This is a genomic window from Halolamina salina, assembly GCF_054653455.1.
Window position 1 is genome coordinate 696,411 of record NZ_BAAIGE010000002.1, and the last position, 218,052, is coordinate 914,462.

The 218,052-nt window shown below is 68.7% G+C and carries 224 protein-coding genes and 4 tRNA genes (2 of these 228 running past the window's edge); 102 read left to right on the plus strand and 126 right to left on the minus strand.

What is annotated here, in order from left to right; genetic code table 11:
• Window positions 1-497 carry the start of a hypothetical protein gene (locus tag ACYQZ5_RS04190; protein ID WP_459845279.1) on the minus strand. 757 nt of this gene lie to the left of the window's left edge, so the window shows 497 of its 1,254 coding nt (coding positions 1-497); it begins with the start codon at window positions 495-497; the stop codon falls past the left edge of the window.
• Window positions 498-701: 204 nt separating this feature from the next.
• Between ACYQZ5_RS04190 and ACYQZ5_RS04195 the strand changes: the two genes are divergently transcribed.
• Entirely contained in the window at window positions 702-1,394 is a 693-nt protein-coding gene (locus ACYQZ5_RS04195; RefSeq protein WP_379818893.1) for a 6-hydroxymethylpterin diphosphokinase MptE-like protein, read from the plus strand.
• Between the two features lie 6 nt (window positions 1,395-1,400).
• Here ACYQZ5_RS04195 and rqcH read toward each other — a convergent pair whose 3' ends face one another.
• The 24 genes from rqcH to ACYQZ5_RS04315 all read right to left on the minus strand — a co-directional run bounded on the left by rqcH (window position 1,401) and on the right by ACYQZ5_RS04315 (window position 20,075).
• Complete coding sequence (gene rqcH / locus ACYQZ5_RS04200) at window positions 1,401-3,545, minus strand: ribosome rescue protein RqcH (RefSeq protein ID WP_379731744.1); 2,145 nt, start codon at window positions 3,543-3,545, stop codon at window positions 1,401-1,403.
• Window positions 3,546-3,633: 88 nt separating this feature from the next.
• A complete protein-coding gene (locus tag ACYQZ5_RS04205; RefSeq protein ID WP_379731745.1) occupies window positions 3,634-4,062 on the minus strand; it encodes an SHOCT domain-containing protein in 429 nt (142 codons plus the stop codon).
• A 39-nt stretch (window positions 4,063-4,101) separates the two neighbouring features.
• A complete protein-coding gene (locus tag ACYQZ5_RS04210) occupies window positions 4,102-5,781 on the minus strand; it encodes a tRNA uridine(34) 5-carboxymethylaminomethyl modification radical SAM/GNAT enzyme Elp3 (RefSeq protein ID WP_379731746.1) in 1,680 nt (559 codons plus the stop codon).
• Between the two features lie 691 nt (window positions 5,782-6,472).
• On the minus strand, window positions 6,473-8,632 hold the full coding sequence (locus ACYQZ5_RS04215) for a DHH family phosphoesterase (RefSeq protein ID WP_459845282.1): 2,160 nt from the start codon (window positions 8,630-8,632) through the stop codon (window positions 6,473-6,475).
• A 72-nt stretch (window positions 8,633-8,704) separates the two neighbouring features.
• Window positions 8,705-9,304 carry a YIP1 family protein gene (locus tag ACYQZ5_RS04220; protein WP_379818208.1) on the minus strand — a complete coding sequence of 200 codons (600 nt, stop codon included), beginning with the start codon at window positions 9,302-9,304 and terminating at the stop codon, window positions 8,705-8,707.
• A 25-nt stretch (window positions 9,305-9,329) separates the two neighbouring features.
• Window positions 9,330-9,917, minus strand: a complete 588-nt coding sequence (locus tag ACYQZ5_RS04225) for a thymidine kinase (protein ID WP_379732850.1) — start codon at window positions 9,915-9,917, stop codon at window positions 9,330-9,332.
• 41 nt (window positions 9,918-9,958) lie between these two features.
• On the minus strand, window positions 9,959-10,717 hold the full coding sequence (locus ACYQZ5_RS04230; RefSeq protein WP_379818210.1) for an isopentenyl phosphate kinase: 759 nt from the start codon (window positions 10,715-10,717) through the stop codon (window positions 9,959-9,961).
• Window positions 10,714-11,727, minus strand: a complete 1,014-nt coding sequence (mvk, locus tag ACYQZ5_RS04235; protein WP_379818211.1) for a mevalonate kinase — start codon at window positions 11,725-11,727, stop codon at window positions 10,714-10,716. The genes ACYQZ5_RS04230 and mvk overlap by 4 nt, the downstream gene beginning before the upstream one ends.
• Before the next feature lie 41 nt (window positions 11,728-11,768).
• Window positions 11,769-12,146 (minus strand): cupin domain-containing protein, encoded by a 378-nt coding sequence (locus ACYQZ5_RS04240; protein WP_379733127.1) that lies wholly within the window; start codon window positions 12,144-12,146, stop codon window positions 11,769-11,771.
• 586 nt (window positions 12,147-12,732) lie between these two features.
• On the minus strand, window positions 12,733-13,491 hold the full coding sequence (rpsB, locus tag ACYQZ5_RS04245) for a 30S ribosomal protein S2 (RefSeq protein WP_379732654.1): 759 nt from the start codon (window positions 13,489-13,491) through the stop codon (window positions 12,733-12,735).
• Window positions 13,488-14,687: a phosphopyruvate hydratase gene (gene eno / locus ACYQZ5_RS04250; protein WP_459845286.1), complete on the minus strand. Its 1,200-nt coding sequence runs from the start codon at window positions 14,685-14,687 to the stop codon at window positions 13,488-13,490. Before eno ends, rpsB begins: the two co-directional genes overlap by 4 nt.
• Window positions 14,684-14,860, minus strand: coding sequence for a DNA-directed RNA polymerase subunit K (locus ACYQZ5_RS04255; protein ID WP_053948626.1), 177 nt, complete (start codon window positions 14,858-14,860; stop codon window positions 14,684-14,686). The genes eno and ACYQZ5_RS04255 overlap by 4 nt, the downstream gene beginning before the upstream one ends.
• A complete protein-coding gene (locus ACYQZ5_RS04260) occupies window positions 14,857-15,051 on the minus strand; it encodes a DNA-directed RNA polymerase subunit N (protein WP_053948627.1) in 195 nt (64 codons plus the stop codon). Before ACYQZ5_RS04260 ends, ACYQZ5_RS04255 begins: the two co-directional genes overlap by 4 nt.
• A gap of 12 nt (window positions 15,052-15,063) precedes the next feature.
• Window positions 15,064-15,462, minus strand: a complete 399-nt coding sequence (locus tag ACYQZ5_RS04265; RefSeq protein WP_379731574.1) for a 30S ribosomal protein S9 — start codon at window positions 15,460-15,462, stop codon at window positions 15,064-15,066.
• Window positions 15,456-15,893 carry a 50S ribosomal protein L13 gene (locus ACYQZ5_RS04270; RefSeq protein ID WP_379731573.1) on the minus strand — a complete coding sequence of 146 codons (438 nt, stop codon included), beginning with the start codon at window positions 15,891-15,893 and terminating at the stop codon, window positions 15,456-15,458. Before ACYQZ5_RS04270 ends, ACYQZ5_RS04265 begins: the two co-directional genes overlap by 7 nt.
• On the minus strand, window positions 15,890-16,246 hold the full coding sequence (locus ACYQZ5_RS04275; RefSeq protein WP_053948630.1) for a 50S ribosomal protein L18e: 357 nt from the start codon (window positions 16,244-16,246) through the stop codon (window positions 15,890-15,892). The genes ACYQZ5_RS04270 and ACYQZ5_RS04275 overlap by 4 nt, the downstream gene beginning before the upstream one ends.
• A gap of 42 nt (window positions 16,247-16,288) precedes the next feature.
• Window positions 16,289-16,373: transfer RNA gene (locus tag ACYQZ5_RS04280), tRNA-Leu, on the minus strand.
• A gap of 117 nt (window positions 16,374-16,490) precedes the next feature.
• Window positions 16,491-17,252, minus strand: a complete 762-nt coding sequence (locus ACYQZ5_RS04285; RefSeq protein ID WP_379731572.1) for a DNA-directed RNA polymerase subunit D — start codon at window positions 17,250-17,252, stop codon at window positions 16,491-16,493.
• Between the two features lie 3 nt (window positions 17,253-17,255).
• The gene (locus tag ACYQZ5_RS04290) at window positions 17,256-17,660 is read right to left on the minus strand and encodes a 30S ribosomal protein S11 (protein WP_053948632.1); all 405 of its coding nucleotides are present in this window, start codon (window positions 17,658-17,660) and stop codon (window positions 17,256-17,258) included.
• Window positions 17,657-18,187, minus strand: coding sequence for a 30S ribosomal protein S4 (locus tag ACYQZ5_RS04295; protein ID WP_379731571.1), 531 nt, complete (start codon window positions 18,185-18,187; stop codon window positions 17,657-17,659). Before ACYQZ5_RS04295 ends, ACYQZ5_RS04290 begins: the two co-directional genes overlap by 4 nt.
• Window positions 18,184-18,696: a 30S ribosomal protein S13 gene (locus tag ACYQZ5_RS04300; protein ID WP_379731570.1), complete on the minus strand. Its 513-nt coding sequence runs from the start codon at window positions 18,694-18,696 to the stop codon at window positions 18,184-18,186. The genes ACYQZ5_RS04295 and ACYQZ5_RS04300 overlap by 4 nt, the downstream gene beginning before the upstream one ends.
• Window positions 18,697-18,718: 22 nt before the next feature.
• Window positions 18,719-18,803, minus strand: a tRNA-Ser gene (locus ACYQZ5_RS04305).
• Between the two features lie 184 nt (window positions 18,804-18,987).
• Window positions 18,988-19,824 (minus strand): beta-keto acid cleavage family enzyme, encoded by an 837-nt coding sequence (locus ACYQZ5_RS04310; RefSeq protein WP_379731569.1) that lies wholly within the window; start codon window positions 19,822-19,824, stop codon window positions 18,988-18,990.
• On the minus strand, window positions 19,821-20,075 hold the full coding sequence (locus tag ACYQZ5_RS04315) for a hypothetical protein (protein WP_379731568.1): 255 nt from the start codon (window positions 20,073-20,075) through the stop codon (window positions 19,821-19,823). Before ACYQZ5_RS04315 ends, ACYQZ5_RS04310 begins: the two co-directional genes overlap by 4 nt.
• A gap of 103 nt (window positions 20,076-20,178) precedes the next feature.
• Here ACYQZ5_RS04315 and ACYQZ5_RS04320 point away from each other — a divergent pair, with 103 nt between their 5' ends.
• Complete coding sequence (locus ACYQZ5_RS04320) at window positions 20,179-21,711, plus strand: lipopolysaccharide biosynthesis protein (protein WP_379818274.1); 1,533 nt, start codon at window positions 20,179-20,181, stop codon at window positions 21,709-21,711.
• Between the two features lie 9 nt (window positions 21,712-21,720).
• Here the strand turns inward: ACYQZ5_RS04320 and moaA are convergent, their stop codons facing one another.
• On the minus strand, window positions 21,721-22,749 hold the full coding sequence (moaA, locus tag ACYQZ5_RS04325) for a GTP 3',8-cyclase MoaA (RefSeq protein WP_379732009.1): 1,029 nt from the start codon (window positions 22,747-22,749) through the stop codon (window positions 21,721-21,723).
• 169 nt (window positions 22,750-22,918) lie between these two features.
• On the opposite strand from moaA, the gene ACYQZ5_RS04330 reads away from it, so the two are divergent.
• From ACYQZ5_RS04330 to ACYQZ5_RS04340, 3 genes are all read left to right on the plus strand, one after another.
• Entirely contained in the window at window positions 22,919-23,962 is a 1,044-nt protein-coding gene (locus ACYQZ5_RS04330; protein WP_379732008.1) for an Mrp/NBP35 family ATP-binding protein, read from the plus strand.
• The gene (locus ACYQZ5_RS04335; protein ID WP_379732007.1) at window positions 23,952-24,224 is read left to right on the plus strand and encodes a DUF7976 family protein; all 273 of its coding nucleotides are present in this window, start codon (window positions 23,952-23,954) and stop codon (window positions 24,222-24,224) included. Before ACYQZ5_RS04330 ends, ACYQZ5_RS04335 begins: the two co-directional genes overlap by 11 nt.
• Before the next feature lie 487 nt (window positions 24,225-24,711).
• Window positions 24,712-25,347, plus strand: a complete 636-nt coding sequence (locus ACYQZ5_RS04340) for a uracil-DNA glycosylase (protein ID WP_459845292.1) — start codon at window positions 24,712-24,714, stop codon at window positions 25,345-25,347.
• 13 nt (window positions 25,348-25,360) lie between these two features.
• Here ACYQZ5_RS04340 and ACYQZ5_RS04345 read toward each other — a convergent pair whose 3' ends face one another.
• Entirely contained in the window at window positions 25,361-25,570 is a 210-nt protein-coding gene (locus tag ACYQZ5_RS04345) for a hypothetical protein (RefSeq protein WP_379733252.1), read from the minus strand.
• A gap of 97 nt (window positions 25,571-25,667) precedes the next feature.
• Here ACYQZ5_RS04345 and ACYQZ5_RS04350 point away from each other — a divergent pair, with 97 nt between their 5' ends.
• From ACYQZ5_RS04350 to ACYQZ5_RS04375, 6 genes are all read left to right on the plus strand, one after another.
• Window positions 25,668-26,414 (plus strand): hypothetical protein, encoded by a 747-nt coding sequence (locus ACYQZ5_RS04350; RefSeq protein WP_379732514.1) that lies wholly within the window; start codon window positions 25,668-25,670, stop codon window positions 26,412-26,414.
• A 43-nt stretch (window positions 26,415-26,457) separates the two neighbouring features.
• Complete coding sequence (locus tag ACYQZ5_RS04355; RefSeq protein WP_379732512.1) at window positions 26,458-26,715, plus strand: hypothetical protein; 258 nt, start codon at window positions 26,458-26,460, stop codon at window positions 26,713-26,715.
• Window positions 26,716-26,764: 49 nt separating this feature from the next.
• Window positions 26,765-26,846: transfer RNA gene (locus tag ACYQZ5_RS04360), tRNA-Ser, on the plus strand.
• A 219-nt stretch (window positions 26,847-27,065) separates the two neighbouring features.
• Entirely contained in the window at window positions 27,066-27,383 is a 318-nt protein-coding gene (locus tag ACYQZ5_RS04365; protein ID WP_379732513.1) for a DUF5785 family protein, read from the plus strand.
• A gap of 225 nt (window positions 27,384-27,608) precedes the next feature.
• On the plus strand, window positions 27,609-27,896 hold the full coding sequence (locus tag ACYQZ5_RS04370) for a DUF7552 domain-containing protein (protein WP_379818277.1): 288 nt from the start codon (window positions 27,609-27,611) through the stop codon (window positions 27,894-27,896).
• Complete coding sequence (locus tag ACYQZ5_RS04375) at window positions 27,893-28,681, plus strand: DUF7260 family protein (protein ID WP_459845295.1); 789 nt, start codon at window positions 27,893-27,895, stop codon at window positions 28,679-28,681. Before ACYQZ5_RS04370 ends, ACYQZ5_RS04375 begins: the two co-directional genes overlap by 4 nt.
• A 468-nt stretch (window positions 28,682-29,149) precedes the next feature.
• Here the strand turns inward: ACYQZ5_RS04375 and udk are convergent, their stop codons facing one another.
• Genes udk through ACYQZ5_RS04390 form a run of 3 tightly spaced genes read right to left on the minus strand, consistent with a single transcriptional unit; the run spans window position 29,150 to window position 31,348 of the window.
• The gene (gene udk / locus ACYQZ5_RS04380) at window positions 29,150-29,839 is read right to left on the minus strand and encodes a uridine kinase (RefSeq protein ID WP_379732870.1); all 690 of its coding nucleotides are present in this window, start codon (window positions 29,837-29,839) and stop codon (window positions 29,150-29,152) included.
• A gap of 49 nt (window positions 29,840-29,888) precedes the next feature.
• Entirely contained in the window at window positions 29,889-30,065 is a 177-nt protein-coding gene (locus ACYQZ5_RS04385; protein ID WP_379732872.1) for a hypothetical protein, read from the minus strand.
• Window positions 30,066-30,091: 26 nt separating this feature from the next.
• Entirely contained in the window at window positions 30,092-31,348 is a 1,257-nt protein-coding gene (locus ACYQZ5_RS04390) for a geranylgeranylglyceryl/heptaprenylglyceryl phosphate synthase (protein WP_459845297.1), read from the minus strand.
• Between the two features lie 84 nt (window positions 31,349-31,432).
• Here ACYQZ5_RS04390 and ACYQZ5_RS04395 point away from each other — a divergent pair, with 84 nt between their 5' ends.
• Together ACYQZ5_RS04395 and ACYQZ5_RS04400 are read left to right on the plus strand one after the other, a co-directional pair.
• Complete coding sequence (locus tag ACYQZ5_RS04395) at window positions 31,433-32,668, plus strand: hypothetical protein (protein ID WP_379818927.1); 1,236 nt, start codon at window positions 31,433-31,435, stop codon at window positions 32,666-32,668.
• A 60-nt stretch (window positions 32,669-32,728) separates the two neighbouring features.
• Window positions 32,729-33,586 carry a ZIP family metal transporter gene (locus ACYQZ5_RS04400; RefSeq protein WP_379818928.1) on the plus strand — a complete coding sequence of 286 codons (858 nt, stop codon included), beginning with the start codon at window positions 32,729-32,731 and terminating at the stop codon, window positions 33,584-33,586.
• On the opposite strand, the gene ACYQZ5_RS04405 is transcribed toward ACYQZ5_RS04400, so the two are convergent.
• The 7 genes from ACYQZ5_RS04405 to ACYQZ5_RS04435 form a co-directional block, all read right to left on the minus strand.
• Window positions 33,587-33,934, minus strand: coding sequence for a DUF8060 family membrane protein (locus tag ACYQZ5_RS04405; RefSeq protein WP_379732726.1), 348 nt, complete (start codon window positions 33,932-33,934; stop codon window positions 33,587-33,589).
• Complete coding sequence (locus ACYQZ5_RS04410; RefSeq protein ID WP_459845300.1) at window positions 33,931-34,926, minus strand: DUF7490 domain-containing protein; 996 nt, start codon at window positions 34,924-34,926, stop codon at window positions 33,931-33,933. Before ACYQZ5_RS04410 ends, ACYQZ5_RS04405 begins: the two co-directional genes overlap by 4 nt.
• Window positions 34,927-35,474: 548 nt before the next feature.
• A complete protein-coding gene (locus ACYQZ5_RS04415) occupies window positions 35,475-36,392 on the minus strand; it encodes an alpha/beta hydrolase family protein (protein WP_379818341.1) in 918 nt (305 codons plus the stop codon).
• Window positions 36,393-36,538: 146 nt separating this feature from the next.
• A complete protein-coding gene (locus ACYQZ5_RS04420; RefSeq protein ID WP_459845302.1) occupies window positions 36,539-38,776 on the minus strand; it encodes an amino acid permease in 2,238 nt (745 codons plus the stop codon).
• Window positions 38,773-39,198, minus strand: coding sequence for a universal stress protein (locus tag ACYQZ5_RS04425; protein WP_379731045.1), 426 nt, complete (start codon window positions 39,196-39,198; stop codon window positions 38,773-38,775). Before ACYQZ5_RS04425 ends, ACYQZ5_RS04420 begins: the two co-directional genes overlap by 4 nt.
• Before the next feature lie 76 nt (window positions 39,199-39,274).
• On the minus strand, window positions 39,275-39,460 hold the full coding sequence (locus ACYQZ5_RS04430; RefSeq protein WP_379731044.1) for a DUF7511 domain-containing protein: 186 nt from the start codon (window positions 39,458-39,460) through the stop codon (window positions 39,275-39,277).
• 170 nt (window positions 39,461-39,630) lie between these two features.
• Window positions 39,631-39,870, minus strand: a complete 240-nt coding sequence (locus ACYQZ5_RS04435; protein ID WP_379731043.1) for a UPF0058 family protein — start codon at window positions 39,868-39,870, stop codon at window positions 39,631-39,633.
• Window positions 39,871-40,203: 333 nt separating this feature from the next.
• Here ACYQZ5_RS04435 and ACYQZ5_RS04440 point away from each other — a divergent pair, with 333 nt between their 5' ends.
• From ACYQZ5_RS04440 to ACYQZ5_RS04450, 3 genes are all read left to right on the plus strand, one after another.
• On the plus strand, window positions 40,204-40,692 hold the full coding sequence (locus tag ACYQZ5_RS04440) for a redoxin domain-containing protein (protein ID WP_379731042.1): 489 nt from the start codon (window positions 40,204-40,206) through the stop codon (window positions 40,690-40,692).
• Window positions 40,693-40,865: 173 nt separating this feature from the next.
• A complete protein-coding gene (locus ACYQZ5_RS04445; protein WP_379731041.1) occupies window positions 40,866-41,021 on the plus strand; it encodes a hypothetical protein in 156 nt (51 codons plus the stop codon).
• Between the two features lie 50 nt (window positions 41,022-41,071).
• A complete protein-coding gene (locus ACYQZ5_RS04450) occupies window positions 41,072-41,461 on the plus strand; it encodes a DUF7522 family protein (RefSeq protein ID WP_379731040.1) in 390 nt (129 codons plus the stop codon).
• A 47-nt stretch (window positions 41,462-41,508) separates the two neighbouring features.
• Here the strand turns inward: ACYQZ5_RS04450 and ACYQZ5_RS04455 are convergent, their stop codons facing one another.
• Window positions 41,509-42,288, minus strand: a complete 780-nt coding sequence (locus tag ACYQZ5_RS04455) for a TrmB family transcriptional regulator (RefSeq protein WP_379731039.1) — start codon at window positions 42,286-42,288, stop codon at window positions 41,509-41,511.
• Window positions 42,289-42,635: 347 nt separating this feature from the next.
• Between ACYQZ5_RS04455 and ACYQZ5_RS04460 the strand changes: the two genes are divergently transcribed.
• Window positions 42,636-43,436 carry a TrmB family transcriptional regulator gene (locus ACYQZ5_RS04460; RefSeq protein WP_379731038.1) on the plus strand — a complete coding sequence of 267 codons (801 nt, stop codon included), beginning with the start codon at window positions 42,636-42,638 and terminating at the stop codon, window positions 43,434-43,436.
• A 186-nt stretch (window positions 43,437-43,622) separates the two neighbouring features.
• Here the strand turns inward: ACYQZ5_RS04460 and secY are convergent, their stop codons facing one another.
• The 25 genes from secY to ACYQZ5_RS04585 are packed head-to-tail and all read right to left on the minus strand — an operon-like array spanning window position 43,623 to window position 58,046.
• Entirely contained in the window at window positions 43,623-45,104 is a 1,482-nt protein-coding gene (gene secY / locus ACYQZ5_RS04465) for a preprotein translocase subunit SecY (protein WP_379731037.1), read from the minus strand.
• A 2-nt stretch (window positions 45,105-45,106) separates the two neighbouring features.
• Window positions 45,107-45,610: an uL15m family ribosomal protein gene (locus tag ACYQZ5_RS04470; RefSeq protein ID WP_379818344.1), complete on the minus strand. Its 504-nt coding sequence runs from the start codon at window positions 45,608-45,610 to the stop codon at window positions 45,107-45,109.
• Complete coding sequence (locus ACYQZ5_RS04475; protein WP_379730976.1) at window positions 45,610-46,068, minus strand: 50S ribosomal protein L30; 459 nt, start codon at window positions 46,066-46,068, stop codon at window positions 45,610-45,612. Before ACYQZ5_RS04475 ends, ACYQZ5_RS04470 begins: the two co-directional genes overlap by 1 nt.
• Window positions 46,068-46,721 carry a 30S ribosomal protein S5 gene (locus ACYQZ5_RS04480; protein ID WP_379730975.1) on the minus strand — a complete coding sequence of 218 codons (654 nt, stop codon included), beginning with the start codon at window positions 46,719-46,721 and terminating at the stop codon, window positions 46,068-46,070. The genes ACYQZ5_RS04475 and ACYQZ5_RS04480 overlap by 1 nt, the downstream gene beginning before the upstream one ends.
• Entirely contained in the window at window positions 46,718-47,275 is a 558-nt protein-coding gene (locus ACYQZ5_RS04485; protein ID WP_379730974.1) for a 50S ribosomal protein L18, read from the minus strand. The genes ACYQZ5_RS04480 and ACYQZ5_RS04485 overlap by 4 nt, the downstream gene beginning before the upstream one ends.
• Window positions 47,275-47,742, minus strand: a complete 468-nt coding sequence (locus ACYQZ5_RS04490; protein ID WP_053948469.1) for a 50S ribosomal protein L19e — start codon at window positions 47,740-47,742, stop codon at window positions 47,275-47,277. The genes ACYQZ5_RS04485 and ACYQZ5_RS04490 overlap by 1 nt, the downstream gene beginning before the upstream one ends.
• A complete protein-coding gene (locus ACYQZ5_RS04495; protein ID WP_379730973.1) occupies window positions 47,739-48,443 on the minus strand; it encodes a 50S ribosomal protein L32e in 705 nt (234 codons plus the stop codon). The genes ACYQZ5_RS04490 and ACYQZ5_RS04495 overlap by 4 nt, the downstream gene beginning before the upstream one ends.
• Window positions 48,443-48,979: a 50S ribosomal protein L6 gene (locus tag ACYQZ5_RS04500; protein ID WP_379730972.1), complete on the minus strand. Its 537-nt coding sequence runs from the start codon at window positions 48,977-48,979 to the stop codon at window positions 48,443-48,445. Before ACYQZ5_RS04500 ends, ACYQZ5_RS04495 begins: the two co-directional genes overlap by 1 nt.
• Window positions 48,979-49,371, minus strand: coding sequence for a 30S ribosomal protein S8 (locus ACYQZ5_RS04505; protein WP_053948472.1), 393 nt, complete (start codon window positions 49,369-49,371; stop codon window positions 48,979-48,981). The genes ACYQZ5_RS04500 and ACYQZ5_RS04505 overlap by 1 nt, the downstream gene beginning before the upstream one ends.
• 2 nt (window positions 49,372-49,373) lie before the next feature.
• Window positions 49,374-49,565, minus strand: coding sequence for a 30S ribosomal protein S14 (locus tag ACYQZ5_RS04510; protein WP_379730971.1), 192 nt, complete (start codon window positions 49,563-49,565; stop codon window positions 49,374-49,376).
• Window positions 49,562-50,086 carry a 50S ribosomal protein L5 gene (locus tag ACYQZ5_RS04515; RefSeq protein WP_379730970.1) on the minus strand — a complete coding sequence of 175 codons (525 nt, stop codon included), beginning with the start codon at window positions 50,084-50,086 and terminating at the stop codon, window positions 49,562-49,564. The genes ACYQZ5_RS04510 and ACYQZ5_RS04515 overlap by 4 nt, the downstream gene beginning before the upstream one ends.
• Window positions 50,079-50,783 carry a 30S ribosomal protein S4e gene (locus ACYQZ5_RS04520; protein ID WP_379730969.1) on the minus strand — a complete coding sequence of 235 codons (705 nt, stop codon included), beginning with the start codon at window positions 50,781-50,783 and terminating at the stop codon, window positions 50,079-50,081. Before ACYQZ5_RS04520 ends, ACYQZ5_RS04515 begins: the two co-directional genes overlap by 8 nt.
• Window positions 50,780-51,136, minus strand: a complete 357-nt coding sequence (rplX, locus tag ACYQZ5_RS04525; RefSeq protein WP_379730968.1) for a 50S ribosomal protein L24 — start codon at window positions 51,134-51,136, stop codon at window positions 50,780-50,782. The genes ACYQZ5_RS04520 and rplX overlap by 4 nt, the downstream gene beginning before the upstream one ends.
• Before the next feature lie 2 nt (window positions 51,137-51,138).
• Window positions 51,139-51,537, minus strand: a complete 399-nt coding sequence (locus tag ACYQZ5_RS04530) for a 50S ribosomal protein L14 (RefSeq protein WP_053948475.1) — start codon at window positions 51,535-51,537, stop codon at window positions 51,139-51,141.
• Window positions 51,537-51,866 carry a 30S ribosomal protein S17 gene (locus tag ACYQZ5_RS04535; RefSeq protein WP_053948476.1) on the minus strand — a complete coding sequence of 110 codons (330 nt, stop codon included), beginning with the start codon at window positions 51,864-51,866 and terminating at the stop codon, window positions 51,537-51,539. Before ACYQZ5_RS04535 ends, ACYQZ5_RS04530 begins: the two co-directional genes overlap by 1 nt.
• Window positions 51,851-52,354, minus strand: coding sequence for a ribonuclease P protein component 1 (locus ACYQZ5_RS04540; protein ID WP_379730967.1), 504 nt, complete (start codon window positions 52,352-52,354; stop codon window positions 51,851-51,853). Before ACYQZ5_RS04540 ends, ACYQZ5_RS04535 begins: the two co-directional genes overlap by 16 nt.
• Window positions 52,355-52,360: 6 nt before the next feature.
• A complete protein-coding gene (gene rpmC / locus ACYQZ5_RS04545; RefSeq protein ID WP_379730965.1) occupies window positions 52,361-52,588 on the minus strand; it encodes a 50S ribosomal protein L29 in 228 nt (75 codons plus the stop codon).
• A 3-nt stretch (window positions 52,589-52,591) separates the two neighbouring features.
• Window positions 52,592-53,539 (minus strand): 30S ribosomal protein S3, encoded by a 948-nt coding sequence (locus ACYQZ5_RS04550; protein ID WP_379730964.1) that lies wholly within the window; start codon window positions 53,537-53,539, stop codon window positions 52,592-52,594.
• Window positions 53,539-54,006: a 50S ribosomal protein L22 gene (locus ACYQZ5_RS04555; RefSeq protein ID WP_379730963.1), complete on the minus strand. Its 468-nt coding sequence runs from the start codon at window positions 54,004-54,006 to the stop codon at window positions 53,539-53,541. Before ACYQZ5_RS04555 ends, ACYQZ5_RS04550 begins: the two co-directional genes overlap by 1 nt.
• A 3-nt stretch (window positions 54,007-54,009) precedes the next feature.
• Window positions 54,010-54,432 carry a 30S ribosomal protein S19 gene (locus tag ACYQZ5_RS04560; protein ID WP_379730962.1) on the minus strand — a complete coding sequence of 141 codons (423 nt, stop codon included), beginning with the start codon at window positions 54,430-54,432 and terminating at the stop codon, window positions 54,010-54,012.
• Window positions 54,433-54,435: 3 nt separating this feature from the next.
• The gene (locus ACYQZ5_RS04565; RefSeq protein WP_379730961.1) at window positions 54,436-55,167 is read right to left on the minus strand and encodes a 50S ribosomal protein L2; all 732 of its coding nucleotides are present in this window, start codon (window positions 55,165-55,167) and stop codon (window positions 54,436-54,438) included.
• Between the two features lie 3 nt (window positions 55,168-55,170).
• The gene (locus ACYQZ5_RS04570; protein ID WP_053948483.1) at window positions 55,171-55,425 is read right to left on the minus strand and encodes a 50S ribosomal protein L23; all 255 of its coding nucleotides are present in this window, start codon (window positions 55,423-55,425) and stop codon (window positions 55,171-55,173) included.
• Window positions 55,422-56,168, minus strand: a complete 747-nt coding sequence (rpl4p, locus tag ACYQZ5_RS04575) for a 50S ribosomal protein L4 (protein WP_379818345.1) — start codon at window positions 56,166-56,168, stop codon at window positions 55,422-55,424. The genes ACYQZ5_RS04570 and rpl4p overlap by 4 nt, the downstream gene beginning before the upstream one ends.
• A gap of 6 nt (window positions 56,169-56,174) precedes the next feature.
• Window positions 56,175-57,191 carry a 50S ribosomal protein L3 gene (locus ACYQZ5_RS04580; protein WP_379730888.1) on the minus strand — a complete coding sequence of 339 codons (1,017 nt, stop codon included), beginning with the start codon at window positions 57,189-57,191 and terminating at the stop codon, window positions 56,175-56,177.
• 18 nt (window positions 57,192-57,209) lie between these two features.
• Window positions 57,210-58,046 (minus strand): putative RNA uridine N3 methyltransferase, encoded by an 837-nt coding sequence (locus ACYQZ5_RS04585; protein WP_379730889.1) that lies wholly within the window; start codon window positions 58,044-58,046, stop codon window positions 57,210-57,212.
• Between the two features lie 242 nt (window positions 58,047-58,288).
• Between ACYQZ5_RS04585 and ACYQZ5_RS04590 the strand changes: the two genes are divergently transcribed.
• The 6 genes from ACYQZ5_RS04590 (at window position 58,289) to ACYQZ5_RS04615 (ending at window position 66,341) form a co-directional block, all read left to right on the plus strand.
• Window positions 58,289-58,359: transfer RNA gene (locus tag ACYQZ5_RS04590), tRNA-Gly, on the plus strand.
• A 163-nt stretch (window positions 58,360-58,522) separates the two neighbouring features.
• Complete coding sequence (locus ACYQZ5_RS04595; RefSeq protein WP_379730890.1) at window positions 58,523-60,025, plus strand: type I restriction-modification system subunit M; 1,503 nt, start codon at window positions 58,523-58,525, stop codon at window positions 60,023-60,025.
• Complete coding sequence (locus ACYQZ5_RS04600; protein WP_379730891.1) at window positions 60,018-61,310, plus strand: restriction endonuclease subunit S; 1,293 nt, start codon at window positions 60,018-60,020, stop codon at window positions 61,308-61,310. Before ACYQZ5_RS04595 ends, ACYQZ5_RS04600 begins: the two co-directional genes overlap by 8 nt.
• On the plus strand, window positions 61,303-64,260 hold the full coding sequence (locus ACYQZ5_RS04605; protein ID WP_379730892.1) for a type I restriction endonuclease subunit R: 2,958 nt from the start codon (window positions 61,303-61,305) through the stop codon (window positions 64,258-64,260). The genes ACYQZ5_RS04600 and ACYQZ5_RS04605 overlap by 8 nt, the downstream gene beginning before the upstream one ends.
• Window positions 64,253-64,975 (plus strand): M48 family metallopeptidase, encoded by a 723-nt coding sequence (locus ACYQZ5_RS04610; protein WP_379730893.1) that lies wholly within the window; start codon window positions 64,253-64,255, stop codon window positions 64,973-64,975. Before ACYQZ5_RS04605 ends, ACYQZ5_RS04610 begins: the two co-directional genes overlap by 8 nt.
• Window positions 64,976-65,180: 205 nt before the next feature.
• Complete coding sequence (locus ACYQZ5_RS04615; RefSeq protein WP_379730894.1) at window positions 65,181-66,341, plus strand: ATP-binding protein; 1,161 nt, start codon at window positions 65,181-65,183, stop codon at window positions 66,339-66,341.
• Window positions 66,342-66,384: 43 nt separating this feature from the next.
• Here ACYQZ5_RS04615 and ACYQZ5_RS04620 read toward each other — a convergent pair whose 3' ends face one another.
• Window positions 66,385-66,702: a hypothetical protein gene (locus ACYQZ5_RS04620; protein ID WP_379730895.1), complete on the minus strand. Its 318-nt coding sequence runs from the start codon at window positions 66,700-66,702 to the stop codon at window positions 66,385-66,387.
• 116 nt (window positions 66,703-66,818) lie between these two features.
• Between ACYQZ5_RS04620 and ACYQZ5_RS04625 the strand changes: the two genes are divergently transcribed.
• Window positions 66,819-67,508, plus strand: coding sequence for a DUF1028 domain-containing protein (locus ACYQZ5_RS04625; protein WP_379818346.1), 690 nt, complete (start codon window positions 66,819-66,821; stop codon window positions 67,506-67,508).
• On the opposite strand, the gene ACYQZ5_RS04630 is transcribed toward ACYQZ5_RS04625, so the two are convergent.
• The 4 genes from ACYQZ5_RS04630 to ACYQZ5_RS04645 form a co-directional block, all read right to left on the minus strand.
• Window positions 67,509-68,597: a glutamate--cysteine ligase gene (locus ACYQZ5_RS04630; RefSeq protein ID WP_379732404.1), complete on the minus strand. Its 1,089-nt coding sequence runs from the start codon at window positions 68,595-68,597 to the stop codon at window positions 67,509-67,511.
• A gap of 59 nt (window positions 68,598-68,656) precedes the next feature.
• Window positions 68,657-69,289 (minus strand): fibrillarin-like rRNA/tRNA 2'-O-methyltransferase, encoded by a 633-nt coding sequence (locus ACYQZ5_RS04635; protein WP_379732405.1) that lies wholly within the window; start codon window positions 69,287-69,289, stop codon window positions 68,657-68,659.
• Window positions 69,282-70,157 carry an NOP5/NOP56 family protein gene (locus ACYQZ5_RS04640; protein ID WP_379818347.1) on the minus strand — a complete coding sequence of 292 codons (876 nt, stop codon included), beginning with the start codon at window positions 70,155-70,157 and terminating at the stop codon, window positions 69,282-69,284. Before ACYQZ5_RS04640 ends, ACYQZ5_RS04635 begins: the two co-directional genes overlap by 8 nt.
• 65 nt (window positions 70,158-70,222) lie before the next feature.
• Entirely contained in the window at window positions 70,223-71,863 is a 1,641-nt protein-coding gene (locus ACYQZ5_RS04645) for a restriction endonuclease FokI C-terminal domain-containing protein (RefSeq protein WP_379732132.1), read from the minus strand.
• Window positions 71,864-71,964: 101 nt separating this feature from the next.
• On the opposite strand from ACYQZ5_RS04645, the gene ACYQZ5_RS04650 reads away from it, so the two are divergent.
• Complete coding sequence (locus ACYQZ5_RS04650) at window positions 71,965-72,798, plus strand: ZIP family metal transporter (RefSeq protein WP_379732131.1); 834 nt, start codon at window positions 71,965-71,967, stop codon at window positions 72,796-72,798.
• 2 nt (window positions 72,799-72,800) lie between these two features.
• Here ACYQZ5_RS04650 and ACYQZ5_RS04655 read toward each other — a convergent pair whose 3' ends face one another.
• Entirely contained in the window at window positions 72,801-73,382 is a 582-nt protein-coding gene (locus tag ACYQZ5_RS04655; protein ID WP_379732130.1) for a peroxidase-related enzyme, read from the minus strand.
• A gap of 71 nt (window positions 73,383-73,453) precedes the next feature.
• On the opposite strand from ACYQZ5_RS04655, the gene ACYQZ5_RS04660 reads away from it, so the two are divergent.
• On the plus strand, window positions 73,454-74,179 hold the full coding sequence (locus tag ACYQZ5_RS04660) for a GNAT family N-acetyltransferase (protein WP_379818349.1): 726 nt from the start codon (window positions 73,454-73,456) through the stop codon (window positions 74,177-74,179).
• On the opposite strand, the gene ACYQZ5_RS04665 is transcribed toward ACYQZ5_RS04660, so the two are convergent.
• Together ACYQZ5_RS04665 and ACYQZ5_RS04670 are read right to left on the minus strand one after the other, a co-directional pair.
• Entirely contained in the window at window positions 74,167-74,655 is a 489-nt protein-coding gene (locus ACYQZ5_RS04665; protein ID WP_379818350.1) for a metal-dependent hydrolase, read from the minus strand. The genes ACYQZ5_RS04660 and ACYQZ5_RS04665 overlap by 13 nt on opposite strands.
• 45 nt (window positions 74,656-74,700) lie before the next feature.
• Window positions 74,701-74,970: a CDGSH iron-sulfur domain-containing protein gene (locus ACYQZ5_RS04670; RefSeq protein WP_379732180.1), complete on the minus strand. Its 270-nt coding sequence runs from the start codon at window positions 74,968-74,970 to the stop codon at window positions 74,701-74,703.
• A gap of 119 nt (window positions 74,971-75,089) precedes the next feature.
• Here ACYQZ5_RS04670 and ACYQZ5_RS04675 point away from each other — a divergent pair, with 119 nt between their 5' ends.
• Window positions 75,090-75,878, plus strand: coding sequence for an SDR family NAD(P)-dependent oxidoreductase (locus ACYQZ5_RS04675; protein WP_379732181.1), 789 nt, complete (start codon window positions 75,090-75,092; stop codon window positions 75,876-75,878).
• Window positions 75,879-75,928: 50 nt separating this feature from the next.
• Entirely contained in the window at window positions 75,929-77,554 is a 1,626-nt protein-coding gene (locus ACYQZ5_RS04680) for a potassium channel family protein (protein ID WP_459845319.1), read from the plus strand.
• On the opposite strand, the gene ACYQZ5_RS04685 is transcribed toward ACYQZ5_RS04680, so the two are convergent.
• Entirely contained in the window at window positions 77,555-78,148 is a 594-nt protein-coding gene (locus ACYQZ5_RS04685; protein ID WP_379818352.1) for a DUF998 domain-containing protein, read from the minus strand.
• 63 nt (window positions 78,149-78,211) lie between these two features.
• On the opposite strand from ACYQZ5_RS04685, the gene ACYQZ5_RS04690 reads away from it, so the two are divergent.
• Complete coding sequence (locus tag ACYQZ5_RS04690) at window positions 78,212-78,595, plus strand: hypothetical protein (protein WP_459845321.1); 384 nt, start codon at window positions 78,212-78,214, stop codon at window positions 78,593-78,595.
• Between the two features lie 89 nt (window positions 78,596-78,684).
• Window positions 78,685-80,895: a DUF7527 domain-containing protein gene (locus ACYQZ5_RS04695; RefSeq protein WP_459845324.1), complete on the plus strand. Its 2,211-nt coding sequence runs from the start codon at window positions 78,685-78,687 to the stop codon at window positions 80,893-80,895.
• Between the two features lie 28 nt (window positions 80,896-80,923).
• Here the strand turns inward: ACYQZ5_RS04695 and ACYQZ5_RS04700 are convergent, their stop codons facing one another.
• Window positions 80,924-81,229: a hypothetical protein gene (locus ACYQZ5_RS04700; RefSeq protein WP_053948506.1), complete on the minus strand. Its 306-nt coding sequence runs from the start codon at window positions 81,227-81,229 to the stop codon at window positions 80,924-80,926.
• A gap of 176 nt (window positions 81,230-81,405) precedes the next feature.
• Here ACYQZ5_RS04700 and ACYQZ5_RS04705 point away from each other — a divergent pair, with 176 nt between their 5' ends.
• From ACYQZ5_RS04705 to ACYQZ5_RS04720, 4 genes are all read left to right on the plus strand, one after another.
• Window positions 81,406-82,725, plus strand: a complete 1,320-nt coding sequence (locus tag ACYQZ5_RS04705) for an adenylosuccinate synthase (protein ID WP_379730843.1) — start codon at window positions 81,406-81,408, stop codon at window positions 82,723-82,725.
• A gap of 108 nt (window positions 82,726-82,833) precedes the next feature.
• Window positions 82,834-84,363 carry a uracil-xanthine permease family protein gene (locus tag ACYQZ5_RS04710; RefSeq protein WP_379730844.1) on the plus strand — a complete coding sequence of 510 codons (1,530 nt, stop codon included), beginning with the start codon at window positions 82,834-82,836 and terminating at the stop codon, window positions 84,361-84,363.
• Between the two features lie 49 nt (window positions 84,364-84,412).
• A complete protein-coding gene (locus ACYQZ5_RS04715) occupies window positions 84,413-84,601 on the plus strand; it encodes a methytransferase partner Trm112 (protein ID WP_379730842.1) in 189 nt (62 codons plus the stop codon).
• A 39-nt stretch (window positions 84,602-84,640) separates the two neighbouring features.
• A complete protein-coding gene (locus ACYQZ5_RS04720; protein WP_379730841.1) occupies window positions 84,641-84,985 on the plus strand; it encodes a BsuPI-related putative proteinase inhibitor in 345 nt (114 codons plus the stop codon).
• A gap of 6 nt (window positions 84,986-84,991) precedes the next feature.
• On the opposite strand, the gene ACYQZ5_RS04725 is transcribed toward ACYQZ5_RS04720, so the two are convergent.
• On the minus strand, window positions 84,992-85,930 hold the full coding sequence (locus tag ACYQZ5_RS04725; RefSeq protein WP_379730840.1) for an NAD-dependent epimerase/dehydratase family protein: 939 nt from the start codon (window positions 85,928-85,930) through the stop codon (window positions 84,992-84,994).
• A gap of 93 nt (window positions 85,931-86,023) precedes the next feature.
• Here ACYQZ5_RS04725 and ACYQZ5_RS04730 point away from each other — a divergent pair, with 93 nt between their 5' ends.
• The 5 genes from ACYQZ5_RS04730 (at window position 86,024) to ACYQZ5_RS04750 (ending at window position 89,517) form a co-directional block, all read left to right on the plus strand.
• A complete protein-coding gene (locus tag ACYQZ5_RS04730; protein ID WP_379730839.1) occupies window positions 86,024-86,605 on the plus strand; it encodes a tRNA (cytidine(56)-2'-O)-methyltransferase in 582 nt (193 codons plus the stop codon).
• A 398-nt stretch (window positions 86,606-87,003) separates the two neighbouring features.
• On the plus strand, window positions 87,004-87,525 hold the full coding sequence (tfe, locus tag ACYQZ5_RS04735) for a transcription factor E (RefSeq protein WP_379730838.1): 522 nt from the start codon (window positions 87,004-87,006) through the stop codon (window positions 87,523-87,525).
• Window positions 87,525-88,217: a DUF2110 family protein gene (locus tag ACYQZ5_RS04740; protein WP_379730837.1), complete on the plus strand. Its 693-nt coding sequence runs from the start codon at window positions 87,525-87,527 to the stop codon at window positions 88,215-88,217. The genes tfe and ACYQZ5_RS04740 overlap by 1 nt, the downstream gene beginning before the upstream one ends.
• Window positions 88,218-88,227: 10 nt before the next feature.
• Window positions 88,228-89,016: a DUF5803 family protein gene (locus tag ACYQZ5_RS04745; RefSeq protein WP_379730836.1), complete on the plus strand. Its 789-nt coding sequence runs from the start codon at window positions 88,228-88,230 to the stop codon at window positions 89,014-89,016.
• Window positions 89,017-89,070: 54 nt separating this feature from the next.
• Window positions 89,071-89,517 carry a DUF5796 family protein gene (locus tag ACYQZ5_RS04750; RefSeq protein WP_379730835.1) on the plus strand — a complete coding sequence of 149 codons (447 nt, stop codon included), beginning with the start codon at window positions 89,071-89,073 and terminating at the stop codon, window positions 89,515-89,517.
• A gap of 119 nt (window positions 89,518-89,636) precedes the next feature.
• Here ACYQZ5_RS04750 and ACYQZ5_RS04755 read toward each other — a convergent pair whose 3' ends face one another.
• Complete coding sequence (locus ACYQZ5_RS04755; protein ID WP_379730834.1) at window positions 89,637-89,771, minus strand: DUF7128 family protein; 135 nt, start codon at window positions 89,769-89,771, stop codon at window positions 89,637-89,639.
• A gap of 166 nt (window positions 89,772-89,937) precedes the next feature.
• Here ACYQZ5_RS04755 and hisF point away from each other — a divergent pair, with 166 nt between their 5' ends.
• Window positions 89,938-90,753, plus strand: a complete 816-nt coding sequence (hisF, locus tag ACYQZ5_RS04760) for an imidazole glycerol phosphate synthase subunit HisF (protein ID WP_379730833.1) — start codon at window positions 89,938-89,940, stop codon at window positions 90,751-90,753.
• Between the two features lie 72 nt (window positions 90,754-90,825).
• On the opposite strand, the gene ACYQZ5_RS04765 is transcribed toward hisF, so the two are convergent.
• Window positions 90,826-91,113 (minus strand): DNA-directed RNA polymerase subunit L, encoded by a 288-nt coding sequence (locus tag ACYQZ5_RS04765; protein WP_379730832.1) that lies wholly within the window; start codon window positions 91,111-91,113, stop codon window positions 90,826-90,828.
• Between the two features lie 587 nt (window positions 91,114-91,700).
• Here ACYQZ5_RS04765 and ACYQZ5_RS04770 point away from each other — a divergent pair.
• The 3 genes from ACYQZ5_RS04770 (at window position 91,701) to ACYQZ5_RS04780 (ending at window position 93,720) form a co-directional block, all read left to right on the plus strand.
• The gene (locus ACYQZ5_RS04770) at window positions 91,701-92,480 is read left to right on the plus strand and encodes a GHMP family kinase ATP-binding protein (RefSeq protein ID WP_459845330.1); all 780 of its coding nucleotides are present in this window, start codon (window positions 91,701-91,703) and stop codon (window positions 92,478-92,480) included.
• A gap of 65 nt (window positions 92,481-92,545) precedes the next feature.
• Window positions 92,546-93,433, plus strand: a complete 888-nt coding sequence (locus tag ACYQZ5_RS04775; RefSeq protein ID WP_379818833.1) for a shikimate kinase — start codon at window positions 92,546-92,548, stop codon at window positions 93,431-93,433.
• Window positions 93,430-93,720 (plus strand): chorismate mutase, encoded by a 291-nt coding sequence (locus tag ACYQZ5_RS04780; protein WP_053948453.1) that lies wholly within the window; start codon window positions 93,430-93,432, stop codon window positions 93,718-93,720. The genes ACYQZ5_RS04775 and ACYQZ5_RS04780 overlap by 4 nt, the downstream gene beginning before the upstream one ends.
• Before the next feature lie 3 nt (window positions 93,721-93,723).
• Here ACYQZ5_RS04780 and ACYQZ5_RS04785 read toward each other — a convergent pair whose 3' ends face one another.
• Window positions 93,724-94,692, minus strand: coding sequence for an arsenic resistance protein (locus tag ACYQZ5_RS04785; RefSeq protein ID WP_379731335.1), 969 nt, complete (start codon window positions 94,690-94,692; stop codon window positions 93,724-93,726).
• A gap of 174 nt (window positions 94,693-94,866) precedes the next feature.
• On the opposite strand from ACYQZ5_RS04785, the gene ACYQZ5_RS04790 reads away from it, so the two are divergent.
• The 5 genes from ACYQZ5_RS04790 (at window position 94,867) to ACYQZ5_RS04810 (ending at window position 98,754) form a co-directional block, all read left to right on the plus strand.
• A complete protein-coding gene (locus ACYQZ5_RS04790) occupies window positions 94,867-96,303 on the plus strand; it encodes a sulfatase (protein ID WP_379818834.1) in 1,437 nt (478 codons plus the stop codon).
• Window positions 96,304-96,732 carry a GtrA family protein gene (locus tag ACYQZ5_RS04795; protein WP_379731333.1) on the plus strand — a complete coding sequence of 143 codons (429 nt, stop codon included), beginning with the start codon at window positions 96,304-96,306 and terminating at the stop codon, window positions 96,730-96,732.
• Between the two features lie 120 nt (window positions 96,733-96,852).
• Entirely contained in the window at window positions 96,853-97,668 is an 816-nt protein-coding gene (locus tag ACYQZ5_RS04800; protein WP_379731332.1) for a hypothetical protein, read from the plus strand.
• Window positions 97,669-97,794: 126 nt separating this feature from the next.
• Complete coding sequence (locus ACYQZ5_RS04805) at window positions 97,795-98,166, plus strand: DUF555 domain-containing protein (protein WP_379731331.1); 372 nt, start codon at window positions 97,795-97,797, stop codon at window positions 98,164-98,166.
• A gap of 48 nt (window positions 98,167-98,214) precedes the next feature.
• Window positions 98,215-98,754, plus strand: coding sequence for a CBS domain-containing protein (locus tag ACYQZ5_RS04810; protein ID WP_379731330.1), 540 nt, complete (start codon window positions 98,215-98,217; stop codon window positions 98,752-98,754).
• 400 nt (window positions 98,755-99,154) lie between these two features.
• Here the strand turns inward: ACYQZ5_RS04810 and purM are convergent, their stop codons facing one another.
• From purM to ACYQZ5_RS04825, 3 genes are all read right to left on the minus strand, one after another.
• Complete coding sequence (purM, locus tag ACYQZ5_RS04815; RefSeq protein WP_459845335.1) at window positions 99,155-100,135, minus strand: phosphoribosylformylglycinamidine cyclo-ligase; 981 nt, start codon at window positions 100,133-100,135, stop codon at window positions 99,155-99,157.
• Between the two features lie 574 nt (window positions 100,136-100,709).
• On the minus strand, window positions 100,710-101,393 hold the full coding sequence (locus ACYQZ5_RS04820) for a zinc metalloprotease (RefSeq protein WP_379732630.1): 684 nt from the start codon (window positions 101,391-101,393) through the stop codon (window positions 100,710-100,712).
• Window positions 101,390-103,060 carry a TraB/GumN family protein gene (locus ACYQZ5_RS04825; RefSeq protein ID WP_459845337.1) on the minus strand — a complete coding sequence of 557 codons (1,671 nt, stop codon included), beginning with the start codon at window positions 103,058-103,060 and terminating at the stop codon, window positions 101,390-101,392. Before ACYQZ5_RS04825 ends, ACYQZ5_RS04820 begins: the two co-directional genes overlap by 4 nt.
• A gap of 91 nt (window positions 103,061-103,151) precedes the next feature.
• Between ACYQZ5_RS04825 and ACYQZ5_RS04830 the strand changes: the two genes are divergently transcribed.
• Window positions 103,152-104,519, plus strand: a complete 1,368-nt coding sequence (locus tag ACYQZ5_RS04830; protein ID WP_459845339.1) for a glycerate kinase type-2 family protein — start codon at window positions 103,152-103,154, stop codon at window positions 104,517-104,519.
• A 61-nt stretch (window positions 104,520-104,580) separates the two neighbouring features.
• The gene (locus ACYQZ5_RS04835; RefSeq protein ID WP_379818978.1) at window positions 104,581-105,276 is read left to right on the plus strand and encodes an ArsR/SmtB family transcription factor; all 696 of its coding nucleotides are present in this window, start codon (window positions 104,581-104,583) and stop codon (window positions 105,274-105,276) included.
• Here the strand turns inward: ACYQZ5_RS04835 and ACYQZ5_RS04840 are convergent.
• Window positions 105,273-106,235: a DUF5794 domain-containing protein gene (locus ACYQZ5_RS04840; RefSeq protein ID WP_379818979.1), complete on the minus strand. Its 963-nt coding sequence runs from the start codon at window positions 106,233-106,235 to the stop codon at window positions 105,273-105,275. The two genes, ACYQZ5_RS04835 and ACYQZ5_RS04840, sit on opposite strands and share 4 nt — an antisense overlap.
• Window positions 106,236-106,237: 2 nt before the next feature.
• Window positions 106,238-106,426 (minus strand): hypothetical protein, encoded by a 189-nt coding sequence (locus tag ACYQZ5_RS04845; protein ID WP_379732687.1) that lies wholly within the window; start codon window positions 106,424-106,426, stop codon window positions 106,238-106,240.
• A gap of 233 nt (window positions 106,427-106,659) precedes the next feature.
• Here ACYQZ5_RS04845 and guaB point away from each other — a divergent pair, with 233 nt between their 5' ends.
• Together guaB and ACYQZ5_RS04855 are read left to right on the plus strand one after the other, a co-directional pair.
• A complete protein-coding gene (guaB, locus tag ACYQZ5_RS04850) occupies window positions 106,660-108,147 on the plus strand; it encodes an IMP dehydrogenase (RefSeq protein WP_379818980.1) in 1,488 nt (495 codons plus the stop codon).
• Between the two features lie 96 nt (window positions 108,148-108,243).
• Window positions 108,244-108,897, plus strand: coding sequence for a HalX domain-containing protein (locus tag ACYQZ5_RS04855; protein WP_379732642.1), 654 nt, complete (start codon window positions 108,244-108,246; stop codon window positions 108,895-108,897).
• 1 nt (window position 108,898) lies between these two features.
• Here the strand turns inward: ACYQZ5_RS04855 and ACYQZ5_RS04860 are convergent, their stop codons facing one another.
• Complete coding sequence (locus tag ACYQZ5_RS04860) at window positions 108,899-109,867, minus strand: ornithine cyclodeaminase family protein (RefSeq protein ID WP_459845343.1); 969 nt, start codon at window positions 109,865-109,867, stop codon at window positions 108,899-108,901.
• A gap of 226 nt (window positions 109,868-110,093) precedes the next feature.
• On the opposite strand from ACYQZ5_RS04860, the gene ACYQZ5_RS04865 reads away from it, so the two are divergent.
• Window positions 110,094-111,260 carry an NAD(P)/FAD-dependent oxidoreductase gene (locus ACYQZ5_RS04865; RefSeq protein ID WP_459845345.1) on the plus strand — a complete coding sequence of 389 codons (1,167 nt, stop codon included), beginning with the start codon at window positions 110,094-110,096 and terminating at the stop codon, window positions 111,258-111,260.
• A gap of 46 nt (window positions 111,261-111,306) precedes the next feature.
• A complete protein-coding gene (locus ACYQZ5_RS04870; RefSeq protein WP_379731151.1) occupies window positions 111,307-111,870 on the plus strand; it encodes a thioredoxin family protein in 564 nt (187 codons plus the stop codon).
• A 12-nt stretch (window positions 111,871-111,882) separates the two neighbouring features.
• On the opposite strand, the gene ACYQZ5_RS04875 is transcribed toward ACYQZ5_RS04870, so the two are convergent.
• The 4 genes from ACYQZ5_RS04875 to ACYQZ5_RS04890 all read right to left on the minus strand — a co-directional run bounded on the left by ACYQZ5_RS04875 (window position 111,883) and on the right by ACYQZ5_RS04890 (window position 114,859).
• Window positions 111,883-112,326 (minus strand): RNA-binding protein, encoded by a 444-nt coding sequence (locus tag ACYQZ5_RS04875; RefSeq protein WP_379731150.1) that lies wholly within the window; start codon window positions 112,324-112,326, stop codon window positions 111,883-111,885.
• A gap of 72 nt (window positions 112,327-112,398) precedes the next feature.
• Window positions 112,399-112,605 (minus strand): DUF1918 domain-containing protein, encoded by a 207-nt coding sequence (locus ACYQZ5_RS04880; RefSeq protein ID WP_379731149.1) that lies wholly within the window; start codon window positions 112,603-112,605, stop codon window positions 112,399-112,401.
• A gap of 51 nt (window positions 112,606-112,656) precedes the next feature.
• A complete protein-coding gene (locus ACYQZ5_RS04885) occupies window positions 112,657-113,766 on the minus strand; it encodes a glycosyltransferase family 4 protein (RefSeq protein ID WP_379817767.1) in 1,110 nt (369 codons plus the stop codon).
• 25 nt (window positions 113,767-113,791) lie between these two features.
• Entirely contained in the window at window positions 113,792-114,859 is a 1,068-nt protein-coding gene (locus tag ACYQZ5_RS04890; RefSeq protein ID WP_379731147.1) for a glycosyltransferase family 4 protein, read from the minus strand.
• Window positions 114,860-114,973: 114 nt separating this feature from the next.
• Between ACYQZ5_RS04890 and ACYQZ5_RS04895 the strand changes: the two genes are divergently transcribed.
• From ACYQZ5_RS04895 to ACYQZ5_RS04905, 3 genes are read left to right on the plus strand one after another with little or no spacing between them, the layout of a single operon-like run.
• On the plus strand, window positions 114,974-115,258 hold the full coding sequence (locus ACYQZ5_RS04895) for a ribonuclease P protein component 4 (protein WP_379731146.1): 285 nt from the start codon (window positions 114,974-114,976) through the stop codon (window positions 115,256-115,258).
• 51 nt (window positions 115,259-115,309) lie between these two features.
• The gene (locus ACYQZ5_RS04900; RefSeq protein WP_379731145.1) at window positions 115,310-115,552 is read left to right on the plus strand and encodes a YhbY family RNA-binding protein; all 243 of its coding nucleotides are present in this window, start codon (window positions 115,310-115,312) and stop codon (window positions 115,550-115,552) included.
• Window positions 115,552-116,466, plus strand: a complete 915-nt coding sequence (locus ACYQZ5_RS04905; RefSeq protein WP_379731144.1) for a mechanosensitive ion channel family protein — start codon at window positions 115,552-115,554, stop codon at window positions 116,464-116,466. Before ACYQZ5_RS04900 ends, ACYQZ5_RS04905 begins: the two co-directional genes overlap by 1 nt.
• A gap of 15 nt (window positions 116,467-116,481) precedes the next feature.
• Here ACYQZ5_RS04905 and ACYQZ5_RS04910 read toward each other — a convergent pair whose 3' ends face one another.
• Window positions 116,482-117,621, minus strand: a complete 1,140-nt coding sequence (locus tag ACYQZ5_RS04910; RefSeq protein ID WP_379731143.1) for an acyl-CoA dehydrogenase family protein — start codon at window positions 117,619-117,621, stop codon at window positions 116,482-116,484.
• A gap of 134 nt (window positions 117,622-117,755) precedes the next feature.
• On the opposite strand from ACYQZ5_RS04910, the gene ACYQZ5_RS04915 reads away from it, so the two are divergent.
• Window positions 117,756-118,829 carry a phytoene/squalene synthase family protein gene (locus ACYQZ5_RS04915; RefSeq protein ID WP_379731141.1) on the plus strand — a complete coding sequence of 358 codons (1,074 nt, stop codon included), beginning with the start codon at window positions 117,756-117,758 and terminating at the stop codon, window positions 118,827-118,829.
• Window positions 118,830-118,910: 81 nt separating this feature from the next.
• On the opposite strand, the gene ACYQZ5_RS04920 is transcribed toward ACYQZ5_RS04915, so the two are convergent.
• Window positions 118,911-119,339 carry a hypothetical protein gene (locus ACYQZ5_RS04920; protein ID WP_379817769.1) on the minus strand — a complete coding sequence of 143 codons (429 nt, stop codon included), beginning with the start codon at window positions 119,337-119,339 and terminating at the stop codon, window positions 118,911-118,913.
• A 98-nt stretch (window positions 119,340-119,437) separates the two neighbouring features.
• Between ACYQZ5_RS04920 and ACYQZ5_RS04925 the strand changes: the two genes are divergently transcribed.
• Window positions 119,438-120,124 carry an HAD-IIB family hydrolase gene (locus tag ACYQZ5_RS04925; protein WP_379732788.1) on the plus strand — a complete coding sequence of 229 codons (687 nt, stop codon included), beginning with the start codon at window positions 119,438-119,440 and terminating at the stop codon, window positions 120,122-120,124.
• A 9-nt stretch (window positions 120,125-120,133) separates the two neighbouring features.
• Here the strand turns inward: ACYQZ5_RS04925 and ACYQZ5_RS04930 are convergent, their stop codons facing one another.
• Together ACYQZ5_RS04930 and ACYQZ5_RS04935 are read right to left on the minus strand one after the other, a co-directional pair.
• Complete coding sequence (locus ACYQZ5_RS04930) at window positions 120,134-120,319, minus strand: HEWD family protein (protein ID WP_379732790.1); 186 nt, start codon at window positions 120,317-120,319, stop codon at window positions 120,134-120,136.
• A 48-nt stretch (window positions 120,320-120,367) separates the two neighbouring features.
• On the minus strand, window positions 120,368-120,919 hold the full coding sequence (locus ACYQZ5_RS04935; protein ID WP_459845351.1) for a GNAT family N-acetyltransferase: 552 nt from the start codon (window positions 120,917-120,919) through the stop codon (window positions 120,368-120,370).
• A 75-nt stretch (window positions 120,920-120,994) separates the two neighbouring features.
• Here ACYQZ5_RS04935 and ACYQZ5_RS04940 point away from each other — a divergent pair, with 75 nt between their 5' ends.
• Together ACYQZ5_RS04940 and ACYQZ5_RS04945 are read left to right on the plus strand one after the other, a co-directional pair.
• Entirely contained in the window at window positions 120,995-121,258 is a 264-nt protein-coding gene (locus tag ACYQZ5_RS04940) for a hypothetical protein (protein WP_379817773.1), read from the plus strand.
• A 41-nt stretch (window positions 121,259-121,299) separates the two neighbouring features.
• On the plus strand, window positions 121,300-122,058 hold the full coding sequence (locus ACYQZ5_RS04945; RefSeq protein WP_379731620.1) for a sugar phosphate isomerase/epimerase family protein: 759 nt from the start codon (window positions 121,300-121,302) through the stop codon (window positions 122,056-122,058).
• A gap of 6 nt (window positions 122,059-122,064) precedes the next feature.
• Here ACYQZ5_RS04945 and ACYQZ5_RS04950 read toward each other — a convergent pair whose 3' ends face one another.
• Genes ACYQZ5_RS04950 through ACYQZ5_RS04960 form a run of 3 tightly spaced genes read right to left on the minus strand, consistent with a single transcriptional unit; the run spans window position 122,065 to window position 125,677 of the window.
• Window positions 122,065-122,838 (minus strand): metallophosphoesterase, encoded by a 774-nt coding sequence (locus ACYQZ5_RS04950; RefSeq protein ID WP_379731621.1) that lies wholly within the window; start codon window positions 122,836-122,838, stop codon window positions 122,065-122,067.
• On the minus strand, window positions 122,838-124,403 hold the full coding sequence (locus tag ACYQZ5_RS04955) for an RPA family protein (protein WP_379731622.1): 1,566 nt from the start codon (window positions 124,401-124,403) through the stop codon (window positions 122,838-122,840). Before ACYQZ5_RS04955 ends, ACYQZ5_RS04950 begins: the two co-directional genes overlap by 1 nt.
• Complete coding sequence (locus ACYQZ5_RS04960; protein ID WP_379731623.1) at window positions 124,400-125,677, minus strand: Single-stranded DNA binding protein; 1,278 nt, start codon at window positions 125,675-125,677, stop codon at window positions 124,400-124,402. The genes ACYQZ5_RS04955 and ACYQZ5_RS04960 overlap by 4 nt, the downstream gene beginning before the upstream one ends.
• 129 nt (window positions 125,678-125,806) lie before the next feature.
• On the opposite strand from ACYQZ5_RS04960, the gene ACYQZ5_RS04965 reads away from it, so the two are divergent.
• Window positions 125,807-126,598 (plus strand): inositol monophosphatase family protein, encoded by a 792-nt coding sequence (locus ACYQZ5_RS04965; protein ID WP_379731624.1) that lies wholly within the window; start codon window positions 125,807-125,809, stop codon window positions 126,596-126,598.
• Between the two features lie 6 nt (window positions 126,599-126,604).
• Here ACYQZ5_RS04965 and ACYQZ5_RS04970 read toward each other — a convergent pair whose 3' ends face one another.
• Entirely contained in the window at window positions 126,605-127,270 is a 666-nt protein-coding gene (locus ACYQZ5_RS04970; protein ID WP_459845355.1) for a 2,5-diamino-6-(ribosylamino)-4(3H)-pyrimidinone 5'-phosphate reductase, read from the minus strand.
• Window positions 127,271-127,351: 81 nt separating this feature from the next.
• On the opposite strand from ACYQZ5_RS04970, the gene ACYQZ5_RS04975 reads away from it, so the two are divergent.
• Window positions 127,352-128,566 carry an FAD-dependent oxidoreductase gene (locus ACYQZ5_RS04975; RefSeq protein WP_379731518.1) on the plus strand — a complete coding sequence of 405 codons (1,215 nt, stop codon included), beginning with the start codon at window positions 127,352-127,354 and terminating at the stop codon, window positions 128,564-128,566.
• Between the two features lie 135 nt (window positions 128,567-128,701).
• Here the strand turns inward: ACYQZ5_RS04975 and ileS are convergent, their stop codons facing one another.
• Entirely contained in the window at window positions 128,702-131,854 is a 3,153-nt protein-coding gene (gene ileS / locus ACYQZ5_RS04980; protein ID WP_379731517.1) for an isoleucine--tRNA ligase, read from the minus strand.
• A gap of 112 nt (window positions 131,855-131,966) precedes the next feature.
• On the opposite strand from ileS, the gene ACYQZ5_RS04985 reads away from it, so the two are divergent.
• The 4 genes from ACYQZ5_RS04985 to ACYQZ5_RS05000 all read left to right on the plus strand — a co-directional run bounded on the left by ACYQZ5_RS04985 (window position 131,967) and on the right by ACYQZ5_RS05000 (window position 134,487).
• Entirely contained in the window at window positions 131,967-132,611 is a 645-nt protein-coding gene (locus ACYQZ5_RS04985) for an alpha/beta hydrolase (protein ID WP_379731516.1), read from the plus strand.
• Window positions 132,612-132,717: 106 nt separating this feature from the next.
• Window positions 132,718-133,089 carry a YlbF/YmcA family competence regulator gene (locus tag ACYQZ5_RS04990; RefSeq protein ID WP_379731515.1) on the plus strand — a complete coding sequence of 124 codons (372 nt, stop codon included), beginning with the start codon at window positions 132,718-132,720 and terminating at the stop codon, window positions 133,087-133,089.
• Between the two features lie 124 nt (window positions 133,090-133,213).
• Window positions 133,214-133,807, plus strand: a complete 594-nt coding sequence (locus ACYQZ5_RS04995) for a MinD/ParA family ATP-binding protein (protein ID WP_379817785.1) — start codon at window positions 133,214-133,216, stop codon at window positions 133,805-133,807.
• A 53-nt stretch (window positions 133,808-133,860) separates the two neighbouring features.
• The gene (locus tag ACYQZ5_RS05000; RefSeq protein WP_379731530.1) at window positions 133,861-134,487 is read left to right on the plus strand and encodes an RAD55 family ATPase; all 627 of its coding nucleotides are present in this window, start codon (window positions 133,861-133,863) and stop codon (window positions 134,485-134,487) included.
• 13 nt (window positions 134,488-134,500) lie between these two features.
• Here ACYQZ5_RS05000 and ACYQZ5_RS05005 read toward each other — a convergent pair whose 3' ends face one another.
• The 4 genes from ACYQZ5_RS05005 to ACYQZ5_RS05020 all read right to left on the minus strand — a co-directional run bounded on the left by ACYQZ5_RS05005 (window position 134,501) and on the right by ACYQZ5_RS05020 (window position 138,734).
• Window positions 134,501-135,559 (minus strand): outer membrane protein assembly factor BamB family protein, encoded by a 1,059-nt coding sequence (locus ACYQZ5_RS05005; RefSeq protein WP_379731531.1) that lies wholly within the window; start codon window positions 135,557-135,559, stop codon window positions 134,501-134,503.
• Window positions 135,560-135,778: 219 nt separating this feature from the next.
• On the minus strand, window positions 135,779-136,810 hold the full coding sequence (locus ACYQZ5_RS05010) for a tyrosine-type recombinase/integrase (protein ID WP_379731532.1): 1,032 nt from the start codon (window positions 136,808-136,810) through the stop codon (window positions 135,779-135,781).
• The gene (locus ACYQZ5_RS05015) at window positions 136,800-137,192 is read right to left on the minus strand and encodes a DUF5805 domain-containing protein (protein ID WP_379731533.1); all 393 of its coding nucleotides are present in this window, start codon (window positions 137,190-137,192) and stop codon (window positions 136,800-136,802) included. Before ACYQZ5_RS05015 ends, ACYQZ5_RS05010 begins: the two co-directional genes overlap by 11 nt.
• Window positions 137,193-137,369: 177 nt before the next feature.
• A complete protein-coding gene (locus ACYQZ5_RS05020; protein WP_379731535.1) occupies window positions 137,370-138,734 on the minus strand; it encodes an amidohydrolase in 1,365 nt (454 codons plus the stop codon).
• Window positions 138,735-139,010: 276 nt separating this feature from the next.
• Between ACYQZ5_RS05020 and rocF the strand changes: the two genes are divergently transcribed.
• Together rocF and purD are read left to right on the plus strand one after the other, a co-directional pair.
• Window positions 139,011-139,946: an arginase gene (gene rocF, locus ACYQZ5_RS05025; RefSeq protein WP_379731534.1), complete on the plus strand. Its 936-nt coding sequence runs from the start codon at window positions 139,011-139,013 to the stop codon at window positions 139,944-139,946.
• Between the two features lie 73 nt (window positions 139,947-140,019).
• A complete protein-coding gene (purD, locus tag ACYQZ5_RS05030; RefSeq protein ID WP_459845362.1) occupies window positions 140,020-141,327 on the plus strand; it encodes a phosphoribosylamine--glycine ligase in 1,308 nt (435 codons plus the stop codon).
• Between the two features lie 24 nt (window positions 141,328-141,351).
• On the opposite strand, the gene ACYQZ5_RS05035 is transcribed toward purD, so the two are convergent.
• The 7 genes from ACYQZ5_RS05035 to ACYQZ5_RS05065 all read right to left on the minus strand — a co-directional run bounded on the left by ACYQZ5_RS05035 (window position 141,352) and on the right by ACYQZ5_RS05065 (window position 153,250).
• Window positions 141,352-141,531, minus strand: a complete 180-nt coding sequence (locus ACYQZ5_RS05035; protein ID WP_053948400.1) for a DUF7836 family putative zinc-binding protein — start codon at window positions 141,529-141,531, stop codon at window positions 141,352-141,354.
• 55 nt (window positions 141,532-141,586) lie between these two features.
• Window positions 141,587-142,198: a DUF6517 family protein gene (locus tag ACYQZ5_RS05040; protein WP_379730980.1), complete on the minus strand. Its 612-nt coding sequence runs from the start codon at window positions 142,196-142,198 to the stop codon at window positions 141,587-141,589.
• 59 nt (window positions 142,199-142,257) lie between these two features.
• Window positions 142,258-142,845, minus strand: coding sequence for a DUF2391 domain-containing protein (locus ACYQZ5_RS05045; RefSeq protein ID WP_379730979.1), 588 nt, complete (start codon window positions 142,843-142,845; stop codon window positions 142,258-142,260).
• Between the two features lie 123 nt (window positions 142,846-142,968).
• Window positions 142,969-144,339, minus strand: a complete 1,371-nt coding sequence (locus ACYQZ5_RS05050; protein ID WP_379730978.1) for a hypothetical protein — start codon at window positions 144,337-144,339, stop codon at window positions 142,969-142,971.
• A gap of 17 nt (window positions 144,340-144,356) precedes the next feature.
• Window positions 144,357-147,893: a tubulin-like doman-containing protein gene (locus ACYQZ5_RS05055; protein WP_379730977.1), complete on the minus strand. Its 3,537-nt coding sequence runs from the start codon at window positions 147,891-147,893 to the stop codon at window positions 144,357-144,359.
• A 153-nt stretch (window positions 147,894-148,046) separates the two neighbouring features.
• Window positions 148,047-151,082 (minus strand): hypothetical protein, encoded by a 3,036-nt coding sequence (locus ACYQZ5_RS05060; RefSeq protein ID WP_459845366.1) that lies wholly within the window; start codon window positions 151,080-151,082, stop codon window positions 148,047-148,049.
• Window positions 151,079-153,250, minus strand: coding sequence for a hypothetical protein (locus tag ACYQZ5_RS05065; RefSeq protein WP_379732071.1), 2,172 nt, complete (start codon window positions 153,248-153,250; stop codon window positions 151,079-151,081). The genes ACYQZ5_RS05060 and ACYQZ5_RS05065 overlap by 4 nt, the downstream gene beginning before the upstream one ends.
• Before the next feature lie 171 nt (window positions 153,251-153,421).
• Between ACYQZ5_RS05065 and ACYQZ5_RS05070 the strand changes: the two genes are divergently transcribed.
• From ACYQZ5_RS05070 to ACYQZ5_RS05105, 8 genes are read left to right on the plus strand one after another with little or no spacing between them, the layout of a single operon-like run.
• Window positions 153,422-154,585: an FtsZ/tubulin family protein gene (locus tag ACYQZ5_RS05070; protein WP_379817791.1), complete on the plus strand. Its 1,164-nt coding sequence runs from the start codon at window positions 153,422-153,424 to the stop codon at window positions 154,583-154,585.
• A complete protein-coding gene (locus tag ACYQZ5_RS05075) occupies window positions 154,582-154,860 on the plus strand; it encodes a hypothetical protein (protein WP_379817793.1) in 279 nt (92 codons plus the stop codon). The genes ACYQZ5_RS05070 and ACYQZ5_RS05075 overlap by 4 nt, the downstream gene beginning before the upstream one ends.
• 29 nt (window positions 154,861-154,889) lie before the next feature.
• The gene (locus tag ACYQZ5_RS05080; RefSeq protein ID WP_379817795.1) at window positions 154,890-155,888 is read left to right on the plus strand and encodes a hypothetical protein; all 999 of its coding nucleotides are present in this window, start codon (window positions 154,890-154,892) and stop codon (window positions 155,886-155,888) included.
• On the plus strand, window positions 155,885-157,975 hold the full coding sequence (locus tag ACYQZ5_RS05085) for a hypothetical protein (protein ID WP_379730471.1): 2,091 nt from the start codon (window positions 155,885-155,887) through the stop codon (window positions 157,973-157,975). The genes ACYQZ5_RS05080 and ACYQZ5_RS05085 overlap by 4 nt, the downstream gene beginning before the upstream one ends.
• Entirely contained in the window at window positions 157,975-159,186 is a 1,212-nt protein-coding gene (locus tag ACYQZ5_RS05090; protein ID WP_379730472.1) for an FtsZ/tubulin family protein, read from the plus strand. Before ACYQZ5_RS05085 ends, ACYQZ5_RS05090 begins: the two co-directional genes overlap by 1 nt.
• Entirely contained in the window at window positions 159,183-161,912 is a 2,730-nt protein-coding gene (locus ACYQZ5_RS05095; RefSeq protein ID WP_379730473.1) for a carboxypeptidase-like regulatory domain-containing protein, read from the plus strand. The genes ACYQZ5_RS05090 and ACYQZ5_RS05095 overlap by 4 nt, the downstream gene beginning before the upstream one ends.
• A 4-nt stretch (window positions 161,913-161,916) precedes the next feature.
• Window positions 161,917-162,921, plus strand: a complete 1,005-nt coding sequence (locus ACYQZ5_RS05100; protein WP_379730474.1) for a hypothetical protein — start codon at window positions 161,917-161,919, stop codon at window positions 162,919-162,921.
• Window positions 162,918-165,647, plus strand: coding sequence for a COG1361 family protein (locus ACYQZ5_RS05105; RefSeq protein ID WP_379730475.1), 2,730 nt, complete (start codon window positions 162,918-162,920; stop codon window positions 165,645-165,647). Before ACYQZ5_RS05100 ends, ACYQZ5_RS05105 begins: the two co-directional genes overlap by 4 nt.
• On the opposite strand, the gene ACYQZ5_RS05110 is transcribed toward ACYQZ5_RS05105, so the two are convergent.
• Window positions 165,644-168,328 (minus strand): outer membrane protein assembly factor BamB family protein, encoded by a 2,685-nt coding sequence (locus tag ACYQZ5_RS05110; RefSeq protein WP_379730476.1) that lies wholly within the window; start codon window positions 168,326-168,328, stop codon window positions 165,644-165,646. The two genes, ACYQZ5_RS05105 and ACYQZ5_RS05110, sit on opposite strands and share 4 nt — an antisense overlap.
• Before the next feature lie 325 nt (window positions 168,329-168,653).
• Between ACYQZ5_RS05110 and ACYQZ5_RS05115 the strand changes: the two genes are divergently transcribed.
• The 4 genes from ACYQZ5_RS05115 (at window position 168,654) to ACYQZ5_RS05130 (ending at window position 175,703) form a co-directional block, all read left to right on the plus strand.
• Entirely contained in the window at window positions 168,654-171,026 is a 2,373-nt protein-coding gene (locus ACYQZ5_RS05115; RefSeq protein WP_379730477.1) for an ATP-dependent DNA helicase, read from the plus strand.
• A gap of 60 nt (window positions 171,027-171,086) precedes the next feature.
• Window positions 171,087-172,931 carry a S9 family peptidase gene (locus ACYQZ5_RS05120; protein WP_379730478.1) on the plus strand — a complete coding sequence of 615 codons (1,845 nt, stop codon included), beginning with the start codon at window positions 171,087-171,089 and terminating at the stop codon, window positions 172,929-172,931.
• A 74-nt stretch (window positions 172,932-173,005) separates the two neighbouring features.
• Complete coding sequence (locus ACYQZ5_RS05125) at window positions 173,006-174,451, plus strand: short-chain fatty acid transporter (protein WP_379730479.1); 1,446 nt, start codon at window positions 173,006-173,008, stop codon at window positions 174,449-174,451.
• A 13-nt stretch (window positions 174,452-174,464) separates the two neighbouring features.
• A complete protein-coding gene (locus ACYQZ5_RS05130; RefSeq protein ID WP_459845373.1) occupies window positions 174,465-175,703 on the plus strand; it encodes an MFS transporter in 1,239 nt (412 codons plus the stop codon).
• 155 nt (window positions 175,704-175,858) lie between these two features.
• Here ACYQZ5_RS05130 and katG read toward each other — a convergent pair whose 3' ends face one another.
• Window positions 175,859-178,015: a catalase/peroxidase HPI gene (katG, locus tag ACYQZ5_RS05135; RefSeq protein ID WP_379732218.1), complete on the minus strand. Its 2,157-nt coding sequence runs from the start codon at window positions 178,013-178,015 to the stop codon at window positions 175,859-175,861.
• Window positions 178,016-178,473: 458 nt separating this feature from the next.
• On the opposite strand from katG, the gene ACYQZ5_RS05140 reads away from it, so the two are divergent.
• Entirely contained in the window at window positions 178,474-180,621 is a 2,148-nt protein-coding gene (locus tag ACYQZ5_RS05140; RefSeq protein ID WP_459845375.1) for a bacterio-opsin activator domain-containing protein, read from the plus strand.
• 298 nt (window positions 180,622-180,919) lie between these two features.
• Here ACYQZ5_RS05140 and ACYQZ5_RS05145 read toward each other — a convergent pair whose 3' ends face one another.
• The gene (locus tag ACYQZ5_RS05145; protein WP_053948379.1) at window positions 180,920-181,165 is read right to left on the minus strand and encodes a DUF7120 family protein; all 246 of its coding nucleotides are present in this window, start codon (window positions 181,163-181,165) and stop codon (window positions 180,920-180,922) included.
• A 76-nt stretch (window positions 181,166-181,241) separates the two neighbouring features.
• Here ACYQZ5_RS05145 and ACYQZ5_RS05150 point away from each other — a divergent pair, with 76 nt between their 5' ends.
• The gene (locus ACYQZ5_RS05150; RefSeq protein ID WP_379818042.1) at window positions 181,242-182,168 is read left to right on the plus strand and encodes an alpha/beta hydrolase; all 927 of its coding nucleotides are present in this window, start codon (window positions 181,242-181,244) and stop codon (window positions 182,166-182,168) included.
• A gap of 126 nt (window positions 182,169-182,294) precedes the next feature.
• Window positions 182,295-183,305 (plus strand): Cdc6/Cdc18 family protein, encoded by a 1,011-nt coding sequence (locus ACYQZ5_RS05155; protein ID WP_379732698.1) that lies wholly within the window; start codon window positions 182,295-182,297, stop codon window positions 183,303-183,305.
• Here the strand turns inward: ACYQZ5_RS05155 and ACYQZ5_RS05160 are convergent.
• The 3 genes from ACYQZ5_RS05160 to ACYQZ5_RS05170 form a co-directional block, all read right to left on the minus strand.
• Window positions 183,278-183,604: a hypothetical protein gene (locus ACYQZ5_RS05160; RefSeq protein WP_379818043.1), complete on the minus strand. Its 327-nt coding sequence runs from the start codon at window positions 183,602-183,604 to the stop codon at window positions 183,278-183,280. The genes ACYQZ5_RS05155 and ACYQZ5_RS05160 overlap by 28 nt on opposite strands.
• Window positions 183,605-183,968: 364 nt before the next feature.
• Entirely contained in the window at window positions 183,969-186,038 is a 2,070-nt protein-coding gene (locus ACYQZ5_RS05165) for a S9 family peptidase (RefSeq protein ID WP_459845379.1), read from the minus strand.
• Window positions 186,039-186,166: 128 nt separating this feature from the next.
• Window positions 186,167-187,498: a sodium:calcium antiporter gene (locus ACYQZ5_RS05170; RefSeq protein WP_379731430.1), complete on the minus strand. Its 1,332-nt coding sequence runs from the start codon at window positions 187,496-187,498 to the stop codon at window positions 186,167-186,169.
• Between the two features lie 393 nt (window positions 187,499-187,891).
• Here ACYQZ5_RS05170 and ACYQZ5_RS05175 point away from each other — a divergent pair, with 393 nt between their 5' ends.
• Both ACYQZ5_RS05175 and ACYQZ5_RS05180 read left to right on the plus strand, forming a co-directional pair.
• On the plus strand, window positions 187,892-188,704 hold the full coding sequence (locus ACYQZ5_RS05175) for a ParA family protein (RefSeq protein WP_379731429.1): 813 nt from the start codon (window positions 187,892-187,894) through the stop codon (window positions 188,702-188,704).
• Window positions 188,697-189,023, plus strand: a complete 327-nt coding sequence (locus ACYQZ5_RS05180) for a DUF7970 domain-containing protein (RefSeq protein WP_379731428.1) — start codon at window positions 188,697-188,699, stop codon at window positions 189,021-189,023. The genes ACYQZ5_RS05175 and ACYQZ5_RS05180 overlap by 8 nt, the downstream gene beginning before the upstream one ends.
• 25 nt (window positions 189,024-189,048) lie before the next feature.
• Here ACYQZ5_RS05180 and ACYQZ5_RS05185 read toward each other — a convergent pair whose 3' ends face one another.
• The 7 genes from ACYQZ5_RS05185 to ACYQZ5_RS05215 all read right to left on the minus strand — a co-directional run bounded on the left by ACYQZ5_RS05185 (window position 189,049) and on the right by ACYQZ5_RS05215 (window position 194,688).
• Complete coding sequence (locus ACYQZ5_RS05185) at window positions 189,049-189,444, minus strand: DUF2267 domain-containing protein (RefSeq protein WP_379731427.1); 396 nt, start codon at window positions 189,442-189,444, stop codon at window positions 189,049-189,051.
• 250 nt (window positions 189,445-189,694) lie between these two features.
• A complete protein-coding gene (locus ACYQZ5_RS05190; RefSeq protein ID WP_379731433.1) occupies window positions 189,695-189,964 on the minus strand; it encodes a winged helix-turn-helix transcriptional regulator in 270 nt (89 codons plus the stop codon).
• A 213-nt stretch (window positions 189,965-190,177) separates the two neighbouring features.
• A complete protein-coding gene (locus tag ACYQZ5_RS05195; protein ID WP_459845382.1) occupies window positions 190,178-190,999 on the minus strand; it encodes a rhodanese-like domain-containing protein in 822 nt (273 codons plus the stop codon).
• Between the two features lie 53 nt (window positions 191,000-191,052).
• Window positions 191,053-191,715, minus strand: a complete 663-nt coding sequence (locus ACYQZ5_RS05200) for a cyclase family protein (protein ID WP_379818068.1) — start codon at window positions 191,713-191,715, stop codon at window positions 191,053-191,055.
• Window positions 191,716-191,729: 14 nt separating this feature from the next.
• Entirely contained in the window at window positions 191,730-191,930 is a 201-nt protein-coding gene (locus tag ACYQZ5_RS05205) for a hypothetical protein (RefSeq protein WP_379732361.1), read from the minus strand.
• Window positions 191,931-191,990: 60 nt separating this feature from the next.
• Complete coding sequence (locus ACYQZ5_RS05210; protein ID WP_379818047.1) at window positions 191,991-193,448, minus strand: MATE family efflux transporter; 1,458 nt, start codon at window positions 193,446-193,448, stop codon at window positions 191,991-191,993.
• Window positions 193,449-193,506: 58 nt separating this feature from the next.
• The gene (locus ACYQZ5_RS05215) at window positions 193,507-194,688 is read right to left on the minus strand and encodes an MFS transporter (RefSeq protein WP_379818048.1); all 1,182 of its coding nucleotides are present in this window, start codon (window positions 194,686-194,688) and stop codon (window positions 193,507-193,509) included.
• An 85-nt stretch (window positions 194,689-194,773) separates the two neighbouring features.
• On the opposite strand from ACYQZ5_RS05215, the gene ACYQZ5_RS05220 reads away from it, so the two are divergent.
• On the plus strand, window positions 194,774-195,226 hold the full coding sequence (locus ACYQZ5_RS05220) for a DUF5683 domain-containing protein (protein ID WP_379733011.1): 453 nt from the start codon (window positions 194,774-194,776) through the stop codon (window positions 195,224-195,226).
• Here the strand turns inward: ACYQZ5_RS05220 and ACYQZ5_RS05225 are convergent.
• Complete coding sequence (locus ACYQZ5_RS05225) at window positions 195,223-195,429, minus strand: hypothetical protein (RefSeq protein WP_379818049.1); 207 nt, start codon at window positions 195,427-195,429, stop codon at window positions 195,223-195,225. The genes ACYQZ5_RS05220 and ACYQZ5_RS05225 overlap by 4 nt on opposite strands.
• A 102-nt stretch (window positions 195,430-195,531) precedes the next feature.
• Between ACYQZ5_RS05225 and ACYQZ5_RS05230 the strand changes: the two genes are divergently transcribed.
• Window positions 195,532-196,500: a Gfo/Idh/MocA family protein gene (locus tag ACYQZ5_RS05230; RefSeq protein WP_379732509.1), complete on the plus strand. Its 969-nt coding sequence runs from the start codon at window positions 195,532-195,534 to the stop codon at window positions 196,498-196,500.
• Between the two features lie 85 nt (window positions 196,501-196,585).
• Complete coding sequence (locus ACYQZ5_RS05235) at window positions 196,586-196,732, plus strand: hypothetical protein (RefSeq protein WP_379732510.1); 147 nt, start codon at window positions 196,586-196,588, stop codon at window positions 196,730-196,732.
• A gap of 44 nt (window positions 196,733-196,776) precedes the next feature.
• Here the strand turns inward: ACYQZ5_RS05235 and ACYQZ5_RS05240 are convergent, their stop codons facing one another.
• On the minus strand, window positions 196,777-198,033 hold the full coding sequence (locus tag ACYQZ5_RS05240; RefSeq protein WP_379818050.1) for an MFS transporter: 1,257 nt from the start codon (window positions 198,031-198,033) through the stop codon (window positions 196,777-196,779).
• 104 nt (window positions 198,034-198,137) lie between these two features.
• On the opposite strand from ACYQZ5_RS05240, the gene ACYQZ5_RS05245 reads away from it, so the two are divergent.
• From ACYQZ5_RS05245 to ACYQZ5_RS05280, 8 genes are all read left to right on the plus strand, one after another.
• Window positions 198,138-199,295 carry a methionine synthase gene (locus ACYQZ5_RS05245; protein WP_379732551.1) on the plus strand — a complete coding sequence of 386 codons (1,158 nt, stop codon included), beginning with the start codon at window positions 198,138-198,140 and terminating at the stop codon, window positions 199,293-199,295.
• A gap of 46 nt (window positions 199,296-199,341) precedes the next feature.
• Window positions 199,342-199,896 carry a gluconate 2-dehydrogenase subunit 3 family protein gene (locus ACYQZ5_RS05250; protein ID WP_379732550.1) on the plus strand — a complete coding sequence of 185 codons (555 nt, stop codon included), beginning with the start codon at window positions 199,342-199,344 and terminating at the stop codon, window positions 199,894-199,896.
• The gene (locus ACYQZ5_RS05255) at window positions 199,893-201,488 is read left to right on the plus strand and encodes a GMC family oxidoreductase (protein WP_459845388.1); all 1,596 of its coding nucleotides are present in this window, start codon (window positions 199,893-199,895) and stop codon (window positions 201,486-201,488) included. The genes ACYQZ5_RS05250 and ACYQZ5_RS05255 overlap by 4 nt, the downstream gene beginning before the upstream one ends.
• A gap of 67 nt (window positions 201,489-201,555) precedes the next feature.
• The gene (locus tag ACYQZ5_RS05260) at window positions 201,556-202,719 is read left to right on the plus strand and encodes an alpha-1 4-glucan-protein synthase (protein WP_379732343.1); all 1,164 of its coding nucleotides are present in this window, start codon (window positions 201,556-201,558) and stop codon (window positions 202,717-202,719) included.
• Window positions 202,712-203,902: an extracellular solute-binding protein gene (locus ACYQZ5_RS05265; protein ID WP_379818053.1), complete on the plus strand. Its 1,191-nt coding sequence runs from the start codon at window positions 202,712-202,714 to the stop codon at window positions 203,900-203,902. Before ACYQZ5_RS05260 ends, ACYQZ5_RS05265 begins: the two co-directional genes overlap by 8 nt.
• The gene (locus tag ACYQZ5_RS05270) at window positions 203,902-205,569 is read left to right on the plus strand and encodes an ABC transporter permease (RefSeq protein WP_379818054.1); all 1,668 of its coding nucleotides are present in this window, start codon (window positions 203,902-203,904) and stop codon (window positions 205,567-205,569) included. Before ACYQZ5_RS05265 ends, ACYQZ5_RS05270 begins: the two co-directional genes overlap by 1 nt.
• Window positions 205,566-206,768 (plus strand): ABC transporter ATP-binding protein, encoded by a 1,203-nt coding sequence (locus ACYQZ5_RS05275; protein WP_459845391.1) that lies wholly within the window; start codon window positions 205,566-205,568, stop codon window positions 206,766-206,768. Before ACYQZ5_RS05270 ends, ACYQZ5_RS05275 begins: the two co-directional genes overlap by 4 nt.
• Window positions 206,769-208,970: an ArnT family glycosyltransferase gene (locus tag ACYQZ5_RS05280; RefSeq protein ID WP_459845394.1), complete on the plus strand. Its 2,202-nt coding sequence runs from the start codon at window positions 206,769-206,771 to the stop codon at window positions 208,968-208,970.
• A gap of 12 nt (window positions 208,971-208,982) precedes the next feature.
• Here ACYQZ5_RS05280 and ACYQZ5_RS05285 read toward each other — a convergent pair whose 3' ends face one another.
• Window positions 208,983-209,186, minus strand: a complete 204-nt coding sequence (locus ACYQZ5_RS05285) for a hypothetical protein (RefSeq protein WP_379732901.1) — start codon at window positions 209,184-209,186, stop codon at window positions 208,983-208,985.
• Window positions 209,187-209,675: 489 nt separating this feature from the next.
• Entirely contained in the window at window positions 209,676-210,377 is a 702-nt protein-coding gene (locus ACYQZ5_RS05290) for a dolichyl-phosphate hexose transferase (RefSeq protein ID WP_379730674.1), read from the minus strand.
• 115 nt (window positions 210,378-210,492) lie between these two features.
• Between ACYQZ5_RS05290 and ACYQZ5_RS05295 the strand changes: the two genes are divergently transcribed.
• Window positions 210,493-211,284, plus strand: a complete 792-nt coding sequence (locus tag ACYQZ5_RS05295) for an SDR family oxidoreductase (RefSeq protein WP_379730675.1) — start codon at window positions 210,493-210,495, stop codon at window positions 211,282-211,284.
• Window positions 211,285-211,366: 82 nt separating this feature from the next.
• Here ACYQZ5_RS05295 and ACYQZ5_RS05300 read toward each other — a convergent pair whose 3' ends face one another.
• Window positions 211,367-212,047, minus strand: a complete 681-nt coding sequence (locus tag ACYQZ5_RS05300; protein ID WP_379818057.1) for a CPBP family intramembrane glutamic endopeptidase — start codon at window positions 212,045-212,047, stop codon at window positions 211,367-211,369.
• 309 nt (window positions 212,048-212,356) lie between these two features.
• On the opposite strand from ACYQZ5_RS05300, the gene ACYQZ5_RS05305 reads away from it, so the two are divergent.
• Window positions 212,357-215,245 (plus strand): PKD domain-containing protein, encoded by a 2,889-nt coding sequence (locus ACYQZ5_RS05305; protein ID WP_379818058.1) that lies wholly within the window; start codon window positions 212,357-212,359, stop codon window positions 215,243-215,245.
• A gap of 434 nt (window positions 215,246-215,679) precedes the next feature.
• Here the strand turns inward: ACYQZ5_RS05305 and ACYQZ5_RS05310 are convergent, their stop codons facing one another.
• Window positions 215,680-216,267 carry an NAD(P)/FAD-dependent oxidoreductase gene (locus ACYQZ5_RS05310; protein ID WP_379732632.1) on the minus strand — a complete coding sequence of 196 codons (588 nt, stop codon included), beginning with the start codon at window positions 216,265-216,267 and terminating at the stop codon, window positions 215,680-215,682.
• A gap of 126 nt (window positions 216,268-216,393) precedes the next feature.
• On the opposite strand from ACYQZ5_RS05310, the gene ACYQZ5_RS05315 reads away from it, so the two are divergent.
• From ACYQZ5_RS05315 to ACYQZ5_RS05325, 3 genes are all read left to right on the plus strand, one after another.
• The gene (locus ACYQZ5_RS05315; protein WP_459845398.1) at window positions 216,394-217,308 is read left to right on the plus strand and encodes a sodium:calcium antiporter; all 915 of its coding nucleotides are present in this window, start codon (window positions 216,394-216,396) and stop codon (window positions 217,306-217,308) included.
• A gap of 88 nt (window positions 217,309-217,396) precedes the next feature.
• Entirely contained in the window at window positions 217,397-217,738 is a 342-nt protein-coding gene (locus ACYQZ5_RS05320) for a hypothetical protein (RefSeq protein WP_379732832.1), read from the plus strand.
• Window positions 217,739-217,789: 51 nt separating this feature from the next.
• A protein-coding gene (locus ACYQZ5_RS05325) for an ABC transporter ATP-binding protein (protein WP_459845400.1) crosses the window boundary here: on the plus strand, window positions 217,790-218,052 show its start. The gene runs 679 nt beyond the window's last position; the window shows 263 of its 942 coding nt (coding positions 1-263); it begins with the start codon at window positions 217,790-217,792; the stop codon falls past the right edge of the window.

Sequence of the window (218,052 nt, forward strand, 5' to 3'; positions counted from 1 at the left end):
GCGCCGAACGCCTCGACGCGGATCGCGTCGACCGCCACCTCGCGGTCGCTCAGGAACGTCGCCAGATCCAGCGCCTCGTCGGCGAACGCCGTCCCGAGCAGCCGGACGCGCTGCTCCTCGTTGAACGCCTCGGGGTCGAGCGGGGCTTGGGTGAAGTACTCCGCGTGCGCCTCGCGGAGCGACCCCCCGTCGTACTGCTCGTTCAACGCCTCGTAGGGGCGGTCCGCGACCGTGCTGGCGCGCTGGAGCGTCTCCGTGACCGTGTCGCTGTCCACCGTCCCGTCGACGGCGCCGACGACCACTGCCGACCCCTCGGCGTCGAGCGCCAGCGCCGTCGCGGCGCCGTCGCCCGCGGCCGTCGTCACGAACAGCACGTCGTCGCCGCCGAGCGTCCCGCCGGGGCCTCGGAGGAGCGCGCCGGCGAGTCCGGCCGTCTCGCCGGGACCGAGCGGCTGCACCGGGACGACGCCCGACTCGCTGGTGCGATAGAGATCCATGGGGTATCCTGCGCCAGCCAGCGCATCAAGGTTACGGGGTGGCCTCCGGCGGCCTCACACGCCGGAGCCGACAAGAAAGCTTATACCGGGGCCGCAGAAAACCACAGGTGGACGCCGGCACGGTACCTGGGTAGGGGTACTTCGGTACCACGCCGGCCCATTCATCTCCGCAGTATTCACGTCCCTCAGCGACCGCTACACCGTATGGAGTTCCACGTCTGGGAGCCAGTCTACGAGCGGATCCTCGCCGACTTCGGCTTCGGCCGCGCGGCCGACGAGCGCGCCCGCGACCGGCTGGCGGCGCTGACCGAGCCGTTCGACCTCGACGCCCTCCCCGCGTTCGAGGGGCGAACGGTCGCCGTCGCCGGCGCCGCCCCGACCCTCGCCGGCGAGGCGGAGACTGCTGCGGCGGCCGACCGCGTGATCGCCGCCTCCTCGGCTGCGGCGACGCTCCGGGACGCCGGGATCGAGGTCGACGTCGCAGTCACTGACCTCGACGGCGTGCCCGAACACCTCGCCGCCGCGAGTCGGGAGGGCGTCCCGGTCGCGGTCCACGCCCACGGCGACAACGTCGACGCGCTCGAAGAGTGGGTGCCGGCGTTCGCCGACGAGCGACTGCTGCCGACCACACAGGCCGCGCCGACGGCTCACGTCCGGAACTTCGGCGGCTTCACCGACGGCGACCGCGCGGCGTTCCTCGCGGACGCGCTGGGCGCCGGCGAACTCCGGTTCGTCGGCTGGCAGTTCGACGACCCCGACGTGGGCGAGCTGAAAGCGAGGAAACTGCACTGGGCCGAGCGGCTGCTCTACTGGCTCGAGACGCGGCGCGGCGAGCGGTTCGTGGTGCTCGACGGGCGGCGGGAGGAGTTGCGGCTTCCCGTAGAAGGTCGGCGATAGCGTCGTTTACACGTCCACCAGATCGCTCCCGCCCGGCGGCAGGAACTCCTGGATCCGGTCGGCGCTGGCGATCTTCCGGACGAACGACTCGTCGGCGAAGCGGGACTTGAACTCCCGGTAGCACTTCACCGCGGCGTCGTTCTGGGCGAACTTCCCGGGTTCGAGCGTAATCGTCGTCTCCGCCGTCGGCTCGATCGCGCTCGGCGGGCCGCCGATCACCCGCGTCTCGTCGTCGCAGGTGATGCCCACTTTCACTCGGGAGGGCATATCCCGGAAGTACTCCCGCTCGCCCCGAATCGCGAAGCCGCCCTTCTCCAGATACTCGCCGGACTCGGGCGTCTTGCTCACCTGATCCGGCTCGACCATGTAGGCGTCGCCGGCGCCGCGGCCGTCCTTCCAGACCGAGGAGTACGCGACCGCGAACTGGGCGGCCTCCTCCAGACTCGACTCGGGCCAGTCGACGGGGCTGGACGGCTCCGAGGGACCGCTGGCCTTGAGAATCGTCACCGGGCCGCCGTGGGCCTGCGTGTGGAAGAAGCGGTCGTGCTTGTTCAGGTACTTCTTCACCAGCGCCTCGTTCTGGTCGGCGTTGCGCCCGCCGATCACGAGGTAGCCGTCGCTGGTGTGGAACCACCGGAACTCCTCGTACCAGTGCTCGGGCTGGCGGACCGGAATCTCCGTCCGGGAGAGCCAGTCGATATCTTCCCGCTCCTCGTCGGGTTCCGGCTCCGGCTCTGGCTCCTCCTCCCACTCCTCGCGGCGTTTCTTGACGGCCTCGAGCCGCTCGCGGGTGTCCTCGATCGCCTCGCGGGCGCCCTCCTTCTTCCCCTCGACGCGCTTGGCTTCCTGATAGAGGCGATCGGCGTTCTTCTCGACGCCCGTCGTCGCGTCGAGGGTGATCCGTTCGTCGTCCACCTCGACGGTGACCGTCCCCTCGGAGCCGTCGACGTCGACGACCGCCTCGGCGGCGGGGATGCCCTGCTCGGCGCCCTCCGCCAGCGTCTCCTCGATCTCGTCCCACGGGCGGTCCTGCTCGCGGGCCTGCTGGATCGTCGACAGCACCTCGTCGATCAGGTCGTAGCGCGCGTAGCAGATCTCGGCTTTCCGCCGGAGCGCTTCGGCCTCCTCCTCGAACCCCTCGATGGCCTGCTCCTGCTGTTCGATGATGCGTTTCTCCTTCTCGATCTCGGCCTCGAAGTCGGGGCGCTCGCGGCCGCCGCCCTCCTCTTCGCGCTGGGCCTGCTCCTTGAGTCGGTAGAAGTACTCCTCGAGGGCGGGGTTGAACGAGTCGAACGCCTGACTGTGGAGGTCGGATCGCTCCTCCAGCACCACGGGGCTTACGTCGACGACGCGGCCGCGCTCGGTCAGCGGGCGGTCCTCGTCGTCCTCGCCGTCCTCGTCGAGTTCGACGTACACCCGGGGGTCGAACTGGCCGCCCCGGAGCGCCTCGGCGAGATCCGTCAGCTCGCGGTGGATCGCGCGGTACTCCTCCTCGCCCGCCTCTTCGATGTCCATCGCCTTCTCGACGCCAGCGCGGCGACAGAGCTCCTCGCCCCAGAAGCCGCCGAGATTGAGTTGGGTCGCGACCGTCCGCACCACGTCGGTGTCGGACTGCTCCATCCGGGCCTCGAGCGTGTCGTAGTCGACTTCGAGCGGATTGAGCCGGGACTGTGGGAACTCGTAGGGGCTGCCCGGCGCGACGGTGCGGGACTTGAGCCGCACCGTCTCCAGCGAGCGCACGACCTCGCCGTTGCCATCGAGGACGGCGACGTTGCCGTCGCCGAACAGCTCGACGACGAGCGTGGTGTTCTGGTCGGGGCGCTCGAACTCGAAGACGAGGATGCGGTCGAACTCGTACTGGGAAACGGAGACGAGGTCGGCGCTCTCGATCCGGTTGCGCAGCATCATCGCGAACTCCGGCGGGCGCCCGGGCGCGTCGGGCACGCGCTCGGGGTCGGCGACGTGGGCCTGCTTGTTCTCGCCCACCTCGATCAGCAGCTCCACCCGCCCGCGGTCGAAGTCCCGGAGCTTCAGCCGCAGCATGTCCTCGTCGTAGAGATACGCCTTGTCGAGCTTGGCTCCCTCGTAGCGGGAGAGCTCGGTCGCGAGCGCCGCGAGGTCGACGCTCGACAGTTCGCGTTTCGGCTCCATGCGCCGGATTTCTCGGGCGACCGGGAAGGGCGTTCCGTTCGGGACCCACGCTACGAGGGAGTGCTCGCGGCGCCGGCCGAGGCAGCGACTACCGCTCGCGTTCGGTCTCCCGGTCGCGGCGCTCCCGGCGGGCGTACTCCTCGGCGTCCTCCATCGTCTCGGTTCCGAGCAGTTGGTCGAGCTTGCGCTCGAACTGCGCCTCGCTCAGCTCCCCCTCCGCGTAGCGCCGGCGCAGGGTTTCGAGCGGCGTCTCGTCGTTCTCGTCGCTCGATCGGTTCGATACCCGGTCGTCGATGGCTTCGTCCAGCCACTCCTCCTCGTCGTCGTCATCGAACAGCATCGCGGTGATCGGCACGACCGCGACGTAGCCGACGAGCATCGCCGCCAGCCACCAGCCCTGATCGGTGAACAGCGCGCCCAACCAGATCGCGGTGACGAGCGTGCTCACGATGCCCGTGGCGTTCTCCCGGAGCCGCTGGCCCACGGAGTCCTGCCCGTCCCCGCCTGCGTCGCTCATACGCGGGGCATTGGGCGACGCTGACAAAAACACTCCCGTTCAGAGCCGCTTCGAGACGTACGGGCCGTCCTGGTGGTAGCCAAGCTTCTCGCGGTAGTACTCCCGGACGCCGATGCCCGAGATGATGCTCAGCTTCCCGAAGCCGGCCTCGCGGGCCTGCTTCTCGGCCTCGCGGACGAGCCGCTTCCCGTAACCGCGGTGCTGCCACTCCTGCCCGTCGTCGTCGCCGCTCCCGTCGAACGTCGCTTCGGAGCCGTAGACGTGCAGTTCGCGGACGAGCGCGGCGTCCTGCAGTTCTCGACGGACGGGGTCGTTCGGGAACCGCAGCCGGCAGAAGCCGATCAGCAGGTCCCGCACGGGGTCCTCGAAGGAGATGAACCGCTCGGTGCCGCCGCCGGCCTCGTACTCCATCGTGTCCAGCGTGATCTCCGCGGGATCGGGGTCGGCGTCGTTGTGCCCGACCTCACGGGCGCGGATGTCCCGGATGTCGTACCCCTTCTCCTCGGCGCGCTGCTGGGCGAGTTGGCGGAGGTTCGACTTCCAGACGCCGCCCTCGATGAAGTCCGCGGGGATGTCCCGCTGGACGCGCTGGAGCCGGCAGTACTTCGGGATCTCGTTCATCGCGTCGGCGACGACGTCGGCGGCGGTCTCGTTGTCCAGCGGCTCGAAGTCCTCGCGCTTCCACATGTCGTAGACGCGGGTGCCCTCGACGACCAGCGTCGGGTAGATCTTGAGGTAGTCCGGCCGCCACTCGGGGGAGTCGAACAGCTGTCGGAAGTCCTCGCGGCACATCTCTTGGCTCATCCCGGGCTGGCCCGGCATCATGTGGAAGCCGACCTTGAACGCCGAGTCCCGCAGCCGGCGGTTGGCGTCGATGGAGGCCTGCGTGCCGTGGCCGCGGTGCATCTCGCGGTTGATGCGCTCGTAGGTGGTCTGGACGCCGACCTCGACCTTCGTGCCGCCGAGATCGAGCATGCGGTCGATCTGCTCGGGGTCACACCAGTCGGGCTTGGTTTCGAAGGTGATCCCCGTCACGCGGATGTCGCCCGTCTCGTTCCGGGCGATCACGTCCTCGAGGTACTCGAACTCCTGCTCCTCGGGGGGTTCGGCGAAGCTTTCGGTCTGACTGGGGTCGGGATCGGAGTCGAGGTCGTACTCGTTCATCGCCTGCAGCGCGCGCTTGACGAACCACTCCTGGTAGTCGTGGCTGCGGGCGGTCATCGTGCCGCCCATCAGGATGAGTTCGGCCTTGTCGACGGGGTGGCCGATCGAGCGGAGTTGTTCTAGGCGGAGCGTGACCTGGCCGTAGGGATCGTAGTCGTTCTGCTCGCCGCGGGCCGCCGCGGGCTCGTGGCCGGTGTAGGACTGCGCCGAGGAGAACTCCGAGGCCGGCCCGCCGGGGCAGTAGAGACACTTCCCGTGCGGGCAGAGATGCGGCGAGGTCATGATCGCGATGGGCGAGACGCCCGAGGCGGTCCTGACGGGCTTGCGCCGGACGACGGACTTCACCTCCTCGCGCCACTCGTCTGGGGCGTAGCTGAGGATATCGCCGTTGGTGGGGACCTTGGGGGCGCCCGTCTCGCTGCAGACCTCGCGCTTTGCGGCCTCGAGGTCGTCGCGTTCGAGGCCCTCCTCGATGATCCGGCGGCAGAGCTCCTCGCAGGCGTCGACGAAGGCGGGGGGGTCGCCGTTTTCGGTGTCCGCGGCGTCCGTGCTCATTGGTGTGTGGTGGGTGGTTTTCGGGGTTAAGGGTTGCGAGCGAGACAGGGAAACGTCGCGAGTGGAACGAGCGACGGTAAACTGTCTCGTTATGCGAACGGCGAACGGAGTGAGCCGTGAGCCAGTGAGGGAGGTAAACGTGAGGAAGTGAAACGACTGAACGGCAAACTTCCTCGTTACGCGAGCGGTGAGCGTCAGCGAACCGCGAGCCAGCGATTGAGTTGATCGATCGGCGATGACTACCGTATCCGCGAACACGACCGCGGAGTGAGCAGGGCCACTTGTGACCGCAACCGCCCCGCACAGCCCTCACCGCTCGCGTCTCACTCCGTTCGCCGCTCGCTTCGAGGCGGTTTGCCTCGCCTTCGGCGAGTTTTCCCACCTCGGTTCCTCCCCAGCCGATTCGTTCGCTTCGCTCCCTCGTCCCTCGCGCGCTCGTTCGCGCAGGGACGCGCTCACGTCACGCGCTACCGCGGCCGCGGTGCGGTGGCGGTGGACGCCGCGCGCCGGCAATCGTCGCCGGCGCGCGGGGGAGGGGTGGGGACTCGGGGCTGCGCCGGACCTCGTGTCCGGCGCCCTGCGGCCACAAGTGGTCTACGAACGAGATGCTGTTGCTGTTACAGTAGTCGGTAATGAAGACGAGCCATCGACGCGAACCGAAGAAACCCGAGAAAACGCAGCGAACCGAGAATCAGTCGAACTGCTCGACGACCGCCCCGACGACCGCGATCTCGACCTCTTCACGAGCACCGGAGAGGAACTCGATCCGACCCTCGCGCAGGCCCGCAGCGCTGATTCCGGCGTTCGGCGCGTTCGAGGCCGCTTCACGAGCCACTTCTCGCAGGTCCACGTCCGTGTCCGCGCGGACCCAGAGTTCGTCCATCGCGACGCCGATCGTCACGGCCGCGTCGCCGCGGCGGTGGAGCTCGTCAAGCAGCAGCGAACTCGGCGGGAAGTCGTACTTGTGGGTGTACTCCTCGGTGTCGAGCACCGCGACCTCGACGCCACCGCTCTCGCTGCGCTCGATGTTGGCCTCGGCGGTCTCGACTTCCGTGTCCATCTTCTCGCGGAACTGGGTCGCGATGTGACCCGCCAGCGTCTCGCTCTCGGCGGCGTCCTCGGGCGCGCCGGCGGCGACGGCCTCGGGGCTCTCGCCGAACAGCAGGTCGCCGACCAGTTCGCGCTTCTCGTCGTAGGACTGGTAGAACGCCTCCAGCGCGATCGCCTCCCGCAGCTCCGTCACCGCCTCCTCGTCGAAGCCGGCCTCGCGGGCGGCGTCGAGGTAGGAGTCGGGCGTGTCCTCCCAGTAGCTGACTGCCGGCAGGTGGGCGATCTCCTCGCGCACCTCGGGGGAGACCGTCGTCGCGAGCGACGACGCCAGCGCGCCCGTCGAGAGCCCGTCGGCGTCGGGGTTGACCAGCACGTCCGACGTGTCGGCGATCTCCGGGTCCGCCGGCGCGGCGTCGACGACGACGCGCTTGGCGCCGTAGATCCCCAGCATCTCCAGCCCGTCCTCGCTCTCGACGGTGGAGGCGGTGCCGGCCAGCACCACGAGCGGCAGCTTCTCGTCGTGCCGGTCGCGGTCCTGCAGCATGCTGGTCACGTCGTTCGTCGCGTCGTTCATCTCGTACACCGACTCCTCCAGCGGACGCCGGTTCACGTAGTGGTACTCGGCGTCGCTCTCGGCGTGCTCCTCGCGCACCATCGGGAGGATGGCGCGTTCGAGCGCCACGCCGGCGACGTAGCCGTCGGCGGTCGCGGCGTGCCGGACCACGATCGGTCGGGACTCGAACACCGCGCGGCGGATCGCCTCGGCGGCGTCGAGCAGGCTCTCGCCGGCCGCCGCGAGCGTGTCGTCGTCGGCCACAAGCGTCGCCTCGTCCGGGCGGGCGCGCTCGGTCAGCGCCTCGGCGAGCCGTCGCTCGACGGCCTCGCGCTCCTCGCCCTCCAGCGCGACCAGCGCCTCGGTCTCGACCTGCAGCTCCTCGCGGCGGATCTCGACCTCGCCGTCGAGTCGGACGATGTCGCCCACCTCGATCTCGGGGTAGGCGCGCACGCCGGCCTCGACGAACGCCGCGCAGTCGACCACGCCGGTCTCGTCGCGGAGTTCGAACACGGTTGGGCCGCCGGTCTGTCGGGCGCTGACGACCTCGCCCTCGATGCGGACCTCCTCGCCGACGCGGTCGGAGAGTTCGCCGATGTCGCGGCGGGTCGGCTCCTCCGGCTCGGCGCCCGCGGGCGTCTCCTCGGTGTCAGCCTCCGCCGGATCGGCATCGACGGGCTCGCTCTCCGCAGATTCGGCCTCGGCGGGCTCGGACTCGGCAGGCTCCGCCGCCGTCTCGTCGGCGGTCCCCGCCGCGGCCTCGGCGCCGCTGCCGTCGGTCTCGGCCGAGGCGGACTCCTCGTCCTCCTCGGTCGTCGCTTCTACGTCCCGCTCACGCCCGTTTCCCTCTTCGACCTCCTCTTCCTCGTCCTCGGGGAGCAGCTCCTCGGTCCCGTCCTGGATCAGCGTCCCGCGGAACTCGCGGTCGGCCTGCCGGATCGAGGAGGTCAGATCGACGTTGCCGTTGTCGCGAACGTTCTTGACCTGCACGAAGACGGTGTCGCCGGCCTCCCAGTCGAGGCTCTCGAGGCGGCCGTCGAGTTCGGAGCGGTGGAGCAGCCCTGTGACGTTCGACGAGAGGTCGACGAACACGCCGAAGTCGGCGTAGCCGTCGACGACGCCGCGGTAGAAGCGGTTCTCGACGAGCTGGTCCGGGCTGTTGCCCCGGAACTCGAAAACGACGTCCTCTTCGTGTGACTGGCAGATGTGGCCCTCGGTATCGGCGCCACAGATGATACAGTTGCCCATTTGTGAGGACAAACTCGGTCCGCCCTAAAGGCGTTGTCGAAACCAACCGCGATCGGCCGGAACGACCCCGGCTCAGAGGCCCGCGGCCGCGAATCCGCCGTAGCCGTAGCCGAACAGGACGACCGCCGGCAGCGCCGCTGCGACCGCCGCCCGCGGGATCGACGTGTGGTGGCGGACTGCGGTGCCGACGACGAGCAGCACTGCCCCGTACAGACAGCAGACGACCCGCAGCGGCGCCCACGGCACGGCGGTCAGCAGGCAGGGCGCGGTCGCGTACGCGATCACCTGTACCGTCTCGCTCACGCCGCCGCGGTCCGGCGCCAGCAGCGACAGCCCCACCGTCTCGATCGCCGCCGAGAGGTGAAACGCCGCCGGGGCGAGAAACAGGCCGACGCCCAACAGCACCAGCACCGCGCCCAGCCCGCTCCCGAGTCCGAACGGTGGTGCAACGCCGCCGGTCTCGAAGGTCGGCATGTCGCCCGTCGCCAGCCGGCCGGCGACGGCGCCCAGCGCCACGAGCACGCCGAAGACCAGTCCCGGCGCCTGATCCGCGGGCGCGACCCCGTTCCGGAAGAACCGCCGCGGGCGGACGAGCACCTCCGCCCACGCGCGAGCGAGCGCCCGCGGGCCGCGGTCGCGGCCGCCCTCCGGGTCGGCGATCCACTGGGTCATCGGTACGCCCCCGTCTCGGACATTCTCAGTCGGTCCTGAGCGTGTGGCAGTTCCGACACCGTGCCTCGTAGGACTCCTCGGCGCCGACGACGATCGTCTCGTCGTCGACGTGGGCGGGCTCCCCGTCGACCAGTCGCTGGTTCCGGGTCGCCGGCTCGCCGCAGACGGTACAGATCGCCTGTAGCTTGTCGACGTACTCCGCGATCGCCATCAGCTCCGGCAGCGGCGTGAACGGCTCGCCCCGGAACGTGATGTCGGTGCCGGAGACGATCACCCGCCGGCCGTCGTTGGCGAGCACGTTACAGACGTTGACGAGGTCGCGATCGAAGAAGTTCGCCTCGTCGATCGCCACCACCTCCTCGCCGTTGAGGTACTCCTGAAGCTCCCAGACGCCGTCGCCGACGTTGTCGATGACCCGTGCGTCCCACTGACGCCCCTCGTGGGAGCCGATCGTGGTTTCGCCGTACCGATCGTCGATGGCCGGGGTGAACGCCGCCACGTCCTGTCCGGCGATCTCCGCGCGGCGCAGACGCCGGAGCAGCTCCTCGGTCTTCCCCGAGAACATCGATCCGGTGATCACCTCGACGAAGCCGCTCCCGGTGATCTCGTGCATACTGGGACGGGGGGTAGGGAGGGGTAAAGGGCTGCCGAACGCTACCGCCCGCGGATCGTCGTCCCCGGCTGCTCGCCCGCGAGGAACGCCCCGATGCTCTCGGGGCCGAACACCGACGCCGGCGCGCCGAGATCGAGCAGTTGCCGCACTTTCGCGGCCATCCCGCCGGTCACGTCGGCGTCGGCGTCGCTCCCGCCGAGCGCGTCGGCGGCGTCCTCGAACGCGGTGATCTCGGGGATCACCTCGTCGTTCCCGTCGAGCACGCCCGGCACCGTCGAACAGAGGCCGACGCGGTCCGCCGAGAGGTGTTCCGCGGCGGTGGTGACGATCTCGTCGCCGGAAAGCACCGTTACGCCCTCACCCGCCGTCGCGATCACGTCGCCGTGGAGGACGGGGACGAACCCCTCGTTCAGCATCGTTGCTGCTTGGTTCATCGGGAGGTCGAGGTCGCCGTCGGCGTCCCGGGCGCCCGCGGAGAGCGGGTGGACCGGGAGCGCGGGCACGCCGCGCTCGTGGAGTCGGGAGAGCACGAACTGATTGAGCGTCTTCATCGCGCCGTGGATAGCGATCGCGTCGGCGGCGTCGCCGCTCCCGTCGGTCGTGGTGACGCCCGCCTCACTGGCGTGATGGTGGCCGAAGCTCCCGCCGCCGTGGACCAGCACCAGTTCGGACACGTCGCCGCCCTCCATCGCCTCGGCGACGGCGTCGGCCGCCGCGTCGAGCGCCGCGCCGTCCAGCGTCTCCGCGCGGTCCTTCTCGGTGATCACCGAGCCGCCGAGCTTGAGGATCGTCGGGTTCATTCCTCCGCACGCACCCCCTCGGTCGCGAGCTCGGCGCGGAACGCCTGCTCACAGCCCGGCGAGTACTCCAGCGCTCGCCGGGTCGCTTGCGTCCGATCGAGGGCGACGATACAGCCGCCGCCGCCCGCACCCGTTAGCTTCGCGCCTTCCGCCTCCGCCTCGCGGGCGGACCAGACCATCCGATCCAGCGAGCGCGAGGAGACGCCCAGCGCCGACAGCAGCCCGTGGTTGAAGTCCATCAGGTCGCCGAGTTCGTCGAGCAACACGGGGCTGGGTTCCTCGCCGGGGTCGGCCTCGGCCAGTAGCTGCTCACCCTCGCGGGTGAGGTCGCCGATCGTCTCGACGGTGTCGGCGGCGAACTCGTACTCCTCCTTGAGCGCCCGAACGCCCGCCACCAGTTCGCCCGTATCGCCCGCGCCGCCGTCGTAGCCGATCACCAGCGGGAGTTCCGGCGCCTCGATCGGTCGGGTGTCGTCGCCCTCGACGCGGACCGCCCCGCCCATCGCCGAGCAGTAGGTGTCCGCGCGGGAGGCTTCCCCGCCCTGCACGGTCGATTCGGCCTGATAGGCGCGGTCGGCCAGTTCCTCGGGATCGATCGACTCTCCGCGGGAGCGCACCGCGGCGTCGATGGCGGCGACGACGACCGCCGCCGAGGAGCCCAGCCCGCCGCCCAGCGGGATGTCGCTCTCGATGGTCACGTCGAACCCCGCCTCGGGGTCGTCGAGCGCGTCGCGGGCCTGCCCCAGCGCCTCGTCGACGTACCCCGTCGCGGCCTCGACGAGGGTCGAGGGCACGTCCACGTCGGGCTGCTCGTCGGTCTCGCCGCCCCACTCCACGGTGAAGCCGTCGAGGGTGAGCTCGTCGGCCTCGACGCGGACGCGGTGGTCGTCGCGTGGCTCGACGCTGACCCGCGCCCGGCGCTCGATCGCACAGGGCACCGCGGGCTCGCCGTACACCACGGCGTGCTCCCCGAACAGGTACACCTTGCCGGGGGCGCTCGAAGTCGTCATGTCCGAACGCTCGCTCTCGATCGTTACAGTCGTTCCGACTGCTACTCGTTGGGCTCGTAGGCGTGCACGTCGCCGTCGACCTGCGGCGCGCCGACGGCCAGCACCTCCGCGGTTCCCTCGGCGTCCTCGGGACAGTACGCCCGGTGGGGACTCTCGGGATCGGCCGCGAACAGTTCGTCGTCGCCGACTTCGAACGTCCCCTCGGGGGTCTCCACCTCGATCGTCCCCGAGATCACGTAGAACGCCTCCTCCTGCTCGTCGTGGTAGTGGTACGCCAGCGGAATCTCCTCGCCCGGCTCGACGCTGTAGCGGTTGAGCGCGACCTGTTCGAGTCCAGCGGCCTCGGTCAGCCGCCGGAGTTCGCACGGTCGATCGGGAGTCGGCTCCACGTCCTGCGTTCGCACGGTTCGGTAGCCCATGGCTGCATCTGGGTGAGAGTCAGGAAAAGCCCGTCGTCAGAGTAGTGGAGAGAGCATCCTGAGCGTTATTGATGGCTGACAGCGACAGCAGCTCTATCGTTGGCAACCGAGACAGCAACCACAACGCTGGCAGCAACTCGAGGCTAGACCACTTGTAACCGCACCGCCCCGCACAGCCCTCATACCTCCCCAGCCGACTCGTTCGCTCCGCTCACTCGTCCCTCGCGCGCTCGTTCGCGCAGGGACGCGCTCACGTCGCGCGCCACCGCGGCCGCGGTGCGGTGGCGGTGGACGCCTCGCCGGCGCCGACGGTCGGCGCCGGCGGGGGGAGGGGTGGGGAATCGGTGCTGTGCCGGACCCTGTGTCCGGCACTCTGCGGTCGCAAGTTGCCAACGATCGAGTTGCTGTTGCTGTCGCTGTCTCAGTTGCCAGCGATCGAGCCACTGGCGCGGTTGTCGTCGAGCGGAATCACGATGCTACCTACGAAAACGAGTCCGCTTCACGAAACCGAAGTGAAACCACGTCAGACGACACAGCGCCGCCGCTACCCGCCACAGAACTGGACGCAGAAAGGATCTCGACGGGCCTACAGCCCGGCCTCGAAGTCTTCGAGGGCGTAGCTGGGCTCGGCGCCGCGGCGGTCCAGCGTCTCGTTGGCCAGCAGCCAGTAGACCACCGACAGCGCGCGCCGACCCTTGTTGTTGGTCGGGATGACCAGGTCGACGTTCGAGACGGCGTTGTTCGAGTCACACATGGCGATGACGGGGATGCCGACCGTGATGGCCTCCTTCACCGCCTGCGCGTCGCCGATCGGGTCCGTGACGACCACGACGTCCGGCTCGATGTAGCCGTCGTACTTCGGGTTGGTCAGCGTGCCCGGGATGAACCGGCCCGTGCGGGCGCGGGCGCCGATGGCGTCCGCGAACTTCTCCGCCGGGAACCGACCGTACTGCCGCGAGGAGGTGACGAGCACCTGCTCGGGGTCGTAGTTGGAGAGGAACTCCGCCGCGGTCCGGATGCGGCCGTCGGTCTGGCTCACGTCGAGCACGTAGAGACCGTCGTCCCGGACGCGGTGGATGAACCGCTCCATGTCCTTCGTCTTCTGCTGGGTCCCGATGTGGACCCCAGCGGAGAGGTAGTCCTCGACCGGGATGAGGAGGTCTGCTTCCTCCTCGTCCGGCATGACGTTCTCGTCGAACCGGGACTCCTCTTCCTCGGCCTCGTCGGCCTGCTCTGTCTCTGCCTCGTCGTCCGAGGCGGGCTCTGCCGCCGCGTCGGAGTCGGCGACCTCGTCGGCCACTTCTTCCTCGGCGGGTTCTGTGTCGTCGTTCTCGCTTTCGCTCATACAGCGTCCTCCGCGATGCGGATGAGTTCGTTGAGTTTGGCGGTTCGCTCGCCCCCGACGGTGCCCGTCTTGATGAACGGCGCGCCGGTCGCGACGGCGAGGTGTGCGATCGTCGTGTCTTCGGTCTCCCCCGAACGGTGGGAGATCACGGGCGTGAACCCGTTGCGGGTCGCGGTCTCGATGGCGTCGACCGCCAGCGAGAGCGTCCCGATCTGGTTCGGCTTGATCAGGATGCTGTTGCCCGCGCCCCGCTCGATACCCTGCTGGAGTCGCTCGGTGTTGGTGACGAACAGGTCGTCGCCACAGACGAGCGTCTCCTCACCGACTCGGTCGGTGAGTTCGGCGAACCCCTCGAAGTCGTTCTCCTCTAAGGGGTCCTCGACGTACGCGAGGTCGTACTCGTCGACCAGTTCGGCCACGTAGTCGATCTGCCCCGAGGGACTCCGAGAGACGTTGCCGTACTGGTAGGCGTCGCCGTCCCAGAGCTCCGAGGCCGCGATGTCGAGACCGAACTCGATCTCGAAGCCGACGTCCTCGGCGACCTGCTCGCAGGCCGTCGCGACGATCTCGAACGCCTCGCTGTCGTCGATCGACGGCGCCCAGGCGCCCTCGTCGCCTTTCGCGGCGGGGATGCCGCGCTCGGTGAGGAGTTCGCCCACGGTCTCGTGGACCGCGGCGTTGGCGAAGGCCGCCTCCGCGACGGAGGGTGCCCCGACCGGCGCCGCGAGGAACTCCTGGATGTGGGTCGCGTCGGCGGCGTGCTCGCCGCCGCCCACGACGTTGCCCAGCGGCACCGGGAAGTTTCCCCCCCGGAACGTGCCGCCGAGATGCTGGTACAGCGGCGCCCCGAGCACGTCGGCGCCGGCCTTGGCGGCCGCCATCGAGATGGCGACCGCGCTGTTGGCGCCGATCTCCGAGAAGTCCTCGGTGCCGTCGGCGCCGCGCAGCGCGGCGTCGACCTCGCGCTGGTTCCCCGCGTGGACCTCCTCCACGAGTCGGGGGACCGCGTGCTTCCGGGCCGCGGCGATCGCCTCGCCGGGCGGGAGCTCGACGGCCTCGTGCTCGCCGGTGCTGGCCCCGGAGGGGGCTGTCGCGCGGCCGAAGCCGCCCGATCGCGTCAGCACGTCGGCCTCGACCGTGGCGTTGCCACGGGAGTCGAGCACGCGCCGGAGCGAGACGCCGCTGATGCGCGTCATTTGCCCTCCCGTCGTACCGTGAACGGCAGGACGCCGGCGTCGTACTCCTGTGCCGCGATGAGGTACGGCTCGGTGCGATCGGTCTCCACGAGCACCGGCGCGCCGTACGATAGCTGCAGCGCTCGGGCGCCGATGATGCGGGCCTTCTCGTACCGATTGAACTCCGTGCTCATTGGTAGGGGGAGACGACGTCCACCAGGTCGCGGTGGCTGACCATCATGCGCCGGCAGCAGTGCCGATCGACGCCGAGGTCGTCGAGCACCGCCGCGGGGTCCTCGTCGCCGTCACGCGCTCGTTCCTCGAACTCCTCCCAGTGTTCCCCGATGACCTTGCCACACGAGAAACACCGGACGGGTATCATCATGGTTTGATCACCTCAGCGGTAGGACTTCTGGTAACGGGCACGCGCGCCGGGCCCGCCCCACTTCTTCGGTTCGGACTGCCGGGAGTCGTTCACCAGCAGCGAGCGGTCGAACTCCATGTAGGCGTCGCGGAGTTCGGCGTCCTGCAGGTGCTGGACGAGTCCGCGGGCGATCGCGGTGCGGGCCGCGTCGGCCTGCCCCGCGAAGCCGCCGCCGGAGACCGACACGTCGATGTCGACCTCCGAGCGGAGGTCGTCGCCGGCGATGCGGAACGGCTCCAGCATCTTGAGCCGCGAGAGCTCCGGTTCGACCAGCTCGACGGGCTGGGAGTTGATGCGAACGCGACCCTCGCCCTCGCTTACGGTGGCGCGGGCGACGGCCGTCTTCTTCTTGCCGGACGTGTTCGTTACCATGTCTTGTTGGCGCCGAGGGTCTCGGAGATCTCACCGAGCGTGGTGAACTTGATGTTCGAGAGCCGGTCGAGCGAGGTGCCCTCGAGCACCTCGCCGTCGCGGTCGTGGGGGTTGCCCACGTAGATGCGGATACTCTCGAAGGCCTCGCGGCCGCGGTCCTGCTTGTACGGCAGCATCCCGCGCACCGAGCGCTTGAAGATGCGGTCCGGACGCTTGGGGTAGTACGGTCCCGAGTCCGAGCCCAGATTCGCTCGCGTGCGGTAGGTGTCCATCGTGGCCTCCTCGTTGCCGGTGATCACCGCCTGCTCGGCGTTGATCACGGCGACGCGGTCGCCGTCGAGGGCGCGCTGGGCGACCTCGCTGGCGACGCGGCCCATGATGCAGTCGCGGGCGTCGACGACGAGGTCGGCCTCCCACTCGGCGACGCTCATCGAATCACCCGCACGTTGCTGCCTTCGGGGTTGTTTTCGAGTTCCTGTTCGAGCTGTACTGCCTCGCCGACCTGGTCGATCTTCTTCCGGGCGGTGCCGGAGAACTCGACCGCGGCGACGGTAACGTCTTTCTGGAGCACACCGCTACCGAGCACCTTGCCGGGCACGACGACGGTCTCGTCTTCCTGGGCGTACCGCTCGATGCGGCCCAGGTTGACCTCTGCGTGCGTGCGGCGCGGCTTCTCAAGTCGTTCGGCGACGTCGGCCCACACGTTGGCACCGACGTCGCGGGAGACCGACTTGAGCTCGGCGATGAGGCTCCCTAGTCTCGGGTTCGTCTTGTTGCTACTCATGGATTGACCTCTGAAGTGGAGTTGCCTCCGGAAAACTGAGAGTGCAGGGAGCAGGATTTGAACCTGCGGACCTCTACAGGACAGCGCCCTGAACGCTGCGCCGTTGGCCTGACTTGGCTATCCCTGCCTGCACTCTCGTGTACTCGATGTCCCTTGAAAGCGGTTTCGGTCCGCACCCACGCCGCGCCGGCGCCGCGGCTCCCGGATCGGGGGCTGGCGTCGGGGTGGCGTGGACTTTGGAACATCAGACTGCGACTTTCTCTTGCAGTTCGTCCGCGCGTGACTCGATCGACTCGATCCCGCGGAGCACCAGTTCTTCGACCGTCATCGAGCCGTCCGTCTCCACGTGGAAGACGAAGGCCCCGGGCACGTCCTCGACTTCGAGTTCCTTTCCGGGGTAGCGCTCGGTCAGGTCGTGATCGAACTCGTCGGTGGGGACCAGCTCACCCTCCTCGGTCTCGATGACCCCGCGGAGGATGTTGGTCTCTTCCTCGTCGAACTCGCCGCGGTCGCCGACGACCGACACCTTCCGCAGGTGGCGGTAGCCGACCGCGACGCCTCCCGACTGCTTGGCGTGGCTCTTGCCGTCGTCGAGGACGGCCTCGGCCTCCAGCTCGATGCGCTGGTTCTCGCCGCCGGGGTTCTCGTTGAGCTGGATGATCGGGATGTCCTCGTCGGCGGGCTGGACGTCGGGGTCCGAGGACTCGATGTCCCCGGAGTACGCCGTGCCCGGCCCCTCGACGTCGAGCGCGAGGGTGACGGTGTCACCGTACTCGAAGTCGTCGGGCGTCGTCAGCGGGACGAGCCCGAGTCGGAGCCCGATCATCTCGTCGAACATCACCGAGGAGTTCTCCACGACGTGGAGCGTGTCGATGCTCAGCGTGGGCACGTCCGCGATCATCGCCCGGCGAAGCCCGTTGGCAAAGGCCGGGGTGAGACCGCGCACGAGGATCCGCGCCTCGCGATCGTCGCCTCGGATGTACTCGACGTCGAATTCGTCTGCCATGTGTTACAGTCGGTTCTTCTTGGGTGCGCGCGTCCCGTCGTGGGGAAGCGGGGTCACGTCCTCGATGCGGCCGATCTCCAGGCCCGCGCGGGCGAGCGCTCGGATCGTCGCCTGCGCGCCCGGCCCCGGGGACTTGGTGTCGTTACCGCCCGGACCGCGAACACGGACGTGGACGCCGCCGATGCCGGCGGCCTTCACGTCGTCGACGACCGCCTCGGCCATCTGCATGGCCGCGTACGGCGACGCCTCGTCGCGGTTCTGCTTCACGACCGTCCCACCGGAGGACTTCGCGACCGTCTCCGCACCGGTGGCGTCGGTCACCGTGATCAGCGTGTTGTTGAACGACGCGAACACGTGTGCGATGCCCCACTTCTCGTCGTCGTCGGCTGTGGACTCGCTCTGGCTCATTCGTCTTGACCCTCCGCGCGTGCGGGGTGGAGTTCGTCCGCGAGAACGGAGTTCTCGTCGAACTCGATGGTGTCCTCCTCCGCGACGGTCACGAACTTCGAGGGCTCGGTGACCCGAGCGCCGTCGACGGTGACGTGGCCGTGGACGAGGAACTGCCGAGCCTGCTGGGGCGTCGACGCCAGCCCCTGCCGGTAGACGACGGTCTGGAGACGGCGCTCCAGCACGTCGGTCTCGTCGAGGCCCAGCACCTCGGTGATGTCGTCGTTCTCGTTGAGGATGCCGATCTTCCGGAGCCGAGCGACGAACTCGTCGCCCTGCTCGTTCGCGGCCTCGACGTCGCCCTGTGCGGCGCCGAGCAGCCGTCGGGCCTCGCGGCGGAAGTCACGCAGGCGCGACTGTGCGCGCCAGAGCTCTTCCTTGCTCTCGAGCCCGTAGCGGTCGACCAGTCCGGCCTCCTCGGCGATACGCTCGCCCTGGAACGGGTGGTTCGGCGTCTCGTAGCGTTTGGTGGCGTTACCTGTCGTCATTCTGCCTCATCCTCCTCCATCTCCTCGCGGATCTCCTCGATGTTGACCCCGATGGTCCCCTCGGTTCGACCCGTGGACTTGGTCCGCTGTCCGCGGACCTTCTGCCCGCGCTCGTGGCGGACGCCCTTGTAGGAGCTGATCATCTTCATGCGGTTGATGTCGTGGCGCCGGGACTCCTCGAGGTCGCCCCCGGTCTCGTGGGTGGTCTCGCCGGAGAAGAAGTCCTTCTGCCGGTTGGCCATCCACTCGGGGACGTAGTCGCCGAGATTCTCGACGACCTCGACGACGCTGTCGATCTCGTCGTCCTCGAGGCGCCCGAACGTCGCCTGCCGATCTACGTCGGCCTCGTCGGCGACGATGCGCGCCATGCGCTTGCCGATGCCTTTGAGTTCGCTGAGGGACCGCTCGACGGATTTGGTCCCGTCCAGGTCGGTCTGCCCGATCCGGACGAAGTACTGGAGGTCCTCGTCCCCCTCCGCCTCGCCGTCCGCTGGTTCTTCTGCACTCATATCTGGTTGGTGTCGGTGCGAGCGTTGCGGCGGGGATTTGAACCCCGGAGGCTGTGCGCCACAGAGTTAGCAACCCTGCGCCTTGGGCCAGGCTAGGCTACCGCAACCCGCGTTGTCTTCTATCGTCGCCCGATTCCTCGGACTCGGGACGCCGCGCCCCTACAGTTCACTACACCCATCGCTTCCGGGAGTACACACTTAAACATCACGGAACGGGGGTGGGTGTGTGAGACGGAAACACCGCCGACGGCGGCGGGCCGATCGCCCGACGCGGCTGTCACGCGCCGCCGGCTACAGATCGAGAATCTCCCGCGCCTCCGCCGTCGACGCTACGGGCCGACCCAGTTCCTCGGCGATCCGGACCGTCCGCTCGACCAACTGTGCGTTGCTCTCGGCCTGCTGACCCTTCCGGTAGTAGAGGTTGTCTTCCAGCCCAACCCGGACGTGACCGCCCAGCAGGATCCCCATCGTCGTCAGCGGGAGCTGGTGGGGACCGAAGGCGAGTACGTTGAACTCCGCGCCGTCGGGCACGTTCTCGACCATGTTGAGCAGATTACGGGGGTTGGGAATCGTCGTCGTCCCGCCGCCGAACACGAGGTTCACGTACGGCGGCTCGTCGAGGTCGTCCCAGATCCGCAGCGACTCGTTGAGGTGGCCGCCGTTGAACACCTCCAGTTCGGGCTTGATCCCGCGGGCCTGCATCTCCTCGTGGAGCGCGTCGACGAGCGCCCGGGTGTTCTCGCTGGTGAGGTGCTGGTAGCGATTCAGCGGCCCCATGTCCAGCGACGCCATGTCGGGCGCGGGGTCGGTCCGCAGCGGCTCGGCCCGGAGCGCGTCGGGCGCCGCCGTCCCGCCGGTGGAGTGCTGGATCACCACGTCGTCGGTCGCGTCCCGGACCGCCTCAGTCAACTCCTGAAACCGCTCGGTCGAGAACGCTCGTTCCCCGGAGTCCTCGCGGGCGTGGAGGTGGAGGATGCTCGCCCCCGCCGCCTCCGCGGCGGCCGCCGCCTCGGCCACCTCGGCGGGCGTCTCGGGGACGTTCGGGTTGGCCTCCTTCCCGTGGACCCCGCCGGTGAGCGCGGCGGTGACGATCAGCGGCTTCCCGTCGCGGTAGTCGTCGTAGCTCACGAGCCGGCCTCCTCCGTCCCCGACTCGCTTTCGCCGTTCGCTCCCTCGAACCCGGTGATCGAGCCGAGTCCCTTCGCCTCGCGGTAGAACTCGCAGTCGGTCTCGGGGTCCAGCCCGTAGCGCTTCGCGCAGACGTCGGCCCGCATCGGCTGGACGAACGCGTCGACGGCGGTGCAGTACGGCCGCTCGCCGTCGAACTCGGCGTCGTCGCCGGCGCGCCGCCGTTCGAGGAACTCACAGCTGTCGGACATACCCGAACGTGGCGCCGCCGCCCCATCAAGCTACCTTCGGTGGCACACCACACGGCTCCGACGGACCGCCGGACTTTTTCGAGCGTTCCGGGTAGCCGGCAGCGTGTCCACCGACGAGTCAGCCGACGCCGACGACGTGACTCGTCGGCTCGACGACGCGCTGGAGCGGGTCGCCCACGGCGCCGCCGTCTCGGTGCCGAGCATCCTGCTCCAGCGCGGGCTTACCGTCGCCTTCACCGCCGCGCTCACGAACGGGCTGGGCGCCGCGCCGTACGGCCTGTTCGCGCTGGCCCGGCGCATCCAGCGGTTCCTCTCCCGGATCGTACTCGGCTTCCGCAGCGGGCTGAGTCGCTTCCTCCCGACCGCCGATCAGGAGGAGCGGAACGCGCTGGCGACGTTCGCGTCGCTGCTGCTGTTGGGCGTGTCGACCGCGTTCGGTGCCGGCCTCTTTCTCGCGGCGCCGCGGCTCACGGCGATGGCCGGGCAGAGCGAGCAGTTCGGGACGCTACTGCGGGTGTTCGCGCTCGGGATGCCCGCGAGCGTCTGGCTCTTTACCGTGACCGAGGTGCTCCGGGGAATCGAGGCGGTCGCGCCGCTGAACCTCACGCTCCGGTTGGCGTTCCCCGCCGCGCAGTTGGTCGTCGGCGTCGTCGGCGCGTTCGTCCTCGGCGACATCCTGTTCGTCGCCGGGGGCGTGCTGGCGGTGATGGGACTCACCGGCGTCGGCGCCGCACTCTGGGTCGTTCGCGCACGCGGGTTCCGCCCGCGCCTGCGCGGCCCCGACCTCCCGGCGCTCCGCCGGCGCTACCTCGACTACACGATCCCGCTGTTCCTCGGCGGGATCGCGACGACGACCCAGCGACTCGGCTTCTACCCCCTCATCGCCGTCTTCCTCACGGGCGTCGCCGGCGGCGTGTTCTCCGTCGGCGTGCTGGTCTCCCAGTTAGTCCGCCTGCCGCTGATGGCGATCAACCAGTTCATCCCGCCGGTCGCGGCCGCGCTCAACGAGCAGGGCCACGAGGAGGCGCTGTCCCGGCTCTACCACGTCACCAGCCGGCTCGTGCTCGTCGGCGTCGTCGCCGCCGCGGTGCCGGTGGTGATCTACCGCGAGACGGTGATGGCGGCGTTCGGCCCGACGTTCACGGCGTACGCGCCCCTGCTGACGCTGTTCGTGCTCGCACAAGTCGCCGCCTGCGCCGCGGGCAGCGTGGGGATCCTGCTGCGGATGACCGACCACCAGCGTGCGCTGTTGGTGACCAACGTCGCGATCACGACCGTGCTCGCGGTCGTCGCCATCCCGCTCACCCGCCGGTTCGGCCTCGCGGGCGTCGTCTGGACGTACCTCCTGATGCTCACGCTCAACAACGGGATCGAGGTGCTCGTGCTCTACCGCCTCGAGGGGCTTCAGCCGTTCACGAAGCGACACGGCTTCCCGCTGGTGGCCGCCGTTCCCTACGCCGGCGTCGGCCTCGCTGCCCGTGCGGTCGCGCCCGGCGTCGTCGGTGCCGTGGGCGGAACGCTGGTCGGACTGGGCGTGTTCGCGGCGACGCTCAAGCTGCTGGGGTTCACCCCCGTCGAGCGCCGGCTGGCGTCGACGCTGTTCGAGCGGTACGGTGAGCTGCTGCCGGGTCGGTGAGGCGGCGGCTCAGTCCGCGGCGGAGATGTACTTCTCGTTGATCTCGTACTCGCCGCGGTCGTTCTCGACGAGGTACTCGCCGTAGTAGGGGACGCGGTCGGCGACGACGGCCTCGAACGTCTCGCGGATCTCCTCGCGGCTCATCTCGCCCATCGACTGCAGGTCGTCGTTGCGGTTGAGACAGCCCTTCAGGTACCCCTCGTGGGTCACCCGGACCCGGCCGCAGTTGGCACAGAAGTCGGCGTTCTCGACGGGGTCGACGATCTCGACCATCCCGCCCTGGAACTCGTCGAGTTCGGAGGGCTGGGGGGCAGCGGCGACCGACTCGGCGGTGTCGGGGTTGACGAAGTAGCGCTTCCGGTCGTGCATCTCGCGGTGTTCGACGTGCTCGGCGATATCCTCGAGCCAGTCGTGGACGCGGTCGATCTCGATGTTCCACTCCGGGCGGCCCGTGAGCTCGGGCATGTACTCGATCAGCTGGAGCTGAAGCCCCTCGTTCTCGGCGACGTGTTCGACCATCCCCTCGACGTAGCCGGCGGTGTGCTCGAACACGACCATGTTGAGCTTCACCGGCGCGAGGTCGGCGTCGACGGCGGCCTGCACCCCCTCCATCACCTTCTCGTAGGCGCCGGACTTGGTGATCTCGGCGAACTCGTCGGGGTCGAGCGCGTCCTGCGAGACGTTCACGCGGTCCAGCCCGGCCTCCTTCAGGTCCTCGGCGCGGCCCGGGAGGAAGGTGCCGTTGGTCGTCATCGACACCTCCATCTCGTCGGGCGCGCGGCGGATGATCTCCTCTAAGTCCTGTCGGAGCATCGGCTCGCCGCCGGTGAGCTTCACCGAGTCGACGCCGTACTCCGAGACCACGTCGAGAAAGCGCACCACGTCGTCGGTGTCCATCTCGTCGTCGCCGGGCTCCATCGGCCCGCGCGTGTCCCCCAGCCCCTCGTTGTGACAGTAGACGCAGTCGAAGTTACACCGGTCGGTGAGGGAGACCCGGACCCCCGTCACCTCGCGGCCGAACTCGTCCGAGAGCGGCATTGGCTTACGGTTCGTCCGGACGGGCTTAAGCCTCCGGGTGGTGACACCGAAAACGTAACTGATTGCGGTTTCGCTACCCCGTCGGCGGCGGCGTCGAGGGGTACGAAATCGACCTCGCGCCGGGAGCCGGCTTCAAAACCCTCATTAGCCGAACGCGCCACCTTCAGCTATGGACGAAGCCGCCGTACGCGACCTGCTCGCGGAGGTCGAGGACCCCTCCCTCGGCGACGATCTGGTGTCGCTTGGACTGGTCAACGCCATCGAAGTCGAAGAGGGAACCGCGAAGGTATCGCTCGCGCTCGGGGCGCCCTACGCCCCCCACGAGTCGGCGATCGCGGCCGAGGTCCGGGAGAAACTGCAGGACGCCGGGCTGGAGGTCGAGCTCTCGGCGAACATCCCCGACGATCAGCAGGGGGAGGATCAGGTGCTACCGGGCGTGAAGAACATCATCGCCGTCGCCTCCGGGAAGGGCGGGGTCGGCAAGTCGACGATGGCGGTCAACATCGCCGCCGGCCTCTCGAAGCTGGGCGCCGAAGTTGGCCTGTTCGACGCCGACGTCTACGGGCCGAACGTGCCCCGGATGCTCGACGCCGACGAGGCGCCGCGAGCCACCGACGAGGACACCATCATCCCGCCCGAGAAGTTCGGGGTGAAGCTGATGTCGATGGCCTTCCTCTCCGGCGAGGACGACCCCGTGATCTGGCGAGGCCCCATGGTCCACAAGCTCCTGACCCAGCTGGTCGAGGACGTGGAGTGGGGCGAACTCGACTACATGGTGCTCGACCTCCCGCCGGGGACGGGCGACACCCAACTGACGATCCTCCAGACGCTGCCGCTGACGGGCGCGGTCGTCGTCACGACGCCCCAGGACGTGGCGGTCGACGACGCCCGCAAGGGGCTGCGGATGTTCGGCAAGCACGAGACGCCGGTGCTCGGGATCGCGGAGAACATGGCCTCGTTCCGCTGTCCGGACTGCGGCAACGAGCACGAGATCTTCGGCGAGGGCGGCGGGCGGACGCTGGCCGACGAAAACGACCTGCCGTTCCTCGGCGGCATCCCCATCGACCCCGAGATCCGACAGGGCGGCGACGAGGGGAAGCCGGTCGTGCTCCGGGAGGGCGAGACCGCCGACGCGTTCCGCGTGCTGACCGAGAACGTCGCCAACAACGTCGGCGTGATCCGCCGGCAGAGCGTCCAGCAGCATGGCTGGTGACGAGGAGACGGACTGGGCGATGGCGCCGGAGGGCGACGCGACGTTCCCCGAGAACGCCGAGAAGCGCGAGGCGCTGCGGGAGGTCGCCGACGAGATCCGCGCCCGCGACGACTCCTCGGAGGCGTCCCAGATCGGGGCGTTCCTCTACCGCGTGTCGGACCTGTACAAGGAGGGCGAGGAGACCTCGATCCCGGAGATCTACATGAACATGCGGCACATCCTGGAGGTCAAGGAGCAGGGCGGTCTGGACCCGGACGAGTAGGGGATCTCTCCGGACGCGGTCGATTTTGGGCTGGAAAATGGCGTCTTTTCGTTCGTGTGTGCCGGCATGGTGAACAGGAACAGCGTCTCGACGCTAGACCACTTGCGACCGCACTGCCCCGCACAGCCCACAGACCTCCCCAGCCGACTCCTTCGTTCACTGCGTTCACTCAGTTGTCCCTCGCGCTGACGTGCGCCACGAGGGCGCACGCGCTTCGCGCCACTGTGACCGCGGTGCGGTGGCGGTGGACGCCTCGCGAGCGCCGACCGTCGGCGCTCGCGGGGGGAGGGGTGGGGACTCGGTGCTGTGCCGGGCCTCGTACCCGGCACACTGCGGTCACAAGTAGTCATGCTCGCTCCGCGGTACTGTTCGCGGTCGCGGTAGCACAGTCGTCGCCGATTTCCCAGTCGCACCCCCACCGACTACCTCGCACGAACCTCACTCATCAGCGAACCGTTTTTCCACCAGCCACACCAGACCCGAAGCAGTGGACGCCCACCAGGACGAACTCTCGAACCCCTTCGCGATGGACGAGGACTGCCGGAACTGTCCCGCCCTCGCCGACTGCCGGGAGCAGGTGGTCCACGGCTACGGCGACGCCGGCGCGGAGTTCGTCTTCGTCGGCGAGTCGCCGACCGCGGGCGCCGAAGCGACGGGCGTGCCGTTCACCGGCGACGCCGCGGGCGAGCGGGTCCAGCGCATCCTCGGCGAACTCGGCTTCTCGCGCTCGGCACCGGGGGCTGCCGAGCCCGACCTCCAGAACGTCTACCTCACCTACCTCTCGCGCTGCCGCCACCCCGAGCGGGCGGCGACCGACGCGGAGGTGCGGAACTGCGAGCCGTTCCTCAACGCCGAACTCCGGATGATCAACCCCCACATCATCGTCCCCATCGGCGACCGCGCGCTGCGGGAGCTCGCGATCGAGTACACCACGCGATCGCCGGACAGCTTCGACGTGTCCGAGGAGCACGCCACGACCGTCCGGGGTCGGGGGTTCGAACTCGTCCCCATGATCCCGCCGGGGGAGCAGACCGACGCGCAGGAGGCCGCGTTCGTCGAGCACATGACGGAGAACGTCTTCTCGCGGGACTACCGGCAGACGAAGGGCCGCAGGAGTCGGTAGCCGGTCGCTCGGGCTACGTCCAGTACGCCGTCCCGTTCGGAACGCTACGGCTCCCGACGACGACGCCGGCGGCGACGACCACCGCGACGAACGCGAACACTGCCGCCGTGGGTGCGAGCCTCGCCGAGTCGGGAAGCAGTCGCAGGAACGTTCCCAGTCCGCCGAGGGCGAACGCCGACGTGACGCCGGACGCGAGCAGTCCGGCCGCGCGGGAGTCGAGCATACCGGCGCGTCGGCGGGCAGTCGCTTAAGCGCGGCGCTCGACGCCCCGGCGGTCGCGACCCGCCGGATTCAAGCGCGCCGCGGGCCGAGAGTCGACGATGACAGTCGTCGTGCTGCTCGCCGATCCGCCACGCCCCGGACTCCGCTTTCCCGACCTCGCGGCGACGAGCCCGCTGAGCGAGTCGGAGGCCGCCGAGCTCGCGGCCGCGATGGACAAAGACACCATGCGGGCCGTCGAGCGCTCCGGCGCGGACCTGCTGGTGAACTACCTGCCGGAGGACCTGCTCCCCGAGGCACACCGGACCGAGGCCACCCCCGAGGCGGAGCTGCGTGCGCTCGCGGCCGACGCGCTGGAGGACGTGAGCGACGTGCGCTTCGAGCCGCAGGTCGGCTCGACGACCAGCGCCCGCGTGGGCAACACCGTCACTCACCTGCTCGAAACCGAGGAGGAGGTCGGCTCCGTGGCGGTGCTGCTCGGGAACACGCCGTTCGTCACGCGGACGGGCATCGACTCCGCGGCGATGAAGCTCCGCACCAACGAGGTCGTGTTGGGGCCGGGCGCCCGCGGCTCGGTGTACTACGCCGGCTTCACCGACACGATCGACTTCACCGACGCGATGGCGCCGCCGGCGCTGAACACGCTCGCGGAACTGGCCCGTGGCGCGGGCCACGACACCGAGTTCGTCCCGACCCAGCCGACGGTCGAAACCGGCGACGACCTCGCGAGCGTGGTCGCGGAGGTCCGCGCGCGGGTCGCCGCCGGGCGGGCGGTCCCCGAGTCCACGACCGCGCTGATCGAGGAGTACGGGCTGGTCGTCGACGAAGACGGCCTCGTTCGGCAGTAACGGCCGCCCAAGACTTTTACCGGCTCGTGGAGAACCGGCAAATATGTCGGTCCGTGACTCCCGACGGCTCCGCTACCCCCTCGCCCTCGTCGTGCTGGTCGTGGGGATCTTCGCCCTCCAAGGCGCGCTCGATATCGTTGTCCAGCGCACGGTCGAGTCCGGCCTCCCGGCGTGGCTGCCGACGTTCGGCAGCGTCGGGCAGACAGTGCTGACGTACACGATGCTCGGCAGCGCCTACACGTACCTGCTCGTCCCCGCGGCCGCGTTCTGGCTGGGAGTTCGGTACGCCGGCGGGGAGTGATTCCGGAACGGTAGCTTCAACCCACCCGAGCGAGTACGGCCGGACGCGCGGTGGGATGGCAGAGTGGCCTATTGCGCCGGTCTTGAAAACCGGTGGCGTCAGCCTCCTGGGTTCAAATCCCAGTCCCACCGTCGTCTCTGAACGACAGTGAGAAGCGACGCGTGTCGGATTTGAACCCTGCCAGTCGCGCGCAACGAACGCAGTGAGTGAGCACGTCTGGCTCCGGTTCAAATCCCAGTCCCACCGTCTGCTGTGAACGATAGTGAGCAGCGACGCGTATCGAGTTCGACCACCGACTCCGACCGCGTCGAACGTAAAGGCTTTGGGCCGGTCGGGCGAACGACCGAGCAATGAGCGACGACTGGCCCCACGACCCGGACGGCGAGGAGGGGAGCGAAGGCCGCCGCAAGTACGGCCACGCGGTGCTGGCCAAGAAGATCGACGAGGAGGAGGACTTCCCGCTCTCCGCCGAGGAGTACGTCGCCGACTACGGCGACCACCCCGTCCGAATCAGCCACGAGCAGGTGGTCTCCGTCGAAGAGATCTTCGAGCACGTCGACGCCGAGGAGTTCGAGGACTTCGTCGAGTTCCACCGCACCCTCGGCGAGGCGATGCGCGAGAACGGCTACTGGTTCTACGAGGGCGCCGAGCAGTTCGTCGACGCCTGACCGACTGCCCGGCTTCTCCGCTATCTTCCCGACCCGAGGCGGGGCGTTCACGACCCGACTGTTTTCGGCTGGCCTAAAACCCGAAACGACTAAATGGGTTTAGGCAAGCCTAAAGAGTATGTGGCGCAGGGACACGCCCACCGAGCCGGGGACGACGGCCGCGAGGCACCGGAGCGACTCGACCACGACCGCGGGACTATCCCGGACGCGGCGGGGGGTGGAGCGATGACCGAGGGAGAACTCTGCCCGCTCCGACGGCGGATCGAGGCGCTGGCCAGCGAGCGCGGCGAGTTCTACCTCGTCTGCAGTCGCTACGGCGACCGGCCGGTGCCGGCCGACGGCTGTCGCTTCGAGAGCCGCGCCGTCGCTCGGCGGGCCGCACGGCTGACGGAGGAGTACCGCTCGGCGCTCCGGCGGTACGACCCGAAGCTTCCGCAGTACGACATCGTCGTCAGACAGACCCCCGAGATCCGGGCGGAGGCTGACCCCGACGGCGCGGGGGCCCGCCAGTGATCGAGACGCACGTCGACCGCGCGCGGACCGCGGTCGAGCGCGAGCGGGAGGTGCTCTCCGAGGAGGGGTCGGCGTACGATGCGTTCCGGCGCCGCGTCGAGTCGCTGTCTGCGGCGGAGATGGGCCGCGGCGCGAGCGTCGGGGCGACCCACGGCGGCGTCGCGACCCGAACCGCCCACGGGGACGCGAGCGGCGGCGCCTGCGAGCAGGTCCGGGAGGCGTTCGCGGAGACGGTCCGGCCGTACAGCGTCGACGACGTGGGCGACGAGCCGCTGCTCGAAACGATCCGCGAGGAGCTCGGCGACGGGATCGCGCTGGCGCTGGCGCCGACGACCGAGACGGCGTTCACCCCGGAGACGAAGGGGGCGATCCTCACCGCGACCCGCGAGCGCCGACGGGGGATCGACGCGACGCTCGACGCCCTCGAGAGCGAGGCCGAGTCGCTCCGCACGGTCGGCGAGGCCGTCGGAGAGATCACGGACTGGCTCGCGGCGGCGGACGAGACGCCGCTGTCGTCGCTTGGGTTCGACGAGCTTCGGGAGCGTCACGACCGCCTCGCCGAGTTCCGTGACCGGTGTGATCGACTGCTCGACGACCGACAGGAGCTACTGCTGACGACGACGGGCCGGAACCAGTCCGCCGACGTTGCCCACCGGACGCTGGTCCGGTACCTCTACAGTTCGCTGCCTGTCGTCTACCCGGTGCTGTCGACGCTGACGCGGCTGTACGACCTGCTGGCGGCGTGTCAGCGGATGGTTCGGGACCACCTGACCCGGCGGGCGTAAGCGATTTTGGGTAGTGGTTCGGTTCGTTGGTCTTCGGGAGCGTGACTGCGACAGCAACTGCATCTCGATGCTTGACTACTTGCGACCGCAGAGTGCCGGGCACGAGGCCCGGCACGGCACCGAGTCCCCACCCCTCCCCCCGCCGGCGCCGACCGTTGGCGCCGGCGAGGCGTCCACCGCCACCGCACCGCCGCCGCGGTGGCGCGCGACGTGAGCGCCTCCGTGCGCGAACGAGCGCGCGAGGGACGACCGATCGAGCGAAGCGAGAGAGGGAGTCGGCTGGGGAGGTCTGTGGGCTGTGCGGGGCGGTGCGGTCACAAGTGGTCATGCTCACTCCGCGGTCCTGTTTGCGGTCAGTCTTCGAACTCCGTGCACCCACCAACAACGTTCGCAGACACTAACCGATCAACCAGAAACAGCCGCGCAAACTCCGCCCTGTACAGAAAGACACCTCCCACCGAAAAACGACTACTCCTCGTCCAGCGACATCCGCTCGCCCAACTGCTGATCGAGCGCGCCCCGCTCCCACGTCCGGGTCCCCTCGCCCTCGATCTCGGCCTGAATCTTCTCCTCCAGCAGATTGACCGCCACCGAGTTCGCGCCCTCGGGGATGATCAGGTCGGCGTGTTTCTTCGTCGGCTCGATGAACTGCTCGTGCATCGGCTTCACCGTCGAGAGGTACTGGTCGATCACGTCCTCCAGCTCCCGGCCGCGCTGGATCACGTCGCGCTTGATCCGCCGGAGGATCCGCACGTCGGCGTCGGTTTCGACGTACAGCCGGAGATCCATCATGTCGTTGATCTCCTCGTCGTACAGCGAGAGGATCCCTTCGACGATGATCACGTCGGTCGGCAGCACCGTCACGCGCTCGTCCTTGCGGTTGTGGATCTCGAAGTCGTACTGGGGCATCTCCACGGCCTGCCCCTCCGAGAGCTGCCGAAGGTGTTCACGCAGCAGCTCCCACTCGAACGCGTCGGGGTGGTCGTAGTTGATCTCCTCGCGCTCCTCGCGGTCGAGGTGGCTCAGGTCCTCGTAGTAGTTGTCGAGGGGGATGCGCGTCACCGACTCCCCGACGCTCTCGGTTATCAGGCGGGCGACCGTGGTCTTGCCGGCGCCGGTGCCGCCGGCGATCCCGACCACGAACGAGGGGATAGTCATCGCCCGGTTCGAAGAGAGCGCGGCGTTTCAAACTGCTGTTTCGGCGCAGTCAGCCCGGCAGTTCGAGTTCGTCGCCCGCGAGGAAGGCGGCGGCGACGCCGAGGGTGAGCACCGCCGCCCAGACCGCGATCGCGGGCTCGCTCCAGCCGTCTGTCGCCGTGACGGCGGCGAGCCACGCGAGCAGTCCACTCCCGAGAACGAACGCGGCGTCCGGTAGGTCGACCATATCCGGGGTAGCGACGCCCGGCTACGTCAGTGTGACGCTCCGGCGTCGAACAGCGAGGCGCTGAGCTGTTCGGCCTCGCCCTCGCCGTTCCCCTCGCCCGGGCCGGCGAACGCCGCCCGCGCGATCGTCGCCGCCAGCGCGTCGGGATCGTCGACGACCGGCGCGAGCGCGGCCCGGAGCGCGGTCCCCTGCACGTCGATTACCGGCGTCCCGTCGCCGGCCTCGCGGGCCCGCTCGCGGCGCGCCTGCAGTTCCAGCCACGCGCGCACGGTCGCGCCGGTGTACTCCCGGGCGAGTTCCACCGGCTCGTCGACGCTCGGCACCGTCGCGAGGTAGCGCGCGCCCGGGCCGTCGGCGTCCACGCGATCGTCGACCCACTCGCGAACCGTCTCGGGATCGTCCTCGTCGTCGAGCTCTTCTCCCGCCGCCTCGAGCAGTTCGGCCTCCCGCTCGGCCACGCGGTGGAAGGCGTCGCCGACGACGACCGTGTCGGCGCCCGCCTCCCGCACCGCCCGGACGTCCTCACCGTTCGCGAGCCCGCCACCGTACCAGAGTCGCGAGCGGACGAGCGCGTCGTCGATCCGGTCGAGCGTCTCGATCGCCTCGTCGCCGCCAAACGTCCCCGAGTACTCCAGGTAGACGATCTCGGACTCCAGGTGGCGGTCGGCGGCCATCGCCCGGCGCTTGGCCGTCGCGGGGTCGAGCACGTCCGACTCGTCGACGCCGGCCTCGCGGGCGGCGGCGCTGTCGGGGTTCTGGACGATGTACGCCTCGAACGCCGCCTCCGAGAGCAGCAGCGAGGTGGCGACGCTCGCGAGCCAGTCGGCGACGCGGTCGGGCAGCCACGGCGCCTTCCGGCCGACGAGTTGGGGCGCGAGCACCTCGCGGACGCTCTCGATCGCGACCCCCAGCGTCCCGACGAGCGCCTCGCTATCGCCGTTGAGCACCTCCGGCACGAGCAGCAGGTCGGCGGTCTCCTGACTCTGCTCGGTGACGTGGTCGGCGCCGCTGGGCTCGTGACAGACCGGCGTCGACAGCGGCGCCAGCAGGTCGAACGCGGCCTCGGTGTTCGCCGGCGTCACGTCCGCGGAGCCGCCGACCGAGACGGCGTCGGTCTCGGCGAGCCACAGCGGGTACAGCAGCGGGAGCTTCTTCGCGCCCTCGGGGTCGACTTTCGTCACGTGGTCCCAGTCGGGCACCGGATTGGTGTCGAGCGCGCTCCGGGCGAGCAGCCGCGCGGCGTCGACCGCGCGCTCGCCCCGGGCTGCGAGATCCCGTCGCATAGGGGTGCTTCGCCGCCGGGCGGCAAAAACCCGGTCGGTTCGGGGATGGACAGCTTCAAACCGCTGGTCGGCCCACCCACGGCCATGTCCGGACCGCTCCGCCGGGTCGCCGACCGGCTCGCGGGCGTCGACGCGCTCCCGACGCCCGCCCGCGCGGTGTTCAGCCACTACGCCGCCGGCGGCTCGCTCGAACTCAGGGCGATCCGCCTCCAGCAGCGCGTCGAAGACGAGATCGAGCGGATGGTCGACGACGCCTACGCCGACGTGGAGGCCGCCCTCGCCGCCGAGTTCGGCCGGGAATCGGTCGAGTTCTCCTACGACACCAAGCTCACGATGCCGGTCGAACTCACGCTCGCACACGTCTACCGTCGGGCCAGCGAAGTCGCGCCGCCGGGGGTCGATCCCGTCTCGGGCCGGCGCGCGACCGACCCGATCTCGAAGCTCCGCCGGCGCCGTACCGAGACCGACGCCGACCCCGTCGAACTGGTCGGGGAGACGCGCCGCGCCCGCGAGGTGGCCGAACTGGTCGTCGTCGCCCTGCTCGACGGCGACATGCGCGACGCGATCAACGACGGGGAGTACGAGGACTTCGCGGTCGACTTCGACCTCTCGCTGGCGGATCGCGAGCGCGTCGCCGAAGTCGCACAGGAGGTGCTGCAGGCCGCGGTCCAGGAGCAGTTCGCCGCGTTCCCCGACGACGTTCGGGACGCCTACGACGCCGCGGTCGACCGCTCGGAGGCCCATCAGGACCGCGACCCGCACTTCCGGGAGCTGATGGCGGCCGCCGTCGACGCCGCCGAGGCCGGCGCGGTCGAGGACGTGACCGTCGACGCACCCGACCGCGACGCGACCGACGCCGCGGCCGCCCGCGAGGCGCTCCGGGAGGAGTACAAACACGCGGCGTTCGAGGGGACGCCCGAACTGTTCGACGAGACCGAACTCGACCTCCCCTACCTCGTCACTCAGTACGGCCGCGTGGGCGTGATCTACCACGGGATGGTCGAGATGTTCCGCGAGGCCGGCGTCGAACTCTCCCCGGAGTTCGAGCGCGCGGTCGTACTCTCCATCATCGGCGCGCAGGTCTGGCTGGACGACGTGGACGACTTCGCGGCCGACGTGCGGGAAGGCCAGCTCACCCCAGTCACCGCGGAGTACCTGCTGGCCGACAGCGACGCTGACGCGTACGAGCGGGTCGTCTCGATCACGGAGTCGTACCTCGACGCCGCCCGCGACGCCGCCGACACGTCCGACGCGCCGATCACGGGCATCGCCGTCGAGTACATCCGGCAGGACGGCGACCCGGGGAAGCTCCCGCGGTAACGCCGTCGACCGGACCGACTACGAGGGCTTATTAACTTCGGTGCAGTGATTCACAAATAGATGGATACAGAGGCTACTCCGACGTCGTCGCGGAGCGAGCGGCTGGTGGGCGGTGCGGGCGTGCTGGCGCTGCTCGTGGCGTCGACCGCCGGCGTCGCGATGGGCGCGACGAAGCCGGTCGGCATCGGCTGGGTCGCGTTCGCGGCGATGGTCGGCGGCGTGGCGCTGGCCCGCCGGACCGGTGAGAAGCGCCCCTCGACGCTCGTCTGGGGCTCCGGGCTGGCCAGCGGCGCGATGATCGTCAGCGTCGGGCTGTTCCTGCTCCCGGACGCGCTGAACCACCACCTCAAGTTCGGCGGGCTGGGCGTCGCGACGGGCGTGATCGTCGGCTTCGGCGGCCACGCGATCGGCCACCGGCTCTCCCACGCGGAGCTGCCGATGGACTCGACCGTCGCACAGCTCACCGCCCACGCCGCCGCGGCGGGGGCGATCATCGGCATCGTCTACGGCAACATGCCCGAGCTCGGGCCGCTGCTGGGCGTCGCGATCGTCTCCCACAAGGGGCCGGCGGGGTACGCCGCCGCGGACCGCCTCCAGCGGAACGGGCGCTCGTGGGTTCCGATCCTGCTGCCCGCCTCGGGAGTCGGCGTGGTCGCGGTGGTGTCGAGCGCGATCGCGCTGCCGGCGTCGCCGCCGGTGAACGGGCTGGTGTTCGGGTTCGCGACCGGGGTGTTCCTCCACGTCGCGATGGACTTCCTCCCGCGGTGTGAGCTGGGGAGCGAGGTCCACGACGCGCTGAGCGTCGACGACGACGCCCACGAAGTGCTCGATCGGCTCCGGCTCCACGCGGTGGCGTCGACGGTGCTCGGCGGCGCCGTGGTCGTCCTGCTGTGGCTGGCCGTGACCGGCGGCCCGTGACTACTCCCGGAGCCGCCGCACCTGCCAGACCATCGCCGAGCCGACCAGCAGCAACACGACGAGGTTGAACGCCGCTTGGAACAGCGAGCGGTACTCGTGGCTGATCCACTGGTTGATCGCCGAGGAGACGTTGAAGTAGAGCTGTAGCGTCGCGATCAGCGCCACCAGCGAGAGCCCCGCCAACAGCACGTAGTTGAGCGTGCGCCGGAGGTCGCGTCCCTCGTCGGTCTGATGCGGCTCGGTTTCCTCGTGATCGCTGTCGTTCTCGTCGGGGTGGTCGGTCATGGTTGGCTCGATCGTGGCTCGGTCCTCGGGCTGTGCGTCCCCGTCGGGTTCGTCGTCGCTCATCGCCGCCTCCGCGCGAGCAGCGCCGCGCTCAGGAGTGCGACGACGGCGACGACCGGGCCGAACCCGGGCGTCTGCGCCGCCGTGGTTTCGCCCCTCGTGGATCGATCGGGGGGCGTCTCGTCGCTCTCGAAGTCGCTGGCGTCGAACTCGACGTCCTGCTGGGTCTGGTCGCGTTCGAGCGTCTCGGTGGGATCGAGGTTCACCACCCCGCCCGCGGTGTCGACGATCACGCCGTCGCGCGTGAGCACGGCGTCGACGTAGTAGTTGTACTCGCTGGGGACGGACACCTCGGTGGTCACCATCTCGGTGCGGCCCTCCTGCAGGCCGCCGGCCTCGACGCTCGTCCGGGCGGCGACGACGTTGGACTCGGCCTGCCGGAGGACGAACGTCACCGACAGCGAGTCGGCCTCGCTGGGGCCGGTGGCGGTGAGCCAGCCGCCGAGTTCGAGCGTCGTTCGGTTCTCGCCGGCGTCGGCGATCGACACCGACACCGGCTCGAGGACGGGGTCCTCGACGAAGCTCACGTTCGAGCGGGCGTACGCCGGCGTGAGCGCCTCGACGCCGCTGACTCGGCGGGTGAACTGGTCGACCCGGGTGCCGTTGCGGTACACCACGCCCTCAAGCTCGTACCCCCCGTCACGGGGGACCTCGAGCGTGGTCGAGACGCGGCGCTCGCCCTCGGCGGTCAGGTCGCCGACGCTGACCTCCTTCGAGGCTTCGAGCAGCCCCGACTCGGCGTCGGTCGCCTCGAACAACACCGTCACGTTCTCCGCGGCGTTGCCGCGGTGGGCGAGCGTCGCGTACAGTTCCAACTCGGCTGTCTGGCCCGTGATCTCGCCGGTCGCGATGTCGGCGTCGACGACGGTCACCGGCCCGGGCCGGATCGGATCGTCGTCGGGCGCCGCGACCGCGCCGGGGAGCACGGCGGCCGCGAGGAGGGCGACGGCGACGACCACGACGGCGCCGCCGGCGAGGACTCTATTGCTGTCCATAGTCCGTAGGACTCGTGAGCCGTACAAGTGCTTTGTGTGCGGTGAGTGTCTTGGAGAGGAAAGTCGCTGACCGGTGAGACGGCTAGTTCTCCGCTTCGGAGTTGACGTTCCCGAGACAGCAACCGCGACAGCATCTCGATGCTTGGCACCTTGCGACCGCGCCGTCCCGCACAGCCCACAGACCTCCCCAGCCGACTCCCTCCCTCGCTTCGCTCGGTCAGTCGTCCCTCGCGCGCTCGTTCGCCCACGGAGGGGCTCACGTCGCGCGCCGACCGCGACCGCGGCGCGGTAGCGGGGCGGTGGACGCCTCGCGAGCGCCACGGTGGCGCTCGCGGGGGGAGGGGTGGGGACTCGGCGCTGCGCCGTCGACGAGAGCGAAGCTCTCGTCTGCCAATCAGAAATCTCCGATTTCTGATGACGGGCCTCGTGCCCGGCGCACTGCGGTCGCAAGTGGTCAACGATCGAGACGCTGTTGCTGAGTCCGGAAAACACCCTATCGACATCCACTGCGACGCTCGAGAAAACACACCCGCCACCCCAACACAACCCTACAACTCAGCGTCCAGAAACGCGAGTTCGTGGTTCAGCGTCCGCTCCAACTCCACGCCCGCCAGCGCGGCGTAGTGCGAACTCGGCACCCGCACAAGCGAGGCGTCCCGAACCGACTCGCTCGCCGCCGAAACCGCCTCCGGCGGCGCCACCTCGTCGTGCTCGCCGGCGACGAACAGCGTCGGGCAGTTCACGTCCGCCACGACCGAACTCAGATCGTGGCGTTGGAGCTTCACGAGCGATCGTGCGGGCGTCGTGCCGGGCTCGCGCCCCAGCAGGTCGCGCACGTCCCGGGCGGCGCCGGTCGCAGCGACCGCCGCGACCTCACTGGCGTCGCCGAACAGCGGCACCCTGACCCCTCGCTCGTCGGCGTCGACGCCGCGGAGCCGTCCCAGCGCCGAGGCGGGGTAGTCCGCGACGCCCCGCGTCAGCCCGCGGAGTCGGGGACGGAGCCACGAGGGCAGCAGCGTGGCGCCGTCGAGCACGGGGAAGCGAGCGATCACCGCGTCCACCGCGAACGAGTCCGCGGCGGCCGCGAGCGCGGTGCCCGCCGAGAGATCCATCCCCCACACCCCGAGGCGGTCACCGTCGACCTCCGGGGCGTCCCGTGCGGCCTCGATCGCGGCGTCGAGATCCGCGCGCTGGCGGCCGGGGGAGAGCAGGCGGTCCCCGTCGACGCTGCCGAAGCCGCGGTGGTCGAACGCCAGCGCCGCGTACCCCCGCTCCGCGAACCGCTCGGCGGTCGCTTCGAGCGTCGGCCGCCACGGCAGTCCCGCGCCGGGGGCGAGCACGACCACGGGCGCGTCCGTCGGGCGGTCCGGCGTGAACAGGTGGGCCTGCCGCCCGTCGATCCCCACGTCGCGGGTCGAGAACGCGTAGCGGCTCGGCTTCCCGCGGCGAGCGTGGCTCCCGCTCACGGCGACCACCTGCGGGGCCGGCGATCGGAACGGAGTCGGTCCATGGCGGCGGTTGCGCCGGCGTGGAGTAAAGCGTTCCCGTGGGTGGCGGGGGAAGGCGGCGGTCGAGAAGAGAGCGGGAAACCGAGATCGGGTGACCGGCGCGTCTAGCGGCGGAGGATCCCGCGGAGGCGTTCGAACACGCTCCGGTCACGCTTGCGTTCGGCCAGCAGCACCGAGCAGTCCACGTCGGCGACCACGTCGGGCACCAGCGAGCCGGTGAGCATCCGCGAGAGCACGCCGCGTTCGGTCGCGCCGAGGATCACCAGCGTCGCATCCCTGGCCGCATCCTCGATCGCGCGCTCGGCGTCGCCGGTCTCGACCCGGTGCTCGGCGTCGACGCCCTGGGCCTCGGCCCAGCCGTCGAGGAACTCCCGGCCTGCCTCCTCGTCGTCGGCGACGTGGAGCAGCGTGAGATCGGAGCCGAACTCCGACTGGAGCAGCTTCCCGATCTCGACGGAGAGCTCGGAGTCCCGGCCGCCTGCGGTGGGGATCAGCACCCGCTCGGGGTCGAAGCCGCGGTCCTTGAGCACGAGGAAGTCACAGGGCAGGTCGCTCGTGACCTCCTCGACGGCGCCCTCGACGCGGCCCCCGCTGTCGGGACCCCAGCCCATCACCACGAGGTCGGCCTCGTGGTCCTTCGCGGCGTCGAACACTTCCTCGACCCCGCGGTGGGAGATAATCGTACGCGCCTCGATCTCGACGCCGAACGTCTCGGCGTCGGTCCGGGCGTCCTCGAGCACCGTCCGGTGGTTCTCCTCGACCCGGTCGATGTGGTCGGCCGCATAGCTCAGCGAGGTCTGGTCCGGCACGGTGATCACGTGGACCGCGTCGACGACCCCGCCGCGCTGCTTGGCGATCGCGCTCGCGAGCGTGATGAGTTCCTTCTCGTGGGCGGGGTTGGCCAGCGGCACCATCACGCGGAACTGGCTGTCGCCCGTCGGTCGAACGCTCTCGGCGGCGTCGACGGCGGCGTCGGGCATCTCCTCCTGCCGGGAGAGGATGTACTCGCTCAACAATCCTTGTTTCTCGGTCCTGCTTCGGGCGTAGCCGAGGTACCAGATCGCCGCGAACAGCACGATAACGCCACCGACCAGCCGCGGGACGGGCTCGATGTAGTAGATGAGCGCGAAGGAGAGCAGTCCGCCCACGATCGGCGTGAACGGGTACAGCGGGACGGTGAAGGAGGGCTCGTAGTCGATGGCGTCGGCCTCGCGCATCACGACCAGCGCGACGTTGAGCAGGCCGTAGATCACGAGGTGGAGGAAGCTCCCGATCGACGCCAGCGTGTTGATCGGTGCGGCGACGATGAACAGGAGGATGAACGAGCCTGTCAGCGCGATCGAGCGGTACGGCGTGCCGAAGCGTGGGTGGATCTCGTTGAGGTCGGGAGTAACGATGCGGTCCCGCCCCATCGCGAAGTTGATGCGTGAGGACGCCATGATCGACGCGTTCGCACTGGAGGCGGTCGCGAGCAGGCCGCCGAACAGCATCGCGCCCGCGCCGAGGGGACCCATCAGCAGTCGCGCGACCTCGACGACCGCGATGTTGTCGGCCTCGGACTGGGCCTGAATGAACCCGGGCTCGACCGCGGCGCTCATCACGACCAACACCAGCGCGTAGATGATCGTCACGATGACGACCGAGCCGATGATCGCCCGCGGGAGGTTCTTGCCGGGCTTCTTGATCTCCTCGGCGACGCTGGTGATCTGGACGAACCCGAGGTAGGAGACGAAGATGAGGCCGGTCGTCTCCAGCATCGGCGTCAACCCCTTCGAACCCGGGATGTTCGCCGGGCTCGCACGGGTCGCGCCGTACACCGTGAACACGGTCAGGATCAGCACCAACACGACGACGATGACGTTCTGGAGCCGACCGGTCTCCTTGGCGCCGATGTAGTTGACGAGCACGAACAGCGTCGCCGCGATCAAGCCGATGAACTTGATCCACGGGACGGTGAACCCGGCGATCAGGAACCCGTCCGGGAGGCCGGCGATTCCGACGACGTACTCGCCGAAGCCGACCATGTAGAACGCGCTGGCGAAGGCCAGCCCCAGCCAGTTCGCCCAGCCGGCGACCGAGCCGAACAGCGGCCCCAGCGCCTCGTTGACGTAGAAGTACGCGCCGCCGGAACGGGGCATCGCGGTGCCGAGTTCGCTGGCCGACAGCGCGGTGAACAGGGCGATCCCACCACCGAGGACGAACGAGATGATCGCAAACGAGCCGGCACGGGTGATCGCCTCCCCCGGGAGGACGAAGATGCCGGCCCCGATCATCGTCCCGACGCCGATGGTCAGCGCCGCGAGCGGGCCGAGGTCCTTTGCGAGCTCTTCGTCGGCACTCATTCAGTTCGTCCCGGCAGCGTGATGGCCGGGCGGTCGGCCTCGGTCACCAGCCGGAGGGTGCGGTCGCCCGCGAGGAACTGCTGGAGGCGGCCCCCCTCCCGGGGCTGGAACGCGATCGCGCTCGCGCCGATCTCGGCGGCGGTGTCGATGACGCCCTCGACGACGTCGCGGCGGTACACCGTCTCGGTTTCGGCGTCGGGGAACTGCTCCCGGAACGCCTCGAAGGCGGCCTCGGCGATCGACTCGGACTGCTCGACGGGCGTCTTGTCAGGGACGCCGCCACCCTTCTCGACGACGTGGACTACCGTCACGCGCTCGGGGTCGTACGGGGCCAGCGCGACCGCCGTCTCGCGGGCGTCCTTCTCGGTCGCGACCGGAACGAGTAGGTGTGACAAAAGTGCGGCTGCCGGCTCGTCGTTCATGGGCGGCGGTACTGTGCCCGCCGGGTTTAATGCTGTGCCCGTCGGGTCACAGGGTCGGGAAAAACGGCGGTATCGGCTACCGAAGCTCGTCGAGGGAGACGGCGCTGTCGACGTCGGCGGTGACCCACTCGGTGGTCGACATCTCCTCCCCGGGGAAGAGGGTGACCTCCGAGGGATCGTCGTCGTCGTCGTACAGACAGCTCAGCCCGAACTCGGGGTACGATGCCAGCGGGTCGGCCGATGGCGTCTGTTGTACACTCATTGTGGTCCCTCGTCCAGCGTTTTGGCCGCCACGCTTCACCTGACAGTACGCAGGGTAGACGGATAAACGCTTCAGTACCGATCGGCGTGAATCGAACGTTCGGTCGGGGCGAGAACCGGCGTGGCAGTCGCTGTTCGGTCTGTGGTCGGGGCCGGGCCGCGGCCGCAGGATCAGTCGGCGGTGGCGGCGATCGTCTCCGTCTCCGCCTCCTCGTCGTCTTCGAGTTCGTCGGTGACGCCGTGAATCAGGGCGAACACGGCTGCCTTGTGGTCGGTTTTCGATCGGTGGATGGATGTCGGCTGCACGCCCAGCTCCCGGTACTCTTCGGAGACAGTGTCCCCCGCAGCGTCGAACTGGCTCTGAAGCTCCGCGAGAAGGCCGTGCAGGTGGATGAGCTCCTGCTTCTTCATGGTCACCGGCTATATCGGCCGGAGGGTTATAACCTTACTCTGAGTCGGAGTACCACGGTCCCCGGCGGTCCGTCGGCTCGGGCGCGTACTGACGGGGTCCTCTCACTTGACGACCCGACTACGTGGAGCGGCCAGCGCTGTGCCGCCCGTTGAAACGGGTCCGTCGGGCACACTGGGGTTGACTCTCCCGGAGGTCGGTAACGTCTCGTCATGCTGTCCGTGACGGACCGTCCGACGAGTTGCAGTTTTGGAGTCTTGTCACTCGGTTAATCAAACATCCTCTACTATTCAAAGATACAACATTATACGCTTCCGCGGGCAGATCGTGTATCCGTGACAGAGTTAGAGAGCAGCGCCCACAGCTTCGCACTCCCGGGGACGGCGGGAGACGAGATACGCAAACACCGGCTGAGCGAGTACACGGAGGAGGGCGCCGTCGTGCTCGTCTTCTATCCCTTCGACTTCAGCCCGGTCTGTACCGACGTGCTCTGTCGGTTCCGTGACGCCGAGTACCTCACGTTCACCGAGAACGTCGACGTGGTCGGGATTTCGCTCGACTCCTGTTACGCCCACAAGGAGTTCATCGATCGGTACGACATCCCGTTTCCCCTGCTGAGCGACTCGACCGGCCGCGTCACCGAACAGTTCGGGCTGAACTACGACGAGTGGGAGCACCACGTCGGCGTCCCGAAACGGGCGCTCGTGACCATCGACGAGTCCAACGAGATTCGGTACAAGTGGCACACCGAGGACGCCTACGAGAGCCCGAACTACGACGAACTCCACGAGACCGTTCTGTCTCTCGAGGAGGAGTACTGCTAGCGGTGGTCGAGCGGATTCGGCAGTCGGGGGCGGCTGATTCTCCCTCGAACAGGCTCTCTCACGGTGATATTGGGGGCCGATATCGAGTGATGTCACTCGTTCAATCACAAAAATCCTTATCTGTAATATGAGGCTCATTAAACGCGTAGCAGCCTATTACCGAGTGAACAGAGATGAAAACGTCCACCACAGCCGCGACACGCAAGGAGAGCTTCTCGGAGGGAGCAATCGACCACCTCAACCTCGCACTACAGGCGGAGACCATCGAGACGAAGAACTTCCACATCCGAACCGCGTTGCAGTACCAGTTCGGGGCGCTCGATGAGTAAGCAGGACTCGACCGGCTCTATCGGCGGCACGGCCCGCCCGCTTTGGGACCATGACTGAGGAACTGATCGCGTACCTACGGCGACGTGCCGGGAGCCACCTCCGTGCAGTCGCGGCGTACGACGAGAGCGCGTGGGAGATCACGTATCTGCGTGACGATCTCGACAGGCGGATGGCTCGGGAACGGACGGAGAAGATCTACGGTGGCGTCAAAACGGGACTCGGGCCGAGCGGGATCGAAGACGAGATGGGCGAGCGGTACGCGACACTCCAAGTACGCGACGAGGCGGTGCTTTTGAACCTGACGTGGAACGAGACGGAGGGCGCGATCGTCGGGCTGGAGCCGGAGGCAGCCAGTCAGTTGACGGGGTTCATCGACGAGTGTCTGAAACACGGCTCCCCCGACAGCGTCTCGCCTCGACCCTCCTCGGGCACCGAGTAGTCCGTCGTTCCTGATCCGGTCGACACAGGCCGGGACGGCGACGCCCGCTACGCCGGACTGTCTGGCTCCGGAACGCCGTCGAAGATGGCCTTCACCACGATCACCAGGCTGTTCGAGGCTCCTTCGCTCCAGATGGCGGTCTCCGTGCCCCCCTCGCCTTCGCCGACGATGCTCACCAGCACTTTCTGGCCGTCGACGATCATGAGCCGCCCCGCCCGCGTCTCCGACCACCCCCACGTCGGCTCGGTGACCGTCGCGTCCGGGAGCTGCGATCGGAGCTGCTCCTGCCCGGTCGTCGACCCGCCAGTGAGCCTAAGCGAGACCCCCCGATCCGCGGCCACCTGCAGCCCCTCGACCAGTTCGGGGGGGATGCGCTCCTCGGCGGTCAGGTAGACGATCCGCTCCTCGGCGACGTCGAAGAACTCCAGCAGCCGATCCGTGACGGCCGTCCGGCCCTCGACCGTCCAGATCCCCCGCTGTTCGGTCCGGCGTTCCGTCGGCTCCAGTTCGCTCAGCGCCGTCCGGAGCACCTCCAGCCGGCGTTCGAACTCCCGTTCGAACGTCCGGCCCGCGGTCTCGCTGGAGATGGCCCAGAACTGCTTGGGCGACGACTGGACCGTGTCGACGAGTCCCCGGTCCTCGAGCTCCTCGACCGCGCCGTACACCCGGGTGCGCGGTACCTCCGCGACCTGACTCACGTCCCGGGCCGTTCCGGAGCCTAAGCTCGCGAGCGCCACGAACGTCCGGGCGGCGTACGTGTTCAGCCCGAACCGTTCGAGCTGCTCGATAGCCTCCGATTTCGGATCTTGGTGTGGGTCGTTGGACATCGGTTGTGGTGGCTTGCGGTGACTGCCACCCGGCCGGTGGCGGGACTGCCGTCGGGGTGTCGCCGCGCGCTCTCGTGTACCGTACTGGCCGCGTCTATCGGGTTATCTCTTTTGTGATTAAACGAGTTACTTCCCTCGGCACCACCGCGGGCGAGCTCACCGTGAATCGTTTCGCCACCGTGTCACTTCGGGAGTTACGGATTCCTGAGGGTTAGAAGGGACTCCCGATAGGCGCTCTCGAAAGGTGCTTCGGCTGTTCGTTCTGTTATATACTCAGTAACAAAACCTATCCCTACACGGCCGAAACATTGTGTCGACCCCCGGGTTCTCTCGGACGGTCGGCTCATATGGATACACCTGAAAACGTGCGGGAGGCGATCGAGGTACTCCAACAGCTCGGCTTGAAGGAGTACGAGGCTCGGTGTTTCGTCGGTCTGACTCGTCTCAATACGGGGACCGCGAAGTCGCTCAGCGACCTGACCGAGGTCCCCCGGACCCGCGTGTACGACGCAATCCGGGTTCTGGAGGCGAAGGGGCTGGTCGAGATCCAGCACTCCAGCCCCCAGAAGTTCCGCGCGGTCTCGCTGGAGGAGGCGACCGAGACGCTCCGCGACCAGTACGAGGACCGAATCGAGCGACTGCACGACTCGCTCGGATCGGTCTCCGCCGTCGACGGGGAGAAGGAGTCCCCGATTCAGGAGGTGTGGGCGATGAACGGCCGGCAGGCGATCGAGAACCGGACCGACGAACTCCTCGAGACCGCGACCGAGGAGATCGTGCTCGTCATCGGCGACGAGTCGCTGCTGACCGAGGAGCTCGTCGCGACGCTCAACGACGTCGACAGCGACATCGAGCTCGTCATCGGCGCGCTGACGGAGCCGCTCCAGAGCCGGGTTCAGGTGGCCGTCCCCGACGCCACGACGTTCGTCTCCGGGCTGGAGTGGCTCCACGGCACGGACGCCGAGGACGAGACGGCGATCGGGCGGCTCCTACTGGTCGACCGTTCGACGATCCTGGTGAGCTCGATCATCCCCGACACCGGCAAGGAACAGGCCATCTTCGGCGAGGGGTTCGGCAACGGGCTGGTCGTGATCGCCCGGCGCCTCATGGCACAGGGGCTGATCCCCGCCCGGGACCCGACCAACTGATTCTGTCGCGCCGGCGTGGCGAACGTCCGCCGCCGCGTCGAGCCTCTCGGCGGTGATTTTCCCTCGTACTTCCGACGCGTGTTCGTCGTGATCGTCGCGTGGTTCAGCAGCCGCTATCGGGTGTCGCGTCGAATATGGAAGGAGAGCGGCTCCGAGGGTATCAGGGCACTGCGGCCCGGATACGCCTCACTCCGACCCGAACATCTGGCGCATCATCGGGTGCATCTCCATCAGCTGCTCCTCGGCGATCTCCTCGTACAGCTTGTACGTAATGGAGACCGTCAGCAGCAGCCCCGTTCCGGAGACCTGCCCGATGGTGCCGAGCATGTTCGCCATCACCGCCAGCAGCCCGACGAGGGCGCCGCCGATGACGGTGACCTGCGGGATGTACCGCTCCATCACCTTCTCGATCACCTGCGGGTTCTGTCGGAAGCCGGGGATCTGCATCCCGGAGTTCTGGATCTGCTGGGCGGTCGCCTCCGGGCCCATCCCGGTGGTCTCCACCCAGAAGATCGCGAAGATCGCCCCGCCGACGATCATGAACGTCAGGTCGATGCCGATCCGGAGCAGCACCTGCCACCAGTCGGCGGTGACGGTCGCACCCACGAACCACATCCACTGGTCGGGGCTCTGGATCGGCTTGAGGTACCAGAAGATCCCCTCGACGACCTGCCCGGTCTGGGTGTCGTACTCGCCCAGCCACGCGGGCATGCCGCTCCACTGGCTGTGGAGGATCTGCCCGAGGAACTGCAGGTTCGCCTGCAGCGCACGGACGAGGATCATCGGCAGGACGCTGGCGTAGATCAGCTTGACGGGGAACTTCCCGCGGGCGCCCTTGACGCGGGCGTGTGAGAGCGGGATCTCGATGCGGACGCTCTCGGCGTAGACGACCACGACGAAGATCAGCACCGTCGTGATCATGGCGAGCACCATCCCCTGTCCGAGGAAGATCGCGCTCAGCCCCTCGGTCGTCAGCGGCGAGCCGGGGAGCTCGGCGCTCCCGGTGATGATCCCGATCCAGGAGGAGACGAAGCCGCTGTTGCCCGTCAGCCCCTGCCAGCCGAACAGGCCGCTGACGAGGCGCTGGCTCACGCCGGCGATGATGAACAGGCCGACGCCGGAGCCGACGCCCCACTTGCTCACGATCTCGTCCATGAACAGGATCAGGATCCCGCCGACGAGGATCTGGGCGAACAGAATCGCCTCGACGCCGCGGAGGCCGATCCCCAGCGACTCGGCGACCACCGGGTCGGCGCTCAGGATCGGGCTCGCGAACACCATCGGCGCGCCGGTCAGGATACACATCACGACGACCAGCAGCTTCTGCAGCCCCTGGTACAGCACCTGATCCCGCGGGTCGTTCTCGGTGTCCAGCCCGAGCAGGTCGGCCCCGCCCAGCAGCTGGAGCACGATCGACGCCGTCACGATCGGCCCGATCCCGAGCTGCAGGATCGAGCCGGACGCGCCCGCGAGGATCGAGCGGAACTGGCCGTAGAAGTCAGTCCCCCCCGTCTGGAGCCCGTACAGGGTGACGTTCGTCAGGAAGAAGTACATCACGAGGATGCCGGCGGTCCACAGCAGCTTGCGCTTGAAGGGGACGTGCCCCTCCGGCCGCGCGACTGTCGGCATCCGCGTGAGCACCGGTTCGGCGGTCTCCTTCCAGCTCATTGTCAGTCCTCGCTGGCTTCTTCAGATTCGGCGGCTTGTTCCGCCTCGCGCTCGGCACGCTCCTGGGCGCGCTCGGAGACGGTGGTCGAGCCACCGGCGTCCTCGATCAGCTCAGTTGCCGCGTCGCTGAACGCGTCGGCGGTGACGTGCAGTTCCTGTCGGACCTGCCCGTTGCCGAGCACCTTCACCACGTCGGCCTCCCAGCCGTCCTCGGCCACGTCGCGGGCGTCGATGGTGTAGGCGCCGTCGTCGTTCTCGGCGAGGCCCTCCGCCGCCAGCAGCGCGGCGTCCTCGTCGATCTTCTGGACGCGCACCTCGGCGACGGTGTCCTGTGCGTCCTCGGGCTGGGTGAAGCCGTGCTTCGCCCAGGACCCGTAGTGGTGCATCTCGTGCTTGCGGCTGCCCGCGTTGCCGCGGCCGCCACGGTGGCCGGCACCGCGCCGGTTCTTGTGGCTGCCGCCGCCGTGCGTGCGGGAACCGCGCTGGCGTCGTTTCTTGCTGGTCATTATCGCATCGCCTCCAGGAGCGGGTCGATGTCCTCGTGGGGACCGAGCTCGCCGCCCGTGCTGTCCGGATGCTTGATGCCGTCGTGGCCGCCGCGGGGCGGGTGGAGCCGCAGCGTCGGGGAGATGTTCTGCTCGCGCAGCGTCGTCTCCTCCGCCAGCAGCGCCTCCGCCAGCGCCTCGAAGCTGTCGTAGTCGGTCTCCTCGGCGAGGTACTCCTCGTCGACGTCGGCCTCGGCGTCGAGCGCGTCCGCACGCGTCTCGAGCACGAGCGCCAGCGTCTCCACCGAGGGCTCGCCGTGGGCGACGAAGTCGTTGACCTTCGCGACCATCCCGTCGTACGTGTCGGTCTCGGGGACGAGCGTCGCGTGGTTGACGCGGCCGATGTTGAGCATGTCCAGCGTGTCGCGCTGGCCCGCGGTCATGTCGATGTTGCCGCGGAGTTGGACGACCGCTCGCATCAGTTGCTCACCCCGTCTTCAGCCTCTCGCTGGACGCGTCGCGCGCGGTCAGGCGTGCGTGCCTGCGAGGCGTTCTCGAGCGCGTTGAACGTCGCCTTCGCGAGGTTGACCGTCGTCCGGGTGTTCCCGTTGGACTGGGTCCAGGCGTCCTGGATCCCGGCCAGTTCGAGGATGTTCCGGACGGTCTCGGCGCCGGCCAGCCCGAGCCCCTGCGGGGCCGGGATGACCTCGACCTCGACGGAGCCGGCCTTGCCTTCGGCACGCCGGGTCAGCGAGTTCACGCCGCCGGCCTGGTCCTCCCAGGAGCCGGAGCCGCGGTCGACGCTGATCACGTTCAGCTTCGCGACCTCGATCGCCTTCTGGATCGCGCCGCCGACCTGATCGTCTCGCCCCTCGGCGTAGCCGAGGTAGCCGTCGCGGTTGCCCACGACGACGACACAGCGGAACTTCACCCGCCGGCCGGAGTCGGTCATGCGCTGGACCATGTTGATGTCCAGTACCTCGTCCTCCATGCCGGGGAGGAGCTGGTCGACGATCTCGTGCTCCTTCAGCGGGAGCCCGGACTCCAGCGCCTCCTGCATGGAGGTGATCTCTCCGTCCTGCACTTGCTTGCCGAGCCGGGTTACCGGCTCCCAGCCGTCGTTCTGGCTCATTCGTGGTCCTCCTGGAGCGTCTCGCGCACTTCGTCGAAGTGCTCGGGCAGCTCCGTGGCGTCGAACTCCCCGCTGTACAGATCGTCCTCGAGCTGCTCGGCGTAGGCGGCGATGTGCTCGCCGCGGTTGCGCGACCAGTCCGCGAGGACGCTGTCACTGTGGGGGATCTCGAGCCCCGCGTCGATTGCACCTTCCTGTACTGCGAACGCCTTGTTGCCGGGCGTCGCCGTGTTGAGACCCAGATCGAGCACGGCCTCCTCGAGGCCGGCCTCGATCGCGCGCAGACCCGCGAGGTAGCCCGTCAGGTACGCGCTCGGGAGATTGCCCGTGGGGGCCTCCCAGCCGTACTCCGACAGGTCCTCGCTGGACGCTGCGGCGTGGATCTCGTCGCCGTCCGGTCCGGGACTGGCCAGCTGCGCCCTGACGTGCTTGTTGCTCACCCGGGCGACCAGGCGAGGCTTGCCAGATTTCAGCAGGCGCAACCGCTGATGGTAGTCCGTTCGGACCTCACGGCGACGACGCATCGGCACCTTGTATCGTGGTCCTGTTGCCATTAGTCGTCGCCTCCGATCTCGACGTCGTAGTTGTTCTCCGCGAAGGCCTCGAGTCGGGCGACGCTGTCGAACTCGCCGCCGCTGGCCTTGTTGTAGAGCTCGCGGTACTGGGAGGCGTCGAGGACCTCCTCGTCGTCGCGAAGCTCCTTCAGCCGGGAGCGCTGTGCGCGGATCCGGCTGACCCACTCGTCCTTCTCGCTGCGGCGGGCGCCGGACTTCCCCTTCCGGGAGCCGGCGCCGGTCTGGTGCCCGTAGTCGCGCTTCGCTTTGCGGTCGCGGGCACGGCCGCGGGAGTTGGACTTCTCGTCTTCCGCGCGGATCGTTCCGTCCGCGATCAGGTCGCGGATGTCCTCGCGGGTGATCGCGTCCGCGAGCTCGTCCTGTGCCTCCGGGTCGAACCAGACGCGGTTCTCACCGACGTCCAGCTCTTCGGCTGCGAGTCGCTTCTGTGCGCTCAGATCCGTCATTCCTCTACCTCCACTTCGACGTAGGTCGGGTTGAGGACGCGAATGCCGGCGTCCTCACACTCCTCCTCGATGCGCTCGCGCTTGCGGGCGCCGACCTTCGAGGCGATACGGACCGCTTCCGTGTCGCCGTCGACGCCGTCGAGGTCGTCGACGTTGTGGACGTACACTTCCTCGAAGCCGCTCGGGTGCAGGCCGCGGGCGGCCGTCGGCGAGCGGAAGCCGGCCTCGACCTTCGGGCCCTTGCCCTTGATCGAGCGGCGCTGCTTCGAGAGGGTACCACGGGGGCGCCGCCACGAGGTGGGGACGCGCTTCTTCTTGTGGTAGTCCTGTCGGTTGAACTGCGGCTTACCCTCGCGGTGCTTCTGTGCGAGCGCGGCCGCGGTCTCGTCGTCGAGGTCGGGCGTCTTGTCGGCGTGGCCGCGAGGCTGGAGCTCGGTCTCGACCTCCTCCTCTTCCTCGGCCTCCTCTTCGGCCTCGTCCTCGATCTCGGCCTCGGTCTCCTCTTCGACTTCGAGGCCGCCGACGTCGGCCTTGATCCGGGCCGCGAGGGCGTTGCCGACCCCGTCGACCTCGGCGAGTTCGGACTGCGAGGCGGCCTTGAGGTCCTCGACGGAGTCGTAGCCGGCCTCCGCGAGCGTCTCGGCCTTGGAAGGCCCGACGCCGCTGATGTCCTCGATCTCTTCGGGTGCGTCGTCAGCCATCAGGCATCACCCGTTGGTTTCTGCGTGATGTACACGCCGTCCTGGAACACGCGGTTGTCCTTGTCGCTGACCCGCGTGAGCTGTTCGATGTCCGCTGCGGTCTGCCCGACGGCCTCCTTGTCGGAGCCCGACAGGGTGAGCTGTTCGCCGTCGACTTCCACCTGCGTGTCGCCCCGGATCGGCGTCCGCCGCGGGGCGCGCTCGCCGAGGAAGTTCTCGATGACGATCTCGTCGCCCTGCACTTCCACCTGCATCGGGAAGTGGGCGTAGAAGACCTCCATCTCGTAGGTCCAGCCCTCGGTGACGCCGTGGAACATGTTCCGAACGTGGCTCTCGAAGGTGCCGACCGTCGCGCGGGTGTTGGCGTCCGAGTCCTCGGGCGCCGTGATCACCACGCTGCCGTCCTCGACGCTGACGTCGACGTCGGGGTACCAGAGGCGTCGGGTGACCGAGCCGTTGGGACCCTCGACGGTCAGGTCGAGGTGGTCGAGCTCCGCGGAGACGTCGTCCGGGATAGTGAGTTCTGTCCTGCTCATCAGTAGACGTATGCGATTATCTGGCCACCGATGCCCTGTTCGCGGGCCTCGTAGTGGCTCATGACGCCGTGGCTGGTCGTGACGATGAGCGACCCGTAGTCACGGGCCGGGAGGAACCGCTTCTCCCACTGCTCGTACTCGTCAGCGCCGACCGAGTAGCGGGGCTTGACCGCCCCGCAGTCGTTGATGGCGCCACTCAGTTCGACCTCGAACTTGCCTGCTCGGCCGTCGTCGACGAACTCGAAGCCGCCGATGTACCCGCGGTCGTAGAAGACCTCGAGGATACTGCCGATCACGTTCGAGGCGGGTGCTACCGTGTGGTCGAGGTGCCCGACGCTCTCGGCGTTGTCGATGCCGGAGAGGGCACTCACCAGTGGGTCGTTTCCTGCCATAGTTATCGATACTTCCGGAAGCCCATGCTGCGGGCGATCTCTCGGAAACACTGTCGGCAGACGAAGACGCCGTACTTGCTCACCAGCCCCTCGGTGCGGCCGCAGCGTCGGCACTGCCGCTCCTGCGTGCTACCCTGGGTGGCGTGCTCGCCGGTTTCTTCGTTGCCGGTGTGTTCGCCGTCTAGTTCACTCATTCGTCGATCTCCACGTCGAACTCGGTCTCGAGGAACGCGATGGCGTCCTCGGCGGTCATGCGGTGCTTCTCGGGGATCGACCGGGTGACCTGGTCGCGCTTGGCGACGCGGTAGCCCGGCCGGACCAGCGTGACGGTCACGTCGAGCCCGTAGATCCCCGTGTTGGGGTCGTACTCCTGACTCGGGAACGCGGTGTGTTCGTCGACGCCGAAGCTGACGTTGCCGGCCTCGTCGAACTGCGAGGCGCTGATCTCCGCCAGCGGCAGCGCCGTCTCGAGGAACTCGCGGGCGTCCTCGTTCCGGAGGGTGACCTTCGCGCCGATCGGGTCGCCCTCGCGGATGTCGAACGCCTGCACCGTGTTCTTCGCCGAGGTCCGGACCGACTGCTGGCCCGTGATCTCCTCGACGATCTCCTCGGCGTTCGCGAGATCGCGACCGCCCTGACCGACGCCCATGTGGACGACGACCTTTTCGATGGACGGTTCGCGCATCGGGTGGAACTCCGCTTCGGCTTCACTCATCGTCATCACCCACGAAGTTCTCGTCGATGGTGACGACGTACTCCTCGACGGTCTCGAAGGAGCCGTCGTCGGTGGAGACGGTCACGCTGTTGCGGCCGGAGCCGGGGGTGACGAGGATCTCCTCGACCTCGCCGATCTCGCCGGCGTGCTGGCCGTCGACGGCGGTGACGAGCGCGCCCTCGCCGTACTCGAAGTGCGCGACGATCTCCTTGTCCTCGTTGTCGATCACCAGCGAGTCGCCCGCGCTGTACTCGTCGGCGTCCTCCACGTGGAGGGTGGTGCCGTCGTGCAGCGAGAGCTGGAACGCGCCGCCGCTGACCTGGCGCTTGTCGGTGATCTTCCCGAGTCGGGACGCCGCGCTCTCCTCGTCGATCGGGGTGAGCGCGAGGCGGCCGCCCTCGCCGGGGAACACGCGGAAGTACTCGCCGCGGGCCGGGAACGCCAGGATGTCGAACATCCCGATCGGCCGGGCCTCGTCGGCGATCTCGTCGCCGTTGACGAGCACCGCGTCGTTGTTCAGCGCGTAGCGGGCCTCCTTGCGGGAGTCCACGTAGCCGAGCACGTCCCGGAGCACGATGAGCAGGGGAACCCCGTCCTCACCGTGGGGACCGGCGTCGGCCTTGACCGTGAACGTCTCCTCCTTCCGTTCGACCGGCCAGGAGTTCGGTACCGAGAGTCGCTTCTGGTGTTTCGTCATTCGTTGTCCTCCTCGAGACGCTCCTGCCGGATCTCGTCGTCGAGATCCAGTTCGGTCACGCGGACGTTCGAGGCGTCGAGCGGCCGGGGAACCTCCTCCCCGTCCGTCTTCTCCACGGTGACCTCCTCGACGTGGATGACTTCCTCCCGGAGGTCGACCTCCAGGACTTCGCCCTCCTCGCCGGCGTGGTCACCGCGAAGCACCTCGACGGTGTCGCCCGCGTTGACGCGGACGTTCCGCTGGCCGTACTCCTCGCGGAGGTCGGCCGTCAGCGTGGCCCGAACCTGCTTCTGCTTCTCGTGCAGGGGGGCGTCTCGCTTCTGGTTTCGTTGTTTGCGTGGCTGTCGTGTCATGCTTAGACGATCATCGTCGCCGTGCTGGCGATGGTGCCGAACCGCTCTGCGACCTCACGCGCGACGGGCCCCTTGATCTCCGTGCCGCGGGGCTCCTCGTTCTCGTCGATGATGACGGCGGCGTTGTCCTCGAACTTGAGGCGCTCGCCGTTCGGTCGCCGGATCGGCTTCCGCTGGCGAACGACCACCGCTTCGAGCACCTGGCGGCGCATTTCGGGCGTGCCCTTGGTGACCGAGACGGTGATCTTGTCGCCGATGCCGGCTTTCGGGTGACGGTTCTTCGTCCCCGAGTAGCCGGTGATGCTGATGACCTTGAGCTCGCGGGCGCCGGTGTTGTCGGCGCAGACGATCTTCGAGCCCTTCTCCAGACCCTGCGTGACGTCGGCTTTGAGCGCCTCCATCATTCACCCCCGTCGTCGAGAACGTCGACGACGACGTGCGATTTGGTCTTCGAGAGCGGTCGAGTCTCTGCGATGCGGACCGTGTCACCTTCCTCCGTGTCCACACACGGCGGCAGGTGTGCCGGGACGCGGGATCGACGCTTCATGTACCGATCGTACTTCGGCACACGAACGTCGTACTCCCGCTCCACGACGACGGTCTTGTCCATGTCGGTGGAGGCGACTTCACCCTCGAGCGTCTGCCCGCGCACGGAGAGGTCCCCGTGGAACGGACAGTTCTCGTCGGAGCAGGTCTCCTCCGGTTGTTCTACGTTTAGTCCGATTGCCATGTCGAATCACCCCCGCGCTCGGTTCGCGCGGTGGGTCGTGAGAGCAGTTTCTCGCCATCCACCGTTACGTAGACCGTATCCTGGCACTCGTCCGTTCGGGGGGAGTCCTCCCCGTCGAACCGACTCGCCCCCCGACCCTGACTCCGGGGCGGGGCGGACGGGCCAGACTTGCCGGGGCGGACCCCGGCAGTTTCCGTCCCGAGTTGGGATACGGACCCGGACGCCTCGGCGGCGTCCGCGGCTTCATCTGCGGCGGGAGCGACGCTGGCTCTCGCAGCGTCCTCCGCGTTCGTGATAGCGAACTCGAAGCAGCTCCCCGCCTTGGGGACCTGCCGCACCCGACGCCCGTCGTCGACGTGGAACGTCTTCATCGTCTCGACCACGACGCGGCCGCTGATCCCGACGAGGTCGGGGTTGGCGGCGTCGGCTACCCGGACGGGCAGCCCGTTGAGTTCGTGTCGTGTGAGGGTGTCGGGTGTGAGTGCCATCGTACGTTACTCCTGGGTGTCGGCCGCTTCGACGTCGTCGCCTTCCTCGTTCTGGATCGTCTTGATCCGGGCGATCGTCCGGCGAAGCTCGCCGACGCGGCCGGGGTTCTCCGGCGCGCCACCCGCCGCCTGCACGGCGCGAGCGTTCAGGAGCTCGGTCTCGAGCTCCTCGAGCTCGGCCGCCCGCTCGGCGGGCGTCATGTCTCTGATCTCTTCAGTGTAGAGAATCGCCATGTATTACTCCTCCGTTTCCTCGTCGGATTCGGCGTCCTCGGCCTCCTCTTCCATCTCGGAGACGAGGTCGGCCGCTTCCTCTTCGACGTCCTCGTCGAGCTCCTCTTCCTCGTCGGCCGTCTCCACGGCCTCTTCGGAGGCGGTCTCGACGTCGTCCTCCTCGACGCTGTCGGTCTCCTCGGCGGCCTCGACGACCTCCTCGACGACCTCCTCGTCGATGACCTCCTCGGGGGACTCGTCGGGGATCTCGGGCTCCTCGTGCTGAGGCGCCTCGGGGATCTCCTCCTCCTCGACGTCGGCGAGGAGTTCCTCGACGCCCTCGCCGGTCTCGGCCTGCTCGACCTCCGGCGGCTCCGAGGTCTCGGTGATCTCGAAGTCGTCGGGAAGCTCCGCGTCCGGTCCGATGACCTTGACGTTGACCCCGATGGTGCCGAGCTTCATCACGGCGACGCCCTGACCCTCGTCGACGACCGACTGGGCGGGCTCGCCGTTGTGCTTGATGTAGCCGCGGTTGAACTTCTCCACGCGCGAACGGGCGCCGGTGACCTTCCCGGAGAGGACGATCTCCGCGCCCAGCGCGCCGGCCTCCATCATGCGGTCGATGGTGGTGTGGCCCGCCTTGCGGAAGTACCAGCCACGCTCGAGCGCGTTGGCCAGTCGGTCCGCGACGATCTGTGCGTTGAGGTCGGGTTCGTCGACCTCCTGCACGTCGATCTGCGGGTCCTCCATGTCGAAGCGGTCCTCGAGCTCGGTGGTGATCTTCCGGATGTTCTTCCCACCCTTGCCGATCACCATACCGGGCTTCTCGGCCTTGAGGACGATCTGGGTCCCCATCGGCGTCTTCGCGATGTCCATGCCGCCGTAGCCGGCGCGGCTGAGCTCGTCCGCGAAGAACTCGTCGATCTGGCTCCGCTGGAGCCCGTTCTCGATGAACTGCTGTTCGTCCGCCATCAGTTATCCTCCTCCTCTTCTTCGAGGATGATTTCGACGTCCACTTCGACAGTGTTCCAGGGGTCGGCGGTCCCCATCGCACGGGGGTTCCGGCCGACCTGCTCGCCGACCTTGTGGGCCGCGACGTGGGAGATGGTCATCTCCTCGCCGTCGAACCCCTGGTGGTCGGCGTTGTTCTTGGCGTTGGTCAGCAGCTTGAGGAAGTCCTCGCTGGCCTTCTCGGGGAAGCGGCCGGCGTCCCAGCCGTCGATGTCGGACCGGTGTCCGACGCCGCTGTTGTGCTGCTTGAACGGCACCGAGCGCTCGCCCTCGATCACCGCGTCGAGGTACTCCTCGGCCTCGGCGACCGTCTTGCCTTTGATGGCCTTCGAGATGGCCTTGCTGTGCTTCAGGCTGATCTGACGCTCCCGCAGCATGGCTTTCGCCGTGGTCTCCGGGTCGGCGTCGACGCTGTAGCTGATTCCCATAGGTTACTTGAGTGGCACGAACTTCGAGGACCGGGTCGCGCCGATGCCGGCCTGACCGTGCTCGACGGTGGATCGGGTGAGGTGGAACTCACCGAGGTAGTGGCCGATCATCTCCGGCTCGACCTTCACGCGGTCGAAGCTGTGGCCGTTGTACACCTCGAAGGTGAGGCCGACGAACTCGGGCAGGATCGGCATGTCCCGGAGGTGCGTCCGGAGCGGATCGTTCGCCGTCTCCTCCTCGGTCGCCTCCCGGGCCTCCTCGACCAGCTTGCGGTGGTCGACGCCGAGTCCCCGGTCGATGGTTCGCCGCACGCGGGCGGGTAGCAGTTCCACGACCTCGTCGAGATCCATCTCTTCGAGGTCCTCGAGCGTGTGACCGCGGTAGGTGAACTCCCCTTCGCGGCCGGTTCGGTATTCCGAGCTCATGGTTTACTCTCCCCCCTTGCCACCGCTGCGGCCGGTGCGCTTGGAGGCGATGTCGCCCACCTTCCGTCCCGGCGGGGCGTCCCGCGAGACGGACTTGGGCTGACCGGGGTGCTGGCGGCCACCGCCACCGAACGGGTGGTCGACGGCGTTCATCGCGACCCCGCGGACACGCGGGTACTTGGTCCCGCGGGCCTTCATCTTGTGGTGCTTGTTGCCGGCTTTGACGAACGGCTTCTCCGTCCGCCCACCGCCGGCGACGACGCCGATGGTGGCACGGCAGGCCGGCGGGAGCCGGCGGACCTCGCCGCTGGGCAGCTGAACGACCGCGACGTTGCGGTCGTGGCTCATCAGCTGCGCCGAGACGCCGGAGGCACGGGCGAACTTCCCGCCGTCGCCCACCTGGCTCTCGACGTTGCAGATCGGGATCCCCTCCGGGATCTCCGCGAGCGGCAGCGTGTTACCGGGCTTGATCTCGGCGGAGACACCCACCTGCAGGGTGTCCCCGACGGCGATACCTTCGGGAGCGAGCACGAGCCGGCGGTCGCCGTCCTCGAACTCGACGTCCGCCAGCGGCGCGCTGCGGGCGGGGTCGTGTTCGATGTCGACGATCTCGCCGGAGATCGTGTCCTGCTCCTCGCTTTTCTTGTGTTCGAGGTCAGCTTTGTAGCGGTGGGAAGGCGCCCGGAACGTGGGCGTCCCGCGGCCACGCCGCTGCCCCTGAATTCGTCGTCCCATGTGTCAGAACACCCCGATTCGCGAGGCGATCTCCTGTGCGTCGTCCTCCTCGGAGAGGCGGACGATCGCCTTCTTCTTGCCCTGCGGCGTGACCATCGTGTTCAGCGAGTCGACGGTCACGTCGTAGCTGGACTCGATCTCCGCCTCGATGGTGGGCTTGTCCGCGTCGACGTTGACGATGAACTGGAGCGTGTTGTCGAAGTCCATCTGGTCCATCGCCTTCTCGGTGACCAGCGGGTGTTCGATGATCCCCGTCATCGGTCGGCCACCTCCTCGACGGCGCTCTCGGTCCAGAGCGTGAGTCGGCCGGCGTCGGTGCCGGGTGCGAGGTCCTCGGTGTTCACGTCCTCGGCCGTCGCCACGTCGACGCCGGCGAGGTTGCGTGCGGCACGCGAAGGCTCCTCACTGGTGACGACGAGCACCGACTTCGGCTCGTCGTACTTCCGGCCACGGGCCTTCCCCTGCCCGGCGCGGACGCCCCGACCTTCGTCGGCGCGCTCCACGTCGTCGTGGATGCCGAGCGCCTCGAAGGCCTCGACGGCCTCCTTGGTCTTGTTGAGATCTTCGAACTCGTCGCTCACGACGAGCGGGAGTTCGAGGTCGTCGTCGAAGGCGTGGCCGCGCTCGGCGACGCGCTCGGCGTCGGCCGTGGCGGCGATGGCGGAGCGGGTCGCGAGCTTGCGCTCCTTGTCGTTGACCTTCTTGCCCTGGTCCTTCTCGGCTTTCGGCGGGTGTGCCGCGCGGCCACCGACGGCCTGCGGGACACGCCGCGCGCGTCCGTTCTCCTGAGGTACGTGCGCCATGCCGCGGCCCGACCCCATCGACTCGGCGGGGGTGCGGAGCCCGGCGTACTCGTCGGCGCCGTACGCCTGCTTTCGGTTGGCCTGGGCGGCCTGCACGGCGCCTTTGATGAGGTCCGGGCGGAACGTCGTCTCGAACACCGCCGGGAGCTCGACCTCGTCGCCGTCCGAGCCGTCCAGGTTTCGGATAGTTGCTTGCATTGTGTGTTACCCTTGGTTGGAGGCCGTGGAGACGTAGCGCACCTCGGGATCGAGGCGCGGCTGGTCGTTCGGCCGGATCGCGGGGCGGAAGCGCAGGAGGCGCTGGTCGGGGCCCGGCAGCGAGCCCTTCACGAGCGCGTACTGCCCGTCGACCTCGCCGTAGTTGACGAAGCCGCCGTCGACGGAGGCGTCGTCGCCCTCGCCGAAGTCGATCAGGCGCTTGTTGAGCTCCGTCCGCTGGTGGTAGCCGGTCTGGCCCTGCTGGGGAACCGTCGAGCGAACGCGGCTCGGGTTCCACGGGCCGAGGTTACCGATGCGGCGCCGCCAGCCCTGACGGGCGTGCTTGCCCTTCCGCTTCTGGACGCCCCAGCGCTTGACGGGACCCTGCGTCCCTTTGCCCTTGGTGATACCCGAGGCGTCGAGGTACTCGCCCGCTCGGAAGACGTCGCCGAACTCGTGTTCGCCGCCGTCCTCGACCAGGTCGAGCGCGAACTCGGCGCGCTCCTGCAGGGAGCCGCCGCCGACTCGCGTCTCCATCACGTCGGGTTCCTTCTTGGGGACGTTCTGCAGCGTCGCGGGAGTGGTGTGGGTGATGACCCGGAGGTCGTCGACCGCACCCTCCTCGACGAGCGTCCGCAGTTCGTCAGCGTCGCCCTCGAAGTCGTTTTCGGCCGGCAGGTCGAGCGCGCGATCGAGCTCGTCGTGGAACTCGGTCGCCCAAACCTCGGTTGCCGGCTTCGCTCCGTACGCCGTGTCCTCGTAGGCTCGCACGGCGATCGCGTGCATCGGCGGGGTCTCGACGACGGTAACGGGGACGGACTCCTCCATCCCGTTCCGCGGCGAGTCCTCCTCGTCGTTGACCATCACGACGTGGGTCATGCCGGCCTTGTAGCCAGCGAACCCCTGGAGTGCAGGGGAGCCCTCGTCGTCCGGCCACGAGCGGATACGCGGCACTTCCGACGCCGCACGCGTTCGCGGGCCGAAGCCCAGCGAGCCTTTTCGTGGTCTGCTTGGTTGTGGCATGTTCGTTTTCCTCCGCGCTCAGTCCCTGAGCGCGAGCGGGGCGAGCGTGGCGAACACCGCTTCTTCGGTGCGCACCACCTCGCTGCCCTGGTCCGGAACCGTATTTAGCCAGAGGTCGAACCCGGGCGAGTCGGGTTCGACGGGGAGATCGTCGGGGGATACCCCCAAGATCTCCGGAAGCCCGCGGCCCGGCGAGCCGAAGACGACGGTGGCGCCGTCCCGGTAGAGCGGGGCGATCTCGGCCAGCCGCGAACGGGTGAGTTCGTCCCCGTGGCGCGACGTGCCGATTCGGACGCCCGCGTCTTCGCGGGCGAGGGCTTCCTGGATGTCCCCGCAGGCGTCGACGGTGAACCCGGGTGGGTCCTCGTCGACGAGCCGTGCGCGGACGGGTTCTCGCGAAGAGACCCTGACTGTGACGCGCTCCCCCTCCTCGACCGCCATCGACGGCGGGACGAGCAGGGAGATCGGGTGTTGCAGTCCGCAATTGACCCGGACGCGGTCGTCAGGTCCGACCTCGGTCACGATTCCTTCTCTCGACTCCGGGGTTTCACCCTCGGAGCCGGTCCGTGGGGAGACACGCATGGGGGGGAGGACGCCTGCGTAGCGCAGTTCGTCGCGTTCGTCCCACACCTTCTTCCGGAGGTAGGGTGGCGTGGCCGCGTAGGCCAGCACCGTGCGGACGAACTCTCCGCCCCAGCGGCCCTCGGCTTCCCGGTCGGGGAAGACGAGGATTCGATCGATCCGGTAGATGGCCGCGGCGCGAGCCACGTACCCGAGCTTTCGGGTCGCCTCGCGCTTGTCCTCGGCCTCCCGGACGAGCGACGACGGTACGACGATTGTGTTGTCGCCCGTCATGTGCCTCGCCACTGGACTGTACTCTCACTTCCGAACCACGCCGTAAAAGGGTAGCGACTCTTCACGCGGGCTGTGACGGCCTCACACGGCCCCAGACCCCCGTTGGTCGGTTTCTTTCGTTCGTCAGTGTCTGTCGTGGATGTCGGATCGAGACGGCGACGATACCCCGCCGCCGGCAGTCGATTGGGAGCGTTTCGGAAGTCTTAAGAAGAAAACCGCACTTGGTGGGAATACGAAGGAACGCGCTGGTAGTGTAGTGGTATCACGTGACCTTGCCATGGTCACAACCTGGGTTCAAATCCCAGCCAGCGCACTTCTCTCAACGCCAACGTTCGAGCGGTGAGCTTGCGGACCGCGAGTCGGCGTCGATACACTACTGACCCAACGGTGCATCGCTTCCTCGCGCGTAACGTGTGACTGCGCGCAGTCGACTACCCACCACAGGAGATATATTGGTACGGTGGCACCCTCGGGGTATGCCGCTCTCCCTGGACGAGCTCGAATCTCACCTCTTCAAATGTGCCGACATAATCCGCGACGCCGTTGACCCGACCGACTACAAGGAGTACATCCTCCCGCTCGTCTACTACAAATCCATCTCCGACGAGTTCGAGGTCCAGTACGAACGGAACGTCGACGAGTACGGCGAGGACTTCGCCCGACGAGAGAACCTATACGACATTCCCGTTGTCCCCGAAGGCTACCTGTGGGACGACCTCCGCGCAGTCAGCGACAATGTCGATCAGGCCCTCAACGAAGCCTTCGACGCGCTCGTTGAGGAGAACCCCGAACTCTCCGGCGTCTTCCGCGCGGACTTCATCGACGCCGACGCCCTCGACGACGACCGACTCGGGCGACTGATCGAACACCTCGACACCTACGATCTCGACCGGGACAGCGTGCCACCGGACATGCTCGGGGAGGCGTACATGGACTTGGTGCGTCACTTCGCTGAGGAGGAGGGCAAGTCCGGTGGGCAGTTCTTCACGCCGCCGCACATCGTCAACCTCTGCGTTCGACTCGTCGATGAGTTCGAGGACGGGATGACGTTCCACGACCCGACTGTCGGCTCCGGGGGGATGCTCATCGAGGCGGCGCGGTACTACCGCGAGGAGCAGAACGCCGACCCCTCGAAGATGAAGTTCACCGGGCAGGAGATCAACCCCGACATTGCCGCGATAGCGAAGATGAACCTCTCTATCCACGGCCTCGATGGGGAGATTCAGCGCGAAGATTCACTCTCCAACCCCGCGTTCACGAACGACGAGGAGAACGAACTCACGCGCTTCGACCGCGTGCTGGCGAACTTCCCGTTCTCCGCCGATTGGGACAAGGACGGGCTTCAGGACGACCCGTATGACCGCTTCGACTGGCACGACAAACTGCCGCGTGCCGACCGAGGCGACTACGCTTTCATCATGCACATGGCGAAGCAGTTGAAGCGTCCTGATCAGGATGGCGCTGGTGGGAAGGCGGCCATCGTCGTTCCCCACGGTGTGCTATTTCGGAAGCACGAATCACGCTATCGGGAGTATATGCTGGAAGAGGGTATAGTGGAGGCCATCGTCGGCCTGCCTGAGAACCTGTTCCAGAACAACGCGATTCCCTCGGCGGTGCTCGTGCTGAACACGGACAAGCCGGAGGAGCGTGAGGACGAGGTGCAGTTCATCCACGCCGCCGACGAGGACTTCTACGAGGAGCTGTCGAACCAGAACGAACTCACGGAGGACGGCCTCGATCACATTATTGAGAACTTCCGGGGATGGGCGACCGAGGAGCGTGTGAGCCGGACGGTGTCGCTGGACGAGATCCGAGAGAACGACTACAACCTGAATATCGCGCTGTACGTCGATACGACCGAACCGGAAGAGGATATTGATGTAGCGGAGGAACTGGCGAAGTTACGCGAATTGCAGGCGGAGCGTGACGAGATCGAGGCGACAATGACGGAGCACATGGAGGCGTTGAACTATGAATGAGGAATCCACGTTGAGCGAGTTCGTTCCAGAGGAGAGTGATAAACAGGAACAAAAGTGGGAAGAAGTCCAACTCCACGAAGTAGCCTACAAGCGGTCGGACAATGTTGATCCTCAAGAGGTGGAATTAGAGAAGCATATCGGATTAGAGCATATTGACCCAAACGACCCGGTGCCTGATTGGGAGTCTCTTGATGACCTTTCAAGCACTAAGCGACGATTTGAAACTGGGGATATTCTCTTTGCGAAGCTTCGCCCGAATCTGGAGAAATCGGCACAACCCGACTTCGAAGGCGTTGCGTCAACCGACATTTTTCCAATAGTCGCAGAGTCGGATGTGAATTCTAAGTGGCTATTGTATCGGTTGAGTTCCAAACCTGCGTATGACTACGCCCGGCGTACTTCGGCAGGAACGCGGATGCCACGAACATCGTGGAATCTATTTAGCAACTTCAATTTCCTCCTTCCTCCACTCCCTGAACAGCGCAAAATCGCCACCGTACTCTACACGGTTGACCAAGCTATTGAGAAGACCGAAAAGATGATTGAAGGAACAAAACAAATCCAACGTGGAGTTGAGCAACACCTTTTCCGGGAGGGGTACTTCGACCATGATACTATTGAGCAAACCCGTTTAGTAACAATCCCGGGTGATTGGAATTTTGATCAGCTTTCAGAACATACTAAGGAAAGTGCGTTTGGCCCAAGGTTCGGCTCTGAGAGGTATGATGAGGATGGAGAGATAGCCACACTTCGCACAACCGATCTTGATGACAACGGTCATATCGATCTTGATGATATGCCGGTAGCTGACCTCGAATATGATGAAGTTGAGGAACATATTTTGAAGCCGGGAGACTTTATGATCACACGAAGCGGGACTACGGGTATAGGCACGGTATGGGAAAATCATCATAAACCGACTATTCCCGGAGCCTTCCTCATACGTTTCCGCTTCAAAGATTCACTCAACCCTAATTTCATGAAGTATTACGTGAATAGTTCACTCGGGCGCCGACGAGTTAACCGTCGTGCAAAAGGAGGAGTACAGAAGAATCTGGCAGGTTCTGACCTGCTAAACATGCGATTCCCAATTCCGACCGAGGAAGAACAAGAGAAAATTATTGAAGTGCTTGACACATACCAAGCTCGGATACAGCACGAGAAAGATTATAAATCGCAACTTCAGGCCCTCAAACAGGGCCTCATGCAAGACCTCCTCTCGGGGAAAGTCAGAACAACCAACACTAACATAGAGGTACCCGAAGAAATCGCCCAACATGGTTAGCACCCCATCCGAGTACGGCGTCGAACGCTCGCTCCTCTCGTGGCTCGACGGCGTCGGATGGGAAACGTACGGGCAGGACGGCGACAGAGGTGCGAAAACCCTTGACGAGGCTTTCAGCCGCGAAAGCCACGAGGTCATCTACTGGGACCTCCTCGCCGAGCAGGTCGTCGCACTCAACGACGCCGTCACCGAGGAGAACGTCGAGAAGTTCATCTCCTCGCTTCGACGCGACCTGGATGCGGAGAACCTCATGGACGGCAACCGAGAGTTCTACCAACTGCTCACCAAGGGCAAGAGCTTCACCGTCCAGCACGACGACGGCACGAGCGAGACGATCTACGTCGACCTGATCGACTACGAGAACCCGGAGATCAACCGCTTCCATGCGGTGAATCAGTTCTCCGTCTCCCGCGAGACGACCATCCGTCCGGACGTGAACCTGTTTGTCAACGGGATTCCGCTGGTGACGATGGAACTCAAAAGTCTCGCACAGGATAACGACTGGCACGACGCCGTGCGCGACCTGCTGGCCTATCAGGAGGACGTGCCACGACTGTTCGTCCCCGGCCTGTTCAACATCGCCGCCGACACGATGGAACTCCGCTACGGCGCTGTCGGCGCACCCAAGGAGTTCTACGAGCCGTGGAACGACGCGCCCGCGACGTTCGAGGACGAGAACGAGATGCGGCAGGCGGTGAAGGCGCTGTGCAACCCCTCCACGCTGCTCGACCTAGTGAAGCACTTCGTCTTCTACGAACGGCGGGCCGGCGGCGACGCCAAGATCGTCCCGCGCTACATGCAGTACTACGCAGTGAACCGAATCCTCGACCGCGTCGATGCCGGCGAACACAAACGCGGCCTCGTCTGGCACACCCAAGGATCGGGGAAGTCGTTCACGATGCTGTACGCCGCCGAGAACCTGCTGAAACGCTCCGACGTGGCGAAGAACCCGCAGGTGTTCATCATCGTCGATACGGACAAGCTGAACAGCCAGATGCGCGACCAGCTGGCGAATCTCTCGCTTGAGCGCTGGACGGAAGCAGAGAGTATCGACCACCTGCAGGAGCTCATCGAGCAGGGCCAGAGCGAACTCGTTCTCACGACCATCCAGAAGTTCGAGGACGTCGACCCCGATGTCCAGGGCAACGACGAGGTGGTGGTCATGTCCGACGAGGCCCACCGCTTCATGGAGGCCGACCTCGGGAGCCGCCTCGATGCGGCCTTACCCGACTGCTACCACTTCGGGTTTACTGGGACGCCCGTACGCGAGGGCGAACGCGAGAAGGACAAGAACACGTTCCGGGAGTTCTCCCCCGAGGGCGAAGACTACCTTCACCGCTACTCCGTGAAACAGGGCATCGAGGACGGGCTGATTCTGCCCGTGTACTTCACGCTCCGGCACGAGATGGAGTGGGAGATCGACGAGGAGGGCTTGGACGAGGAGTTCGAGGCGGAGTTCAGTCGGATGACGACCGAGCAGAAACGGGAGTTCATCCGCGACAACGTGAACGCGACGACGCTCGCGGAGATCGAACCGCGCGTTGACCGCGCCGTCGAGGAGATCGACCAACACTACGACCAGCACGTCGCCCCGAACGGCTGGAAAGGGATGGTCGTCACACCGAGTCGTCGGTCGGCGGCGATGTACGGGGAACGACTCGTCGAGCGGCGTGGGGAGGACGCGGTCGAAGTACTCTACACCGCCACGAAGGACGACCCCGACATTATCGAGCAGTTCCACACCGACGCGGAGGAGCGCGACAGCATCGTGAAGGCATTCAAGGAAGACAGCAACCCCGAACTCCTCGTCGTCCACAACATGCTCCTGACGGGCTTCGATGCGCCCATCCTCAAGACGATGTACCTCGACCGGAACCTGAGGAACCACAATCTCATGCAGGCCATCGCCCGGACGAACCGGCCTGCTGCGGGGAAGGAAAACGGGGAGATCGTGGACTTCCAGGGCGTGTTCGAGAACATCGACGACGCGCTGGACTACGACGCCGAGACGAAGGAGTATGCTGCCCGTAACAAGGACGAGCTGTTCGACGATCTCGTTGAGCAGGTCAACTCCGTGATGGACATTTTCGACGGGATTCCGAAGACCGACACGCAGGAAGCGACCTACGAGGCGGTCAGTCGGGTAAGCACCCATCCTGAGCGACGGCAGTTCAAGCAGGGCTTCCGACGGCTCCAGAACCTCTACGAGGCGGTCGCCCCTGATGGTCGTTTGGTCAAGGAAGACGTTGAGGACGACTACAAGTGGCTGAGCCGAGTCCACGTCGCCTTCAAGCGTACCACCTCGGGCGACGACGATCCCGAGGAGGACATGCGGGAGAAGACACGAGAGATCATCAGCGACAACGTCGAGATTACAGCGATCAAGGACGACTTCCCCACCTACAAGCTCGGGGAGGAGTACCTCGAAGACGTTGAAGATCTCGACAATCCCGGCGTGAAGGCGTCGCAGGTCGCCCACGCCACTCGGGAACACCTGCACCCACGGGAGAACCAGAACCCGCGATACAAGCGCCTGAGCGAACGCGTGACCGACATTGTCGAACGCTGGCAGAATGAGGAGATCAGCGACCCCGAGGCTGTCGAGGCGCTGAAGTCGGTCGAAGATGCGGTGCTGAGCGTCAAAGAAGACGCTGAGAAACAGGGAATGGACGACGCGGAGTTCGCCATCTACACGCACCTCACTGAGGAGACACCCGACGCTGTCGAGTCAGAGAAACAAGCCGAAGAAATCGCTAAGGAGATCGTCTCGCAGTTCCACGACCGCGTTGACCGCGACTACCCCGGCTGGAAGACGAACCAGCAGACCATCTCGGAAATCGAGCGCATCCTGCTGGACGTGATGGTCAAGCAGTACGATCTCGGCCACCTGATCCGGGACGACGAGTTCGTGGACGCGCTCCGGAACTACCTCATCCAGAACCATGGCTGAAGCACAGCTCCACGAGATCGAGCTGTTGGGGAACACCATCGAGTACGAAGTACGCCACAGCATCAACGCCTCGAAACCCCGTATCGACGTGGATATTCACGGCGTTACGGTCGTTCTCCCTGAGCCTTCGTCAGTCACGCCGGCAGAACTTCTCCGCGACAACGCCGCGTGGGTCGTCGAGAAAATGAGAGGGTTCGAGAAGTACCGGGAGCAAGTACCGGAGCGTCAGTTCGAGGAGGGCGAATCATTCCCGTACCTCGGGGAGGAACACGAGGTTGTCGTCGAACAGCGTCCTTCGTCGAGCGTCGGGGATGATACCCTCCGTCTTGCGAAACACCATGTCGAGGACACCTCTATCGAACGTGCTCTGGAAACGCTGTACCGACGAAACGCTCGTCAACGGTTCGAGCGGCGAGCTGATCACTTCGCGAAGGAAATGGGCGTTGAGTACGAGAAGATCGAGGTTCGGAACCAGCGTACTAAGTGGGGAAGTTGTTCCTCGAACGGAACGCTCGGGCTGAACTGGCGGCTAATGATGGCTCCGCCGGAGATCGTTGACTACGTCGTCGTTCACGAGATCGCTCATCTCCGAGAGGCCAACCACGGTTCCGACTTCTGGTCGCTCGTTGCGGAGCATGACCCCGAGTACGAAGATCACTCCGAATGGCTCACGGAGAACAGCGCCCGGCTAGTGTTCTCTGAAGACGATCTTTGAGTAGCAGACGAACGGTGTCTTTTCTCGAATACCCGAACAGCTTCGCCATCTCCGATCGAACACAGGAGGTGGTGATCCCCCCACTGCCGACTCCCATCCCCCGATATCCTGCCGCAGAACTCTCCTACCGTTGAACGGTGGGACTCTCGATGCGAGAATCCCCGGAACGATTATGAGTATTAAGCCGTTTTTTACGGCGTAACGAGTGAAGTTTGACAACCGCGCAAACACGCTTCTGGTCGCGCTCGGTTGTCTATTAGGAGCGATTGTGGCGATCGAATTCATCTGGCTTACACTTTCGAACCGCCTCTACTTGATAAACGACGTGTACGTCGTCGGACTCGCGACGACCATCCCGGGCGTCGTCGGACTCGTCGCGGGTGGCGTGTACCTGTCTCGCTCGTCGCTCTCCACCGACCAGCAGTTCCGGGTCCTGAAGTGGTCCGTCGCCGGGGGCGGCGGCTTCCTGCTCGTGAACGCGATGCTGATGCTCACGATGCCGCCTGCCAACCGCCTGATCGCGGTCGGATGGGCGCGATGGTCGCTCAGCATCGGCGCCGGTGGCGGCTTCCTGATCGGCTACTACGAGGCCCGGGCGGTGCAGCGTGCCGTGCGAGCCGAGCGCGCGTCCATCCAGGCGAGGGAGTCCGAGGAGCGACGGGAGATGCTCGACGACCTGAACTCGCTGCTCCGACACGAGGTGTTGAACACCGCCGCCGTCATCAGCGGCTACGCCGACCTGCTCAAGCAGCGCGCCGACGAGGACGACCCCGCCTACGAGTATCTCGACATCATCGAGCGGCAGGCGACCGAACTCACCGGGACGACCAAGGACGTACGCCTGCTGCTGCAGTCGCTCGAGGAGGGGACCGATCTCTCCCCCGTCGATCTCACCGACCTGCTCGAGGAGGAGCTCGACAAGCTGGAGGACCGATACGGCTACGTCGAGACCGAGGCGGAGCTTCCCGATCAGGTGTACGTCCGCGCGGACGAACTCCTCAAGCGGGTGTTCTCGAACCTACTCAACAACGCGGTCGAACACAACCAGAGCGGCCACCCCCACGTGACAGTCTCGGTGTCGCCGGCGCCGGACACCGTCGACGTGCGCGTCGCGGACGACGGGACGGGCATCCCCGAGGCCGAGCGCGACGTGCTGTTCGAGCCGGTGACGGGGAAGACGGACCACGGTATCGGCCTCACGATCGTGGCTCGACTGGTCGACCGATACGGGGGGAACGTCGAACTCACCGAAACCGGCCCCGGCGGCACCGTGTTCACCGTGACGCTGCCGAGAGCGGAGACGGAACCGGGGACCGACTCCCCCCAGCGAGAGTCGCCACCGACCGCATCGTCGCCCCCGCAGTAGCCCCGCAGACGCGCCGCGGCGCCGTCGATTCCGGCGAGTGCCGTCAGACCTCCCGCGTATCCTCGTTCTCGGCGGGACTGCTCCCCTCCCCCTCGACCGTCTCGTCGACGGTCCGCTCCAGCGTCGCGTCGGTCTCCACCCGCACGACGCCCGCGAGCGAGCAGAGCTCGTCGACGCCCGCTTCGGGCAGGCGAACGAGCCAGCAGTCGAACCCGAGTTCCTCGACCACTTCGCCGCCGGCGTCCGCGACGGTCTCGCGGAGCCTCGACGGTGCGGCGTCGTCGCTGAGTTCGACGACCAGCGCCGCCGTCGCCTCGCCGGGGTCGTCCCGCATCCGCCGAACCGGGTGTGAGAGGTACACGGTCGACCGTGGCGGTGCGGTCGGGCAAAAACGTTCGGCCGAGGCCGGAACGTTCAAGCCGGCGACAGCCTCAGTCGGGGTGTGACTGAGAGTACCACGAGCAGGGGGCGGCCGCCGTGACCATCTCGATCGCGGCCCGCGATCCCGAGTCCGAACAGGTCGGCGTCGCCGTCGCGTCGGCGTTCCCCGCGGTCGGGGCGGTCTGCCCGTGGGTGAGCGCCGACGGCGCCGTCGTCACCCAGTCGTGGGACGCCGGCGCCGACTACGGCGAGGCCCTGCTCGGCCTGCTCGATCGCGGGATCGCCCTCCCCACCGCCGCGGAGGCGTTCGTCGCCGGCCGGGCGGGGTCGAAAGGACTCCAGCTCCACGGGATCGACGCCGAGGGGCGGACGTACGCCCACACCGGCGAGAAGTGTGTCGAGCACGCCGACCACTACGTCGGCGAGGAGTACACCGTCGGCGGGGATCTACTCGCGAGCCCCGAGGTGATCGACGCCGTCGCCGCCGGGTTCGAGCGCGCGACCGGACGGTTCACCGACCGCCTCCTGACGGCGCTCGAGGCCAGCGAGTCCGCCGGCGGCGACAAGCGCGGCGACAACCTCAGCGCCGCAGTGCTGGTGTACGGCGACCCGCACAAGCTCTACCACAACCTCAGGGTCGACACGCCCGGCCAGCCGATCTCGGACCTGCGCGAGGCCTACGAGTCCGCGCTGGAGACCGAACGCGGGATGGACGACGAGGAGATGCAGAAGTTCTGGGGCGACACCGTCCCCGAGACGATCCGCGAGTACCCGATCCGCTACTGACTACAGCACCAGCGACTCCCGCAGCGCCTCGCTCCCCTGCTCCTCGTGGATCCGCCGCTGTCGCTGGCTCCCGCTTTCACGATCGAGGAGCGCCGTCAGCGCGTCGTTGCCGATCCGGTCGCAGGTGCGCTCGATCGCCTCGCTGAGCCCGATCGTCGACTCGCCGTCGCGGTCGACGAACGTCGCGTCGTGGCCGTGCCGCATGGCCCGCCACTTGTTCTCGTCGAGCAGTTCCCGGCGCAGCCCCGCGCCGAGGGAGTCGCGCTTCCCGTCCTCGTAGCGCTCCGCGAGGTCGATCACCATCGCGTGGATCCCCTCGACGAACGCGTCGACGACCGCGGGGTCGACCTGCCCGTCCGGCGTCCGGATCTCGACGGTGCCGTGGCCGGTGTGGGGGCGCACGTCGAACCAGAGCTCGCCGCGGTCCTCGACGGCGCCCTGCTCGACCATCCGTCGCTCGTAGCGCTCGAACGCCGCGTAATCCTCGAACGCGGTCGGCATCCCCGTGTTGGGGAGGTTCTCGAACACCTTCGCCCGCGCCGAGGCCAGCCCCGTGTCGAACCCGTTCCAGAACGGGGAGTTGGCCGACAGCGCCAGCAGCGGCGGCATCTCCCACCGAAGCTCGTTCGCGATCCAGACCGCCTTGTCCGGGTCGTCGACGCCGACGTGGACGTGCAACCCCGCGGTCGTGTTGCGGTGCTGTGGGTACTGGATTCGTTCGAGTTGGGAGCGGTACCGCGGCTTCTCGGCGTGATCGAGTTCGCGCCAACGCGCCTCGGGGTGAAGCCCCGCTGCGGCGATTTGATAGCCGTGGGTCTCGGCGTGTTCGACCAGCGCCTCCCGCACTGCGAGCAGGTGGTCCTCGGCCGCCCCAACGTCCTCGATCAGCGGGGTCTGGGTTTCGATGGTGAACTTGAACAGTTCGTGGTCCAGTTTCCCCGCGAGCGGCGCCGGCGGCTCGTCGTCGCCGTACACCAGTTCGTCGACGCCCGAGACGGGAAACCCCTCGCTGTCGACGACGTAGAACTCCTCCTCGACGCCGAGGGTTCCCATCCGGTCGAAGCTCTCGCGGGAGCCCAGTTCCTCCATTTGCTCCATAGTGAGGGTCCCCAACTAAATAGGGTGCCGGCTCCGGAACGCGGCGAGTGCTACCGCTTCCGGGCGACGATCCCGAGGTGATCGTCGTGGTAGCGGTCCAGCCGCGCCGTTTCGAGCAGTTCGTACTCCTCCCGCAGCGTCCCCCGGACGTCCTCGAACACCTCATCCGGCTCCGCGACCACGTCCTCGCTGCGGGCCTTGATCGCCGCAAGCAGCAGGCCGTCGTCGGCGAGGAACGCCGCGTTGCGGTTCGCGACCTCGGCCTGCCCGCGGGTCGCCACGTCTTGGACGATGCAGTCCAGCCCGGACTCCACGACGCCGGCGTACTCCTTCGGTTTCCGTGCGTCGGCGAGCAGCGGGAACAGGTTCGGCCGGCTCTCCACCACGTCCACCAGATCCCGGACCGGGCGCGGCGCGAACTCCACCGCGTACGTCGGTCCCGCGAAGTCGGCGACGTGGCTGACGGTCGTCCCGGAGGCGGCGCCGAGGTACAGCACCGACTCGCCGCCCGAGAGGCGGGTGTCCATCCCGAGTTCGAGCATCGCGCCGAGCTTCGACCGCCCGGCGTCCCACACCCGCCGGCCGTCGACGGTCGGCTCGCCGTACACCGGTTCGCCCTCGGTCGTCAAGCGGTCCTCGCCGGCGACAGGACGCCGCTCGACCCCGGCGGGAAGCTCACTCATCGTCCACCTCTTCGTCGTCCGCCGCACGCGCGCGGATCGTCTCCATTCGATCGCGCAGGTCCTCGTGAACGCTCTCGCGGCGGTCGCCGCTGTAGTAGTCGATCCGCGCGGCGATCGAGAGCTTCCCCGCGAGGGCGCGGGCCGCCGAGCCGCGGTCATCGGGCCGCGTACCGCGGACGAACTCGTGGGTGAAGATGACGCCGTGCTTGGGCGAGGGCGCGTGCCCGCGGAGGTGGGCGAACAGCGCGTCCTCGGCGCCGAGCACCTGCACGGTGCCGGAGGGTTTCTTCGCCAGCGACTCCAGCCCGCCGGCCAGCGAGATCAGCCGCGCGGCGAGCACGGGACCGGCCATCTCGGCGAGGTTCGGCGCCACCTCGGGCGCGCGGCGCTCGAGGAAGGTTCGCAGTTCGTCACGTTCCTCCCGCAGGTCGACCACGCGTTCGGCCAGCGAGATCGCCCGCTCCTCGGTGGCGTCCGCGGGGTCGCGCTGGGCGACGACGGCCGCGAAGTCGAGTCCCGTGGCGTCTTCCTCCACGTCGAGCAGCGCGCCGGCCCACTCCTCCAGCCGTTCGGCGAGCTCGTTCGCGGTGCGCTCGGCGTCGTCCATCGCCCGCAGCGCGTGGATCAACTGCTGGTCGTCCGCGCGCTCTGCCGCGCGTGCGGCCTCGCGGGCGGCCTCGACGGTCGCTTCGTGGAGCCGGTCGTAGTACTCGTCCTCGTCGGCGGCGAACCCGGCGTCGACGGCCAGCGCGGGCCAGTCGCGAGGCTCGTCGGCCTCGCTCTCGTGGATCGCCGCCGCCGCGGCCTCGGGGTCGCCGGGGTCGACGCCGGCGAACCATCCTGCACTCGAGGATCTCAGATCGTTCATACTCCCCTAATGAATGCGGGCCCGTATATGTATTCTCGAACTGGGAGAGTAGCTGAGCCCGTCCGTCACGAGAACTGCTGCTCCAGAACCTGCATCGCCATGTCTGGATCGAACAGCCCGGAGCCGAAAAATATCGAGAGCGGTAGCTCGTGTCCGTCGTCGGCGTACTCTTCACGCCACTGTTCGGCTAACTGCCTGAAGTCTGCTGCGCGTACAAGTCGAATATCACGGCCAACCTGCATCTCGAGCTGTTCAGCGTGGGCCTCGGCGTTCTTACTGAACTCCGGGGCGATGATAAGGAACCACTCTACTTGATGCTGTTCAGCCTTCGTGTCGATGTAGCTCTTGATCTTGCTGCGTGCGGTGCTGCCCAGTTTGAACTCCCGGGCTCGACGCTTGTTGTCCCACAGTAGCCACTTGCCGTCCTGTTCGATCTCCCCGTCGGCGACGACTCCGCTCGCTTGCTGGCCAAGGAGATTCGTTCCATCGAGGTTGAACACTTCGCTGAAAATCTCGGCCGTCGCGTCCTCGAAGAGCACATCTAGCTTGTCACCCGGATTGTCCGCGTCGACGAGGTCCTGTAGCTGTGGGGGTATCTTTTGTACTGTCCCGTCGGCGATATCCTCGTACGCACTCAGATACAGTTCGACGGCCGGATCGTCGTCCCCGACCGACTTCTGAGACTGCTCGAAGTAGTCGATGATCGCCGAGATCATCTCGTCAGTTTTCTGTTTGTGAGCGTTGAGCCCGTATCGATCAACGATTTCCTTGAGTTCGTCTTTCGTGAGCGCGTACCTGAGCAGTTCGCTCGGGAATACGCCGCCCTCCACGATACTCTCGCGGCGTCTGTCGTTTCGTCCCCCCGTCTTCGATTCGATTCCGTACCGATCACGGACGTCAACGAGCAGTGACTGCCTGTCGAACGGTTTGAGGGTCTCTAGCATCCGGAGATAGTTCTCCTCGGACATCTCGTAGTAGAGCCAGTCCCGGACGTAGTCGATATACTCTTCGGGAATACCGACGAGCTCGTTCATCTTGTCGGTGTTCACCTCGTAAACGATCGCCTGTTCCTGAAGTGACCAGAGCCCCTTCTCGATCGTGTCGAGGGCGTGTTCGGGGCTGTCGGAACGCCGGACTTTCGGGAACCGGTCGATAGCTGAGAGGCGCTTGAAGAGATCCAGCCAGGTGTAGTACTCGTGTTTCCGCTCCCGGGAGCGGTTGTGCAGCTCGAAATAGCTGTACACCATGTGAAGCTCCGAATCATCGACGTCGTTCTTGTAGTCGACAGCAGCCTCGGCGAGGTGGAGCAGGTCGTCGGAATCAGGGAAATCGTCCTCCGAATACGTGTTCAGTATATCGAGTTGCCACGTCTGGACGTTCTCGAGAAGCCCGTCCTTGGGCATACTGTAGTCGGGCTGTTGAATCAGTTGGCGGAGGATTCCGTAACGAATGACAAGTGCCTGATAGGGAGAGTCGTTGAGAGCGTTCAACCGCGGCGGAGTGAAGTCGTTCAGCTCCGTTTCGAGCCGTTCTTCGTCGGCGAGTGCGGGAACGTAGGTTTCGAGATATTTCTCACGATCACTGAAGCCGTCATGTTTGAACGATTCAGGGTCGAAAGAGTCGGTCTTCGTTTTCGTTTCGTCCTTTATGAACCGTTTCCGCTCGTGACTGTTCCAGTCCTGATCGACGAGCTCCCGCAATTCCATATTGACATCAATTAGCAAGGTATCAACTTCAAGATACCCCCGTCTGTCTTTTAGAACTCTCCCCAGAGCGTATTTATCCCCGCCGCACCCTCCTCCCCTCCATGAACCCGTTCCAGTCGATGCTGCTGGTGACCACGCTGGCAGGGCTGGCCACTGGCCTCGGTGCGGTCCCGACGCTGTTCGGCGCCCGCGTGAGCCACCGCACGTACGACGCCGCGCTCGGGCTGGCGGGCGGCATCATGGTCGCGGCGTCGGTGTTCGGCCTCATCATCCCCGGCAGCGAGCAGGGCGCGCTCTCGGCGGTGATGATCGGCGTGTTCCTCGGCGGCTTCGGCCTGCTCGCGGGGAACCGCGTGATCCCGCACCTCCACACGGAGTACCACCGCCGGCGCGGCCACGGTGTGGGCGAGATCGACGAGGGGGACGAGATCGACGGCGAGACAGACGGGAGCGACGGCGAGAGCGACGACGGACTGCTCGACGACCGACTCCGCCGTGCCGTGCTGGTCGGCGGCGCGATCACGCTCCACAACGCGCCGGAGGGGTTGGCGATGGGGATCGCCTACGCCTCGGGGCTGGAGGAGGTCGCGCTCGTGCTCGCGGTCGTGATCGCGCTCCAGAACGTCCCGGACGGCTTCGCGTTCGCGATCCCGGTCGCCCAGTCGGGCGTCTCGACGCCGAAGGTGTTCCTCTACACCACGCTCTCGGGCACCGTCCCGCAGGTGGTCGGCTCGGTGTTCGGCTTCGCGCTCGTGGGGATCGCACAGGGGATCTTCCCGGTCGCCGCCGGCTTCGCCGCGGGCGCGATGCTCGCGGTCGTCCTCCGGGAGATGGTCCCCTCCAGCCACGGCCACGGCTACGCCGACGCCGCGACGGCGGCGTTCCTCGTCGGCTTCGTGCTGCTCGTCGTCGTCGACGCCGCGGTCGCGGCCTGATCTCAGCGCCCCATCGTGTGGAACTCCGCGTTGGGCCGCATGTCCGCGAACATCGCCATCCGGTTGCTGAGGTTGAAGAAGGCGGTCACGGCGGCGATGTCCCACATCGCCTCGGGGCTGTACCCCACCTCCGCGAGGCGTTCGAGGTCGGCCTCAGTCACGCGGTCGGGATGCTCGGTCAGCTTCACTGCCACGTCGAGCATCGCCATCCGCTTCTCGCTCACGTCGGCCTGTCGGTAGTTCGCGACCAGCTGGTCGGCGAGCTCGGGGTCGCCCGAGTAGATGCGGGTCAGCGCGCCGTGGGCGACGTTGCAGTAGTAGCAGTGGTTCCGTCCGGAGACCGCGACGACGATCATCTCCACCTCCTCGCGGTCGAGCGCGGTGTCGTCCACGAGCGCGTCGTGGTACTCGAAGAACGCGCGGAAGTGGCTCGGCTTGTAGGCGAACGCCGAGAACACGTTCGGCGTGAAGCCGGCCTCCTCGGTCTCCTCGCTGATGCGGTCCTGCAGATCCTCGGGAAGCTCCTCGAACTCGGGCACCTCGAAGCGGGTCATCGCGTCGTCGTCGAGTGTTGGGTCGGCCATCGCCGGCCGTTGGGCTGGCGGCCACTTCAAGACGACCGCTCTTTTCCCCTCGGGCCTCGGAACCCGGAACGATGACGCTCGCGCCCGACACCGAGGACCGGATTGCCCGCCACTGGGCCGAGCGACTGGACTGTTCGCCCGAGGCGTTCTCGGCGGCGGGCGTCACGGTCGTCGACACGGCCACCGAGGGGACGATCCGCCTGTTCCGTCGCGGCGATGCGCTGGTCGTGGCCGCTCCCGGTGAGTTCCACGACGCGCTCGCCGACGCCGCCGACGAACTCCACGCCGCCGACCTCCCCGCGACCGAGGCCGTGTCGTGTGCGCTGGGGGGCACCGGGATCGACAGCGTCCACGGCCCGTACTTCCTCGGCTACGTCGACGAGGCCTCGTTCTCGCCCGTCGAGTCGACGGCCCGGCTGCTCGTCGGCGCCGACGAGGCGGCGTTCGAGCGGCTCCGGGAGCGCGTCCCCGACGAGGACTGGGCCCGCGCATCGCCCGTGTTCCGGCCCGGGCAGACCGCGGGGCTGTTCGCGGACGGCGACCTCGTGGCGGTCGCGACGCTGACCCACCTCCCGTTCCCGGACGTTGGCGTCGTCGTCGACCCCGAGCACCGCGGGCGCGGCTACGGACGCGCGGTCGTCTCCATGATCACGAGAACCGCCTTCGACGTGGACCGGGACGGCATCGTTCGCTACCGGACCCGCGACTCGCTGCCGGCGTCAGTCGCGCTCGCCGAGTCGCTGGGGTACGAGCGCTGGGCGACCAGCGCGGTGCTCGCCACCGATCAGACGCCCTGAGCCGCCAGCGCGCCCGCGGCGGCGAGTGCGAAGGTTCCGAGCAGGAACAGTCCCCAGTTCGCGAGCGTGTTGTCCGCGCGGGTGACGGAGAGACTGAACGTCCGCCCCCACGGCCAGAACAGGTTCACGCCCGCGGGCGTGAGTACGTCGCCGAGCAGGTGGGCGCCGACGCTGACGAAGCCGACGAAGAAGCCGAACAGCGAGAGCTGGAGGCGGCGGACCGTCCCCACGCCGTCGGCCAGCAGCGCGCCCGCGCCGCCGAACGCCCCGCCGACGAGTCCGGCGAACAGCAGCGAGTGGGTCGGCCCGCGGTGGGGGACGCCGGGGATCCGGTGGTCCACGTCGGGCAGCATCGCCAGCCAGAGCATCGCGCCGCCGGTCGCGAGCGCCGCCAGCGGCAGCCCGACCGCGACGAGCAGGTAGCCGATCGGGGCGAACACCAGCATCGACACCCCGAGGTGGCCGGTCCGGTACACACGAACCGCTGGTCGCCCCATCGGCCTAAAGCACTCGGCTGCGGGTCAGTTGCCGGATTCGTCTACCCCGTCGTCGCCGTACTCGACGGTCTCGCCGTCGGCGAACGTGACGCTCGCGATCTCGCGGCGCTCCCCGTCGACGTAGCAGTACACGCCGTCGCCCTCGTCCTCGGTCCGTCGGTGGGAGCCGTCACAGAACGGGTGGTCGTCGCTGAGCCCGCAGCGACAGACCGCGATGTCGCCCTTCTCGGGGTCGATGTCCTCCTCGTCGAGATATTCGGGGGAGTGTTCCTCCCGAGTCACGTGGCGGGTCACGGCCGTCGATGGGTCGCCCGGGCCGATAGCTCTTGGGCGCGGCGACAGACTGCGGCCGACGGCGGCGGCGCTGCCCGAACGCGTCGGGAATTAAGTGCGGTTCGGCCGTGGGCGGGCGTATGGGTACTGTCCAGTACGACTTCGCAGACGAGACGGCCGTCGTCACCGGAGGAAGCTCCGGCATCGGGCGCGCGATCGCACTGGAGTTCGCCGACGCCAGCGCGACCGTGATTAACGCCGACATCGACCCCGAGCCGAAGGACCGTGACGCCGAGAAGCCGACCCACGAGCGGATCGAGGCCGACGGTGGCACCGCCGAGTTCGTCGAGACCGACGTCTCCGACCCCGAGGACATCCGGGTCGCCGTCGAGGCCGCCCGCGAGTACGGCGGCGTCGACGTGATGGTGAACAACGCCGGCCTCTACATCGGCGGGCCGATGCGGGAGGTCACCGAAGACGAGTTCGACCGCATTCACGCGGTCAACGCCAAGGGGGTGTTCTTCGGCACCCAGATCGCCGCCAACGACATGATCGACCGCGGCGTCGCGGGCAGCATCGTCAACACCGCTTCGATCAGTTCGAACGTCGCGCAGTTCGGGCAGGTGCAGTACGACTCCACTAAGGGGGCGATCCGGATGATCACCCGCGGGTCGGCGCTCGAACTCGCGGAACACGACATCCGCGTCAACGCCGTCGCGCCCGGGCAGATCGCGACGGAGTTCCTCGAGGGCTGGACCGAGGAGGCACAGGAGGGCGCCGAGGAAGGGGAGTTCCTCAAGCCGGTCCCGCTGGGCCGGGCGGGGTTCCCGACCGACGTGGCGCCCGCGGCGGTGTTCCTCGCGAGCGACGCCGCGGGCTACGTGACGGGCGAACTGCTCCACGTCGACGGCGGCTGGCAGATCATCTGATCGGTGCGGTAGTCGGCGGACTTTAAGCCCCACACGCCGGAACGCGGAGTATGGCGAACCCGGCACGGCGTGTTGGGCTCTACCTCCTCGGGACGGTCGCGGTGATCCTTGTCTACGCCGTCCTCTACCAGTTCGGGATGGCGCGGCTGGAGGGGGTGGAGATGCGGTTCATCGAGGCGCTGCACGTCGTCGTCGAGACGTTCACCACCGTCGGCTACGGCGAGCAGGCCGAGCAGTGGAACTCCACGCCGATGCTGGCGCTGTCGATCGCGATGCAGTTCACCGGCGTCGCGCTGATTTTCCTCACGGTGCCGGCGTTCGTGCTGCCGCTGTTCGCGGAGGCGCTGGCGTCGGGACCGCCTCGGGCGTACGACGGCGACGGCCACGTCGTGATCTGCGCGTTCTCGCCGACGGTCGACACGCTGATCACCGAACTCGGCGCCCGCGGCCAGCCGTACGTCGTGGTCGAGCCAGACGACGACGCCGTCGAGTCGCTACAGGCCGACGGCGTCGAGGTGGTACACGGCGACCCCGAGGAGGCCGAGACGCTCGACGCGGTCGCCGCCGCCGACGCCAGCGCGGTGGTGGTGGCCGGCGACGACGAGACGAACGCCAGCGTGATCCTCGCCGCCCAGCACGTCGCCCCGGAGACGCGGGTGCTGAGCCTCGTCGAGGACGAGAGCCACGCGGACTACCACCGCTACGCCGGCGCCGACGAGGTGATCCACCCTCGCGACGTGCTCGGGGAGTCGCTGGCGGGGAAGGCGTCGGCCGCGGTCTCCTCGGAGCTGAGCGGCGCGGTCGAGATCGCCGACGAGTTCGAGGTCGGCGAACTGCTGGTCCAGCGTGGCTCGCCGCTCGCGGGGAGGACGATCGGCGACTGCGGGATCGAGGAGCTGACGGGGACCAACATCATCGGCGCGTGGTTCCGCGGGGAGTTCGTCTCGGCACCCGACCCGGATCAGGTGATCGACGAACACACGGTGTTGCTTGTCGCCGGGCCGGAGGAGGGAGTCGAGACGATGAAACGGCGCAGCATCGCGGAGGACCGCTCGGGGCGGTCCGGCATCACCATCGCGGGCTACGGCGTCGTCGGCTCGGCGGTCGCCGAAGCGATCACCGCCGCGGGCGTCCCGGTCACCATCGTCGACGTGGAGGACAAGCCCGGCGTGGACGTGGTCGGCGACGTGACCGACCCGGCGACCTTGGAGGACGCCGAGGTGGACAACGCCGAGGCGCTGGTGCTCGCGCTGGCCGACGACACGAGCGCGCTGTTCGCGGCGCTGGTCGCCAAGCAGGTCGCGCCGGAGACGAGCGTGATCGCCCGAGCCAACGAGGCGGACTCGCCGCCGAAGCTCTACCGCGCCGGCGCCGAGTACGTGCTCTCGCTGCCCACCGTCAGCGGCCGGATGCTCGCGTCGAAACTGCTGGACGAGGAGGTGATCACGCCCGAGACGCAGGTCGAGGTCGTCCGGCGGGAGGCGCCCGCACTCGTGGGACACACCCTCGAAGACGCGGACGTGCGTGCCCGCACCGGCTGCACCGTCATCGCGATCGAGCGCGACGGCCGGACGATCACGTCGATCGACCCGGGGACGCGGATCGAGGAGGGGGACACGCTGGTCGTGGCCGGCGACGACGCCGCCGTCGACGCGTTCGCCGAACTCGCGGCGTAGCTACGCCGGGCGGCCGGGGCGTTCGGGGCTGAGCGCGACCACCCAGACGCCGAACAGCGCCGCGCCGACGAACTCCGGCACCGCGATCCCGGGACTCCCCACCCACAACAGCCAGACCGGCCACGCCACGGGCGCGAGCACGCCCACGGCCAGCGCGAGCTTCCCGCTGTCGAGGCGGAAGCGGGCGACGCCGTCGACGACCGCGGTCAGCGCGGCGAGCGCGAAAAACGAGACCGCGAACGGGAAGTGCAGCGGCCGGCCGGCGGGAGCGAGGCCGACGCCGGCCATCGCGATCAGCGCGAGCAGGTACGACCCCGCGCGGAGGCGGCCCAGCGGATCGGCCGCGGCGCTCCACAGCGCCCACGCGTACGGCGCGCCGACGAGGCCGCCGACGATCAGCGAGCCGTTGAACAGCCACGCGGTCCCGGGCGTCACGCCGAGATCAGAGAGCGCCCCGGTCGTCCAAGAGAACGTCGGCGAGAGGGCGGTTGCGAGGAGTATTCCTCCGATCGAGACGACGACCGCGACCGGTCCCGTGAGGCGGGCGATCCCCCGCTGTGGGGTGGTAGCGTCCAGCGAGAGCTGAGCGGACACGGCTCGGCTCAGGGGCGCCCGTCAGTTAGCCCTTCGGTCCGGGCGTCCGGAGTGAGTGGATTGATGTACGAGCCACCGCTCCCCCCGAACGTGACTCAGCGCTCGCCGACGCTGTTCGCCTACGGGAGCCGACTCCGTCCGGTCCGCGAGGGCCGGTTCGGCGACGCCGCGAGCGCGCTCGCGTGGCTCCTCGGCGCCGCCGCGACGGTCGCCCACCCGGCGGGGCTGCTCGTCGCCGCCCTCCTCCTCGCGGTCGTGGCCACGTCGATCGAGCGCGCCGTCGCGAGCGCCGCGAGCTTCGGCATCGTCGTCGTCGCCGCGGGCGCGGTCTGGATGGCGGTGACCGGATCGCTCCCGCCGACACCGGGGCTGCCCCCCGCCGCGGTCGTCGCGCTCGCGCTGGTGGGGGCGCCGACCGCGGCCGCGATCGTCCGGGCGCTCGGCTGACTGCCGCCGCGAACGCGTCAGACCGCTGTCCGGATCGGGGGAACGCTCCACAAAGTATTTTGACCGTACCGGGTGAGTACCGATCAACGATGGAGAGTCAAACGGTCGAGCGAGTGACCGAGTGGGACTCGGAGCCGTTCACGGACGGCCACGCCGGGCTCCGGGAGCTCGCCGAACGGGAGTTCACGGGCGCGGTTACCGACGGCGTGGCGTGGCTGTTCATGCTCAACGGCCGCGTACTCGGCGTGTTCGACGGCGACATGGACAGGTTCGCCGACGCCGACGGCACGGCCTACGTCGCTCCCGACCGTTCGCTCCCACTGCTGTTCGCGATGCAGGAGACCGGCGGGGAGGTCCGCGGCGAGTACTACACCGAGGAGACGCCGATCTCGGAGGTCGACGACACGCTGCAGGCGGGCGGCTTCACCGGCTACGTCGAGCTCTCGGAGAACGTGCTCTCGGGGGATTACTACCTCGTCTACTACGGCGGCCGCCGGCTGCCCGTCGCGTTCATCGGGAACCAGCGCCGCCGCATCTCCGGCGACGAGGCGTTCGAGCGCGCCGACGACGAGGTCGGCATCTACCGGGTCAGAACCGTCGACCTCGACATCGTCGACGTGCCCGAGCCAGACACGTTCTCCGACGCCGCGGCCGGCGCCGCCGCGAGCACCGACGACTCTGTGGCCGACGACGAGCCGGCGTCGAGCGACGGGAGCGCCGCGAACGGCGGGCGTACCGCGGCTCCGGCGGCCGACACCGGCAATGCGACCGAACCGGCCGACACAGCCGACGCGGGAGAGGCGGCCGAGGTGGAGGACGAGGGCGGCGTCGACGACGCGGACGGCGGTGACGACACGGACGGGACGGCCGACCAGTCCCGGCCCGCAGCGGCCGGGGCCGACGACGAGTCGTCGGTTTCGCGGACCCCGCGGGAGCGATCGTCGAGCGAGGGGACGGCCGACAGCGCGAGCGAGGACGCCGAGCCGGCCGCGTCGGCGCGAACCGACCGCTCCGCGGGCGAAGCCGCCGAGGCGGCGATGGCCGGCGGCGAGGAGTCCACGGCCGAGGAGTCGACCGAGGGGTCCGAAGCCGGGTCCTCGGGCGAGCGATCGTCGGCCGGGGCGTCCTCGGAGGCCCGCGAGCGGTTCGAGGCCGAGTCCGAGTGGCGGGAGGGGGCGACCATTCCGGCGCTCGACCCCGAGAACTCGGTGTCGCGGGAGTCCGACGACGGCGGGACGCCGGCCACGGCGACGACCGACACACAGTCGAGGGCGACAACCAACTCACAGCCGAGGACGACGGCATCGACCGAGGAGATCGAGGCGCTGCGCGAGGAGCGCGATCGGCTCCGCGAGCAGGTCGAGGAGCTGGAGGCCGAAACCGAACGTCTGGAGTCGGAGAACGAACGGCTCTCCGGCGAGCGTGACCGAATCGAACGCGAGCGCGACGAGGCGGCGGCGACCGCCGAGGAGCTGGAGGCGGAGCTCGAGGAGCTCAGAACGACGGTCGATCGGCTGGAGACCGAACTCGACGCCGCCGAGTCCGAACTCGAAGCGGCCCGGGAGTACGTCCCCGACGGGGACCACGAGATCACCCCCGAGGAGGCGATGGCGGGTACGAACCTGTTCGTCCGCTACGAACGCAAGGGCGGGCCGACGCTCGAGGACGCCCACTCCGGCGACGCCGGCCGCGAGGCGGTCAACGACAACATCCGGCTCGAACACCACACCGAGTTCGACGACGACGGTGCCGTCGTCGACGGCCGGCCGTTCGAGGAGTGGCTCCACGACACTATCGAGTACGGGTTCGTGGAGTGGCTGATCCGGACGTTCGTCCACGACGTACGTGAGACACGCAACCAGACCTCGATGGGGACGCTGTACGACGCCATCCCGGACATCGACCGGATCGAACTCCGCGGCGGCGTGACCCTCGGCGAGGAAGCCGAGGAGGAGAGCGTCTCCTTCGACGTGGTGCTGCGCGACCGGATGGGCCAGCCGCTGGTCGTGACCGACCTCAACGACTCCCGGGAGCCTGCCACCGAGCCGATGCTCGAGTCGCTGATCCGGAACGCCACGCCCGTCGCCGAGAGCAACGAGAAGCTGTCGGCGGCGTTTTTCGTCACGTCGAGCTACTACGAGCCGGGAGCGCTCGAGACCGCCGAGGAGGCCACCGGCGGCGGGCTGCTGAAGCGCAGCAAGAACAAGAGCTTCGTCAAGCTCTCACGCAAGGAGGGGTACCACCTCTGTCTCGTGGAGACCCGCGAGGGCGAGTTCCACGTCAGCGTCCCGGAGCTGTAGACCGGCGTTTCAGAACTGCAGAAAGGCGTCAGTTCTCGGCTTCCGGCGCCGACTCGATCCGCATGTCACGCAGCTTCTCGACGGTGTCGTCCAGCTTCTCGTCGAGGTCCTCGACGAACTCGGCGGTGTGGTCGGTCGTGATCGCACCCTGGCTCGACGGCTCGATGAGGTTCTCCTCCTCCAGCACGCGCAGCGAGTAGCGTACCTTGTGGTGGGGGTAGCCGGTCTCGTTCGACATCTTCACGATGCCGATCGGCTCGTTCTCGATGACCATCCGGAGGACCTGGAGGTGCCGCTCCAGCATATCCACTTCTTTCTCAAGTCGATCTATCATGCTGTATGTTAACTTCTCTTGCGAGAGGTTAAAGCTTCCCCTCGACCGCCGGGGGGATCTGGGTGTTATAGCTACACACGGGGCGAAGTTAACCGTTCCGACCGCGGGTATCGCGGCCGGCCGGGGCGGATAGCGGCATCGAAATCGGTTTAGCCGGGGCTACTGAACCGCCGCACATGACCGTCACAATCGTCGGGGCGCAACTCGGCGACGAAGGCAAGGGCGCCCTCGTCGACCGCTGGGGCGAGGAAGCCGACACAGTCGTGCGGTACCAGGGCGGCGACAACGCGGGCCACACCGTCGTCGAGGACGGCGAGGAGTACAAGCTCTCGCTCGTCCCGAGCGGCTGTGTCCGCGGGAAGACCGGCGTGCTCGGCAACGGCTGCGTCGTCAACCCCCGGACGCTGTTCGACGAGATCGAGAGCCTCCGGGAGCAGGGACTCGACCCCGACGTGCGCGTGGCCAAGCGCGCCCACGTCATCATGCCGTACCACCGCGTGTTCGACGAGATGGAGGAGGCCGACAAGGAGGACACCGACATGAAGGTCGGCACCACCGGGCGCGGGATCGGCCCGACGTACGAGGACAAGGCCGGCCGGCGCGGCGTCCGGATCGGCGACCTCCTCGACGTCGACGTGCTCCGGAACCGGCTGGAGTACACCGTCCCCCAGAAGCGCGCGATCGCGGAGGACGTGTTCGGCATCGACACCGGCGTCGAGTTCGACGTGGACGAGTTGGTCGCGGAGTTCGCCAACTACGGCCAGCGCCTCCGCGAGAACGACATGCTCGTCGAGGCTGGCGACTTCCTCTACGAACAGCATCAGTCCGGCGGCAACCTCCTGTTCGAGGGCGCACAGGGGACGAGCATCGACATCGACCACGGGAACTACCCCAACGTCACCTCCTCGAACCCGACCGCCGGCGGCGCCGCCGTCGGCTCCGGCGTCGGTCCGGGTATCGTCGGCTCGGGAGAGATCGTCGGTATCGTGAAGGCGTACCTCTCCCGCGTCGGCGAGGGGCCGCTCCCGACGGAGATGGAGGCCGACGAGGAAGCGCTCGCCGACGAGATCCGCGAGAAGGGCGGCGAGTTCGGCACCGTCACCGGCCGGCCGCGACGGATCGGCTGGCTCGACGTGCCGATGCTGCGCCACGCCGCCCGCCGCTCGTCGTTCACCGGGCTGGCCGTGAACCACGTCGACGTGCTCGCCGGGCTGGACGAGCTGAAGGTCTGTCACAGCTACGAACTCGACGGCGAGACGCGGACCACGGTGCCCGCGACGACCGAGGAGTGGGCGCGGTGTGAGCCGAACTTCCGCGAGTTCGAGACGTGGAGCGAGCAGGACTGGAGCGCCGTCGCCGCCGAGGGGTACGAGGCGCTGCCCGCGGCCTGCCGAGAGTACCTCGAGTACCTCGAAGGCGAACTCGACGCCCCGGTCTACGCCGTCGGCGTCGGTCCCGACCGGGACCAGACCGTCGAGCGGCAGACCCCCTGGTAGGGCGGCGAGCGCTACCCCGGATGCGGACCGTATTTAGGGGAGAGGCCGAACCGTCCGGGTAGACAGTCGATGACCGAAGCGCCGAACCCGGAGACCCCGCCGGAGGGGATGGCGGGCGAGCCCGGAACCGAGTCGGTCGAACAGTCGGGGGATATCGAGTACGGCGTCGACGAGCGGCCGCCCGCGGGCGAGTCGGCGCTGCTCGGCCTCCAGCACTACCTCACGATGGTGGGCGCGAACATCGCCGTCCCCCTCGCGCTCGCGACCGCGATGGGGATGCCCGCCGAGGTCCAGCCGCTGTACGTCGGCACCTTCTTCGTCGTCTCAGGCGTCGGGACGCTGCTCCAGACCGTCGTCGGGAACCGCTACCCGATCGTGCAGGGGGCGACGTTCTCGATGCTCGCGCCCGCGCTGGCGATCATCGGCTTCGTCGGCACGGGCAACTGGGAGCAGGCGATCCTCGCGCTCCAAGGGGCGATCATCGTCGGCGGGATCGTCGAGGCGCTCCTCGGCTACCTCGGCGTGATGGGCTGGCTGAAACAGTACCTCTCGCCGGTGGTGATCGCGCCGACGATCGCGCTGATCGGCCTCTCGCTGTTCAGCGCGCCGCAGGTCGTCGCCGCCGATCAGGCGTGGTGGCTGCTCGGGCTGACGGTGCTCCTGATCGTCGGCTTCAGCCAGTACGTCGACGACGCCCACCGCGCGTTCCGGCTCTACCCCGTGCTGCTGGGGATCGCCGTCGCGTGGGTGCTCGCGGCCGCGCTCTCGGTGCTCGGGATCGTCCCCGCGGACTCCCCGGCGTTCGTCGACTTCTCGGTCGTCGCGAACGCGAGTCTGATCCAAGTGCCGACGCCGCTGCAGTGGGGAATGCCGACGTTCCGGACCTCGTTCGTGATCGGGATGTTCGCGGGCGTGCTGGCCTCGATGATCGAGTCCTTCGGCGACTACCACGCCGTCGCGCGGCTGGCGGGCGAGCGCGCGCCCTCCGCGCGGCGGATCGACCACGGGATCGGGGTCGAGGGGATCGCGACCGTCTTCGCCGGGATCATGGGCACCGGGAACGGCTCGACCTCCTACTCCGAGAACATCGGCGCCATCGGGCTGACCGGCGTCGCCTCCCGGTTCGTGATTCAGGTCGGCGCGGTGCTGATGCTGATCGCGGGGTTCGTCGGCTACGTCGGCGCGCTGATCACCACCATCCCCGACCCGATCGTCGGCGGCCTCTACGTCGCGATGTTCGGCCAGATCGTTGCGGTCGGGCTCTCGAACCTGAAACACGTCGACCTCGACTCCTCGCGCAACGCGTTCGTCGTCGGCATCTCGCTGTTCGTCGGGCTCGCGCTCCCGGCGTACATGGGCAACGTCGGCAGCGCCGCCGCCTTCGCGGAGGGCGTGGCGGCGACGCCGGTCGTCGGCCCGCTGCTCACCGCGCCGATCCTCCCCGACGCGACGCTGCAGATCGTCGCCGACACGGTGTACGTCGTCGGCGGCACGGGGATGGCCGTCGGCGGGCTGGTCGCGTTCGTGCTCGACAACACGATCGACGGCTCCCGCGCCGAACGCGGCCTCGACGAGTGGGACGCGCTCACCGAGGAGTCCGGGGCGTTCCGGTCGGCGTACGAGCGCTACGTGAAGTAGCCCCGCGGAACCCGCAGCCTTTTGCCCCGCCCGGTCCGACAGGCAGCGCATGAAGGAGTCGCTGATGGAGATCGTCTGCTGCCCGATGGACAAACACGACCTCGAACTCGACGCCGCGGAGCGCGACGACGGCGAGATCATCACCGGGACGCTGACCTGCACCGACTGCGGCGAGTCCTACCCCATCGAGGACGGCATCCCGAACCTGCTGCCGCCGGACATGCGCGACGAGGCCTGACGCGGGAAGCTTTTTCAGCCCGTCGGTGGAACTGTCACCGTGCTCGAAAGTTCCCTCCACAGCCGGCGACACGACGGCGGACTCGCGTTCGAACTCACCGTCGAGAACCCGGGTGACGAGCCGGTCGAACTCTCCTTCCCCGACGCCCAGCGCGTCCGCGTCTCCGTCTACCCGGCCGACGCCGACGACGACGCCTCGCCGGTCTGGCGCTCGGACGCCGACCAGATGTTCGCGCAGGTGCTCGGCAGTGAGACGGTCCCGGCCGGCGAGAGCGTGACGTTCGGCGCCGCGTGGCAGGATCCCGAGCCGGGCGAGTATCTCGCGGTCGGCGAGGTCACCTGTCGGGATCGAGAGCTCAGCGCCGAGGAAACCATCCTGTTCTGAGTCGGGCTACCGGAGTTCGTCGTACAGCTGTTCGGCCGCGCGTCGGACCGCCGGGTCGCTGTCCTCGGGAACCTCGTGACCCAACTCCGAGAGCTTGCTCGTGTCCAGCCGCATCTTCGGCACGTCGCCGGTCCAGCCGCGGTCGCCGCCGGTGAACTCGTACTCGGGGTCGAGGTCCATCACGTCAGCGACGATGTCCGCGATGTCGACGACTGAGGTGGTGGTCTTCGAGCCGAGGTTGTAGAGGTTGTACTCGTCGTCGGCGTGCTCGACCACGTCGCGGATCGCGGCCGCGCAGTCCGCCACGTGGAGGTAGGACTTCTCCTGCTTGCCGTTGCCGAGGATCGTCAGCGTCTCGGGGTCGTCCTGCAGCTTCTGGATGAAGTCCGGGATCACGTTGCCCCGTTGGCGCGGGCCGACGATGTTCGCGAACCGGAACACCCACGACTGGATGCCGTAGGAGTGGGCGAACGTCGACACCACGCCCTCGTCGGAGAGCTTCGAGGCGCCGTAGATGCTGATCGGTTCGAGCGGCGCGTAGTCCTCCGGCGTCGGCCGGGGCGCCTCGCCGTACACGGTCGAGGAGGAGGTGAACGCGAGCGCGTCACAGCCGACCTCGCGCATCCGCTCGAGGACGTTGTACGTCATCTCGGTGTTCTCCTCGAAGACGCGGCGCTCCTCCTCGGGGTCGTCGACGCGCACGTCGGTGTGGGCCGCGAAGTGGAACACGATGTCGGTGTCCTCGTCGATGACTCCTGCCACGTCGTCGGGGTCGAGCATATCGGCCTGCTCGAACGCGACGCCGTCCGGAACCGCCTCGCGCTCGCCCTTCGAGAGGTCGTCGACGGCCAGCACGTCGTTCTCGTCAGCCAGCATCCCCGCGAGGTGGGAGCCGACCAGTCCCGCGCCGCCGGTCACGACCACGGTCTGCCCGCTGAGGTCCATACCCGCGACTGTTCGGGTTCGGGCAAGTGCGTTCCGATCGCTCGCGGCCCGGAAACCGAAAGCGCCACCCCTCCGCCGCGGTTTCGTCGGCGTATGCAAGACGCCCCGGAGTGCTGCGTGCTCCGGTTCGGCCACCGGCCGGGCCGGGACGACCGCATGACGACCCACGTCGGCCTCACCGCCCGCGCGCTTGGCGCCGACCGCGTGATCTTCCCGGACAACGCCGGCCAGTCCGCCGAGACGGTGCGGGACATCACGGACCGCTTCGGCGGTCCCTTCGAAGTCGAACTCCGGGAGGACCAGCGCGCGATCATCCGGAACTGGGAGGGGACGGTCGTCCACCTCACGATGTACGGCGAGGAGGTCCAGACCGTTCAGGAGGAGATTCGCGAGACCCACCACGACGAACCGATCCTGATCGTCGTCGGCGGCGAGAAGGTGCCGTTCGAGGTGTACGACCACGCGGACTGGAACGTCGGCGTCACGAACCAACCCCACTCGGAGGTCGCGGGCCTCGCCGTGTTCCTCGATCGCCTGTTCGACGGCGACGAACTCGACCGCGAGTGGGAGGGCGGCGAGCAGCGCGTGATCCCGAAGGAAACTGGCAAGCGCGTGGTGGATCCGGAGACGCTGGACGAGAACGGCGAGGTCGACGAAGCCGACGACGACGCCTGATTTTGAGTGATCGACGTGCACGCCCGCAGTTCTGCGGTGGCGCGAAGCGCTCGCGCCTCCGTGCGCGAGCCGAGCGCGAGGGACGAGTGAGCGACCAGCGGGAGCGAACGAGTCGGTTGGGGAGGCTCGTGGGCTGTGCTGGCGGGCGGGACTGAAAGGGGCTGCCCGCTCGGCGAGCGAGACGACGCGAGCACCGCAGGGAACGGAGTGACCGAGGAGCGCAGCGAGTCGCAGCCGTCGAGCGGGCAGGGGCTTTCACCGCGTTTCTGACCAACGCTGTCTCGGTCTCCACCGAGTAGCTGATCACAACCCAGCTAACGCTACTTTCGAACCGATCGTCTCGAACGAAGACCCAGAACCCACAACGTTGAAGCGCGTGCCACTTTTAGGTCACCGCAATGGCTTTTGAGGAACTCTTGGAGGATCCGGTGATTCAGAAGTACCTCCACGACCTGGTCGGCCCCACGGGGATGCCCGTCGCCGCCGCCCCCCCGGACGGCGAAGTGACGGACGAGGAGCTCGCTGAGGAGCTCGGCCTCGAACTCAACGACGTGCGCCGCGCGCTGTTCATCCTCTACGAGAACGATCTGGCCGCCTACCGTCGGGTCCGCGACGAGGACTCCGGCTGGCTCACCTACCTCTGGACGTTCCACTACGAGAACATCCCGGAGAACCTCGAGGAGGAGATGCACCGGCTCGCCGACGCGCTGCAGCAGCGCCTCGAGTACGAGACCGAACACCAGTTCTACCTGTGTGAGAACTGCTCGCTGCGCTTCGAGTTCGAGGAGGCGATGGAGTTCGGCTTCGAGTGCCCCGAGTGTGAGACCCAGCTCGAAGCGATGGAGAACACCCGCATGGTCGAGGCCATGGAGTGGCGGCTCGACCAGATCCGCGACGAACTCAACGTCGAGGCCGCCTGATGGTCGTCCTCGCAACCAAGTGCTACGTCGAGGGCAGCGCCCGCAAACGGGCACTCGACAGCCTGGACTCGCTGGTCGCCAACGACCTCGCAGACCTCGACGTCGACTGGACCGTCGGCGTCCGGGACGACGAGTTCGTCGCCGTCACCGTCGAGGGCGACGACGCCACGGCCGCCCGGAACCTCCTGCGCGAGCGCTGGGGGGAGATCACCGACCACTTCGACGACGGCGAGGTCGCCGTCGGCACCCTCCGCTCGTGGGGCGACTCCGGCTGGACGCTCGACGCCGGCCAGCCGATCGAAATCGACGCCGACGACCTGGGCCTCGGCCCCGGTGACGGCTCGCAGATCCGGGACCGCTTCGGCGTCGTCCAGCACACGCCCCTGCGGTTCGTCTACGACGAGGACGGCGACCACCGACTCGCCGACGAGACGCAGGACATGCTCTACGACTGGACCCGCAACGACGGCGACGGCGCCGACTCCGGCGGCCGGCTCAACGTCAACTCCGCGACTCGCGGCGAGGTGCGGGCGACGCTGAACCGCGCGGGCCACGCACAGGACATCGTCACCGTCGAGCGACTGGGGCTGCTCGAACAGAGCGTCGTCTGCGCCGCGGGCACCGACCCGCCGGGGCTGCTCGCCAGCGTCGGCGAGTACCTCCCGGCCGAACTCAAGTGCGTCGTGCCGTGAGGACCGAGGGATGAACCGTCGACTGCTCGCGCTGGTCGCGCTCGTCGGACTCGTCACGCTCAGCGGCTGCATGGGCGGGCTGGGCGGCGGCCCCACCAGCCCCGACAGACTCGACGAGCCACCCGCACAGCCGTACGACTGGGACGCCGAGGACGAGGTCCACATCACCGTCACCAGCAACGTCACCTACCGCGCGGTGTACGATCTCTCGGCGGTCAACGACAGCATCCGGCTCTCTCGCCCCGGCTTCTTGGGCACCGACCAGCCGCTGACGATCAGTTCGCTTCGCTACCGCTACCCCAACGGGACGACGATCAACGGCTCCGACTTCGGCGCCCACGGCGGCGACGTGCGGACCCAGAACAACCACCTCGTGATCGAGCCGCCGGGCGAGGACGGCCGGCTGGCGTACTCCGGCGAGAGCACGCCCAAGCAGTTCACCCACCCCGTCGCCGTCGAGGGGGGGAACTACACCGTCGTCCTGCCCGAGAACCGCGAGGCGTCGATCCCGCTGTTCGGCCGGATCGCACCCTCGGCGGAGTCGAAGACGGTCGTCGACGGCCGGCTCACGATCGAGTGGACTGAGATCACCAGGGATCGGCTCTCCGTGCGGTTCTACCTCCCGCGTGACGTGCAGCTGTTCGGCGGGCTGGTGATCGGCCTGCTCGGCGTCGCCGTCGCCGGCGGCACGTACTACCGCCGGGAGATCCGGAAGCTGAAGGAACGGCGCGAGGAGATGGGCCTGAACGTCGACATCGAGCGGGACGACGACGAAGGCCCGCCGCCGGGGATGCGCTGAGGATCGGCGGCGCGTGACGCGGCCCTTTTGCGTTCGCGGGCGCTACGCCGGAGCATGTCCAACCGGAACGACGTGCCCCCCGACACAGTCGGTATCGACCTCCGTGAGGAGGGCGTCGTCGTCGAGTACGCCGACGGCCGCGAGACGCTGTACCGGGGGGTCCCCAGCGTCGCGGAGGGCTCGGTCCGGACCGGCCCGGGGAAGGAGTGTCACCTGCTGGTCACTGACCCGACCGAGAGCGAGGGGGTGATGCTGTACGTCAACGACCGCAAGACCGAGGACGAGATCCTCGAGGACACCGGCGTCGGCCGCGTGATGATCGACCCCGGCGAGGAGGAGGAGGTGTTCCCCGGCGTGACCGCGCGCCACCTCGAAGGCCGGCGGATCGAGGTCGAAGCCGACCCCGAGGTGGCCCGCGGCCGCGTGTTCGTGTTCGTCGAGGACGACTGGGGCGAACAGAGCTTCGAGATCGTGAGCGCCGAGGAGTCGGAGTCGGCGTAGCCGTCTCCCTCATCGTCGGCTCGTCGGTGTCGACTGCCGACTTGCGACGCGGGACTCCCGCGCGAATCGGTCGGCTGCTCCCGGCGCTCCGGGCGCGACTCGGCGACCGATAACGCGGGCTACTGGAGGTACGAGGGGTCGTCGCCGGCGCAGTTGTCCTCGTGTTGGCTGGCGTCGCTCTCGTCGTCGAACAGGAGCCCGCAGTGCTCACACTGGTACCACGTCATCCCGTCGCGCTCCGTGGCGTCGACCATACCCGGACGTGTGGACGGACGGCGTAAATCGCTTCCGGCGGTCGGCCCGCTCCCGTCGCCGGGTTTCGCTCGGGCCGCGCGATCGCTCCTTCCGTAACGTGCAAATGGGTGGCCCGCCCAGCGGGCGTATGCGCGGACCGTCGACCGACGCCGCCCAGCCCACACAATGACGCTCACCAAACGGGTCATCCCCTGCATCGACGTGGACGTGGACGAGAACGGCGATCCCGCCGTCTACACCGGAGTCAACTTCGAGGATCTCGACTACACCGGCGACCCGGTGGAGATGGCAAAGCGCTACAACGAGGCCGGCGCCGACGAGTTCGTCTTCCTCGACATCACCGCCAGCGCGGAGGGTCGGGAGACGATGCTCGACACGGTGTCGGCGGTCGCCGACGAGGTGTTCATCCCGCTGACCGTCGGTGGCGGCATCCGGACGACCGACGACATCAAGGAGACGCTCCGGGCCGGCGCTGACAAGGTCAGCATCAACTCCGGCGCGATCGCCAACCCCGACCTGATCGACCGCGGGGCCGAGGCCTTTGGCTCGCAGTGTATCGTCATCTCGCTCGACGCGCGCCGGCGCTACGACGAGCAGGGCGAACACTACGAGCGTATCGACGGCGAGTCTTGCTGGTTCGAGTGTACCGTGAAGGGCGGTCGCGAGGGCACCGGCATCGACGCCGTCGAGTGGGCCGAGGAGGCCGAGTCCCGCGGCGCGGGCGAACTGTTCGTCAACTCTATCGACAAGGACGGCACCGAGGAGGGGTACGACATCCCGCTCACCTCGGCGGTGTGTGACGCCGTCTCGACGCCCGTGATCGCCTCCTCGGGCTGTGGCTCGCCGGCGGACATGTACGAGGTGTTCACCGAGGCCGACGCCGACGCCGGGCTCGCGGCCTCGATCTTCCACTACGAGGACTACACGATCCAGGAGGTCAAGCAGTACCTCGCCGAGCGCGGGATCCCGGTTCGGATCTGATTCTCACCGCGTCACGGCATCTGCGACGGCACAGATCGACGGTAGTTAGAGAGAAGTAGTCGGAGAGCCGTCTCAGGCCGCCGCGTCCTCGAAGGCGTCCCGCAGCGCCGCGCTCTTCTCGCTTACGTCGCCCGCGGCCGACTCGAGCACGTCGAGGGGGTCGGCGTCGCCCTCGGTCGTGATCGAGAGGATCGGCTCGGTCTGGCCGCCGGACTGCTCGGGGTTCACGTCGTACGTCGCGGCGGCGACGTCGTCGTTCTCGAGCAGCGTCCCCTTCAGGACGTTCATGAACGTGTGGCCCTCGCCGGCGACCTCGATGCGGAGTTCCTCGTCAGTCTTCTCGATGACCCGCAGTTCCATGTGTTTCGGTTGTCGGGGTCGGCGTTTGAGTGTTTCGTCTCCGATACTCCGGATTCTGGCTGTTCGCTAGGTTTCGTAGTTCGTGTGTGTCTCCTCACGGTGTGAACAGAGACGTTGATTCGACGACCCCGACCGCGAACGGCACCGCGGAGTGAGCATGACCACTTGTGACCGCACCGCCCGCACAGCCCACAGGCCTCCCCAGCCGACTCGTTCCTTCGCTTGCGCTCAGTCACTCGTCCCTCGCGCGCTCGTTCGCGCACGGAGGCGTCGTGCGGGCGACCCAAGCGTCGCCCGCACGGCCAGCGAGACCTTCGGTCTCGCCCTGCTCACGTCGCGCGCCACCGCCGGCCGCGGTGCGGTAGCGGTGGACGCCGCGGGCCGGCAGCGGTCGCCGGCCCGCGGGGGAGGGGTGGGGACTCGGGACTGTGCCGAGCCTCGTGCTCGGCACCCTGCGGTCACAAGTGTTCAACGACCGAGCTGCTGTTGCAGTTGTAGTCAGATTCGACGTTGACGCCCGTCTGACCGAGAACGGAGAAAACCCGAAACCACACGGATTCAACTACGCCGCTCCCCACCCACGATCCATGGACGCCTTCGCCCCGGCCAGCGTGACGGCCGTGTTCGCTCCCGATCAGGTCGAGTCCGGCTCCCGCGGCGCCAGCGTCGCGCTCGAGGACGGCGTGACCGTCACCGTCGAGAACGCCGACGAAACCGCCGTGAGCGTCGACGGCGAGCCTGCCGAGTTCGAGCCAGTCGAGCGCGTACTGGACCGCCTCGGCGTCGCCGCTGCCGTCGACGTGCGCCCGCAGGTCCCCCTCGGCGCGGGATTCGGCGCCAGCGGCGCCGCCACGCTCGCGACCGCGCTCGCCACGAACGAGCGGTTCGGACTCGACCACGCTCGCGACGAACTCGTCGAGCACAGCCACGAGGCCGAAGTCGCCGCTGGAACCGGGCTCGGCGACGTGTTCATTCAGGACGCCGGTGGCCTGCTGTACAACGTCGGCGACGGCCGACAGCGCGTCGAAACGGACGAACCCGTCGAGTACGTCTCCTACGGCGGGCTTTCGACCGCCGACGCGCTGGCCGACGAGGAACTGATGGATCAGGTCCGCGAGGAGGGCGGCGCCGTGCTCGACGCGCTGCCGGACCCGCCGACGCTCCGGGCCGTGATCGAGCGCTCGTGGCCGTTCGCGCGGGCGCTGGACCTCCCCACCGAGCGCGTCGTCGACGACGTGGCCCGCGTCGAGGAGGCCGGCGGCGCGGCAACGATGGCGATGCTCGGGGAGACGGTCGTCGCCGTCGACTGCGAGGGCGTGCTGGCGAACCGGACCCGCGTCTCTACCGAAGGCGCGCGGTTGCTGTAACCCCGCCACTGCCCCGGGCCGCCGCGACCACCAGCTTCAAGCCCGGCACCCGTTCCAGTACGGACATGGACGGCCACGCCGCGGCGCCCGGCGCGGGGACGGTGCTCAACGCGCTCGCGACCGGCCGGGGGGCCGCGTTCGCGCTCGATTTCGAGACCGCCGCCCACGTCGAACTCGACGGCTCGGGCGACATCGAGGGGGAGATCGACGGCCAGCCCGACGCCGACACCGAACTGATCGAGTGCTGCGTCTCGCTCGCGGTCGAGCGCTGGGGCGACGACCCGGCAGCGACTGCCGATCTTCCGGCACCGGAATCGGTCGGCGGCACGGTCCGAACCGAGAGCGGGGTGCCGACTGCTGCAGGACTCAAGAGCTCCTCCGCAGCCGCGAACGCGACGGTGCTCGCGACCGCCGACGCGCTCGGGCTCGCGGGAATCGTCGACCACGAGGACGCCTGCCGGATCGGCGTACAGGCCGCTCGCGAGGCGGGCGTCACCGTCACCGGCGCGTTCGACGACGCCAGCGCGTCGATGCTCGGCGGTCTCACCGTCACCGACAACACCGACGACGAACTGCTCGCCCGCGAGGAAGTCGACTGGGCAGTGCTGGTCTGGACGCCGCCGGAGCGCGCCTACTCCGCCGACGCCGACGCCGAACGCTGTGCGCGCGTGGCGCCGATGGCCGAACTGGTCGAGGAGCTCGCGCTCGACGGCGAGTACGGGACCGCGATGACGCTCAACGGACTCGCGTTCTCGGCGGCGCTCGGCTTCTCGGCCGATCCCGCGGTCGAGGCGATGCCCCACGTCGAGGGCGTCTCGCTCTCCGGGACGGGACCGAGCGTCGTCGCCGTCGGCGACCCCGAGGGGCTGGAAGCGGTGGAGGAGCGCTGGCAGGAGCGACCCGGCGAGACGCTGCGGACCGAGACGCGGGCGACTGGAGGCAGATACCTATGAGCGAACGCACACCCGACGACATGACCCTGGAGGAACTGCGCGAGGAGATCCAGCAGATCGACCGCGAACTGGTCGAACTCATCGCCCAGCGCACCTACGTCGCCGACACCATCGCCGACGTGAAGGAGGAACAGGGGCTGCCGACCACCGACGAGGATCAGGAGCAGGCGGTGATGGACCGCGCCGGCGAGAACGCCGAGCGCTTCGACGTGGATTCGAACCTCGTGAAGGCGATCTTCCGCCTGCTGATCGAACTGAACAAGGTCGAGCAGCGGGAGTCCCGCTGACGACTACCTCTCGCCGTCGGGCACTACCCACCGCGGCACCACCCGCGTCAACGCCACCATGCCAGCCAGTTCCACCAGCGTCTGCGTGACCACGACGGCCGGCACCAACTGATACACCGCCGGGAGCGCCAGCGCCAGCGGCAACACCACCAGCGAGTTGCGCGTCACCGAGGTGAACACGAGCGCGCGGCGCTCGCCGACTGGCAGGCCCAGCCGCACACCCACGAACCGAGCGATCGGGGGCATCACGAGCAGGAACGCGACGTACACAGGGACGACGCTCACGATCCGACCGATCGAGTCCTGCACGCGCGGTAGCTGTGAGGCGATCACGACGAACAGCGTCGCCGCGAGCATCGGCACCGGCAGCCAGCCCATCGCCGCCTGCCACGACGCCCCGCGCCTGGAACGGTCGGCCCACGCCTCCGTGAGCCACGCCAGCGCGAGCGGGAGCGCGATGATCAGGAGGAACGCTTCGACGAACGGCCGCGGTTCGACCGCCGTCGCGACCGCCGGCCCGACGAACAGCCAGAGGTAGAGGGGGAGCGCCAGTAGCTGGGCGAGCAGCAGCGCCGGCGTCGTCGCAGTCACCTGCTCGGCGTCGCCGCCCGCGAGGCCGGTGAACGTGATGACGTAGTCGATACACGGCGTCAGCAGCACCATGAACACGCCGACGAGCAGCGCGGGCTCCGCCGGGAGGAGCCGCGTGAGCGCCCAGACCACGACCGGGACGACGAGGAAGTTCAACCCCAGCGCGGCCGCCACGAACCGTCGGTTCCGGAACGCGCGTCGGAACCGGACGAACGGCACTTCGAGGAACGTGACGTACAGCAGCAGCGCCAGTACCGGATCGATCAGACGTTCGAGGGTCGGCGCCGCAGTCGGACGGCCGAGGCCGACGACGACCGCGAGCAGCACGGCGACGGCGTAGACCGCGACCTGCCGGCGCTGGAGCAGCGCGTTCCCGTCCATTCGGTGGCCGTTCGAGGGCGCTCGGGAAAACGACGGGGGTCGGCGACCGACGCCGGGATGGTGGTACTTATACTCCCGGGGCGCGGCGTAGGAGGTATACACTCGTCTCCGCCGTTCGATTCGGCGGTTCGTCCGGGCAGCGGACGAAGCCGTCGACGCGCGGGGACTCACCCCATGACCGACTCCGACATCTCGAACGTCGTACTCGTCACGGTCGACTCCCTCCGGGCCGACGCCGTGGGCGCGTACGACGACGACCGCCACACGCCCGTCTTCGACAGCCTCGCCGACCGCGGCACGACGTTCGACCGCGCGTTCGCGAACGGCAACTGGACGCCGTTCTCGTTCCCGTCGATCATGGCCTCCCGGCCCGTGTTCGGCGACACCGGCCGCATCGGCGTCGACGGCGCGGAGACGCTCGCGGAGACGCTCTCCGAGGCGGGGTTCTCGACGGCCGGCTTCAACGCCGCCAACGGGTTTCTGACCTCCCACTGGGGATACGACGACGGGTTCGACGAGTTCGAGCCGTTCGTCGCCAGCGTCGGCTCCAGCATCTACAGCAAGTACCTCGCGACCCACCCGACGGTGGAGGCGTGGCTCCAGCTCGCGACCTCGCCCGTGCGACGCCTCGGCTCGTGGCTCCGCGGCGGCACCGACGAGCGGCCGTTCCTCGACACCTCCCGGATGTTCGACGTGGAGCACGCGGCGACCGACTACGTCGAGTCGGTCGAGGAGCCGTTCTTCCTCTGGATCCACTACATGGACGCCCACACGCCGTACGTCCCGGCGCCGCGATACATCCGCGAGGTCTCCGACGGCCTGCTCGGCACCCACCGGATGATCCACGCCCACACCCGGACGGGGCTGGGCTGGAACGTCGGCGAGCGCACGCTCGCGGATCTCCGAACCCTCTATCAGGCCGCGGTCCGGCAGGTCGACGCCAGCGTGGGCCGCGTGCTCGACGCGCTCGAGACCGCCGGCGTCGACGACGAGACGGCGGTCGTCGTCGCGGGCGACCACGGCGAGGAGTTCCAGGAGCACGGCCACCTCGCACACTACCCGAAGCTGTACGACGAACTGATCAACGTTCCCCTCATCGTCGACGTGCCCGGAAGCGACGGTGGGCGGATCGAGCGACAGGTCGGCCTCGATTCGATCCCCGCGACGGTGGCCGACCTCCTCGGCGTCGACGCACCCGACGCGTGGCAGGGGAGCAGCGCCGCACCGAGCGTCCTCGAGGGAGCGGAACCGGCCGACGAGCCGGTCGTCTCGGTCACGGTCCGGGGCGAGACGGTGACCAGCCAGCCGATCCCGCGATCGCTCGACGACGGCGACCTGCTGGTGAGCGTCCGCGACCGCGACTGGACGTACGTCGAGAACGTCGATACTGACGGCGAGCGCGAACTGTACTACCGGCCCGACGACCCGGACCAGCAGGACGACCTGAGCGACGACCCCGATCCGGAAGAGCGAGCCGTGATCGAGGAGTTCGGCGAACTCGTCGACGCTCACGCCGACCTGCTCCGCGCTGCCGACGGCGACGCCGCCATCGCAGCCGACGGCGTCGACGAGGACCTCGAACACCGGCTGGAGGCGCTGGGCTACCGCTAGATGGTCCGCGCGCTCCTTCGCAGTATGGTGAGCGGCCCGCTCGCGGTACGGCTCCGGCGGTACGTCATCGTCGGCACCACGACGGCGGGCGTCCAGATGGTACTGCTCTGGCTGTTCGTCGACGTCGGGCAGGTGAACTACCTGCTCGGCGCGACCGTCGCGATCGAGATCACGATCGTCATGACGTACGTGCTCAACAACGCGTGGACGTTCGCGTCGATACAGAACTCGGGGTGGGCCGCCTACTTCACGGGGCTGCTGAAGACGAACGTCGTGCGGGGGACGGCCATCCCGATCCAGTTGGCGGTGCTGTACGCGCTGGTCGACTTTCGGGGGGTGCAGTACCTGCTGGCGAACGCCGTGGCGATCCTCCTCAGCGGTATCTATCGGTACGTGCTTGACTCGCGGTGGACGTGGAAACGGACCTGACTCGTGGTTCCGGTAGAACGCGAGCAGTTCAGTACACTCTGCAGGTCAGTGTGTAACGCTACCGAGGCTCTCGGCGACTTCAAGAACCCGTGTGGCGTACTCGGCGGCAGATAATGGCGCATGACTGACTGGAGTGAGCGCATGGCGTCGGGCACCAAGATCCTGCACCGGCAGGCCGTCCGTATCCCGCTCCCGGACGTGGACGCGGAGCGATCCCTCCACGAGAACATGATGCGGATCGCCGACGCCGGCCAGCGAAAGGCCGAACTGCTCGACGATCCGGACGTCCCGTTGACGGAGGTGTACGAGGACGAACTGGCGGAGATGAGACAGAGCTTCAAACACCGCCTACAGCAGGTCGCCGGTGAGGACTACTACAATGTTGCGACCGCGTACCTCGACGGCGAGCGCGACGACTGGGTCGGCGCCCTCGCGGCGTACTATCTGGAGTGTTACTACCGGCTGCAGGAACGCTACACCGTCGACGAGCAGATCTTCTTTCTGGTGATCCTCCGCTACCCGGACTGCTTCACCGTGAACCTCAGCTTCCTCAGCGGCGACATCAGCGACGACGCGGTCCGGTACGAGTCCGCCAAACACCTCGAGGCGGATCTCGACGAGCGCGCCCGAGAGCAGTACTACGCCGACTGTCAGTACTCCCAGCACGAGGCCGCGGAGTACCTCCGCGAGCGCGTCGGCTGTATCCGTGACGCGTTCCCGGACCCGGAGACGACCCCAGTCGAGCAACGTCAGTACGGGGGGTTCGTCCACGTTACTGGCCGGGACGGGACGACGTTCTCGGAGATCCTCGACTCGCTCTCCCCGGACCCGAATCGGTTCGACGACGAGATCTCCGCCCCCGGTCTCGTTCCGGAAGGGCCGGAGACGGGCCGAGCGAAGGAGAACTACGTTGCCGACGCCGAGGTCGAACTGTAGCCGGCGAGTTCGCTGGACGGAGTAATCGCCACTCGGACCTCGGCCACGAGAGTCGCTGCCCGCCCGTCGCCCGCGCTGGCGCCGCCGAACCAACGAAACTTTGCCTGCCGGTGGTGGAGTAGCTGTATGAGCAACTATCACGTCGTGATGGAGGCCGCGTGGCTCGTGCGAGACGTCGAGGATATCGACGACGCCATCGGCGTCGCCGTCTCCGAGTCCGGCCGCCGACTCAACGAGGCCGACAAGGAGTACGTCGACGTCGAGGTGGGGCTGACCGACTGCCCGGCCTGTGGCGAGCCGTTCGACTCCGCGTTCATCGCCGCGAGCACCGCCCTCGTTGGGCTGGTGCTCGAAATCGACATCTTCAACGCCGAGAACGAGGAGCACGCCACCCGCATCGCCAAGAGCGAGGTCGGCGGCGCGCTCCGTGACGTGCCTCTGGAGGTCATCCAGACCGTCGAGACCGAGGAGGGCGACGAGGGCGCGAGCGCCGAGTAACTCCCGCCTTCCGAAACGCTTTCAAATTACCTCTAGTTATTCTTGGACATGGAGCTGCCGACACCCGAGGACCTGCGCGAGCGGCGGAACGCGGTGGGACTGACCCAGTCGGCGTTGGCGGAACGCGCCGAGGTGTCCCAGCCGCTGATCGCCCGCGTCGAGAACGACGACGTGGACCCGCGGCTCTCGACGCTCCGGCGGATCGTCGAGGCGCTCGACGAGGCCGAGGGCGAGGTGGTCCGGGCAGCGGACCTCATGCACGAGGACGTGGTCCACGTGAGCCCGGACGACTCGGTCAGCGACGCGGTCGAGCTGATGGACGAGGAGGCGTACTCTCAGCTCCCGGTGATCCAGAACGGCGTCCCGGTCGGCTCGATCTCCCAGTCCGACGTGGTCCACGCCGGCGAGAACGTCGGCGAGCTACCCGTGGCGGAGGTGATGAGCGAGTCGTTCCCGACCGTCGGCGCCGACGCGACCGTCGACGAGATCCGGAACCTGCTGGACCACTACAAGGCCGTGATCGTCACGGAGGGCGGCGAGGCCGCGGGGATCATCACCGAGGCCGACATCGCGAGTCACCTCTCCTAACGTCTGTCGGTCGGGACAGGGGTTACGTCGAGCGGCGTCCTGTAACCCACATCGTCAAAAACATCTCACTCTTCAAAATCGACGGGGATCATTATGTATCGGTCCCAACCCACACTCGGGGGGTTGGATACCCCTTGCGGACCTCGGGAGGGATCGGAGTGGGTTACCGATCGGGAGGCAGTCCAGGTGGCGGTCGCAATCGTCGAACTGACTGCGGAACCCAGACGTGGTGAGGTGTCCGAAACAACGTCTGTCGTCGGTCCACCACGTCAGACGTTGTGGCTCCCCTCACCGCCCCGTCCGGAATACCCCGAGAGCCGTTCGGTCATCAGTTCGTTCACCGACGTACCGGCTGTTTCAGTACGAATAACCCCGCATCAATAGGGTCCCAACAGACCGACTACAGCTCCAGCCCGCGAATACTGACGCCCTCGCCCTCTTCCACCTGCCCGATCACGCGACCGTCGGTCTCCCCGACCAGCGAGTCGGCCCGCTCGGGGTCGACGGCGGCGACGAACCCGGTGCCCATGTTGAACGTCCGGTGCATCTCCTCGTCGCTCACGTCGCCGAGGTCCTGCACGAAGTCGAACACCTCCTGCCGGGGCCAGGGGTCGTCGATCTCGTAGTGATAGTCGCCCAGCCGTTCGAGGTTGGTCCAGCCGCCGCCGGTGACGTGTGCGGCCGCGCGGACGCCGTGCTCGCGCATCGGGTCGAGCAGGTCGGTGTATATCCGGGTCGGTTCGAGGAGGGCGTCGCCGACGGCGTCGTAGCGCTCGCCGGGGTAGGGGTCGGTGTACTGGTACTCCTGCGTGACGGCCTCGCGGGCCAGCGTGAGGCCGTTGGAGTGGATTCCGGAGGACTCCCAGCCCACTAGCGCGTCGCCGACCTCGGCGCTGCCGGGGAAGACGGCGTCTTTCGCCGCCAGCCCCGCGCAGGTGCCCGCGAGGTCCAGCCCCTTCACGACCTCGGGCATCACCGCCGTCTCGCCGCCGACGAGTTCGAGGTCTGCGGCCTCGGCGCCGGCGGCCAGCCCCTGGCCGATCTGCTCGGCGAACGTCTCGTCTGGCTCGTCGACCGCGAGGTAGTCGACGAACGCCACCGGGCGCACGCCGGCGGCGACGAGGTCGTTGGCGTTCATCGCGATGCAGTCGATGCCGACGGTGGAGTAGTCGCCCATCGCTTCGGCGACGAGGAGTTTCGTGCCGACGCCGTCGGTCGCCAGCGCGAGGTAGCGGTCGCCGATGTCGAGCAGGCCGGCGTAGTCGCTGTCGGTGCCCTCGCCCGCGGCGCCGGCGGCGCCGACCAGCGCGGCCGTCGCCGCCTCGCTGTCGGCGATGTCGACGCCCGCCTCCGCGTAGGTCAGCCCCTCCTCTTCGGTCATGGCAGAAGCGGCGGGAGGACGGCGCAAAAGTCCTCCGCTCCCCTGCTGTTGTGGTTCAAGAGGTGTCGGCTACTGCGTGGGTCGGGCGTTTTCTGCGATGGTGGAGTGCACGGAGTTCGGTGTTTAGGCCGCGGAATCCGGTGTTTGGACCGCAAGCACGACCGCGGAGTGAGCTAGACCACTTGTGACCGCACCGCCCCGCACAGCCCTCACTGCTCGCGGCTCACTCCGTTCGCCGCTCGCTTCGAGGCGGTTTGCCTCGCCTTCGGCGAGTTTTCCCGCCTCGCTTCCTCCCCAGCCGACTCACTCGCTCACGTCCGTTCGCTCGTTCGTCCCTCGCGCGCTCGTTCGCGCACGGAGGTGCTCACGTCGCGCGCCACCGCCACCGCGGTGCGGTCGCGGTGGACGCCTCGCCGGCGCCATCGTTCGGCGCCGGCGGGGGGAGGGGTGGGGACTCGGTACTGTGCCGGGCACGAGGCCCGGCACATTGCGGTCGCAAGTGGCCAAGCATCGAGACGCCGTTGCCGTGGCTGATGCGGTAGTCAACGAATCAGCCGAAAACCGAGAATCCGTCCTAGAACCCGATACCCAGCACGAACACGACGAACACCGTCACTGCGACACTGGGCACGAACACCGCGGCCCAGACGGCCTTGCTCCAGCCGATGATCGTCTTCCCGTCGAGCGCACCGATGGGGATCATGTTGAACGCCGCGAGGAACAGGTTCACTGCGAGTCCCTTCCCCCCGATCTCAACGAGCAGACCGACACCGAAGGTACTGCCAGCCAGCCACAGTGGGACGAACACGATCGTCAGCACGAGGTTCACCGCCGGCCCGGCGAGCGCGATCAGCCCGTGCTGGCGCTCGGTCAGCCGGCCGCGGTGGTGGACCGCCCCCGGCGCGGCGAAGATGAACCCCAAGAAGGCGCTCATGATCGCGAGGAACAGCATGTTGTACTCCGCGCGGAACGCCGCGATGTTGCCGTAGCGCACGACCATCACCTTGTGCCCGAGTTCGTGGAGCAGAAACCCGACCCCGGCGGTCAGCAGCGACACGACGAGCGCGATCGCGAACATCGTCGGATTCCCGGTGAGCAACGCGATCGCACGATTCCCGCCGCCGGCGAAGAAGATCGTGAACGCCAGCCCCAGCGCGAGCCACGCGATCAGGAGGTCCTGAATCTCCTGAGCCGAGAACCGCAGCGACGGCTCGGGGTCGAAGCGCCCCCGCCCACGCTCGGACCCGGGCACGCTCACGCGACCCACCCCCAGACGGTGCGGGCGCTGTTACGCGCCCCCTCGATCAGGAGGTCCGGCACCGCCGCGACGCCGCCGATATCGCCGAAGAAGGCGGGCAGCACGTACAGCGCGAACAGGAACGACGCGACGAAGCTGCCGACGTTCGTCAGCGCGACGATCATGATGAGCTTGAACAACGGCACCTCGAACATCTGGCCTACCAGTTCGACCAGCGGCGTCTCCTGATCGTCGAGCAGCGCGTTCAGCGTGTCGATGTCGCCGACGTTGACCGTCGTGTACCGGAGTTCGACGTAGCCCGCGAACCAGCCCGGCGCGAGCAGCGGATTGACCGAAGTCAGCCACGCGACCGAGCCGCCGACCAGCGCCGACGGCCAGCGCGCGCCCGCGATCCGGGCGAGCCCGGCCGCGAAGAGTCCGTTGACGACGAACCACGCCCCGAACAGTTCGAGCAGGAAGCGGTCCTCGACGCCGGCCATCGCGAGCAGCACGAAGAAGGCGACGAAGGCCGCGGTGATGCCGACGGCGACGATCTTCCCCCACGGGAGCAGGCGCTCTTTCTGCCCGGTCAGCGACGACTTCGGCGGCAGTCGCTCGGGGTGGGCGAGGTACTCCTCGATCCCCTGCTGGTGGCCTGCGCCGACGATCGCGACCACGTCCTTCCCCTGCTCGCGCAGTTCGACGAGGTTGTGGGCGATGTAGGCGTCGCGCTCGTCGATCAGGGCCTCGGCCCCGCCGGGGGAGAACTCCCGGAACTCCTCCATCATCGCGGTCACCACGTCCGTATCCGTCAGCTCGTCGGGGTCGAGCAGCTCCTCCATCTCCTCGTCGGCCGACTCGCCCTCGTCGACGACCAGCCCCATGGCGGCCGCGACGACGGCGCCGACGACCAGCCCCCCGGCGAGCCCGAGCGTCATCGACCCGACCGCGGTGATCACGAAGTCGCCGAGGTACTGTGTGACCAGCGCGTCGGTCAGGCCGAGGCCGACGCCCGCGAGCGCGCCGACGACGATCGCGCTCGCACCGGCGACACCCAGCGCCAGCACGTCGTCGTCCAACACGCGCAGCGTCACCTCGGAGAGCACGTACGCCGACACCAGCCCGACCAGCGTGCTGCCGGTGAGGCCGACGAGCAGCGGTTGGGTGACGCCGACCGCGCCGCCGAAGATCCCGAGGATCGGGCCGAGCACGATCCCCACCAGCAGGCCGAACACGACGCCGCCGATCCGTGGGTCGGTGATCCCGAACGCCAACGAGCCGACGACTCGGAGCTTCTCGAACAGGCTCATCCGCGCCCAGAACCGCCGGATCGTCTCCTGGATGTCCCGATCGACCAGCGCGAGTTCGATGCCGAGATCCTCCGCGGTCTCGACGGCCGCGAGCATCTCCGCGCCGGGCTGGATGTCGAAGCGGTCGCCCATCCGTGCCTGCACGTACGAGAGCATCCAGTACGCGAGGAACTGGAACACGGTGTTCCCCTCGAGCAGGTCGCCCGCGGTCAGGTCCTCCGGCTCCTCGCCGCGCATCTGGCTGTACCGCCCCTCGTCCAGTTCGACGGCGACCACGTCCGGGCGCTCCTCCTCGATGGTCTCCTCGACCTCCCGGACGCTCTCGGCGGAGACGTGCGCGGTCCCCACGACCCGCACGCTGCCGTCCGACTCACTCATTGAGAGCGGTTCCGCCCCCGTGGGCCTTGACCGTGACGAAGCGCGCTCCCCACCCCGAACCGTTTTGCTCGCCGCCGTCCCAGCCCGGGGCGTGTTCGAGAACCGCGAGAGCCACGCCCGCTCGCCAGCCCACGAGGTCGCGCTCGACTGCCTCGCGGCGGGCGTCCGGCGTGCCGACCCCGAGCACGCGACCCGCGACGCCGTCGCCGTCGAGGACGACCGCCTCGAGATCACCGCCGACGAGCGCGCCACCGTCGACCTGACCGAGTTCGACCGCGTGCTCGTCCTCGGCGGCGGGAAGGCGGCGCCGGGGGTCGTCCGGGCACTCCACGCCACTCTCGGCGATCGGATCGACGACGGGCTGATCGTCGTCTCCGAGGACGACCCCGCGGCCGGCGGCTCGATCGGCGCGGTCACGGTCGCGGGCGGCGGCCACCCGCTGCCGACTCCCGAGGGCGTCGCGGCCACCGAGGACCTGCTCGAACTGGCCGAGACCGCCGACGAACGCACGCTCGTGCTCGCGGCCGTCACGGGCGGCGCGAGCGCGCTGCTGGCCGCGCCCGCGGGCGACCTCTCCGTCGGCGACCTCCGGCGATCGACCCGCGCGCTGCTCGACGCCGGCGCCGACATCGACGAGATCAACGCCGTCCGGAAACACACATCGCGAGTCAAGGGCGGGCGACTCGCGGCGGCGGCCGCCCCGGCGACGGTGCGCACGCTCGGGGTGAGCGACGTGGTCGGCGACCCGCCGTCGGTGATCGGCTCCGGGCCGACCGTGCCCGACGGGACGACGTACGCCGACGCGCTCGCGGTGATCGGCCGCCACGGGATCGACGTGCCCGCGATCCGCACCCACCTCGACGCCGGCGACGCGGGCGAGTTCCCCGAGACGCCCGCCCCGGACGCCGGACTCCCCGGCACCACCTACGTCGTCGCCGGCGCGCGGACCGCCATCGACGCCGCGGCGGCGGTAGCCGCGGAGCGGGGGTACGAGCCCTGCGTACTCTCCTCGCGTGTGCGCGGCGCGGCACGCGCGACGGCGCCGACCCACGTCGCGATCGGGGAGGAGGCGGCGATCGCCGGCGACCCCGTCGAACCGCCCGCAGTCCTGCTCTCCGGCGGGGAGGCGACCGTCGACGTTCACGGCGAGGGCGAGGGCGGTCCCAACATGGAGTTCGCGCTCGCCGCCGCGCTCTCGCTCGCCGGCAGCGCCGACGGCGCGGGCGACGAACTCGTCGCGGCCGCGATCGACACCGACGGCCGCGACGGCGCGACCGACGCCGCGGGCGCGCTCGTCGACGCCGGAACGGTCGAGGACCGCGGGGCCGCCCGCGACGCGCTCGACCGCAACGACTCGCTGGGCTACCTCGGCCGCCGTGACGCGGCGCTCGTGACCGGCGCGACGGGGACCAACGTGAACGACCTGCGCGTGCTGGTCGTGCCCGACCGGGGCGACTGAGCGACGCCGGGTCGTCCGAGAGGGAACAGAGTTTCAACGGACCGCGTGAAACCCGGACTGTATGGTCGACATACTGCCCTCCACCCCCGACGCCGATCCCGACCCGGAGCCGCGGGTGCTCGGCGTCGACAGCGACGAGGCCGGCGAGACACTCGCCGCGCTCTCGTCGGACACCGCCCGGGAGATGCTGCGCGAGTTCCACGAGGACCCCGCCACGCCCTCCGGCGTCGCCGACCGGCTGGACCTCTCGCTCCAGAACGCCCAGTACCACATCGGCAACCTCGAAGACGCCGGCCTGATCGAGCCGGTCGACACGGTGTACTCCGAGAAGGGTCGCGAGATGACGGTGTACGGGCCGGCGGACGCGCCGCTGATCGTCTACGCCGGCACGGAGGACGAGACGACCGGGCTGAAGGCGGCGCTCTCCCGGCTCGTCGGCGCAGTCGCGGCGCTGGGCCTCGCGAGCCTGCTCGTCCAAGCGTACTTCGGCGAGCTCCCGCTCCCGTTCGGGCAGACGGGCGGCGCCGGGGGGTACGAGACCGGTGCCGACGGGACGGCCACACAGGCCGCGACCGAGACTCAGTCCGGAGATATCGGCATCGCCCAAGTCACGTCGGAGCCTACCGCGACGCCGACGCCCGAGACGGTCCGGAGCGCGGAGGACGCGCTCGGGGTGCCGCCGGGCCTGCTGTTCTTCCTCGGCGGCGCGGCGGTGCTGCTCGGGGTGGCTGCGGTCTGGTGGCTCCGCCGGCGTTAGAGGTACGGCGGACGCTCGGGCTCGTCGGGCGACTCCTCGACGGCCTCACCGTCGACGGCGCCGCCGTCGGCCGCGCTCACGGTGCCCGAGGCGTCCTCCCGGTCGACAGCCAGCTCCGCGGCGATGTCGACGGGTCGGTCCTCGCTGTCGGCGTCCAGACTGTACGTCGTCGACGATGGATCTTCGGACTCGGGTTCGTCGGTATCGTCGTCCTCCGAGTCGGGATCGTAGGACAGCAGCGCGGTCACCGCGAGCACGCCCAGTGCGACGGGCTGTTCGGTCGCCAGCAGACCCAGCACGTCGACTGCGAGCATCCCCAGCGCGACCGAGCTTCCGAACCGGAAGCGGTCGATGTCGACCGCGCCCTGCAGCGTCGGCGCGCCGAGGGCGACGCCAAGCGCGAACGCGACTCCGGTGCCGGCGGCGGCGGCCGCGGGGACGAGCGTCGCGAGCTCGAAGTTCATCGTCAGCTCGGCGCCGCCGCGGTAGCTGGCGATCATCCCCAGCCCGACGATCGCGCCGGGACCCGGGAGGTACGTGCCGACCTCCGCGCTGGCGGTTTTGGCGGCGATCGCGAGGATCACCAGCCCCGCGAAGCGCTGGAACACGTCGGGGTCGAACAGGGAGTAGAGCGTCTGGGCGAACGCGGCCTCGACGACCGCGATGGGGACGAGCACGGCGCCGACGAGCAGCACCGAACTCGCCTTCTCGGTCGGCGTGCCCTCCATCTCGGCGAGAATGACCGCGACGGTGGCCGAGCCGCCGAAGATTAGGAGGCCGGTCTGGAGCACGCCCCCCGGGGAGATAGCCCCGGTCTCGGTGGTGAGCGCGCCGGCGACGACCAGCGCGGGGAAGATCCCGTCGACGAGCGGGAGGCCCATCACCGTCGCCAGCAGCCGCGTGGCGCCGCCGACGTGCTGTTCGAGGCGTAACGCGATCGGGTGGTCCGAGACGCTCACGACTAGCTGGCGGCCTCACCCGTGGCCAAACGGTAGTGTGCTCCCGACTCCGGATAGCCGCGGCCGAACGCGGATCCTGTAAATTTCGGGAGGAAACGTCGTACTGTTCGCCACATCGTTTTGAGCGAGTCGACGGCGCTGTCGTTCGGCTGGCCGACGATGCACGACGTGGCGAGACGGTCGACGTCCATACCACTACTTCCGCCGATAGGGCGATAAACGTTGTGTGAGAGTGCACCCCATGAACACGGCCGGATCGTCGGCGTAACTGAACGTTAGTCGAAGAACTCACGACAAATACGGGTTGAAACTGAAGATACGTTGGCGGTGCCGTCGGCCCGGACGGAGGCCGACAGTGTGGGGACGAGAGGCACACAGTTCCGGGATACGGAACGCTTTTGGGCCGAGGCTCACCACCGACTACATGGCGAGTAACGGATCGGAACCTTTCTCGGAGAAGCTACGAGTGCCGGAGGCGCTGACGTTCGACGACGTGCTCCTGCGGCCGATGGAGAGTCGTGTCGAGCCCGACGCCGCGGACGTGTCCACGCACGTCTCGCGGAACGTCGAGCTCCAGATCCCCGTCCTCTCGGCGGCGATGGACACCGTCACCGAGGCCGAGATGGCCATCGGGATGGCCCGCGAGGGCGGGCTGGGCGTGCTCCACCGCAACATGGACACCCCGGAGATGGAGGCTCAGATCACCCGCGTCAAGCGCGCGGACGAGCTGGTGATCCGGCGTGAGAACGTCGTCACCGCCGCGCCCGAGCAGACCGTCGACGAGGTCGACGAGATGATGGAGCACGAGGGCGTCTCCGGCGCGCCGGTCGTCGACGAGGACGACACCGTGCTGGGGATCATCTCCGGCACCGACATCCGCCCGTACCTCGAGGTCGGCGAGAGCGACACCGTCCGGGAGGCGATGACCGACGAGGTCATCACCGCCGGCGAGGACGTGAGCGCCCGCGACGCGCTCGAACTCATGTACGACCACAAGATCGAGCGCGTCCCCATCGTCGACGACGACGACCGGCTGGTCGGCCTCGTGACGATGCAGGGGATCCTCGCGCGCCGCGAGAACGAGAACGCGGCCCGCGACGAGGACGGCCGCCTGCGCGTCGGCGCCGCGGTCGGCCCCTTCGAGGACGAGCGCGCGATCGCCGCCGACGAGGCCGGCGCGGACGTGCTGTTCATCGACTGCGCTCACGCGCACAACCTCAACGTCCTCGACTCGGCGAAGGCGATCACCGAAACCGTCGACGCCGACGTGGTCGTCGGCAACGTCGGCACGCGGGAGGCCGCCGAGGCCTGCGTCGACTTCGCCGACGGGATCAAGGTCGGGATCGGCCCGGGCAGCATCTGTACCACTCGGGTCGTCTCCGGCGCGGGGATGCCCCAGATCACTGCCGTCGCCGAGGTGGCCGACGTGGCCAGCGAGCACGACGTGCCCGTGATCGCCGACGGGGGGATCCGCTACTCCGGCGACGCGATCAAGGCGATCGCCGCCGGCGCGGACGCGGTGATGCTCGGTTCCTACTTCGCGGGCACCGAGGAGGCGCCCGGCCGCGTCATCACGATGAACGGCAAGAAGTACAAGCAGTACCGCGGGATGGGCAGCGTCGGCGCGATGCAGTCCGGCGGCGGCGAGCGCTACCTCAAGGAGGAGAGCGACGAGGAGTACGTCCCCGAGGGCGTCGAGGCGGCGACCCCCTACACGGGGACGCTGGCCTCCGAGCTCCACCAGCTCGTCGGCGGGATGCAGTCCGGCATGGGCTACGTCGGCGCCGAGACCATCCCCGAGTTCAAGGAGCGCTCGGAGTTCGTCCGCGTCTCCGCGGCCGGACAGACCGAGGGCCACCCCCACGACGTGATGATCACCGACGAGGCGCCCAACTACAGCCCCAACGAGTAACACCGTTCGGTGGTCGAAGGCACAACGAAGGCCGGAAGGGGTATTTTGATATAGCCGGCCGCCCCTTTTCCGCCAGAGCTAACCGCTCCCTATCAGATGAGTGACGATCGCCCTCTCGTGCTCGTCGTCGAGGACGAGTCAGATCTGGCAGACCTCTACGCCGCGTGGCTCGGGGCCGACTACCGCGTCCGAACCGCCTACGGCGGCCGTGAGGCCCTCGAGAACCTCGACAGCGAGGTCGACATCGTGCTGCTCGATCGTCGGATGCCGGGACTCTCCGGCGACGAGGTGCTCGACGCGATTCAGGAGCGCGGGATCGACTGTCAGGTCGCGATGGTGACCGCGGTCGAGCCCGACTTCGACGTGCTCGGGATGGGGTTCGACGACTACCTCGTCAAGCCCGTCGCGCGCGAGGAACTGCTGGAGACCGTCGGCGATCTGGAGCGTCGCAGCACGTACGACACGGGCGTTCAGGAGCTGTTCTCGCTCTCCTCGAAGAAGGCGCTGCTCGAGGCCGAGAAGACCGACTCCGAACTCGAGGAGAACGAGGAGTACCAGCAGCTCACCGACCGCCTGAAACAGCTCCGCGCGGAGCTGGACACGACGATCGACGAGATGAGCGACAGCGGGGAGTTCGAGTCGCTGTTCCGCGAGTTCGAGGACGTCGACGACCCCTTCGAGGACGTCGACGGGAGCGAACCCTTCGCCGACGACACCGAGGACGACCCCTTCGGCGGCGTCCAAGAGTAGTTCAGAGGCCGACGCCGGTGCCGACGTTCTCCGCCCGCGCCCGCTCGACGAGCGACGTCGCCGCCGCGGCGTCGAGCACCGCCGACCCGACCGACGCGACGACCAGTATCTCCGTCGCCGACTCCCGTCCGGACTCCCCTTCGAACACCGCCGACAGCGGCGTGAACGCGGATTCGTCGCGGTCCGGGAAGTCGCCGGTCTCGGCGGCTTCCGCCGGCACGTCAGCGAACAGCCGGGCCGCCCGCGAAACCGTCGTCGCGTCGAGTTCGCGCATCTCGGCGGTGTAGGCGCCGACCGCGACGACCAGCGTCCCGGGGGCGAGCGCGTCGCCGGGGAACACCGGCTCGGTCGCGGTCGTCGCCGTCACGACCACGTCGGCGTCCGTCACCGTTTCCCGCGCCGAGTCGGCCGCCTCGGCGTCGATCCCCTCGGCTCGGAGGTCCGCCGCACACGCTTCCCGCGAGTCGCTGGGCGAGTAAACTCGGACCGAGTCGACCCCGCGCGCGGCCGCGATCGCGCGAGCCTGCCAGCGTGCCTGCGTCCCGGCGCCGACGATACCCACCGTCACCGGCCCGTCGCCGACTGCGAGCCGGTCGGCCGCCAGCCCGCCGATACAGCCCGTCCGGGCGTTCGTGATCCGCGTCCCCGCGAGCAGCGCGGTCGGCTCGCCCGTTCGGGCGTCGGTAACGGCGATCTGTGCCTGCACGGTCGGGCGCCCACGCTCGGCGTTCCCCTCGTGGACGCTCGCGAGCTTCGTGGCGTAGTGGTCGTCGCCGTGGATGTACGCCGGCATCGTCAACCCAGTTCCCAGCGGTTCGTCCCCCTCGATCCCCGTGCCGACCGGGAAGTGCGGTCGCTCGGGCCGCTCGACCTCGCCGCGGCCCTGTTTCCGGAACGCCCGTTCTATCTCCGGTAGCAGGTCGCCGAGGTCGAGCAGTCCCGCGACCTCGTCGTCGGAGAGTACGCGCATACGGCCACGTCCACCCCCGCGAAGATAGCTCTTGGCCGAGGGTTGAAGGGTGATGGCGCGACCAGGCCCACCGACCCAGTACGGAAACCACGGGGGAGTCGAGGCGGGAGCACGACGCGCCCCCCGTGAGGCAGCCACGCGTCGTCTGTTCGCCACTCGTGCCGACCTCGTGACGGGCACGCGGGGTCGGCACAACGGTTTTGCCGACACCACGCTGAGAGAGCGTATGCGAGTCGTTGTCGTCGGCGGCGGGATCGTCGGCCTGTCGAGCGCGGTCGCGCTGGCCGACCGCGGCGCGACGGTGGTGCTCTGTGAGCGCGGCAGCCTCGGGGACGGGAGCACCTCGCGCGCGCTCGGCGGGGTTCGGTGTCAGTTCTCGACGGCGGTCAACGTCGACCTCTCGCTGGCCAGCCGGCCGGTGTGGGAGACGTTCGAGGATCGCTTCGGCGTCGACATCGAGTTCCGACAGGCGGGCTACCTGCTGCTCGCGCGGACCGAGGAGACCGCGCGGGGGCTGGAGCAGCAGGCCGCGCTCCAGCGTGACCGCGGCGCCGAGACGCAGTTCCTGACTCCCGACGAGGTCACCGACTACTGTGCGGGCGTCGATCCCGACGCTGTCACCGCCGCGACGTACAACCCCCGCGACGGCTTCGCGGATCCCTACCTCGCACTGCAGGGGTTCGCCGACGCCGCCCACGAGCGCGGGGTCGAGGTTCGGACCGGGACTGCCGTCACCGACGTGCGACTCTCGAACGGGCGTGTCGTCGGCGTCGACGTTGCGGGCGACGGCGCGCCGAGCGGCGGCGCCATCGACGCCGACGCCGTGGTGAACGCGACGGGGCCATGGGCCGCTGAACTCGCGGCGATGGCCGGCGTCGAGATTCCCGTCGAACCACAGCGCCGGCAGGCACTCGTCGCCGACCCCGAGCGGCCGGTACCGGAGGACGATCCGCTCACGATCGACTTGGAGACGAGTTCGCACTTCCGGCCGGAGCGCGACGGCGCGGCGATCGTCGGCGGCTACTTCGACGACGAGCCGGAGACGCCCGACCCGGACTCGTTCTCGGAGTCCTACGACGTGGCGTGGGCCGCCGAGACAGTCGAGCGTGCCGCGGCCTACTGCGACTACTTCGGCGAGAGCACCCGGCTGAAGCGGGGCTGGGCCGGACTGTACGCGGTCACGCCCGACCACCACCCGATCGTCGAGGAGTCGGTCCCGGGGTTCGTGCAAGCGGTCGGCTTCTCCGGCCACGGGTTCCAGCACGCGCCCGCGACCGGACAGGTCGTCGCGGAGATACTCCTCGACGGCGAGGCGTCGACGGTCGATGTCTCGGATCTCGGCAGCGACCGCTTCGAGACGGGCGAACTGCTCCACGAGCGGAACGTGGCCTGACGCCACGGGCGAAACCGGCTTCCGGTCGGCGTCCGAACCGCGATCCATGGTCGCGAAAGAGTCCGAGTCCGAACTGGACCGCGGCGACGAGGCACCCGAGTTCTCGCTGGAAGGCGTCGACGGCGAGACGTACACGCTGGAGACGTTCGCCGACAGCGACGCGCTGCTGCTCGTGTTCACCTGCAACCACTGCCCGTACGCGCAGGCGAAGTTCGGCCTACTGAACGAACTCGCCGACGAGTACGACGACGCTGCGGTCGTCGGTATCAACCCCAACGACGCCGAGGAGTACCCCGAGGACAGCTTCGAGACGATGCGGGAGTACGTCGAGTCCGGGAAGATCGACTACGACGCCTACCTCCGCGACGAGAGTCAGGCAGTCGCCGACGCCTACGGCGCGGTCTGTACGCCCGACCCGTTCCTGTTCCGCAACGATGGTGACTCGTGGAGCCTCGCGTACCACGGTCGCCTCGACGACGCGCTCAACCCCGACGAGGAGCCCTCGGAGTTCTACATCCGGGACGCGATCGACGCGGTGCTCGCCGGGGAGGAAGTAGATATCGAGGACCGCCCCTCGCGTGGCTGCAGCATCAAGTGGAAGAACGACTGAGCGGGCCGGAACTCAGGCTTCGGTGTGTTCCCGGGCACTCTCCAGCGCCTCGCGGGCGTTCTCGACGGCCGCGGGCTGTTTCGCGGGGTAGGCTTCGACCTTCGCACGGAGGGTGATCCCCGGGCCGCGTTCGACCTCACCCTTGAACGCGTCCTGCTTGTCCAGCCGGAGGAAGAACGCGCAGTTCTCGTCGACGCGCTCGTCGAGCTCGCCGATCACGTCCTCGATGTCCGACAGCTCGCTCAGCTGCCGGAGCACGTAGCGCACGTCGTCAGCGTTGTCGACGCGGGCGGAGAACACCACGATCCGGTCGCCGTGGTGGCCGCGGTTGACCGCGCGCTCGATCTCGTACTCCTCGGGGAGGAACTGTCGGAGCGCCTGCTCGACGCGCTTCTCGTCCTCCGTCGCGTAGCAGAAGGTCCGCAGGTCGACGTAGTGAAACGGGACGCTGGGCATACCCGTCGGTAGGGGTGCAGCGCGCAAAAGGCTTCCTCGACGGAGAAAGCTCCCGTGTGGGTGCGATCGACTCTACTCCTCGGGCTCTTCGTCGCCGCCTTCCGAGACCAGCTCCAGCTGGTCCTCCGGGATGCCGGCCTCCTGTCCGTCCTCGAAGACGATCGTGTAGTTGGGGTCGCCGAACATCGTCTCCATCACCTGCGTGATCTCCCCTTCCTCGCCGTCGAACTCGCTGTGTTCGTCGTGAAGAACGACCGTGTCGCCTTTCTCGAAGCTCATGGTGGCTCGTTCCGCCGGCGCGGATTTAAGCGCCGTGATTCGGCGAACCGCTCACTCCCGGACCGCGGCGTAGATCTCCTCGAGCCGGTCCACCGCGTGCTCGACGCTGATCGCCGCCCGACGGTCCAGACAGTTCTCCCGCAGGCGCTCGCGCTCGTCGAGCGTGCGCTCGATCGCGTCGGCGAAGCCGTCGATGTCGCCCGGCTGGAAGTGGTAGCCCGTTTCCCCGTCGTCGACGGTGTCCGAGAGGGCGCCGCTGTCGACGCCGACCACGGGCGTCCCGCAGGCAAACGCCTCCAGCGCGACCAGCCCCTGCGTCTCGACCGGGCTGGGGAACAGAAACGCGTCGAGGCCAGCGTAGAACGCCGGAAGCTCCTCCCGGTCGAGGAAGCCGAGGAAGCGCGCGTCGACGTTCCGCTTTCGAGCAGCCTCTTCCAGTTCTGCCCGCGCCGGCCCGTCGCCGCCGAACACCACCGTCACGTCCCGATCGAGGCGGTCGCAGGCAGCGAGGATCGACGGGAGCGACTTCTCGTGGCCGTGTCGGCCCGTGTAGCCGACGAGCGTCCGATCGTCGGGGAGTCCGTGGCGCTCGCGGAACGCGGCCGAATCGACGGGACGGAAGCGCTCGGTGTCGACGCCGTTGGGGACGACCTGCGGGTCGTCGACGCCGAGTTCGGTGGCGACGTACTCGCCGGTCGCCGCCGACGGGACGATCACCGCGTCGGCCCGGTTCAGGAACCACGACTCGTAGCGCCGGCTCAGCGCCGCGGTCCGCTTCCGCACCGGCGCCCACGAGGTGAGGTAGCTGGCGTACTCCGAGGTCGGCGTGTGGTACGTCGCGACCAGCGGGAGGTCGCGGCTCCGGGCGAGGCGCATCCCGGCGAGTCCCAGCGAGAACGGCGTGTGCGCGTGGACGACGTCGACGTCCGTGACGGCGTCGGGAACGCGAGGCAGCCCGAGCCGGTAGCCCGCGTAGATCGGCAGCGGCAGCGACCGGACCGGGTGTTCGTCCGCCTCAGGCTCCCGGTCGGGCGCGCCGGGGTAGACCACCTCCATCCGGCCGCCGCGCTCCCGCCAGCGGTCCCGCCAGCTCTGGACGGTGTAGGTGACGCCGTTGACCGTCGGCAGGTAGGTGTCCGTGAACGCCGCGACCGACTCCATGCGCGAGCGGTTGTCCGAGGCGCGGTTAAGGGGTTCCGGAATGGCTCTCCTCCAGCAGGCGCTCGTACTGCTCGATCAGCCGCTCGCCCACGCGGTCGAGCGAGTGCTCTGCGGCGGTCTCTTGGGCGTTCTCGCCCAGTCGCTCCCGAAGGTCGGGGTTCTCCTCCAGTCGGCGGAGCGCGTCGACGAACTCCTCGCGCGTCTCGCACTTCAGGCAGTCCTCGCCGTCGGTGAAGAACTCCTCGAACACCGGGATGTCCCGGAGCACGACCGCCTTTCCGCAGGCCATGGCCTCCAGCGCGGCGATCCCCTGGTTCTCGTCTTTGGTCGGGAACAGGTACACGTCGCCGGCACCGAACGCGGCGCGCTTGTCGTCCATCCACCCCGTGAACGTGACGTTCTCGGGGGGGTTGTTCGTCCAGTAGCGGGTCGCCTCGCCGGCGGCGGCGCCCTCCTCGTAGTGGCCGAACCACGCGAAGTCGTACTCCGTCTCCTTTGCGACCTCGCAGAACGTCGTCAGCCCCTTGCGCTCGAACACCTCGCCGACGCAGAACACCACCATCCCCTCCAGATCGAAGCGCTCGCGCGTCTCCTCGCGAAGGTCTTCGAACCCTTCGAGCGAGTCCACGTCGACGCCGTTGGTCACCGGTTCGATCGGCGTCGTCACGGGGTACTCCCGGAGCACCCCCTTCGTGTACTCGCTGGGACAGAGCACCAGATCCGCCTGCGAGTAGAACCACCGCAGGTACGGCCGCAGCGCGGGCGCGAGCCGGTCGGTGAACCGGAACGACTCGCCGAAGTCCTCCGCGGTGACGTGGGCGTGCAGTACGAGCGGGATATCGTTGCGCTTGGCGTGTCGGGCGACGGCGACGCTCCCCGGGCCGACGACGTTGCAGTGGGCGACGTCGTACTCCCGGAACGCGCGGCCGCCGGTCAGCCGGGACTTCGCGGCGTCGACGGGACCGTCGCCGACCCACGGCGACTCGATCACGTCGACGTCCGCCCGTTCGAGCGCCTTGCGTTGCTGGCGGGTGGCGGTGACGATCCCGCCGCGGATGCGGTCTTCCAGTTCGAGGTAGTCGAGCACGCGCACGGCTTTCGTCGTTCTTCGGAGGTCGGATTGATCAACGTTCCGGCCTGCGGGCGTCGACGTCCGGACCGTCCCCGAAAACGATAACCCCGGCAGCCCTCTCGGTACTGACGAGAGATGAGCGCCGAGATCGCCGAGGAGCGGATCGAACGCCTCGCCGCGCTAGCGGAGGAGGCCGCGGCCGCGGGGAAGTTCGACCGCTCGCGGGAGTACGTGCGGCTGGCTCGGCGCCTCGCCGAACGGAACCGCCTCTCGCTCCCCCGGCGATTCGCACGCTCGACCTGCGACGACTGCGACGTGTTCCAGCGCCCGGGCGTCAACGTCCGAGTTCGGGTTCAGCGCGGGCGCGTGATCCGGCGCTGTGACTGCGGCGCGACCGCCCGCTACCCCTACCGGGAGTGAGCCCGCCAGACCGAAGCTTCAAAGCTTCCCCGGCGAATCGTTCCGGTAAGAATGTCTGACGAGCTACGAAAGCAGGCACACGAGCTCGACGTGACCGTCTGGGTGGGGAAAAACGGGATTGACGCCGTCGTCGACGAGCTCGACGACCAGTTGGACAACGAGGAGCTGGTGAAGGCGAAGTTCCTGCGATCGGCGCGGGGCACCGACGACACCGAGGCGCTCGCGACGGAGTTGGCCGACCGCGTCGACGCGGAGGTGATCGACACCCGCGGGCACACGGCGGTGTTCCACTGATGGCGAGCCTGCAGACGACGGCGACTCCCGGCGGCGAGTCGGCCGCCCGGGCGAACCAAGTGGTCGCCGCCTTCCTCGAACAGTTCCTCCCGACGGTGCTGGCGAACGCCATCGGCGCCCTCCTCGTCTTCCTCGCGGTGTTCGCGATCATCTACGGCGCGGGCAAGGCGACGGCCGTCCCGCTGGTCGACCGTGTGCTCGACGCCCGCGGGCTGGAGGCCCACGCCCGTCGGCCGCTGATCAAGATCACCTCGGTGCTGATCGTGTTCGTGGCGGTTACCGTCGCCTTCGGCTTCGCCGGCTTCGGGAACTTCCTCCAGTCGCTGGCGACGATTGCCGCCGCTGCGACGCTGGCGATCGGCTTCGCGATGCAGGACGTGATCGCGAACTTCGTCGCCGGCATCTTCATCTACACCGACCGGCCGTTCCGTATCGGCGACTGGATCGAGTGGGAGGGCAACTCCGGCATCGTCGAGGACATCTCCTTCCGGGTCACCCGCGTGCGCACGTTCGACAACGAGCTACTGACTGTGCCGAACTCACAGCTCACCGACGGCGTGATCAAGAACCCCGTCGCGAAGGACACGCTCCGCCTACAGTTCACCTTCGGCATCGGCTACGACGACGACGTGGAGAAAGCCACGGACATCATCGTCGACGAGGCCGAGCGCCACCCCGACATCCTCACCGACCCGGCGCCGAGCGTGCGGCTGACCGAACTCGCGGACTCCTACGTCGGCCTTCGCTCGCGGATCTGGATCGACAACCCCTCGCGGGCGGACTTCGTGAAGATCCGCTCGGAGTACGTCAAGAACGTGAAACGGCGCTTCGACGAGGCGGGGATCGAGATCCCGTTCCCCCAGCGCGACCTCTCGGGCGAGATCGAACTGCCGCCCGAGCACGTGCGGGAGTAGCGTTCGGTTCGCTCTCTACAGCATCCGGTCGGCGATCGTGTTCCGCAGTACTTCGCTGGTCCCCTCGTAGATCTCGTTGAGCTTGGCGTCGCGGTAGTAGCGCTCGACCGGGAAATCCTTCGTGTAGCCGTAGCCGCCGTGGACCTGGATCGCCTCGTTGGCCACCTCGCGGCTGACTTCGCTGGCCTTGAGCTTGGCCTGTGCGGCGGCCTTGATGTAGTCCTCGTCGCGGATCTTCAGGTCGGCTGCCTTGTGCATCAGCAGCTTCGCGCTCTGGACTTTCGTGTCCATGTCCGCCAGCTTGTGCTGGATCGCCTGAAACTCCGAGATGGGCTGGTCGAACTGCTCGCGGTCGGTGGCGTACTCCGTCGCGGCCTCCTTGGCCGCGCGGGCGATGCCGACGCCGCGGGCGGCGATGGAGATGCGGCCGCCGTTGAGCGTCTTGAGCGACTGGACGAACCCCTCGCCCTCCTCTCCGAGTCGGCGGTCAGCCGGCACCCGAAGCTCGTCGAACCGAAGCTCTGCGGTGGGACAGCCCTTGTCGCCGAGCTTGTGCTCGGTGTTCTCGACGATGAAGCCGTCGTCCGACTCGGGCCGGACGACGAACGAGGAGATCCCGCGGTTGCCCGCGTCGGGGTCGGTCTTCGCGAAGACGATCACCGTGTCCGCGACCGAGCCGTTGGAGGTCCAGAGCTTCCCGCCGTCGATGACGTACTCGTCGCCCTCCCGTTCCGCGGTCGTGGTCATCGCGGGCACGTCGCTGCCGGCGCCGGCCTCCGAGAGCGCGAACGCGCCGACGTCTGAGCCTTCGGCCAGCGGCGTGAGGTACTCCTCCTTCTGGGCTTCGTCGCCGAACTCGTACAGCATGTTGCCCGCCAGCGACGTGTGGGCGGCGACGATCGTCCCCAGCCCGCCGGAGCCTCGGGAAATCTCCTCGATGCCGATCGCGTAGGAGTGGTAGTCGAGGCCGGCGCCGCCGTACTCGGTGGGGAACGGCATCCCCATCAGCCCCAGTTCGGCCATCTGGTCGACGAGGTCCTCGGGGAACTCGTCGGTCTCGTCGATCTCGGCGGCCCGGGGGACCACCTCCTCGTCGACGAACTCGGCGACGGTGTCGCGGATCTGCCGCTGCTCCGCGTCCAGACTGAAGTCCATACCCTCGTCTCCTTCCGGGCCGGGCTTAGGGTTTTCTACCCGGTTCTCCCCCCGCTCCGTGGTCGGAAAACGACGGGTCGCGAACCGCTTGGGAGAGACTTTTAACGCCGCTGTACGTAGACCCCTCAAGCCGAATGCCCGGACCCGACCCCCTCGCCGACGTTCCGTCCGATGACCTCGCGTGGTGTCACGAGGCCGTCCAAGACGTCTCCCGCACGTTCGCGCTGACAGTGGACGTGCTCGAGGAGCCCATGGACTCCTACATCTGTCTGGGCTACCTCCTCTGTCGGGTCGCGGACACGATCGAGGACGCCTCCCACATCCCTCCTGCCGAGCAGGCGGCGCTGCTCCGGACCTACGACGCCGTGCTCGATCCGGCCGACGACACCGAGATCGACACGTTCGTGGCCGAGGTCGAGCAGTGGGTTCCCGCCGAGGCCGAGCGCAACGCCGACTGGGCGGTCGTCGCGAGCGCGCCCCGGATCGTCGCCACGTTCGAGGCACTCCCCGCCGACGTGCGCGAGGCGATCACGCCGCCGGTCCGGGAGATGGTCGAGGGAATGGCCGAGTTCGTCGAGCGCTACGCCGACGAGGGCGGCCTCCGTATCGACGACCGGCGCGAGCTGGAGGAGTACTGCTACTACGCCGCCGGCACCGTCGGGAACCTCATCACGAACCTCGTGACCCGAGGGGAGATCGACGACGAGCGCGAGCGGACGCTGTACGACACCGCCGAGGAGTTCGGCCTGCTGCTCCAGCTGGTCAACGTCTCGAAGGACGTGTACGACGACTACGACGAGGAGAACAACGTCTACCTCCCCGCCGAGTGGCTGGCCGAGGAGGGCGTCGAGCAGGACGAGGTGCTCGACCCCGCGAAGCGCGAGGGCGCGACCTCGGTCGTCCGGCGCACGACCGACCTCGCGCGCTCCTACCTCGACGACGCCGGGACGTACCTCCAGCACGTCCCGCTGCGGGACGGTAACACGCTCGAGGCGTGGGCAGTGCCGTTCCTCCTCGCGGTCGGGACGCTCCGAGAGGTCCGCGAGCACCCGGAGGACGTGCTGACCGAGCGGGGGGTGAAGGTGTCCCGGAAGGAGGTGTTCGCGGTCGTGAGCGCGATGAGCTCGAAGGGCCGGGACGCGCTCCCCTCGTTCCGCGAGCGAATCGCCAGCGCGCCGTTCCATCAGCAGCCGACCAGCGCGGACTGATCGGCCCCTCTTTTTCGACCCGTCACGACGCTCTGGAGCTGTCGCTCTCGCGTGGAGAGAAGACCGCAGAACGTCGGCGCCTCAGTCCTCGAGCGCGTCGGCGATCCGTCGCAGCTCTCGCGTCGCGTCGCGGACCTCGTCGCGGAGCTGTCGGACCTCACGCACCATGTCCTCGGTGGCCTGGGCCTGTCGCTCGCTGCTCTCGCCGCCCTCGCTACCGGCGTCGGCGCCCATGCCGCCCGGACCGCCGCCCATGCCGGGCGCGCCGCCGGGACCGCCACCGCCGCCCATCATGCCGGACATCATCTGTGCGAAGGGGTTGCCGCCGGGACCCTCGCCGCCCATGCCGGGCGGGCCGCCGCCCATCCCCTCCGGACCGGGCGCCTCGCCCTCCTCGCGCTCGGCCTCGCGGCGCTCGCGGATCTCCTCGACGCGCTCGCGGAACGACTTCTCCTCCTCGCCCTCGGTACTCTCCTCCGAGCCGTCGGCCTCGTCGGGTTCGTCTGCCATACCTCCGGGTTCCGGGGCCACGGCGAAAAGGGTTGTTCTCCCGGGCAGTCGAGAACCGACCGGGACGGTTTTCCGGGCCAGCGACCGATGTCGAAGCGATGGTTCCGCCGCTGGCGCTGGACATCGACGGCACGCTCACCACGCCCGAGCACACGATCGCGCCGCGGGCGTTCTCGCTGCTCGCGGGGTGGGAGGCGCCGGTCGTGCTGGCGACCGGGAAGGCGTTCCCCTACCCCGTGGCGCTCTGTCAGTTCGCCGGCATTCCCGAGCGTGTGATCGCGGAGAACGGGGGCGTCGCGCTCGCTGACGGGCAACTCGAGTACGCGGGCGACCCCGAGCGCGTCGACGCCGCGATCGAGGCGTTCGAGGAGCGCGGCGGCGACCTCGGCTGGGACGGCGTCGACACGATCAACCGCTGGCGCGAGACGGAGGTGGCCGTCAGGCGGACCGCCGACGAGGCGCTGCTCCGTGGGGTCGCCGCGGAGTTCGACCTCCAGTTCGTCGATTCGGGGTACGCCTACCACCTCAAGAGCGCGGACGCGAGCAAGGGCGCGGCGCTGACCGGCGTCGCCGAGACGCTCGGCTACGAGCCGAGCGATTTCGTCGCCGTCGGCGACAGCGAGAACGACGCCTCGACGTTCGAGGTCGTCGGCGAGTCCTACGCGGTCGCGAACGCCGACGAGACCGCGAGCGCCGCCGCGGATCACGTCCTCGACCGCGGCTACGTCGACGGGACGCTGGACGCGCTCCGTGCAGTCAGGGAGCGAGCAGTAGACGACGCGTAGCTCGCCGGCTCAGCACTTCTCGGCCGCGGCCGCGGACTCGCTCTCGATCGGGACGAACGTGCCGTCGATGTCCCACTCGTGGATGCAGTACACCTCGCCGAGACGGTCGGCCCGCCAGACGCCGCCGTCGTACCGTTCGACCCGCCCGCAGCGCTCACAGACGCGCCGGTCGGGCGTACGGAGGAGATCGCTCATTGCCGGCGTGAGGACGGGTGCGGGTATGAAGCTTCCGTCGTCGGCACGCTATTCGACCGACGGCGTCGCTGCGACCAGCGCCGACACCGGCGCCGCGAGGTGGAGCGTCGTCACCTCGGTGCCGCCGAACGTCTCGGTGACGCTCCCGATCCGCTCGAAGCCGAGGGACTCGTAGAACCCACGGGCTCGGTCGTTCCCGTCGAACACCTCCAGCCAGACGCGTTCGTGGCCCGCCCCGCGGAGCCGGTGGGCGACGTGGGCGGCGAGTTCGCTGCCGACGCCCTCGCCCCAGCGATCGGGCGCGACGTAGAGCCGCGAGAAGAAGGCGTCCGGGTCGTCGGGATCGCTCTCCCAGTCCCGGGCCGGGCCGGCGTTGGCGAAGCCGACCACGCCGTCGTCGTCGGCGACGAGGAAACAGGCGCCGTCGGCCGCGTCCGCCTCCCGGATCTCCTCGCGCAGCGAGTCGGCGTCGTACCACTCCTCGACCGTCGCGTCGACCGTCTCCGCGCCCAGCAGGTCGTCGTAGGCGGCGTGCCACGACGCCCGGGCGACGGCGGCGACGGTGCCGGCGTCGGCGGGCACGGCGTCGCGGATCTCCATACTCGCCGCTGTCCCGCCGCCGGCTTGAGGATTTCGCCCGCCAGCTTTTCGGTCGCCGCGCCCGCCACCCCCGTCGTGGAGTTCACGCCCCGTCGCACGTTCTGGCTGGCCCTCTGCTGGCTCGGCGCCACACAGAGTCTCTCGTGGGGGATCGCGGTCACCCGGGTCGGCGTCTGGCCCGGAAACGTCGCCGCGATCATCGGCTTCGCTCTGCTGACGCTGGTCGCGCTGGTCGGCGTGTTCCGTCCCGAGTGGATCGGCGGTCCCGACGAGCGGACGCCGGTCTGGTGGGCCGCCGCCGTCGCCGCGGCAGTCGGGACAGTCGCGCTGCTGCTCTAACTCCGGAAGAGCTATTCCCGACTGCTCACAGCGCGAACACGATGCAGTACGGTAACAGCGTCGGCCCGTTCCTCGATCGCATCTCCGAGACGCCGGAGACGTTCTCGTTCGTCGAGCCCTCTCTCGGCGAGTCGAACGTCCCGCTCCGTGAGTTCGATCCCGAGACCGTCCGCAAGCGCTGTGAGGCGGCCGGCCTCGACCTGATCGTCCACCTCCCTATCGAGCAGCCGCTCGTCCACGCGCCGCCGGAACACGCCGACGGCGTCCACGCCTACTTCGAACGGGCGCTCGACCTCGCGGCGGCGGCGGGGGCCGACCGAGCGGTCGCACACTGTACCGCCAACCGCGGCAGTCTCGGCGACCTCGACCTGTTCCGGGAGAACGTCCGCCGGCTCGACGCGGCGGGCGCCGAGCGCGGCGTCGAGGTCACGTTCGAGAACCTCGGAAAGCTCGACCGCGGCTACGACCTCGACACCGTGGGCCGGGTCCTCGAGGACTGCGGCGCCGCCTGCTGTTTCGACGTGGGGCACGCGTTCGAGGAGGACGGACAGGCGGCGATCGAGTCGTTCCTCGACGACTACGCCCACCTCGTGACCCACCTCCACGTCCACGACGTTCGTGCCCGCGGCGACACCCACCTCGCGCTCGGCGACGGCGAGATCGACTACGAGCCGGTCGCCGCCGAACTGACCGCGGCGGGGTTCGACGGGACGATCACGATCGAATCGTTCAGCCCCGACCCGGCCCTCTGTGTCCACTCAGCCGACCGGCTCCGGGCGGCGTTCGACCGCGTCGGGTAGCCCGACTCAGACCTCCCGGTACGGGCCGAGCCGCGTCCCGTCGGTCAGGTACGCCTCGCCGCTCGCAAGCGCCTCGGGCAGGAACGGCGCGAGGAACGACTCCCCCTCGACGTTGATCCACGTCCCGCCGGATCGGTCGTTGAACGCGGGGAACACCACCAGCTCCGGGTCGTTCCACGCGAGCTCGTCGGCGTCGTCTCCGAGCGCGTCGAGAAACGGCTCCCGACGCAACGGCCCGCGGAGCCACGCCCGCTCGACCCGGCTCCCGCCGACCTCGTCGGTCAGGCGAACGGACGGGTGTTCGTGGCCCATACAGAGCGTCGACGCCGAGAGCGCCTCGGCGTTCGGCCACGTGTGTCCGTGGACCAGCCCAATCGAGCCGACCCGTGCCCCCTCGGACGGGAGTAACTCGATCCGGTCGGGGAACACGTCGGCGACGCCGCCGTCGTGGTTCCCCGTCGCGAGCGTCAGCGGCACCGAACGGGCGTCGAGCGCGTCGAGCAGGTCCCGAACCTCCTCGGCCTCGGTGCCGTCGGGCTCGGCGATCCGGTGGACCAGATCCCCGAGCACGACCACGCGGTCGGCGCCTGTGCGATCGAGTAGGGAGAGCAGCCGTCGCCGGCGCTTCTCGGCGTTCGAGTCGAGTTCGACGCCGCGCTCGTAGCGCAGGCCGACCTCGATCCCGGCGTGGTAGTCCGCGACCGCGAGCGCCCGCTCGTCGCCCAGGTCGAGCGTCGCCGCCGGCGCGCCGGGGACGGGTTCGACCGCTGGCTCGCCCATCAGATCGCCTTGAGCGTGCCGTCGGTAGGCTCGTAGCACTTCCCGCTCATCATCGCGTCCTGCACCGCGTTCTCGACGGCGCCGGCGTCGACGCCGTGTTCGTCGACGACGCGCGCGACGACGGCATCACGGTCGGCGCCGTCGCCGTCGTCCAGTTCGCTCATCGCGGCGATGACCGCATCCTCAAGGTCGACGTCGGCGGACGCCTCGTCGGACTCCTCCTCCGACTCGGCTTCGTCGGGCTCCTCGCCGGTCACTTCGGCCTCGATCTCTTCGAGTTCCTCCTCGGAGGAGGGGACGTCGATGCCGGCTTCGCCGGGCTCGCCGACCTCGGTGCCGGTGGAGAACTCCGTGCCGAACTCCTCTTTGACCTCCTGACGCTCCTCCTCGGTCAGCGCTTCCTCGTCGTCGGGGACGGTCTCCTCGGGATCGAAGTCGCCGATCTCCTCGGCCTCGTCCTCGACGGTCTCCTGTACCGACTCGCCGGCGTCGAAGTCCCCGAGTTCCTCGGTTGGCTCCTCGTCGGCATCCTCCGACTCCTCCTCGTCAGCTTCGGGCGTCTCCGGCTCCGAGTCGTCGGCCGTCTCGGTCGTCGCCTCCTCGGACAGTTCGGCGGCTTCCTCGTCGGCTTCGGTTTCTTCAGGCTCCGTTTCGGCCGGTTCGGATTCTTCTGACTCCGCCGTTTCTTCTCGCTCTGACTCGGTAGATTCCGGCTCGGTAGACTCCGGTTCTGACGACTCCGCCTCCTCGTCCGCCGACTCCAGATCGGCCGACGCTGCTTCGTCGGCCGTCGGCTCGGCCGCAGTCTCGGTCACGGACTCGGCGCCGTCGAGATCGAGATCCACCTCGGGAAGCGGGCCGAGTTCCGCGGAACCCTCGTCACTCGGTTCGGTCTCCAGCGAGCCGACAGCGTCGCGCTCGCCGGCGACCTGTTCGACCGCCTCGACCGCGAGCGACCGGACCACTTCGAGGTAGGCGGTTCCCGTGTCGTAGTGTTCGATGGCTTTCGGAATTCCGGCGGCCAGCGAGGGGTCGACACCCTCGGCAGCGAGCGCCTCGCGGAGGTCGTTGCCGCGCAGGTCCGAGTCGAGCGCCTCCGCGAAGACGGCGATCCGGTGGAGCGTGCGCTCGGCCGCGGAGACCACCCAGCGGTCCCGGGTATCGGCGTCGACCTCGTTGATGCTCTCCGGGCGGACTGAAGTGAACACGCGGTCCGAATCCTCCGGCTCGAACGTCCGGGCCTTCCCGGAGAGCGCGACGAACGTCGGCGGCTCGGCACGGCTCAAGAAGGCGTGCTCGTCGGGCTGGTACTGGCCGGCGTAGGTGACGAACGCGCCCGTCGGATCGACGACGCGCCCGCGGAGGCTGTCCTCGTTGACCTCTTCGACCTCGGTGAGTACGCCGACCGCGAACAGGCGGTTCACGCGCGCGCCCGTCGGCGTCACGACGTAGTTCGGCGCGCGCTCCTCGTCGCTCTCGGAGTAGGAGAGCGTGGCGTCGTCGAACTCCGCGGCGAACAGCCGGCGGGCGATCTCGCGGTTGCCCGGGCCGGAGTCGGCGCTCATGCGCCCACCCCCAGCGCCGCGAGCAGTTCACGCGCTTCCGCTTCGGGTTTCTCGTCGACAGGCTCGAACGCGTCGGCGTTGAGGTTCGCGCCGTACTCGTCGACCGAGAGCGAGCCACGGGCGCGGTAGGCGTCGCCCACCAGCGCCTCGGCGATCGTCTCGGCGACGACCTCGCGGTCCATCGCCTCGCGTGCGGCCTCGCGAGCGTCGTCGAGGTCGCCGCCGTAGATCTCCTCGGTCAGTTCGCGGCCGAGGATCACCGTACACGTCCCGGTGCCGTCATCGAGAATCGCCTTCGTTCGGAGGTCGTCCTCGCCGTCGACCTCCCCGTGGGAGCGACACTCGCCGTTCTGGATCGCGCGGTTGCACTCCGGACAGCGCTGGATCAGCCCGGAGCCGTCCCGGACCTCGATCACGTTACCGGAAAGCTCCACGTCGAACAGGCCGCCGCCGGTGACGGCCTCGCCGATCGACATCGACGGCGCCGAGTCAGTGACGGAGACGGCTTCGTCCAGCGCCGTCACCGTCGAGAACTCGGAGACGTTCACCGAGGGTGCGCCGCGGTACTCCCGGACGTACACGTCCTCGAGCCGGACGCTCTCGCCCGTCTCGATCTCCGGGTGCGGGTCCCAGTCGGTGAACGGGAGCCGCCCGGTCTCGTCGCCGATGACGCCGGAGAGGATCTCCGTCTCGCCGTCCCGGCCGTCGATCGTCCGCTCCTCGACCTCGACGACCTGCACCTCGACTGTTCGGCCGCGATCGCCCGGTTCGAGGTCGATCAGGTCGCGCTCGCCGCCGATCTCGTAGGGCACGTCGAGTTCTTCGCTCTCCAGCGCGACGCTGGTGCTGTCACCCAGATTGAGTTCGGGGCTGCCCTCCCACTCGCGGACGCCGGCGTTGCCGACGGTGACCGTGTCGCCCGGCTCGAAGCCGAACTCCTGCCAGGCGGTGTAGGAGACGGTACCCGTCTCGTCGGCGAACTCGCCCTCGCGGATGGTGATGTCCTCTCCCTGATACCGGATCGAGCGCGTCCCCTTCGTGAGCACGCGGACCGTCACGGTGACGTTGTCGTGCTCGGTCGTCAGGTCCGCAACGTCGAGCGACTCGGGGGTGGCGTCGCCGCCGCCACCGTCGCCGTGTTTCCGGCGGACGCTCTGTTTGGCCTCGTCGATCGGAACGCTGTACTGGAGGAGGTTCTCCAGGTCCTCTTTGACCTCCTGTTTGTCAACACCGAGAGCGGAGGCGAGCTCCTCGGCGTGTTTGTCTACGTCCATCGTGCCGAGTTGGGCCGCGATGGCTAATAAGGGTTCGTCCCGGTCCCCCGGCCGGCGGACGAACGTTCCCGGGAGCGGCGAGTGGCCCGGACCGAACGACCCTTGGCTCTGGGTGAGACACGGGGTGTTATGGACAGTACCACACCCCTGACGCTCGCCCGCGAGGCCGCCAGAGCGGGCGCCGAGGTCGCACACGGGGGGTTCCGCGGGCCGTTGACCGTCGAGACGAAGAAGAACGAGCTCGACTCCGTGACGGAGTTCGATCGCGAGGTCCAGCGCCACGTCGTGCAGATGTTCCGCGAGGACGACTCCGACGCGGTGATCGTCGGCGAGGAGGAGCTACCCGACGTCGATACCCGGACCGCCCTCCCCGAGAGCGGCGCCGCGTGGGTCGTCGACCCGATCGACGGCACCAACAACTTCGTCGCCGGCAACCGGATCTGGGGCTGTGCGGTCGCCGCGGTCGAGGACGGCGACGCCGTCGCCGCGGTCAACGAGTTCCCCGCGCTGGGCGACAGCTTCGCCGCCGCCGACGACGGGGCGATGCGCAACGGGGAATCCTGCAGCGTGAGCGACCGGGTGGACCCCGGAACGTTCACGATCAACCCGATCTTCGGTCTCGAACCGCGTGACCGCCGGAAGCTGGCGGAGTACGTCACCACCATCGCCGAGGAGTTCGGCGACAGCCGTCGATTCGGCAGTTCGCAATACGCGCTCTCCTCGGTCGCCGCGGGCGAACTCGACGCCGCCGTCTCGGGGGTCGAACTCTCGCCGTGGGACACCGTCGGCGGTGTCCACCTGGTGCGAGAGGCGGGCGGCACCGTCACCAACCTCGACGGCGACCGCTGGACGCCCGGCGACTCCGGCATCATCGCTTCCAACGGCGAGGCCCACGACGAACTCGTCGCCGCCTTCGACTGACGACACTCAGGCGTCGTAGGTCAACACGACGCCGTCGTCGAGCCGTTCGACATCCGTCAGCGACAGCTCCGGGAAGGAGTCGGGGTCCGTGAACCCCTCGCCGTCCGCGAGCGTCGGCGCGTCCCGGCCGCCGATCACGACCGAGCCGACGTAGACGGTCAGCCGGTCGACGAGGTCGGCCGCGAACAGCGAGAAGATGAGTTCGCCGCCGCCCTCGACGAGCAGGCGCTCGAGGCCGTGCGCTTCGAGGCGGGCGAACGCCGCGGCGAGGTCGACTCGTCCGGATCCCGCCGTGATCACGGTCGCGCCGGCCGCCGAGAGCGCCGCCACGTCGGCGTCGTCGGCGTCCTCGCTCACGAGCACGTACGTCGCGGCCGCGTCGTCCAGCACTTCCGCGTCCGGCGGCGTCCGTGCGCGGGAGTCTGCGACCACGCGGGCGGGGTTCGCCGGCTCCCCGTCGCGCTCCCGCCGGGCGCGCCTGTCAGCGTCCTTGACGGTCAACCCCGGATCGTCCGCCAGCACGGTTCCGACCCCGACCAGCACGCCGTCGACGCCCGCCCGGAGCTCGTCCATCCGGTCGAAGTCCGCCGGCCCGGAGATCGCCACCTGCTCGCGCTCCCGTGTCGAGAGCTTCCCGTCGACGCTCTCGGCGGCGTTCACGTGGACGTGCACACGTCCGCTTGGGCTGCCTGCGGGTCGACTCTTTCGGTCCGAGCGGGAAGGCTGAAGTCCTGCCCCGCCCGAACTCCGTCGATGACTGTCGAGACGGAGGTGGCCGTGATCGGCGGCGGCGCGACCGGTGTCGGCGTCGCTCGCGACCTCGCGATGCGCGGTGTCGACGTGGCGCTGCTCGAACGCGGCACGGGACTCAACGCCGGCACGTCGGGGCGCTCACACGGCGTGCTCCACAGCGGCGCCCGGTACGCCGAGTCCGACCCCGACGGGGCTGCCGACTGCCTCCGCGAGAACCGAACGCTCCGCGAGATCGCGCCTGGCTGTGTCGTCGACTCCGGCGGGCTGTTCGTCCGGCTCGCGGACGACGACTCGGCGTACTTCGAGCGGAAACTCGACGCCTGTCGCGAGGTCGGGATGGATCCGACGCGTCTCGCTCCCGACGAGATCCGCGAGCGCGTCCCCGGGATCGCCGAGGCTGTCGAGGAGGGGTTCGGCGTCCCCGACGGCGTCGTCTCCCCCGCACGGCTCGTGGCCGCGACAGCGGCGAGCGCCCGTGATCACGGCGCGAGCATCCACACCGGATCGGCGGTAGTCGACATCGATGTCGGTTCTGACTCCGGGCGTCTCGCCGTGCACGTCGACGGCGGACCCACGATCGCCGCCGATTCGGTGGTGAACGCCGCAGGCCCGTGGGCGGGCGAGGTCGCCGCAATGGCCGGCGCCCAACTGGGGATGCGTCCGACCCGGGGTGTGATGGTGGCCGTCGACTACCCGGGACTCGGCCCGGTTCTCAATCGGTGCCGCGAGCCGGCCGACGGCGACATCGTCGTCCCCCACGGCGAGCAGGCGGTTCTCGGGACGACCAGCGTCGCCGTCGACGACCCCGACACGTTCGAGCGCGAGGACTGGGAAGTAGAGCGAACGCTCTCGGAGTGTGCCGCGATGCTGCCGGCACTGGCCGACGCGATGGTCGAGCGCACGTACTGGGGACTCCGACCCCTGTACGAACCTGACGAACTCGCTCGCGAGGGCCGGGGGATCTCGCGGGATTTCGCGGTCGTCGCCCACGACGCTGCGCCGGGGCTGGTCAGCGTCGTCGGCGGGAAGCTCACCACGTATCGGCGCATGGCCGAGGCCGTCGCCGACCGTGTCTGCGGGGATCTGGGCGTCGAGGAACCCTGCCGAACCGCCGAGGAGCCGCTCCCGGGGGCGGGTGATCCCGAGCGGCTCGATCAGCTGGCTCGGGAGTTCGGTGCGGTCGGTCCCGCTGACAGCGACGTGGTCAGGGAGTAGCGAGCAGTCGGAGGGGGCTGGTCGGCGCGACGGGCTCCGAACTCCGGCCGTGTTCGTCGCGCCGCAGTTCTCAGGTCACGCGACGGGCTGGTCCCGCTATCAGTCAAAAAGGTTCGCAGTGGAGGAGCGCGTCGTTCAGTTGTCGACCGGCTCGACGCCGATCGTGACATCGACGCCCTCGATCTCCCACTCCTCGACGAGGCCGCGGTCCTCGTCGATATCGCTCACGCCGACGAACTCGGCGGCTCGGACCTCTTCGGCCACGAGATCGCGGCGGTCGTCGAAGAAGCCCGCCACGCGGTCGTCGTCGATGTCGACGGCGACGCGGATCTCCTCCTCCACGTCGAGATCGAGGCGCTTGCGGGTCTCCTGCACTCGGCGAATCAGGTCCCGAGCGTACCCCTCGCGCTCGATCTCCTCGCTGAGCTCGGTGTTCACGTAGACGTGCCCGTTCTCGAACGCCGCGCCGGAGACGTGCTCGGGCGGCTCGGCGTCGTACTCGACCATCTCGTCGGTCAGTTCGACGGTTTCGCCGTTGACCTCGACGCCGCCTTCCACTTCCTCGCGCGGGCGGCCCCGGACGGCTTCCATCACGTCCTGCGCGTCGCCGCCGAACGCCGGGCCGACGACGCTCATCTGCGGGTCCGCGATCTCCACGAGTTCCTCGTAGTCCTCGGTGACGGTGAGTGCCTGGGCGTTCACGCGCTCGAGGAAAAGACCCTCGAGGTCGCGCATCGCGTCGGCGACGGTCTCGTCGTCGGTCTCGATCACGACCTCCTGCACGGGCCAGCGGAGCTTCCGACCGCCCTGCTGGCGGGCGTTCGCGGTGGCCTCCTCCACGTCGCGGAGCACGGCCATGTTCCGCTCCAGTTCGGGATCGTGCAGCTCGTCGTCCGGCGTCGGCGCCTCGAGCATATGCACCGTCTCGGCCTCGCCGTCGAGCGTCTGGTACATGCGGTCGGCGAGGTAGGGAGTGAACGGCGCGAGCAGGCGGACGACCTCGTTCAGCACCGTCGACAGCGTCGCGTACGCGCCGCGCTTGCTCGCGGAGTCGGACTCCTCCCACATGCGCTCGCGGATCGCCTTCACGTAGAACCGGCTCACGTCCTCGGTCACGAAGTCGAGCAGTGTGTTGAGCGCGTCGTGAACGGCGTACTCCTCCCACGCCTCCTCGGTCTCCTGCTCGACCGTCTGGAGCCGGGAGAGCACCCACTCGTCGACGACGCTGAGTTCGCCGTCGTCGAGGTCGGCCTCGCCGGGGTCGTAGTCGTCCAGCTCCATGTACGGCAGCGGGAACCGGAATACGTTCCAGAGGATGTTGAGCGTCGACTGCATCTCGTCGAGGCCCTCCCACTCGAAGCGCAGGTCCGCGCCGTGCTGGTCGTGCTGGAGCAGGTACGCCCGCAGCGGGTCGCGGCCGACTTCCTCGATCGCCTCGTGGGGCGTGACGATGTTGCCGAGGCTCTTGGACATCTTCCGGCCGTCGCTGTCGAGCGCGAACCCGTGCATCACGACCTCGTCGTAGGGCACCTGATCGACCGCGGCGGTACCCATGCCCAGCTGGGACCAGAACCAGCCGCGGGTCTGGTCGTGGGCCTCGACGATCACGTCGGCGGGCCAGAACTCCTCGAAGTCCTCCTCGTCGCTGGGGTAGTCGAGCGTCCCCCACGAGGCGACGGAGGAGTCCAGCCACACGTCGAACACGTCCGGGACGCGGGTGTACGTCGTGCCGTCCTCGGTGATCGTCAGGTCGTCGACGGTCGGCCGGTGGAGGTCGAGCTCCTCGGCTTCGACGTCCTGATCGGCACGTTCGGCCAGCTCCTCGCGAGTGCCGACGACGATCCAGTCGTCCTCGGTCGTCTCCTCGGCGGTGCTGTCCTCGGGCGTCCAGATCGGGATCGGGATCCCCCAGTAGCGCTGCCGGGAGACGTTCCAGTCCGGCGAGTCCTCGATGAAGTTCCGGAAGCGGTTGTCCCGGGCTTCCGGCGGGTGCCACTCGCTGTCCTCCATGTTCTCGAGGAGGTCCTCCTTCACGTCGGTGACCGTGACGAACCACTGCTCGGTCGCGAGGAAGATGATATCCGTGTCACACCGCCAGCACTGCCCGTAGTCGTGGGTGTACGTCTCGTGGGCGAGCAGGTAGCCGTTCTCGCGGAGGTCGTCGATGATCTCCTCGTTGGCGTCGCGGACGAACTGGCCGGCGTACTTGCCGGCGCGCTCGTCGTACACGCCGTCGCTGCCGACCGGACAGAAGATATCCAGTCCGAGCTCGTCGCCGCGCTCGAAGTCCTCCTGCCCGTGCCCGGGCGCGGAGTGGACGAGCCCCGTGCGGTCGGTCTCGACGTAGTCGGCGTGGTACACCTCGCCGGCGCCGACGAAGGAGGGGTGCTCGGGCACCTCCTCGGCGAGCGGGTGGCCGTACTGCCAGCCGATCAGCTCCTCGCCGGCGAGCTCCTCTTCGATCTCGTACTCGTCGTACCGGCCCTTCTTCAGCACGTCCTCGACGCAGTCGCTCGCGACGTACAGCACGTCCTCGTCACCCTCTTTCTCGGCGCGCACCTTCGCGTACGTCGCGGCCTCGTCGACGGCGACGAACGTGTTCGCGGGGACGGTCCACGGCGTCGTCGTCCACGCGACGAGGCTCCCCTCGCGGTCGGCAAGCGGGAACTGCACGTAGATCGAGGGGTCCTCGACCTGGTGGTACTCGACCTCGTTCTTCGCGATCGCGGTCTCACACCGCGGGCACTGGGTGATCGAGCGCTTCCCCTGCTCGACCAGCCCGTTGTCGTGGGCCTGCGAGAACGCCCACCAGGCAGACTCCATGTACTCCGGCGAGATGGTCTGGTAGGGGTTCTCCCAGTCCATCCAGACGCCGATGGACTGGAAGTCCTCGTCCATGTTCTCGCGGTTCTCGACGGCGAACCGCTTGCACTCCTCGATGAACTGCTCCATCCCGTAGTCCTCGATGTCCTGCTTGGACTCGAAGCCGAGCTCCTGCTCGACTTTCGTCTCGATGGGCAGGCCGTGCATGTCGTACCCCGGCCGGTCGGTGACGTTGTGGCCCTCCATCCGCTTGCGGCGGATGACGGCGTCCTTGAGGGTCTTGTTCCACGCCGTGCCGAGGTGCATCTGCCCGGAGGTGTACGGCGGGCCGTCGACGAAGAAGAATGGCGGGTCGTCGGCGTGTGCCTCCTTGGTCCGTTCGTAGGCGTCGTGGTCGTCCCAGTAGGCCGAGACGGTGTCCTCCACCGCCCGCGGATCGTACTGGTCCGGGACCTCCTCGTCCATATCTCTTGGCTGTATTGGGTCGCTTATCAACCCGGTGGTCCGTCAGTCTCGCTGTCGGACTGCCGTGCCGCGAGGGAGACGTTCAAACCCGTGCCCCGCCAACCAACACCCAATGAGCGATATCCCACTCGAGCACGTCCACCGCGAGCCCGACAGCGACACCGGCAACGCCGTCTTCGTCCTCCACGGCCGCGGTGCCGACGAACAGGACCTCCTCCCCGTCGCCGACCGACTCCCCGGCGACCGACACATCGTGAGCTTCCGCGCGCCGGACCGCCTCCGCGGCGGCTACACTTGGTACGACCTCGACCTCTCCGGCGGCGGCCTCGAGTCGAGCCAGCCCGACCCGGATGGGTTCCGCCGCAGCCTCGATATGGTCGCCGAGTCGATCGACGCCGCGGTCGACGCCTACGACCTCGATTCCGACAGCCTCGGCCTGCTCGGGTTCAGTCAGGGGGCGATCACCAGCCTCTCGCTGGTGCTCGAACGGCCCGACACGTTCGCGTGGGTCGCCGCCCACCACGGCTACCTCGCGGAGTCCCACGCCGACCGCTCGCCGGACGGGATCGAGGGCAAGCCCGTGTTCGTCGCCGCCGGCGCGGCCGACCAGATCATCCCCGCGAGCCGGAGCGAGGCCGCCGCCGAGGGGATGCGCGAGGCCGGCGCCGACGTGACGTTCGGTACGTTCGAGGGCGGCCACGGGATCGGCCCGGACGAGCTCGAGGCGGTGCAGGCGTTCGTCGAGGAACACGACTAGCCCGCCTGCGCGGTCGGAGAACCGGACAGCGGCACTGACCAGCCGCGCTCAGAGAAGCGGGAGCCGCTGTCGGTAGCCCTAAATCTGCCCGTCTCCAACCCCGATTATGAGCGTCGCCAAGACTGTCGAGGATCTCGGTGCCGAACTCGGCGAACGCATCGCAGCCACCGACGAGTACGAGCGCTTCGAGGAAGCCAAACGCGCCGTCGAGGAGAGCGAGGAGGCTCAGCGGCGCATCGACGAGTTCGAGTCGCTCCGGGCCGAGCTCACGACCGCCCGGAAGACCGGCGATGCCGATCAGGAGCTGGTCGACGAGGTTCGACAGGCCCAACACGAGCTCCACTCCCTGCCGGAGATGGCGGAGTTCCTCGACGCACAGGAGGCGTTTCAGGCACGCCTCGACGCGGTGAACGACGCGATCTCCTCCGAACTCGTCGTCGACTTCGGCGGCGAAGCCGGCGGCTGTTGTAAGGACTGACTGCGACACGGAGAGTCGCAGTCTGTCAGGACTAATCGCGGCACGGTGAGGCGCGATTTGTCAGGACTAATCGCGACTGCCCTTCGGCCGAGACCTTTTGTCGGAGACTGCGACCAGTAGCGCCATGCTCGCGATCGCCGGCGGCAAGGGCGGTGTCGGGAAGACCACGACCGCGCTCGGCCTCGCCGCCGCGCTCCCCGGCCGCCCGTTGGTCGTCGACGCCGACTGCGACATGCCGAACCTCCACGCGCTCGCCGGCGTCCCCGCCGACGACGGTCCCCACGACTGCTCAGCACACGACTGTCGTGTCCTCCCCGCGTCCGGGGACGAGGCTCCTCCCGTCGATCAACGGCTCGAACGGCTCCACAGTCGAGAGACCGACGGGCACACGCTCGTCGACACGCCCGCCGGTGCGGGGATCGACGCCGCGACGCCGCTGCGGATCGCCGACGGCGTGGTGCTGGTGAGCACAGCCTGCGCACCGGCGCTCCGGGACGCTGCCAAGACGGCGTCGATGGCCCGTGCGGTCGGCACCCCCGTTGTCGGCGCCGTGCTCACCCGGACGCTCGCCCGGCCGCCGAACGCCGCCGAACTGTTCGGTTGCCCGCTGCTCGCCGTCGTCCCCGACGCCTCGGGTCGACCGCTCGACGACCCGCGGGTCCACGAGCGGTACGAGGCGGCCGCCACTGCGCTTCTGGACGCGAGCGCGTCGTCGTGAGCAACTGACAGCTGCACGGAACGCTTTTGGTCCGCAAACGACTATCGGTTCCCATGGCGAGACGGCTCTCGACCGGCATCAACGTCCTCGACCGCGAGATCGAGGGCGGTCTCCCGGCGGGCTCCATCGTGCTGCTCACCGCCGAGCCCGCCAGCCAGTCGGAGCTGTTTCTCTACGAACTCACCGCCCAGCGGCAGACGCTGTACCTCACGACCGTCCGATCCGATCAGGCCGTGACGGACGCGATCGAACGGACGACCACCCGGACGGGCGACCCGACGGTCCGTGACGTGGGCGGTGACGCGCCGCTCGACCGGGCTAACCGCCTGATCGGCACACTGCCCGAGGAGTCGACGCTGATCATCGACGTGATCGACGCGCTGGAGCGCTACGACCGCAGCCGCTACCGGCGGTTCCTCAACGAACTCCAGACCGTGATGGTCAACACCGGCGGGGTCGCGGTCCTCCACGGGCTGAACGGCGTCGACGTGCCGAACCACCGCGACCTGACCGCTCACGTCGCCGACGTCGTGTTCGACCTCCGTACGACCGTCACCAACGCCGAGGTGGAGAACCGCCTCGTCATCCCCAAGTTCCGCGGCGGGAAGGCGCTCTCCGAACCGATCAAGCTCCGGCTGACCGAGAGCGTCAACATCGACACCTCCCGGGACATCGCCTGAACGGCCACCCGGATTACTCGGTGCCCAGCGCCAGCAGCCGACTGTCCTCCCCAGTGACGAACAGCGCCTCCGGGGAGACGACGGCTTCGCCACGACCGCCCGTGGCGGTGGACCATCGCTTCTCCCCGGTCGCCGCCGAGAGCGCGGTGATCCGACCCTCGGCGCGGAGGAGCACGCTGTCCCCGGCGACCGTCGGCACGCCGACCCGTGCGCCCTGCTCCGGTTCGTACGTCCACGATCGCTCGCCGTCGTGTGTGATGGCGTACAACGTCCCGCGCCCGACGGCGTAGACGTGTTGGTCGTCGACGGCTAACGGCCGATTCTCGCCGTCGAGGACGTTGAACACCCACCGCTGCTCGCCGTCGGTGCCGTAGCCGATGACGAGGCCGTAGCTCTGCACCACGAGCAGGTCGTCCCGCACGACCGGCCCGCCGGTCACCGGGTCCGTCTCCGCGCGCCACAGCTCCTCGCCGGCGTCGGTGCCCAACGCGACGACGCCGGTCGCTCCCGAGTTCGAGCCGACGTACAGCGTGTCGCTGTCGACCGCGGCCGGGGTCGCGAACGTCGTGTTCCCCTGCTTGGTGGTGTCGTCGATCTGCTGTGACCACAGGAGCGAGCCGTCGGCGACCCACAGCGCGTGGACGGTCCCGCTCCAGTCGGGGACGTAGGCGACGCCGCCGTCGACGGTCGGCGGGGCGGTGAGCCGGGCGTCCACGTCGTACAGCCACTCCTCCTCGCCGTAACGCGATCCGAAACAGAGCACCCGACCGCGTTCGAGCGATCGCTTTCCCGTCGCCACGACTCGGTCGCCGACGACGGCCGGCGTCCCGTTCAGGTCGATCCGTAGCGGCGCCCACCACCGCGTCTCGCCGGTCGACGCGTTGAGGGCGTAGAGACGGTGGAACGACCGTGACTCCGACGACACGGCGTCGGCCGGCACGTACAGTCGGCCGTCGGCGAGTGCGGGCGTTCCGGTAGCCCGGACGCCGTCGAGTTCCCGCCCCCAGACCGTGGCGGGATCGCTGGGACCGTCGTCGACCTGGCGCGTGTGGCCGCCGTCGTGGCCGTCCATAGTCCACTCGCCGTCGACGCTACCGAGTTCACCGTTCGGGAGCTCTCCGGACAGGCATCCGGCGAAACCCACCGTTACGGCGGAGGCTGCGAGGAAGGCTCTGCGGGAGGGCATACCCCCTTCTCGTACCGGGGCGAAGTTGAATCCTTGCCCGCCGATTTCGATATTGCAAAATAGAGTTTACGAGTCGCACAGCCGTCGCCGTTCTCGGCTCGTCAATCAGTCGAACCGGTAGATGTGCTCGACGTACGTCTCCCGCACCTGGTCCCCCCAGTTGTGGGTGTACGTGTCGATCACGTCGCTGGCAACGTCGCCCCGGAGGTACTTCACGACGCCACGGTCGCCGGTGCGATCCCGGAGGTGCGTGGTGAAGAAGTGCCGGAAGTAGTGGGGGGTCACGTTCTCGCCCGCGCCCGCGCCGGGTTCGTACCAGCCCATCTCCTCGGCGTACTTCCGGACGTAGTGTCTGACTGCACGTGCGGTGAGCCGTTGGCCCCAGTCGCCCGCCGTCGAGACGAACAGCGGCTCCGCCGGCGACGGCGTGTCCGGCCGAATCGCCAGCCAGCGGCGGAGGCCGCACCGAAGTTCGTCGTCGACGGGGATCACCGTCGATCGCTTGCGCTTGTTCGACTCCTCGCGTATCTCGCCGTTGTACCGCTCCCCGCGTGCGGGCGCGCTGTCGACGTACATCGCGTCGCCGCGGCCGTCGAGTTGGGGCCGGCCGTCGAGGTCGTATCCCGCCAGTCCGGGCTCGGAGAGTCGCAGATCCCGACAGTCGAGGTTACAGAGCTCGCCGACACGCATCCCGGTTTTCAACAGCGTCAGGACGATTGCGTGGTGGAGCGGGTGGGAGATCCGCCCGAGGAACTCCCCCATCGTCGCCACGTCGACGTCCCGGCGCTCGGGATCTTTCTCGATCGACTCGTCCATCTCCTCCATCACCAGCGCCATGGGGTTCTCCTCGAAGGCGCCCACCTGGGTCATGTAGTCGTAGAAGCGGTTGACCGTGGTGGCGTAGGTCGCGACCGTGCTCGGCGAGAGCTCCCCCCGGAGCGAGTGGAGCCACGCCAGGCAGTCCCGATGGCCGGCCGATCCGGGCTCTGTGGAGCGGCTCTCGAGAAATTCGTCAAACCCTCGGAGCACCCGTTCGTAGGCGTCGCGGGTGCGTTCGGCCCGGCCGTGCATCTCCATGTCTTCGAGGTAGTAGTCGACCGGGTCGGACACCTCGGCATCGGGTGATCTACTCGCCATCGAGCACGTACCCCCCCTCTCTGCCGCTGTAGCGGATCTCCTCCGACTCCTGTGTGATCCGGTCGAGCCGGTCCTCGAAGTCGCCCAGCACAGAATCGACCAGCTCGTCCCAGCCGATAGCCTCCTCCGAAGAGAGGACCTCGTGGACACGCGTTTCGAGGACGTCTCCCCTGGGGTTCGAGCCCGAAGAACCGGCTTCCTCGGGGTTGCCCGTACTGCTCGGCTCGTCGGACGACTCGAAGCCGTTCCGGCCCGCCTGTACCATCGTTCGGACGAACTCGCTCTGGCTCATTCCGAGATCGTCGGCGGCCGCCCGCCACTGTTCGCGCTGGTGGGCGGGCACCCGCGTCTTGACCTGCACCGTCTCGCTGTCCTCGGCCATGGATCGAGCGTCTTCCGCCGAGCACATCAACGTACCGGAAACAGGGATTAGTGCCCTAATCTTCTCGTGAGGTACCGAAATAACTCCAAGACTGTGTACCGCCACTGTCGATATTGGCTATACGGTACCAGTTACGTCGATGTGAACCCAGAACCGGTGTGGTCCCGGTAGCGTCGATCATCGTGTGAGCTCGAACGGCGGCTCCGCATCAGCGGGAAGTGGGTTCTCGTACTCGCCCACCTCGCGTTCGAACTCCTCGCGTGCAGCGGCGAGTCGCTCGCCGTCAGTCAGCAGGTCGAGGGTCGAGCCGGCGAGGAGCTTCGCGACGTAGGGTAGCGCCGTTCGGCCGAAGTCACCGTTCGCGACGACAGCCTGCCAGGAGTGTCCGGGCGTGCCAAGCGCCCACGTCGTCGCCCGGAACTGCGCGGTGGGCGTGATCTGGCTGACTTCGCCGACGTCGGTCGAGCCGCCGCCGGGGTCGCCCTCGTCGAAGGCGTCCATCGGTTCGCCGTACAGCGCAGCGTCGGCCGCGTCGTCGTCGTGTGGGGAGTCGAACTCCGCGAGTCGGTCGTCGATCGCGCCGTCCGGGAACGTCTCCTGAAGCTCGGCGGCGAATTCGCGTTCCTCCTCGTCGAACGTCACAGAGCCGAGTTCGGCCATGTTCTCTCGGAACGTGTCTGCGACGATGGAGTTCGAGACGAGCCGGTGGACGCCCGTGTAGTATCGTTCGCGAACTTCGGTGCGGCTCATCGTCGCCGCGCCCGCTGCGATCTCGCGCAGCCAGTCTGTCACCCGCTCGACGCCGTCCCGCGTCGGTGCACGGACGAAGTACCAGACCGATGCCTCCGCGGGCACGACGTTGGGCGCGTCGCCGCCCTGCTGGATGTTGTAGTGGACGCGCACTTCCTCCGGGACGTGCTCGCGCATGTACTCGACCCCCGTGTTGAGCAGCTGAACGCCGTCGAGCGCGCTTCGCCCGGATTCGGGCGAAGCGGCGGCGTGGGCGCTCTCGCCCTCGAAGGTGAACGACAGCGAGTCCATCGCGAGCGAACTGCCACGCTGCGGTGCCGTGTGGTCGCTCGGATGCCACGTTATGGCCGCATCAAGGTCGTCGAACGCGCCGGCACGGGCCATGAACGTCTTCCCCACCAGCGTCTCCTCGGCGGGACAGCCGTAGAACCGCACCTCGCCGCCGGCGTCGCCGCGTTCCAGCGCCCGTGCGACGGCGATGGCGGCGCCGACGCCCGCGGTTCCGAACAGGTTGTGTCCGCAGCCGTGACCGGGCGCACCCGGCTCGATCGGCGAGCGCTCCGCCGTGACCGCCTGTGAGAGCCCCGGCAGCGCGTCGTACTCGCCGAGGATACCGATCGTCGGCCCATCCCCCACGGCGTAGCTCGCGACGAACGCCGTCGGCATATCGCCGACGCCGGCCGTGACCTCGAACCCCGCGTCGGCGAGGGTCTCCCGGAGCAGCCTGCTCGCACGCTCCTCGTGCAGCCCCAACTCCGGGTGTTCCCAGAGGTCGACCGCGAGCTCGTCCATCCGATCGGCGAGGTCGTCCACGTCGTCGAACAGTCGTTGCTTCACGGCAGCACCCGAGGCCGGGGGGCGCTTAACTCCTCGCCCGGCGGTGAACTGACGCTGTTCTGCCGAGTTCCCGTGACGCTATGGCGACTTATGAATCACATTTCGCTATATCGAACGACGGCGCGATCCGCCGTCGACGCCCGGGAAGAACTGGCCGATCCGACGGGGTTTCGTCCGTTCGTTCGGACCGAATCCGGGAAGCTAACCCCGTCGGCTCCCGTACCGGCGTACATGTCCGAAAACGGAAGCGTCGGGGAGCGTCGACAGTCGGTGCGGATCATCGGGGCACCGACAGACTACGGGCAGGACCGCCGAGGCGTCGACATGGGACCGTCGGCGATCCGGTACGGCGGGCTGAGCGAAGGCCTCTCCGAGGCCGGCGTCGACGACGAGGACGCGGGGGACCTCCTCGTGCCGCGTGCCGAGGAGCGCGACGCACAGTACCGAACGCCCAGCAAGGGGAAAGCAAAGTTCCTCCGGGAGACGGAGGACGTCTGTAGCCGGCTGGCAACCGAAGTCCGCGAGTCGATCGCCGACGGCTACACGCCGCTGGTCTTGGGTGGGGACCACTCCGTCGCCATCGGGACCGTCTCCGGGTCGGCGGCCGACGCCGAGATCGGCGCGATCTGGTTCGACGCCCACGGCGACCTCAACACGCCGACGACGACGCCGTCGGGCAACGTTCACGGGATGCCCCTTGCGGCGCTACTGGGCGTGAAGGAGTGGGACGGCGTCGACTGGGCCAACGCGCCGTCGCTCTCCCCGGAGAACGTCGCGATCGTCGGCCTGCGCTCGGTCGACGACGCCGAGCGCGAACTGCTTCGGGACAGCGAGATCACCGCGTTCACGATGTCCGAGATCGACGACCGGGGGCTGGACGAGGTAGTCGACGACGCGCTCGCGATCGCCAACAACGGCACCGAGGGCTACCACGTCAGCCTGGATCTGGACTGGCTCGACCCGACGATTGCGCCGGGCGTCGGCACCCCGGTCCGGGGCGGCGTCGACTACCGCGAGGCCCACCACGCGATGGAGCAGGTCGCCGTCGACGGGGGCATGCGGTCGATGGAGCTGGTCGAGGTCAACCCCACCCTCGACCAGCACAACGAGACCGCCGAACTGGCGGTCGAGCTCGCCGCCAGCGCGTTCGGCAAACGCATCCTGTAGATATCCGCGTTCGTGTATTTCGACGCGGCTTCGGAAGGGAACTTTTACACTCTCGTGTTCATACCCTCCGCCCATGTCCGAGACCGTGCTGGTGATCGGCGGGGGCGGCCGCGAACACGCGATCACGCGTGCGCTGGCGCCCGACGCCGAGGTGTACGCGCTGGCCAGCAACCGGAACCCGGGTATCGCGTCGCTCGCGGCCGGAACCGAAATCGCCGACGAGACCGACACCGACGCGGTCGTCGCGTACGCCGAATCGGTCGGCGCCGACGCCGCGGTGATCGGCCCCGAGGCGGCGCTCGCGGCCGGCGTCGCCGACGCGCTGAACGACGCCGGCGTGTTCACGTTCGGCCCGACCGCCGAGGCTGCCCGGATCGAGACGGACAAGGCCTACCAGCGGGAGTTCATGGCCGAACACGACATCCCGGGTACGCCGGAGTTCGAGACGTTCGACGACGCCGAGGCGGCCGCGGCGTACGTCGAGGGCGTCAAGGGCGACGTGGCGGTCAAGCCGACGGGGCTGACCGGCGGGAAGGGAGTCCGGGTCACCGGCGATCAGGTGAGCCACGCCGAAGCCGCCGAGTACGTTCGCGGCAGCGACCACGACGAGTGGGTGATCGAGGAGCGCCTCGTCGGCGAGGAGTTCACCGTGCAGGCGTTCGTCCACGACGGGGAGATGCGCCTGACGCCGGCCGTGCAGGACCATAAGCGCGCCTACGAGGGCGACGAGGGGCCGAACACCGGCGGCATGGGGAGCTACAGCGACGCTAGGGCGACGCTCCCCTTTATGACGCCACAGGAGTACTACAGCGCCGCGAACGTACTGGAGACCACCGTCGACGCGCTCCCCGAGTACACGGGCGTGCTGTACGGCCAGTTCATGCTGACCGCCGAGGGACCGAAGGTGGTGGAGTTCAACGCCCGCTTCGGCGACCCCGAGGCGATGAACGTCCTGCCAGTGATGGAGACGCCGCTGCTGGAGATCGTGACGGCCGCCCGCGAGGGCGAGTCGCTCCCGGAGCCGGCGTTCGCGAACCGCGCGACGGTCTGTAAGTACGCTGTCCCGGCGGGCTACCCGACCGACCCCGACGCCGGAAGCGAGATCGAGGTCGACGAGTCCACCGTCGCGGCCGCCGCCGAGGCACACGGCGGCGACGCGCTGCTGTTCTACGCCTCCGTCGACGACCGGGAGGACGGCCTGTTTACCACGACCTCGCGGTCGTTCGCGGTCGTGGGCGTCGCCGACGACATCTCGACCGCCGAGGCCATCGCCGCCGACGCGCTGGAGGCGGCGGGCGACGGGCTCCGCGTCCGCGAGGACGTGGGGACCGAAGAACTGGTCCAGTCGCGGATCGACCACATGACGTCGATCCGCGACTGAGAACGGGCGTCGTCTGTCGTCGCGTTACTCGAACTGCTGGACGACTTCGAGGTCGCGGTCGGTCCGCATGAACTGTGCGAGTCGCCGGGTGGCGTGGCAGTCCGGACAGCTGAGGTTCTGGTCGGACTCGGGGAGGTCCGTCGGGTTCGACTCCCACTCCTTGGTACACTCCGGACACAGTAGGCGGACGAACGCTTCGACCATGCCCCGAACTGGGACCCGATGGCCGATAAAGCTTGTCGCCCCTCCGACCGTCGGCTCAGGCGGGGTGGCTCAGGTTCGACATTAGCTGACGGATGTTCGGTCCCTCCTCGTCCTCCCGTTCCTGTGGGAAGATCCCCATCGGGACGACCACGTCGCTCTCGTGGTTGAAGTTCGCGAGGAGGAGGAACACCGGCACCTCGTTGCCGTCGACGGTCACCGTCCCGGAGAACTTCGTCACCGTCCGGGCGCCGCCGAGCATCTCCACTTCCTCCTCGGACTCCCGGCTCACGTCCCCCATGTCGTCGAACCGCTGCTGGAAGCGCTGGACGAGCTCCCCGGCGTCGATGTTCGCGATCGGGTTGAACGACTGCCCGGCGACGTCGACCTGCGGCGATGTGAACACCGCGAACACGCCGACGTCGGAGCTTCCCAGCGGGCCGAGGTCGATCTGCTTTCGGTACTCGGTCACCGTGTTCGTTATCTCGACCTCCTGCCCCGCGAACGTCCGGGTCATCGACGGCTGTCGCTGCCCGGTCCGTTCGTACCCGGTGTCCCCGGTGTCGGTGGTGGCGTACTCGGCGGTGAAGCTCGTCGAGCCGCTACAGCCCGCAAGCCCCGCGATCCCCGCTACTGTCAACGCACCGACTTTTCTGCGTGATAGCTCCATACAGTCCCGTTCCCGGGGATGTGTATAAGCTTCGTGGCCGGCCCGGGTCGGCGCCGGACTCAGCTTCCGGGGAGGATGTCCCCGAGGGCGCCGCCGATCGCCATCCCGACGAAACAGACCGCCGTCTGACAGACCGCGATCCAGGGCTCGGCCCAGTCGACGCGGCCCCAGGCGGTCATCATGAACAGCGACGTGAGTGCGGCGATGGTGAGCAGCCCCACGGGTCGACGTGGGAGGATCCCCAGGATCGGGTCGACGACGCGCACGTCCTGAATCTCGGCCACGTACAGCAGCCCGTTGACGATGCTGACGCCGAACAGCAGCGTCGCGAGGAAGTAGATCGGGTGGGTCGCGAGGTAGACGCCCGCCTCCAGTGTCCCACCCTCGATCACCATCGGGATTCCGAACACGACGCTGCCGACCAGCGCCTCGGCGGCGTCGTGGCGGTCGAACCCCTTGATCACCCGGCCGAAGACGGGCGTGTCCTCGTCGATCCGTCTGGCCATCCGGATACTCTCGCGCACCCGTGACTTGGTCTCCTGGTCCTCGTCGGCGAGTTCGAGTTCGAGCGCCTCGAGCTCGTCGAGCAGGTCGTCGACGTCCGTCTCCTCCTCTTCGGGGTCCTCGGCGGCCATCCGACTCAGCACCCCCGCTCCTCGTCTTGGTTCGGGACCCCCAGTCGAGGCCCGGTCGCGTTGCTCGTCATACACGACTGAGCGACGGCGCCGAAGGTAAGCGTTTGGCTGCCGGACGAGGTGAGACGCGCGGCCTCAGAGCGTCTCGATGAGCACGTCGAACCCCTCGTCGCCGCCGTCGAAGCGGTTCGTGGGGACGATCGCGTACCGCTCCCCGACGCCGTCGGCGTCGATCCCGAGACGATCGGCGACCTCCGACGGGAAGACGCCGTCCGTGAGCGAAATCCCCTCGTCGAAGGCGTCGGCCGGCTCGCGGGCCTCGCTCGTCGCGATCACGACATCGGTGCTCGGGTCGTCGCCGTACAGTTCGGTCAACAGCCCGTACAGGTCAGCTTCCTCGGGCGTGTCGTCCTTCCCCGGCGTCCGCGTCAGGAGCAGCACCGTGTCGGCGTGGTCGAGCCGATTGAGGACGGTCCCCTCCTGATAGGCCATCGCGTCGCGGACGACGGCGGGCAGGATCAGCACGAGGTGGTGGCGGACCCAGCGAAGCAGTTGCTTCACGCGCGCGCCGCCGCCGTTGCGCTCACGCAGTCGGTTCTCCAGTCGGTTCCGGTTCACGTCGCGAGTGCTGAACCCCTCGGTCGTGACTTTCGCGGTCCGTTCGGTCACGTCGCCCGCGAGGAACCCGAACGACACGGGTGCGCCGAACCCGTCCGGGAGCGCGCTCTCGTCGGCGGCGGTCACCGCCTGCCGGAGCAGGTGGTTCCCCTCGATCGGGAACCCCTCGCGCTCGCTTTCGGCGTGGGCGAACAGCCCGCCGAGGACGTACGGCTCGGCGCGCCGGTCGTTCTCCGCCGTGATCGTGACGACCGACTTCTGGTACTCGTAGGTCATGAACACCGACAGCGCGAACACGGCGACCCCGCCCGCCAGTAGCGTCACGAGCGTGTCGACGATCGACGTGGCGTACTGGACGTACTGCAGGGCGGCCAGCAGCACCAGCACCGACACCGTGTAGAAGAACGCCCGGCTCGCCGTGGGGAACTGGATCCACTGGAGGCGCTCCCGGATCGAGAGCTGGTTCGGGACTTTCACGCCGTAGATCTGTGACGTGACGCCCCCGGAGAGGAGTCCGACCACGAGCGCGGCGGCGAACGTGACGGACTCCCGCTGGATCGCACCAAGCACCCGCCCGAGGTCACCGAGCGTCGGGAGGAGCGCGACCACCGCGACGAGCAACACGAGCGCCGCCTGAACCCGTTTGGTACCGTCGACCAGGAACAGCGCGAACCAGCCGGCCAACAGGCCGCCGAGGACGACGACCGGGAAGTCGAGCGTCACGCCGCCGACGCCCGCGATGGCGCCGGAGAGCGACCGCAGGAGGCCGCCGTTGGCCCAGACGGTCGACGCCGCCCCGGCCACCGTCGGGATGGTGAGGGCGAGGCTGACGAACGCGACTACGACGACGGCGATCTCTTTTCGGTTTCCGTCGGAAAGAAGATCCATTGAGAGGTCGGGGAGAGTTAGTTCTGCTCGGCCTCGACGTCCATCCCGTTGAAACGACCGGTGTCGAACATACCGTTGAGTATCTCGGTCACTTCCTCGATGGAGTCGTCGTTCATGTGGGTGATGAGCTCCTTATCCCGGTCGAGGGGGCGGAGTTCGTCCCGGAAGACGTAGGCACCGTACTTCGTGTCGTCTTCGAACTCCCGCGTCCACTCGTGTAGCGTCGGCCAGTACTGCCACTTCCCGTCGATGCCGACCGTGTGGTGGGTCGGGATGAACTTGATATCCTGACTGACGGTTTCGTACGTGCGCTGGTAGCCGTCCCGGTCGGTGAGAACGCTCAGATTGTCGAGCGTGAGCCCGGCGATGAACGTGACCATCGAGATCTCGTCGGGACCGCCGATATCGTGCTGCTCTTCGGCGTAGGTGTTCTCGTTGATCGTCAGCTTCAGCCCGTCACCCCTGGAGCCACCATCCCCGAGCTTGTCCCTGATTCTCGGGTGCTTGGAGTCCTTCGATGGGGAGCTCACGTCGCCGACGTCCTCGAGTGCCCGCGACATGAACACCGGGATGTACCGGAGCCCCTCGTACTCCGGGGCGCTGGATTGGTCGTTAAGCGCCCGCGGCGAGAGGTTGTTGATCGGCGCACGACCGTACCTGTTGTTGTACATGTCCTCCAGGGAGTTGGCGAAGAAGCTGAAGATCTCGTCCTCGTGGTTCTCGAGAACCGCGGACTCTTCGATACTCCGCGGCGAACTGATGAGGTCCTCCGGGTTCGTCTCCCCGCGGCGGAGGTACGGGTGATCGCCGTCGTTGGGGACCGACGGCTGGATATCGAACCCGTAGATCCCCTCGTACCGCTGTGCGAAGTCCCGTCCGTACGTCTCCCCGTCCTCCTCGGGTGGCGTAACCTCGGGGACCGAGAGGTCGTCCTCGACTTCCTTGTACGAACCGGAGATCGCTCGGAGCCGGTTGAGCGCCTCGATGGTCCCGTCGTCCTCGACGATGTCGTTGCCGCCGTAGCTCTGGAGCTCCTTCCGCACTCGCTCGACTTCGCTGTCGAAGGGGTCGACGTAGCGTTCGTACAGCTCGTGGGAGACGGTTCCGCCGTCGGTCCCACTGACCTCGACCGGCATCACCTCGTTCAACATCGTGCTGGCCATCACTGCGTCGCTCGTTTCGAGATCGCGTTCGAGCTGGTCACGCAGTGCCGACGGCTCCCGGTCCATGGGGACCGTCATGTCGACGGCCGGATCGTCGACCGTCAAGTCCTCCGGGCCGAACGTGATCAGCGTTCCGCCCTCGGTGAACTGCTCGTCGAAGGCCTCGACGATCCGATCCAGCGCTGTCCGCTTGGAGCGGTCGATCTCGGACTCCCGCTGGATGGTCGAGCGATTGAAGACGCAGTTGAACGGGTCACGAACGTCGCCACCGTTTCGCTGGGGGTTGACCGTGAACCAGTCCCCGAGGTTCTGGAGCTCCCGGTACTTGTTGCTGAACTCCGCGGACTTGTCGGGGCGCCCGGGGAGGATCCCGGAGTTGTGTTCGAGCACCGCGGTCTTCATATCGGCAATGAGGCCCAGCGCCTCCTCGATCCCGTCGCCGTCGATGCGTTCGGCGTCCACGGCGTCCAGCTTCTGGTTGAGGGTCTCGAAGGAGTTGAACCCCAGACTGCCGCGCATTCCCTCCTCGGTTACGGCGTCGTTGATCGTGCTGATCCGGTTCTCGATCGCGGACTCGAGATCGTCGATCAGGGACACGATGTCGTCCCGGTGTTCGTTCACCGATCCGACGTGGGCAGCGTCGTTCTGGACGTCCTGCCTCCAGCTCTGGATGTGGCTGTCGACCTTCTCGCCGACGTGATCGCGGAGGCTGGTGATCTCCTGGTGCTCTTTCACCAGCTGATCCTTCGCGGTGCGGATCTGATCCAGCGTCTCCGAGAACGTCGGGTTCTGGATGTCGCGGTACGCCCTCCGCTCGTCGGAGCTGAGGACGATATCCTGCAGGATGTCTCGGACCGTCCGCGCCTGCATATCGTTCAGCGCGTGGGAGTCGTCGAGGTTCTCCTGCGTGATCGCCGCGATCTTCTGCCAGAGTTCGTACCGGGTCTGGATGTTGTCGATCTCCTGCCCGACGACCGAGGCGAGCATGTACCCCAACTCGCCCTCGTTGTCGATCGTGGTCGGGTCGATGAGTGCCCGCTCCGTCGCACGATCGATGAAGCGCCTGGACACCTCCGGCTCCGGGTCGTCGTCGGGGACGTCCACTCGGAGGGCGTTCTCCGGCTCCTCGTAGTCGTCGACGATATCCGCCCCTTCTTGGACGGGTAGCTCTTCACGGATCGCCTGTCGTGCCTCCTCGAGCCCGGCGACGCGGAGCCCGTCGTCGGTGAGGAGTTCGTCCCGGACACGCTCGTACCGGTTCCGGAGCTCCATCGCCTGTTCCTTCACCGGCTCGGTCGAGATCTCGGTCCCGACCTCCTCGAGCGCCGACGAGAAGTTCTCCTCGAGGTACTCTTCGACGGCCTCGTAGAGGTACTTCTCGTCGGTGAGCTCCGCACGCTTCGCCGAGAGGGTCTCCTCGATCTCCTCCCGAGCGCTCTCGCGCTGGTCGACCTCGTACTCCATCGTGTAGGGAACGGCCATCGAGAACCCCGCGAACTCCGGGGGACCGTTCTGGTTCGAGGGGTCCAGAGACGTGAAGAGGTTCCCACCGATCATCCCGTTCTGGTGGGCGAGAATGCTCCGGACGGCGGCCATCTCGAAGTCGTCGTCGTTCACGCTCCCCACGTACGGGATGAGGGTCACCGTGCGGAACGGCGTCTCGTCGTTGAGCCAGAGGTACTCGAGTTCGGAGAGGGCAGCGAACGCGTTGGTCTTCTCCTCTTTCTTCTCGCCCTTAGAGGGGATTACCGCGAAGAGGTCGATCGTTCGGGCATCGAGATCCTGTGCGAGATCGATGAAGACACCGGACCCAGTCCCGCCGGAGAGAGTGGTCACCATCGCCGTACTGCCCGGGTTGTTCGGAACCACCGACTCGCCGTGCTCCTCGTTGATGTGGTACATCGCCTTGCTGACGGCTCGCCGGCGATACACACCCCCATCGAAACCCTGCCGCTCGACGTGCGACAGCGGGTTCTTCCCCTCTTCGAGCCACCAGTTGTTCATCTGCCGGCGGTTGAGCAGATCTCTGACCGTCCCCGGAGTCGCGATATTCCCGGTCTGGTCGTCGTTCCGCTTGAGCCAGCTGTTGGGGATCGATTCGACGAGGTTCCGCTGTTCGATACCGACGTTGTTCAACTCCTCGTTCAGCCCCCGCTCATCGAGGAGGGATTTGATCTTCTCGTCGATCGGACCGTACCGCTCGTCGTGCCAGTTGTCGCTTACCGCGGTGTCGACCGTGTACGCTTCGAGGTTACCCGGCTCGTCGCGTTCGTAATTCTCGGTGTCCAGGACGTCTTCGAGAATCCAGTCCTGTTCCATGAACTTGTAGACGATCCTACTTCCTCCCCCTCCCACGCCAATCAGCGTGTCGGGCGTTTCACAGCGACCCATTATAGTGAATCGATTGAAGTTATCTCCACATAAATCTGTGTGGTCACTACGCCGGCGACGATTCTATCGTATGTCGGATCACGTGGCAGCTATGTTACCCCGTCCCGGTCGTGAGACCCACGGCAGGCGGGCAGCAATCGGAGTGTTCGCCCCCTACCGCCCGTTGATCGTCCCCTCCCGAACGGTCGAGGACGGGACCGTCCACACGGCGCCGTCGGCGACGACGTAGAGCCTGTCGGCGCCGGCGGCCAGCCCGTCGACCGACGGCCACGGGAGGTCGATCCGGGAACTCCCGTTCAGTTCGAGGTCGGCCCGAACGAGATCACCCTCGGAAACGAAGTAGACGCTGTCCTCGGTCACGACCGGCGGCGTGGAGACGGTCGCCTCCAAGCTGTTGACGCCGAGCGTCCCGGCCTCCCGGGTGTGGATGATGGATCGCCCGGCGAGCACGATCGTACTGTCGTTCGCCGAGAGCCACCGGAACCCGCTTCGGGCGGTGTTCATCCGTTCCTCCCAGCCGCGCTCCCAGCCCGACCACACCCTTCCTGACTCGCTCGCGACGTACGGCGTCCCGCCGACGACGACGGAGCCGACGAGCGGCCCTTCGGGAGCCGGGAAGTCGTTGATACGGCCGTTCGAGAGGTTGATACGCCGACTCTCCCTGTCCTCGAAACAGAGCGTCACCGACTCGCCGGCGACCATCGGCGAGACGGAGAACTGCCCGGACAGCTCCTGTCGTACCTGCAGGTCCGAGGTGAGGACGCGGCTCTTCTCCGGGCCGGAGACGTACAGCCACCGGTTTGCGGAGAAGTGGGTCGGCTGGTACCGGAACGACTCGACGGTGGGCGAGTCGTCCCCGAGCGCCGCGACGGTCCCCGACGAGTCCACGACGTAGACGGTGTCGTCCCCGCGGACGATCGGCTCCGCGAACGGGCTGGTGAACGGGACCGTGTTGTCACGCTCCCCGTCGTGGGTCAGGCGCGTGAGGTGTGCCTGCGTCTGCCCGTGCCGGACGGTCTCGGCGTGGTGCTCCGGGAGCCAGCTTCGGTCGATCGGGACCGAGCGGTCGTGGAGGCCGGCGTCGCCGGCGACGAACACCTGCTCGTCGGTGACCACCGGCGCCGCCGTCACCGGGAACTCGTCGAAGAACTGTTCGAACGGTCCCCGTGTCGTCGTTTCGTCCACGCCGGTCCCGGTCGGCTTCGGGCCGCCGCGTCGGGCGACCCCGCGGTCCTCCCGATCTCCCTCGGTCGACGCTCCCGGCTCGTCGGGTGAGCTCTCGCCGATCGGTGGGGACCCCCCCTCGTCGGCCACAGTCGGTTCCGGATCAGTCGTGTCGTGTCGCTCCTGCTCGTCGGACTCCGTCGACGCCGAGTCGAACAGGTGGCCCGTCTCGTCGGCCTCGGGTTCGTCGTCCGCCGTCTCGACCCCTCGCTCGGCGCCGAACGCGTCGTCCGTGGGGGTGCCCTCGCCCGCCTCAGGCTCCGGACTCGGCTCCTCGTCTCCGTCGCTCCGGCCGCCGGTATCTGCGACCCCGCCCCCGTCACTGGTGTCCGTGATTCCCACCTCGTCGCCGGTTGGATCGGCCCGACCCGCCGTCTCCCCCGCGCCACCATCGTCGTGTTCCGGGTCTTCGACCGGGAACGACCCCTCGTCGGCCGGCGGCTCGGAACCTCCCTCGTCGTCACGGTCCTGTTCGGCGGGATCGGAGACCGGATTCGGGTCGTCGGCGGCCGCGACTCCGATCGAATCGTCGTTTCCGTCGCCCTTCTCGGCCGGCCGAACGCCGAGGTCGTCGTCGCCAGCGTCCGCGTCGTCTGCCTCTTCCGGCTCCCGGTCATCCGGCTCCCGGTCCGACGATCCCCCGGAGAGGAGCTTTCCGAAGCCGGCGCCGATCGCTCGGACCGCGATGCCGGCCCTCACGACCAGCGTGATCGCGGCGATAGCGAACAGGGCCGTCGTCACGATCCCCGTCGGGAGCGCGCCGAGGAGTAGCCACGCCGCCGCGACGAGCAGGACTGCCGGCACGAGAGAGCCGAGCACGCCGACGAGCCGGCGAACGGCGCTCCGCCGGGTCGCCTGTATCGGCTGTGTTTCGAGCGCCGACTTCGCCGTCCGATACGGATCGGCGTCCCGCTCAAGCGCGTGCTGTTCGAGGATGGTGGCGGCGGTCTCCAGCCGCTCGCGCTGTGCCGGTTCGAGCTCTTCCCGGCCGCCCAGAACGGCGTCGAGACCGACCCCAGCGCCGAGCAGCCGGCGCACGCGCGGCACGGAGACGGCGGCGACGACGGCGACCAGCCCGGCGGCCAACGGCGCCCACGGCGGCACGGAGAGCGTCGTCCCGACGACCGGCAGCCACCCGAGATCGAGCGTCACGGGACTCCCGCTCGCGGCGGGTCTCACCCCGGCGAGCAGCACCGCGGCCGCGAGACCGACGCCCACTCCGGCGAGCACCGATCTCACGAGCCCGCCTCCGCCGGAGTCGGCCTCGAACCCCAGCGACACGTCCCGCTGTCGGGTCTCGGCTTCGAGCTGTGTCGCGACTTCCGACGGGGGGCGCTCGTCGACGAGCTCGTCGACCCGACGGCCGATCCGCTCGCTGGGCGAGAGGTCCGACTCCAGATCGATCAGCTCCGGCCGGGCGTACCGGTCGGCGAGGTGGACGAACACGTCCGTCTCGACGTGCTCCGGCGGCTCCTGCGTTGAGATGACGAACACCCCGTCGCTCCCATCGTCGAGGAGTGACCGGAGGACCCCGACCGCGTTCGTCGGGTCGGGGACGCCGATCTCGACGCGCTCGCCGTCCCGGCGGCGCTCCCGGACCGACGAGAGCAGGTCGTCGTCGGGTGTCGGACCGGACGCCGGCCCCAGCGCCTCGAACAGCTGTCCGTTGAGGACGTCGGTGCGGACCCGCCAGCCCGACCGATCGTCGAACACCTCCCGAACGGCGTCGTGGTAGCCCCGAAGCGGATCGTCGCCGCGGGGGACGGTGACGACGCCGACGAGCGCCTCCGGGGCGTCGCGGTGTGCGGGGATGGCGCCGCGAACCGTCGCGTCCCCGCCGGTCGTGTCGACGACGAGGCTGACGCCGGCCTCGAAGTCCTGTCGGACCGCCGCCTCCTCGCCCGGGGGCGGCTGGCCGCCGACGATGCAGTTCCCGTTGGTCGCCGTGTAGATGCGACGGCTCATGCGTCCTCCTCGGTCGGCTCACCGTCTGTGGCGACGGACTCGTTCGTGGTTCGCTGCGTGTTGAGGCTCTCTCGCATGTTCTCCACCATCTCTTCGGACTTCGACAGCGACTCGCCGCCCGGCAGGTAGGACCGCCACGGGTACGTCCGGACCAGCGTCCGCCCCTCGATCCGGTCGATCAGCCGGTCGGCGCCTTGGAGGATGGGCCGACTCCCGGTCTTGATCCGCTCGCCCTGATCGTTCGACTCCACGTCGTACCAGAGGGGGTAGAGGAAGTCCTCCCGGGTTCGCTTCCTGAGCGACCGCCGGTAGCCGTCCCAGTTCTCCGGCACGTCCAGATACTGGGTTTCGATCCAGTCCGCGAACGTGGTGTACACGCCGTCCTCGTGGGGGAGCGACGGGTGGTTGGGGAGCGTCTCGCTGCTCAGGATCTCGGTGGGGTTCAGGCTGCTCGGCGTCGCGTTGTTCCCGACGTACGCCGTGTACGCGGCGGTGAAGTGTCGCTTGGCGTAGTCCGACATCGACGCGACCCAGACGAACGACTTCGCCCCACCGTTACACTGGTCGACGATCCCCTCGTACACCCTGCGGTACTCGCTGGAGGGGGTCCGTGCCGGCCGCCCCTCGATCACCAGCCGCACGTCGCCGAGGTCGGGGTGGTCGTACCGGGGGAGCTCATTGAGCACCTCGGGCGCCTCCTCGAGGATCGCCTCGAACTCCAGATCGTCCAGCGTGTCGTACCGCCCGACGAGGTCGCCCTCCGTGCTGTACACCTCGTACTGCCCGCCGGTCCGCCGAAGCCAGTAGGCGTCGGTGTGCTGTGGCATGTGGCCCGCCGCCGCGGCACGCTGGACGAAGTCGTCGAGGGGGACGGTGAAGAGGATCGTGTCGGCGCCGTCGACGAGCCGTGAGAGCGCGTTCGCCAGCGCCTCGGGCGGGACGGTCTCCTGGTAGGACAGCGACTCGGCGTTCTCGAGCACCCGCTGGGCCTCCTCCCACTGGTCGGTCGAGGAGAACGCCGACTGGAGCCGGCCCAGCGCGGCGTCGATCTTCAGCGCCGCGGGGGCCAGCACCGGCACGTCGACCTCGTTCTCGATGTACTCGTGGTCGAGTATCAGGTCGTGTCGTCCCTCCTGTCTGACCGCTTCGAGCTCCTCGTCGAGCGGGTTCCAGTTCGACCCGCCGGTGATGAGTTCGCCGGGGTAGTCGAGCGTCCCGATGACGACCTTCTTCCGGAAGAACCGCCGATCGGAGACGAACGGGATCTCGAGGAACCGGTACTGTCGGCCCCGGTCCACCTCGCGGAGCTGGTTCCGCGGCGGGAACTCGCCGTTCTCGATCCGGTCGCTGATCGACGTGTCGAACTCCCCCCCGCGGAGGATCGTGAGGCTGTTCTCCGTCTCGAGGTGGTTGTACAGCCCGCCCAGGATCGCGGTCTTCCCGCCCCGTGCAGGCCCGATCTGGACCGTCCTGATCTCGGACTCGTACTCGGTGAACTTCCAGAACGCGCCGAGCAGGATCGTGCTCCCGACGAGGTTCCCACCGAGCTGTTCGAGCCGGGTGGCCTCGATGGGGCCGCCGCCCAGCCCGAGCGACAGGTGCCCGTCGACGAGGCCGACGACGACCATGAGGAAGAGGATCCCCCACACCGCCAGCGGCGCTCGGTCGAACTCGTTCGGCGGGGTGCCGATCAGGTGGTCGCGGTCCCTGCGGAGCCACCCGATCAGCGGGATGCCCCCGATCTGGATGCCGGCGACGACGCCGATGACGAGCGACGACAGGATGAGCAGCGAGAAGTTCTCGATCAGCACGTCGAACAGCCGCCCCATGATCAGGAGCTGTGCGACCACGATGCCGATTCCGGCCCAGAGAACGATCGCCTGATACCGCTTGTACGTGTCGACGAACCAGACGAGCGACACCCCGGCGAACACGCCCAGCGGGAACGGGAGCACGAACAGGAAGCTCTCGCTCGGGAAGAACGTCCCGATCGTCCGGCCGATCAAGCGCACCGTCCGGAAGGCGATCCCGCGGCTCTCCCACGCCGGCAGCCAGAGGTTTTCGAGCAGGAACCACGCGACGACACCCACGATAGAGAGGTAGAGGATTCCGGAGACGAACTCGAGGAAAGAGGGGCTCCGGACCAGCTTCTTCAGGGAGTTCGCCATTGTACACCGGAGGGATATGTCGAGTGACAAAAAAAGTTGGCGTCGGCGAACTCGCGGAACTGCAACGTGGCGGCGGGACCGGATGGCGGTTCCTCCCCTGCGGCGCCCGGCGATCACCTCAATTTACGACAGTATTATATGTGGCTTGGATAATTACTCCCGAATGTATCAATGCCATACCTATTCGTGGGTGCGGGCCAGGCAGGGTGTGCCATCGTCGACGCGGTGTTCGACCACCAGCGTGTGGCCCAGCTCGCGACGCCAGTGGCGTTCAACTCCACTATACGGGATCTACAGAATCTCTCCAACATCGAGCGGGACGCGTGGTACGGGATCGCCGAAGGCGTCGGACTCGTACCGGGCGACACGGCCGGGTTCGAGGAGCAGGTCGCCGGTGGCTTCGGCCGCGATCCACGGAAGGCCGACGAGGTGATCGCCGATCAGGGGGAGGCGATCCGCGACGCCTACCGTGCACGGTTCGGGGAGGAGACCCCGCCGTACGCGTTCCTGTTTCTGGGGTTGGGTGGCGGAACGGGCTGTGGGATCGCGCCGCACTTGGCGGAGGCGCTCCACGAGTACGGCGAGGAGACGACACACGTCATCGCTGTCGGCGTTCTCCCGAACACCGCACGGGCGACTGAGGACGACGACGAGGTTCGCGCGACGCGGCAGGCGGCGAACACGATGTACGGCCTCGACCGGCTGGAGGAACACGTCGACGGGATGATCCTCGTCGACAACCAACGGCTCGCGTACGAGGACGCCGCCGAGGGGCGCTTCAACGAGTACAACGAGTACGTCGCCTCGGCCATCGTCGACCTCATCTCCGGGCCGATCCTCGAACGGATCGACCCGGGCAGCTACGAGGACCTCGACGCGCCGATCATCGACCTCCGGGACATCGTCACCTCCCTGCGGCTGCCGAACGAGGAGGTCGGCTACGCGGCGCTTGGCCGCTCGATCACGATGACGCGGACGCTGCCGGGCTATCTCCTGCCGTTCCTCGGCCGGAAGTCCGTCGACGGGGCGGCGCTCTCCCGGATCGCGGTGTCGAAGCGGAGCGTCGACGGGCTGGTCCCCGAGGAGACGCGCAAGGCGATCGGACAGATTCGTGCGCCGGCGCCGTACATCGTCGACGACGACTACCGCATTCAGGCGTCGGTGGTCCGGAACCTACTCGACTCCTACTGTCCGGAGGTCAACCTCGGGATGACGCTGACCGAGCGCAACTTGGCCTCGTTCACGACACTTCTCACGTACGCTCGCGAAGACATCGACCGCCTCCAGGAGATCGAAGAGGTCGCCGAAAGACACGAGGGGGGTGTGACGACGTGAGCCGCCGCCGTCTCCTCGGCGTCGTGGCCGTGGTCGTCCTCCTCGTCCTCGTCGCCACGGGGGCCGTGGTCACGCTCAGCGACGACGGGACCGGGAACCCGGAGACGATCGACGAGCTCGCCGCGGCGGCCGACCAGCAGCGCGAGGCGGCGGCCACCGCGGTCGGCGTGGCCGACAGCATCGTCATGCCGCTCGGGTTCGGGGCCGCGCTCGGCCTCGGCGTCGGCCTCCTCGGCGGTACGATCTACGCCTACCAGAACAGGGGGATGCGATGACACGAGCGCGATACTCGGCTTTCGTTCTCGTGGCCGTTCTCGTCGTCGCCGCGACCGCTGGCGTCGCGACCGCGGCGGCGTCGCCCGACGCCCCGTGTCAGGGAACGTCGGGCACCGAGGCACGGCTGTTCCTCGACACCGGCGAGCCGATCGAGGGTGATCAGGCGTACTACCCCGGCACGACGGTGACGATGTACGTCTGTCAGGACGGCGACAAACAGCAGTACCCGGCCGCGTGGGGGTTCGACGCGAGCGCGGTCGACGGCATCTCGATCGAGAGCGAACGCGAGTACAGCATCGTGTTCACGCTCGGGGGGACCGTCGAGTCGGTGACCCCGACGGCCGGCGTCGAGAACCGGCCCGACATCACCGGACCGACGATCCGGGTCCAGACCGGCTACCGGGCGGACTCCTCGATCGCCGACCGAACGATCCGGTTCCCGAGCGGGGACGCGAGCACCGAGTTCCGACGGGCGGAGGACGACTGGCAGGCGTCGATCGACCGGGTCGAGAACGCGTCGGTGGCGCTCACGAACGTCTCGGCGGACGCGACGAACTCCTCTGCGGTCCGGAGCGCCCTCGCGACGCTCAACGACAGCGACCTCTCGGCGACGACGACGGCGCTCCAGCGTAGCGTGATCCCGGCCGCACGCTCGGGCGACGGCGCCGCCGTCGCGACGGTGGTGGCGGAGTCGAACGACACGACCGCGGCCGTGCGGGCGGACGCTCGGGAGTCGCTACAGTCGTACTTGGAGACGGTCGAACAGCGCCGGAGCGCGGCGGTCCTCCGCGTTCGCCTGTTCGTCGGCGGGGGGCTGGTCGGCGGCCTCCTCGTCGGCGCCGTCGGCGGCTACGCCCTCTCGCGGCGGACCCTGAGCAAGATCGAGCGCGACCGCGGGGTGTCGACCGCGACGCAGTACAGCCCCAAGCAGGTCGCGCTCCCGCTCATCCTCGGGGTCCTCGCACTCGTCGCCGGCGTCGCCGTCGGTGCCCTCCAGTGGCCGACGCTCTTCGAGGTGATCCTATGAAACGACAGTACAGAGCGGCACTCGGTATCGCAGGTATCGTCCTCGCCACGACCGCACTCGGCGTGGCGGCGTTCCTCTACTTCGGTTCGACGCTCGGCGTGTACGCCGTCGGGATCGGCGCCCCGGTGGTGGTGGTCGTCGCGATCGGGCTCTACGTCCGCGGGACCGTCGCCCGCCGCAACACGACCGAGGGGGAGTTCACCAGAAGCATGGCCGAGTCGGTCGCCTCCTCGTTCCGCGAGGAGTTGGCTCGGCTCGACCGCCTCGACCGTGACTACCCTCGCTGGGGCGCGACGGAGGTCAAAACCGACGCGAAGCATCTCGCCGACAGCTTCGAGTCCGCCGGCATCGACGTCGACGTGGACGACGGCTCCTTCCGGATCGAGTCGGTCGAGGGCGTCCACAAACTGGAGGAACTCGACGACGACGTCGAGGCGTTCTCCGAGTCCGTGGCCGCCTCGTTCGCGGCGTTCGCCCGCGAGGAGGTCGACCGCTCCCGGGAGGCGGCCGACGAGGTTCAGTCTGAGTTCCTCGACGAAACGGACGATCCGTTCGAGTCGGTCTCCACGGCCGTCCCGGACGGCGATCCGCCCGAGGTTTCGGCGGCGGAACGCACGATCGAACGCAGCCGCGACGCGACGCGGGAGGTGTTCGACCGGGCGATCGACCGCATCGAACGGACCCTCGGCGAGTACGGCGGCGACCGCGCCAGCCTCCGGCAGCAGTTCGACTCGATCCGCGGCCACCTCGAGGTCGGCGAGTGGGAGAGCGCGACCGAGAAGCTCGAACGTGCACGCGAGCGCGTCGAGCGCTCGACGGCGGAGGAGTTCTCCGCCGACCGCGAGGCGCTCGTCTCCCTGCTCGACGCGATCGACGACGCGGAGATCGACCCGTACCTCACGGAGGACCAGCGGGACCGGATCGCCACGGTCCGCAGACAGCTCGAGGAGATGGAGTCGGCGCTCTCGACCGACCAGCTCGAATCCGCGTCGGCCGACGTGCGCCGCGTGGCGATCGACGTCGTCTCGACGCTCCGGTCGGACCTCGAAGCGGCCGACGACACCATCGAGAGCAGCGACGTGCCGTCGGAGTTCTACACCACGCCGGACGCGGTCTACACGGACTACGTCGAGGAGCTACGCTCGGCCGACGACCTCGGGGCGTTCACCCAGCGGTGGGAGGCGGCGACCGAGGAGCTGCTCGACGCGCTCGACACCGCCGAGGGGAAGGCCGCGGTCGCCGACTCCTACGACATCGTGAGCGAGCGGATCGAGGAGGCCCTCCGGAAACAGGGTGAGGTCGCCGGCGACGACCTCCCGGTCAAGGAGCCTGAGCGGTTCTTCGAGCTGTACGCACAGGACGAGCCGGGCGTGACGTTCGACGAGCGACGCGGCGTGCTGGTCAGCGGCGGCAGCGGCGAGACGTACGATCTCGACGTGACGGCCGAGCTCTCGGACACCTCGGCGGCGGTCGACGAGGTCACCGTCGAACTCGACGGCGAGAACGCGACCGAGCGCGAGACGGCCGCGATCGGCACGTCGGCGACGGTGACGTTCGACGACGTGCCGTACGGCTCGTACACGGTGACGGCGAGCGTCCCGGCCGACGCGATCGTCGACGCCGAGACCACGATCGAACTCGACGACGACGCCGCGGAGCGGCTCGTGCTCTCGGAGCGGTCGCTCCGTGACCGGCTCTGTGGCGAGCACGAGGACGCGGTACAGGACCAGTTGCCGACGGTCGCCCCCGAACTGGAGGACCGCTTCGAGGAAGACGGCTACCTGACGCCCGACACCGACCTGCCGATCGCGGACGACTACCTCCCCTGTCTCCTGTTGCTGTGGGCCGACGACGCCGGGTACACCGCCCGGATGGACGACGGGCGACTCCTCGTCTACGACCACGAGCGGTTCGTCTCGCGGCTCCGGACGCTCGTGACCCACCACCTCGACGACGACGAAACACTCACCTACGACGACATGCGCACCAAATTCCTCTCCGTTCCGGCGTCCGACGAACTGATCACGACTACCCTGACGGATCTCGACCTCGACGTCACCGTCGCCGACGACGGGGTGAGCGCCTGATGTCGGAAGCGGACTACACCGACTGGGGGGTCGTCTCCTCCGGCGAAGGTGGCGGCCGGATCGCGTCGACGTTCCTCAGCCGCGAGGAGAGCCCCGGGATCGGCGAGCGGGTGACGCTGCTCAACACGAACCGGAGCGACATGGTGAACCTCATGGAGGACGCGGACATCCTCGAGGAGTACGGGGAACACATCACCATCTTCGGTCCCCGGCGCGGCGTCGGGAATGACTTCGCGAAGGGGGAGCGGATGGCCGAGGAACACTTCGAGGAGATCTACAACGCGGTCACGGAGCGGATGGTCGGTGCCGACGCCCTGCTCCACGTCACCACCCTCGGCGGCGGGACCGGGAACGGGTCGATCCCGTACCTCATCGAACAGCTCTCGACCGGCTCGAACGTCGAGGGCACTCGGCCGGAGTGGGTCGAGAGCGCGGTCAACATGGCGTTCGCGGCGTGGCCGTACGAGCACGAGCCGTCCCAGCAGCAGTTCAACGCCGTCATGGGGCTCTCGCGGCTGCTCATGCGCCGGGACGTGACACAGAACGCCGACGCGGTCCTGCTCGCGAGCAACACGCACATCGAGAACGAGGATCTCTCGACCGACCAGTACGACGCGGTCAACGAGCGGATCGTCACCGCGATCGATCTGCTGATCGGCGCCGGCCGCAACGCCGAACGCATCATCGACGCGGAGGACTACATCGCCCAGCCGTCGAACATCGGCGTCTACCACTTCACGCCCGGGGTGGCGACGGACCTCCACTACGACATGCTCGACTACGAGATCATGTTCGACCGGGCGGCCGAGCAGTCGTTCGTCCCGATGGACGCCTCCACTTCCCGGGCGGCGTTCGCGGTCGTCCGCGCGCCCGCCCACCTCGTCGAGTCGGGCGAGGTGACGAAATCCGGCGTCGAGAACGCGTTCGGCCGCTGGAAGCGCGACAAGGGGATCTCGAGCGCGAAGGGACTCTCCACGGTCACGCTGAAGCCCGGTCGCGGAAACAACGTCGACGTGCTGCTCCTGCTCGGAGGGTTCGACCTGAACCCGCTGCTGGACCAGTCGTGGCCGGAGTATGAGGAGACCAAACGGCAGTTCGAGCAGGCACGCAAGCTCCAGAACGATTCGGAGACGGCCATCTCGATGAACGAGATCGAGCAGTTGGAGGAGAACTTGACGCGGTACCTGGAGGTGAACGGATCGGGCCGATGACCGAGCGACGCCTCCTCGCGACGCTCGCCGTGCTCGCGCTCGTCGTCTCCAGCGTCGCCGCCGTCGGCGTCGGAGTCGCAGTGGACTCCGAGGACGGCCACGTCAGAGTGAATCAGCAGGACGACGGCGGGCTGCTGGTGGAGTTCGACAACGAGACGTTCCCCGATCGACAGGGCGTCACCGTCAACGTCACCGCGAACAACGAGACGACGACGCTCGACACGAGCGCGGCGGAGACGGACGACCCGGACTGGTGGGCACGTGAGGTCGCCGCCGACGCGTTGCCCGACGGATCGCTGGCTGATGCCCGCGTGACGGTGGCGTACAACGGCACCGTCGAGTTCGATCGGACGATGGACCTCCGGCACCTGCGCGTCGAGACGGGGACGGCCCGCTTCGACGACGCGGGACGGCTCGCGGTGAACGCCACGTCGGTCGGCCTCGGCGGCGGTGCCGTCGACGTGCAGGCGTCCCCGAACGCGGGCGGCTCCGAGACGCTCTCGGGGTCGATCGAGAACGGCGTGCTGCGCTTCGATCGCGGCCAGATCCAGCCGCTGCTCCTCCCCCCGGCGAACGTCACGCTGTCGGCGACCGCCGACGGCCCGAAGGTCGCCGCCGACGGCCGTATCGACTTCCGTGAGGTGGGCGAGACGAGCGTCTCGCTGCAGAGCGGGGGCGTCCTCGTCTCCTCGGACCTCCTCGTCGACGGTCAGCAGTACCACGTGACACTCGCCACCGAGGACCCCGAGGCCACGTACGTCGTCACCGCGAACGCCTCCGAAGGGCGGATCGAACTGTCCAACGAGTACGTGACCGGCGCGGGCGACGTGACCGTCGAACTCGACGGCGATACGGTGCTTAACGCCGGCTTCCAACCCCCGGAGGCGGTTCGGGGGTCGGTCGTGGACGGGAACGTCTCCGTCGAGGGCGACCTCCCCGGCGGATCGATCGACCGGGCCGTGCTGGACGACGGGTCGAGCGTCCGGCTCCTCGACAACGTGACGCAGGAGTCGGGGACGGTTTCGCTGCCGGTGACGCTCAGCCCCAACGGCTCCTACAGCCTCGTGCTGCTCTACGGCGACGGCTCGTCGGTGTTCGTCGAGGTCGGCGACGGCGGCTCGTCACCCCCGGCCAGCGAAGGGACGGCCACCTCGGAGCAGACGGAGGGCGGCCTGATCCAGTCGCTCGGCGGGAACAACGTCCTCGTCGGGGCGCTGCTGACGCTCGCAGTCCTGCTCGGGGTCGTGGTCGCCATGCTCTGGCTGACCTCCGACGATGACGACGACGGCGCGGCGAACGGCGGTGCGACCGGTTCGCGAGAGCTCAGGGTCTCCGTGATCGACGGGTACAACGACAGCCAGATCACCGGAGCCGTGACGGTGGAGGCGACACCCCAGAAGCAGCAGACGAAGGAGGGGTATCGCCTCGACACGAGCGGACGCACCCACGAGATCACGGGCGGCACATCCCGGATCGAGGTGCCCAGAAAGCCGGTCGAACTGGAGGCGACGTACAACGGGATCAGCACGAGCCGTACGGTGAGACTCGCGGAGTCAGACGGGGTACAGTTGCGGTTCGGTCCGGTACCCCAAACGCTCACGGTTCGGGACGAGGACGGCGAGCCGATCCCCGGCGCGACGGTCGCGATCGTCTCCGACGGGCAGACCCACGTCACCCGGGAGACCGACGAGGCCGGCCGGGCACACTTCGACGTGTCGGTCGACGCGACGGGGTTCGAGGTCGCCGTGGAGCACGACCGCTTCGAGTCGGCCTCGCGCCACGTCGCCGATCCGAGCTCCTTCCCCGACTCGATCACGCTGGCCGAGAAGACGGGGACGCTCCGGGTCCGAACGGCCATCGACGGCGAGGCGACCGACGCGGTCGACCTCCGGATCCGGGCGGCCGAGGGGACCCGGAGCGAGGCCGCACCGACGGTCGAGGCGTCGACCGAACCCGGGATCTACGAGTTCCAGGACGTGCCGGTGGGCGCCTACGAACTGCTCGCGACGGCCGACGGCTCGCCGTTCGACCCGGACCGGGAGACGGTCGAGATCGGCGCCGACGACGCCGTGACGGCCGACCTCGACGTCGGGTTCCGGTTCTCGATCGACCGGCACCGCGACGAACTCGCGGCGCTCCGGACCGCGGCCGACGAGCTGGTCCCCTCCAGTCAGATCGACACTGCGATCCACGGCTACTACGCCAGCGTCGCTCACGCGCTCGCCGACGTCGTCGAGTCGTTGCCGGAGCGCGGCGACCAGTTCGCCGGCACGGGCGTCGACCCCGACGCGGTGGCCGAGGCGCTGCTCGACACGGGGCAGGGCGTCGTCACCGTGGTCGACAACGCGCTGAACACGAAGCAGAACGTCGACCTGTTCAACGGCTGTGCGGACCTGCCGGCGGCGACTGTCGAGTGGGACGGGTTCGAGATCACGACGCTGTTCGACCTCGCAGGGAAGGAGCAGATGCTCGACCAGCAGACCGAGATTCGAACCCGCCTCACCGAACTCGAGGAGCGAATCGACGCCGAGCGGGACGAGCTGAACGTCGTCTCGCCGGCCAGCGACGTGCTCGACGAGCTCCGTAACTTCGCGCAGAACGAGATGAAGTCGGACACGACCAGAAACGCCGCGGTCGTGTTCGTCCTCCTCGGGTTCGCCGACGCGGTGGAAGAGCTGTTCGAGCGAGAGCAGCTCCGTGAGCGGCTCCAGTACACGAGGTTCTAGCACCATGCAACGATCGACACTCCCTCGACTGATCGTGACCGCGCTCCTCCTCGGCAGCGTGTTCGCCGCGAGCGGGACGCCGGTCGCCGCGTCCACAGCGGACCCGGAGACGGCCGACGAGTACCTCGCGGCGCTGCAGGAGTACGAGGAGGCGCCGGCGCTCGAGACGTACAGCGAGTTCGAAGTGATGCGGAGTCAGGCGATCACCGCCGTCCAGGTGGGCGAGTTCACGGCGACCGACCGGGAACGGATGGCGGCGATCCTCGCGACGCTCGAGACGTTCACCGACGCCTACGCCGCCGCCCAGAACGGGAGCGTGGCCGAGAGCGTCACGATCGCCAACCGAACCGCGGAGGCGATCGATCGCGTCGAGGCGGCCGACGGCGGCCAGTACGCCACGCTCGCACGGCTCGGCCTGGAGCGGTTCTACCGGCAGCAGGGCGACACGCTCTACGAACGCGGCCGTTCCGCCGAGAACACGTCGGCGAAGATCCGCTACTTCGAGGCCGCCGCCACCGCACTCGAACGCGGCGGCGCGACGACGCAGTTCTCGCGGGTGAGCGCCGAACTGAGCCAGACCGAGGCCACGTTCGAGGCCGACAAGGCCGAGCTCGAAACCGCGGTGTCGCTGGCGAGTTCCTTCAGGGCGGACTGCGGGGAGTCCTGTGCCAGCCCGGTCGCCGCGATGACCGGGCTCGGGCCGGCGGTGTTCGGCCATTACCGGCAGGCGCGTGAAGCGAACGCCGCGAGCGACACCGCGAGCCAGATCGTGGACAGACACTCCATCTCGCAGGACGCCGACCGCGTCGCGCAGCTGTCGGAGTGGACGAACCAGGCGATGCTCTCGCTGGTGATCGCGTCGACGCTGCTGCTGTTCGGCTACGCGCTCCTGATCGTCCTCCTCGTCGCGCCGGTGGCGGCTCGGATCGCGACTTGGAGCGAGGACCTGGAGCGGGCACAGGTGGGACGTATCGTTCCGGCGGACTCCGTGGAGGTGGGGGAGTCATGAGCCGCTCGATCGCCGTCCGGGCGTTCACCCTCCTCAGCTGCCTCCTGCTCGTCGTGGGGGCGGCCGCGCCGGCGGCAGGCGCGTCCACGTCGGTCGGGGTCGACGCCGCGCTGCCCGACCAGAGCGAGAGCAGCCAGCTCTCCTTTACGTTCTCCCCGGACGCGAACGCGACCGTCGACGCGACCGAGGAGATAACCCGGGCCAACGGCGACGTCACGTTCCAGTTCGTCTCCTGGCAACGGACCGACGGCTCCGGCTCGGGATCGTCGACGAGGTGGGACGTGGTCGCCGGCGCCACCTACCGCGTGACCTACGAGGCCAGCGTGATGGGGTCGGCCGACGAGGGGGTCTACAGCGGGACCGCCACCGTACAGAACCGGAACGGCGGGACGGTCGCCTCGGAGCCGCTCGAGGTCTCAGTCGATAAGCTCTACCCCGAGTTCGGCTACGCCGACCCGTCGACCAAGGAGCTCGTCTATCAGGACCCGAACTCACAGAGCGAGTCGACCTCCTTCGACGTCTCGGTGCCGAACTCCGGCGACGGCGCGATGGTGCTGTCGGAGGTGTCGTTCTCCGGACTCCCCTCCGGGATATCGGCGGAAGCCGAGCTCCCCGACTCGCCGATCGACGCGCGGTCGTCCGGCGCCGTCAGCGTCACCGTCACCGGGAGCGAGTCGCTCGACCCTGGCCGGTACAGCTTCCAGATGACGCTGACCGACAACCTCGGCAACTCCCTCGACCTCTCCGTCCCGATCGAGGTCAGGCGGCCGCCGATCGCGTCGGTGTCGGGCGGGGAGATCCAGATCGGCGACGTGCTCAACGGCACCAGCCGCGAGGTGGAGTTCACGATCGAGGAGGCGGGCGGTTACCAGGGGATCGACGGCCTCTCGGTCAGACAGATCGGGAACGAGCGTTCGGCCAGTCTCTCCTTCAGCGGAACGCGGTACGTCTCGACGGGGCCGGGCGGGAGCGCCACGGCGACCGCGTCGGTGTCGGTCGACGACGGCGTGCGACAGCACGAGGAGCTGACGTGGGACGTGGAGCTCACCCCCGATAACCAGAACGCGCCGAGCACCGTCGTCACGGTCTCCGCGCGGTCGATCTACCCGGCGATGCTCGACGGGGTCGACCTCCCGGAGACGCAGCTCGAGTTCGACGAACCCCGGTCGTCGGTCACGTCGTTCGACACGACGACCGAGGTCGGGATCAGGAACTCCGGCGACCTGGAGATGAACGTCGTCAGCGCCTCGGCGTCGATGCGCTCGGGGGAGCAGTACATCTCGGCGTCGATCGACGAGGCGCCGGGGACGGTGGCGGGGCTCTCGACGGGCGAGGCCACCCTCGACATCTCTGCCGACCCGGACACGCCCGAGGGGACGTACGACGTCGCTGTCACCGTCGACACCGAGTCGGCGGGCAGCACGACGGTCGTCGAGACGATCACCATCACGCAGGAACCCGAACTCCAGACGCAGACGGAGGTTTCCTACGGCGAGCTCACGATCACCGCGAACCAGACGCGGACGATCGACGTACAGGAGCGGCTCGGCTACGAGGCGATCGAGGGGCTGGAGATCACGAAGGTCTCTGGACCCGACCGGTGGCTGACGGTCGTGGAGCGCCCGCCGAGCCGGATCGGCTCCGGCGAGACCTCCCCGTTCATCGTCGCCGTCCAGTTCGACACCGAGGCCGAACTGTACGAGCAGTACCGGTGGACGTTCAGGATCACCGGTGACAACGTCGAGGCCCGGAACATCACCGTGACGGCCCGCGCCAGACCGTACAGCTTCGACCAGATCACGAACCCCCTCGAGGAGCGCGCCGCCGGCGGCGACTGGCAGGCGTCGACGACGGGGCCGATGAACACGATGCTGCTCGACCTCGAGGAGCGGCTGCGCGGCGACAGCGACCTCTCGAACTCCGTGCTCTCCCGTGCGCTCGCGGCCGGCCGGGCGACGCTGCTGTTCGTCGACTCCCTCGAACAGGCACGCGCCGCACAGGACAGCGGGAACTACTCGGCCGCACAGCGCTCGCTCGCCCGGGCCGCGGCCGCCCGCGACCAGATGCGACAGTACGTCACCGGCATCCAGCAGGACGATCTCCGGAACACCGGGAGTCAGTCCGTCGCCGCCGCCGAGACCGCCTTCGACGAGACGGCGTCGGTCCAACAGACGCACTACCGGGAGATGCTGGAGCAGAACAGCTCTATCTACCGGAACGCACAGGCCTACCGCGCGTTGATGCGCCTGAGCGAGTACACCGGCGATCAGGAGACCGCCGCGGAGCGGGAAGCGGCGTACCAGCGCGCCTCGGAGGAGTACCTCCGGACCGTCGAGGCCGCGGCCGCGAACCGGACGGCCGGGGAGAAAGCGTACGAGGGGTACGCCGCCAACGCGACGATCGTGCTGGTCGACTACCCGCTGGTCCTGAACCCGGCCCGACTCGACGAGGTCGGCACGACCACGAGCCGCATCTCCGAGCGGTACGACACCGCCGTCGCCCTGTACGACCGCGCCGGCGCGACCGAGGAGCGCGACGCGACCCAACAGCGGGCGAACACGATCGGACAGCGGCTCCAACTGAGCCAGTACGGGCTGTACGGCGTGACCGGCGTGTACGGGCTCGGCGTCCTCGCGCTGCTGGGGAGAACGGGGCTCAACCTCTACGCCTACTACCGGGACGTGAGCGCGTCCGCCTCGGGCGACTTCCTGCTCGACGGCGGTTAGCGGTACGGCCCGGAGACGCTGTCCGGGAAGCGTACCGCGGCCGGGCTGCTGTCTTGGACGGTGATCGCGTCGGGCGGGACCTCGGCGTTCTCGTCGGCCGAGGCACGCACGGTGAACACCCGTTCGGCGCCGTCGTCGGCCGTCACCTCAACTTCGACTTCGCCCGCGGTGTTCGGCCCGACCGAAACGAGGTGGATCGGGTACTCGACCGGGTCGCCGCCCGGCGTGATCTCGTCGACGTGTTCCGGCACCGTCCACTCGTCCAGGTCGGGACCGTCCGCTTCGAACCGCAGGTCCCGGATCGGCTCGTCGCCCTCGTTCTCGAAGCGGAGGTAGACGTTCGAGTTGGGTTGATCGGCGGTCCCCCACTCGGCGTCGGCGGTCACCGTCAGGTCGTCGAGTCGGCTGGTCGTCCGATCGACCAGCGACTCGTTGGGGACGAGCGTCTCGACCTCCCGACTCCGTCCAGCGACGATCGCACGCGCGACCTCGCTGTCCGGCCGCCAGTCGACGATGACCGTCCCGGTTCGCGTCTCGTCCGGTTCGAGTTCGAGGTCGATCGGGACGGTCGGCCCGTCCGGGAACGCGATCGACGACAGCTCACACGGCGTGTCGTTGCTCGTGAACTCGTACCAGAGCTCGCAGCCGGCGTCGGTCGCGGACCACGTGATCCGCGGTTCGAGCGGCCCGGGTTCGACCGGTAGCGAGCGGGCCGGAGCGAACGCGTCGCCGTCGTCCCCCTCGAGGCGGACCGCCGGCACCGTGATCTCGTCGCCGAACGCGGCGTGATCCCGCCGCCCGACGGCTTCGCTCCCGGCGTCGACGGTGACCGGGATCCGGTAGTCGCCGTCGTCGGCCACGAGCTCGAACTGGACGGTGGTCTCGCCGTCGTTTTCCACCGTGAGCGCCTCCACGAACCGCTCGCCCCGCGTCGGCGTCTCCGTCGAGAAGGACCGGTCCACCGACGCGGTTCCCTCGTCGGTCGGCCCGCCGTCGTCGAGCCGGTCCGCGCTGGAGCCGGCCGAGACGGTTCGGGACTCGGCTCGGGACGGCTCGAACCCGGGTGTCCGGTCGAGCGAGAGCTGCCGGGAGACGCGACCTGCCGCCGTATCGACGGCGACGGAGCGTTCGCCCGCCTCCAGCACCGGGATCGAGAGGCGATACTGGCCGCGTTCGGGGATCTCGACCTCGAACGACAGCTCCCCCTCGACGGTGTGGGCGTTCTCGATGGTGACCTCGTCGACCACCGGGGCCGGGGTGTCGTTCTCGAGGGAGACGGTCAGTAGCCCGTTCTCGTCGATTTCGAGGCCGATATCCGTCGGCGTCGGCGGAATCTCGGCTCCGAACGTCGACGGCGGGAGCTCCGCGGTCCGGACGCTGACTGGCGAGGCCGGAAGCTCGCTCTCGACCCGGAACGTGTGCTCCGCTCCCGGCCGAACCGTTCCGATCTCCCGGTCGCCCGCGGCTACGTCGGTGAGGGGAACGCTCCCCTCGTTCGCGACGGTCACCTCGAGCGTCGCCTCGCCGTGGTCGATGCCGAGAGGCTCGACGGAGACGGCCACGTCGCGCTGTTCGGTTTCGATCGGCACCGTCGCGGTCGACTCCTGTTCCTCGGTCGCGACCGTCATCGTGACCGACTCCCGGTCCTCGTCGACCCCACGCAGCGACACGCGCTCGTCGACGCGGCCGCCGGGCGGGACCGTCGCCGAGAGCGTCGGCGTGGACGGGGTGGCGCCGTCGACGTCGACCGACGCCGTCGTCTCGGCCGGACCCCCGCCGTCGTTCTCGAACGTCACTCCGACGACCGAGTTCGACGGCGTGATGGGGTCGTCGACGATCGAGACGGAGACGGTTCCCTCCCCGCCGTCGACTGCACCGTAGACGGTCACCGTACCGTTGTGGTGGGTCGCCAGCAGCGACGCGTCCGACGTGGCGGCGATCGGCTCGCCGCGAACGTCCCGTAGCTCGGTGACGTCGCCGTCCCGGTCGACGAGACAGGCCTGCTTCCCGGCGTACCCCAGCAGCGTCGTCTCCGCGCTGTCGGCGAGCCACGTGAACGCCCGGTCGTTCTCCCACTGTTTGGTCTCCCCGTCGTAGCCGATCAGCTGTCCGTCCTTCAGCGAGACGACGACGGTGTCGTCCAGGAAACCGACGTCGACCGCCGCGCCGTCGAGGGTGATCGAGGTGAGCTCCTCGCCCACCGAGGAGAAGACGGTCAGGAACGTCCAGAGCGCGACCGCGACACGGCCGTCGGCGGCCGCGACCGCGGGCGTTTCGGCCAGGTCGGGGTGGGACTGGTCGAACTGGCCCAGTTCCGCCCCGCTCTCGGCGTCGAACCGGACGAACGTCTCCTCGTCCGTCGCGACGTACACGTCGCCCGCCGTCGGGTCCGCCTCGACCTGTTGGCCGTCGATATCGGCGGTCCACAGCCTCGTCCCGTCGGCGTCGAACGCCTCCAGCCCGCCGGCCGTGAGGACGTAGGCGTGATCTGCGATCGCGACGTCCGCGTCGGTCGCATCGTCGACGAGCGTGTGCCGCGTGCCGGCGCCGATCAGCTCGACGGTCCCCTCGCTGTCGGCGACGACGAGGTCGGTTTCCCCGCCGGCTGCTGCCTGCACGGAGCCCGCACGGAAACTGTCGATCCGCGTGTACGACGGTGGTTGGGAGTCGGCGTCGGTCACTCTGACCGACCTCCAGCAGCCGAGGCCCGGTGCTGCCCGGACGATAGTCTCGTGTGGGCCGACGAAGATAGCATTCGGACGATACGTTCACGTGAGTTGTAGTAAACGTTACCCACTCACGAACGCCCACCGGCGGTGGTCCTCGGCCCGAACATTCGGCGCTGTCGAAGGGTGGCTGACAGGCGAGGCCGCATCGGGATGGGATCTCTCGCGCTCCCGCCTCGTCTCCCACCCGGCCGTTCTCAGGTCACGGGGAGGGTGGTCCCGGCATCGTACTTGAGTGGTCGGCCGAGCGTTCAAGGGCGGAGGCGAGACCACGTTCGACATGCCTAAACTGGCCGCCGCCCACCCTTCGGTAGTGAGTTGGCGCGACCTGTTCGGCCACCCGGAACCGTACCCCGAGCAGCGCGACGGCATCGAGGCTGCCGTCGACGCTGCGGACGACGGCGGCTTCCTCGCGCTTGAAGGTGCCTGCGGGACGGGAAAGACGATGCTCGCGCTCTCTGCGGGGCTGGACCGCGTGCGCGATCCGGACTCCGAGTTCGAGCGCGTGCTCGTCCTCACCAGCGTCAAGCAGCAGCTGCGCCAGTTCGAGGCCGACCTCCGGACGATCAACGAGAACCTCCCCGAGGCGTACGACCCCGTCTCGGGGCTGACGCTCGTCGGGAAGGCCGACGTGTGCCCGTACGCACGCGAGAACCGCGGCGGCGTCGACGACGAGAACGTCTACGACCGCTGTGAGGGGCTGCGCGAGCGCACGCGGAACCTCACCGCCGACGGCGGGCCGACGACCGCCGACGCGCTCGCGAGTCAGGCACGCAGCCAGCAGGTCGGGATCGCGGACTCGGGCGGGGGTGGCGCCGATTACCTCGAAACTGCAGGCGAGCCGACGCCGTACCGTCCGGACACCGAGGAGTACGGCACCGGTACGGGCAGCACGGAGTACTGCCCGTTCTACGCCCAGTATCTCGCCGACCTCCCGGAGGACGGCGACCCCGCGGAGGCGGTCCCGTTCGACTTCACCGACCGCGGCCTGATCGACACCGAGGAGCTTGTCGGCCTCGCGGCGAGCCACGGCACCTGCCCGCACTCGGTGATGGGGGCGATCCTCGGCCACGTCGAGGTCGTGATCGGGAACTACTACCACGCGTTCGACCCGACCACGTCGGGGCAGTTCACCGGCGCGCTCGTCGACGACTCGACGTTCGTCGTCTGTGACGAGGCCCACATGCTCGAACCGCGGGTCCGAGACCTGGTGAGCGACGGCGTGGGCGACCGAACCCTCCGGGATGCGGTGTCGGAGCTGACGCGGATCCTCCAAGCGGTCGAGTTCGACGACGAATCGACGCCTTCGACGGGGAACGACGACGCCGACCTCGTTCGCGGCGAGCTGCAGGAGAGCGACGTGAAACTGGACGAACTCCGAAATCTCCGGGATTTCTGTGAATCCCTGCGCGAGGAACTCGACCGTCGGGTGAAAGCTCACCTCGACCGCGAGCGCCCGGGCTGGCGCGCGGAGCTGACCGAACTGGACGACCACGAACTGCCGCTGCGGGACCCCGAGACGCCCCAGCCCGACGAGATCACCGAGTGGGCAGAGCGCGAGGGGTTCGGCGAGGCCGTCTGGGCACGGGCCGAGGTCGTCGGCGCTGTCGTCGCCCGGATCCTGAACGAGGTGGAGGACGAGGACGCCTCGCGGGCGGTCACGACGGTCGGCCGGGTGCTGAACGCGTGGTACCGCGAGGACCACGAGTCCTTTTTCCGCGAGATCGAGCTCTCGCGGACGTGGGACGAGAGCGAGCGGCCGGACTCCTGGCGCCGGGCGTACAACGCGCGGCTCTCGCTGCACAACTGCGTCCCCAGTCGGGCGATCGGCGACCGGCTCGCGGAGTTCGGCGGCGGCGTCCTCATGAGTGCGACGCTCGAACCGCTCGACGTGTTCCGGGAGGTGACCGGGCTGAACCACCTCGAAGCGGAGGGGCGGCCGGTCACCACCCGGAGCTACGGGCTGGGGTTCCCCGAGGGGAACCGCGAGTCGTTCGCTGTCGACGCGCCGAAGTTCACGTACGGGAACCGCGGGGCGCCGGGCGAGGAGAACGACTGCCGGCGGATGCACGTCGACGCCGCCGCCACGGTCGCGCGCTCGCCGGGGAACGTGCTCGTGGGGATGCCCAGCTACGGCGAGGCCGAGTGGATGGCTGGCGAACTCGAGGACCGCCTCGAGAAGCCCGTCCTGCTCGACAGTTCCTCGACCGACGAGGTGACCGAGGAGCTGAAAGCCGAGTTCTTCCGCGGGGAGCCGAAGGTGCTGGTGACGAGCATTCGGGGGACGCTGACCGAGGGCGTCGACTATCAGGGCGACCGGCTCGCGGCGGCGGTCGTCTGCGGCGTGCCGATCATCAACACCGCCTCGCCCCGAACGCGGGCGGTTCGGACCGCCTACGACCGCGAGTTCGGGGACGGGTTCGAAACTGCCCTGACCGTTCCAGCGGTCCGCAAAGCCCGACAGGCCATCGGCCGGGTGATCCGCGGACCGGACGAGGTCGGCATCCGCGCGCTCGTCGACGCCCGCTACGCGCGGGAGTCCTGGAACTCCGTCCGGGAGTACCTGCCCGAACGCGAACGCGAGGAGTTCCAGCCCGTCTCGCCGGACATGCTGGAGTTCGGCGTCGAGCGCTTCTGGGACCAGCACCGCTGAAAGGCGGTGCATACTGACTGTTCAGTCAACACTTTACCCCCGGGGTGGGATAGTGTGGCTATGGCAGACGACTTCCTCGAACGGCTCGCGAGCCTTCCGAGCTTCCAGCACGCCGTCGCGTCCCCCGACGGCGACCGCGTCGCCCTCTACTACGACACCACCGGCCGCAACGAACTCCACGTGCTCGACGTTGAGACCGGCGAACGCCGCCAGATCAGCGACGGCGAGGTGCCGCGCAACGCCCGCTGGCACGTCGACTGGAGCGACGACGGCGACTGGGTGTACTTCCACGACGACGAGGGCGGCAACGAGCAGAACGACATCTACCGCATCGGCGTTCGCGGGGACCACGAGGGCGAGGTGGAACAGCTCACCGACCTCGAGGGCCAGACCGCGCTGGTCGACGTGGCCGACGACGGCGAAACCCTCCTGCTGGGCTCGAACCGCGACGGGCAGATGAACCTCTTCACCTACGACCTCCCATCCGGGGAGGTGTCGAAGCTGACCGACTACGACCGCGCGACCGCCAGCGGGGGCTTCTCGCCCGGCGTCGACCGGCTGGCGTACACGACCAACGAGTCCGACGACTACAACAATCAGGACGTCTACGTCGCCGCCGCCGACGGCTCGGACCCGCGGAACCTCCACATCGGCGAGGACGGCGCCGAGGCCGGCTTCGCCGACTGGGGTCCCGACGGCGACCGCCTGCTGGTGTCGGACAACACCGAGAACTTCGGCCGCTGTGGCGTTTACGACCTCGCGAGCGACGAGGTGACGTGGTTCGGCGATCTGACCGCCGAGGAAAGCCCGGTCGCGTTCCTCCCCGACGGCGAGCGCTTCCTCGCGCTCCGGACCCGGAACGCCGCGATCGTGCCGCTGGTGTACGACATCGAGAGCGGCGAGGGGCGAGAACTCGATGTGCCCGACGGCGTCGCCGCGTTCTCCGGCGCCCGCGCGCCGATCCTCGACGGCGAGCGCGTGCTCCTGAACCACACCACCTCCGACAGCCGGTCGGACCTGCTGGCCCACGACCTCGGGACGGGCGGGACGGAGACGCTGCTGGCCGCGGACTACGGCGAGTTCGACCCCGACCGCTTCGTGGGTGCGGAGTACTTCACCTTCGAGAGCCACGACGGCCTCGACATCGGCGCGCTGCTGTACGACTCCGGCGAGCGGCCGTCGCCGCTGGTGGTCAACCCCCACGGCGGCCCGCGTGCGGCGGACTACAAGACGTTCGACATGTACACCCAGTTCCTCCTCTCGCGGGGGTACTCGGTGCTGAAAGTGAACTACCGCGGCTCGACCGGACGGGGACGGGAGTTCGTCGAGCGCCTCTACGGCGACTGGGGCGGCGGCGAGCAGGAAGACATCGCCGAGGCGGCCCGGCAGGTCACCGCCGAGGACTGGATCGACGAGGACCGGGTCGTCGTGTTCGGCGGCTCCTACGGCGGCTACTCGGCGTACTGGCAGATGGTCCAGTACCCCGAGCTGTACGCCGCGGGCATCGCGTGGATCGGCGTGACCGATCTGGAGGACATGTTCGAGAACACGATGCCGCACTTCCGGACCGAGCTCATGGAGAAGTACCTCGGCACGCCCGAGGAGAACCCCGAGCTCTACCGCGAGCGCTCGCCGGTCACCCACGTCGAGAACCTTTCGGCGCCGCTGCTGATGGTCCACGGCGTCAACGACCGCCGCGTGCCCGTCTCGCAGGCCCGGATCTTCCGGGACGCGCTCGAAGAGGCGGGCTACGAGGAGGGTGAGGACGCGGACTATGAATACGTCGAACTCGGCGAGGAGGGCCACGCCTCCTCCGACATCGACCAGAAGATCCGGATGCTGCGCACGCTGGACGACTTCCTCCAGCGCCGACTCCCGCAGGCGACGACGACGCCCGCGGAGTAACACGCTCCAACACGGGGACGGGAGCGCCCTGATCCCGGAACTATTTATACCCGCAAGTCGACCCGAAACGGTGTATGTCTACGAGCGACAGTAACGGCAGTACGATCGAACGCATCGGGTTCCGGATGTCCGAGTTCGTCGAGCGGTGGATGCCGAGCCCGTTCGTGTTCGCCATCCTGCTCACGTACATCGTGTTCGTCGCGGGGTTGGCGACCGGGTCGGGGCCAGTCGACCTGCTCCAGTACTGGTACGACGGGTTCTGGGCGTTCCTCGGCTTCTCGATGCAGATGGTACTGATCCTGATGACCGGGTTCGTGATCGCCTACCACCCGCGGGTCAACAATCTGCTCCAGCGGCTCGCGCGGGTGCCGGCGACCGGGGCGCAGGCCGCGGCGTTCGTCGGCCTCGTCTCGATGTCGCTGGCGTGGATTCACTGGGGGTTCAGCCTCATCATGGGCGCGATCTTCGCCCGCGAGATGGGGAAGGCCGCCCACGAGGAGGACATCAACGTCCACTACCCCCTGCTCGCGGTCGGGGGGTACATGGGGCTGGGGCTGACGTGGCACTGGGGGCTCTCCGCGTCGGCACCCCTCCAGCTGACCGACCCCGCCAACATCGGCGAGGGGACCGGCTTCGGCTTCCTCGAGTCGACGGTGCCGGCCGCGGAGACGATCTTCCACCCCTACGCGATTTCGCTGACGCTGCTGTCGATCCTCTTCGCGACGCTGGTGCTGTACGTGCTGGCGCCCTCGGGTGAGCGCGCGAAGGGGATCACCGAGTACGTCGACGAAGACGAACTGTTCGACGCGACCGGTGGCGGCGCCGCCGACGAGGAGGCCGCCTCGGCGGCCGCGGAGGCCGTCGACGAGCCGGCCGAGACCGACGGGGACCTCCCCTCCGAGCGACTCAACAACAGCCGGGTGCTGGGCGGCCTGATCGCACTGTCGGGGGTACTCATCCTCGCCTACCAGTTCGTCCAGAGCGGGCTCGGCGCGTTCACGCTCAACGCCGTCAACTTCGGCTTCCTGATGGCCGGCGTCCTGATCTACCAGCGGCCGGCGTACTACCGCGAGCGGTTCAACGACGCCGCCGGCGCCGCCGCCGGGATCATCCTCCTGTTCCCCTTCTTCGCGGGCATTCAGGGGATCATGAGCGGCGCGGGGCTGGCGACGCTACTCGCGGAGGCGCTGCTCAGCGTCTCGACCACGGCGACGTACCCCGTGATCGCGTGGGTCACGGGCGCGATCGCGAACCTGTTCGTCCCCTCCGGCGGCGGCGAGTGGCTGGTCGTCGGCCCCTCGGTGCTGCAGGCCGCACAGGATCTCGGCGTTCCCTACGGGCAGGCGACGATCGCCTACGCGGTCGGCGACGCCCACACGAACCTGCTGAACCCGTTCTGGGCGCTGCCGCTGCTGGCGATCACCGGCGTGAAGGCCCGCGAGATGTTCGGCTACGCGATCGCGATGCTGCTGGCGCTGATCCCGTTCCTCGCGATCGTGCTTTGGGCCGTCCCGTACTGACGTAACGCCCCCCGTGTTTCCGAGCCCTCCGTCGCTTCGCCGCCCGTACTACGGCTGGGCGGTCGTCGCGGCCTCGTTTCTGGGGACGTTCGTCGTCTTCGGCCTGAGCTACTCCTTCGGGGTGTTCCTCGAACGGATCGTCGACGACTTCGGCGGCGCACGGGGGCCGAGTTCGCTCGCCTTTGGCGTCCAGACGGTCGCGATCTACGTCGGTGCGAGCGGGCTGGGCGTGCTGATCGATCGCTACGGCACGCGCCGGGCGCTGGCCGTCGGCGCCCTCCTGACCGTCGGTGGGTTGGCGGCAGCGAGCCGGGCGGAAAACCTACTCACGCTGATTCTGACCTACGGGGTCATCACGGGCGTCGGGCTGAGCATCGTCTACGTCGTCGCCTACGGCACGGTCACGCGGTGGTTCGACCGGCGGCTCGGCCTCGCGGGCGGGCTCTCCTCGGCCGGGCTGGGGATCGGGATGTTCGTCGTCGTCCCCTCGGCGGCGTCGCTGATAGCCGAACTCGGCTGGCGGGACGTGTTGCTCGTGCTGGCGGCGGTCGCCGGCGGCCTCCTGCTGCTCGCGACGCTGCTCGTCCGCGACGACCCCGGCTCAGCGGGCGTCGACCCGCCGCCCGAGGAGTTCGTCGGCGCGCCGCCGACGCCGAACCGGGAGCCTCTGCGCGAGCAGTTTGTAGCCGTGCGCTCCATCGCGTTCACGCCCGCCTTCGGCCTGCTCGCGGCGGGCTGGGTGCTGATCTACGGCTCGCTGTACGCCGTCCTCGCACACCTCGTGCTCTACGCGGCGGGGATGGGCCTCCCGGCCGGGGTCGGGCCGTGGGCGCTCGCGACGGTCGGTCTCGCGAGCGCGCTCGGGCGCGTCGCGATCGGGCACGTCGCCGACACGGCCGGGCGGGTACGGGTGTTCGTCGCCTGCTCCGCGGTGATGGGGCTGGCGACGCTCTGGCTGGCGTTCGCGTCCTCGACGGCCGGGGTCGCCGCGTTCGCGGTCGTGTTCGGGCTGGCCTACGGCGGCAACGGCGCGCTGCTGTCGCCGCTGGTCGCGGCGCTGTTCGGCCGCGAGAACATCAACGCGGTGTTCGGGCTCGTCTCGGTGGCGTTCGCGGTTTCGGGGCTGCTCGCCCCCGCCGCCGCGGGCGCGGCCTACGACACGCTCGGGACGTACGAGCCGGCGTTTCTCGTCGCCGGGGTGGCGGCCGTCGTCGGTGCCGGTTCAGTGGCCGTCGCCGGGCGGCGGGCCTGACTGCCGGCGCTACCGAGCGACCTCGGTGACGGTACTCTCGAACCTGCCGCTGTCGCCCTCTCGATGTCGAAGCAGTCGTGCAGTTTCCCGGCGGTGATCGTCACGTCCCCGCCGCTCCCTGTCGAAGAAAAAGTCGAAAACGCAGCGCGTCGCGCTTACTCGAGGTCGAAGCGGTCGTTCTGCATGACCTTCGTCCACGCGTCGACGAAGTCCTCGACGAGCTGCTCCTCGCCGTCGTCGGCGCCGTAGACGTCGGCGGTGGCCCGGAGCCGGGCGTTCGAGCCGAAGATGAGGTCGAGGCGGGTCGCCTCGTACTCGACCTCGCCGGTCTCGCGGTTGCGGACCTCGAAGACCTCGTCGTCCTCGTCGACGGATACCCACTCGTACTCCATGTCGAGCAGGACCTCGAAGAAGTCGTTGGTCAGCGTGCCGGGCTCGTCGGTGAACACGCCGCGGTCGCTGTCGCCGTAGGTCGCGCCCAGCGCGCGCATGCCGCCGACCAGCGCCGTCATGTCCGGCACCGTGAGGTTCAGCAGCTCGGCCTTGTCGACCATGCGCTCCTCGGGGGAGTCGTACATGTCGTCGTAGTCGCCGCTCCCGAGGTAGTTCCGGAAGCCGTCGACCTTCGGCTCGAGGTGCTCGAAGGACTCCTCGTCGGTCTGCTCCTCGGTCGCGTCGGTGCGGCCGGGCTCGAACGGCACGTCCACGTCGTAGCCGGCGTCGGCGGCGGCCTGCTCGACGGCCGCGTTGCCGCCCAGGACGATCAGGTCCGCGAGCGAGACGCGCACGTCGTCGGAACGGGAGCTGTTGAACTCCTCCTGGATCTCCTCGTACGTCGAGAGGACCGTCTCCAGCTCCTCGGGCTCGTTGACCTCCCAGCTACGCTGGGGTTCGAGGCGGATGCGGCCGCCGTTTGCGCCGCCGCGCTTGTCGCTCTCGCGGTACGTCGACGCCGACGCCCACGCGGTCTTGATCAGCTGGGTCCGGGTGAGGTCGGAGTCGAGGATCGCCGACTCCAGTTCGGCGATCTCCTCGTCGCCGATCAGCTCGTAGTCGGCGTCCGGGATCGGGTCCTGCCAGACGAACGTCTCGTCGGGCACCTCGGGACCGAGCAGGCGCTCGGGCGGGCCCATGTCGCGGTGGATGAGCTTGTACCACGCCTTCGCGAACGCCTCCTGGAACTCGTCGGGGTTCTCCTGGAAGCGCTCCAGCACCTCGCGGAAGTCGTCGTCGTGCTTCAGCGCCACGTCAGTCGTCAGCATCATCGGCTCCTCGGTGTCGTCGTCGTGAGGCGCCGGCGCCTCCTCGATCTCCTCGCCGACGGGCTTCCACTGCCACGCGCCGCCGGGACCCTTGACCGAGGTCCAGTCGTGGTTCAGGAGGTTGTCGATGTAGCCCATGTCCCACTGGGTCGGCGCGGAGTTCCAGGGACCCTCGATGCCGCTGGTGATCGTGTCCGGGCCTTTGCCCTCACCGAATTCGTTCTCCCAGCCCATCCCCTGCAGGTCGATGGGCGCGTCCTCGGGCTCGGGGCCGAGGTTGTCGCCGGAGTCGGCGCCGTGGACCTTCCCGAACGTGTGGCCGCCGGCGATCAGCGCGACCGTCTCCTCGTCGTTCATCGCCATGCGGCTGAACTCCTCGCGGATGTTCGCCGCGGAGCCTTCCACGTCCGGCTCGCCGTAGGGACCCTCGGGGTTCACGTAGATGAGGCCCATCACGGTGTTCGCGAGCGGGTCCTTGAGGTTGCCAACTTCGCCGTCCTCGAAGCGCTCGGGGGAGGTCGTCTCCCAGTCCTCCTCGGGACCCCACACGGTCGCCTCGTTGGACTTGAACTCGTCCTCGCGGCCGCCCGCGAAGCCGAACGTCTCGAACCCCATCGTCTCCAGCGCCACGTTGCCGGCGAGGATGATCAGGTCGCCCCACGAGAGCTTCCGGCCGTACTTCAGCTTGACCGGCTGGAGCAGGCGGCGTGCCTTGTCGAGGTTGATGTTGTCCGGCCAGCTACTCTCCGGCGGGAGCCGCTGCAGGCCCCCGGCGGCGCCGGCGCGGCCGTCGGCGGTCCGGTACGTCCCGGCGCTGTGCCAGGCCATCCGGATGAACAGGGGACCGTACGTGCCGTAGTCGGCGGGCCACCAGTCCTTCGAGTCCGTCATGACCTCCCGGATGTCGTCTTTCACCTCCTCGAGGTCGAGTTTCTGGAACTCCTCCGCGTAGTCGAACTCCTCGTCGTACGGGCTCACGTCCCGTTCGTTCTCGTCGAGGATGTCCACGTTCAGCATCTGTGGCCACCACTCTTGGTTTGTCTTCGCCATCGTCAGAATAGTGCGGCTTCCGTGTATTAAGGTTGTCCAACTCGGGGGTGGCGTTCGGAATTAGTAATAAATATCTATACTTGGGAAACAGAAGTAACTTTTACGAGAATATATCTTCTCTATCTGAGTACCATCTTTGTTGATTCCCGGACAACAGTGGACGCCGTACCGCGTACGCGGCCAAACAGTCACCGGCAGTAAGCGGCACTTACGAAGATATCGGGCCGTGGACGCCGGTAATCGGGGGAGGGCGGGGACAGAAGTTTACACGAGGAACGTGTTGTTCCACAGAGAATGGGGGAAGCTGTTAGCCCCGCCGAGGGAGGGCGACACGCGCGTCGGCAGGTCCTCGTCTCACCCCGCCGACAGCGCCCGCGCGTGGCGACTACCGGGCGTGCGGTCGGCGGCCCACGCCCAGTCGACGGCTCCACGGGAGCGAAGCGTCCCCCGGAGGGTCGATGACCGTGCCGAGCGAGGAGTTCGAACTGCTGTTGATCGAGGACAGCCCCGGCGACGCACGCCGGATCGAGGGAATGCTGGGGGACGCCGAGACGCTGCTCGAACGCGTCGGCGCGTCGTCCGGACTCCGCCTCCACACCGAGCGGACGCTCGCGGCCGGGATCGACCGCCTCGCCGAGAGCGATATCGACGTGGTGTTGGTGGACCTGAGCCTGCCGGACAGCGAGGGGCTGGAGACGCTCACCGCGATCGTCGATGCCGCGGCGCTCGTCCCGGTGATCGTGCTCACCGGGCCACAGGACGAGCGTGTGGGAGTCGAGGCGGTCGAACGCGGCGCACAGGACTACCTCGTGAAGGACGAGGTGACCAGCGAACTGCTGGTCCGGTCGATCCACCACGCCGTCGAGCGCAACCGACAGGAACGGGAACGCGCCCGGCGCCACGACCAACTGGAGGCGCTCAACGACCTGACGCCGGGGCTGATGGACGCCGAGTCGGCGGCGGCCGTCGGCGAGCGTGTGGTCACCGCCGCCGAGGAGCGGTTCGGCCTCCCCGTGATGGCGGTCGCGCTGTACGACGAGGCGGCGGCCGCGCTCCGGCCGACCGCGCTGACGGCCGACGCCGACGAGCTGCTGGATCTGGAGGCGCTGCTCGCCGGCGACGGCCCCGGGTGGCGGACGTTCGCCGGGGACGGGGAGCCGACGACGCTCGAGGGCGACGAGGCGCCGGACTCGCTGTCGGAACTGGCGCTGTTCCCGGTGGCCAGACACGGGGTGCTCGTCGTCGGCGAGACGGCGCCGGGCGGGATCGGCGCCGCCTACCTCGACTTCCTCGGGACGGTCGCGGGCAACGTCGAGGCGGCGCTCGACCGGGTCGAGCGCGAGCGCGAACGCGAGGAGCACGAGCGCCTGCTCGAAAAACAGAACCGGACGCTCGAACGCCTCGACCGGATCAACGGCATCATCCGGGGCATCTCGCGATCGCTCGTGCGCGCCTCGACCCGCGAGGAGATCGAGTCCGTCGTCTGCCGACAGTTGGCCGACGACGGTCCCTACGGGCTGGCGTGGATCGGTGATCGCGAACACGCCGCCGAGGGAGTCACGGTCCGTGCGGGGGCCGGGGCGTTCGACCCGGCCGAGGGGATCGACGGGGTGCTCGCGGCGCCGGGATCGACGGCCGACCGTGCCGCCGAACACCGGGAGCTACGGGTCGTCAACGACGTGCTCGACCGCGGCGAGTTCGACGACTGGCAGCGCGCGGCGCTGGATCGGGGGTACCACGCCGTGGCGTCAATCCCGCTGGTGTACGAGGACGCGATGTACGGCGTCCTCAGCGTCTACGCCGACCGGACCGGTGTGTTCGGCGATCTGGAGCGGGCGGTGCTGAGCGAGCTCGGGGACATGATCGCCTACGCGATCAACGCCGCCGAGAGCAAGCGGGCGCTGGTGGGGCGGACGGTAACCCGGATCGAGTTCGACGTGAGCGACACCGAGATGCCGTTCGTCGAACTCGCCCGCGAACTCGGCTGCTCGCTGGTCGTCGAGAACTTCGTGTACCGCTCCGACGGCGGCGTCCGCCGGTTCCTCTCGATCCGGGGCGCCACCGCCGAGGCGGTGTCGGCGGCCGCCGAGGGGCTTCCTTTCGAGGAGTTCGCGCTCGTCTCCGAGTACGAGGCCGACGGCGAGCCGGTCTGTCTGTTCCGGACGGGGCTTGCGCCCGACAGCCCCGAGACGACGCTGGTCGAACACGGCGCGCGACCCCACGAGCTCCGCGCCGGCGACGGGGCGGCGACGGTGATCGCGGAGCTCGGCAGCGACGCCCCCGTCCGTGAGTTCGTCGAACTGTTCCGGGACCGCCACCCCGGCGCCTCGCTGGCCGCACAGCGCACCCACCACCGCTCCGAGCCGTCGACGGCACAGCAGCGCGCGTCGGCGACGGAGGCGCTGACCGACCGGCAGCTCGAAGCCATCCGGACCGCGTACTTCAGCGGGTTCTTCGACCGGCCGCGGAAACACACCGGCACCGAGATCGCCGACGCGATGGGCATCTCCCAGCCGACGTTCAGCCACCACCTCCGGGAGGCACAGCGCAGGCTCTGTGCCGTGCTGTTCGAGGCCGAACAGCTCCCGGACCGACGCGGCGACTGACCCTATACTGATAGCCCCATTCGATTTTCGGTTCGGTCAGTATAGCCGGCAGCAAGATAACGGAGACGCCCCTGTATGGGAATGCTGTAAGGAGGGCACTGGACCGTACTGCCGACGCATTCCGGCACCCCCCCCACCCCACATCCCAACGGTCCGGCGTGATCGTCACGTTCGTCCGCACCACATCGGGCGTCGTCCTCCTTACTGCCTTCTACGCCCGGCACTCACGCTCGGGAGCGAGATCGCCGGCCCGGCGGCTCGCGGGCGCTTCGAGAAGACGCGACAGCGACGGGCGTGTTCAGAACGTCGGCTCGTCCTCGTTGCTCCCCTCCTGCATCGCGGGGTCCTGCTGGTCCTCGACGGTCTGGGTGAACAGATCGCTGTCCAGCTCCTCGGTTGGCTCCTCCTCGATGTCGTAGGCGGAGACGCCGCGCTGCAGCAGGTCCTCGACGGCGCGCTCGCGGTTCAGGAACTCGCCGGATTCCACGAGACGGTCGAGTTCGCCGGTGATGCGGTCGGGGAGGTCGACTTCGATCTGGGCCATACCTCCACCTCCACGCTGGAGCGGTGTGAATTTTCCGCTCGGTGGCTATATCCCGCCGCGGACCGAATCACGGGCCGTGCAGGCAGACGAGATCGACCCGCAGGCGAAGGCTGCACTCGACAGGCGGCGATTCTCGCTTCCACACAGCCGGATCGGGCTGAAGCTGCTCCGTCCCCTCGCCCGGCTGGCGGGGAAGTACGGGAACTTGAACCCCCCGGCGGTCGGCAGCGTCACCGATCTCACGATCCCCGGCCCCGGCGGGAAACTCAGGGCGCGCCGATACCGGCCGGCGGAGGGGAGCGACGTTCCGACGGTCGTGTTCTTCCACGGCGGCGGCTACGTGATCGGCGGGCTGGAAACCCACGACGTCCTCTGCCGGCGGCTGACCCGTGAGAGCGGCTGTGCGGTGCTCTCGGTCGCCTACCGGCTCGCGCCGGAACACCCGTTCCCGGCAGCCGTCGAGGACGCCTATGCCGCGACGGAGTGGGCCGCGTCGAACCCCGGCTCCCTGGGCGGTGGCGACGGCCTCGCGGTCGCGGGCGACAGCGCGGGCGGAACGCTCGCGGCGATCGTCGCGCTGATGGCCGCCGAACGTGACGGGCCGGAGCTGGCCCATCAGGCGCTCATCTACCCGGCGACCGGCGCCGAGGAGGAGCAGGAGTCGGTCCAGCAGAACGCCGGGACCGTGCTGAGCGAGGCCGACTTGCGCTTCTTCGAGAAGTGTTACTACGGCAGCGATATCCACCGGCGCAACCCCTACGCCGACCCCGCGCAGGCCGACGACCTCTCCGGCGTCGCGCCCGCGACGGTGGTCACCGCGGGGTTCGACCCGCTCCGGGACGCCGGCAAGGGGTACGCCGAGCAGCTACTGGCCGACGGCGTCGACGTGTGCTACGAGAACTACCCCGCGCAGGTCCACGGGTTCGCGACGATGGACATCGACGCCGCCGAGACGGTCGCCTCACGCGTCGGGCGTGACCTCGGCGACGCGCTGCGGGAGTAGCCGACGCCTCGAAGTGGAATGTAAATCACATACGGCGATATCGATCGACAGCGACGGTCCCGAACGGAACCGATCGGAACGACAGGGGGGTCACTTATGCCGCCGTCGCCCCACTGCTCCGGGTAGATGCTGCGAGACGGGACGGTCTTCGAGGACGAACATCTCCCCCGGGAGATCGTCGGGCGCAACAGCCAGATGAACGAGGTGACCGACGCGCTCGCGCCCGTCGAGCAGGGCGCACGCGCCGAGAACTGCTTCCTGTTCGGCCCAAGCGGCGCCGGCAAGACCACCGTCGCCCGCGCTGCGGTCCGGGAACTCCGTCGCGAGGTGCTCGACGTGCCGACCGCGTACGTCAACTGCTGGACGGACTACACGCGGCGGAGCGTGCTCGAACGCGCGGCGAACGCGCTCGTCGACGCAGCGGTCCCGAAGAACGCGGCGACCCGTGACCTGATCGACACGCTCCAGACCGGCCTCGACGGGCCGAGCGTCGTCGTGCTCGACGAGGTCGACCAGCTTCAGGAGCCGAACACGCTGTACGACCTCCACTCGGTGCCCGGCCTCGCGTGGATCTGCATCGCGAACCGCGAGGTGGACCTCCTCGCTCGGCTCGACGAGCGCGTCCATTCCCGCGTCTCGGTGGGCTACCGCGTGCAGTTCGACCGCTACACCGTCGAGACGGTCACGGAGATCCTCGACCGCCGGGCCGCACAGGGGCTGGAAGCCGGCACCGTCGAGCGCGACACCCTGCAGCGCATCGCCGAACGCGTCGACGGCGACGCCCGGCAGGCGATCACCGCGCTCCGCGTGGCCGCCCGCAAGAGCGAGCGGGAGGGGCTGTCGGCGATCCCGCCGCGGCTCGTCGAGGACGCCGTCTTCGACGCCGAGGCCGAGGTGAGGCGGAAGACGATCTCGAAGCTCAACGACCACCAGCGCGTGCTCTACGAGTGTATCGAGGACGAGGGGCCGCTGATCCAGAAGGAGCTGTACGAGCGGTACGAGCAGGCCCACGCCGACCCGATCACGCTCCGCGCGCTGCGGAAGAGCCACCTGCCGAAACTGGAACACTACAACCTGATCGAAACCGAGCGCGACGCCCGGGGGAAGCGCTACCGGCTCGCCTCGCGGGACGGCTGAGGCGCCGCTCCGCGGGAGTACCCCGGTCGCGCCGGCGTCGGTCCCCGGGTTTCTGCCTGCCGGCCACTGTTTCGCCGGTCCAGCCCCAGCGCGTGAAGCGCGGCGACGACGGCGCCCGCGGAGAGCCAGATCGCCGCCTCCCCCTCCACGACGCCGGCGTGCCACCCCGCGTACAGCGCGATCCAGAGCAGCGCGCCAGTCGTGATCGCGCTCGTCGAACCGCTCGCGGACGCGCCGAGCAGCCGACCCAGCCCGCGCGGCGGGTCGATCCCGAACAGCCGCGCGAGTGCTTGGAACACCGGAGGGAGGCGGGTATCTCCCCCCGATCCGGTTCGTCCTACGGGTGGGCGGCTCCGCCGCCTCGATCGGGCGTTCCGAGTGACGACGGTCGGCGAGTGGTCCCGGCGCCGACGCACCGGTACTTCACCGCGTCGCACGCGTCGCCGCCGATCTCGTCGCGCGTCACGCCTCCGCTTCCCGCTCGACCCGCGTGTCTGTTCTCGGCCCCTGCGCGTACCAGTCGGTCGGTGGATCGCCATACGCCCTCTCGGTCCGGTATCGCAATCAAGCCTCTTCGGGTGGTTCCGGTCGGTTCTGGTCTGGAAAAATCGACGGACTGGACGGCGGAAGGAGAGTTCCGGTCGCGTTCCGGGCGGCGACGCCTCAGTGCTCGGCGAACCAGCTCTCCAGCTCCTCGAGCCGGTGGATCGCGCGGTCGGGGTCGCCGATGTTGTGGTGCTCGTCGGGGTAGATCACCAGCCGGGCGTCGACGCCCTGCTTGCGGACCGAGACGAACAGCTGTTCGGCCTGCGTCGGCGGACAGCGCCAGTCGTTCTCGCCCGCGGTGACCAGAAGCGGCGTGTCGACGCCGCCGACGTCGGTGATCGAGGAGATCTCCCGGTAGGTGTCGACGTTCTCCCACGGCAGGCCGAACTCGTCCTCGTGCCAGAGGTGGTTGTCGTCGGTGCCGAACGTGGCGTAGAAGTCGTAGATGCCGTGCTCGGCGGCCGCGGCGGCGAACGTATCGGACTTCGTGACCGTCGCGGCGGTGGTGACGCCGCCGTAGGAGAAGCCGGTGAGGTAGAGGCGGTCCTCGTCGGCCCACCCCTCCTCCACGAGGTGTTCGACGCCGGTGACCACGTCGTCGACCTCCTTGTCGCCCCGGGTGCCGCGCAGGCGCTCGGCGAACTCCTGCCCGTAGGAGGTCGAGCCGCGGTAGTTCGTTCTGAGGACGATGTAGTCCTTGCTCGTCCAGAACAGCTGATCGAAGCCGAACGCCGGCGAGTCGTACGACATCGGCCCGCCGTGGACCGAGGAGACGACGGGGTGTGGCTCGGGGTCCTCGGGGTCGAACTCGGGCGGGAGGTACGCCAGCCCGTGGATGGTGACGCCGTCGGAGTTCTCCCAGGAGACGCGCACGCAGTCGTGGTGCTCGTCGACCAGATCAGCGTTGACCTCGCTGACCCGTGCGAGCCCCGCGGCGTCGGCTTCGGCGCCCTTCTCCGCGTCGAGACCCTCACGCCCCATCGCGTAGATGTCGGCGCCAGCGGTGGGATCGGCCATCCGGAACGCGAGCGTGCTGCCGTCGTCGGAGACGGAGAGTCCGGAGACGGACCTGCTCCGCCCCTGCGCGACGAACACGCGCTCGGGGTCGTCCTCCTCGGCGTCGAGCCGGATCATCCGGGTGTTCCCCTCGTCGCCGAACAGCCCGACGAGGGTGTCGTCGTCGAGCCAGTGGGGGTTGCCGCCGAACGCGATCGTACGGTCGAGCGAGCCGGAGACGGACTGCATCTCGCCGCTCTCTCCGTCGATCACGTACGCCTCGGTCGGCTTGTACCAGTTGTACGGGTCGCCGCCGCCGACGGCGATCCGGCTCCCGTCGGGCGACCAGCGCGGCTGCTGGACCCGCAGGCCGGCGTCGGTCAGCTGCTGGTACCCCGTCCCGTCCGGACGGATCGTGTAGACGTTCCGGACGTGGGTGTCGTCGGGGTCCTCCTCGTGCTGGGCGACGAAGGCGATCCGGTCGCCGTCGGGCGACCACGCGGGCTGGAGGCCGCGGCGATCGCCCTTCTCCTCGTCGTCGTAAGCGTTGTCGAGTCGGACCGTCTCGCGGCTGTCGGCGTCGACGACGAACAGGTAGCTGGACACCTCGTCCATCCAGCCCGCGCCGTCGCCCTTGTGCTGGAGTCGGTCGATTTCGATCGGGCCGTTCTCGTTACGCTGCTGCAGGTACTCCTCGTCCTCCTCCGTGGGATCGCGGGCGGCGATCACGAGGCGCTCCCCGTCGGGTGCCCAGTCGAACTCCGCGACGCCGTAGTCGCGGTCGGTAAGCTGGCGGGCGTCGCCGCCGCGCTCCATGTCGAACGACCAGACCTGCGGCTTCGGCCCTTCGCCGACAGGGCCGCCGTTCTCCTCCTCCTCCTCCTCCTCCTCGTCTGCGTCTTCCTCAGCGCCGTTCTCGACGGCGACGCCGGCGTCGGTCTCGCGGGCCGCGACGAACGCGAGTCGGTCGCCGTCGGGCGACCACTGCGGCGAGGACGCGCTGGAGGCGCGGGTGAGCCGGTATGGCTCGGCGGAGCCGTCGGTCGGTGCGACGAACAGCGACGTGTGGCGGTCGTCATCCTCGGCGTCGAACTCGCTGACCAGGAACGCCACCCGCTCCCCGTCGGGGGAGACGGTGGCGCCGGTCGCGATCGAGAAGTCGTAGAACCGCTCCGGGGACAGTTCGTCCATGGCCCCGATGGGCGTGGCGGCATCAAAAACGTACGCCCTGCGGCCGTTCCTACAGCTTCGCCCCTTCGTCGTGGCAGTTCGTCGCTGCGGCGGTCAGTCGTCCGTCGCGGCAGTCGCCGCCGCGACGATCACTCCTCGGCCACGGGGTTCTCCTCCGGTTCGCCGTGGATGGCGCTCGCGATGATGCCGCGGGTGTCGCGGACGAGCTGGACCAGCGCCTCGCGGCGGCCGGCGAACAGCCCGAGCGCGAGGAGGATGTACGTCGCGGTGAACAGGTGCAGCAGCTGGATCTCGCCGATCGGGAGGTGGATGATGTCCCTGAGGACGAGGAACTCGAGCAGCACCTGCGAGATGAACAGGAGGAACAGCCCGACCGCCTCCCGCACGTCGATCTCGAAGTTGATGATCAGCGCGAGCGCGAACAGCGACTGCGCCGCGGTGATCCAGATCTCGGCCTCCTGCTTCGCGTCGAACGCCAGCGCGCCGTACTCGCCCAGCGCGATCGAGTGGACGACCACCAGCGTCCCGATCAGCAGGGTCCACTGGTTCAGCTTCGAGGAGATCAGCGCGTTGAACCCCGCGGTCGAGCGCGCCTTCCGGACCAGCACGACGACGACGATGAGTTCAGGCGACTCCGAAGCCAGCGGCGCGATCCACTGGATCATGAAGAACGAGGGGATACCGATGTCCTCGCCCAGCAGTTCGAGGCTGTGGGCGAACGGCTCGACGGCGGTGAAGATGATGAGGCCGGAGAACGCGAACAGCGCGATCACCGTCAGCGCCCGATAGGGGTTGGGGATCTTCCCCAGCATCGCCGGGACGCCGACGTGTTCCACGTGCTCCTCGGGCTCGCCGCGGAGGACGACGCCGATGTAGAGGACGTACAGCCCGACGAGGAACGCCATGTCGAAGATGTCGATCCCCGGGCCGAGCGGGACGAGGAACGCCCACGCGGTCGCGGCCAGCAGGAACGCGATCTCGAGGCTGATGTCGCGGTCGAGCGAGACGGCATCGTTGAGGAAGCCGCCCCGGTCTTTCACCGCCGGGTCCTCGTCGGCGCCCGAGCGGAACACCGTGTACAGCGCGACGCCCGCCCAGCCGATACCGATCAGGATCCGGTTCGCGCCGGTCATGTTCGCGACCGCGAGGTTGCCGGCCTCGGCGCCGGCGGGGGTGCCGGCCTGTACGCCGGCCTGCCACGCGTACAGCGCGTCGACGGCGTACTCGGGCGCGACTGCGAGCACCGCGAGCACGGCGATCGCGAACGCCCGTGGCACGTCCTTCTCGGCGGTCTCGGCGCCCCAGGTGAGCAGGAACGAGGCGCCGAGGATACCGATACCGGCGACGGCGACGGTCGAGAGTGCCCCCAGGCTGTGGGCCGTCCCGGTGAGCCACCCGCCCAGCCACGGGAGAGTGAGTATCGTTGCGACGACGAGCATTCCGATCTTTCTCGTGTTCATTCGGGTCTGAACGGAGCGAACACCGGAGTTGGTAAAAATCACAGGATACCGAGGCCGCGGCAGTTTTCCGGCGTATCAGCACCGCTGACGCCCGTTCGCTCCCGATCCCGCTCGCGAGCGAATTCACGCGGTATCGGGCGTTCGACGCCGGTATATCGGCGGTATCGGTCGAAACGAACGGCGGTGTCACGGGAGTGGGGGAGACACAGCTCGAACAGCTCGAAATGTTCAGAAATTTTGGACGGTGTTCGGTGTATCGGCGGTCCACGCATCGTGAGAACTCTTAAGTGCTCCGCGCCGGACCCTCGAACGTATGCTTCGGGACGCAGCGACCGCACGGGCGGGCGAGCGTGAGAGCCGACCGCCCGGGTCGGATCGCGGGGTGGCAGCCTGATGGGTGGCGCCGTGGCCGTCTCGCTCCAGAAGGGGGGCGTGGGCAAGACCACCGTCGCGATCAACCTCGCGGACGCGCTCGCGGTCCGCGGCAACGACGTGTTGCTGGTCGATCTCGATCAGCAGGGCAACGCCACGGAGGGCGTCGGCCTCAAGGAGGAGTACGAGCGATCGAGTCCCCACGTCGGCGACGTGCTCACCGACGACGACCCCGTGGACGCGGCCGAGGTGGTCGTCGAGCGGGAGGGGTTCGACGTGTTCCCCGCCCACGTCGACCTCGACGAGATCGCCGACCGCGTCCGCAACTCCACGTTCGGGATGCTCTGGGTGCGCCGGCGGATCGTCGAACCCCTGCTGGAGGAGCGGTACGACTACGTCGTCGTCGACTCGCCGCCGAGCCTGGGGCCGCTGTCCGACGCCGCCCTGATCGGCGCCGGCAACGTGATCGTCCCGCTGCTGATGAGCGAACCCAGCGTCAGCGGCTTCGAGCGCATGTGGGACCAGCAGATCCTCCCCATCCGGAACGAGGTGGAGCTGGAGCTGCTCGCGATCGTCCCGAACGACCTCACGGGCAACAACGAGGAACGACGCATCATCGAGGACCTGGAGAACTCGCCGTTCGCGGAGCATCTACCCGAGTTCTGCCGGTCTTCCGAGTTCGACGACCCCGACTCCCCGGGGCCGGGGATCCGCCACCGCATCGCGTTCAGCCGAGCGTGGCGCGACGGGCAGACGCTCCGGGAGTACGACCCCGACAACGACATGCTCGACCGACTCGACAAACTCGCCGAGATCGTGGAGGAGGATGCCTGACGACAACCGCTTCGCCGGCCTCTCCGACGCCGACGGGGACGACCAGCCCGAGGAGCCGGCGGACTCGGAGGACGAGGAGGAGACGGGCGCGGGTCCCGCCTTCGAGTTCGACGCGACCACCGCAAAGAGCATCTACGTCCGGCCGGAGACGCTGGAAGTGCTCGAGGACGCCGAGTTCGAGGTGGAGAGCCAACTGCGCCGCGAGCACGGCATCCGCGACGTGACCGGCCGCGAGTTCCACGACGCCGCGGTCCGGGTGCTGGCCGAGCACGCCGACGAAATCGTCGACCGGATCCTCGACGAACGCGAGCAGGACTGACGCCGACGGAGCGACGCGGTCGGCGCTACCAGGGCGTCTCCTCGGCGCCGACGAACTCGAACAGCGGCTCGTAGTCGGCGGGCAGTCCGCCCTCCACGTCGTCGAGTTCGCCGCCGGGGACGATCTCGCCGAGCAGCGCCACGATCGCCTGTGCACGGACCTCCGCCTCCCCCTCGTCGACGCCGGCGCGGTCCGCGACGCGTTCGAGGAACTCCGCGTGGTCGAACCGCTGGCCCGAATCCGCGTCCCGGAGGTAGTAGCCGATCTCTCCCGGCAGCGGGCTGGCGAGGTCCGCGGCCTCGTCGGCCTGGAGACGCTCGCCGAGGGTCGTCAGCACCGCACGGGTGTTCCGGACGGCCGTTCCCATGTCTCCCGCCTCGATGCGATGTTGTACTTCGCCGATGAATTCGCTGTAGTCCATAGCTGTGTCTGTCGTCGACGGTTGTCGGCTCGGCACACGTCCGCCACCGGGAAACTCCGGGCGATCGGTTATAAAGCTGATCGCCGTTTCCGGGCGTCCGCCGGCGAGAGAACCCCTATTTCCGTCAATCTCCGAACAGCGGCACTGTCGAGAACGGAGTTGGCAGTCGCGGTGCGGTCGGTGCCCCGAGGGGACAGAACGCTCTCAGGAACCGGGGCGATCCAGCGTCGACTGGGAGAATACGTGGCCGTCAGTCACCCGTCGCCGCGCCTTCGGGGGCGTCGGATTCGGTGTGGTCGACCTCCCCCGACTCGGGGCTGTTCGCGGTGTACACTCGCTTGCGGGCGTCCTTCAGACAGATCTCCTCGGTGACCAGCCCGGCGTCCTCGAGCCGGCCGAGCGCGTCACGGACGGTGCGGCCGGCGAGCTGGGTCTCCTCGGTGACCTGGCTCTGGGTCATGCGGTCGTTCTCCTGGAGGACGAGGTGGACCAGCTTCGCGCTGGGGGGCAGGTCGGCCATCTCGGCCTCCGTGGCGACGTCGCTCACTGTCGCCCCGCGCCGCGGGTGGTTGTCGCCGGGCGCCCGCGCGCCGGCGGGGCGTCGGTACCGATCGATCGATCAATGTTCTCGCGCACGGATGCCCGTATGCGCGCGCGACCCTTAAGCCGTTCTTGACCCTGAGGTAAGTCGGTGACACGGGTGTTACCGGACGCCGGCGCGGGGCCGACAGTGTTAGCGAACTGTCCCCTCGGCGAGCTCGCCCAGCGGCCGCGTGCGGGAAAAGGCGGGCGTCGAGACGCGCACGTCGGTGTCGGCGTCGACGCCAGCGAAGCGCAGGTGGATCGAGAAGCGGCCGTCGTCGCCGATCGGGGCGGCCTCGTACTGGCGGCCGACCGACGCCCAGGCGTACTCGCCGGCGTACTCGGCGCCGACCTCGCCGTCGATCCGCCACTCCGAGAGCGCCGCGTCGTCGCCCTCGCCGAACGCCGTGCCGGCCATCGGGTACCCCCTGTCCGCCCACTCGCGGAACCCCTCGTCGATGACGTACACGTCCTCGTAGCCGGCCTTCTGGAGTCCCGCGGCCCGGATCGAGGAGAGGTGGTGCGGGCAGCCGCAGTAGGCGACGATGCGCGCCTCGGTCGGCCAGCCGTCGATGCCGCCGCCGGTCGAGTCCTCCTGTGCGGACGAGAGCACGCTCCCGTAGAGGTGCGAGCGCGTGTACTGTTCCAGCCCGCGCGCGTCGACGAATCGGGCCTCGCCGCGCAGGTACCACGCCCGGGCCGACTCGATCGGGAGCAGCCGCACCGTCTCGTCGTTGACCGTCAGCGTCTCCAGCGCGCCGGGGTCGACCCCCGGCGCCTCGGGCGGGTCCGGGAACTCCGGCGGGAGGCCGTCGGCGGGATCGCCGTCGTCCGGGTAGTCGCCGTTCGCGACCATCGTCTCGTCGATGGTACCGGGGTGTTCGAACGGCGCGCCGGAGCCGTCGGAGGAACAGCCGGCAGCGGCGACCGTCGACGCCGCCCCGAGCGCAGCGAGGAACTCGCGTCGATCCATGTTCGAGATTCGACGCCGAGGCCGAAACCGCTTTCGCTCGGCTCCCTCCCGCGCTACTCTCGATCCGCTCCCTCGACGGCCACCGCCCGGACTGGCGCGCCGTCGCCGCCCAGCGCGATCGGCTGGGCCCGGAGTTCGAAGCGTGCGGGGACGCTGCCGAGGTTCGTGAGGTTCTCGAACACCAGCACACCCGCCCCGAGCAACGCGTGGTGGGCGCCGAAGGCGTCGCGGCCGTCGAGAGCCAGCGATCCCTCGGCCGGCGGCGTCGGATCCGGGCTGAAGGCGTCGATCGCGACGGCCAGCCCACGGGCGGCACAGCGCTCGGCGGCGGCCACCGAGAGGTAGGGGTGGTCGCGGTAGCGGTCGCGCCCCCAGTGGCGGTCCCAGCCGGTCCGGAACACCGCACAGTCCGCGCCCGGCGCGGTCTCCGGGTCCGGCACGCGATCGGCGGGGATCGGCTCCCGCGCGTCGAGGTCGGTGCAGTCGACGACGACGGCGTCGCGGACGAACGCCGAGACGGGGTAGGTATCGAGCGTGTCGCCGTCTTCCTCGGTGTGCGACGGCGCGTCGACGTGCGTGCCCGCGTGGCTCCCGCAGGTGAGTTCGCTGACCCGGCAGCCGTCGGCGGCGAACGTGTCCGCGGCGTCGACGCTGACCGCCGGGTCGCCGGGGTAGACGGGCATCCCAGACTCGATGGAGTGGGTGAGATCCTGCATCGTCATCGGCCGCCCTACACTACCTCCCCGTCGAGCACTGTGAGTTCGACGCCGATTTCGTCGAACGAGTCGGCGTTCTCGTAGGGATCCGAATCGAGGACGACCGCGTCGCCGACCGTGGCCACGCGGTCGTCGCGGAACAGCACGCTGTCGGCGACCCGTCGGTCGTCGTCGAGCGTCTGGACGGTGCCGCCGCACAACAGGAGTTCGGACATACCGGCGCGGGGGGTGGCTCGGAGTTAAGCGTTCTCACGCCCCCGGCCCCGGCAACGGAGTCAGTCCACCGCGGTCGCCGCGTCCTCCTGCTCGGGGCGGATGTCGCGGCTGATCTCCTTCCACTTCCCGCTGTTGAACCGCCAGTAGTTGATCGCCGCGGGGACGATCGTCTCGGCCATGAACGCGAGATACACCCCCCAGATCCCCAGCGCGGTCACCGAGCCGAGGTACACCAGCGGGATCGAACAGCAGAACATCCCGAGGAACTGGCTCAGGAAGGGGACGCGGGTGTCGCCGCTGGCGTCCAGCGGGCCGATCGAGGAGCCGGAGATCCCCCGGAACAAAAGCGCGACGCAGGCCGCGTAGATCAGGCTGACCGCGATCGGTTCGGTCGCCGGCGGGGAGTCGGTGTTGATGAACAGGCTCACCAGCGGCCGGGCGAAGATCGCGGTGATCGTCGCCGAGACCGCGTACGTCGCGACCGAGAAGCGGATGATGTCCCGGCCGTACGCCTCCGCGAGCGCCTCCTTCCCCTGCCCGAGCGCCTGCCCGGAGAGGCTGGAGGCCGCGAGGCCGAACCCCCAGCCGGGCGTGTTCATGATCCCCCAGATGCGGCGGGCGACGACGAACGCCGCGAGCGTGCCGTCGCGGTAGTTCCCGAGGAAGGCGAGCATCGGGAACTCCGCGACCGTCCAGACGAGGTTGCGCGCGCCGACGGGGGTCCCGATCCGGACCAGATCGCGCAACGTGCCGGGGTCGACGTACGTCCCGACGGGGTCGATCTCGACGGGGAAGCCCCCGAACCCGGGGATTCCCCCGCGCGAGAGTCCGAGCGCGAACGCGCTCACCGCGAACACGTTCGAGAGCACGGTGCCGAGCGCCGCGCCCTCGACGCCCCAGCCGAGGACGACGATGAACACGGCGTTGAGGGCGACGTTGACGACCGCGCCGCCGGCCCGGACCTGCATCGCGGTGTAGGCGTCGTCGGCGCCGACGAGCACGCGGCTCCCGACGAGGTTCAGCCCCGCGAAGGGGATCCCCAGCCCGACGACGCGGAGGTAGCGCGCGGCGTAGTCGATCTGGGTCGGGTCGCTGTTGATCAGCCTGACCAACTGCTCGGGGAACAGCCAGAACGTGACCGTCACGGGCAGCGAGACGACGATCACCAGCAGCGTGCTGGAGCGGACCGCCAGCCCGAGCTGCTCGTACGCTTCGGCGCCGTAGCGCTGTGAGACGAGCGCGATCGTCCCTCCGGCGACGCCGCCGCCGATCGCGAACGCCAGCCCCCAGAACGGGCCTGCAACACCGACGCCGGCGATGGCGTCGGCGCCGAGCACCGCGCCGACCATCGCCACGTCGGCGGCGTTTTTCGACATCCGGGCGACGCCGGTGACGATGCGGGGCCACGCCAGATCGGCGGTCTCGATCGCTCGCTCCCGATCGATCAGGCCGAGGCGGGCAAGCGCCAGCCCGATGTAGAGGATCGGCAGCCGGAGGACGTCTGCAGTGCGGGACACTCGTTCCCGGGTTCTTCCCGGACCGCGAAGAGGCTTACCAATCCCGCCAGCCTCGCTCCTACTCGTCGACGGGGGTGCCGACGAGGTGGACGGCGACGCTCCCGACGAACAGCACCGCCCCCGCCGCGGCGAGGGCGACGCCCGGCGAGAGGGCGTCCGAAAGCAGCCCGCTGCCGAGCTGGAACGGGACGACCGCCAGCCCGCTCACCATCGACATCGCGCTCAGCGTCGTCGCGCGCCCGACGGCGTCGATGCGGTCGTTGACGTACTGGCTCGCGAACACCCGAGTCGCTTCGGAGAGCCCGCGCACCAGCACGAACGCGAGGAACGCCGAGACCGGCAGCACCCACTGGCCGACGAGCAGCAGCCCCACCGCGAGCGGGACGACGAGGAACCACGCCCGCAGCCCGACGGTCGCCCGGATCCACTCCGCGCGGTACGTGACCGCCGCGGCCACGAGGCTGATCGCGCCGTAGTACCAGCCCAGTAGCGTCTCCACGTCGCCGAGCGGGTAGCCCGCGGCGACGGTCTCGATCCGGGGCTGGAGGAAGATGAACGCGAGGTACGTCGCCGCCGCGAACAGCACGTAGTAGAGCACGAGGAACGCGCGGAGCCGCCGGTCGGCAAAGGCCGCCCGCACCGCGTCGAGGCTGGCCGACAGCGTGGTCCGGTCGGCCGGGTCGTCGCCGTCGTCGTCGACGGTCAGCAGGATCACCGCGCCGAGGCCCGTCACCGCCGCCGCCGCGTAGAACGGGACCGAGAGGTCCACCGACGCGAGGTAGCCGCCGGCGACCGCGGCGACGACGCCGGCGGCGAGCGCGAACGACTCGCCGCGGCCCCGGAGGTCCGAGAAGGAGCGGTCGTCTCCGACCAGCGAGTCGTAGAGCCACGCGTCCTCCGTCCCCGAGCGGAACGTGTAGCCCAGCGACCAGCAGACGTACAGCGCGAGGAAGGCGGGGAAGGGCCGGGCGAGCCGGTCGGCCAGCCCGAGGCCCAGCAGCGTGAGCGCGATGGTCGCGGTGCCGACGATCAGCCCGTTGCGGCGGCCGAGCCAGTCGCCGAGGTAGCCCGTCGGGACTTCCCCCAGTACGGTCGTCACGTTGTAGGCGGCTTCGAGCACCGTGATCTGGAAGAAGGAGAGGCCGGCGCTCGCGAAGTAGAGGTACATGATCGGCCGGTAGAGCTCGACCGCTTTCGTGGCCTTGTAGGCGTAGTAGCGCGCGACGGCGGCCGGTGGCATCGGTCGAACCGGGCGGCGCCAGCGCCAAAAGCGCCCGGATCGGCGCGCCACAAGAGCTACCCGCGTTCGACGCCCAGCGTGGGGTATGAGCGACGACGGTCCCCACGAGGAACCCTCCACGGACGATGCGACGGCCGACGAAATCGACGATACTGACGGCGACGACCGATCGACCCCGGGCGAGGGCGAGGTGTACTGCCGGGACTGCGGAACGATCATCAGCGAGAAGGCGGAGATCTGTCCGGAGTGTGGCGTCCGCCAGCAGTCGCCGGGGTCGTCGATGGACGATCTGATCGAGGTGTTGACCAACGGAGAGAACGCGTTCGTCGCGGCGGTGTACTCCGCGATACTGCCCGGGCTGGGCCAGTTCTACAACCGCGAGCCTGCGAAGGGTGCGGCGATCGTCGTCGCCAGCTTCGTCGCGATGCTCTCGGTGCTGGCGCTGGTCGGGATCGTGCTCTACCCCGCGGTCTGGCTGTACGCGGTGTACGACGCCTACGTCGTCGCCGAGGGGCGGGAGCCGCCGCTCGACATCTAGTCCAGCAGCACCGACGCGACGAGGAACAGGCTGTGGTGGACGACGACCGCGACGAGCAGCGCGGTCGCGACCGGGCCGGGCGGGCGCTGCACGCCGCCGCCGCTCAGCACCACCGCCACCGCCGGCAGGACGAAAAAGGCCACCACCAGGTACGCGTGTGCGTACCGCCCCGGGAGCCGTCCGAACACGCCGTCGTCGGTCACAGTTTCGGCGTCGCCGGCGAGAGACATAACCCCGGCGGAGCGCGGCGCGTCGCCGGCCGCCGCCGACCGAAGGCTGAAGCCCCCTCGTTCCCTCCCCCCGCTGTGTACAACGTTGCCGTCGTCGGCTGTGGGGTCATCGGCCACCGGCTGGCCGACGCGTTCGAGGCACACGCCGAGACGACCGTCCACGCCGCCTGCGATCTGGTGGAGTCGAAGGTCGAATCGTTCGCCGCGGAGTACGACTGTGCGGCCTACACCGACCACGAGACGATGATCGCCGCGGACGCGGTCGATATCGTCTACGTCGGCGTCCCGCCGAAGGCCCACCGTGCAGTGGTCGAGACCGCCGTCGCCGCCGACAAGCCGGTGATCTGTGAGAAGCCGATCGCCGAGGACGCCACCGTCGGCACCGAACTCGTCGCGCTGGCCGAGCGGAGCGAGCAGCCGACGGCGATCAACCTCCCGTTCCGCTACACGCCCGGCGTCCGGGAGCTTCTCGACCGGATCGACGCCGGCGAGATCGGCGAGCCGCGGCGGATCGAGCTTACCTTCCGCTTCCCGCAGTGGCCCCGCGAGTGGCAGGACGTGGAGTGGCTCGCCGGCCGCGAGCAGGGCGGGCCGCTGCGGGAGGTCGGCACCCACTACCTGTTCGCCGTACAGGAGGCGTTCGGGGGCGTCGACTGGGTGGACGCCGCGGTCGAGTACACCGCACCCGGGCGCTACGAGGCGTCGATCACGGGCTACTTCGCGGCCGACGGCGTCCCGGGGACGATCGACCTGCTCACCGACTGCGGCGCGGACGAACAGAACTCGATGACCGTCGTGGGCACCGAGGGGTCGCTGACGCTGCTCGACTGGTACCGACTCGCCGAGAGCGGCGAGGGGGCGGAGCAGCAGGTGGTGGTGAACGACCCCGGCGAGACGACGCTGCGGCTGGTCGAGGAGTTCGTCGCGGAGCTGGACGGCGACGGCGGCGATCTGGTGAGCTTCGCGGAAGCGAACCGCGTCCAGCGCGTGGTGGACGCGGTGTTCGACTCCGACGGGGAGCGAGTGGCCGCCGACACCGAGTGAGGGCCGATCCGCGTCGTGTACCGGACTTCCAAGAAGTGGTGATTAGACAACACTTATCCGCTCGTAGTCGAGTTGGTCTCGTAACATGACTTGTATCGAGATCGAGTGTGACGACTGTGCGGGGACCCTCAGTCACGTGGGCGGGCCGAACTGTGACGAACTCCTCGAGTGTGACTGCGGGAGCCAGTACGTCGTGACGATCAGCAAACTCGACACCGGAACGGTGTCGTGAGCCCGAGACGGTGGGAATCTCCTCCGTAGCCCACTGGCAGCCGACTACCGTCGCAGCAACAGCAGGCCCACGCTACTCGCGATCCCGGCGATCAGCGCGAACACGAGGAACAGCACCGTCTGGTTCGAGTACGTCAGGATCACGCCGGCCATCCCCGCGCCGAGCGCGCCGACGCCGAAGTTGCCGAGGTAGGTGTAGCCGTAGGAGAGGCCGCGGGCGGACTCGGGGGTGTACTCCGCGACGGCGGCCTGATAGATCGGCTGGACGATGAACAGCGCGAAGCCGAGCACCCCGCTCACCAGCAGCAGCGGCGCCGCGCCCATCGACGCCAGCGGGAGGAACAGCACCGCAAGCACCGCCAGCGCGCCGAAGGCGTACGCGATCCCCTGCCCGGGCGAGAGGCGCTCGGTCAGCCGGCCGCCGACGTACTGGCCGGCGATCCCGACCGCGAGCAGGCCGGAGTAGACGTAGTTCGCCGGCTCCTGCGGCTCGCCCGCGATCTCGATGGGCTGGAACGTCTCCAGCCCCGCGAGCAGTTCGGGCAGGAACGTCAGCACGCCGCGGTAGTAGAGCCCGTTCATCATCACGACGATGAACACGAACGCGAACGCGCTCTTGACGACCGTCGCCGACACGCTGAGGAACTCGCCGATCGAGTCGGGCGTGTCGTCCTCCTCGTCGTCGTCGCTCCGGTGGGTCGTTTCGTCGACGTCGAGCAGCAGCGCCGCGCCGGCCGCGAGGAAGGCCGGCACCGCCAGCACCGCCGCGACCGTCTCCCAGTCGAGGAACGCGAGCATCACCGTCGTCGCCAGCGGTCCCGCCGCGATACCGATGTTGCCGGCCATCCCGTGGAGCGCAAAGCCCCGTCCCTGCTCGGAGACGCCCTTGCTGATGAGCGCGAGCCCCGCGGGGTGGTAGACGCTGGCCGCGGCGCCCCACAGCACCAGCGCGACCGCGATGGCGATCACCGCGGGACTGGTCGAGAGCAGCGGCAGCCCGTCGAGCACGCCGGCGGCAGCCCCCGGCGCGACCGAGAGCACGAGGAACGAGCCGCCCATGCCGACCAGACAGAGCGCGATCAGCTTCCGCGAGCCGTAGCGGTCCGCGAGCACCCCGCCCGGCAGCGCGCCGATACCGAACAGCGCCATCCCCACCGAGACGACGATGCCGAGTTCGGCCGCCGTCGTCGCGAACTGCGCCAGCCAGATCCCCACGAGGATGGGCACCGAGAGTTCGTACGTGTGGACCAGCGCGTGGGCCGCCCCCGCTAGTCCCACGATCCGCCGGTCGTTTCCGTCCATGTTGCTCACCCCGGCGCGGACCCGCTTGAATGGACGGTTTCCGGCCGGGCTGTCGCCCTCTGGAAAACCACTGGTTATATTTATAGGTATGAGTATTACCGAGTATGTCGACTCACGACGGCGATCGGATCCAGACGACACACATCGGCAGCCTCCCGCGACCCCCGGAGCTACTCGACCTGCTGCGGACCCGCGAGTCGGGCGGGGAGGTGGACCCCGAGGAGTGGGACCGCGTGAGCCGCGAGGCGACCCACGACATCGTCGACCGACAGCTCCAGACGGGGATCGACGAGATCAACAACGGCGAGCAGCCCCGCGTCTCGTTCAACTACTACGTCGGCGATCGGCTCACCAACATCGGCGGCAAGCGCGAGCAGGAGCTGTGGGCCGATCTGGAGGAGTATCCCGCGGTCGCCGAGGACACGTTCGAGACCGACGTGATCGACCTCGCGAAACAGCCCGCCGTCACCGGCGAGATCCGCTACGAGGGCCACGAGGCGGCCGAGCAGGAGGTCGAGCAGCTCCGCGAGGCGATCGAGGGCACTGGCGTCGACATCGAGGACACGTTCTTCACCACCGCCTCTCCCAGCGTCGTCGCTGCGACCCACGTCGACGAGCACTACGACGACCACGCGGAGTACGTGTTCGACGTGGCCGACGCGATGGCCGAGGAGTACGAGATCTTCGCGGAGACGGGCGCGACGATCCAGATCGACGCGCCGGACCTGCTCGCGACCGGCCACACCCACCTGTTCGCCGACGATTCGGTCGAGGAGTTCCGCGAGGTCGTCGAACTCCACGTCGACGCGCTCAACGAGGCGCTCTCGGGCATCCCCGAGGAGCAGGTCCGACTCCACACCTGTTGGGGGAGCTACGAGGGTCCCCACCACCTCGACACCGACCTCGCGGACATGCTGCCCACGCTGTACGAGGCGGACATCTCCGGGCTGAGCGTCGAGCAGGCCAACCCCCGCCACCAGCACGAGTACCGCGCGTTCGCCGAGCACCCCCTGCCCGACGGCTGGACGCTCATCCCCGGCGTCGTCGACGTGAAGACGAACATCATCGACCACCCGGAGACGATCGCCGACCGCATCGAGCGCGTCGCCAACGTCGTCCCCGACGACACCGAGATCGTCGCCGCGCCCGACTGCGGCTTCGGCACGCAGGCCGGCCTCGGGATGGTCCACCCCGACATCGCGTGGCCCAAACTCGAAGCGCTCGTCGAGGGCGCCGAGATCGCCTCGGAGCGACTCCGGTAGCGATCACAACGCTCTTCTTTAGGCTAGCCAAATTCTCGCCCGACAGATGCGGCTCACTCGACGGGACGCGCTCGCGGCGCTGTCGGCGGCGGGGATGGGCAGCGTCGCGGGCTGTTCCGCACCGGACGCCGACTCGTGGGACGAAAACGGAACGCCGAACGACGGCGACGACGACCTCGAACTGGGCGAGGACGATCTGGAGACGCTCGTGGCGCTCGCGGGCGTGCTCTACCCCAGCGAGGTGGAGAACGTCGGCGAGTTCGTCGCGGAGTGGGTTCGACCCCGCGTGCGCGAGCGCCCCGAGCACGGCCGCGGGATGCTCGACGCGGTCGCGACCCTGAACGAGTACGCCGAGAACCTCGAGGGGGCGGCGTACGCCGATCTCGACGCCGGGGGCCGCGAGGAACTGCTCTCCTACATGGCCGTCGACACCGCCGACCCCGATCCGGACGGCGACGACGACCAGCGCGTGCGCTACTACCTCGTGAACGACCTGCTGTTCGGCCTGTACGCCTCGCCCACGGGGGCGTCACTGGCCGGACTCGAGAACCCGCCGGGCTATCCGGGCGGCACTGCGAGCTATCAGCGGGGACCGCAATGAACGAGGCCGACCGAACCCCCACCGAGAACGCCGACGTGTGTATCGTCGGCGCCGGCCCCGCGGGCGCGCTCGTCGCCGACCGCCTCGCCGCGGCCGGCCACGAGGTAGTCGTGCTCGAGGCAGGACCGCGGTTCGACCCCGACGACCGCGAGGAGCGGATGGAGACCCACCTCCGGCCCGGCGACGACACGCCGGTCTGGGGGATGGGCGGCCCCCGCGACGCGTACACCTCCGGCGGCGATCGGTTCTACCCGCTCAACGCCGCCCGCGTGAAGGGCGTCGGCGGCTCGACGCTCCACTGGCAGGGGATGGTGATGCGCCTCCACGAGCAGGATTTCCGGCTCGACTCCGAACTCGGCGTCGCCGAAGACTGGCCCATCGACTACGCGGACCTCCGGCCGTACTACGCCGCCGCCGAGGAGGCGCTCGCGGTCGCGGGCGCGTCGGACAACCCCTTCGCGCCGCCGCGGGAGCAGCCCCACCCCCTGCCCGCGTTCCCGCCCTCCTACAGCGACTCGCTGTTCGCGGAAGCCTGCGAGGAACTGGAGATCACCACCCACTCGGTGCCGAACGCCCGGAACTCCGAACCGTACGACGGCGAGAGCGCCTGCGTGGGCTACGGCACCTGCCGGCCGGTCTGCCCCTCGGGCGCGAAGTACCACGCGCTCCGGCACGTCGACAGCGCCGAGGGCGAGGGCGCCCGCGTGATCGACGAGGTGCCGGTTCAGCGACTCGAACACGACGAGTCGGGCGAGCGCGTGACCGCCGCCGTCTACGTCACGCCCGATGGTGAGGAGTACCGGCAGGAGGCCGCCGAGTTCGTCATCGCCGCCGGCGGCGTGGAGACGCCGCGGCTGCTGCTGCTCTCCGAGAGCGACCAGTACCCCGACGGGCTGGCGAACAGCTCCGGCGCCGTCGGGCGGTACTTCATGGACCACCTGTTCGCCGGCGTCGGCGGCCGGCTCGACGAACCCACCCGGCAGAAACACGTCGGCTTCAACACCACCGAGAGCCACCAGTTCTACGACCGCGAGGACGCGAGCCGGGGGGCGATCAAGCTGGAGTGCCTCAACTACGCCGGCCCCGCGCCCGCCGACATCGCGATGGGGTCGGAGAGCTTCGGCGACGACTTGCTCGAGGAGATCCGCGCCGGCTACGGCACCCACGTCGCGATGGGCGCACTGGTCGAGCAGTTCCCCCGGGCGGAGAACCGCATCACGCTCGACCGCTCGCGCACCGACGACCACGGCAACCCCGTCCCCGAGGTCGTCTGGTCGCTCGACGAGCGCACCCGCCGGACGATCGAGCGCGCAAACGAGATCCAGCGCTCCGTCTTGGAGGAGATGGGCGCCGATATCGAGTGGGTCGTCGGCCCGGACTCGACGGGTCCCGCCTACCACCACATGGGGACGACCCGGATGGGGACCGACCCCGAATCGAGCGTCGTCGACCCCGACCTCCGCACCCACGACCTCGCGAACCTCACGATCGCCGGCAGTTCTACCTTCGTCACCGGCGGCGCGATGAACCCCACGCTCACTATCGCCGCGCTGTCGCTGAAAGCCGCCGACGCGATCGACAGCCGGCTCTGAGGCCGATCGCTTTTGGCTGGCCGAAAAATCGGCAAGGTTTTAGGAGTCCCTAAACAACCGGCGGGCAATGAGTGAGCAGGACATCTGCGTGATCGTTCCCACGATACGGGAGTACGAGTGTATGGAGGCGTACGTCGCCAACGCCCGCGAGCACGGGTTCGACACCGACCGCCTGTTCGTCGTGCTGGTCACGGAGGACTTCTGTGACACCGACGAGATGGCGGCGATGCTCGACGACCTGGGCGTCGACGGCGCCGTCTTCGACGGCACCGCCCGTGAGGAGTGGTTCGCCGAGCAGGGCGCCAGCGAGTACAGCCACCTGATCCCCGAGGCCAGCCACGCCCAGACCTCCTTCGGGCTACTGTACATGTGGGCCAACGAGCGCTTCGACTACGGCGTGTTCATCGACGACGACACGCTGCCCCACGACGACGAGGACTTCTTCGGCACCCACATGGCGAACCTCGCCTACGAGGGCGAGATCGAGTCCCGCGCCTCCGACGGGTCGTGGGTGAACGTGCTCGACGACGCCGACGGCGACCTCTACCCGCGTGGCTACCCCTACGCGGCGATGGACGAGGAACTCGAACGCGACACCGAACACGTCGACGACGTCGTCGCTTCGCAGGGTCTTTGGACCAACGTCCCCGACCTCGACGCAGTGCGGATCCTGATGGACGGCGACCTGCAGGGACAGGCCCAGACCCGGACCAGCGCCGACGACTTCGGCGAGGACTTCGTCGCCGCGGAGGGGCAGTACCTGACGGTCTGCTCGATGAACCTCGCGTTCCGCCGCGAGGTGATCCCCGCGTTCTACCAGCTGCCGATGGACGACAACCGCTGGGACGTTGGGCGGTTCGACGACATCTGGTCGGGGCTGTTCCTCAAGCGTGCCTGCGACGTGCTCGGCAAGCAGGTGTACAACGGCGGCCCGCTGTGTGAGCACAACAAGGCGCCGCGGTCGACGTTCGACGATCTGCAGAACGAGGTCGCGGGCCTCGAACTCAACGAACACGTCTGGGAAGTGCTGGACGACGCCGGTGCGGACGCCGACAGCTACCGCGACGTCTTCGCGGCGATGGCGGAGGCGCTCGCGACCGGCGACTTCGAGGAGTGGAACAACGGCGAGTTCCTGAACTACTGTGGTGAATACATGACTGACTGGCTCGACTGTCTCGACACGATCGAACCGACCGCCGCGGACACCGTGGAGGTGCCCGCCGATGACTGACGAACCGACCTCGAAGCGCCGCCGACGGCTGCTCGCGAGCCTCGCGAGCGCCGGCCTCGTCGGCGTCGCCGGCTGTAACGGCGGCGACGGGACCGAAACCGACGGCACGCCGGGGAGCGAAGGCGGCACCGACACTCCGACCCAAGGCGGCGACGGGAGCCTCGGCGCCGAGTTCTCGGAGTTCCGCGGCTCGGGCGTGCTCGCACAGGGCCGCGAGGAGGTCGGCGGCACCCGGATCGAGGAGCTGCCGAACCTCGAAGGCGAACTCACTATCTACCTCGGCGGCGGCGAGGGCGGGCTCTACCGCGACCTGATCAACAAGCTGGAGGAGATCTACCCCGACTTCGAGGCGACCCCGCGCGTCTCCGGCACCTCCGACGCCGCGAACACGCTCATCACCGAGGGGTCGGCGACGCCCGCGGACGTGTTCTGGTCGGTCGACGCCGGCTCGCTCGCGGCCGTCGCCGCCGAGGACCTGACCAGCGAACTCCCGAGCGAGGTGACCGACCCCGTCCCCGACGAGTTCCACCCCAACGGCGCGTGGGTCGGCACCGCCGGCCGCGCCCGGGCGATCCCGTACAACACGGAGGCGCTCTCGGAGAGCGACATCCCGGATGACGTGATGGCCCTGCCCGACTCCGGCATCGCCGGAAACATGGGCTGGGGACCGACCTACGGCGCGTTCCAGGCGTTCATCACCGCGATGCGGATCACGGAGGGCGAGGAGGCCACCCGCCAGTGGTTGCAGGGGATGGTCGACGCCGGCATCACCGAGTACGCGAACGAGTTCTTCGTCGCCAACGCGGTCGCCGACGGCGAGGTTCAGGCCGGCTTCGCGAACCACTACTACGCGCTCCGCGTGCAGGCCGCGCGGCCGAACGCGCCGATCGACCTCGCCTTCACGAGCGGCGACGCGGGCGCGCTGATCAACGTCGCCGGCGCCGCGGTGCTGGAGCCGAGTCCCCAGCAGGAGCTGGCACAGACCTTCGTCCGGCACCTGCTCTCGGCGGAGGCACAGGAGTACTTCGCGACCCGGGCGTACGCCTACCCGATGATCCCGGGCGTGCCGCCGGTGGGCGACCTCCCGCGCATCGACGAGCTCAACCCCCCCGAGTTCGACCTCGCGCGGCTCTCGGAGATCGGGCCGACGGTCGAGCTCATGCGTGAGGTCGGCGTCCTGTAATGGGCGCCGCCGGCGACACCACCGACTCGCCGGCGGGCCTCCGCCGGCGGTTCGCGCGTCGGTTCCTCGGGCTGGACGACGACGGCGTCTCGACGCCGCTGGTCCTGCTCTCGGGGGCCATCGCAGCCGCGGTGCTGTCGCCGCTGCTCTGGCTGTTGCTGCGGGCGAGCGAGGTGCCGCTCGCGGAGGCACAGTCGCTTGTCAGTACCTCGGGCGACGTGTTCGCCAACAGCCTCACGCTCGTCGTGGTCGTCACGACCGCCTCAGTGCTGCTGGGCGTGCCGCTTGCGGTACTGACCGTCCAGACGGACCTGCCGTTCCGGCGGTTCTGGACCGTCGTCATCGCGCTCCCGCTGGTGATCCCCAGCTACGTCGGCGCGTTCGCGTACGTCTCGGCGTTCGGTCCCGACGGCGAGCTCGCGGACGCGCTCGCGCCGCTGGGCGTCCGGATCCCCGAGGTGTACGGGCTGGGCGGCACTGCGCTGGTGCTGACGCTCTTTGTCTACCCGTACGTGTTCCTCACCGCCCGCGCGGCGCTGCTCTCCTTCGACGAGACGCAGTTGGAGGCCGCGCGCACGCTCAACGTCGACTACTTCGCGGCGTTCCGGCGCGTGATACTGCCCCAGATCCTGCCCGCCGTGACCGCGGGCGCGCTGCTGGTCGCGCTGTACGCGCTCTCGGACTTCGGGACGCCGACGATCATGCAGTACGACGTGTTCACGCGGATGATCTACGTCGAGCTCAACAGCTTCGGCGACGGGCGGAACAACGCCACACTGCTGTCGCTACAACTGTTGACCGTCACTGCGGTCGTGGTCGCGCTGGAGTCCCGGATCGGTAGCGGCGAGGACTCGGGCTACGGCGCGGCCTCCTCGTCGTCGGTGCTGATCTCGCTCGGGCGCTTCCGTTGGGTGGCGATGCTGCTGCCCGCGCTCGTGTCGACGTTCACGCTCGCGCTCCCGGTCGGCATCCTGACGATGTGGTTCGTCCGCGCCGAGGCGCTGGAGTACGATGTGGGCGGTCGCGCGTTCGAGGCCGGGTTCGCGCTCAACTCCGTCTACGTCGCCGCGCTGGCGGCGGCCGTGACGCTGGCGCTGGCGATCCCCGTCGCGTACTACTCGGGGCGCTCCCGCTCGACGTTCGCGTGGCTGACCGAGCGCGCGACGTATCTCGGCTACGCGATGCCGGGGGTCGTGCTCGCGCTCGCGCTGGTGTTCTTCAGCAGCAACCAACTGGCGGAGTGGTTCGGCCCCGCCGCCGCCCGTGCGGTGTACCAGTCGCTCCCGCTGCTGGTGTTCGCCTACGTCGTGCGGTTCCTCCCGCAGGCGGTCGGTGCGACGCGGTCGTCGGTGCTCGGCGTCGACCCGTCGCTGCTCGGCGCCGCGCGCGTGCTCGGCGAGCCGCCGCGGCGGGTGTTCCGGCGGGTGACGCTGCCGCTGATCGCGCCGGGCGTACTCGCGGGCGCGGCGCTCGTCTTCCTCACGACGATGAAGGAGCTGGACACCACGCTGATCCTCCACCCGACAGGGTTTACAACACTGGTGACGTACATCTGGCGAGTTCAGGAGGGCGGCTACTACGGCCGGGCGGCGCTGCCGGCGCTGGTGCTGGTGGTGGTGTCCGGACTCTCGATGATCCCCCTCCTCGTTCAGGGACGCGATCAATGAGCAACGAACACACCCCCACGACCGGCGAGCGAGCGGCGGAGCGAGCGGACGCGAGCGTCGACGACGACGCCGAGACGGTGCTCGAACTCTCGAACGTCGCCAAGGAGTTCGCGGGCGAGCGGGCCGTCGACGGCGTCGACCTCGCGGTCCGGGAGGGCGAACTGCTCACGCTCCTCGGGCCGTCGGGCTGCGGGAAGACCACCACGCTGCGGACCATCGCGGGCCTCGAGTCGCCCACCGAGGGTACCGTCCGCGTCGGCGGCGAGGTCGTCGCCGGCGAGGGCCGCGAGGTCCCGCCGGAGGAGCGCGACGTGGGCATGGTGTTCCAGGAGTTCGCGCTGTTCCCCCACCTCTCGGTCGCGGAGAACGTCGCGTTCGGCCTCGACGACCGCGACAGCGACGCCGCACAGGACCGCGTCGCCGACCTGCTCGACCTCGTCGGGCTCGAAGGGTACGGCGACCGATCGCCGACGGAGCTCTCCGGCGGCCAGCGCCAGCGGGTCGCGCTCGCGCGCTCGCTGGCGCCCGAACCCGACGTGTTGCTGCTCGACGAGCCGTTCTCGAACCTCGACGTGGCCCTCCGCGTCGAGATGCGTGAGGAGGTGACACGAATCCTCAACGAGGCGGGCGTCACCGCCGTCTCCGTCACCCACGATCAGGAGGAGGCGCTGTCGATATCCGACCGCGTGGCGGTGATGTCCGACGGCCACGTCGAGCAGGTCGGCAGCCCCGAGTCGCTGTTCGAACACCCCGAGTCCCGCTTCGTCGCCTCGTTCCTCGGGCAGGCCAGCTTCGTCCCCGGGGAGATCACCGACAGCTCCGTCGACACGACGATCGGCTCCTACGGCCGCGACCTGCTGAAGGGCGTGACCGACGAGTACGTCGGCGCCGAGGTGGACGTGCTGGTCCGCCCCGACGACCTCCGGCTCGCGCCGGTCGACGGCGAGGCCGGCCCCATCTCGGCCGAAACCGAGGCCGTCAGGGCGAGCGCGGACGGGGGGACCCCGTCGGCTCCCACCGCCGACGGTGAGGTGATTCGTCGCCAGTACACCGGTCCCTCGTTCGTCTACCACGTCGAACTCGACGACGGTCCCGTGGTGCGCTGCCTGCACAACCACGCCGAGGAGGTCGACGTTGGCGAGCGCGTGCGCGTCCGCCTCGTCGCCGACCACACCCTCGCTTGGTACCCCGCGGCGTAGATGTCCGGGAGGCCCGTCGCCGACTCCTCCGGCGCGACCGAGACGCTTCGCACCGCCGTCGCCGCCGTCCGTGACCGCCTCGACCGCGGCCGGGTCGCGATCCTCCTGCTCGCGCTCGTCGCCGCAGTAGCCTCGTTTTTGGTCGCGACGCGGATCTTCCCGTACCACTCGATCAACCACGACGAGGGCGTCTACCTCCAGCAGGCCGAACTGCTGCTCTCGGGGAAGCTGTTCCTCCGGCCGCCGGTCGAGGGGTCGTTCCGGCCGTGGTTCTTCGTCGAGAGCGGGCGGGGGCTGTATTCGAAGTACCAGCCCGTCCCGGCCGCCGTGTTCGCGCTGGGACGGGTCCTCGGCGCCTACCCGATCGCGCTGGCGGGGATCTCGGCGGGCGTCGTCGCCGGCACCGCGGCGCTGGCCCGCGAACTGTTCGACTGGCGGGTCGGCGCCGTCGCGGGCGTCCTCGTGCTCGCGTCGCCGCTGTTCCTGATCCACTCCGGAGTGTACCTCCCCTACGCGGTGACGGCGGCGTTCGAACTCTGCTTCGCGGTGGCGTACCTCCGCGGGGAGCGAACCGGGAGCCGTAGACTGGCGGCGGTCGCCGGCGCCGCGATCGCGACCGCCTTCTTCGCCAGACCGTACACCGCCGTGCTGTTTGCGTCGCCGTTCATCCTTCACGCGGTCGGCACGCTCGTCCGCTCGGGCGCGTGGCGGACGCCGTTCGAGGCGGTGAGCGACGAGCAGCGCGCGCTGTTCGCCCGTCGCGCCCTGACCGCCGGCCTCGGGATCGTCGGCGTGCTGGTCGCGCTCGGGTACAACGTGATCGTCACAGGCGACCCGCTCGTGTTCCCCTATCAGGCGTTCGCGCCCCACGACGGGATCGGCTTCGGCCACCGCGAGATCCTCGGCCACGAGGAGAACTACACGCTCGAACTCGGGATCGAGTCGAACCGCCGCGTCCTCGCCCGGCTGTTCACCGAGTGGGTCGCGATGGGACTCGTCGGCGCCGTCCTCGCCGCGGCCGGCGTGCTGGCGACTGCCGGCTCGGCCGTGCTCCGGCGCGTTCCTGACGCGAGCGAGCGCGCGTCGGCCGCGCTCGTGGGCCGACGCGCGACCGTCGCGGGGATGTTCGTCTCGATCGCGGCTGGCAACGTCGCGTTCTGGGGGAACTTCAACATCCTCGGCGCGCTCACCGTTCAAGAGGACGGCCTGATCCACAGCCTCGGCCCGTACTACCACTACGATATGCTCGTCCCGACCGCGGTGTTCGGCGCCGTCGCCGTCGTGTGGGGTGCGGACCGACTGGGGAGCCTCGCCGCCCCGAGACTCCCCGACACGCTGACGGCGCCCCGGGTCGCCGTCGCCGTCGTGATCGTCGCAGCGGGCGTCGCCGCCCCCGTCGCCGCCGACGCCGCCGAACGCCCCCTCGACCACAACGCGGCGGTCAGCGAGGAGCTCGCGGCCGCCTACGAGCCGTTCGAGGCGGAAGGTGGGCTCTCGATGGGCAACGCCGCCCTCGGCGGCAATCAGACCGACGAGAAGACGCTCACGTTCCTCACGCCGGTGTACGGCCCGTGGCTGAACCACCCGTTCCAGGCGGTCCGGAACGATCCGGAGTTCGACGGCCCGTCGCTGTACGCCATCGGCGACGACGACGAACTCGACGTGGCCGCCGCCAAGCCCGATCACGAGCTCCGGCGGTACGTGATGCGCGGCCCGTGGAACCCCGTCGACGGCGAGAGCGTGACCGCCGAACTCCGCCCCGTCGAGCGCGTCTCGGGGGAGTCGGTCAGGATGGACGCCGCGGTCGGTATCCCCGAGGGCGCCCAGTCGGTGTCGATCCGCGCCGGCGGCGACGCCGGGCAGACGTACGCCACGGCGAACGTCAGCGAGGGGACGCTCCGGCTGACGCTGACGGTCAACGGGACAGGTGCCCGCCTCGCTGGCGAAGGCGTCCGGAGCCCGGGGAGCTTCGACGTGGAGGACCGCGACGAGCTCACCGTCACCGTGTTCGTCTCCACCGGCCCGAGCACGGGATTCAGCTACCAGCTCGTGTTCCCGATCGACGCCGGCGGCGACGAGGTGCGTGCACTGTCGCCGACGCGGGAGCGCTGTCCCGTGCCCGATCGCTGCGTGCCGGCGGGGCTGGGTTCCTCGCCGCCCGGGCAGTTCGCGAACGCGACGGTGGAGTCTGTTTCTGAGTAGCGTTTGTGGGTGTTACGGCTCGTTTGCGCCGGGCTGGACGTACTTCTGGATCGGAGTCCACCACCAGCGCCACTTCCAGACGAACAGCGCGCCGCCGAGTAGTAACGAGGTCCAGAGGACGGCGATATCGCCGGTGTAGAGGCCGTAGGCGGGAAGGGCGACGAGGAGGGTGAAGAGGAGCAGGAGTGCGGGTGGGAGGAACTGGTCGCGGGGCATGGCTCGTCGTTCGTGGGGTTGGTCCGTGAAGCTGTTCGTTCGGTGAGTTGGGTTCGTGTGTGTTCTTGGTTCTGCGACGGCAACCGCGGCCGCAACAGCATCTCGATCGTTGGCAACTGAGGCAGCAACCGCGACAGCAGCCCGTTCGTTGACTACTTGCGACCGCAGTGCGCCGGACACGAGGCCCGGCGCAGCACGGAGTCCCCACCCCTCCCCCGCGCGCCGGCGACCGTTGCCGGCGCGCTGCGTCCACCGCATCCGCACCGGTGTGGCGGTCGGCGCGAAGCGGTCGCGCCTCCGTGCGCGACCCGAGCGCGAGGGATGAGGGAGCGAAGCGACCGAGTCGGGTGGGGAGGTCTGTGGGCTGTGCGGGCGGTCGCGGTCGCAAGTGGTCTAGCTCACTCCGCGGTCCAGTCGCTGGTGAGATCACCGTACAGGAGCAGCTAACGCCAACCGCCAACGAAGAACCGAACGAGAACCCGAACCGCCTTAGAACAGACTCGTCAACTGCCGCTTGCGCTCCTCGGCACACACCCGGAGAATCGAGCCTGCGATCTCCGCGCCGCCCGAGAACGGATCCAGCTTCGTCTCGCCCAGCCGTTCGTCGTAGGCGATCGGCTCCTCGCGGATTTCGTACCCCCGCATCGCCGGCCGGATCAGTAGTTCCGCCGAGAGCCCGGTGTTCTCGGTCCAGGTGATCTCCTCGATCACGTCCTCGTGGTAGGCGCGCATCCCCGTCGTCACGTCGTGGAGGTACTCCCCCGAGAGCACGCTCGACAGCCCGGCGAACGCGTAGTTACCGAAGCGGTTCAGCGTCGGCATCGTGTCGGCGCCGTGGTAGAGACGGTCGCCGCTGACCACGTCGTACCCCTCGTTGATCAGGTCGAGGAAGTCCGGAATTCGCTCCATCGGGTAGGTGCCGTCGCAGTCCGTGGTGATCCGCACGGGATTCGTGGCAGAGAGCAGCGCCTTGCACACCGCGTAGCCGTACCCTTGCGGCTCCTGCTCGATCACGGTCGCGCCGTGGTCGCGGGCGATCTCGGCGGTGCCGTCGCTGGAACTGTCGACGACGACGACCTCCGCCTGTCCGTCGGTGGCCTCGTCGATGTCCTCCAGCACCGGCCCGATCGCCTCCGCCTCGTTGTAGCTGCCCATCACGACGCTCACGTCCCCGAGCGTGTACTCGCTCATGGCTCCTCGGAGGAGATGGGATGGTTTAGGCTTGCCGAAAAAGCTCGCTCGGAGAACCCCGCAGGCGTTTCCGGAGCGAGCCGGGTTTAAGTTCTCCCCGAGCGCAGAGTGCCCTATGGATCTGGAACTCGACGACACGAGCGCACTGGTGACGGCATCGAGCAGCGGCCTCGGGAAGGCGTCGGCGACGGCGCTGGCCCGCGAGGGCGCGAACGTCGTCGTCAACGGCCGCGACGAGGACCGCCTCGCCGAAGCCGTCGAGGAGATCGACGCCGTCGGCGACGGCGAGGTCGTCGGCGTCCAGGGCGACCTGACCGAGAAGGAGGACATCGAACACCTCGTCGAGCGGACGGTCGAGGAGTTCGGCGGAATCGACACGCTGGTCACCAGCGCCGGCGGCCCGCCCAGCGGCGCGTTCCTCGAGACCGACGACGAGGACTGGTACGAGGCGTTCGACCTGCTGGTGATGAGCGCGGTCCGGACCGTCCGCGCGGCCGCCCCCCACCTCAAGGAGTCCGATCACGGGACGATGACGTTCATCACCTCCCGCTCGGTGAAGGAGGCGATCGACTCGTTGGTGCTCTCGAACTCCGTCCGGATGGCGGTGATCGGGCTGGAGAAGACGCTCTCACAGGAGCTCGCGCCGGAGGTCCGATCGAACGCGGTGCTGCCCGGTCCCCACGAGACCTCCCGGATCGAGGACCTCGTCGAGCAGGCGGTCGACCGCGGCGACTACGACGACTACGAGGAGGGGCTGGCCGACTGGGGCGGCGGGATTCCGCTCGAACGCATCGGCGAGCCGATGGAACTCGGCGACGCCGTCGCCTTCCTCTCTTCGCCGAAGTCCTCCTACATCAACGGCGTCGCGCTCCCGATCGAGGGTGGCGCGGGCGCGAGCAACCTGTAACCGATCACGGCGCGTGACCGGCGAGCGGCGCCGGCCGCTCGCTCGGAGCCTTTGCCGTGGCTGTGTGTAGCCCCACGACCTTCTACTGCGAGAGGAAACTCAGCGCGTTCACCGTCGCGTGGACGAGCACGACGACGTAGACGCTCCCCGAGAGCACGTACAACACCGTCACCGCCAGCGCGGGCACGCTCGTGAACACGGTCGCCTGCAGCGAGAAGCGGTCGGTCGCGTAGTGGACGGCAGTGAAGACGAGCCACGAGACGAGGCCCGCGAGGACGACCGATCCCGACAGCCCGGCGAGTCGCTCGATCGGGTAGGCCTGATAGAGGACGGACTCGGTGACGCCGGCGGTGACCGCGGTGAACAGGAACGCCGCGGCCGGTCGCTCGCCCTGCTCTTCGGAGAACGCCTCGGAGGTGTCCCACTCGAACTGTCGGAAGAGGTTGTACGCGACCGTCGAGAGCGCGATCGTGCCGACGAGGCCGCCGACCCACCAGACGAGCAGGCCGGCGACGCCGCCGACGCCGCCGGCGATCGGTATCGACGGCGGCAGCGTCGCCCCGAGCGAGGCAAGCGGTTCGTTCTCCACGACGAGTACGTACGCCAGCAGCGCGCCCGTCACGAGCCACTTCAGCAGGTGCTCCCGGACCGTCTCGTCGTCCGGAAGCACCGCGGGGGCGGCGAACCGTCCGCCGAGGCGGCGGGCCGCGGGGTAGCCGGCGAAGGCGAGGGCGAGGCCGCCGGCGGTAGTGAGGAGGCTCATCGCTCAGACTGCGTGGCGTTCGGCGGGCGGGTCACTGTGGGCGCGTGACAGACGCCCGACGAATAAGCGTTGCCGTCCGCGCTACTCGGTCTCCAGTTCGGTGCCGCACTCGGGACACGTCCCGTCGACGATCGTGACTTGCAGGTCGCACTCGGGGCAGAACTCCCGGTAGCAGGCGTCGTCGCCCATGCTCTCGAGTACTCCCCGGGAACACATGAATCATGCCCTCTACGTGCGGAAAACGGCTCAATTCGGCTCGAAAACGGCGAACACGCTTATCAGCGTGAAGTTCGTTACTGCAAACAATTCGTGCGACACGCTGGACTCGGAGCTACGCTGTTCGTGTTCGTGCTGCTCGTCGCGGCGGTCGCGGGGCCGCTCGCCGCCGTCGGGAGCACCGCGTCGTCCGGCCCGACGGACGTCCACGCGGTCGTCGTGGGGAGCAACGGACAGCTCGTCGCCGTCGAGCAGGACGGGACGACACACGAGACCGGCGTCGATGCGACGATCACCGGTCGGACCATCGATCTGGACGGCGACACTGTCCTCGAGACTCCGTTCGTCGATTCGGGGGGGACGCTCAAGCTCGCGGAGCCCGACGGGACCACGACGACGCTCGCCGAGAACGCGCCGACCTCGGCGTCCGCGATCGCGGTCGGCGACCTCGACGACGACGGCACGGCGGCGGTGTTCTACCCGAACACCAGCGATTCGGGCCACATCTACAAGGTGGAGACCGGGGCCGACCCGGGAAGCCCGACACGCGTGACGCAAACGACGTCGAGCGGCGACGCGGGCATCGATGCGAACGCCGTCGCGGGCGTCGGTGATCTGGACGGCGACGGCCAGCCGGAGCTCGGCTTCACGGGGGGTTCGAGCACCGTCAAGTACCTCGACGGCGACACCGTGGAGACCACGGGCTACTCCAGCATCGGATCGAACAGCGGCGGGTACGGGCTCGGCGGCGTCTCCGACGTCGACGGCGACGGTGTCGCGCGGATCACGCTCGTCACCGGATCGAACAACATCGCCCTGATCGACGACCAAGGGAACATCGAGAAGATCAAGGAGGTGTCGGCAGCGCAGGCGCCCATCACCGCGGCCAACTGGACCGGCGGGTCGTCGCTGGAGCTCCTCTACCTCGACACGAACAACAAGCTCGCGTACACCACGCTCGACGGCCAGCACGAGCAGATTCAGGGCGCGAACGGCGGCACCATCGAGGGGGCACAGTCCGCCGGCGTCGCGATGAGTCCCGGGCTGGCCGCGCCGGAGATCACCGACTACAACGTCACGAACCCCGCCGGCCGCGAGATCAACGTCTCGATCACGGCGGACAAGCGGCTGGAGACCATCAGCGTCAACGTCTCCGGCCCCGACCCGACCACGCTCACACGGGCCGACTTCGGGGAGTCCGGAAGCGGGCCGTACACCTACGTCGCGACGTACACCGCCGACATCGACGGCGAGTACACGGCGACCCTCGAGGCAGCCGTCGGTCCCGACGGGAACGACGGCGCGCAGGATCAGCAGCGCAGCGTCGTGATCGAGACCGCGGGCCCGACCGTCGAGAACGCGACGATCGAGGACCTGACCGACGACGACGGCGCAGTCGGCGGGAACCACACGGTCGCAGTCAGCGCCGACGTCCCGGACACCGACCCGTCGAACGTCACCGTCGTCGCCGACGCGAGCCCGTTCGGCGCGGGCGAGGTCACGCTGGCGCACACGAGCGGCTGGACGTACGCGGCGAACTTCACCGTCGACGCCAGCGCCGTTCCCGAGGACGGGAGCCAGTCGATCGAGGTCACCGCGACGAACCAGTACGGCAACGACGGGGCGGCAGCCACGGGATCGCTGGTCGTCGACACCACGCCGCCGGCCGCCGACGCGGGGCCGGACGTGAACCCCACCACCGGGACCAGCGTCACCTTCGACGGCGACGGCTCGACCGACCTGACCGGCATCGAGCAGTACAGTTGGGAGTTCGGCGACGGGACGACCGCCACGGGCAGGTCGGTGACACACGTGTACGACGAGCCGGGAACGTACACGGTCACGCTCACGGTCACCGACGGCGTCGGTAACATCGCGACCGACACGCTGACGGCCACCGTCGAGGAGGCCGATTCGGGTTCGACGAGCACGTCGACTTCGGATCCGACCCCGACGCCGACCTCGACTTCCGAGCCGGCCCCGACCGCTACACAGACACCGGCACCGACCGAAACTGACGACGCCTCCGACGGCGGGGACACCGAGGTGATCGTCGTCGACGAGGGGACCACGGTCGTGACGCGTGTCGACGGCAGCACCGTCGATGTCAACGTCTCGCACGCGACGGCGGGGAGTTCGGTCGCGCTGTCGATCCCGGCTGGCGAAGTCAGCGAACGGTGGGGCGTCACGGTCGAACGGATGACCGTCCTCCCCACCCGCGACGGCGCGTTCGAGGTGACCGTCGACGGGAACGCGAGCGCGCCGACCGGGGTGACGCCGGTGAACCGGACGCGGGCCACCGAGCCGCTCGCCTACTGGGCAGTCAACCACACCATCGACGACGAGAACGTCGCGGGTGCGACGTTCGAGTTCAGCGTCCGTCCGGGACTCCTGAACGGCTCCCACCCCGACGCGCTCACCCTCTATCGCTACGACGACGGGAACTGGACGGCACACGACCCGCAGGTGGTCGACCACGACGGCGACCGCTACCACTACCGCGTCCACAGCCCGACGCTCTCGACGTTCGCCGTCGGCGTCCGGCAGACCAACTTCTCCGTCGAGCGCGCCACACTGCGAGAGAACGAGATCCAACTCGGCGACACCGCGATGGCGACGGTGACCGTCGAGAACACCGGTAGCTCCGACGTGACTCGAACGATCGCGTTCCGCCTCGGGAACGAGACGATCGAGAACCGGACCGTCACCGTCCCCGCGGGCGAGCGCCGCACGCTCAGCTTCGCCGTCGAACCGACCCGGACGGGCGAGTTCGACGCGGTGGTCGCCGGCACCGTCGCCGGCACCCTCTCCGTGACCGGCCCGACGCCGACGGCGACCGCGACGCCGGCGTCGCCCACCCAGAGCGGGCCCGCCTCCCCGCTGCTACTGCTGCTGGCGCTCCTCGCCGTGGTCGGGGCAGCGTACTACTACCTCACCCAGCGTGCCGGCTACGCGTCGATCGGCGACCGGCTGGGCCGGTGAGCCGAAGAACTGTGTCGGCCGCTTCCACTCCCCTCCACTCTGGCCGACGGATCAGCCGGCCCGGGCGCCGGAACGTTCAACAGCCGAGCGTGCCGAGTGGGGACGATGACTGACTGGCCGAAAGACGTCGGCGGCCACGCCGTGACCGAACAGTGGGAGTGTGCGGACTGTGGGGCCGACTTCGACTGCCTCTCGCAGTTCCGACGGACGGACTGCTCGTAACCGTCGCCGATAGAGGCTGCCCCGTCCCTCGACTGGCTCGGGGTCGGGAGCGCACCAAATCGCCGTTCAGCGACTCCGTGGTGAGCATCGGGACAGGACGGGCTACTGCGAACTCGGTGCGGACTCGCTCGACACCTGCGGCGAAGAAGAGACGCGGTCGGTAACGCCGGCGGAGTGGTAGAACTGCTGGAGACGGCGTCTGCGACTGGTAGCTACGCCTCGTCGACCATCCCGCCGAACGTCGAGTCGGCGTCGGCGGGCACGTCGAAGTCGTGGTAGTGCTCGCCCTTCTCCTTGCTGAGGATGTTGAGCGCGGCGGCCGCGCCGTCGCCCGCGGCGATTACCGCCTGCCACTCCTCGGCGCGGACCATCGCGCCCGTCGCGTAGGCGTCCTCCACGCTGGTCTCCATCGTCACATCGGCGTCGACGACGCCCTCGTCGGTGAGCGCACAGCCCAGTTCCTCCGCGAGGTCGCGGTTCGCGCCGGTCGCGAGCACCACGTACGGCGCCTCGTGCTCGCCCTCCTCGGTCGTCACGGCGAACCCGTCGTCGGTCGCCGCCACGTCGGTCACCTCGACGCCCTGCTTCCGGTCGACGCCGAAGCTGTCGACCTGTGTGCGCAGCGTGTCGAGAAAGGCCGTCCCGTCCTGCGACCCAACGCCGGGGTAGTTGAACAGGTGGGCCTTGTGCATCCACGTCTCGTCGGTGTCGAACACCGTGGTTTCGAGGCCGTTCTTCTCGGTGAACAGTGCAGCGCTCAGGCCGGCGGGACCACCGCCGACGACGATTACGTCGGTCACATTCGAAACTGTGTCTCTCGACCCCTAACTCTTTCCACGGTGGCAGGTGGGGGGTGTGAGCGTTCCCCGGACACCCCGCTCGCGGACCGCTAACCCCTTCCCCCGTGAGGGCGACGCCCGAACTGCGTGCAGGACACGCTCGCGCTCGTGGTCGGGATCGGCATGCTCGTCTTCGGAAGCGACCGAACCGTACAGGGGGCGTCGACGATCGCCCGTGAACGGGGCGTCTCGACGTTCTTCGTCGGCGTCACGCTGGTCGCGATCGGGAGCTCGTTGCCCGAGATCGCGACCGCGGTCTACGGCGCCGCCTACGGGCAGGGCTCGCTGGTCGTCGGCCACGTCGTCGGCTCCGCCACCTCCCAGATCACGCTCGGCGTCGGCGTCGTGGCGCTGCTGGCGCCGCTGTCGGCGACGCGGAACGAGGTAGCCACCTACGGCGCCGGGATGGTGGTCGCGATGGGGGTGATGCTGCTGGCGGTCTCCTCGGGGAGGGTCACTCGCCTGCAGGGCGTGCTGATGGCGCTGGGGTATCTGGGGTTCGTCGCCGTACGCTACGCGTACACCGACCACGGCAGCGTCGCGTCGCGGCTCTCGGAGTCGGACGCGATCGACCGCCCGCTGCTCTGGGCGGCCGTCGGGATCGTGCTGGTGGTCGCCGGCGGCCACCTGCTCGTGACGGGCGCTCGCGGCGTCGCCGTCTCGGTCGGCGTGCCGACGTACCTGCTCGGGCTGATAACCGGCCTCGGGACGACGACGCCGGAGATCGTCGTGGCCGCGCTGGCGGTCCGGCGCGACCGGGGCGGGATCGCGGTCGGCACGCTGTTCGGCTCGAACATCACCGACCCGCTGTTCTCGCTGGGCGTCGGCGCAGCGGTCGCCCCGGTTGCCGTCGAGAGCCTCGACGCGACGCTGCTCTCGGTGGGGTACATGCTCGCCGTCTCGGCGGCGGTGGCGGGTGTGTTCTACCGCCGAGACGAGGTCGGCCGCTGGACCGGCGCGGCCTGCCTGCTGCTCTACCTCCCGGCGCCGTTTCTGGGCTGAGTGCTGACCCCGTCGCCGTCGCGGCCAGTATCTCTACTGATATCCCCCACAAAACATTTATAACCGAGAGCTACGTCGGCACGAGTGAATGACGGTAAGCGATGGGTACACGGGCGCAACCGGCGATCTGCTGCTCGTGGCCTCGGTCGTGCTGCTCGCGCCGACGTGGATCGGGGGGATCGAGTTCCTCGCCGCGATGGGACTCGGAGAGCTCCCGGCGGCGGTCGTCGGCGGCGTGTACGCGTGGGGACGTGGGGGACTCTCGGCGGCGATCCTGCTCCGGCGCTGGCGCACCGGCTCGCTGACGCTGACGCAGTCGTGGCTGGCCGAGTCGCTGGAGTCCGCCGCCACGCGGAGCGCCGTGGCCGACTACCCGACGCCGACGCCGGCCGGACTCACGCTGTCGACCGGCTCCCCCGACGCGGTCTGACGCGTCCGACGAGAACGAACGCTTTTCCTCCCGCCGTGGCCCATCCCGACCATGGACGCGGCAGTCGTCGCTGACGACGTGACCAAACGCTACGGCGACCTCGTCGCCGTCGACGGCGTCTCGCTCTCGGTGCCTGCCGGGACGGTGTTCGGACTCATCGGTCCCAACGGTGCGGGGAAGACCTCGCTCGTGCGCTGTCTCACCGGCACGACCGAGTACGAGGGCGAGGTGTCGCTGCTCGGTAGCTCGCCCGAGTCCGTCGATCGATCCCGGATCGGGCTGCTCCCGCAGTCGTTCTCGCCGCCCGAGCGCCT

Excerpts from the sequence above, each read along its gene's own strand:
- ACYQZ5_RS04770 (WP_459845330.1), top strand. The coding sequence starts at position 91,701 with ATGGACGCCTTCGCCCCGGCCAGCGTGACGGCCGTGTTCGCTCCCGAT.
- ACYQZ5_RS04480 (WP_379730975.1), bottom strand. The coding sequence starts at position 46,721 with ATGAGCCAGAACGACGGCTGGGAGCCGGTAACCCGGCTCGGCAAGCAA.
- ACYQZ5_RS04895 (WP_379731146.1), top strand. The coding sequence starts at position 114,974 with ATGAGCGCCGAGATCGCCGAGGAGCGGATCGAACGCCTCGCCGCGCTA.
- rpsB (WP_379732654.1), bottom strand. The coding sequence starts at position 13,491 with ATGAGCGAAAGCGAGAACGACGACACAGAACCCGCCGAGGAAGAAGTG.
- ACYQZ5_RS04365 (WP_379732513.1), top strand. The coding sequence starts at position 27,066 with ATGAGCGACGACTGGCCCCACGACCCGGACGGCGAGGAGGGGAGCGAA.
- ACYQZ5_RS05020 (WP_379731535.1), bottom strand. The coding sequence starts at position 138,734 with ATGGACGAGCTCGCGGTCGACCTCTGGGAACACCCGGAGTTGGGGCTG.
- ACYQZ5_RS05285 (WP_379732901.1), bottom strand. The coding sequence starts at position 209,186 with ATGCCCCGCGACCAGTTCCTCCCACCCGCACTCCTGCTCCTCTTCACC.
- ACYQZ5_RS04285 (WP_379731572.1), bottom strand. The coding sequence starts at position 17,252 with ATGGCAGACGAATTCGACGTCGAGTACATCCGAGGCGACGATCGCGAG.
- ACYQZ5_RS04445 (WP_379731041.1), top strand. The coding sequence starts at position 40,866 with ATGAAAACGTCCACCACAGCCGCGACACGCAAGGAGAGCTTCTCGGAG.
- ACYQZ5_RS04960 (WP_379731623.1), bottom strand. The coding sequence starts at position 125,677 with ATGGACGTAGACAAACACGCCGAGGAGCTCGCCTCCGCTCTCGGTGTT.
- ACYQZ5_RS04765 (WP_379730832.1), bottom strand. The coding sequence starts at position 91,113 with ATGGAACTGCGGGTCATCGAGAAGACTGACGAGGAACTCCGCATCGAG.
- ACYQZ5_RS04865 (WP_459845345.1), top strand. The coding sequence starts at position 110,094 with ATGCGAGTCGTTGTCGTCGGCGGCGGGATCGTCGGCCTGTCGAGCGCG.
- ACYQZ5_RS05265 (WP_379818053.1), top strand. The coding sequence starts at position 202,712 with ATGACTGACGAACCGACCTCGAAGCGCCGCCGACGGCTGCTCGCGAGC.
- ACYQZ5_RS04230 (WP_379818210.1), bottom strand. The coding sequence starts at position 10,717 with ATGAACCCGACGATCCTCAAGCTCGGCGGCTCGGTGATCACCGAGAAG.
- ACYQZ5_RS04510 (WP_379730971.1), bottom strand. The coding sequence starts at position 49,565 with ATGAGTGAACTAGACGGCGAACACACCGGCAACGAAGAAACCGGCGAG.
- ACYQZ5_RS04195 (WP_379818893.1), top strand. The coding sequence starts at position 702 with ATGGAGTTCCACGTCTGGGAGCCAGTCTACGAGCGGATCCTCGCCGAC.
- ACYQZ5_RS04355 (WP_379732512.1), top strand. The coding sequence starts at position 26,458 with ATGTCGGTCCGTGACTCCCGACGGCTCCGCTACCCCCTCGCCCTCGTC.
- ACYQZ5_RS04875 (WP_379731150.1), bottom strand. The coding sequence starts at position 112,326 with ATGCCCAGCGTCCCGTTTCACTACGTCGACCTGCGGACCTTCTGCTAC.
- ACYQZ5_RS04295 (WP_379731571.1), bottom strand. The coding sequence starts at position 18,187 with ATGACGACAGGTAACGCCACCAAACGCTACGAGACGCCGAACCACCCG.
- ACYQZ5_RS05040 (WP_379730980.1), bottom strand. The coding sequence starts at position 142,198 with ATGGAGCTATCACGCAGAAAAGTCGGTGCGTTGACAGTAGCGGGGATC.
- ileS (WP_379731517.1), bottom strand. The coding sequence starts at position 131,854 with ATGGACGAGGAGGTCCCGGACCAGTACGATCCGCGGGCGGTGGAGGAC.
- ACYQZ5_RS05170 (WP_379731430.1), bottom strand. The coding sequence starts at position 187,498 with ATGAACACGAGAAAGATCGGAATGCTCGTCGTCGCAACGATACTCACT.
- ACYQZ5_RS04435 (WP_379731043.1), bottom strand. The coding sequence starts at position 39,870 with ATGAAGAAGCAGGAGCTCATCCACCTGCACGGCCTTCTCGCGGAGCTT.
- ACYQZ5_RS05175 (WP_379731429.1), top strand. The coding sequence starts at position 187,892 with ATGGGTGGCGCCGTGGCCGTCTCGCTCCAGAAGGGGGGCGTGGGCAAG.
- ACYQZ5_RS04675 (WP_379732181.1), top strand. The coding sequence starts at position 75,090 with ATGGGTACTGTCCAGTACGACTTCGCAGACGAGACGGCCGTCGTCACC.
- ACYQZ5_RS04350 (WP_379732514.1), top strand. The coding sequence starts at position 25,668 with ATGACAGTCGTCGTGCTGCTCGCCGATCCGCCACGCCCCGGACTCCGC.
- guaB (WP_379818980.1), top strand. The coding sequence starts at position 106,660 with ATGGCGAGTAACGGATCGGAACCTTTCTCGGAGAAGCTACGAGTGCCG.
- ACYQZ5_RS04700 (WP_053948506.1), bottom strand. The coding sequence starts at position 81,229 with ATGATAGATCGACTTGAGAAAGAAGTGGATATGCTGGAGCGGCACCTC.
- ACYQZ5_RS04655 (WP_379732130.1), bottom strand. The coding sequence starts at position 73,382 with ATGGCCGACCCAACACTCGACGACGACGCGATGACCCGCTTCGAGGTG.
- ACYQZ5_RS04485 (WP_379730974.1), bottom strand. The coding sequence starts at position 47,275 with ATGGCAACAGGACCACGATACAAGGTGCCGATGCGTCGTCGCCGTGAG.
- ACYQZ5_RS04560 (WP_379730962.1), bottom strand. The coding sequence starts at position 54,432 with ATGAGCTCGGAATACCGAACCGGCCGCGAAGGGGAGTTCACCTACCGC.
- ACYQZ5_RS05095 (WP_379730473.1), top strand. The coding sequence starts at position 159,183 with ATGACCGAGCGACGCCTCCTCGCGACGCTCGCCGTGCTCGCGCTCGTC.
- ACYQZ5_RS05260 (WP_379732343.1), top strand. The coding sequence starts at position 201,556 with ATGAGTGAGCAGGACATCTGCGTGATCGTTCCCACGATACGGGAGTAC.
- ACYQZ5_RS05190 (WP_379731433.1), bottom strand. The coding sequence starts at position 189,964 with ATGGCCGACCTGCCCCCCAGCGCGAAGCTGGTCCACCTCGTCCTCCAG.
- ACYQZ5_RS04835 (WP_379818978.1), top strand. The coding sequence starts at position 104,581 with ATGGTCGACATACTGCCCTCCACCCCCGACGCCGATCCCGACCCGGAG.
- ACYQZ5_RS05235 (WP_379732510.1), top strand. The coding sequence starts at position 196,586 with ATGACTTGTATCGAGATCGAGTGTGACGACTGTGCGGGGACCCTCAGT.
- ACYQZ5_RS04550 (WP_379730964.1), bottom strand. The coding sequence starts at position 53,539 with ATGGCGGACGAACAGCAGTTCATCGAGAACGGGCTCCAGCGGAGCCAG.
- ACYQZ5_RS04265 (WP_379731574.1), bottom strand. The coding sequence starts at position 15,462 with ATGGTAACGAACACGTCCGGCAAGAAGAAGACGGCCGTCGCCCGCGCC.
- ACYQZ5_RS04225 (WP_379732850.1), bottom strand. The coding sequence starts at position 9,917 with ATGCACGAGATCACCGGGAGCGGCTTCGTCGAGGTGATCACCGGATCG.
- ACYQZ5_RS04275 (WP_053948630.1), bottom strand. The coding sequence starts at position 16,246 with ATGAGTAGCAACAAGACGAACCCGAGACTAGGGAGCCTCATCGCCGAG.
- mvk (WP_379818211.1), bottom strand. The coding sequence starts at position 11,727 with ATGACGACTTCGAGCGCCCCCGGCAAGGTGTACCTGTTCGGGGAGCAC.
- ACYQZ5_RS04370 (WP_379818277.1), top strand. The coding sequence starts at position 27,609 with ATGACCGAGGGAGAACTCTGCCCGCTCCGACGGCGGATCGAGGCGCTG.
- ACYQZ5_RS05050 (WP_379730978.1), bottom strand. The coding sequence starts at position 144,339 with ATGGATCTTCTTTCCGACGGAAACCGAAAAGAGATCGCCGTCGTCGTA.
- ACYQZ5_RS04255 (WP_053948626.1), bottom strand. The coding sequence starts at position 14,860 with ATGAGCACGGAGTTCAATCGGTACGAGAAGGCCCGCATCATCGGCGCC.
- eno (WP_459845286.1), bottom strand. The coding sequence starts at position 14,687 with ATGACGCGCATCAGCGGCGTCTCGCTCCGGCGCGTGCTCGACTCCCGT.
- purD (WP_459845362.1), top strand. The coding sequence starts at position 140,020 with ATGTCCGAGACCGTGCTGGTGATCGGCGGGGGCGGCCGCGAACACGCG.
- ACYQZ5_RS05215 (WP_379818048.1), bottom strand. The coding sequence starts at position 194,688 with ATGCCACCGGCCGCCGTCGCGCGCTACTACGCCTACAAGGCCACGAAA.
- ACYQZ5_RS04400 (WP_379818928.1), top strand. The coding sequence starts at position 32,729 with ATGGATACAGAGGCTACTCCGACGTCGTCGCGGAGCGAGCGGCTGGTG.
- ACYQZ5_RS04330 (WP_379732008.1), top strand. The coding sequence starts at position 22,919 with ATGGACGAAGCCGCCGTACGCGACCTGCTCGCGGAGGTCGAGGACCCC.
- ACYQZ5_RS04860 (WP_459845343.1), bottom strand. The coding sequence starts at position 109,867 with ATGCGCGTACTCTCCGACGACGAGGTCGCGGGACTGCTCGACCTCGGC.
- ACYQZ5_RS04215 (WP_459845282.1), bottom strand. The coding sequence starts at position 8,632 with ATGGGCAACTGTATCATCTGTGGCGCCGATACCGAGGGCCACATCTGC.
- katG (WP_379732218.1), bottom strand. The coding sequence starts at position 178,015 with ATGGCGAAGACAAACCAAGAGTGGTGGCCACAGATGCTGAACGTGGAC.
- ACYQZ5_RS05185 (WP_379731427.1), bottom strand. The coding sequence starts at position 189,444 with ATGGACTACAGCGAATTCATCGGCGAAGTACAACATCGCATCGAGGCG.
- hisF (WP_379730833.1), top strand. The coding sequence starts at position 89,938 with ATGACGCTCACCAAACGGGTCATCCCCTGCATCGACGTGGACGTGGAC.
- ACYQZ5_RS04430 (WP_379731044.1), bottom strand. The coding sequence starts at position 39,460 with ATGAGTGTACAACAGACGCCATCGGCCGACCCGCTGGCATCGTACCCC.
- ACYQZ5_RS04910 (WP_379731143.1), bottom strand. The coding sequence starts at position 117,621 with ATGGACTTCAGTCTGGACGCGGAGCAGCGGCAGATCCGCGACACCGTC.
- ACYQZ5_RS04595 (WP_379730890.1), top strand. The coding sequence starts at position 58,523 with ATGCCGCTCTCCCTGGACGAGCTCGAATCTCACCTCTTCAAATGTGCC.
- rpl4p (WP_379818345.1), bottom strand. The coding sequence starts at position 56,168 with ATGCAAGCAACTATCCGAAACCTGGACGGCTCGGACGGCGACGAGGTC.
- moaA (WP_379732009.1), bottom strand. The coding sequence starts at position 22,749 with ATGCCGCTCTCGGACGAGTTCGGCCGCGAGGTGACGGGGGTCCGGGTC.
- ACYQZ5_RS05245 (WP_379732551.1), top strand. The coding sequence starts at position 198,138 with ATGTCGACTCACGACGGCGATCGGATCCAGACGACACACATCGGCAGC.
- ACYQZ5_RS04780 (WP_053948453.1), top strand. The coding sequence starts at position 93,430 with ATGAGCGAACGCACACCCGACGACATGACCCTGGAGGAACTGCGCGAG.
- ACYQZ5_RS04880 (WP_379731149.1), bottom strand. The coding sequence starts at position 112,605 with ATGAGCTTCGAGAAAGGCGACACGGTCGTTCTTCACGACGAACACAGC.
- ACYQZ5_RS04515 (WP_379730970.1), bottom strand. The coding sequence starts at position 50,086 with ATGAGTGAAGCCGAAGCGGAGTTCCACCCGATGCGCGAACCGTCCATC.
- ACYQZ5_RS04220 (WP_379818208.1), bottom strand. The coding sequence starts at position 9,304 with ATGACCCAGTGGATCGCCGACCCGGAGGGCGGCCGCGACCGCGGCCCG.
- ACYQZ5_RS04410 (WP_459845300.1), bottom strand. The coding sequence starts at position 34,926 with ATGGACAGCAATAGAGTCCTCGCCGGCGGCGCCGTCGTGGTCGTCGCC.
- ACYQZ5_RS04845 (WP_379732687.1), bottom strand. The coding sequence starts at position 106,426 with ATGGACGTCGACCGTCTCGCCACGTCGTGCATCGTCGGCCAGCCGAAC.
- ACYQZ5_RS04645 (WP_379732132.1), bottom strand. The coding sequence starts at position 71,863 with ATGGAATTGCGGGAGCTCGTCGATCAGGACTGGAACAGTCACGAGCGG.
- ACYQZ5_RS05295 (WP_379730675.1), top strand. The coding sequence starts at position 210,493 with ATGGATCTGGAACTCGACGACACGAGCGCACTGGTGACGGCATCGAGC.
- ACYQZ5_RS04495 (WP_379730973.1), bottom strand. The coding sequence starts at position 48,443 with ATGGCTGACGACGCACCCGAAGAGATCGAGGACATCAGCGGCGTCGGG.
- ACYQZ5_RS04725 (WP_379730840.1), bottom strand. The coding sequence starts at position 85,930 with ATGGACCTCAGCGGGCAGACCGTGGTCGTGACCGGCGGCGCGGGACTG.
- ACYQZ5_RS04450 (WP_379731040.1), top strand. The coding sequence starts at position 41,072 with ATGACTGAGGAACTGATCGCGTACCTACGGCGACGTGCCGGGAGCCAC.
- ACYQZ5_RS04425 (WP_379731045.1), bottom strand. The coding sequence starts at position 39,198 with ATGAACGACGAGCCGGCAGCCGCACTTTTGTCACACCTACTCGTTCCG.
- ACYQZ5_RS05035 (WP_053948400.1), bottom strand. The coding sequence starts at position 141,531 with ATGGTCGAAGCGTTCGTCCGCCTACTGTGTCCGGAGTGTACCAAGGAG.
- ACYQZ5_RS04505 (WP_053948472.1), bottom strand. The coding sequence starts at position 49,371 with ATGGCAGGAAACGACCCACTGGTGAGTGCCCTCTCCGGCATCGACAAC.
- ACYQZ5_RS04680 (WP_459845319.1), top strand. The coding sequence starts at position 75,929 with ATGGCGAACCCGGCACGGCGTGTTGGGCTCTACCTCCTCGGGACGGTC.
- ACYQZ5_RS04585 (WP_379730889.1), bottom strand. The coding sequence starts at position 58,046 with ATGACGGGCGACAACACAATCGTCGTACCGTCGTCGCTCGTCCGGGAG.
- ACYQZ5_RS05140 (WP_459845375.1), top strand. The coding sequence starts at position 178,474 with ATGACCGTGCCGAGCGAGGAGTTCGAACTGCTGTTGATCGAGGACAGC.
- ACYQZ5_RS04290 (WP_053948632.1), bottom strand. The coding sequence starts at position 17,660 with ATGAGCCAGAGCGAGTCCACAGCCGACGACGACGAGAAGTGGGGCATC.
- ACYQZ5_RS04740 (WP_379730837.1), top strand. The coding sequence starts at position 87,525 with ATGGTCGTCCTCGCAACCAAGTGCTACGTCGAGGGCAGCGCCCGCAAA.
- ACYQZ5_RS04695 (WP_459845324.1), top strand. The coding sequence starts at position 78,685 with ATGGAGAGTCAAACGGTCGAGCGAGTGACCGAGTGGGACTCGGAGCCG.
- ACYQZ5_RS04715 (WP_379730842.1), top strand. The coding sequence starts at position 84,413 with ATGAAGGAGTCGCTGATGGAGATCGTCTGCTGCCCGATGGACAAACAC.
- tfe (WP_379730838.1), top strand. The coding sequence starts at position 87,004 with ATGGCTTTTGAGGAACTCTTGGAGGATCCGGTGATTCAGAAGTACCTC.
- ACYQZ5_RS04900 (WP_379731145.1), top strand. The coding sequence starts at position 115,310 with ATGTCTGACGAGCTACGAAAGCAGGCACACGAGCTCGACGTGACCGTC.
- ACYQZ5_RS04775 (WP_379818833.1), top strand. The coding sequence starts at position 92,546 with ATGGACGGCCACGCCGCGGCGCCCGGCGCGGGGACGGTGCTCAACGCG.
- ACYQZ5_RS04580 (WP_379730888.1), bottom strand. The coding sequence starts at position 57,191 with ATGCCACAACCAAGCAGACCACGAAAAGGCTCGCTGGGCTTCGGCCCG.
- ACYQZ5_RS04660 (WP_379818349.1), top strand. The coding sequence starts at position 73,454 with ATGACGCTCGCGCCCGACACCGAGGACCGGATTGCCCGCCACTGGGCC.
- ACYQZ5_RS05085 (WP_379730471.1), top strand. The coding sequence starts at position 155,885 with ATGAAACGACAGTACAGAGCGGCACTCGGTATCGCAGGTATCGTCCTC.
- rqcH (WP_379731744.1), bottom strand. The coding sequence starts at position 3,545 with ATGGAGCCGAAACGCGAACTGTCGAGCGTCGACCTCGCGGCGCTCGCG.
- ACYQZ5_RS04710 (WP_379730844.1), top strand. The coding sequence starts at position 82,834 with ATGGCGGGCGAGCCCGGAACCGAGTCGGTCGAACAGTCGGGGGATATC.
- ACYQZ5_RS04985 (WP_379731516.1), top strand. The coding sequence starts at position 131,967 with ATGAGCGATATCCCACTCGAGCACGTCCACCGCGAGCCCGACAGCGAC.
- ACYQZ5_RS04640 (WP_379818347.1), bottom strand. The coding sequence starts at position 70,157 with ATGAACGATCTGAGATCCTCGAGTGCAGGATGGTTCGCCGGCGTCGAC.
- ACYQZ5_RS05300 (WP_379818057.1), bottom strand. The coding sequence starts at position 212,047 with ATGAGCCTCCTCACTACCGCCGGCGGCCTCGCCCTCGCCTTCGCCGGC.
- ACYQZ5_RS04460 (WP_379731038.1), top strand. The coding sequence starts at position 42,636 with ATGGATACACCTGAAAACGTGCGGGAGGCGATCGAGGTACTCCAACAG.
- ACYQZ5_RS04945 (WP_379731620.1), top strand. The coding sequence starts at position 121,300 with ATGCAGTACGGTAACAGCGTCGGCCCGTTCCTCGATCGCATCTCCGAG.
- ACYQZ5_RS04205 (WP_379731745.1), bottom strand. The coding sequence starts at position 4,062 with ATGAGCGACGCAGGCGGGGACGGGCAGGACTCCGTGGGCCAGCGGCTC.
- ACYQZ5_RS05290 (WP_379730674.1), bottom strand. The coding sequence starts at position 210,377 with ATGAGCGAGTACACGCTCGGGGACGTGAGCGTCGTGATGGGCAGCTAC.
- ACYQZ5_RS04605 (WP_379730892.1), top strand. The coding sequence starts at position 61,303 with ATGGTTAGCACCCCATCCGAGTACGGCGTCGAACGCTCGCTCCTCTCG.
- ACYQZ5_RS04385 (WP_379732872.1), bottom strand. The coding sequence starts at position 30,065 with ATGGTCGACCTACCGGACGCCGCGTTCGTTCTCGGGAGTGGACTGCTC.
- ACYQZ5_RS05105 (WP_379730475.1), top strand. The coding sequence starts at position 162,918 with ATGAGCCGCTCGATCGCCGTCCGGGCGTTCACCCTCCTCAGCTGCCTC.
- ACYQZ5_RS04705 (WP_379730843.1), top strand. The coding sequence starts at position 81,406 with ATGACCGTCACAATCGTCGGGGCGCAACTCGGCGACGAAGGCAAGGGC.
- ACYQZ5_RS04750 (WP_379730835.1), top strand. The coding sequence starts at position 89,071 with ATGTCCAACCGGAACGACGTGCCCCCCGACACAGTCGGTATCGACCTC.
- ACYQZ5_RS04690 (WP_459845321.1), top strand. The coding sequence starts at position 78,212 with ATGTACGAGCCACCGCTCCCCCCGAACGTGACTCAGCGCTCGCCGACG.
- ACYQZ5_RS04650 (WP_379732131.1), top strand. The coding sequence starts at position 71,965 with ATGAACCCGTTCCAGTCGATGCTGCTGGTGACCACGCTGGCAGGGCTG.
- ACYQZ5_RS04965 (WP_379731624.1), top strand. The coding sequence starts at position 125,807 with ATGGACAGTACCACACCCCTGACGCTCGCCCGCGAGGCCGCCAGAGCG.
- ACYQZ5_RS04790 (WP_379818834.1), top strand. The coding sequence starts at position 94,867 with ATGACCGACTCCGACATCTCGAACGTCGTACTCGTCACGGTCGACTCC.
- ACYQZ5_RS05195 (WP_459845382.1), bottom strand. The coding sequence starts at position 190,999 with ATGGATCGACGCGAGTTCCTCGCTGCGCTCGGGGCGGCGTCGACGGTC.
- ACYQZ5_RS04805 (WP_379731331.1), top strand. The coding sequence starts at position 97,795 with ATGAGCAACTATCACGTCGTGATGGAGGCCGCGTGGCTCGTGCGAGAC.
- ACYQZ5_RS04990 (WP_379731515.1), top strand. The coding sequence starts at position 132,718 with ATGAGCGTCGCCAAGACTGTCGAGGATCTCGGTGCCGAACTCGGCGAA.
- ACYQZ5_RS04905 (WP_379731144.1), top strand. The coding sequence starts at position 115,552 with ATGGCGAGCCTGCAGACGACGGCGACTCCCGGCGGCGAGTCGGCCGCC.
- ACYQZ5_RS05070 (WP_379817791.1), top strand. The coding sequence starts at position 153,422 with ATGCCATACCTATTCGTGGGTGCGGGCCAGGCAGGGTGTGCCATCGTC.
- ACYQZ5_RS04500 (WP_379730972.1), bottom strand. The coding sequence starts at position 48,979 with ATGAGCAGGACAGAACTCACTATCCCGGACGACGTCTCCGCGGAGCTC.
- ACYQZ5_RS04755 (WP_379730834.1), bottom strand. The coding sequence starts at position 89,771 with ATGGTCGACGCCACGGAGCGCGACGGGATGACGTGGTACCAGTGTGAG.
- ACYQZ5_RS04555 (WP_379730963.1), bottom strand. The coding sequence starts at position 54,006 with ATGGGAATCAGCTACAGCGTCGACGCCGACCCGGAGACCACGGCGAAA.
- ACYQZ5_RS05090 (WP_379730472.1), top strand. The coding sequence starts at position 157,975 with ATGTCGGAAGCGGACTACACCGACTGGGGGGTCGTCTCCTCCGGCGAA.
- ACYQZ5_RS04455 (WP_379731039.1), bottom strand. The coding sequence starts at position 42,288 with ATGTCCAACGACCCACACCAAGATCCGAAATCGGAGGCTATCGAGCAG.
- ACYQZ5_RS04915 (WP_379731141.1), top strand. The coding sequence starts at position 117,756 with ATGCCCGGACCCGACCCCCTCGCCGACGTTCCGTCCGATGACCTCGCG.
- ACYQZ5_RS04925 (WP_379732788.1), top strand. The coding sequence starts at position 119,438 with ATGGTTCCGCCGCTGGCGCTGGACATCGACGGCACGCTCACCACGCCC.
- ACYQZ5_RS04210 (WP_379731746.1), bottom strand. The coding sequence starts at position 5,781 with ATGAGCACGGACGCCGCGGACACCGAAAACGGCGACCCCCCCGCCTTC.
- ACYQZ5_RS04405 (WP_379732726.1), bottom strand. The coding sequence starts at position 33,934 with ATGAGCGACGACGAACCCGACGGGGACGCACAGCCCGAGGACCGAGCC.
- rpmC (WP_379730965.1), bottom strand. The coding sequence starts at position 52,588 with ATGGCGATTCTCTACACTGAAGAGATCAGAGACATGACGCCCGCCGAG.
- ACYQZ5_RS05010 (WP_379731532.1), bottom strand. The coding sequence starts at position 136,810 with ATGGCGAGTAGATCACCCGATGCCGAGGTGTCCGACCCGGTCGACTAC.
- ACYQZ5_RS04610 (WP_379730893.1), top strand. The coding sequence starts at position 64,253 with ATGGCTGAAGCACAGCTCCACGAGATCGAGCTGTTGGGGAACACCATC.
- ACYQZ5_RS05220 (WP_379733011.1), top strand. The coding sequence starts at position 194,774 with ATGAGCGACGACGGTCCCCACGAGGAACCCTCCACGGACGATGCGACG.
- ACYQZ5_RS05005 (WP_379731531.1), bottom strand. The coding sequence starts at position 135,559 with ATGGACGGCCACGACGGCGGCCACACGCGCCAGGTCGACGACGGTCCC.
- ACYQZ5_RS04630 (WP_379732404.1), bottom strand. The coding sequence starts at position 68,597 with ATGGAGGAACTGGGCTCCCGCGAGAGCTTCGACCGGATGGGAACCCTC.
- ACYQZ5_RS04530 (WP_053948475.1), bottom strand. The coding sequence starts at position 51,537 with ATGGAGGCGCTCAAAGCCGACGTCACGCAGGGTCTGGAGAAGGGCTCG.
- ACYQZ5_RS04520 (WP_379730969.1), bottom strand. The coding sequence starts at position 50,783 with ATGACGAAACACCAGAAGCGACTCTCGGTACCGAACTCCTGGCCGGTC.
- ACYQZ5_RS04995 (WP_379817785.1), top strand. The coding sequence starts at position 133,214 with ATGCTCGCGATCGCCGGCGGCAAGGGCGGTGTCGGGAAGACCACGACC.
- ACYQZ5_RS04745 (WP_379730836.1), top strand. The coding sequence starts at position 88,228 with ATGAACCGTCGACTGCTCGCGCTGGTCGCGCTCGTCGGACTCGTCACG.
- rocF (WP_379731534.1), top strand. The coding sequence starts at position 139,011 with ATGTCCGAAAACGGAAGCGTCGGGGAGCGTCGACAGTCGGTGCGGATC.
- ACYQZ5_RS04315 (WP_379731568.1), bottom strand. The coding sequence starts at position 20,075 with ATGTCCGACAGCTGTGAGTTCCTCGAACGGCGGCGCGCCGGCGACGAC.
- ACYQZ5_RS05145 (WP_053948379.1), bottom strand. The coding sequence starts at position 181,165 with ATGGCCCAGATCGAAGTCGACCTCCCCGACCGCATCACCGGCGAACTC.
- ACYQZ5_RS04930 (WP_379732790.1), bottom strand. The coding sequence starts at position 120,319 with ATGAGCGATCTCCTCCGTACGCCCGACCGGCGCGTCTGTGAGCGCTGC.
- ACYQZ5_RS05120 (WP_379730478.1), top strand. The coding sequence starts at position 171,087 with ATGGCAGACGACTTCCTCGAACGGCTCGCGAGCCTTCCGAGCTTCCAG.
- ACYQZ5_RS04975 (WP_379731518.1), top strand. The coding sequence starts at position 127,352 with ATGACTGTCGAGACGGAGGTGGCCGTGATCGGCGGCGGCGCGACCGGT.
- ACYQZ5_RS05155 (WP_379732698.1), top strand. The coding sequence starts at position 182,295 with ATGCTGCGAGACGGGACGGTCTTCGAGGACGAACATCTCCCCCGGGAG.
- ACYQZ5_RS04810 (WP_379731330.1), top strand. The coding sequence starts at position 98,215 with ATGGAGCTGCCGACACCCGAGGACCTGCGCGAGCGGCGGAACGCGGTG.
- ACYQZ5_RS04920 (WP_379817769.1), bottom strand. The coding sequence starts at position 119,339 with ATGGCAGACGAACCCGACGAGGCCGACGGCTCGGAGGAGAGTACCGAG.
- ACYQZ5_RS04420 (WP_459845302.1), bottom strand. The coding sequence starts at position 38,776 with ATGAGTGCCGACGAAGAGCTCGCAAAGGACCTCGGCCCGCTCGCGGCG.
- secY (WP_379731037.1), bottom strand. The coding sequence starts at position 45,104 with ATGAGCTGGAAGGAGACCGCCGAACCGGTGCTCACGCGGATGCCGACA.
- ACYQZ5_RS04730 (WP_379730839.1), top strand. The coding sequence starts at position 86,024 with ATGCAAGACGCCCCGGAGTGCTGCGTGCTCCGGTTCGGCCACCGGCCG.
- ACYQZ5_RS04855 (WP_379732642.1), top strand. The coding sequence starts at position 108,244 with ATGAGTGACGATCGCCCTCTCGTGCTCGTCGTCGAGGACGAGTCAGAT.
- ACYQZ5_RS04540 (WP_379730967.1), bottom strand. The coding sequence starts at position 52,354 with ATGGCACTCACACCCGACACCCTCACACGACACGAACTCAACGGGCTG.
- udk (WP_379732870.1), bottom strand. The coding sequence starts at position 29,839 with ATGACTATCCCCTCGTTCGTGGTCGGGATCGCCGGCGGCACCGGCGCC.
- ACYQZ5_RS04260 (WP_053948627.1), bottom strand. The coding sequence starts at position 15,051 with ATGATGATACCCGTCCGGTGTTTCTCGTGTGGCAAGGTCATCGGGGAA.
- ACYQZ5_RS04335 (WP_379732007.1), top strand. The coding sequence starts at position 23,952 with ATGGCTGGTGACGAGGAGACGGACTGGGCGATGGCGCCGGAGGGCGAC.
- ACYQZ5_RS04565 (WP_379730961.1), bottom strand. The coding sequence starts at position 55,167 with ATGGGACGACGAATTCAGGGGCAGCGGCGTGGCCGCGGGACGCCCACG.
- ACYQZ5_RS04390 (WP_459845297.1), bottom strand. The coding sequence starts at position 31,348 with ATGCGACGGGATCTCGCAGCCCGGGGCGAGCGCGCGGTCGACGCCGCG.
- ACYQZ5_RS04825 (WP_459845337.1), bottom strand. The coding sequence starts at position 103,060 with ATGAGTGAGTCGGACGGCAGCGTGCGGGTCGTGGGGACCGCGCACGTC.
- ACYQZ5_RS05250 (WP_379732550.1), top strand. The coding sequence starts at position 199,342 with ATGCGGCTCACTCGACGGGACGCGCTCGCGGCGCTGTCGGCGGCGGGG.
- ACYQZ5_RS04270 (WP_379731573.1), bottom strand. The coding sequence starts at position 15,893 with ATGAGCGTCGCCGAGTGGGAGGCCGACCTCGTCGTCGACGCCCGCGAC.
- ACYQZ5_RS04535 (WP_053948476.1), bottom strand. The coding sequence starts at position 51,866 with ATGGCAATCGGACTAAACGTAGAACAACCGGAGGAGACCTGCTCCGAC.
- ACYQZ5_RS04635 (WP_379732405.1), bottom strand. The coding sequence starts at position 69,289 with ATGAGTGAGCTTCCCGCCGGGGTCGAGCGGCGTCCTGTCGCCGGCGAG.
- ACYQZ5_RS04395 (WP_379818927.1), top strand. The coding sequence starts at position 31,433 with ATGTCCGGACCGCTCCGCCGGGTCGCCGACCGGCTCGCGGGCGTCGAC.
- ACYQZ5_RS05255 (WP_459845388.1), top strand. The coding sequence starts at position 199,893 with ATGAACGAGGCCGACCGAACCCCCACCGAGAACGCCGACGTGTGTATC.
- ACYQZ5_RS04785 (WP_379731335.1), bottom strand. The coding sequence starts at position 94,692 with ATGGACGGGAACGCGCTGCTCCAGCGCCGGCAGGTCGCGGTCTACGCC.
- ACYQZ5_RS05280 (WP_459845394.1), top strand. The coding sequence starts at position 206,769 with ATGTCCGGGAGGCCCGTCGCCGACTCCTCCGGCGCGACCGAGACGCTT.
- ACYQZ5_RS04240 (WP_379733127.1), bottom strand. The coding sequence starts at position 12,146 with ATGGGCTACCGAACCGTGCGAACGCAGGACGTGGAGCCGACTCCCGAT.
- ACYQZ5_RS05240 (WP_379818050.1), bottom strand. The coding sequence starts at position 198,033 with ATGGACGGAAACGACCGGCGGATCGTGGGACTAGCGGGGGCGGCCCAC.
- rplX (WP_379730968.1), bottom strand. The coding sequence starts at position 51,136 with ATGACACGACAGCCACGCAAACAACGAAACCAGAAGCGAGACGCCCCC.
- ACYQZ5_RS04935 (WP_459845351.1), bottom strand. The coding sequence starts at position 120,919 with ATGGAGATCCGCGACGCCGTGCCCGCCGACGCCGGCACCGTCGCCGCC.
- ACYQZ5_RS05015 (WP_379731533.1), bottom strand. The coding sequence starts at position 137,192 with ATGGCCGAGGACAGCGAGACGGTGCAGGTCAAGACGCGGGTGCCCGCC.
- ACYQZ5_RS04795 (WP_379731333.1), top strand. The coding sequence starts at position 96,304 with ATGGTCCGCGCGCTCCTTCGCAGTATGGTGAGCGGCCCGCTCGCGGTA.
- ACYQZ5_RS04870 (WP_379731151.1), top strand. The coding sequence starts at position 111,307 with ATGGTCGCGAAAGAGTCCGAGTCCGAACTGGACCGCGGCGACGAGGCA.
- ACYQZ5_RS05320 (WP_379732832.1), top strand. The coding sequence starts at position 217,397 with ATGACGGTAAGCGATGGGTACACGGGCGCAACCGGCGATCTGCTGCTC.
- ACYQZ5_RS04950 (WP_379731621.1), bottom strand. The coding sequence starts at position 122,838 with ATGGGCGAGCCAGCGGTCGAACCCGTCCCCGGCGCGCCGGCGGCGACG.
- ACYQZ5_RS05115 (WP_379730477.1), top strand. The coding sequence starts at position 168,654 with ATGCCTAAACTGGCCGCCGCCCACCCTTCGGTAGTGAGTTGGCGCGAC.
- ACYQZ5_RS05205 (WP_379732361.1), bottom strand. The coding sequence starts at position 191,930 with ATGTCCGAACTCCTGTTGTGCGGCGGCACCGTCCAGACGCTCGACGAC.
- ACYQZ5_RS04955 (WP_379731622.1), bottom strand. The coding sequence starts at position 124,403 with ATGAGCGCCGACTCCGGCCCGGGCAACCGCGAGATCGCCCGCCGGCTG.
- ACYQZ5_RS05270 (WP_379818054.1), top strand. The coding sequence starts at position 203,902 with ATGGGCGCCGCCGGCGACACCACCGACTCGCCGGCGGGCCTCCGCCGG.
- ACYQZ5_RS04490 (WP_053948469.1), bottom strand. The coding sequence starts at position 47,742 with ATGACGGATCTGAGCGCACAGAAGCGACTCGCAGCCGAAGAGCTGGAC.
- ACYQZ5_RS04800 (WP_379731332.1), top strand. The coding sequence starts at position 96,853 with ATGACTGACTGGAGTGAGCGCATGGCGTCGGGCACCAAGATCCTGCAC.
- ACYQZ5_RS04475 (WP_379730976.1), bottom strand. The coding sequence starts at position 46,068 with ATGCGAGCGGTCGTCCAACTCCGCGGCAACATCGACATGACCGCGGGC.
- ACYQZ5_RS04570 (WP_053948483.1), bottom strand. The coding sequence starts at position 55,425 with ATGACGGGGATCATCGAACACCCGCTGGTCACCGAGAAGGCGATGGAC.
- ACYQZ5_RS05165 (WP_459845379.1), bottom strand. The coding sequence starts at position 186,038 with ATGGACGAACTGTCCCCGGAGCGGTTCTACGACTTCTCGATCGCGACC.
- ACYQZ5_RS04300 (WP_379731570.1), bottom strand. The coding sequence starts at position 18,696 with ATGAGTGCAGAAGAACCAGCGGACGGCGAGGCGGAGGGGGACGAGGAC.
- ACYQZ5_RS05200 (WP_379818068.1), bottom strand. The coding sequence starts at position 191,715 with ATGCAGGATCTCACCCACTCCATCGAGTCTGGGATGCCCGTCTACCCC.
- ACYQZ5_RS05180 (WP_379731428.1), top strand. The coding sequence starts at position 188,697 with ATGCCTGACGACAACCGCTTCGCCGGCCTCTCCGACGCCGACGGGGAC.
- ACYQZ5_RS05060 (WP_459845366.1), bottom strand. The coding sequence starts at position 151,082 with ATGAGCCGTCGCATCTACACGGCGACCAACGGGAACTGCATCGTCGGC.
- ACYQZ5_RS05125 (WP_379730479.1), top strand. The coding sequence starts at position 173,006 with ATGTCTACGAGCGACAGTAACGGCAGTACGATCGAACGCATCGGGTTC.
- ACYQZ5_RS04470 (WP_379818344.1), bottom strand. The coding sequence starts at position 45,610 with ATGACCAGCAAGAAACGACGCCAGCGCGGTTCCCGCACGCACGGCGGC.
- ACYQZ5_RS04345 (WP_379733252.1), bottom strand. The coding sequence starts at position 25,570 with ATGCTCGACTCCCGCGCGGCCGGACTGCTCGCGTCCGGCGTCACGTCG.
- ACYQZ5_RS05275 (WP_459845391.1), top strand. The coding sequence starts at position 205,566 with ATGAGCAACGAACACACCCCCACGACCGGCGAGCGAGCGGCGGAGCGA.
- ACYQZ5_RS05055 (WP_379730977.1), bottom strand. The coding sequence starts at position 147,893 with ATGGGTCGCTGTGAAACGCCCGACACGCTGATTGGCGTGGGAGGGGGA.
- purM (WP_459845335.1), bottom strand. The coding sequence starts at position 100,135 with ATGACCGAAGAGGAGGGGCTGACCTACGCGGAGGCGGGCGTCGACATC.
- ACYQZ5_RS05100 (WP_379730474.1), top strand. The coding sequence starts at position 161,917 with ATGCAACGATCGACACTCCCTCGACTGATCGTGACCGCGCTCCTCCTC.
- ACYQZ5_RS04885 (WP_379817767.1), bottom strand. The coding sequence starts at position 113,766 with ATGGAGTCGGTCGCGGCGTTCACGGACACCTACCTGCCGACGGTCAAC.
- ACYQZ5_RS04600 (WP_379730891.1), top strand. The coding sequence starts at position 60,018 with ATGAATGAGGAATCCACGTTGAGCGAGTTCGTTCCAGAGGAGAGTGAT.
- ACYQZ5_RS05065 (WP_379732071.1), bottom strand. The coding sequence starts at position 153,250 with ATGGCGAACTCCCTGAAGAAGCTGGTCCGGAGCCCCTCTTTCCTCGAG.
- ACYQZ5_RS05000 (WP_379731530.1), top strand. The coding sequence starts at position 133,861 with ATGGCGAGACGGCTCTCGACCGGCATCAACGTCCTCGACCGCGAGATC.